Annotated in this window: 178 protein-coding genes, 1 tRNA gene and 8 pseudogenes (1 of these 187 running past the window's edge); 117 read left to right on the top strand and 70 right to left on the bottom strand. The window is 73.2% G+C overall.

Annotation, left to right across the window (positions count from 1 at the left end):
- Window positions 1–274 carry the 5' end (the start) of an NAD(P)/FAD-dependent oxidoreductase gene (locus ACGRHY_RS25035; protein WP_394637561.1) on the bottom strand. The gene continues 746 nt to the left of window position 1, outside the view, so the window shows 274 of its 1020 coding nt (coding positions 1–274); its start codon is at window positions 272–274; its stop codon lies beyond the left edge, outside the window.
- 82 nt (window positions 275–356) lie between these two features.
- Between ACGRHY_RS25035 and ACGRHY_RS25040 the strand changes: the two genes are divergently transcribed.
- The 21 genes and pseudogenes from ACGRHY_RS25040 to ACGRHY_RS25140 all read left to right on the top strand — a co-directional run bounded on the left by ACGRHY_RS25040 (window position 357) and on the right by ACGRHY_RS25140 (window position 31523).
- The gene (locus tag ACGRHY_RS25040) at window positions 357–953 is read left to right on the top strand and encodes a helix-turn-helix domain-containing protein (RefSeq protein WP_394637562.1); all 597 of its coding nucleotides are present in this window, start codon (window positions 357–359) and stop codon (window positions 951–953) included.
- A gap of 511 nt (window positions 954–1464) precedes the next feature.
- Window positions 1465–3327 carry a phage tail sheath family protein gene (locus ACGRHY_RS25045; RefSeq protein WP_394637563.1) on the top strand — a complete coding sequence of 621 codons (1863 nt, stop codon included), beginning with the start codon at window positions 1465–1467 and terminating at the stop codon, window positions 3325–3327.
- The gene (locus ACGRHY_RS25050) at window positions 3320–3841 is read left to right on the top strand and encodes a phage tail protein (RefSeq protein ID WP_394637564.1); all 522 of its coding nucleotides are present in this window, start codon (window positions 3320–3322) and stop codon (window positions 3839–3841) included. The genes ACGRHY_RS25045 and ACGRHY_RS25050 overlap by 8 nt, the downstream gene beginning before the upstream one ends.
- Before the next feature lie 25 nt (window positions 3842–3866).
- On the top strand, window positions 3867–4706 hold the full coding sequence (locus ACGRHY_RS25055) for a T4 family baseplate hub assembly chaperone (protein ID WP_394637565.1): 840 nt from the start codon (window positions 3867–3869) through the stop codon (window positions 4704–4706).
- Window positions 4699–5472, top strand: coding sequence for a hypothetical protein (locus tag ACGRHY_RS25060; RefSeq protein ID WP_394637566.1), 774 nt, complete (start codon window positions 4699–4701; stop codon window positions 5470–5472). Before ACGRHY_RS25055 ends, ACGRHY_RS25060 begins: the two co-directional genes overlap by 8 nt.
- 4 nt (window positions 5473–5476) lie before the next feature.
- Window positions 5477–6448: a Pvc16 family protein gene (locus tag ACGRHY_RS25065; protein ID WP_394637567.1), complete on the top strand. Its 972-nt coding sequence runs from the start codon at window positions 5477–5479 to the stop codon at window positions 6446–6448.
- A 33-nt stretch (window positions 6449–6481) separates the two neighbouring features.
- Complete coding sequence (locus ACGRHY_RS25070) at window positions 6482–8452, top strand: ATP-binding protein (RefSeq protein WP_394637568.1); 1971 nt, start codon at window positions 6482–6484, stop codon at window positions 8450–8452.
- Window positions 8443–8787 (top strand): hypothetical protein, encoded by a 345-nt coding sequence (locus tag ACGRHY_RS25075; RefSeq protein ID WP_394637569.1) that lies wholly within the window; start codon window positions 8443–8445, stop codon window positions 8785–8787. Before ACGRHY_RS25070 ends, ACGRHY_RS25075 begins: the two co-directional genes overlap by 10 nt.
- Window positions 8784–15368 carry an eCIS core domain-containing protein gene (locus ACGRHY_RS25080; RefSeq protein WP_394637570.1) on the top strand — a complete coding sequence of 2195 codons (6585 nt, stop codon included), beginning with the start codon at window positions 8784–8786 and terminating at the stop codon, window positions 15366–15368. The genes ACGRHY_RS25075 and ACGRHY_RS25080 overlap by 4 nt, the downstream gene beginning before the upstream one ends.
- A 33-nt stretch (window positions 15369–15401) precedes the next feature.
- Entirely contained in the window at window positions 15402–16097 is a 696-nt protein-coding gene (locus ACGRHY_RS25085) for a hypothetical protein (protein WP_394637571.1), read from the top strand.
- Complete coding sequence (locus ACGRHY_RS25090; RefSeq protein WP_394637572.1) at window positions 16094–16777, top strand: hypothetical protein; 684 nt, start codon at window positions 16094–16096, stop codon at window positions 16775–16777. Before ACGRHY_RS25085 ends, ACGRHY_RS25090 begins: the two co-directional genes overlap by 4 nt.
- A gap of 6 nt (window positions 16778–16783) precedes the next feature.
- Entirely contained in the window at window positions 16784–17161 is a 378-nt protein-coding gene (locus ACGRHY_RS25095; protein ID WP_394637573.1) for a LysM peptidoglycan-binding domain-containing protein, read from the top strand.
- Window positions 17154–18293 carry a hypothetical protein gene (locus tag ACGRHY_RS25100; RefSeq protein WP_394637574.1) on the top strand — a complete coding sequence of 380 codons (1140 nt, stop codon included), beginning with the start codon at window positions 17154–17156 and terminating at the stop codon, window positions 18291–18293. Before ACGRHY_RS25095 ends, ACGRHY_RS25100 begins: the two co-directional genes overlap by 8 nt.
- A 40-nt stretch (window positions 18294–18333) precedes the next feature.
- Window positions 18334–18879 (top strand): phage baseplate assembly protein V, encoded by a 546-nt coding sequence (locus ACGRHY_RS25105; RefSeq protein WP_394637575.1) that lies wholly within the window; start codon window positions 18334–18336, stop codon window positions 18877–18879.
- 36 nt (window positions 18880–18915) lie between these two features.
- Entirely contained in the window at window positions 18916–19239 is a 324-nt protein-coding gene (locus ACGRHY_RS25110) for a hypothetical protein (protein WP_394637576.1), read from the top strand.
- On the top strand, window positions 19236–19619 hold the full coding sequence (locus ACGRHY_RS25115; protein WP_394637577.1) for a GPW/gp25 family protein: 384 nt from the start codon (window positions 19236–19238) through the stop codon (window positions 19617–19619). The genes ACGRHY_RS25110 and ACGRHY_RS25115 overlap by 4 nt, the downstream gene beginning before the upstream one ends.
- Window positions 19616–22870 (top strand): putative baseplate assembly protein, encoded by a 3255-nt coding sequence (locus tag ACGRHY_RS25120; RefSeq protein ID WP_394637578.1) that lies wholly within the window; start codon window positions 19616–19618, stop codon window positions 22868–22870. Before ACGRHY_RS25115 ends, ACGRHY_RS25120 begins: the two co-directional genes overlap by 4 nt.
- Window positions 22867–26730, top strand: a complete 3864-nt coding sequence (locus tag ACGRHY_RS25125; protein ID WP_394637579.1) for a putative baseplate assembly protein — start codon at window positions 22867–22869, stop codon at window positions 26728–26730. The genes ACGRHY_RS25120 and ACGRHY_RS25125 overlap by 4 nt, the downstream gene beginning before the upstream one ends.
- A 46-nt stretch (window positions 26731–26776) precedes the next feature.
- Window positions 26777–28963, top strand: coding sequence for a hypothetical protein (locus ACGRHY_RS25130; protein ID WP_394637580.1), 2187 nt, complete (start codon window positions 26777–26779; stop codon window positions 28961–28963).
- 75 nt (window positions 28964–29038) lie between these two features.
- Entirely contained in the window at window positions 29039–30628 is a 1590-nt protein-coding gene (locus tag ACGRHY_RS25135; protein WP_394637581.1) for a DUF6519 domain-containing protein, read from the top strand.
- Between the two features lie 3 nt (window positions 30629–30631).
- Window positions 30632–31523: pseudogene (locus ACGRHY_RS25140) on the top strand (peptidoglycan-binding protein).
- Window positions 31524–31724: 201 nt separating this feature from the next.
- Here the strand turns inward: ACGRHY_RS25140 and ACGRHY_RS25145 are convergent.
- From ACGRHY_RS25145 to ACGRHY_RS25155, 3 genes are all read right to left on the bottom strand, one after another.
- On the bottom strand, window positions 31725–33950 hold the full coding sequence (locus ACGRHY_RS25145) for a catalase (RefSeq protein ID WP_394637582.1): 2226 nt from the start codon (window positions 33948–33950) through the stop codon (window positions 31725–31727).
- A gap of 222 nt (window positions 33951–34172) precedes the next feature.
- On the bottom strand, window positions 34173–34994 hold the full coding sequence (locus ACGRHY_RS25150) for an SAM-dependent methyltransferase (protein WP_394637583.1): 822 nt from the start codon (window positions 34992–34994) through the stop codon (window positions 34173–34175).
- Between the two features lie 140 nt (window positions 34995–35134).
- Window positions 35135–36145, bottom strand: coding sequence for a pyridoxal-phosphate dependent enzyme (locus tag ACGRHY_RS25155; protein WP_394637584.1), 1011 nt, complete (start codon window positions 36143–36145; stop codon window positions 35135–35137).
- A gap of 181 nt (window positions 36146–36326) precedes the next feature.
- On the opposite strand from ACGRHY_RS25155, the pseudogene ACGRHY_RS25160 reads away from it, so the two are divergent.
- Window positions 36327–36932, top strand: a pseudogene (locus ACGRHY_RS25160) (hypothetical protein); the annotation flags it as partial.
- On the opposite strand, the gene ACGRHY_RS25165 reads toward ACGRHY_RS25160, so the two are convergent.
- Together ACGRHY_RS25165 and ACGRHY_RS25170 are read right to left on the bottom strand one after the other, a co-directional pair.
- Window positions 36910–37311, bottom strand: coding sequence for a zinc ribbon domain-containing protein (locus ACGRHY_RS25165; RefSeq protein ID WP_394638195.1), 402 nt, complete (start codon window positions 37309–37311; stop codon window positions 36910–36912). The pseudogene ACGRHY_RS25160 and the gene ACGRHY_RS25165 overlap by 23 nt on opposite strands.
- Before the next feature lie 209 nt (window positions 37312–37520).
- Window positions 37521–38357 (bottom strand): annotated as a pseudogene (locus tag ACGRHY_RS25170) (RNA-guided endonuclease InsQ/TnpB family protein); the annotation flags it as partial.
- 79 nt (window positions 38358–38436) lie between these two features.
- On the opposite strand from ACGRHY_RS25170, the pseudogene ACGRHY_RS25175 reads away from it, so the two are divergent.
- The 3 genes and pseudogenes from ACGRHY_RS25175 to ACGRHY_RS25185 all read left to right on the top strand — a co-directional run.
- A pseudogene (locus ACGRHY_RS25175) lies at window positions 38437–38649 on the top strand (IS200/IS605 family transposase); the annotation flags it as partial.
- 148 nt (window positions 38650–38797) lie between these two features.
- Complete coding sequence (locus ACGRHY_RS25180; protein WP_394637585.1) at window positions 38798–39802, top strand: ABC transporter ATP-binding protein; 1005 nt, start codon at window positions 38798–38800, stop codon at window positions 39800–39802.
- A 12-nt stretch (window positions 39803–39814) separates the two neighbouring features.
- Window positions 39815–41449: an efflux permease Rv1217c-related protein gene (locus ACGRHY_RS25185; protein WP_394637586.1), complete on the top strand. Its 1635-nt coding sequence runs from the start codon at window positions 39815–39817 to the stop codon at window positions 41447–41449.
- 193 nt (window positions 41450–41642) lie between these two features.
- Here the strand turns inward: ACGRHY_RS25185 and ACGRHY_RS25190 are convergent, their stop codons facing one another.
- A complete protein-coding gene (locus tag ACGRHY_RS25190; RefSeq protein WP_394637587.1) occupies window positions 41643–41837 on the bottom strand; it encodes an antitoxin in 195 nt (64 codons plus the stop codon).
- 533 nt (window positions 41838–42370) lie between these two features.
- Between ACGRHY_RS25190 and ACGRHY_RS25195 the strand changes: the two genes are divergently transcribed.
- On the top strand, window positions 42371–43108 hold the full coding sequence (locus ACGRHY_RS25195) for a peptidoglycan recognition protein family protein (RefSeq protein WP_394637588.1): 738 nt from the start codon (window positions 42371–42373) through the stop codon (window positions 43106–43108).
- A gap of 809 nt (window positions 43109–43917) precedes the next feature.
- Here the strand turns inward: ACGRHY_RS25195 and ACGRHY_RS25200 are convergent.
- The 3 genes from ACGRHY_RS25200 to ACGRHY_RS25210 form a co-directional block, all read right to left on the bottom strand.
- Entirely contained in the window at window positions 43918–44808 is an 891-nt protein-coding gene (locus ACGRHY_RS25200) for a slipin family protein (RefSeq protein WP_394637589.1), read from the bottom strand.
- 183 nt (window positions 44809–44991) lie between these two features.
- Window positions 44992–46554, bottom strand: coding sequence for a sodium:solute symporter family protein (locus tag ACGRHY_RS25205; RefSeq protein ID WP_394637590.1), 1563 nt, complete (start codon window positions 46552–46554; stop codon window positions 44992–44994).
- A gap of 227 nt (window positions 46555–46781) precedes the next feature.
- Window positions 46782–47708 carry a 5-dehydro-4-deoxyglucarate dehydratase gene (locus tag ACGRHY_RS25210; RefSeq protein ID WP_394637591.1) on the bottom strand — a complete coding sequence of 309 codons (927 nt, stop codon included), beginning with the start codon at window positions 47706–47708 and terminating at the stop codon, window positions 46782–46784.
- Window positions 47709–48000: 292 nt separating this feature from the next.
- Here ACGRHY_RS25210 and ACGRHY_RS25215 point away from each other — a divergent pair, with 292 nt between their 5' ends.
- A complete protein-coding gene (locus tag ACGRHY_RS25215; RefSeq protein ID WP_394637592.1) occupies window positions 48001–48831 on the top strand; it encodes an NAD-dependent epimerase/dehydratase family protein in 831 nt (276 codons plus the stop codon).
- Between the two features lie 54 nt (window positions 48832–48885).
- Here the strand turns inward: ACGRHY_RS25215 and ACGRHY_RS25220 are convergent, their stop codons facing one another.
- Window positions 48886–49011: a hypothetical protein gene (locus tag ACGRHY_RS25220; protein ID WP_394637593.1), complete on the bottom strand. Its 126-nt coding sequence runs from the start codon at window positions 49009–49011 to the stop codon at window positions 48886–48888.
- 763 nt (window positions 49012–49774) lie between these two features.
- On the opposite strand from ACGRHY_RS25220, the gene ACGRHY_RS25225 reads away from it, so the two are divergent.
- The 3 genes from ACGRHY_RS25225 to ACGRHY_RS25235 all read left to right on the top strand — a co-directional run bounded on the left by ACGRHY_RS25225 (window position 49775) and on the right by ACGRHY_RS25235 (window position 50944).
- Window positions 49775–50194 carry a PPOX class F420-dependent oxidoreductase gene (locus ACGRHY_RS25225; protein WP_394637594.1) on the top strand — a complete coding sequence of 140 codons (420 nt, stop codon included), beginning with the start codon at window positions 49775–49777 and terminating at the stop codon, window positions 50192–50194.
- A 123-nt stretch (window positions 50195–50317) separates the two neighbouring features.
- A complete protein-coding gene (locus ACGRHY_RS25230) occupies window positions 50318–50524 on the top strand; it encodes a hypothetical protein (RefSeq protein WP_394637595.1) in 207 nt (68 codons plus the stop codon).
- Between the two features lie 108 nt (window positions 50525–50632).
- The gene (locus ACGRHY_RS25235) at window positions 50633–50944 is read left to right on the top strand and encodes a hypothetical protein (RefSeq protein ID WP_394637596.1); all 312 of its coding nucleotides are present in this window, start codon (window positions 50633–50635) and stop codon (window positions 50942–50944) included.
- A gap of 34 nt (window positions 50945–50978) precedes the next feature.
- Here ACGRHY_RS25235 and ACGRHY_RS25240 read toward each other — a convergent pair whose 3' ends face one another.
- From ACGRHY_RS25240 to ACGRHY_RS25255, 4 genes are all read right to left on the bottom strand, one after another.
- Window positions 50979–51209 carry a hypothetical protein gene (locus tag ACGRHY_RS25240; protein ID WP_394637597.1) on the bottom strand — a complete coding sequence of 77 codons (231 nt, stop codon included), beginning with the start codon at window positions 51207–51209 and terminating at the stop codon, window positions 50979–50981.
- 56 nt (window positions 51210–51265) lie between these two features.
- Window positions 51266–53185, bottom strand: coding sequence for an ABC transporter ATP-binding protein (locus ACGRHY_RS25245; protein ID WP_394637598.1), 1920 nt, complete (start codon window positions 53183–53185; stop codon window positions 51266–51268).
- Entirely contained in the window at window positions 53185–54918 is a 1734-nt protein-coding gene (locus tag ACGRHY_RS25250; RefSeq protein WP_394637599.1) for an ABC transporter ATP-binding protein, read from the bottom strand. The genes ACGRHY_RS25245 and ACGRHY_RS25250 overlap by 1 nt, the downstream gene beginning before the upstream one ends.
- A gap of 101 nt (window positions 54919–55019) precedes the next feature.
- On the bottom strand, window positions 55020–55487 hold the full coding sequence (locus tag ACGRHY_RS25255; protein ID WP_394637600.1) for an NUDIX domain-containing protein: 468 nt from the start codon (window positions 55485–55487) through the stop codon (window positions 55020–55022).
- A 197-nt stretch (window positions 55488–55684) separates the two neighbouring features.
- On the opposite strand from ACGRHY_RS25255, the gene ACGRHY_RS25260 reads away from it, so the two are divergent.
- The gene (locus tag ACGRHY_RS25260; protein ID WP_394637601.1) at window positions 55685–56089 is read left to right on the top strand and encodes a hypothetical protein; all 405 of its coding nucleotides are present in this window, start codon (window positions 55685–55687) and stop codon (window positions 56087–56089) included.
- Window positions 56090–56151: 62 nt separating this feature from the next.
- Here ACGRHY_RS25260 and ACGRHY_RS25265 read toward each other — a convergent pair whose 3' ends face one another.
- The gene (locus ACGRHY_RS25265) at window positions 56152–56985 is read right to left on the bottom strand and encodes an NADPH-dependent F420 reductase (RefSeq protein WP_394637602.1); all 834 of its coding nucleotides are present in this window, start codon (window positions 56983–56985) and stop codon (window positions 56152–56154) included.
- 83 nt (window positions 56986–57068) lie between these two features.
- On the opposite strand from ACGRHY_RS25265, the gene ACGRHY_RS25270 reads away from it, so the two are divergent.
- Genes ACGRHY_RS25270 through ACGRHY_RS25305 form a run of 8 tightly spaced genes read left to right on the top strand, consistent with a single transcriptional unit; the run spans window position 57069 to window position 67516 of the window.
- A complete protein-coding gene (locus ACGRHY_RS25270; protein ID WP_394637603.1) occupies window positions 57069–57926 on the top strand; it encodes a TIGR03084 family metal-binding protein in 858 nt (285 codons plus the stop codon).
- Window positions 57923–59659: an acyclic terpene utilization AtuA family protein gene (locus ACGRHY_RS25275; RefSeq protein ID WP_394637604.1), complete on the top strand. Its 1737-nt coding sequence runs from the start codon at window positions 57923–57925 to the stop codon at window positions 59657–59659. The genes ACGRHY_RS25270 and ACGRHY_RS25275 overlap by 4 nt, the downstream gene beginning before the upstream one ends.
- Window positions 59656–61260: an acyl-CoA carboxylase subunit beta gene (locus ACGRHY_RS25280; RefSeq protein ID WP_394637605.1), complete on the top strand. Its 1605-nt coding sequence runs from the start codon at window positions 59656–59658 to the stop codon at window positions 61258–61260. The genes ACGRHY_RS25275 and ACGRHY_RS25280 overlap by 4 nt, the downstream gene beginning before the upstream one ends.
- Window positions 61261–61269: 9 nt before the next feature.
- Complete coding sequence (locus ACGRHY_RS25285) at window positions 61270–63336, top strand: ATP-binding protein (RefSeq protein WP_394637606.1); 2067 nt, start codon at window positions 61270–61272, stop codon at window positions 63334–63336.
- A complete protein-coding gene (locus ACGRHY_RS25290) occupies window positions 63333–64523 on the top strand; it encodes an acyl-CoA dehydrogenase family protein (protein ID WP_394637607.1) in 1191 nt (396 codons plus the stop codon). Before ACGRHY_RS25285 ends, ACGRHY_RS25290 begins: the two co-directional genes overlap by 4 nt.
- A gap of 28 nt (window positions 64524–64551) precedes the next feature.
- Window positions 64552–66150, top strand: a complete 1599-nt coding sequence (locus ACGRHY_RS25295) for a 4-coumarate--CoA ligase family protein (RefSeq protein ID WP_394637608.1) — start codon at window positions 64552–64554, stop codon at window positions 66148–66150.
- Window positions 66147–66932, top strand: coding sequence for an enoyl-CoA hydratase family protein (locus ACGRHY_RS25300; RefSeq protein ID WP_394637609.1), 786 nt, complete (start codon window positions 66147–66149; stop codon window positions 66930–66932). Before ACGRHY_RS25295 ends, ACGRHY_RS25300 begins: the two co-directional genes overlap by 4 nt.
- Window positions 66917–67516 (top strand): TetR/AcrR family transcriptional regulator, encoded by a 600-nt coding sequence (locus tag ACGRHY_RS25305; protein ID WP_394637610.1) that lies wholly within the window; start codon window positions 66917–66919, stop codon window positions 67514–67516. Before ACGRHY_RS25300 ends, ACGRHY_RS25305 begins: the two co-directional genes overlap by 16 nt.
- A gap of 49 nt (window positions 67517–67565) precedes the next feature.
- Here the strand turns inward: ACGRHY_RS25305 and ACGRHY_RS25310 are convergent, their stop codons facing one another.
- Both ACGRHY_RS25310 and ACGRHY_RS25315 read right to left on the bottom strand, forming a co-directional pair.
- On the bottom strand, window positions 67566–69590 hold the full coding sequence (locus ACGRHY_RS25310; protein ID WP_394637611.1) for an oxidoreductase: 2025 nt from the start codon (window positions 69588–69590) through the stop codon (window positions 67566–67568).
- An 83-nt stretch (window positions 69591–69673) separates the two neighbouring features.
- Window positions 69674–70066: a nuclear transport factor 2 family protein gene (locus ACGRHY_RS25315; RefSeq protein WP_394637612.1), complete on the bottom strand. Its 393-nt coding sequence runs from the start codon at window positions 70064–70066 to the stop codon at window positions 69674–69676.
- A gap of 158 nt (window positions 70067–70224) precedes the next feature.
- On the opposite strand from ACGRHY_RS25315, the gene ACGRHY_RS25320 reads away from it, so the two are divergent.
- Window positions 70225–70854 (top strand): PadR family transcriptional regulator, encoded by a 630-nt coding sequence (locus ACGRHY_RS25320; RefSeq protein WP_394637613.1) that lies wholly within the window; start codon window positions 70225–70227, stop codon window positions 70852–70854.
- A gap of 35 nt (window positions 70855–70889) precedes the next feature.
- Here the strand turns inward: ACGRHY_RS25320 and ACGRHY_RS25325 are convergent, their stop codons facing one another.
- From ACGRHY_RS25325 to ACGRHY_RS25370, 10 genes are all read right to left on the bottom strand, one after another.
- Complete coding sequence (locus ACGRHY_RS25325) at window positions 70890–71261, bottom strand: MmcQ/YjbR family DNA-binding protein (protein WP_394637614.1); 372 nt, start codon at window positions 71259–71261, stop codon at window positions 70890–70892.
- Window positions 71262–71320: 59 nt separating this feature from the next.
- Window positions 71321–71950: a GNAT family N-acetyltransferase gene (locus ACGRHY_RS25330; protein ID WP_394637615.1), complete on the bottom strand. Its 630-nt coding sequence runs from the start codon at window positions 71948–71950 to the stop codon at window positions 71321–71323.
- A complete protein-coding gene (locus ACGRHY_RS25335; protein WP_394637616.1) occupies window positions 71947–74136 on the bottom strand; it encodes a penicillin acylase family protein in 2190 nt (729 codons plus the stop codon). The genes ACGRHY_RS25330 and ACGRHY_RS25335 overlap by 4 nt, the downstream gene beginning before the upstream one ends.
- Before the next feature lie 3 nt (window positions 74137–74139).
- Entirely contained in the window at window positions 74140–75696 is a 1557-nt protein-coding gene (locus tag ACGRHY_RS25340) for a DHA2 family efflux MFS transporter permease subunit (protein WP_394637617.1), read from the bottom strand.
- Window positions 75697–75736: 40 nt separating this feature from the next.
- Window positions 75737–77563: an IucA/IucC family protein gene (locus ACGRHY_RS25345; protein WP_394637618.1), complete on the bottom strand. Its 1827-nt coding sequence runs from the start codon at window positions 77561–77563 to the stop codon at window positions 75737–75739.
- The gene (locus tag ACGRHY_RS25350) at window positions 77560–78132 is read right to left on the bottom strand and encodes a GNAT family N-acetyltransferase (protein WP_394637619.1); all 573 of its coding nucleotides are present in this window, start codon (window positions 78130–78132) and stop codon (window positions 77560–77562) included. The genes ACGRHY_RS25345 and ACGRHY_RS25350 overlap by 4 nt, the downstream gene beginning before the upstream one ends.
- Complete coding sequence (locus ACGRHY_RS25355; protein ID WP_394637620.1) at window positions 78129–79430, bottom strand: lysine N(6)-hydroxylase/L-ornithine N(5)-oxygenase family protein; 1302 nt, start codon at window positions 79428–79430, stop codon at window positions 78129–78131. The genes ACGRHY_RS25350 and ACGRHY_RS25355 overlap by 4 nt, the downstream gene beginning before the upstream one ends.
- A 31-nt stretch (window positions 79431–79461) precedes the next feature.
- Window positions 79462–80994 carry a pyridoxal phosphate-dependent decarboxylase family protein gene (locus ACGRHY_RS25360; protein WP_394638196.1) on the bottom strand — a complete coding sequence of 511 codons (1533 nt, stop codon included), beginning with the start codon at window positions 80992–80994 and terminating at the stop codon, window positions 79462–79464.
- Window positions 80995–81160: 166 nt separating this feature from the next.
- Window positions 81161–82093 carry a siderophore-interacting protein gene (locus ACGRHY_RS25365; protein ID WP_394637621.1) on the bottom strand — a complete coding sequence of 311 codons (933 nt, stop codon included), beginning with the start codon at window positions 82091–82093 and terminating at the stop codon, window positions 81161–81163.
- 94 nt (window positions 82094–82187) lie between these two features.
- Window positions 82188–83225 (bottom strand): ABC transporter substrate-binding protein, encoded by a 1038-nt coding sequence (locus tag ACGRHY_RS25370; protein WP_394637622.1) that lies wholly within the window; start codon window positions 83223–83225, stop codon window positions 82188–82190.
- Window positions 83226–83364: 139 nt separating this feature from the next.
- Between ACGRHY_RS25370 and ACGRHY_RS25375 the strand changes: the two genes are divergently transcribed.
- The 4 genes from ACGRHY_RS25375 (at window position 83365) to ACGRHY_RS25390 (ending at window position 87477) form a co-directional block, all read left to right on the top strand.
- On the top strand, window positions 83365–84435 hold the full coding sequence (locus ACGRHY_RS25375) for a FecCD family ABC transporter permease (RefSeq protein WP_394637623.1): 1071 nt from the start codon (window positions 83365–83367) through the stop codon (window positions 84433–84435).
- Between the two features lie 56 nt (window positions 84436–84491).
- Window positions 84492–85520: a FecCD family ABC transporter permease gene (locus tag ACGRHY_RS25380; RefSeq protein ID WP_394637624.1), complete on the top strand. Its 1029-nt coding sequence runs from the start codon at window positions 84492–84494 to the stop codon at window positions 85518–85520.
- A 74-nt stretch (window positions 85521–85594) separates the two neighbouring features.
- Window positions 85595–86458 (top strand): ABC transporter ATP-binding protein, encoded by an 864-nt coding sequence (locus ACGRHY_RS25385; RefSeq protein ID WP_394638197.1) that lies wholly within the window; start codon window positions 85595–85597, stop codon window positions 86456–86458.
- 311 nt (window positions 86459–86769) lie between these two features.
- Window positions 86770–87477 (top strand): ribonuclease H family protein, encoded by a 708-nt coding sequence (locus tag ACGRHY_RS25390; protein WP_394638198.1) that lies wholly within the window; start codon window positions 86770–86772, stop codon window positions 87475–87477.
- A gap of 48 nt (window positions 87478–87525) precedes the next feature.
- On the opposite strand, the gene ACGRHY_RS25395 is transcribed toward ACGRHY_RS25390, so the two are convergent.
- Window positions 87526–88227, bottom strand: coding sequence for a CAP domain-containing protein (locus ACGRHY_RS25395; protein WP_394637625.1), 702 nt, complete (start codon window positions 88225–88227; stop codon window positions 87526–87528).
- A gap of 922 nt (window positions 88228–89149) precedes the next feature.
- Between ACGRHY_RS25395 and ACGRHY_RS25400 the strand changes: the two genes are divergently transcribed.
- Window positions 89150–90082, top strand: a complete 933-nt coding sequence (locus ACGRHY_RS25400) for an AurF N-oxygenase family protein (protein WP_394637626.1) — start codon at window positions 89150–89152, stop codon at window positions 90080–90082.
- An 18-nt stretch (window positions 90083–90100) separates the two neighbouring features.
- Window positions 90101–91771: an FAD-dependent oxidoreductase gene (locus ACGRHY_RS25405; protein ID WP_394637627.1), complete on the top strand. Its 1671-nt coding sequence runs from the start codon at window positions 90101–90103 to the stop codon at window positions 91769–91771.
- Window positions 91772–91857: 86 nt separating this feature from the next.
- On the opposite strand, the gene ACGRHY_RS25410 is transcribed toward ACGRHY_RS25405, so the two are convergent.
- Window positions 91858–92748 (bottom strand): NAD(P)-dependent oxidoreductase, encoded by an 891-nt coding sequence (locus ACGRHY_RS25410; protein ID WP_394638199.1) that lies wholly within the window; start codon window positions 92746–92748, stop codon window positions 91858–91860.
- A gap of 246 nt (window positions 92749–92994) precedes the next feature.
- On the opposite strand from ACGRHY_RS25410, the gene ACGRHY_RS25415 reads away from it, so the two are divergent.
- The 4 genes from ACGRHY_RS25415 (at window position 92995) to ACGRHY_RS25430 (ending at window position 97373) form a co-directional block, all read left to right on the top strand.
- Complete coding sequence (locus tag ACGRHY_RS25415) at window positions 92995–93591, top strand: TetR/AcrR family transcriptional regulator (protein ID WP_394637628.1); 597 nt, start codon at window positions 92995–92997, stop codon at window positions 93589–93591.
- 295 nt (window positions 93592–93886) lie between these two features.
- Complete coding sequence (locus ACGRHY_RS25420) at window positions 93887–95281, top strand: FAD-dependent oxidoreductase (RefSeq protein WP_394637629.1); 1395 nt, start codon at window positions 93887–93889, stop codon at window positions 95279–95281.
- Window positions 95282–95741: 460 nt separating this feature from the next.
- Window positions 95742–96626, top strand: a complete 885-nt coding sequence (locus ACGRHY_RS25425; protein WP_394637630.1) for a septum formation family protein — start codon at window positions 95742–95744, stop codon at window positions 96624–96626.
- Window positions 96627–96803: 177 nt separating this feature from the next.
- Complete coding sequence (locus ACGRHY_RS25430) at window positions 96804–97373, top strand: snapalysin family zinc-dependent metalloprotease (RefSeq protein ID WP_394637631.1); 570 nt, start codon at window positions 96804–96806, stop codon at window positions 97371–97373.
- A gap of 126 nt (window positions 97374–97499) precedes the next feature.
- Here ACGRHY_RS25430 and ACGRHY_RS25435 read toward each other — a convergent pair whose 3' ends face one another.
- A complete protein-coding gene (locus tag ACGRHY_RS25435; RefSeq protein ID WP_394637632.1) occupies window positions 97500–97814 on the bottom strand; it encodes a hypothetical protein in 315 nt (104 codons plus the stop codon).
- A 358-nt stretch (window positions 97815–98172) separates the two neighbouring features.
- Here ACGRHY_RS25435 and ACGRHY_RS25440 point away from each other — a divergent pair, with 358 nt between their 5' ends.
- The 6 genes and pseudogenes from ACGRHY_RS25440 (at window position 98173) to ACGRHY_RS25465 (ending at window position 103347) form a co-directional block, all read left to right on the top strand.
- Entirely contained in the window at window positions 98173–99111 is a 939-nt protein-coding gene (locus tag ACGRHY_RS25440; protein WP_394637633.1) for an ATP-binding protein, read from the top strand.
- Window positions 99108–99650, top strand: a complete 543-nt coding sequence (locus ACGRHY_RS25445) for a hypothetical protein (RefSeq protein ID WP_394637634.1) — start codon at window positions 99108–99110, stop codon at window positions 99648–99650. The genes ACGRHY_RS25440 and ACGRHY_RS25445 overlap by 4 nt, the downstream gene beginning before the upstream one ends.
- A 73-nt stretch (window positions 99651–99723) precedes the next feature.
- Window positions 99724–100203: a single-stranded DNA-binding protein gene (locus tag ACGRHY_RS25450; RefSeq protein WP_394637635.1), complete on the top strand. Its 480-nt coding sequence runs from the start codon at window positions 99724–99726 to the stop codon at window positions 100201–100203.
- A gap of 114 nt (window positions 100204–100317) precedes the next feature.
- Window positions 100318–101379: a recombinase RecA gene (gene recA, locus ACGRHY_RS25455; RefSeq protein WP_394637636.1), complete on the top strand. Its 1062-nt coding sequence runs from the start codon at window positions 100318–100320 to the stop codon at window positions 101377–101379.
- Window positions 101380–101507: 128 nt separating this feature from the next.
- Window positions 101508–102136: pseudogene (locus ACGRHY_RS25460) on the top strand (GNAT family N-acetyltransferase).
- A 341-nt stretch (window positions 102137–102477) separates the two neighbouring features.
- Window positions 102478–103347, top strand: coding sequence for a CAP domain-containing protein (locus ACGRHY_RS25465; protein WP_394637637.1), 870 nt, complete (start codon window positions 102478–102480; stop codon window positions 103345–103347).
- Between the two features lie 82 nt (window positions 103348–103429).
- On the opposite strand, the gene ACGRHY_RS25470 is transcribed toward ACGRHY_RS25465, so the two are convergent.
- Window positions 103430–103503: transfer RNA gene (locus tag ACGRHY_RS25470), tRNA-Met, on the bottom strand.
- Between the two features lie 63 nt (window positions 103504–103566).
- Window positions 103567–104505 (bottom strand): DMT family transporter, encoded by a 939-nt coding sequence (locus ACGRHY_RS25475; RefSeq protein ID WP_394637638.1) that lies wholly within the window; start codon window positions 104503–104505, stop codon window positions 103567–103569.
- On the opposite strand from ACGRHY_RS25475, the gene ACGRHY_RS25480 reads away from it, so the two are divergent.
- The 8 genes from ACGRHY_RS25480 (at window position 104504) to ACGRHY_RS25515 (ending at window position 111812) form a co-directional block, all read left to right on the top strand.
- A complete protein-coding gene (locus ACGRHY_RS25480; RefSeq protein WP_394637639.1) occupies window positions 104504–105919 on the top strand; it encodes an aminotransferase-like domain-containing protein in 1416 nt (471 codons plus the stop codon). The two genes, ACGRHY_RS25475 and ACGRHY_RS25480, sit on opposite strands and share 2 nt — an antisense overlap.
- A 91-nt stretch (window positions 105920–106010) precedes the next feature.
- Window positions 106011–106196, top strand: a complete 186-nt coding sequence (locus ACGRHY_RS25485) for a hypothetical protein (protein WP_394637640.1) — start codon at window positions 106011–106013, stop codon at window positions 106194–106196.
- 121 nt (window positions 106197–106317) lie between these two features.
- A complete protein-coding gene (locus ACGRHY_RS25490; protein ID WP_394637641.1) occupies window positions 106318–106776 on the top strand; it encodes a hypothetical protein in 459 nt (152 codons plus the stop codon).
- A gap of 334 nt (window positions 106777–107110) precedes the next feature.
- Window positions 107111–107947, top strand: a complete 837-nt coding sequence (locus ACGRHY_RS25495; protein WP_394637642.1) for a UbiA family prenyltransferase — start codon at window positions 107111–107113, stop codon at window positions 107945–107947.
- Complete coding sequence (locus tag ACGRHY_RS25500) at window positions 107947–109125, top strand: NAD(P)/FAD-dependent oxidoreductase (RefSeq protein WP_394637643.1); 1179 nt, start codon at window positions 107947–107949, stop codon at window positions 109123–109125. The genes ACGRHY_RS25495 and ACGRHY_RS25500 overlap by 1 nt, the downstream gene beginning before the upstream one ends.
- Window positions 109122–110210 carry a type III polyketide synthase gene (locus tag ACGRHY_RS25505; protein ID WP_394637644.1) on the top strand — a complete coding sequence of 363 codons (1089 nt, stop codon included), beginning with the start codon at window positions 109122–109124 and terminating at the stop codon, window positions 110208–110210. The genes ACGRHY_RS25500 and ACGRHY_RS25505 overlap by 4 nt, the downstream gene beginning before the upstream one ends.
- Window positions 110207–110725, top strand: coding sequence for an isoprenylcysteine carboxyl methyltransferase family protein (locus tag ACGRHY_RS25510; protein WP_394637645.1), 519 nt, complete (start codon window positions 110207–110209; stop codon window positions 110723–110725). The genes ACGRHY_RS25505 and ACGRHY_RS25510 overlap by 4 nt, the downstream gene beginning before the upstream one ends.
- Window position 110726: 1 nt before the next feature.
- Window positions 110727–111812 carry an FAD-dependent oxidoreductase gene (locus tag ACGRHY_RS25515; RefSeq protein ID WP_394637646.1) on the top strand — a complete coding sequence of 362 codons (1086 nt, stop codon included), beginning with the start codon at window positions 110727–110729 and terminating at the stop codon, window positions 111810–111812.
- 471 nt (window positions 111813–112283) lie between these two features.
- Here ACGRHY_RS25515 and ACGRHY_RS25520 read toward each other — a convergent pair whose 3' ends face one another.
- The 7 genes from ACGRHY_RS25520 to ACGRHY_RS25550 all read right to left on the bottom strand — a co-directional run bounded on the left by ACGRHY_RS25520 (window position 112284) and on the right by ACGRHY_RS25550 (window position 118660).
- A complete protein-coding gene (locus tag ACGRHY_RS25520; protein ID WP_394637647.1) occupies window positions 112284–114692 on the bottom strand; it encodes an ATP-binding cassette domain-containing protein in 2409 nt (802 codons plus the stop codon).
- A gap of 85 nt (window positions 114693–114777) precedes the next feature.
- Entirely contained in the window at window positions 114778–115194 is a 417-nt protein-coding gene (locus ACGRHY_RS25525; protein ID WP_394637648.1) for a VOC family protein, read from the bottom strand.
- A gap of 10 nt (window positions 115195–115204) precedes the next feature.
- A complete protein-coding gene (locus tag ACGRHY_RS25530; protein ID WP_394638200.1) occupies window positions 115205–115579 on the bottom strand; it encodes a helix-turn-helix transcriptional regulator in 375 nt (124 codons plus the stop codon).
- 343 nt (window positions 115580–115922) lie between these two features.
- Window positions 115923–116333 carry a VOC family protein gene (locus ACGRHY_RS25535; protein WP_394637649.1) on the bottom strand — a complete coding sequence of 137 codons (411 nt, stop codon included), beginning with the start codon at window positions 116331–116333 and terminating at the stop codon, window positions 115923–115925.
- A 64-nt stretch (window positions 116334–116397) separates the two neighbouring features.
- Complete coding sequence (locus tag ACGRHY_RS25540; protein WP_394638201.1) at window positions 116398–116745, bottom strand: DUF1330 domain-containing protein; 348 nt, start codon at window positions 116743–116745, stop codon at window positions 116398–116400.
- Between the two features lie 146 nt (window positions 116746–116891).
- Window positions 116892–117575 carry an ABC transporter ATP-binding protein gene (locus ACGRHY_RS25545; protein WP_394637650.1) on the bottom strand — a complete coding sequence of 228 codons (684 nt, stop codon included), beginning with the start codon at window positions 117573–117575 and terminating at the stop codon, window positions 116892–116894.
- Window positions 117572–118660, bottom strand: a complete 1089-nt coding sequence (locus tag ACGRHY_RS25550) for an ABC transporter permease (protein ID WP_394637651.1) — start codon at window positions 118658–118660, stop codon at window positions 117572–117574. The genes ACGRHY_RS25545 and ACGRHY_RS25550 overlap by 4 nt, the downstream gene beginning before the upstream one ends.
- Window positions 118661–118836: 176 nt before the next feature.
- Here ACGRHY_RS25550 and ACGRHY_RS25555 point away from each other — a divergent pair, with 176 nt between their 5' ends.
- A complete protein-coding gene (locus tag ACGRHY_RS25555) occupies window positions 118837–120111 on the top strand; it encodes a sensor histidine kinase (protein WP_394637652.1) in 1275 nt (424 codons plus the stop codon).
- Window positions 120108–120743: a response regulator gene (locus ACGRHY_RS25560; RefSeq protein WP_394637653.1), complete on the top strand. Its 636-nt coding sequence runs from the start codon at window positions 120108–120110 to the stop codon at window positions 120741–120743. Before ACGRHY_RS25555 ends, ACGRHY_RS25560 begins: the two co-directional genes overlap by 4 nt.
- Window positions 120744–120808: 65 nt before the next feature.
- Here the strand turns inward: ACGRHY_RS25560 and ACGRHY_RS25565 are convergent, their stop codons facing one another.
- Window positions 120809–121162, bottom strand: coding sequence for an IclR family transcriptional regulator domain-containing protein (locus ACGRHY_RS25565; protein ID WP_394637654.1), 354 nt, complete (start codon window positions 121160–121162; stop codon window positions 120809–120811).
- 20 nt (window positions 121163–121182) lie between these two features.
- Between ACGRHY_RS25565 and ACGRHY_RS25570 the strand changes: the two genes are divergently transcribed.
- Together ACGRHY_RS25570 and ACGRHY_RS25575 are read left to right on the top strand one after the other, a co-directional pair.
- A complete protein-coding gene (locus ACGRHY_RS25570) occupies window positions 121183–121590 on the top strand; it encodes a YciI family protein (RefSeq protein ID WP_394637655.1) in 408 nt (135 codons plus the stop codon).
- Window positions 121591–121598: 8 nt separating this feature from the next.
- Window positions 121599–122744: an RNA polymerase sigma factor gene (locus ACGRHY_RS25575; RefSeq protein WP_394637656.1), complete on the top strand. Its 1146-nt coding sequence runs from the start codon at window positions 121599–121601 to the stop codon at window positions 122742–122744.
- A 42-nt stretch (window positions 122745–122786) separates the two neighbouring features.
- Here ACGRHY_RS25575 and ACGRHY_RS25580 read toward each other — a convergent pair.
- Window positions 122787–123431, bottom strand: a pseudogene (locus tag ACGRHY_RS25580) (glycosyltransferase); the annotation flags it as partial.
- A gap of 821 nt (window positions 123432–124252) precedes the next feature.
- Here ACGRHY_RS25580 and nagB point away from each other — a divergent pair.
- From nagB to ACGRHY_RS25595, 3 genes are all read left to right on the top strand, one after another.
- Window positions 124253–125038, top strand: coding sequence for a glucosamine-6-phosphate deaminase (nagB, locus tag ACGRHY_RS25585; protein WP_394637657.1), 786 nt, complete (start codon window positions 124253–124255; stop codon window positions 125036–125038).
- A 358-nt stretch (window positions 125039–125396) separates the two neighbouring features.
- Window positions 125397–126341, top strand: coding sequence for an RNA polymerase sigma-70 factor (locus ACGRHY_RS25590; RefSeq protein WP_394637658.1), 945 nt, complete (start codon window positions 125397–125399; stop codon window positions 126339–126341).
- Window positions 126342–126493: 152 nt separating this feature from the next.
- The gene (locus tag ACGRHY_RS25595) at window positions 126494–127693 is read left to right on the top strand and encodes an NAD(P)/FAD-dependent oxidoreductase (RefSeq protein ID WP_394637659.1); all 1200 of its coding nucleotides are present in this window, start codon (window positions 126494–126496) and stop codon (window positions 127691–127693) included.
- A 143-nt stretch (window positions 127694–127836) separates the two neighbouring features.
- Here ACGRHY_RS25595 and ACGRHY_RS25600 read toward each other — a convergent pair whose 3' ends face one another.
- The gene (locus ACGRHY_RS25600) at window positions 127837–128367 is read right to left on the bottom strand and encodes a pyridoxamine 5'-phosphate oxidase family protein (protein WP_394637660.1); all 531 of its coding nucleotides are present in this window, start codon (window positions 128365–128367) and stop codon (window positions 127837–127839) included.
- A gap of 242 nt (window positions 128368–128609) precedes the next feature.
- On the opposite strand from ACGRHY_RS25600, the pseudogene ACGRHY_RS25605 reads away from it, so the two are divergent.
- Together ACGRHY_RS25605 and ACGRHY_RS25610 are read left to right on the top strand one after the other, a co-directional pair.
- Window positions 128610–128750, top strand: a pseudogene (locus ACGRHY_RS25605) (dihydrofolate reductase family protein); the annotation flags it as partial.
- Window positions 128751–128887: 137 nt separating this feature from the next.
- Window positions 128888–129685, top strand: a complete 798-nt coding sequence (locus ACGRHY_RS25610; RefSeq protein ID WP_394637661.1) for a VOC family protein — start codon at window positions 128888–128890, stop codon at window positions 129683–129685.
- Between the two features lie 66 nt (window positions 129686–129751).
- Here the strand turns inward: ACGRHY_RS25610 and ACGRHY_RS25615 are convergent, their stop codons facing one another.
- On the bottom strand, window positions 129752–129898 hold the full coding sequence (locus ACGRHY_RS25615; RefSeq protein WP_394637662.1) for a hypothetical protein: 147 nt from the start codon (window positions 129896–129898) through the stop codon (window positions 129752–129754).
- A gap of 146 nt (window positions 129899–130044) precedes the next feature.
- Here ACGRHY_RS25615 and ACGRHY_RS25620 point away from each other — a divergent pair, with 146 nt between their 5' ends.
- The 3 genes from ACGRHY_RS25620 (at window position 130045) to ACGRHY_RS25630 (ending at window position 132424) form a co-directional block, all read left to right on the top strand.
- Window positions 130045–130677 (top strand): TetR/AcrR family transcriptional regulator, encoded by a 633-nt coding sequence (locus ACGRHY_RS25620; protein WP_394637663.1) that lies wholly within the window; start codon window positions 130045–130047, stop codon window positions 130675–130677.
- A complete protein-coding gene (locus tag ACGRHY_RS25625) occupies window positions 130674–131813 on the top strand; it encodes an FAD-dependent monooxygenase (RefSeq protein WP_394637664.1) in 1140 nt (379 codons plus the stop codon). Before ACGRHY_RS25620 ends, ACGRHY_RS25625 begins: the two co-directional genes overlap by 4 nt.
- A 116-nt stretch (window positions 131814–131929) precedes the next feature.
- The gene (locus ACGRHY_RS25630) at window positions 131930–132424 is read left to right on the top strand and encodes a DUF3995 domain-containing protein (RefSeq protein ID WP_394637665.1); all 495 of its coding nucleotides are present in this window, start codon (window positions 131930–131932) and stop codon (window positions 132422–132424) included.
- Between the two features lie 291 nt (window positions 132425–132715).
- Here ACGRHY_RS25630 and ACGRHY_RS25635 read toward each other — a convergent pair whose 3' ends face one another.
- The 10 genes from ACGRHY_RS25635 to ACGRHY_RS25680 all read right to left on the bottom strand — a co-directional run bounded on the left by ACGRHY_RS25635 (window position 132716) and on the right by ACGRHY_RS25680 (window position 144537).
- The gene (locus ACGRHY_RS25635; RefSeq protein WP_394637666.1) at window positions 132716–134146 is read right to left on the bottom strand and encodes a Ni/Fe hydrogenase subunit alpha; all 1431 of its coding nucleotides are present in this window, start codon (window positions 134144–134146) and stop codon (window positions 132716–132718) included.
- Complete coding sequence (locus ACGRHY_RS25640; RefSeq protein ID WP_394637667.1) at window positions 134143–134952, bottom strand: NADH-quinone oxidoreductase subunit B family protein; 810 nt, start codon at window positions 134950–134952, stop codon at window positions 134143–134145. Before ACGRHY_RS25640 ends, ACGRHY_RS25635 begins: the two co-directional genes overlap by 4 nt.
- Before the next feature lie 5 nt (window positions 134953–134957).
- Window positions 134958–135764: an FAD/NAD(P)-binding protein gene (locus ACGRHY_RS25645; protein WP_394637668.1), complete on the bottom strand. Its 807-nt coding sequence runs from the start codon at window positions 135762–135764 to the stop codon at window positions 134958–134960.
- Window positions 135761–136171 (bottom strand): cyclic nucleotide-binding domain-containing protein, encoded by a 411-nt coding sequence (locus ACGRHY_RS25650; protein ID WP_394638202.1) that lies wholly within the window; start codon window positions 136169–136171, stop codon window positions 135761–135763. Before ACGRHY_RS25650 ends, ACGRHY_RS25645 begins: the two co-directional genes overlap by 4 nt.
- Before the next feature lie 71 nt (window positions 136172–136242).
- Window positions 136243–137412 (bottom strand): 4Fe-4S dicluster domain-containing protein, encoded by a 1170-nt coding sequence (locus ACGRHY_RS25655; RefSeq protein ID WP_394637669.1) that lies wholly within the window; start codon window positions 137410–137412, stop codon window positions 136243–136245.
- A gap of 193 nt (window positions 137413–137605) precedes the next feature.
- Complete coding sequence (locus ACGRHY_RS25660) at window positions 137606–138127, bottom strand: hydrogenase maturation protease (RefSeq protein WP_394637670.1); 522 nt, start codon at window positions 138125–138127, stop codon at window positions 137606–137608.
- Between the two features lie 338 nt (window positions 138128–138465).
- Window positions 138466–139596 carry a DUF3103 family protein gene (locus ACGRHY_RS25665; protein ID WP_394637671.1) on the bottom strand — a complete coding sequence of 377 codons (1131 nt, stop codon included), beginning with the start codon at window positions 139594–139596 and terminating at the stop codon, window positions 138466–138468.
- A gap of 869 nt (window positions 139597–140465) precedes the next feature.
- Entirely contained in the window at window positions 140466–140975 is a 510-nt protein-coding gene (locus ACGRHY_RS25670) for a hypothetical protein (protein ID WP_394637672.1), read from the bottom strand.
- 177 nt (window positions 140976–141152) lie between these two features.
- Window positions 141153–141770: an allene oxide cyclase barrel-like domain-containing protein gene (locus ACGRHY_RS25675; RefSeq protein ID WP_394637673.1), complete on the bottom strand. Its 618-nt coding sequence runs from the start codon at window positions 141768–141770 to the stop codon at window positions 141153–141155.
- A 610-nt stretch (window positions 141771–142380) separates the two neighbouring features.
- Window positions 142381–144537 (bottom strand): MMPL family transporter, encoded by a 2157-nt coding sequence (locus ACGRHY_RS25680; RefSeq protein WP_394637674.1) that lies wholly within the window; start codon window positions 144535–144537, stop codon window positions 142381–142383.
- Between the two features lie 289 nt (window positions 144538–144826).
- Between ACGRHY_RS25680 and ACGRHY_RS25685 the strand changes: the two genes are divergently transcribed.
- Complete coding sequence (locus ACGRHY_RS25685; protein ID WP_394637675.1) at window positions 144827–146047, top strand: sensor histidine kinase; 1221 nt, start codon at window positions 144827–144829, stop codon at window positions 146045–146047.
- Window positions 146044–146721: a response regulator gene (locus tag ACGRHY_RS25690; protein WP_394637676.1), complete on the top strand. Its 678-nt coding sequence runs from the start codon at window positions 146044–146046 to the stop codon at window positions 146719–146721. The genes ACGRHY_RS25685 and ACGRHY_RS25690 overlap by 4 nt, the downstream gene beginning before the upstream one ends.
- A 205-nt stretch (window positions 146722–146926) precedes the next feature.
- Here the strand turns inward: ACGRHY_RS25690 and ACGRHY_RS25695 are convergent, their stop codons facing one another.
- Window positions 146927–147874 carry a ScbA/BarX family gamma-butyrolactone biosynthesis protein gene (locus ACGRHY_RS25695; protein ID WP_394637677.1) on the bottom strand — a complete coding sequence of 316 codons (948 nt, stop codon included), beginning with the start codon at window positions 147872–147874 and terminating at the stop codon, window positions 146927–146929.
- 109 nt (window positions 147875–147983) lie between these two features.
- On the opposite strand from ACGRHY_RS25695, the gene ACGRHY_RS25700 reads away from it, so the two are divergent.
- Both ACGRHY_RS25700 and ACGRHY_RS25705 read left to right on the top strand, forming a co-directional pair.
- A complete protein-coding gene (locus tag ACGRHY_RS25700) occupies window positions 147984–148676 on the top strand; it encodes a ScbR family autoregulator-binding transcription factor (RefSeq protein ID WP_394637678.1) in 693 nt (230 codons plus the stop codon).
- A 60-nt stretch (window positions 148677–148736) separates the two neighbouring features.
- Window positions 148737–149492 carry an SDR family NAD(P)-dependent oxidoreductase gene (locus ACGRHY_RS25705; RefSeq protein WP_394637679.1) on the top strand — a complete coding sequence of 252 codons (756 nt, stop codon included), beginning with the start codon at window positions 148737–148739 and terminating at the stop codon, window positions 149490–149492.
- 94 nt (window positions 149493–149586) lie between these two features.
- On the opposite strand, the gene ACGRHY_RS25710 is transcribed toward ACGRHY_RS25705, so the two are convergent.
- Window positions 149587–150777, bottom strand: coding sequence for an IS701 family transposase (locus tag ACGRHY_RS25710; protein WP_394637680.1), 1191 nt, complete (start codon window positions 150775–150777; stop codon window positions 149587–149589).
- A 407-nt stretch (window positions 150778–151184) separates the two neighbouring features.
- Here ACGRHY_RS25710 and ACGRHY_RS25715 point away from each other — a divergent pair, with 407 nt between their 5' ends.
- The 13 genes from ACGRHY_RS25715 to serA all read left to right on the top strand — a co-directional run bounded on the left by ACGRHY_RS25715 (window position 151185) and on the right by serA (window position 165838).
- Window positions 151185–151778: a ScbR family autoregulator-binding transcription factor gene (locus tag ACGRHY_RS25715; RefSeq protein WP_394637681.1), complete on the top strand. Its 594-nt coding sequence runs from the start codon at window positions 151185–151187 to the stop codon at window positions 151776–151778.
- Window positions 151779–152240: 462 nt separating this feature from the next.
- The gene (locus tag ACGRHY_RS25720; protein ID WP_394637682.1) at window positions 152241–153485 is read left to right on the top strand and encodes an FAD-dependent oxidoreductase; all 1245 of its coding nucleotides are present in this window, start codon (window positions 152241–152243) and stop codon (window positions 153483–153485) included.
- A gap of 91 nt (window positions 153486–153576) precedes the next feature.
- The gene (locus tag ACGRHY_RS25725; RefSeq protein ID WP_394637683.1) at window positions 153577–153918 is read left to right on the top strand and encodes a cupin domain-containing protein; all 342 of its coding nucleotides are present in this window, start codon (window positions 153577–153579) and stop codon (window positions 153916–153918) included.
- A gap of 13 nt (window positions 153919–153931) precedes the next feature.
- Window positions 153932–155554 (top strand): class I tRNA ligase family protein, encoded by a 1623-nt coding sequence (locus ACGRHY_RS25730; RefSeq protein ID WP_394637684.1) that lies wholly within the window; start codon window positions 153932–153934, stop codon window positions 155552–155554.
- Between the two features lie 86 nt (window positions 155555–155640).
- Window positions 155641–156018 carry an aspartate 1-decarboxylase gene (gene panD / locus ACGRHY_RS25735; RefSeq protein WP_394637685.1) on the top strand — a complete coding sequence of 126 codons (378 nt, stop codon included), beginning with the start codon at window positions 155641–155643 and terminating at the stop codon, window positions 156016–156018.
- A 251-nt stretch (window positions 156019–156269) separates the two neighbouring features.
- On the top strand, window positions 156270–157607 hold the full coding sequence (locus ACGRHY_RS25740) for a SidA/IucD/PvdA family monooxygenase (protein ID WP_394637686.1): 1338 nt from the start codon (window positions 156270–156272) through the stop codon (window positions 157605–157607).
- Window positions 157604–158680, top strand: a complete 1077-nt coding sequence (locus tag ACGRHY_RS25745; protein ID WP_394637687.1) for an NAD(P)/FAD-dependent oxidoreductase — start codon at window positions 157604–157606, stop codon at window positions 158678–158680. Before ACGRHY_RS25740 ends, ACGRHY_RS25745 begins: the two co-directional genes overlap by 4 nt.
- Complete coding sequence (locus tag ACGRHY_RS25750; RefSeq protein WP_394637688.1) at window positions 158677–160008, top strand: hypothetical protein; 1332 nt, start codon at window positions 158677–158679, stop codon at window positions 160006–160008. Before ACGRHY_RS25745 ends, ACGRHY_RS25750 begins: the two co-directional genes overlap by 4 nt.
- 3 nt (window positions 160009–160011) lie before the next feature.
- A complete protein-coding gene (locus ACGRHY_RS25755; RefSeq protein WP_394637689.1) occupies window positions 160012–160857 on the top strand; it encodes a VOC family protein in 846 nt (281 codons plus the stop codon).
- Entirely contained in the window at window positions 160850–162757 is a 1908-nt protein-coding gene (locus ACGRHY_RS25760; protein WP_394637690.1) for a 2-oxoacid:acceptor oxidoreductase subunit alpha, read from the top strand. Before ACGRHY_RS25755 ends, ACGRHY_RS25760 begins: the two co-directional genes overlap by 8 nt.
- Window positions 162750–163838: a 2-oxoacid:ferredoxin oxidoreductase subunit beta gene (locus ACGRHY_RS25765; protein ID WP_394637691.1), complete on the top strand. Its 1089-nt coding sequence runs from the start codon at window positions 162750–162752 to the stop codon at window positions 163836–163838. The genes ACGRHY_RS25760 and ACGRHY_RS25765 overlap by 8 nt, the downstream gene beginning before the upstream one ends.
- A 42-nt stretch (window positions 163839–163880) precedes the next feature.
- Entirely contained in the window at window positions 163881–164207 is a 327-nt protein-coding gene (gene fdxA / locus ACGRHY_RS25770; protein WP_394637692.1) for a ferredoxin, read from the top strand.
- Between the two features lie 35 nt (window positions 164208–164242).
- Entirely contained in the window at window positions 164243–165838 is a 1596-nt protein-coding gene (gene serA, locus ACGRHY_RS25775; protein WP_394638203.1) for a phosphoglycerate dehydrogenase, read from the top strand.
- 124 nt (window positions 165839–165962) lie between these two features.
- On the opposite strand, the gene ACGRHY_RS25780 is transcribed toward serA, so the two are convergent.
- Window positions 165963–167504 (bottom strand): AlkA N-terminal domain-containing protein, encoded by a 1542-nt coding sequence (locus tag ACGRHY_RS25780; RefSeq protein ID WP_394637693.1) that lies wholly within the window; start codon window positions 167502–167504, stop codon window positions 165963–165965.
- Complete coding sequence (locus tag ACGRHY_RS25785; protein ID WP_394637694.1) at window positions 167497–168498, bottom strand: LysR family transcriptional regulator; 1002 nt, start codon at window positions 168496–168498, stop codon at window positions 167497–167499. Before ACGRHY_RS25785 ends, ACGRHY_RS25780 begins: the two co-directional genes overlap by 8 nt.
- Before the next feature lie 106 nt (window positions 168499–168604).
- Here ACGRHY_RS25785 and ACGRHY_RS25790 point away from each other — a divergent pair, with 106 nt between their 5' ends.
- Window positions 168605–169843 carry a cytochrome P450 gene (locus ACGRHY_RS25790; RefSeq protein ID WP_394637695.1) on the top strand — a complete coding sequence of 413 codons (1239 nt, stop codon included), beginning with the start codon at window positions 168605–168607 and terminating at the stop codon, window positions 169841–169843.
- Between the two features lie 110 nt (window positions 169844–169953).
- Here the strand turns inward: ACGRHY_RS25790 and ACGRHY_RS25795 are convergent, their stop codons facing one another.
- Together ACGRHY_RS25795 and ACGRHY_RS25800 are read right to left on the bottom strand one after the other, a co-directional pair.
- Window positions 169954–170772: a thioesterase family protein gene (locus ACGRHY_RS25795; protein WP_394637696.1), complete on the bottom strand. Its 819-nt coding sequence runs from the start codon at window positions 170770–170772 to the stop codon at window positions 169954–169956.
- Window positions 170773–170941: 169 nt separating this feature from the next.
- The gene (locus tag ACGRHY_RS25800; protein ID WP_394637697.1) at window positions 170942–171904 is read right to left on the bottom strand and encodes a GlxA family transcriptional regulator; all 963 of its coding nucleotides are present in this window, start codon (window positions 171902–171904) and stop codon (window positions 170942–170944) included.
- A gap of 439 nt (window positions 171905–172343) precedes the next feature.
- Here ACGRHY_RS25800 and ACGRHY_RS25805 point away from each other — a divergent pair, with 439 nt between their 5' ends.
- The 7 genes from ACGRHY_RS25805 (at window position 172344) to ACGRHY_RS25835 (ending at window position 180398) form a co-directional block, all read left to right on the top strand.
- Window positions 172344–173570: an MFS transporter gene (locus tag ACGRHY_RS25805; RefSeq protein ID WP_394637698.1), complete on the top strand. Its 1227-nt coding sequence runs from the start codon at window positions 172344–172346 to the stop codon at window positions 173568–173570.
- Window positions 173571–173701: 131 nt separating this feature from the next.
- Entirely contained in the window at window positions 173702–175552 is a 1851-nt protein-coding gene (gene asnB / locus ACGRHY_RS25810) for an asparagine synthase (glutamine-hydrolyzing) (RefSeq protein ID WP_394637699.1), read from the top strand.
- A 180-nt stretch (window positions 175553–175732) separates the two neighbouring features.
- The gene (locus tag ACGRHY_RS25815; RefSeq protein ID WP_394637700.1) at window positions 175733–175972 is read left to right on the top strand and encodes a hypothetical protein; all 240 of its coding nucleotides are present in this window, start codon (window positions 175733–175735) and stop codon (window positions 175970–175972) included.
- The gene (locus ACGRHY_RS25820; RefSeq protein ID WP_394637701.1) at window positions 175959–177353 is read left to right on the top strand and encodes an amidase; all 1395 of its coding nucleotides are present in this window, start codon (window positions 175959–175961) and stop codon (window positions 177351–177353) included. Before ACGRHY_RS25815 ends, ACGRHY_RS25820 begins: the two co-directional genes overlap by 14 nt.
- Window positions 177350–177607, top strand: a complete 258-nt coding sequence (locus ACGRHY_RS25825) for a hypothetical protein (RefSeq protein WP_394637702.1) — start codon at window positions 177350–177352, stop codon at window positions 177605–177607. Before ACGRHY_RS25820 ends, ACGRHY_RS25825 begins: the two co-directional genes overlap by 4 nt.
- A gap of 369 nt (window positions 177608–177976) precedes the next feature.
- Complete coding sequence (locus tag ACGRHY_RS25830) at window positions 177977–178792, top strand: tryptophan 2,3-dioxygenase family protein (RefSeq protein WP_394637703.1); 816 nt, start codon at window positions 177977–177979, stop codon at window positions 178790–178792.
- A gap of 52 nt (window positions 178793–178844) precedes the next feature.
- A complete protein-coding gene (locus ACGRHY_RS25835; RefSeq protein WP_394637704.1) occupies window positions 178845–180398 on the top strand; it encodes a tryptophan halogenase family protein in 1554 nt (517 codons plus the stop codon).
- 83 nt (window positions 180399–180481) lie between these two features.
- Here ACGRHY_RS25835 and ACGRHY_RS25840 read toward each other — a convergent pair whose 3' ends face one another.
- The 3 genes from ACGRHY_RS25840 to ACGRHY_RS25850 form a co-directional block, all read right to left on the bottom strand.
- Window positions 180482–181045 (bottom strand): flavin reductase family protein, encoded by a 564-nt coding sequence (locus ACGRHY_RS25840; protein WP_394637705.1) that lies wholly within the window; start codon window positions 181043–181045, stop codon window positions 180482–180484.
- Between the two features lie 194 nt (window positions 181046–181239).
- Window positions 181240–181947, bottom strand: coding sequence for a response regulator transcription factor (locus tag ACGRHY_RS25845; RefSeq protein WP_394637706.1), 708 nt, complete (start codon window positions 181945–181947; stop codon window positions 181240–181242).
- 189 nt (window positions 181948–182136) lie between these two features.
- The gene (locus ACGRHY_RS25850) at window positions 182137–183042 is read right to left on the bottom strand and encodes a MurR/RpiR family transcriptional regulator (RefSeq protein WP_394637707.1); all 906 of its coding nucleotides are present in this window, start codon (window positions 183040–183042) and stop codon (window positions 182137–182139) included.
- A 198-nt stretch (window positions 183043–183240) separates the two neighbouring features.
- Here ACGRHY_RS25850 and panD (ACGRHY_RS25855) point away from each other — a divergent pair, with 198 nt between their 5' ends.
- The 8 genes from panD (ACGRHY_RS25855) to ACGRHY_RS25890 all read left to right on the top strand — a co-directional run bounded on the left by panD (ACGRHY_RS25855) (window position 183241) and on the right by ACGRHY_RS25890 (window position 211788).
- Complete coding sequence (panD, locus tag ACGRHY_RS25855; protein ID WP_394637708.1) at window positions 183241–183675, top strand: aspartate 1-decarboxylase; 435 nt, start codon at window positions 183241–183243, stop codon at window positions 183673–183675.
- 64 nt (window positions 183676–183739) lie between these two features.
- Window positions 183740–189937, top strand: a complete 6198-nt coding sequence (locus tag ACGRHY_RS25860; RefSeq protein ID WP_394637709.1) for an amino acid adenylation domain-containing protein — start codon at window positions 183740–183742, stop codon at window positions 189935–189937.
- Window positions 189934–197661 (top strand): amino acid adenylation domain-containing protein, encoded by a 7728-nt coding sequence (locus ACGRHY_RS25865; RefSeq protein WP_394637710.1) that lies wholly within the window; start codon window positions 189934–189936, stop codon window positions 197659–197661. Before ACGRHY_RS25860 ends, ACGRHY_RS25865 begins: the two co-directional genes overlap by 4 nt.
- On the top strand, window positions 197658–200915 hold the full coding sequence (locus ACGRHY_RS25870; RefSeq protein ID WP_394637711.1) for an amino acid adenylation domain-containing protein: 3258 nt from the start codon (window positions 197658–197660) through the stop codon (window positions 200913–200915). Before ACGRHY_RS25865 ends, ACGRHY_RS25870 begins: the two co-directional genes overlap by 4 nt.
- On the top strand, window positions 200912–208579 hold the full coding sequence (locus ACGRHY_RS25875) for an amino acid adenylation domain-containing protein (protein WP_394637712.1): 7668 nt from the start codon (window positions 200912–200914) through the stop codon (window positions 208577–208579). Before ACGRHY_RS25870 ends, ACGRHY_RS25875 begins: the two co-directional genes overlap by 4 nt.
- Window positions 208576–209802 carry an FAD-dependent oxidoreductase gene (locus tag ACGRHY_RS25880; RefSeq protein WP_394637713.1) on the top strand — a complete coding sequence of 409 codons (1227 nt, stop codon included), beginning with the start codon at window positions 208576–208578 and terminating at the stop codon, window positions 209800–209802. The genes ACGRHY_RS25875 and ACGRHY_RS25880 overlap by 4 nt, the downstream gene beginning before the upstream one ends.
- Window positions 209803–209812: 10 nt before the next feature.
- A complete protein-coding gene (locus ACGRHY_RS25885) occupies window positions 209813–211033 on the top strand; it encodes an acyl-CoA dehydrogenase family protein (RefSeq protein ID WP_394637714.1) in 1221 nt (406 codons plus the stop codon).
- Between the two features lie 5 nt (window positions 211034–211038).
- Window positions 211039–211788 (top strand): thioesterase II family protein, encoded by a 750-nt coding sequence (locus ACGRHY_RS25890; RefSeq protein ID WP_394637715.1) that lies wholly within the window; start codon window positions 211039–211041, stop codon window positions 211786–211788.
- Here the strand turns inward: ACGRHY_RS25890 and ACGRHY_RS25895 are convergent.
- Both ACGRHY_RS25895 and ACGRHY_RS25900 read right to left on the bottom strand, forming a co-directional pair.
- On the bottom strand, window positions 211778–213361 hold the full coding sequence (locus ACGRHY_RS25895; protein WP_394637716.1) for an MFS transporter: 1584 nt from the start codon (window positions 213359–213361) through the stop codon (window positions 211778–211780). The two genes, ACGRHY_RS25890 and ACGRHY_RS25895, sit on opposite strands and share 11 nt — an antisense overlap.
- Before the next feature lie 474 nt (window positions 213362–213835).
- Window positions 213836–214825 (bottom strand): Acg family FMN-binding oxidoreductase, encoded by a 990-nt coding sequence (locus ACGRHY_RS25900; RefSeq protein ID WP_394637717.1) that lies wholly within the window; start codon window positions 214823–214825, stop codon window positions 213836–213838.
- 639 nt (window positions 214826–215464) lie between these two features.
- On the opposite strand from ACGRHY_RS25900, the gene ACGRHY_RS25905 reads away from it, so the two are divergent.
- Window positions 215465–219664, top strand: a complete 4200-nt coding sequence (locus ACGRHY_RS25905) for a CHAT domain-containing protein (RefSeq protein ID WP_394637718.1) — start codon at window positions 215465–215467, stop codon at window positions 219662–219664.
- A gap of 12 nt (window positions 219665–219676) precedes the next feature.
- Window positions 219677–220684, top strand: coding sequence for a hypothetical protein (locus ACGRHY_RS25910; protein ID WP_394637719.1), 1008 nt, complete (start codon window positions 219677–219679; stop codon window positions 220682–220684).
- A gap of 187 nt (window positions 220685–220871) precedes the next feature.
- Here ACGRHY_RS25910 and ACGRHY_RS25915 read toward each other — a convergent pair whose 3' ends face one another.
- On the bottom strand, window positions 220872–221783 hold the full coding sequence (locus tag ACGRHY_RS25915; protein ID WP_394637720.1) for an NAD-dependent protein deacetylase: 912 nt from the start codon (window positions 221781–221783) through the stop codon (window positions 220872–220874).
- Between the two features lie 290 nt (window positions 221784–222073).
- On the opposite strand from ACGRHY_RS25915, the gene ACGRHY_RS25920 reads away from it, so the two are divergent.
- Together ACGRHY_RS25920 and ACGRHY_RS25925 are read left to right on the top strand one after the other, a co-directional pair.
- Window positions 222074–222229, top strand: coding sequence for a hypothetical protein (locus ACGRHY_RS25920; protein WP_394637721.1), 156 nt, complete (start codon window positions 222074–222076; stop codon window positions 222227–222229).
- 344 nt (window positions 222230–222573) lie between these two features.
- Entirely contained in the window at window positions 222574–223404 is an 831-nt protein-coding gene (locus ACGRHY_RS25925; protein WP_394637722.1) for a metallophosphoesterase family protein, read from the top strand.
- A gap of 322 nt (window positions 223405–223726) precedes the next feature.
- Here the strand turns inward: ACGRHY_RS25925 and ACGRHY_RS25930 are convergent, their stop codons facing one another.
- From ACGRHY_RS25930 to ACGRHY_RS25945, 4 genes and pseudogenes are all read right to left on the bottom strand, one after another.
- The gene (locus tag ACGRHY_RS25930; RefSeq protein WP_394637723.1) at window positions 223727–224467 is read right to left on the bottom strand and encodes a DUF6008 family protein; all 741 of its coding nucleotides are present in this window, start codon (window positions 224465–224467) and stop codon (window positions 223727–223729) included.
- 336 nt (window positions 224468–224803) lie between these two features.
- Window positions 224804–225544, bottom strand: a complete 741-nt coding sequence (locus ACGRHY_RS25935; protein WP_394637724.1) for a 3-keto-5-aminohexanoate cleavage protein — start codon at window positions 225542–225544, stop codon at window positions 224804–224806.
- A gap of 78 nt (window positions 225545–225622) precedes the next feature.
- Window positions 225623–225802, bottom strand: coding sequence for a response regulator transcription factor (locus ACGRHY_RS25940; RefSeq protein WP_394637725.1), 180 nt, complete (start codon window positions 225800–225802; stop codon window positions 225623–225625).
- Window positions 225793–226317, bottom strand: a pseudogene (locus tag ACGRHY_RS25945) (transposase family protein); the annotation flags it as partial. The pseudogene ACGRHY_RS25945 and the gene ACGRHY_RS25940, both read right to left, overlap by 10 nt.
- A 576-nt stretch (window positions 226318–226893) precedes the next feature.
- Between ACGRHY_RS25945 and ACGRHY_RS25950 the strand changes: the two are divergent.
- Genes ACGRHY_RS25950 through ACGRHY_RS25965 form a run of 4 tightly spaced genes read left to right on the top strand, consistent with a single transcriptional unit; the run spans window position 226894 to window position 230529 of the window.
- Window positions 226894–228594, top strand: coding sequence for a carbon starvation CstA family protein (locus tag ACGRHY_RS25950; protein ID WP_394637726.1), 1701 nt, complete (start codon window positions 226894–226896; stop codon window positions 228592–228594).
- Window positions 228591–228848, top strand: coding sequence for a cory-CC-star protein (locus ACGRHY_RS25955; RefSeq protein WP_093662821.1), 258 nt, complete (start codon window positions 228591–228593; stop codon window positions 228846–228848). The genes ACGRHY_RS25950 and ACGRHY_RS25955 overlap by 4 nt, the downstream gene beginning before the upstream one ends.
- Entirely contained in the window at window positions 228839–229831 is a 993-nt protein-coding gene (locus ACGRHY_RS25960) for an ArsA family ATPase (RefSeq protein WP_394637727.1), read from the top strand. Before ACGRHY_RS25955 ends, ACGRHY_RS25960 begins: the two co-directional genes overlap by 10 nt.
- On the top strand, window positions 229828–230529 hold the full coding sequence (locus ACGRHY_RS25965; RefSeq protein WP_394637728.1) for an SGNH/GDSL hydrolase family protein: 702 nt from the start codon (window positions 229828–229830) through the stop codon (window positions 230527–230529). The genes ACGRHY_RS25960 and ACGRHY_RS25965 overlap by 4 nt, the downstream gene beginning before the upstream one ends.
- The last annotated feature ends 157 nt before the right edge of the window (window positions 230530–230686 follow it).

Consider the following 230686-nt stretch of genomic DNA (forward strand, 5'->3'; position numbering starts at 1 on the left):
ACGTGATCCCGCCCCCGTAGCGGAGCACCTCGGCGCGCCCGGCGGCCGTCAGCTCCGGGGGCGGTGTGCCGTCGAGCCCCAGGTAGCCGTGGACACCGGCGGCCGGGGCGTTGCGCGGTCGCCCGGAATCGACCACCAGGACCGAGCGGCGGGCCCGGGCCAGGGTCAGCGCCCCGCTCAACCCGGCGGCGCCGCCCCCGACGACCACCACGTCGTGGAGTCGCTCGGCGCCCTGGACGAGTGAGGCCGCCGAGCGTCCGTCACATCCGGTCATGTCTCTCCTTCCGTCATGCGGCAAGCCTCCGCCCGCGCCCGCCCACTTGACAAACATCTTTGCCGGATCGGCAAATGGGAGGATGGCCGACGAAGACCTCGAGAACGTTCTGACCGGTGTGGGCCCCCGGCTGCGCATCCTGCGCCAGGCGCGTGGCGCCACACTCTCCCAGGTGAGCGAGACGACCGGGATCTCGCTCAGTACCCTCTCCCGACTGGAGTCGGGGCAGCGCAGACCCACGCTGGAACTGCTGCTCCCCCTGGCCAGGGCCTACAACGTCCCCCTGGACGAACTCGTCGGCGCGCCCGCCACCGGCGACCCCCGCGTCCACTCCCGCCCCTTCACCCGGTACGGGCAGACCTTCGTGCCGCTGACCCGCAGTCTGGGCGGCCTGCACGCCTACAAGCAGATCATGCCCGCCGGATACGGCGGGAGCGGACGGCCCGAACAGCAGACGCACGAGGGCTACGAGTGGCTCTACGTCCTGTCCGGACGGCTGCGGCTTGCCCTGGGCGAGCACGACCTCGTCCTCGGCGCGGGGGAGGCCGCCGAGTTCGACACCCGCACCCCCCACGGCCTCGCGAACGCCGGGGATGGCCCCGTCGAGTTCATCAGCATCTTCGGGCCGCAGGGCGAGCGGATGCACGTACGCGCCCGGCCCTCGAAGGGCGCGGGGTGACGGCCGCCGTACGCACCCGGATGTCCGGCACGGGGTGCGGTGGCCGGACAGGGCGGGGGCCGGTTCCGGCCACGGTGGCGGGCGACGACCGGCCCCGGGCCGCGTCGGCCGCAAACCGACGCGGCGAAGGGCTTGCGTATTCGTCCTGCTGTCGATGCCCGATTTCACGGAACGGGTTCCTCATTGATCTTATTTCCATATCTTTTAATCTCCATAAACCGGCTCGGTCGGGCGGAATTCGAGGATGCGGCGCGCCGGCCGATCGATCCTTCCGGATGACCGAAATCACTCCTTGACCCGTCGTACGGCAGGGCTCGACACTTCCTGGAGAGCTCATTCATCAGGGGTTGCGGGCCGCCCGGCCCGGCCGTGCGAAACCGACCGTGCACGGGGTGTATGACGGGGTGTGTGACGGGGGAATTGAACAAGGCGCGCGCGGCACGTTGCCGCCTGCGTGCATTCTCTTCACCCTTTCCCCTCATTCCTCGGCGTGTGAAGGGAATGGAGGGGAATGCCGGTGCAAACGGGCCATCCCGGTGTGTACATCGAAGAACTTCCCAGCAGCGTCCGCACCATCTCGGCGGTCACCACCGCGGTCACCGCTTTCGTGGGCCACACCCGCCGAGGCCCGCTCAACCAGCCGGTGAGGGTCACCGGCTTCGCGGACTTCGAGCGCCGCTTCGGCGGTCTCACCGCGCAGAGCGCCGTCGCCTACGCCGTACACCAGTTCTTCGGCAACGGAGGCACCACCGCGGTGGTCGTGCGCGTCGCCGCGGCCGGCACCGGCGAGGAGGCCGGTGCCACCCTGGAGTCGACCGAGGGGCACGGCGCCTACCCGGTGATGACCGTGCAAGCCAAGGAGCCCGGCGTCTGGGGCTCCCGGCTGCGCCTGGCCGTCGACCACGACACCCGTGCGCCCGAAGAGACCTTCAACCTGCGGATCCTGGACGCGGACGGCAGTACGCGCGAGACCTTCACCGGCCTGTCCATGGATCCGGACCACGGCCGCCACGCCGAGACGGTGGTGAACGCCGGCTCCGCGCTGGTGAGGGCCGACGCCATCGGCGAGGGCAGGCCGGACCCCTCGGGCACGGTCTCCAAGCCGTTCGCCGACGAGCTGCCCGGCCTCGCCGTCGACCTGACCGTGAAGATCGGCGACGTGGAGCGCGAGTTCACACTCCACGACCCCGACCGGGACGGCGAGCCCCCGCGGAACGTGGCCGAGCTGGCCCTGCTCCTGGAGCGCAAGCTGCGCGCCCTGCCGGACGCGCCCGGCAAGCGGGCCTTCGCCGGCGCGGAGGTCACCGCATTCGGCCGCCGCCTCCAGGTCGTCGCGGGCTCCACCGATCCCCGCGACACCGTCCGCTTCGTCGGCGAGTGCGCCAACGACCTGGGCCTGGAGGCCACCGTCCACCCGCCGGTCTTCCCACTGACCGGAGGCGTGGACGGGGACCCGCCCGGCCCGCGCGACATCATCGGCGACGAGGCCGGCAAGACCGGGCTCCACGCGCTGCGCGACGTCGACGACGTCAGCCTGCTGTCCCTTCCGGAACTCGCGGCCTACGAGTCCACCGACGACATGATCACGGTGATCTCGGCCGCGCAGGCACTCTGCCGGGAGCGGCGGGTCTTCCTGCTCGCGGACGCACCCGGCTCCTGGGCCGACGTCGACGGCGCCCGCGCCGGGCTGAGCGCCTTCGACCCCGTACGGGACGGGCGGACGGCTCTGTACTTCCCCCAGTTGCAGATGAACGACCCGCTCACGGGACGGCTGCGCTCCTTCCCGCCGTCGGGCGCGATCGCCGGCGTCTGCGCCCGCACCGACGCGGAACGCGGTGTGTGGAAGGCGCCCGCGGGCACCGGGACGCGGCTGGCCGGCGTCCGCTCGCTGAGCGTGCGTCTCACCGACCGTGAGAACACCCTGCTGAACCCGCTCGGCGTCAACTGCCTGCGCACCCTGCCGGCCGTCGGAACGGTGGTCTGGGGCGCCCGTACCCTCCAGGGCGCGGGCGCCCTCGACAGCGAGTGGAAGTACGTCTCCGTGCGGCGGCTGACGCTGCACATCGAGGAGAGCCTGTACCGCGGACTGCAGTGGGTGGTGTTCGAACCCAACGGCGAGCAGTTGTGGCAGCAGATCCGGCTGGACGCCTCGGCCTATCTCAACACCCTCTTTCGGCAGGGCGCGTTCAAGGGCGCCACCCCGCGCGAGGCGTACTTCGTCAAGTGCGACAGGGAGACCACCACCGACGAGGACGTCGCGCGCGGTGTGGTGAACGTCCTGGTCGGAATCGCGCCGGTCAAACCCGCCGAATTCGTGGTGGTCAAGATCCAGCAGACCGCCGGACAGTTCGAGATTCAGGATTCCGATGGCTGAATTCCAGGTCAACGCGCAGCGCTTCGACCCCTACAAGAACTTCAAGTTCCTGGTGCTGTGGGGTGGGCGCACGGTCGCGGGCGTCAGTAAGATCAGCCCGTTGAAGCGGACCACGGAAGTGGTCAAGCACCGGCACGGCGGCGACCCGAGCTCACCGCGCAAATCGCCGGGCCGCTCCGAGTTCGAGGGCGTCACCCTGGAGCGCGGCGTCACCCACGACCCCGAGTTCGACCGCTGGGCCAACAAGGTGTGGCAGGTCGGCGCCGGTCTCGGCGCAGAGGTGTCGCTCGCCGACTTCCGCAAGGACATCGTCATCCAGGTCCTCAACGAGGCCGGGCAGGTGGCCGTCTCGCACAAGCTCTACCGGACCTGGCCGAGCGAGTACCAGGTGCTGGGCGAGCTGGACGCCAACGCCAACGCGGTGGCCATCCAGAGCCTCAAGCTGGAGTGCGAGGGCTGGGAGCGAGACTACGAGGTGCCCGAGCCCACCGAACCCTCCTTCACCAACCCCTGAGCGGGCAGTACGGCGGATGATGGCGGTGACAGCGACGACGGCGGTGACGGCTGCGACGGCTGCGACGGTGGCGGCGGGGCCCGCGGACCTGCTGGCCGTCTGGGAGGCGGGGCTGGGGCTGGCCGGCCCCGGCCGCGCCCTCCTGCTGCACCGCACCGCCCGCCCGGAGGCCGGCGACGGCGAACTGCTGTCGGCGCCGGTCGGCGAGCGGGAGGCGGATCTGTTCGCGCTGCGCCGGGTGCTGTTCGGCGAGCGGATGCAGGTGCGGGTGGAGTGCGAACCGTGCGGTGAAGCGATGGAGTTCGACCTCGGCACGGACGACCTGGCCGCCCGGCCGCCCCGGCGGGAGGCCCCGCTGAGGGTGGCCGCGGAGGACTGGGAGGTGGAGTTCCGGCTGCCGACCATCGCCGACCTTGCGACCGTGGCCGAAGCCGTGGAAGACGGTCGGGCCGCGGAAGCCGTACACGGCACGGGAGCCGGACGGGAGCCGGACGGGGTCTCCGCCCGCGCCCTGCTGGCCGCCCGCTGCACCGTGTCGGCCCGGCGCGCAGGGCGTCCGGTCCCCGCCGACCGGCTGCCCGCCCTGCTGCCCGGGACGGTGCTGCGGCGCGTCGCCGAGGCCGCCGAACAGGCCGACCCAGCCGCCGACTTGACACTCGGGGTCCACTGCCCCGAATGCGGCGGAACGACCCGGGCCGAGCTCGACATCGCCTCCTTTCTGTGGGCCGAACTCGATTCCTGGGCAAGGGACTTGCTCCTCGACGTCCATCTGCTCGCCGGCGCGTACGGCTGGACCGAGCCGGAGATCCTGGCGCTCAGCCCACTGCGCCGCCGCTACTACCTGGAGTTGTGTGCCGATGTCTGACTACTTCGACCGGCTGCTGACCCGGCATGTTCCCGCGGTCCCGGGCACCGGGGCCGCCCCGGGCGGCGGGCCGGACATCCCCGTGCGGGTGCGCCCGCGGCTGCCCGAGCCGTACGAGCGCGTCGAGACACTGCGGGCGGATTCCCGGGGACCGGAGGAAGCAGACCCTTTCCTCCGGCCCGCGCCCCGTCCGGCCGTGCAGCGCGGGGAGGAGCGGACGGCGGTCCGGTACGAGCGGGAGATCCGCACCGAGCACCGCACCGTGGTGCGGACCGAACCCGCCCCACACGGCGACCGGGCGCGACCGCCCGCGTCGGCTCGGCCCGCCCGGCCGCCGCGGACCGCCGGACGCGCGGCGGCCCCGCCACGTCCCGGGACGGAGCCCACTCCCCGGAGTGGCGGGCGTACGGTCCCGGCGCGTGCGGCACAGGACACGCCCCCCGCGGCGGCGCCCGCCCCCGCCCTCCGGAACATCGGCCCCGCCCGCGCACCCGCCACCGTGCCCCTGCGGCCCAGCGCCGCCGGCGCCTGGGCGGCACGCGACGCCGCACGCGACGCCGCACGCGACGCCGCACGCGACGCCGGCGGAAGACGCCGGCCCCGGACGGCGGAGCGGACCGTACACGTACAGATCGGCCGGCTGGAGGTCAGCGCCGCGTCCCCGGCCGCGGGCCCCACGGGCGCGGGCCGGCCGCAGCGGCCGGCGCGGCCCGCGCCCGCGCTGAGCCTCGCGGACTACCTGGCCTGCAGCGAGCGGAAGGACTGAGGGGATGAGCAACGCACTCGCCATCGCCACGGTCACACAGGCACTGGCCCTGCTGATCGAACACAATCTGCAGCCCGAGATCGACATGCAGGTCGCGGTGAAGACCGAGCGGCCACCAGCGGAGGCCACCGACGACGCCACCATCACCGTCTTCCTCCACCAGGTGACCCCGAACGCCTCCCGGCGCAACGACGACCTGCCCACCCGCGCCCCGGACGGCACCCTGCTCAAGCGCCCGGCGGCGGCACTGGACCTGCACTACCTGATCAGCGCCTACGGCAACGAGGCGGAGCTGGTCGGGCAGCGGCTCATCGGCTGTGTGGTGCGCACCCTGCACGAGTTCCCGGTACTGCCGGTGGAACTGATCGAGGAGGCCGCGCAACGGCCTTACCTGGCGGGCAGCGATCTGGCGGAAGCCGTCCAGAGGGTGCGCTTCACACCGACCCGGATGGACATCGACGAGACCTCCAGGCTGTGGGGGATGCTCCACCAGACGCCGTACTCGCTGTCGGTCGCCTACCAGGCGGCCCTGGTGCTGATCGAGGGCCGCGAACAGCCCGTCGTGCCCCGGCCGGTCCAGCGGCACACGGTGCGCGCGCTGCCCTTCGCAGCCACGGGCGCGCCGGAGCCCCCGAGACGGCCGGGCACCGACAGCGCCGCACCCGCCGCCGCGCCCGTGGAACGCTCATCCGGGACGGCTGCCCGGAAGGTGGCCGCCCGGGCGAGCCGGACGAGCGGCATGGCCGCCGGATCCACCGCGCCCGCACCCCGGGCGGGGGCGGAGGGCGAGCCGGAGACGTCGGCACCGGCCAAGAAGACGCCCGCCAGGAAGGCCGCGGGCAAACGGCGGGCCACGACCAGGACCGCCGCCTCCCGGCCCCGTACGCGCAAGCGGCCCGGCACCGGCTCCACACGCGGCGGCGGGAGCACACCGGCAGGCAGGGACGACGGCACCACGAACGACCAGGAGGGCTGAGACGAGGTGACGACGACGGGGGCGGACAGGCACATGGACGGCACTGCCGGCGGGACGGGCGCTGCCGAGGGCCCGGCGCTGGCCGCCGCCATGCGCGCCGTCCTGGCCCGTCTCGACGCCCATGCCGCCCGCGCCCGCGGGTGCGACGCGGACACGGAGCCCCCCGAACCCACAGGCGCCCCCGAACCGGGCCGCGCCCCGGAACCCGCCGCGCTCGAGGCGCTCGTCCGCTGCTTCGGGCTGACACGCTTCGAGCGCGAGATCGTCCTGCTGCTGGCCGCCGCCGAACTGGAGCCCACCACCGCCAGCCGCTGCGCCGCCGCGAGCGAAGACCCCGAGCGCGCCCACCCCACCTTCTCCCTCGCGCTCGCCGCCCTCGGCGAGCCCCACTGGAGCGCCCTCACCCCCGTCGCACCGCTGCGCCGCTGGCGCCTGGTCGAACTCGACGACGAGACCAGGCTGACCACCACCCGGATCCGCCTCGACGAACGCATCCTGCACTTCCTCCTCGGCTCCCCGTACCTCGACGCACGACTGCACGGCATGCTCACCCGCGCCACCGCGCCCGACGGGCTGCCGCCCTCCTTCGAGCGCGTCGCGGGCCGCGTCGCCGCGGCCTGGGCCGGGGCCGGCCCAGGTACGCCGCCGAGAGTGGAACTCACCGGCGGCGACCGGCACAGCCGCCACGACATCGCCGCGGCCGCCGCCCGCAGTTGCGGACTCGGCCTCTACACCCTGAAGGCCGAGGACCTGCCCACCGACCACACCGAACGCGACCGGCTCGCCCGGTTGTGGCAGCGCGAGGCGATCCTGCTGCCCGCGGCCCTGCTGCTGGAGGCCGGTGAGCCGGACCGTGAACAGGACGCCGCGGTCGACGCGTTCGCCGCCTCCGCCGCCGTACCGCTCGCCGTCTCAAGTTCCGATCCGAGGCGGACTGAGCGGACGCGCGCCGAGCGCGTCACCGTGCCGGCCCCGGGGGAGGAGGAGCAACTCGGCCTGTGGGCCGACGCCCTCGCCGGAATGCCGCGGATCGGGGAAGGGCGACTGCGCGGACTGGTCGCACAGTTCGCGCTGCCGCCGCACATCATCCGCTCCGCCGCCGCGGCCGTACGCCGGCAGGCCGGGGAGACCGGCCCAGGTGCGGACATCCCCGCACTGGCCTGGCGGGCCGGGCTCGCCGAGGCCCGCACCGGCCTGGACGAACTGGGCCGCCGCATCGAACCGGAGGCCGGCTGGGACGATCTGGTCCTGCCCGAGCGCCAGTCACGCGTCCTGCGCGAGATCGTCGCCCACGTACGGCAACGGGGCACCGTCCACCAGGAGTGGGGCTTCGCCCGCACCCTGCGCCGGGGCCTGGGGGTCACGGCCCTGTTCGCGGGCGGCTCCGGCACCGGCAAGACCCTGGCCGCGGAGGTGATGGCCCGCGAACTGGGGCTCGACCTGTTCGTCGTCGACCTCTCCCAGGTGGTCTCCAAGTACATCGGCGAGACCGAGAAGAACCTGCGCCGCGTCTTCGACGCCGCCGAACGCGGCGGCGCACTGCTGCTGTTCGACGAGGCCGACGCCCTGTTCGGCAAGCGCAGCGAGGTCAGGGACAGCCACGACCGCTACGCCAACCTCGAGGTCTCCTACCTGCTGATGCGGATGGAGGCCTACCGGGGTCTGGCGATCCTCACCACCAACATGAAGAAGGCGCTCGACACCGCCTTCATGCGCCGCATCCGCTTCGTCGTCGACTTCCCCTTCCCCGGCGAGGCCGAACGGGCCGAGATCTGGCGACGGGTGCTGCCCGAGAGCGCCCCGGCCAAGGACATCGACCCCGAGCTGCTGGCGCGGCTGACGGTCGCGGGCGGCTCGATCCGCAACATCGCCCTCTCCGCGGCCTTCCTGGCCGCCGAGGAGGGGGACGTACTGCGGATGCGGCACATGCTCGCCGCCGCGCGCACCGAGTACCTGAAGCTGGAACGCTCCCTGACGCCCTCGGAGGTCCGCGGATGGGTGTGAACGAGACACCGCGTGACACCACGCGCGGCACGGCACGCGACACGGCGGTCCGGGTGGACATCGGCGAGCTGGTGCTCGACGGCTTCGACGCGCGAGTGGACCCCGAACGGGTGACGGCGGCCTTCGAGGCGGAGCTGACCCGACTGGTGCGCGAGCGCGGCGTACCGCTGGCGGCGGACGGCGAAGGACGCGCGCTGGAGGCGCTGTCGGGCCTGCCGCCACTGCCCGCCACCACCTCACCGGCCCGCCTCGGCGAGGCACTGGCACGCGCGGTGCACGCGGGACTGTCGGGGCGCGGCGAGACGGCACCCGCGGAGGGGAGGAGGCGCCGATGAGCTCGCACACCGCGTCACAGGAGACCCGCTCGGCGCAGGACGCCCAACGCCGCAGGCGCGGGGAGCGCAAGGAGCGCGGCGCCAAGTCCCCGGTGCCCGAGCCCAAGGACATCGTCGGCGGCGCCGGCCGGCCGCTCGACGCGAGCGTCCGCCGTGAACTGGAGGAGCGGCTCGGCCACGACCTGGGCCGCGTACGCCTGCACACCGACAGGGACGCCGCCGCCCTCACCGACCTGCTCGGCGCGGACGCCGTCGCCGTCGGCCGGGACATCTTCTTCCGCGAGGGCGCGTACCGCCCGGGCACCGCCGACGGCATGCGCCTGCTCGCCCACGAACTGCTCCACACCGTCCAGAACCCCGACGGCCTCGGCACCCTCCGTGTCGGCCGCGACCTGGGCGCGGTGAGCCTGCCGCAGCAGACGGTGGAACGCGAGGCGGAGGCCGCGGCGCAGGACGCGGCCCGCGACGGCGGGGTGGGCGGCTCGGCGGCCGAGCGCGTCGAGGAGGGCCGTGCCACCCCGGGCTGGCTGCGCTACGCCACGGTCGACGCCGACCAGCGGCGCATGGAGCAGATGGACCCGGCCACCCTCGTCGACCGCCTGGCCAACGGCGTGCTCCGCTCCCTGCGCGGCGACCCGCAGGACCGGTCCGGCCGGGTCCGGATGCAGCTGGCGCGGATGGCGCCCGGCCTCCAGGAATCGGTGCTGGACCGGCTCGAGGTGCGGTTGCCGACTCCTGAGTACAACGGACTGCTGGAACTCGTCGGCGACACCGTGGAGTACCCGCCCGAGCTGGGCCCGGCCCTCGTGCCGGAGCCGGTCCCCGACACGGTCGAACAGCTGCAGGACGAGTGGGCGGCGCAGGAGCGGGCCGCCGCGAGCGAACACCGCTCCGACGAGCGGAGGGCCGAGGACGCCCGCGAGGAGAAGCGGGCCAACGGCGCCGAGGGCGGCCGCCGGTACCGGGAGCGCGAGCAGGACCGCGAGGCCCAGGACGCGGCCGCCGAGAAGAAGGAGGCCGCGGAACGCACGGCACAGGAGGGCGAGCGCGCCAAGGAGCAGGAGCGGACCGAACAGGAACAGCGGCAGGCCGAGGAGAAGCAGGCTCAGGAGCGGCAGGAGGCGGATCAGGCCGACCAGGAGAGGGCCGAGGACCGCGGGCAGGACACGGAGCAGGCCAAGAAGGAGCGCAAGGCCCAGCGGGAGCGGGAGGAGCAGGACCCCGAGCAGGCCAACGCGCCCGGTGGCGAGAAGCGGAAGAGCAAGGACGACGCGAAGAAGCGGGTCGCGGGCTCCAAGCAGGAAGAGGTCGGCCCGAAGGCGAAGGGGCAGCCCGGCCCCGTGCGCCCGGAGAAGGTCGACGAGCGGGCAGAGCAGCGGGACAGCGCGCTGTCCGAACACGGGCTGCACGAGAAGGACGAGGACGAGGGCGACCCGCGCGAGGAGGAGCAGCCGCTCGGTCTGGAGGCGGGCGCCGACCGGGAGATCGGCGGTGAGCAGGGCGAGGAGACCGCAGGCGGCGTCGGCTTGGGTGAGCCGGAGCTGAAGCCCGACGACTACCTGCCGGAGACGGACCTCGATCTGTCGGCCGTACCGACGGCCGACAACCCCGACGCCCCGGTGCCGACGTTCCCCGCTCCGCCGCCCACCAGGGCCGAGCGGATCCAGGAGCAGCGGGAGAACGACGCCGAGGAGGAAGAGGACGAGGACGCCCCGGAGTCCGAGCTGAAGCCGCCCGGTGCCGAGATCGGCCCCGTCGAGGGCGAGGCACCCCAGCCGGCCGACAGCCCGGCGGCGGAGGCCGGCGACCGTACGGAGAAGGACCTCCAGCCGGAGAAGCCGGTCGACCAGGAAGTCGGCCCGGACCCGGAGACCGAGGAGAGGCAGGATCCCGAACCGGAGGCCGAGAAGCCGGGCCCGGAGCAGCAGCAGGACCAGGAGTCGGCCAGGACCGCGGCGGAACGGCAGGACGAGGACGAGAAGGGCACCGAGGCCGACGGCCAGGAGGAGCCGGACGCCAAGGACGCCGGGGAGCAGCAGCAGGAGCGCCAGGAACAGGCCGAGCGGGAGGAGAAGCAGGAGGCCGCGAAGGGACAGCCGGAGGGCGCGGCCGCCGGCAAGCCCACGTCCGCACCGTCCGGCGGCGACTCCGCTTCCTCCAGGAGCCCCGAGCCGAGCGCGGCACCTCCCGCGGGCGCCCATACGGAGAAGACGGCCGTCGAGGACCGCAACCCCTCACCCGCCGCCCGTCGTGTCGCGGACTCCACCAAGGCGGAGAACGAGGCGTCCGGGCCGAAGAGCCGGATCCCCAAGGAGACCGGCCCGGGGGCCGCCCCGAGCGGCAACGTGGGCGGCAGTGAACCCTCCGGGCCGTCCCCTGCGGCGGGGCCGGGTGGCGCGCCCTCGGTCGCGCACGCGTCCGTCAGCCCGGCCGGTGAACAGGCCGAGGCGCCGGGCAAGATGGGTGCTCCGGCACCGGAGGGCGCCAAGGCCAAGCCCGAGGCCTCGCTGGAGAAGGACGGCGGCTGTGCGCCTCCGGAGCCCGCACCCGAGAAGGAAGAGGGCAAGGGCGGTTGCGGCGGGGGCGGCGGTGCCGCGGCCAAGGAGGAGAAGCAGAAGGAGCCGCCGGACGTATCGGCCCAGGACCCGAAGGCCGCGCTGAGCACCCTCAGTTCCCTGCCGCCGGACCAGGCGCAGAAAGCGCTGCCCGGCGTGGACGCCGCGGGCGAGAAGAAGGCGAACGACGAACGGAGGCGGCTCGCGAAGAACCCGCCGAAGCGGGAGCGGCCCTCGGGCGCCCCGCAGACGCAGTCCGCTCCGCCGAAGGCCGCGGCGCCCGCGGCCCCTGAGACGGGGAAGCTGGAGAAGGTCGGGCCGGAGGACGAGGGCGAGAAGCAGAAGGCCAAGGGTGGCGAGAAGGCCAAGGGCAAGAAACCGACCGAGGGCGTACCGCCGCCGCAGATCAACCCCGGCAAGGACGGCAAGATCAGCGCGGGCGACGCCGGCAGCATCGAGGCCGCCGCCGACCAGGTCCCGACAACGGACCCGGGGCTGCGCAACAAGACGGTCGGCCCCGCCCCCAAGATCAAGCTGACGGGCAAGAGTGACCCCAAGCGCACCGACGAGCAGGCCGAGAAGCTCAAGGAGAAGCAGGGGAAGATCCACGGCACGGGCTGCGAGGACGCCGCCAAGCCGATGGGCGAGGACAAGATCTTCCCCAATGCCCCCAGGGAAGAGCTGCGCGGTGACGTGCGCGGTGGCGGCAAGGGCCGGGGTGGCGGCAGGCAGTCGGCGGGCCCCGAGGCCAAGTCGCATGTCGGCGCCGTCGCCAAGCAGGAGCGGGGCGGCGAGATCCGCGGTGCCTCCGGCGAGGCCCGGGGGCAGCTGGCCGCCAAGGAGAAGGAACACCAGCAGGGGGAGCAGCGGGAGAAGCGGCAGAAGCAGGCGCAGATGGACCGCGAGGTCCAGCAGAACGCCGAGAAGCAGACCGCGGAACGGGGCAGGTCCGCCGAACAGGCCGATGCGGAGCGCACGAAGTGGCGCGACGAGCAGGACAAGAAGATCGAGGACGCGGACAAGAAGTCCGAGAGGGAACACGGCGAGCAGAACAAGAAGATCACAAAGGGTCGCGACGACAAGGACAAGGAAGTCAGCGACCGCAAAGACGCCGACAACAAGGACATCGACAGCAAGGCCGACAAGGCCGAGAAGGACGCCGAGAAGAAGAAGGAGGAGAAGAAGAACGAGTCCGACAGCCTCTTCGGGAAGCTGATCCACGCGATCGGCGACTTCTTCTCGGCCCTGCTGGACGCCGTCACCGCGATCTTCGACGCCGCTCGCGAGGCCATCAACAGCGTCATCGACAAGTTCAAGGAATTCGCCAACGCGGCGATCGACTTCGTCCGCGATCTGGCCATCGCGGCGATCAACGCCCTGGCGGACGCGCTGATCGCGGTCTGTGACGTACTGCTGGCGGCCTTCCCGGAGCTGCGTGACAAGTTCCGAAAGGCGATCGAGAGCCTGCGGGACGCAGCCATCGACGCCGTCAACACGCTGGCGGACGGCCTGAAGAAGGCGGTCAACGCCCTGCTGGACGCGCTGGCGGCGGGACTGAACGCCCTGCTGGACGTCCTGGAAGCCGGCATCAAGTTCGCCATCAAGCTGTACCGCGACGCGATCATCGGCGCGCTGAAGTTCGCCGAGGCGGCCATCGAGGCGCTGGGCAAGTTCGCAGAGTTGGTCGCCGACATCGCGCCGGACGTGGGCGGCTGGCTGAGCAGGGCGGGCAGCTCGGCGAAGGCCGGCATCACGGACCATCTGTGGGGCGCCGTCAAGACGGGTGTCAAACAGTGGTTCGACACCAAGGTGGAGGGCCTCCTCGGCCTCGGCGAGGCCGTGATCAACGTCCTGGTGAAGGGTTGCGTCTCGATCAAGCAGATCGGGAAGATGGCGTGGGACGCGATCATCGCGTCACTGCCGATGATGATCGCCTCGATCGTGATCGAGAAGGTCGTCTCGATGCTGGTCCCGGCGGCCGGCGCCATCCTGACGGTCGTCCAGGGCCTGATGGCCGCCTGGCAGAGTCTCAGCTCGATCCTGACGGCGTTCGGCAAGTTCTGGGCGTATCTCAAGGCCGTCAAGGCCGGCCCGGCGGCGTGCCTGTTCGCGGAGGCGGTGGCGGCGGGGATCGTGGCGCTGCTGGACTTCATCGCCAACTTCCTGATGGTCCGGCTGTCCAGGGCCACGAAGGGTGTGGGCAAGCGGCTCAAGGTGATGGCCCAGAAGATCATGAAGGGCCTGAAGAGGACGGGCAAGGGCGCGAAGAAGGCCGCGGGCAACGCGGTCAACAAGGCCCGGGGCGCGGCACGCAAGGCCCAGGAGGCCCTGAACAAGCCGGCGAAGCCCGCCAGGCCGAAGGGACCGCGGGTCCCGAAGAACCGCTCGGAGACGTCCGACCGCGGCCCGGGCGGCAACCGCAGCCAGGGCAAGGATGCGACGAGCGACCGCCCGAACAGCAAGACCCCGAAGCAAGACGGGGAGCAGCGCAAGGACACGGACGAGTCCGCAGGCCCGAAGACCACCGGATTGAGGGACCGCACCTCCGACCAGAACCCGGACGGCCGCTCGGACAAGTCCCCGGAATCGAAGCCCGAGGGCAGGAAGGACGCCGACGGCAAGGAGGACAAGGCCCCGGAGACTCCGAAGAAGAAGGAGACCGAGGCTCCCAAGCGCACCAAGCCGCGCAAGCCGACCTCCCCGCTCGGCGAGGCCCTCAAGAAGGTCAGGGGCAAGGTCAAGGCCGCCCTCAAGAAGATCCGCAACGCGGCCAAGACCCTGGGCAAGAAGCTCCGGAGGAGCGGGATCGGCAAGGCCCTGAAGAAGACCGGAACCAAGCTGCGGGACTTCTTCAAGAAGAAGCGCACGAAAATGCGCAACAACAAGAATGATCGCAGGCGAATCGAGAGCAATCGAAAGGGAAACCGTAAGAAAAGCGAAGAGTCGAATAACTCGAAACGCAAACGGCTTGCCAAGATTATCATCGAGTTGCGCCGAAACCTTAAAAAGCGACTCGAAAAGGGGATTCCAGAGCGCTCCGTGCAGCCCACTCTGGACGCGCTGCGCCGTCACTACCGACTCTCCAGCCTCACCTACTTCGGCAACCCCGAAGTAGACTTCCGCGCGAAGCTAAACCCTGTGGCTGACGGCGGAGAGGGATACCGTCAGGACCCAATGCCGGGGGCGATGGAAGCGCCGGACATGGAGAAGCCTGAGGAGTCCGGGCAGTTGGGCCAGGAGGCCGGGAACAGCAACGACCGGCCAGAGGAGGACCCCAAGGCCGCCGAAAATACGTCCAATAAGTCTCAGAGGCAGCCCGTCGTATATGACGAGAAGAAGGACAAGGAAGAGGATGACGAACACCCGAGACCCAGGGAAGGGATGAAAGTTTACGCACGGCGCCCCTTGACCGGAAGGAGCCACATGGGAAAGATCGAAAATGTAGGGGAAAGCAAATTCTCCTTCTACGGGCACGGCAGGGACGGTCCTGCAGTGTTCGATGTAGCCACAAAGAACAAAGCCGCCTGGTCAAAGATTCAAAAGCCGGGTAATTTCAAATACGGGAAGGACTTCGAGGCCTTCAGGAACAGTGATCCATGGCCGCAGTACGAACCGCATGCGCGCCAGTCGCTCAACTACCGCAAAGCCTACAAGTTCAAGAACCCGGGCGGACGCCTCTGGAACTGGCACCACATCCACGAACAGGCATCGAACGGTCCGAACACCGTTGACAACCTGGCCTATACCCGGGACTACGCCAACCAGGAGTTCAATGGCTGGATGGCAGGACCCAAACCGGCCACCGTGGCGCCCGACGGAACTCTCTTGCCGTCCACAGGAAAGAAGTCTGTCCGCAAGTTCCTCCAAGATTCAGGGGCTTCCTCCCTGATCCATCGCCGGTGGGGTCTGGCCTGCATCAGCGACCTCGGTTACACAATTGTGGATTACGACAAGGGGCGCGGACGGTTCCAGCAGATTAAGAAGACCGCGAAGCCGCAGGTCAAGAAAAAGGCGAAGAAGAAATAGGGGCTCGTGCGTACACACCACAGCATTTTGAGCATGCCAAGTGCCGAGACGGACTCGCTCATGGAGGACCTGGGAGCGAAACCGTCCCGACCTGGGTGCTGGACCGGCCCGCCCGAGGTAATCCTGTCGGCTGCGGCCGCGCTGCGGGAAAGAAATGAACGGTACTATGTCATGTACGATTTCTTTCCCGAGAGCAGCGACTCAAGTCATGGTTACGCAGCTCAGCTTGGCTTGATCTGCGCAGATGACGTGGATCTTGAAGAAGATCCGCCGATGATCTGTGAAACTGAGGACGAGGAAGCGGTTCTGGCCAACGGCGCGCTGATCGATCTACTGGATCCGATCACTCAGCAGGTGGACTGGTCTGCGCGGAATAGGGGCAAGTTTCGGGAACTGGCGCACGCTCCGCGCATCCCCGATCCGGTGACACTCAGCGGTGCTTACGGATTCGATCAAGGCGCCACGGGCCTGTGGATGGTTTCACATGACGGGCGCATGACCCTTACAGAGAGAAACCTCGATTTTCTTGAGGAATGCGGCATCGCCTGGGCAGAGGCTTACGAGGTGGCGGGAAGGATCTACCCAGTGGCGCCATTTCTGGTTTTCAGTGGAAGAGTTACCGAGACACTCACCGCCCACAGGGTCGAATTTTCCGGGAACCCTATCTACATGGTAAGCAAGCAAGTTTCAGACACTGCGCAGATCGGTGACGGGGGAGGACAATCGTGACCCGGTACGCGGACATTCCCAAGCCCATCCGGTCCGGGATCGTGATCGTCGATCCCGAGCGGGGGATACCGCAGCGCATCATCGTGCTGCAGTTCAACCCCGACACCCTGGAGCGCAGCATCAGCCCGCAGGCCGCGGGCGGGAGCGGTGATGCCGGGGGCGGGGGGAGCGGAGGGGACCGAAACGAGGCGCTGCGGCTGAAGGGGCCGGCGCAGGAGACGTGGAAGTTCACCGCCGAGGTCGACGCCACCGACCAGTTGGAGCTGGCGGCGCCCGACGGGATCCATCCGCAGCTCGCGACGCTGGAGATGCTCGTGCAGCCGACCACCGCCCAGCTGGGAGAGGCCACGCGGCTGTCGAAGAAGGGCGCCATCGAGATCAGCCCGATCGAGATGCCGCTGACCCTGTTCACCTGGGGAAGCAAGCGAGTCATGCCCGTACGGCTGACGGAGCTGTCGGTCAACGAGTCCGCCTTCGACGTGAACCTGAACCCGATACGGGCCTCTCTGGGCATCGGGATGAAGGTGCTGACGGTGAGCGATCTGCCCGCCGGACACCGCGGCGCCGAGCTGTACCTGGCACATCTGGCGCAGAAGGAGCGGCTGGCCGGCACCGCGCGGGCGGGGACGCCGGGGGCGCTCGGGCTGACCGGGGCCGACATCGGAATGGGGAGGGTGTGAGAGGCCATGGCCGATGAGAACGGTGCCCACGGAAGCCCGCTGGACGGGATCCCGGGATCGCATCCGTATCCGAGGACGAGCCGGTACCACGACGCCGAGATCGCCGTGCACCGCATGCCCGACGGCGCCGAAGTCCGTTACGCCAGGCGGCGGCTGCTGCCCCCGCTACCGGCGGAGAGGGACGAGGACACCGCCGTCCACACCGTCAGCGGCGGCGAGCGCCCCGACCAGCTCGCCCAGCGCTACTTCGGCGACCCCACCCAGTGGTGGCGGATCGCCGACGTCAACCCCGTCCTCGACCCGCGCGAGCTGACCGCCGAGCCGGGACAGGAGATCGACGTGCCACTGCCCGGCGGCTTCCCCCGGGGAGGCGCGCATGACTGATGAGCGTGCCGGTGGCGGGCCGATCCACCTGACCCTGAGCATGGGCCCCCACCTCGCCCGGACCGTGCCCCAGGCGGTGAGCGAGGCGCTGCTGTCCGCGCAGATCACCAGCACCGCGGGTGAACGTTCGGGCTTCCAACTGGCGTTCGACCTCACCAAGAAGGGCGCGGTCATCTCGAACCTGCTGCCCGAGGGGTTCTTCGACCCGCGCACCCGCGTCATCGTCACCACAGCGATCAAAGGGACCCAGACCGTCCTCCTCGACGGCCTGATCGTGCGGCAGGAGGTCGGGGCGAGCAACCAGCCCGGCCAGACGACCCTGACCGTCACCGGCGAGGACCTCTCGCTCCTGATGGACCTGGAGGAGAGGGTGGACCGCTACCCGAACCTCTCCCCGGCCCGCCGGGTCGAGCGCATCCTGGCCAGGTACGCCGACTACGGTGTCCACCCGGACGTCCACCCCGAGCAGATCGTCCAGCAGCCCCGCGCCGAGCACCGCGTGGACTACCAGACCGGCACGGACCTGGCCTACGTCAACGAACTGGCCCGCGCCAACGGCTACGTCTTCTACCTGGAGCCCGGCCCGCGGCCCGGCCGCTCCACCGCCTACTGGGGCCCGCAGCGCCGCGTTGGCCTGCCGCAGCACGCGCTCAACGTCAACATGGACGTCCACTCCACCGTCGACCAGCTCACCTTCGCCTACGACGGCGCCGCCCGCGAGGAGCCGCAGGCCCACTGGCAGGACCCGCGCACCCGCGAGTCCACCCTGATCCCCCAGCCCGACATCAGCCCGCTGCGGCCGCCGCTGGGCAGGCGCGCGAGCCCGGCGCTCAAGCGCCGCCGGCTGACCGGCACCGCCAAGAAGGACGAGGCGCAGGCCAGGGCCGAGGCGCTGGCGCGGGCCGCGACGTCCGCCGACGCGATCTCCGGCTCCGGGCAGCTCGACGTCAACCGCCACGGCTACGTACTGCGTCCGCGCGAGCTCGTCGGCGTGCGCGGGGCGGGCGTGACCTACGACGGCGAGTACTACGTCACCTCCGTCACGCACAACCTCACGCCCGGCTCGTACCGGCAGAACTTCACGCTCTCGCGCGAGGGCCTGATCGCGCGCGGGGACACCGTCCGCCCGTAGAGGCCACCGAGACCACACAGACCGACCAGGAGCAGTCCTCATGGCGCCAGCACCGAACAACCGCTTCCTCGGCAAGTTCAGAGGCCGGGTGGCGGACAACGACGACCCGCTGGGGATCGGCCGGATCACCGCCCACATCCCGGACGTGCTCGGCGACGAGGCCTCCACCTGGGCCATGCCCTGCCTCCCCTTCACGGGCGAGCGGTCCGGCCAGTACGTGGTCCCGGGGCGGGGGGCGGGCGTCTGGATCGAGTTCGAGCAGGGCGACCCGAGTTACCCGGTCTGGACGGGCTGCTGGTACGGCGAGGCGAGCGAGTTGCCGGAGGACGCCCGGGCCGCGACGCGTACGGGCGCCGAACCGGTCGTCATCCAGACCCGAGGCGGGCACAAGATCGTGGTCTCCGACGACCCGGAGACCGGGATCCTGCTCCAGGCGCCGGGCCCCGGCGGGGGCAGGCCGGGCCCGTACATCCGCGTCACCCGGGACGGGATCCACATCGACAACGGGCAGGGCGCCTCGGTCTCGGTGGCCGGGGACCGGGTCGACGTCAACCAGGGCCGGCTGATCGTGCCCGTCAAACGCTGAACGGAACGGGGGAGAAGAGTCTTGCCGGGAGAAGTCATGCACACGGGAACCGTGGTCGGCTGCCCGCACGGCGGCCGGGCGAGCGCCGTCGGCGCCGGCGCGCACGGGGTGCTGGTCGACGGCCTGCCGACCGCCACCGGCGCGCTCGTCCACACCGTCACCGGCTGCCGCCACACCGTCGCCGGGGTGCCGGTGCCGTGCACCACAGTCCGCTGGACGCCGGCGGAGGGCGGGGTGACGGTGGACGGCTCGCCGCTGCTGGCGGAGGGCACACCGGGCGTGTGCCTCACCGCACGGCTCGTGCCGCAGGGGCAGCCGGCCGTCACACCGGCGGCGCGCAAGGGGGTGACCTGCGGATGAGGGCCGGGGCGGCACGCCGGGACATCGCTTTCCCCTTCCGCGTCGACCGGCGCGGACGCACCGCGCACGCGGCGTACGACGAGCATGTGCACGATCTGATCGAGCAGTTGCTGTTCACCAGCCCCGGCGAGCGCGTGATGCGCCCCGACTTCGGCTGCGGGCTGCTGGACCTGGTGTTCACCCCCAACAGCCCGGAGCTGGCCTCCGCGCTGGAGCTGTCGGTGCAGGCCTCGCTCCAGCGCTGGCTGGGCGAGCTGATCGCCGTGGAGGACCTGGAGGTGGTCAGCGGGGAGAACACCGTCCGCGTCCGGTTGCGCTACACGGTGCGCGCCACGGCGAGCAGGCGCGACGAGGTCTTCGAGGGGAGGGCCGTGGCATGAGCGGCGGTACGGGAACGACGGTCCCGCACCGGGGAGGCAGGCGCGGCAGGGTACGCGCGGCACGGCTGAACGGCGTGGACGCGGTGGAGGTGGGCGACGACGGACTCACCCTCACCGTCACCTTCCTGGGCAAGGCGCCGCACGGCCTGTGCCCGGAGAACGTCCGCATCGAACCGGGCCGCGGGGGCACGGACATCCGGGCCGTCGCCGTGGAGGTCGAGCGCGAGGAGGCCCCCGAACTCGACGACCGGCTGTACGTCACCGTGGACCGGACGGGGGGTTTCGGCCGCCACCGGCTGGCGATCGTCGGGACCGACCCCTACGGCCGCCCGGGCACCGAGCCGTTCCCCGGCTTCGACCAGCGCTACCACGCGGCCGAGTTCTCGTTCCGGCCCGACTGCCCTCCGCCCATCGACTGCCGGGAGCCGGAGGAGACGGAAGAGGCGGCGGAGGTGCCCGGGGCCTTCCGGCCCGCCCCCGTGATCGACTACACCGCCCGCGACTACGACACCCTGCGCCGGCTCGTCATGGACCGCCTGGCACTGACGGCGCCCGACCGGACCGAACGCAACCCCGCCGACCTGGGCACCACCCTGGTCGAGCTGCTGGCGTACACCGCCGACCAGATCAGCCACCAGCAGGACGCGGTCGCCACCGAGGCGTATCTGGACACCGCCCGCCGCCGCGTCTCGGTGCGCCGCCATGTGCGGCTCGTCGACTACCCGATGCACGACGGCTGCAGCGCCCGCGCGCTGGTCGCCGTCGAGGTGGCCCGGCCGCTGACGCTGCTCGCCGGGACGTACCGCTTCGCCGCCGTGGACGTGCGCACCCTCGGTCCGCGCGACCGGCCGCGCACCGGCACGGTCATCGACGACCGTGACCTGGCGGTGCTGGAGGAGCGCGGCTCGGTCGAGGTCTTCGAACCGGTCACCGATGCGCCGCTGCGGCTGCGGCCCGAGCACAACGCCATCCGCCTGTGGACCTGGGACGGCGAGCAGTGCGCACTGCCCGAGGGCGCCACCTCGGCCACCCTGTGCGACGAGTGGGCCTGTGAGGGGAGCGACGAGGCCGCCGGCGAGGGCCGCCGGGAGCGGCGGCTGGACCTGCGCCCCGGCGACCTGCTGGTGCTGGAAGAGGTCAGGGGCCCGAACTCGGGCACCCCCGGAGACGCCGACCCCACCCGTCGGCAGGCGGTACGGCTGACCTCCGTCACCCCGGCCGTCGACCGGCTGTGCGACCAGCCGGTGCTGGAGGTGACCTGGGCCCGCGAGGACGCGCTCGCCTTCCCGCTGCATCTGACCACGTCCGGTGGCCGGGACTGCGAGCCTGTGGAGGACGTCACCGTCGCGCGCGGCAACGTGGCCCTCGTCGACCACGGCCGCTCGCTCACCTTCCGCGGACACCTTCCCGAGCGTCTGGACGTACCGCCGGTGCCCGCCGTCGTCCCGTCCTGCGAGCCGCCCGCGTCCGGCTGCCAAACGGGCACGGACGCGGCGGAGGGCAACCGGCCCGGCAGGCTGATCCTGGACCGGCTCGGACAGACCGGCTGCGGCCGGCCGCTGACACCGGCGCACATCCGCGAACTGTCCGAGGCCGTCGGCGAGGAGGCGGTACGGCGGGCCGGGCTCGGTGTGGAGAGGGCGGGACGGAAGGGGGAGAAGGCGGTGCCCGGCACCGCCTACGAGCAGGGGGCCGCGCTGGAGGCGCTGCTCGCCCAGTCCGTCCACCCCGGCATCGCCCCGCGCTTCCGCCCCTGCCTGCACCGCTTCCCCGTCACCCAGGCCGTGCCGTTCCCCGACCCCCGCCATGTCTCGGCCGGCCAGGCCGAACGGCTGGCCGCCATCCCCGGACGGGTGCGGCAGCGGCTGGTGGAGCTGTGGCGCAGCGCCCGCGACCGTGACGGGCTGGACGAGGGGGAGATCGCCGAACTGGCCGTGCTGTTCGGGCTGGAGACGCTGGAGCGTCTGGAGCTGCGCCGCCGTCCGGTGCCCGCCCTGCGCGAGCTGCTCCACCGCGGCGAACGGCTGCTGGCGGCGAAGCTGCGCCGGCTGGAGGTGCTCACGTCACGGGCGCGCGCCGGACGCGTCCTGGACGGGCGCACGGCCTGGGAGATCGCGCACGGCTGGGGCCCGGTGTACGCGGCCGGACTCCACCCGGACGAGCCGGAGCTGCACGGACCCGCGTCCGCGCTGACCCCTGATCCGAGCGGGGCGCTCCCGGCCGTACGGCCGGCCGGAGGCGCCAAAAGCGGGAGCGGGGACGGCGGAGACGGAGAGGAAGCCCTGTGGGAGCCGCGCCGCGACCTCCTCGGCAGCGGCCCCCGCGACCGCCACTTCGTCGGTGAACTGGAGGACGACGGACGGCTCGCGCTGCGCTTCGGCGACGGACTGCACGGCGCCCGGCCCGAACCGGGCACCACCCTGGAGGTCCACTACCGGCTGGGCGGCGGCACGGCCGGCAACGTCGGCGCCGAGGCAATCAACCATCTGGTGCTGTGCCGGGAAGCCGGGGAAGCCGGGGACGCGGGCGAGCCGATGCCCGTGGCCGGGGTGCGCAACCCGCTGCCGGCCGCCGGCGGCACCGAGCCGGAGTCCGTCGACCAGGCGCGCCGGCTCGCGCCGACGGCCCTCGGACGGGTGCGGCTGCGCGCGGTGACAGCGCAGGACTACGCCGAACTGGCCTCCGCCCTGCCCGGCGTACAGCGGGCGGCGGCCGAGATCCGCTGGACGGGCAGTGTGCGGGAGGCGCATGTCGCCGTCGACGCCGACGGCACCGGACAGGCGCCCGCGGAACTCCTCGACGCGGTGTCGCAGTCCCTGGAGGCCTACCGCCTCATCGGCCACGACCTGGTGGTCGGGCCCGCGCGGCCGGTGCCGCTCGACATCGAGGTGGAGGTGTGCGTGACGCCCGGCCACCAGACGGGCCGGATCCTGGCCGATCTGCGCCGGGCCCTCGGTAACCGCCGGCTGCCCGGAGGCCGGCTCGGCCTCTTCCACCCGGACGCGCTCGGCTTCGGCGAACCGGTGCGGCTCAGCCGCCTGGTGGCCGTCGCCGCGGCCGTCCGGGGCGTGGAGAGCGTACGCGTCACCAGGTTGCGGCGGCTGTTCGCGGACGCCTCCACCGGCGCCCCCGACCCGGTACCACAGGACGGCGTGCTGCGGCTGGCCCCGCTGGAGACCGCCCGATGCGACAACGACCCGGAACGGCCCGAGAACGGCCGCCTCGCCCTGAGGCTGGGAGGTACGCGATGACCGGCGACCACCGCGGCGGCCGCTCCTGCGGCTGTCCCCGCGACCGCGCACCCGACGGCGGAGGGCGCCACGACGAGCGCCGCGCGCCGCGGACCCTTCACAACCCGCCGGGCCGCACCGCGCTCGACTACCGGGTGGGCGAGTACGGCTCCTTCCTGGCGGCGATGCTCGACCGGCTGGCCTCGCCCGCCCACCCGGCCCTGCGCCGGCTGACCGTCCGCACCCCCGACGATCCGGCGATCGCAATGCTGGACGCCTGGGCGGTCCTGGGCGACCTGCTGACCTTCCACTCCGAGAGGATCGCCGACGAGGGCTATCTGCGCACCGCCGACGACCACCGCTCGCTGGTACGGCTGGGCCGGCTGGTCGGGTACCGGCCGCGCCCCGGGATCGCCGCCGACACCCATCTGGCTTACACGGTGGACCGGGACCCGCGCAGCCGCGAGGACGTCCCCGTGCTGATCCCGCGCGGCTCGCGCAGCCGCAGCGTGCCCGCCTCCTCCCGGGAGGAGGCGCAGACGTTCGAGACGACCGAGGACCTGACGGCACGCTGGTCGTGGAACGACCTGAGGGCGCGGCGCCGCCGCCCGGCCCCGCTGAACCCCGAGGATCTGCGGCAGCGGTCGGAGTTGTACGTCGCGGGCACGGCCAACGCGCTCTCGGTGGGCGACCGGCTGCTGTTCGTCTTCGGCGGCGACGGCCCTGAAGAACCCGCGGATCCTGCCGGCTCCGGGCGGCGCCTGCTGCTGCCGGTGACGCGGATCCGCGTCGACCGGGACGACGACAGCACGGCCCTCGGCCTGCCCGTGTCGCAGCCCCCGACCCTGGCCGAACTGGTCGGTGAGCTGCAGCGGTGGATCACACCGGCCGCCGACAGCCCCAATCCGCGGCCGGTGGGCAGCCTGCTCGTGGAGGAGTTCGACGAGCAGGTGCTCAGCCGGCTGCGGGCCGACCTCGACCTGCTGGACACCCCTGCGGCGTTCGCCCGCCGCCTGGAGGAACCCGTGGACCGGCTGGAGGAGGCGCGGGCGCTGGCCGAGTCCCACCAGGAGAGCGCCGCATGGTTCGAGCGGCTGGCCGCCGTGCTCGTCGACCTCCGGGAGAAGGCGGCGGAACTGGAGCCGCTGCGGCCGGACGGCGCCGAGGACCGGTTCGCGGCCGGGGGCGGCGGAGGGCCGGGCGGCGCGGCCGCCCGCGCGCTCGGCGCGCTGCTGCCCGCGCTGCGCTCCGGGGGCGCGGGCAGGGGAGGGGCGGCGCACCGCCCACCCGTGGCCGGCGCCGAACCGGCGGACCCGGCACGGTGGTTCGGCCCGGAGTCCGACCTGGGCGCACGGCTGGCGGTCGCGCTGGACCCATCGCTGTCCGGCGAGCTCCACCAGGCCTGGCGCCGCTCGGTGCCGGCCGCGCCCCCGGCCCCCGCGGTCCTCACCGATCTGCTGGCGATGCGGGTGACGGCCGCTCCCTTCGGCTCGACGGCACCGCTCAAGCCGGTGCAGGACGAGCGCGGCCGGGTGATCCGGCAGTCCGACTGGCCGCTGACGGGCAACACGCTGACCACCGTGCGGGTCGTGTTCGACGCGGCCGGGAAGGTGCCGGTCAGGAGCGAGTTCGTGCACGCGGGGACGACCGCGTCGGTGCAGCGCGCCGAGAACCTCCCCGCCGACGTCCGCTTCGCCTTCGGCCCCGGCGAGGTCCGGCTGTCCACCCGAACCGGGCAGGACAACGACCTGAGCCGGCTGCGGCGGCGCCCGGTCGACTCCCAGGAACCGGGGGTCACGACCGAACTGATCGGCGGCCTGCCGGAGTTGACGCTGTTCGTCTCCCGGCCGGGGACGGATGCCCGGGTGCAGGTAGCCGTAAGGAACGGCGAACCGCCGCTGCAGTGGCACCTGGCCCCGGACAGGCCGGAGCGGGCCACGTACGGCGGTCACGAGCTGACCGTCGTCTACCGGACCGGCGGAGGGCCGGCGGCCGTGGAGATCGGCATCGCCACCGTTCCCGAGCCCGTCCACCGCGACGTCCTCGCCCTGGACACCGTGCACGAGAAGATCACCGCGGGCAGCTGGGTCGCGATCGAGCGCCCCCGCAAGGGGGCCCCGGACGGCGTCCCCGGCGACAGCGGGCTCTCGCTGGTCACCACCCGTGTGAAGGCCGTACGCACCGGCTCCTGCGCCCGGTACGGAATCACCGGGCGGGGTACCGAGCTGACCCTCGCCGACCCGTGGCTGGACGAGCACGACGTGCTGCTGTCCCACATCCGGGACGCCACCGTGCACGCGGCGGGCGAGCCGCTGCGGCCCGCCGACGAGCCGCTGGGCGACGACGTGGGCGGCAACGAACTCGAACTGGCGGAGCTGTACGACGGGCTGCGGCCCGGCCGGACGCTGATCATCTCCGGCGAGCGCACCGACGTCCCCGGCACCACCGGGGTGCGCGGCACCGAACTCGCGGTGATCGCAGCCGTCGGACAGCGGGTCGACCCGGAACTGCCCGGCGACCACGTCCACACCGTGCTCACCCTCACCGCCGACCTCGCCCACCGCTACCGGCGCGAGACCCTGGTGATCCACGGCAACGTGGTGCCCGCCACGCACGGCGAGACCCGCGACGAGGCCGTCGGCAGCGGCGACGCGAGCCGGGCGGGCCAGACGTTCGCCCTCTGGAACGCGCCGCTGACCTGGCTGCCCGCGGACGACGTTCCCCCAGCCTCCGGCCGGGGGTGTCCCCACGGCGCCCGGCCGGCCCTGGAGGTACGCGTCGACGGACTGCTGTGGCATCCCGTCGACAGCCTCGCCGGACGCGGACCGCAGGAGCGGGTGTACGTCATCGGCACCGACGCCGACGGCCGTACCACCGTCACGTTCGGCGACGGACTCAACGGCGCGCGGCTGCCCACCGGGCACGAGAACGTCCGCGCCCGCTACCGCTTCGGCACCGGCGGCGCCGCCAACGTCGCGGCCGGCCGCATCACCCAGGCCGTCTCCCGGCCGCTGGGCGTCACCGCCGTCACCAACCCGCTGCCCGCGACCGGCGGCGCGGACGCCGACGGCCCGGAGGCGACCAGGCGCGGCATCCCGCTCGCGGTCTCCGCGCTGGACCGGCTGGTCTCCGTCCGGGACTACGAGGACTTCACCCGCTGCCGGGCGGGCATCGGCCGGGCCGGCGCGCGGGAGGTGTTCGACGGGCGGCGGCAGGTGCTGCACGTGACGGTCGCCGGGGCGGGCGACGCACCGATCGGCGCGGACGCCGACATCCTGCGCGCCCTGCGCGCGGCCCTCGCCGCCCACGGCGACTCCCGGCTGCCGGTGCGCGTGGACGTGCGCGAGCCGGTGCTGCTGCTCCTGGCGGCCCGGGTGGCGGTCGGGCCAGACCACTCCTGGGCCGTCGTCGAGCCCCGGCTGCGGCAGGCGCTGCTGGACGCGATGGGCTTCCACGGAAGGGAGCTGGGGCAGCCGGCCAGGCTGTCGGAGGTCCTGGCGACGGCCCACTCTGTGCCCGGCGTGGACCACGTGGACGTGGACGTCTTCTCGGGCGTGGCCGCGTCCGACCTGCCCGGCGGGCCGGTCCTCCCGGACGGCGGGCGGGGCGGACCGCGGGAGGTCGTGCCGGCCCGCCCGGCCCGGTACGAGGAGCGCGTCCACACCGTCACCGCCGAGGACGGCGAGACGCTCGGCTCGATCGCCGCCCGCCACGGCATCACCCTCTCCGAACTGCTGCGGCTCAATCCCGACATCACCGACACCCGTCCGCTTCCCAGGGGCCGCTCGGTGTACGTCTTCCGCGGTGTCCGCCCGGCCCAGCTCGCGATGTTCTCGCCCGCGGCGGCGGACACGCTGATCCTCACGGAGGCCCCCCGGTGAGCCCCACGACCCCCACGATTCCGACGAACGACGGAAGGACGCGGCCATGAGCAGGGAGCCGGACGGGCTCACGGAACTGCTGCCGCAGTGGCACAGGCTGCGGGACGGCGGACGCGGGACGCGGGGGGCGGAGGACGGGCCCCTGCGCGCCCTGCTCGCCGTGATCGCCGAACAGGCCGACCTCGTACGCACCGGGGTGGAGCAGGAATACGACGACTGGTTCGTGGAGACCGCCGCCGACTGGGTGCTGCCCTACCTCGGCGATCTGGTCGGCTACCGGCCGCTGCCCGGCTACGAGCGGGTCCTGGCCACCGGCCTGCGGGACGGCGGTCCGGACGACGTCTCGCGGCGGCGGCTGGCCCGCGCGCTCGCGCCGCGCCGGGACGTGGCGTCCACGGTCGCCAACCGGCGCCGCAAGGGCACCCCCAACCTGCTGGAGGAACTGGCGCGGTCGGCGGCGGACTGGCCCGCGCGGGTGGTGGAGTTCTCCCGGCTGACCGCCCACCACCAGCCGGTCGGGCTCCACGGCACGGGCACCGCGGCGGCCGGCCGGCGGCGGCTTGCACGCGGCCGCCTGGCCGACCTGCGCGACGGGGCGGCGCTGGACCTGGCGGGCGGCCCCTTCGCCACGACGGCGCGCTCGGCCGACGTGCGGCGCGCGGACTCACGCCGCACGCCCGGCGGGCACACCCCGGCCGGAGTCGGCCTGTACGTGTGGCGGCTCAAGCCGTACGCGGTGACGAACGCACCCGCCTACTGCGTCGACCGGGCCCGCAGCCTCTACACCTTCTCCATCCTCGGCAACGACACCCCGCTGGCGACCCGGCCCGAACCGGAGCCGTCGGCCACTCACATCGCCGCGATCGACAACGTCCCCGCGTACATCCGCCGCCGACAGCTGAGCGACAGGCTCGCGGACTACTACGGGCCGGGCAAGTCCTTCGTGATCCGGCGGGACGGGGAGCCGGTGCCGCCGTCGGACATCACCGTCGCCGACCTCACCGACTGGCGCTACCGCCCGCGCCGCGGCCAGGTCGTGGTCGACCCGGCGCTCGGCCGGATCGCCTTCGGCTCCCGCTCCGCGCCGCGCCAGGGCGTCTGGGTCGACTACCACCACGCCTTCCCCGACGACACCGGCGGCGGCGAGTACGCCCGCCCCGGCCGCACCACCCCCGACGCCGCCGCGGTCTACCGGGTCGGCCCCGGGCGCGCCCACCAGCGCATCATGGACGCCTACGCGCGGTGGCGCGGGGACCGGCGGGCCGGGCGCTGCGGCCCCGAGGGCGTCATCGAGATCACCCACAGCGGCGCCTACCAGGAGCAGCTCGACTTCGACCTCGGCCCCGGCGACCGGCTCCAGCTGCGCGCCGCCGAGGGCACCCGCCCGGTGATCCGCCTGCTGGACTGGTACAGCAACCGGCCGGACGCGCTCAACATCCGCGCGGACGAGGAGTGCGCCCCGGGCCGGGACGCGCCGCGCGTCACCCTGGACGGGCTGCTGGTCAGCGGACGCGGCCTGAACGTCACCGGACCGGTCGGCACGGTCGTCATCCGGCACTGCACCCTGGTACCGGGCTGGTCGCTGAAGCCGGAGTGCGAACCGCGGTCGCCGGACGAGCCGAGCCTGCTCCTGGAACGCACCACCGCGTGCGTGCGGATCGAGCGCAGCATCCTGGGCACCGTCCAGGTCATCGGCGACGAGGTGAGCGCCGACCCGCTGGAGATCCACATCCGCGACAGCGTCCTGGACGCCACCGGCCACGACCGCGAGGCGCTGTCCGCGCCCGACTGCCGCCACGCGCACGCCGTCCTGCACTCACACCGCACCACCGTCATCGGCGAGGTGTACACGCACGCCGTCGCCATCGGCGAGAACAGCGTGTTCACCGGACGGATGCACGTGGCCCGGCGCGGGACCGGCTGCCTGCGACACTCGTACGTGCCGCCGGGCTCGCGCACCCCGCGCCGGTACCGCTGCGTGCCCGGCCACCCGGCGGAGCGGGGGAAGGCGGAACGGGTGCGTCCGCTGTTCGCGAGCGAGCGCTACGGCACGCCCGCGTACGCGCAACTGGCCGACGACTGCCCTCCGGAGATCCTCCGGGGCGCGGAGGACGGCGCCTCCATGGGCGCCTTCCACGACCTGTACCTGCCGCAGCGCGAGGACAGCCTGCGCGCCCGGCTCGCCGAGTACACGCCCGCCGGCACCGACGCGGGGGTCCTGTTCGTGACCTGAACCACCGGCCGGCCAGGAGCCCGGATCCGCAGACCTCGCAGACGTACGGAGAACCTTTCGAGGGGGACCCCTTCCATGCACGCTGATCTCTCCCGCATCACCTTCCGGCCGGAGCGGCACTACTCGGCGGTGCTCGCCCAGCAGGGCCGCGTACAGCTCGACGCGGACGCCAACGAGCAGACGGCGATCCAGCTGCACCAGGCCCGCACCATCGCCGCCGACCTGATCGGACGGCACGGCGGGCCGGTCGGCGCCACCGGCTTCGCCATCGGGCTCGACAGCCGCGGCCACGAGCTGGACGACCTGACCATCGGGGGCGGCCGCTACTACGTCGACGGCATCCTGTGCGACGCCTCCCGTCCCGCCCCTGGCGAGGCCGTCGAGGACGACGGCGGCCCCGGCGGTGAGGACGGCGGCGGCCGGGACAGAGTGGGAGACCGGACCGGGAACCAGGCCGCAGACGCGGACGGGACACCCGCCCACTGGACCTACTGGGACCAGCCCGACGGCCACCGCGACCCCGAGCGGCCCGGCGACCGGCTGCCCACCGCCTTCCCCTATCTGGCCTACCTGAAGGTGTGGGAGCGGACGGTGACCGCGGCCGAGGACCCGGCACTGCGCGAGGTGGCGCTCGGCCCGGCGGTGGCGGACACCGCCGCCCGGGTCAAGGTGGTCTGGCAGGTGCTGGCGCTGCCCGGCTCCGAACTGGGGGTGGAGGACGGCGAGACCGACAAGGACGCTCTGCGAACCGCATTCCGCCGGTGGGCCGACGAGCGCTCCACGCCGAAGTCGCGCATGGCGGCGCGCAGCCGGCGCCCCGAGCGCGCCGACGATGACCCGTGCCTGCTGCGGCCCGACGCCCGCTACCGGGGCCCGGAGAACCAGCTCTACCGGGTGGAGGTCCACGAGGGCGGAACGGCGGACGAGGCGACCTTCAAGTGGTCCCGGGAGAACGGTTCGGTGGTCCTGCCCGTCGACGGCCTCGACGGCACCTGGGCGGAACTGGCCACGCTCGGCGAGGACGGCAGGCTCGACCTGAACACCGGTGACCGGGTGGAGTTCGCCGACACCGCCCACACCAGCCGCGGCGAGCCGCTGCCGCTGCTGCGGGTGGAGGAGGTGGACCTGCCCGGGCGGCGCGTGAGGCTGTCGGGGGAGCCCGGCGGTGGCGTGGGCCGGCGTCCCGAACTGCACCCGTACCTGCGCCGCTGGGACCACCGCGAGGCGCCGGGGCGCGGTGGACGCGGCCGGCTGAGGGGCGGTGCGGTCCGGGTCGAGGAGGGCCGCTGGCTGCCGCTGGAGGACGGCGTCGAGGTGTACTTCGAACCGGGCGGCGCCTACCGGCCCGGAGACCACTGGCTGGTCCCGGCCCGTACCGCCACCGGGGCGGTGGAGTGGCCGGTGAACGCCGCCCGCAAACCGCTGCTGCGCGCGCCGGCCGGTATCCGGGTGCACCACGCGCCGCTGGCCTGGGTGGTGGGCGAGCACGGCGTCTCCGACCTGCGGCTGTCCTTCGGCCCCCTGGCCGGGCCCGTCCCGTCGGCGACCGAGGAGGAGCTGGCGGCCGAAGCCCGGGTGGAGGCCGGGGCGCGGGCGCCGGCCGCCCAGGGGGAGCCGGGAAGCGGGACGGACACGACACCGGGCACACCCGAGAGGGGTGAGTGACGCATGGCCACACCCCTGAGCGCCTCCAAGCTGGTCAGGGCACTGCGGGACGAGGGCCCGGAGGTCCGCGAGCACCGCGGCTGGCGCACCCACAACCGCAGCCACAAAGGGCCCTGGGGCCCGGTGAACGGGGTGATGATCCACCACACCGTCACCAGGGGCACCGGCCACACCGTCGAGCTGTGCTGAGAGGGGCACTCCACGCTGCCGGGCCCGCCGTGCCACGGCGTCATCGACAAGGAGGGCATGGTGCACCTGGTCGGCAACGGCCGCGCCAACCACGCCGGGCCGGGCGACGGCGACGTGCTCAGAGCCGTCATCGCCGAGCGGGCCCTCCCCGGCGACGACGAGGCCGACACCGACGGCAACCGCCACTTCTACGGCTTCGAGTGCGTCAACCCCGGCGACGGGAAGGACCCGTGGCCCGAGGCGCAGAAACCGGCGATCGAGAAGGCCGCGGCCGCCGTCTGCCGCGCGCACGGCTGGAACGAGAAGTCCGTGATCGGCCACCGGGAGTGGCAGCCGGGCAAAGTGGACCCGCGCGGCTTCTCGATGGGCACCACGCGGGGCCGCATCGCCGGGTGCCCGGGCAGAAAGGCGGACGGCCCCGCCGAGCCGGCGCCCAGGCCGCCCGCGCGGTACGAGCCGCACCCGGGCGCGGACTTCTTCCGGGGCGGCCGCAGAAGCGCGACCGTCACCGCGATGGGCAAGCGGCTGGTGGCCGAGGGCTGCGGGCGTCACAAGGCGGGCCCCGGCCCCCTGTGGACCGAGGTGGACCGAGGTGGACCTGCAGTCCTACGCCCCCTGGCAGCGCAAGCCGGGTCTCACCGGCAAGGACGCCGACGGGATCCCCGGCCGCACCAGATGGAAGAAGCTGCGCGTCCCCGACGTGTGAGGCGCGGTACCGCACCGTACCCGTCCTCGCCGCCGGAGGTGCGCCCATGTGCCGGGCCGCTCCCGTGACCGGCCCGGCACACCGGGAAACACCCCCCGTGCGCGGCTACACCTCCAGCCGGACGATCTCCCCGATCTCCAAGCAACACACAGAGCCCCGTCGGGGCCGGCCGGAAGGCCGGCCCTGTGCGCGGGACGGTCGTCAGACAGCCGTGGGGAAGCGCTCCCAGACCCGGTGACGGGTCAGCAGCCGGACGACCTCGGGCAGGACGTCCCGGCCGTCGTCACCGCCGACCACGCCGGGCGCGTCGGAGGCGATGCCCGCCGCCTGCCAGACCCGCTCGGCGCCCGCCCAGCCGCCGAGGGCCTTGGAGTGCCGGTACGCCTCGCCGACCAGCAGAACCACCCGGGGGTCGACCGCCGAGCCGGCGTCCCCGCTCCGGTTCCCGCTGCCGGCCTTGGCGTCCCGGGCCCCGTGGGCGTCGGCGGCCGGAGCGGGCGCGCCGGCCAGGAGCAGGGCGTCGAACTCGATGGAGCGGGCGGCCGCGAAGGTGCGCTGGACGGTGACGGGGTCACCGGTGTCCGCGCCCAGCACACCGCCGGTGGGTGCGACCACCAGCGGCACCATGCCCTGGTCGAGCACCGCCTGCCGGGCCGCGCGCACGGACTCCGGATCGCCGCTGCCGTCGGTGACGATCCCCACGATCCGTCCGGTGACGGGCCACTCCCGCCCCACCTGGGAGAGCGCCGGGCTGGGCGCGACATCGGCCAGGGGCCCGGACGGCTCGGGGACCGGCAGCCCGAGTCCCTCGGCGACCTCCCGGCACAGCCGGGGGTCGATGTTGGCGAGTGTGCGCAGCACCCGCTCCTTGATCGTGTTCTCGTAGCACCGGCTCAGCTCGAAGGTGTAGGCGGAGATCACGTGCTCCTGCTCGGCCGGCGACAGGCTGAGCCAGAACTGCCGCGGCTGGCTGAAGTGGTCGGCGAAGGAGGCCGGCGCCTCACGCACCTTCCGGCCGGCCGGCACCTCGACGGGGACCTCGACGTACGCGCCAGCGTCGGCTCCCGCGGTGAACGGGCAGCCCCCGTCCAGGGAGTTGGGCCGGTAGGGAGCCGTACCCCGGTGCACGGCGGTCTGGTGCATGCCGTCCCGCAGCATGTCGTTGACCGGTGCGTGCGGGCGGTTGATCGGCAACTGGGCGAAGTTGGGGCCGCCCAGCCGGGTGATCTGGGTGTCGATGTAGGAGAACAGCCGCCCGGCCAGCAGCGGGTCGTCGGTGACGTCGATGCCCGGCACCAGATGGCCCGGATGGAAGGCGACCTGCTCGGTCTCGGCGAAGAAGTTGCCGGGGTTGCGGTCGAGCGTCAGCAGTCCGATCGGCTGAACCGGTGCCAGTTCCTCGGGGACGATCTTGGTCGGGTCCAGCAGGTCGATGCCCTCGAAGGTCTGCTCGGGTGCGTCGGGGAACGTCTGGATGCCCAGCTCCCACTGCGGGTGGGCACCCGCCTCGATCGCGTCGGCGAGGTCGCGCCGGTGGAAGTCGGGGTCGGCGCCGCCCGTGATCTGGGCCTCCTCCCACACCTGGGAGTGCACGCCGAGCCTCGGCTTCCAGTGGAACTTCGCCAGCGTCGTTCCGCCGTCGGCGTTCACCAGCCGGAAGGTGTGTACGCCGAAGCCCTCCATCATCCGGTACGAGCGGGGGATGCCCCGGTCGGACATGTTCCACAGCGTGTGGTGGGTGGCCTCGGTGTGCAGGGAGACGAAGTCCCAGAACGTGTCGTGCGCGCTCTGCGCCTGCGGGATCTCCCGGTCCGGGTGCGGCTTGCCCGCGTGGATGACGTCGGGGAACTTGATGGCGTCCTGGATGAAGAAGACCGGGATGTTGTTCCCCACCAGGTCGAAGACACCCTCGCCGGTGTAGAACTTCACGGCGAACCCCCGGGTGTCCCGGACGGTGTCCGCGGACCCCCGGGAGCCGAGCACCGTGGAGAAGCGGACGAAGACCGGGGTCTCGACGTCCTTGCCCAGGAAGGCGGCCCTGGTCACGCTCGCCGCCGTGCCGTACCCCCGGAACACGCCGTGGGCGGCGGCGCCCCGCGCGTGCACCACGCGTTCGGGGATGCGCTCGTGGTCGAAGTGGGTGATCTTCTCCCGCAGATGGTGGTCCCGCAGCAGCACCGGCCCGCGGGCGCCCACCTTCAGGGAGTGGTCGGTGTCGGGCAGCCGGTGCCCCTGCGCGGTGGTGAGGTACTCCCCGCCCTGTGCCATCACCGCCCGGTCCGCGCCGGTGGGCTGCCCTGTGGGGCTGACGGTTTCGGGGCCGCTCTGGTCGGGCTTGGGAGGCAGCGGCCCCCGGGGCTCGGTCGGCTCCTCGAGCGAGGGCGGCTCGGGACCGGGGCGGCCGGGAACGGGGTGCTGCTGTTCCATGTTCGCTCCTCCGTGGGGGGCAGACGGACAACGGCACACTCGTCACCTGCGAACCGGACATCAAAACGCGAAAAGTGAAAAGTCACCTTCCCGTCCGTCTCGTGTCCGAGATCCCCCGAGCCCTGCCCCGCACGCGGCTGTGCCTCCGCCCCCGCCGCAGTCTTCACCGGCCGCCGTCAGGCACCGCCCGACGGCGGCCGGTCCAGGCGTCCCCGGCGTCCGTCAGGGCTTGCGGGCCACGCCGCAGTAGAAGGCCACCTCGTCGGGGAGTTCACCGGACGGCGAGGGCTCCGGCCGCCACCGCGAGCACGACACCACGCCCGGCTCCAGCAGCTCCAGCCCGTCGAAGAACCGCGCGACCTCCTCGGGCGTGCGCTGGTGGAGCTTCGGCGTGCCCACGCTGTTCCAGTACTCGACCGCCGCGTCCACGTCGTCCAGCCCGGGCGCGGTGATGGTGTGCGACAGCACCAGGTAACTGCCGGAGGGGACCGCGTCCACGAGCCGCTTCACGATCGCGCGGGCCCGGTCGGTCTCCTCGACGAACATCACGATGCCCAGCAGCATGACCGCGACCGGCTCGGTGAAGTCCAGAGTCCTGGCCGCCTCCCGCAGGATGGCGTCGGGGTCGTTCAGATCGGCGTCGAGGTAGTCGGTGACGCCCCCGGGAGTGGAGGTCAGCAGGGCCCTGGCGTGCGCCAGCACGATGGGGTCGTTGTCGGTGTAGACGATCCGGGCGTCCGGCGCGATGCGCTGGGCGACCTCGTGGGTGTTCTCGCTGGTCGGCAGACCGGTGCCGATGTCCAGGAACTGCCGGACGCCCGCCTCGCCGGCCAGATGGGTCACCGCGCGGCCCAGGAACGCCCGGTCGGCCCGGGCGTAGTCCAGGATGCCCGGGTGGATGGTGCGGACCTGGTCGCCGGCGGCCTTGTCCACCTCGTAGTAGTTCTTGCCGCCCAGCCAGTAGTCCCACATCCGGGCCGAGTGCGGGACGGTGGTGTCGATCCGGGCCGACACCTGCTCGGACGTGGTCGTTCCATCTGTCATGAGAGCCCTCTCCTGAGGTCCTGCGCGATTGCTCCCGTCAAACTACGCGCTCGAACTCGCCGTGGCAGCAGGTCTGTTGATCAAATTCGGCAGTCGGCCGGGCCGGGCGGACGCCGCTCCGGGGAGGCAGGGGAGGCGGCTCAGAGCTCGGCGCCGTCCTCGTCCGTGTCCTCGGTGGTCAGCCCGGACTCGGCCGCGGCCAGCGCCGGTGCGTGGCCGAAGAGACCGGGCAGGCCGCCGGAGTGCAGCAGGACCGTGCGCTGCCCGGGGCGGACCGTGCCGTCCGCGACGGCCGCCGCCAGACCGGCCAGGGCCCGGCCGGTGTAGACGGGGTCGAGCACGAGCCCCTCTGTGCGCGCGGCGAGGAGAAGCGCGGACCGGGCCGGTTCCGTCAGCGTGCCGTAACCGGCCTCCACCTGGTCCGTGCGCAGCCGCAGCGACTCCGGCGGGCAGTACGTGCCGGTCAGGCCGGACGCCAGGCGGGAGACGGTGACGGCGGGGGCGGACACGGCGCCGACATGGACGCCCAGGACCCGGTGCGCGCCCAGCTCGCCGACGAGCCCCGCCATGGTTCCCCCGGAGCCGACGGCGGCGACCACCGTGTCCAGGCCGGGAGCCTGGGCGAGGAGTTCGCGCCCGCACTCGGCGTAGCCCCGGGCGCCGAGCACACTGGAGCCCCCGAAGGGGACGAGCGCCGGAACGGCGCCCTGCCGGCTCAGCCTCTCGGCGATCTCGTGTGCGACGGAGTCGAGCGCGGCCGCGTCGGTGTCACCGGCCCACACCACCCGGGCGCCGAGGAGCCCGTCGAGCGCGAGGTTTCCGGAGGAGGACGTCCCCGGACGGCCGGCGAGCACCAGCACGGCCCCCAGGCCCAGCCGGGCGGCGGCCGCCGCCGTCAGCCGCGCGTGGTTGCTCTGCGGCGCGCCGGTGGTGACCAGGACGGTGGCGCCGTCGTCCAGGGCCGCCCCGCACAGCCACTCCAGCTTGCGCACCTTGTTGCCGCCGCCGCCGAGGCCGGTGAGGTCGTCCCGCTTGATCCACAGGTCCTCCGCCTCCAGCCCGAGGGCGAGGGCCAGGCGCGGCGCGGGTTCGAGCGGCGTCGGCCAGGTGCCGAGGACCGCCCGACGCGGTGAGCCGTCCGGTGTCGTCATCTGCGTGGTCACCTCGGTGTGCCGTCCGTGAGCGGATCTTCGGTGGGGTAGATGGTGGCACACGGCGGCGGCGCGCCGGGGAGTCCAGGCCGGAACGCGGCGGCCCGGGCGCCCGGCCGGGCATCCTGGACCTCACGGGGTGGTCCGCCGGGAACACCCCCTCTCGCCGGAAAGGGTGCTCATGGTGAGGAACGCCCAGCGGTTCCACGGGTGGATCGCCGGTGTGGGGACGTCCTCCGGGACGCGGATCGTCCTGGGGCACTGGCCCCGGTCGCCGTTCGGCCCGTTCAGCGACGTGATGCTGGAGCGGGCCGACGGGCAGCGGCTGCTGCTGGCCCCGTCCCGGCGGATCGCGGACTTCGTCGCCGCGGTCTACCGCTTCGACCGGGTGCTGGTCGTCCCGGTGGCGGTGGAGGCGGCCGGACGGCACTGGCACGTTGCGGCCGGACCGCTGCGGATGCGCTTCACCACCGGCCGCCGGGGCGGGCTCGGACTGCTGCTGCGCTGCGTGCCCGCCACGCTCGCCGCCCGGCCCGCCTGGGTCGCGCTCACCGACCTCCCCGCCCGGCTGATGCCCGGAGTGCGCACCAGGGGCAGCGCGGGCGGCGGATACCGGGAGTGGTACGGCGTACGGGACCTGCGCGGGATCACCGCGGTCGGGGCCTTCTGGGAGGGCCGGGACCTGGGTCCGCTCGCGCCGGTCGACCCACCGGTGCGGTTCGGGTTCGGCTCCGCGCCCCGCACACCCGCCCTGGTGCGGGTGGTCACCACCGTCGCGGGGCCGCGGGGGTCCTCCGCCCCGCCGTCGGCCGGGGAGATCTTTGACATCCTCGCCGCCCTGAGGGACGGCGATTCCCGTCGACCGCGTCGCCTGTGGCCGCGGTGTCGGGTGGGTTCCCGCCTCTCCGCGCTGCGCCGGGACGAAACGCCCGTCCTGCCTGCGCTCCACGGGCCGGCACGGCCGGTCCGGCCGCCCTGGCGACGTCGACCGCCGCGTTGACCTCCCGGTCCAGGACGGCTCCGCACGCCCTGCACGTCCACACCCGGACGTGCAGGGGCCCGGGGCCGTCCTGGGCGCCGCAGGCCGAGCACACCCGGCCGGTCGGCCCGCAGCGGCCGGCCTTGAGGAAGGTGCGCCCGGAGCGGGCGGCCCTGTACTCCAGCATGTTCCACGGACGCCGACCATCCGGCGTCGTGCACGGACCTGGCCAGGCGGGTGCGGGCGAGTCCCTGCACGCACAGGTCCTGCACCGCGACTGCCTGGTTCTCGTGGACGATCCCGGTGGAGAGGCGGACGGGGCACTCCCGTGCCGAAGGCCATGGGGGTGAGGAACTCGCGGCGCGCGTCGGCGACCTTCGCGTGTGCCCGTGCGACGCGGCCCCGGGCCTCGTCCCGGTTCCTGCTGTCCTGCTGTTCGCGGGACAGGGCCCGCCGTGCCTTCCTCGGGCGTTTCTCGGCCCGGCGCAGAAACCGCGGGGAGTCGATCTTCGTGTCGTCGGAGAGGACGGCGAAGTGGGTCGGCCCGAGACCGAATCCCAGCTCGGGCGCGACCCCGGGCGTCGTCTCCGGCAACAGTTCCCCGGGTCCGGTCTCCACCACGAGGGCCGCGGAGTACCGGCCCGCGCTGTCCCGGACCACCGTGACCGCGGACGGGGCGGACGGCAGGGAGCGGGACCAGCGCACCGGAATGTCGCCGATCTTCGGCAGGCGCAGTTTGCGCCCCGGGGTGATCGGCCAGTGGGCGTTGGCGGTGAAGCGGACGGCCTGCCGGGCGTCCTTGCGGGGCTTGTACCGGGGCGCGCCCGCGCGGGGGCGCCTGCCCGCCGGCCCGTCGAAGAAGTTCCGGTACGCGGTGTCCGGGTCGCGCAGTGACTGCTGCAGTACGAGGGCGGAGCCCCCGGACAGCCAGGCCCGTCCCGGGGTGCGCCTGGCCTCGGTGACCGGTGCCCTGGACAGCTCCCCGGTCTTCGGGAACGGCATGCCTGCGCCGCGGGCGGTCTCCCGAGCGCGGAGCGCGTCGTTGTGGACCACCCGCGCGCACCCGAACGCCCGCACCAACGCCGTGCGCTGACCGGCGCTCGGATACAGACGGAAGCTGCACGCCGCCCACGCTATCCAGCACCCCCGCCCACCTCGACCAGAACATGCGGAAGAGTCGTCACCGTGTCGTCCGCCTGCGCGTTCCCCGGCCCCGGCACGGAGGACCGGCACCCCGTCCTCGCCGGGCCGGCCGGCGGTGCGAGGAGATCACACGGGCCGTGTGCGGGGAAACTCCGAGGCCGAGCCGGTGGAGTTCAACGGCGAGGCCAACCCCGCCCACCTGCTGGTGAACTCCCTCAAAGGGCGTGTCCTCGCGCAGGCTCCGCCAGGAGTTCCCGACCTCGTCCGCCACTACTGGCGGGCACGGCGCCCGTGGTCCGGCCCGTACTTCGCCGGGCCGGCCGGCGGTGCACCGCTCAGCATCGTGAAGCAGTACATCGAGCGGCAGAACCGGGCGCTGTGACCTGGGCTGAGGTGAACAGTGCCGATCCGTGCACACAGCCGAGGCCAGAGCAGTTCCCAGCCTCGCTTCACCACCGGGCTGAAGCCCGGCCCACTGCGAACAGACCCGGTAGCGTGGGAGGTGTCCTTTCGGACCTCGGAGGTGCGGCATGCGCGTTCCGGCCATACACACCGAGGGGCTGACGAAGCACTTCGGCACGGTGACCGCCCTGGAGGATCTGGACCTCCGGGTTGAGCAGGGCGAGATCTTCGGTTTCCTGGGCCCCAACGGGGCGGGCAAGTCCACCACGATCCGCCTGCTGCTCCACCTCGTCCGCCCGACCGCCGGGACGGCGCAGATCATGGGAGTGCCGGTCGAGGACGTCGAGCGCGCCCACCGGCACGTCTCCTACGTCTCGGGGGACGTCTCCCTGTGGCCGCAGTTGACCGGCATGGAGATCCTCACCCATCTGGCCAACCTGTCCGGCGGCGCAGACGACGCCTTCCGGGACGAGCTCATCGAACGGCTGAGGGTCGACCCGGGCGTGCGGGCCCGCTCGTACTCCAAGGGCAACCGGCAGAAGATCGCGCTGACCGCCGCGTTCATGACCCGGCCCGACGTGCTGCTGCTGGACGAACCGACCAGCGGTCTCGACCCCCTGATGGAGGCGGAGTTCCAGGCGCTGGCCCGGGAGGCCGCCGACCGCGGCCAGATGGTCTTCCTCTCCTCGCATCTGCTGGACCAGGTGGAGGACATCTGCCACCGCGTGGCGATCCTGCGGGCGGGGCGGCTGGTGGAGGTCGCGGCGCTGGAGGATCTGCGCAAGCTGAACACCACGGTGTTCGAGGCGGTTCTGGACGGCCCCGCGCCCCGGCTCGACGGAGTGCCGGGCGTGGTCGCCGTGGAGCGGATCGACCGGGGTTTGCGGGTGTCCGTCACCGGGCCGCCGTCGGCCGCGCTCTCCCGGCTCGCCTCGGCCGGACTGGTCCGGCTCCGCAGCCGGGAACCGAGCCTGGAGGAGATCTTCCTGACCTACTACGAGGCCACCTCCGGACAGCGCGAGGCCGTCTCCGCCGCGCACGGCGCCCCGCCGGACGGCGCCGGCCCCGGCGTCCGGGAGGGACGAGACGCGCCGGATCCGCAGGACGCACCGAGTCCGCGGGACCCGCGGTAGGAGGCGGTACCGATGGCCACAGCGCCCGCACCCCCGGCCGCCCGACCGGCGCGGCGGCACCACGCGGAGGCGGCGATCGCCCGGCTGGCGGCCCGGCTGATCCGCCGCGGCACCCTCGTGCTGGCCCTGTCGACCGCCGTCTACGCGGTGGTCGAGGTCCTCACCTACCTCGCCGCCTACCCCGACGCCGCGTCGCGCCGCACCATCTCCACCTTCCAGGACAACCCGGCCGTGCGGATGCTCCAGGGCATCCCCCACGCCGTCGACACCCCCGGCGGCTTCGCCGCCTGGGACGCCGGCTGGATCCTGGCCGCGATCGCCGGGATCTGGGCGGTGCTGACCACCGGACGGCTGCTGCGCGGAGAGGAGGAGACGGGCCGGGCCGAGTCCGTTCTGGCGGCGCCGGTGCGGGCGGGCCGCGCCCTGCTGACGCACCTGCTGGTCCTCGCCGCCGCGATCGCCGCGGTCGGCGCCGCGATCGCGGTCGCGCTGACGCTGTCGGGTGCCGCCGCGGCGGGCTCGGCGCTGTTCGGGCTGGGCATCGCGGGTTTCGCGGCCACGTTCGCCGGGGTCTGCGCCGTCACCGCGCAGGTCTTCGAGGTGCGCCGCCGCGCCACCGGCACCGCCACCGCGGTGCTCGGCGCGTCCTTCCTGCTCAGGATGGCCGCCAACAGCAGCGACTCCCGCGGGTGGCTGCGCTGGCTGACCCCGTTCGGCTGGATGGACGAACTCCACGCCTACCGCGACCCCCGGTGGGCGGCCCTGCTCCTGCTGCTGGCCGCGCCGGTGCTCCTGGGCGCCGTCGCCGTACGGCTGCGCGGAATGCGCGACACCGGCGGCGCCCTGATCGCCGGCTCCGACAGCCGCCGCGCCCGGCTCGGGCTGCTGGGCGGTCCGACGGCGTTCGCCTGGCGCGGGACACAGGGCATGCTGACCGGCTGGCTGACGGGCATAACCCTCTATGCCCTGGTGACCGGATCGGTGGCCAAGGCGGTCACCGACTTCGTGGCCGAGCAGGCGTCCTACCGGGAGATGCTCCAGCGGCTCGGGTGGGACCTGCAGCGGGTCACCGAGGGGTATCTGGGCACCATGGGCCTGCTGTTCGGTCTGCTGCTCTCCCTCCACGCCTGCTGGCGGATCGGCGCGGCGCGCGCCGAGGAGGCCGCCGGGCGGCTGGAGTCGACCCTCACCAGGCCGGTTTCCCGGCGCCGCTGGCTCGGCGGCCACGTCCTGCTCGCCCTGGCCGCCTCCCTGCTCCTCGCGGCCGCCGCGGCACTGACCGTGTGGGCCGGCTCGGTGGCCGGCGGGGCCGACGTGGAGGCGGCCGGCGCGTTCGGGTCGGTGCTGAACACCCTGCCCGTGGTGGTGCTTCTGACCGGCCTGGCCGTGCTGGTCTACGGCACCGCGCCCCGGCTCACCGTCGCCCTGCCGGTGGCCGTCGCGGTCGCCGCCTATCTGGTGGAGACGATCGGGACGGCGCTGGACTGGCCGGGGGAGGTGCTGGACCTGTCGCCGTTCCACCACCTGGCCACCGTTCCCGTCGAGCCGTTCGAGCCGCTGCCCGCGGCGGTCATGACCTCTCTCGGGCTGCTGGCCGTACTGGCGGGCGTCGCGGCCTTCGAACGCCGGGACATCACCGGGGACTGAGGCGGTGGCGTGAGCGGCGGCGGACGGCCGCCCCGAGGCGGCCGGTGTTCGACGGTGTCGTGTTCGCTCGCGCACGCTTCCGGTACCCGTCGCAGGTAGCCGTCACCCGCGGACCGGGCAGGAAGCGGGGCCGCCGGCGCTCCGGGCGCCGGCGGCCCCCGCCGCCCGTACGGAAGCCTCGCTCCCGCTCGCCCTAGCGCTGCTGGTCCTCGTCGTTGCCGTAGGCGCGGCGCACGGACTCGGCGCTCTTGTCCGTCTGGGCGTCGTACTTGCCGCCGGTGCGCTCGTCGGTGGTCTGATCGGCGCGGTCGACGCCCTTGTCCGCCTGGTCGGGGTGGCGCTTGGCCATCTTCTTGGCCTTGTTCGCCATGTCGCCCAGCTTGCCCATAACGGCCTCCTCGCGGTGGTGTCGTACCGTCTTGTCCTGTATCGCCTAACCGCTGGCAAATGGCGGAAACATGTCGTTCTCCGGCAGGCGGCCGTACGGGCCGGTGCCCCCAGCGCGCGGCCGGCCTTCCTCACCGGCGTCCAGGTGCTGCTCGGCCGCCTCGTGGCGCAGGGGTACGCCGGCACACCCGTCGCCGGGCCGCCCGGGCGGCAGTGAACGGCACGGACGCTGAACGAGGAGATCGGAGCCGAGGCGGACGAGCTGACCGCCGCGTTCGACCGGCGCAACGGCACGGCGGCGGTCGGCGAGCGCCGCCGTGCGCGACTGGAGCGGCGCCCTCTGCTGGACGAGCCGCTCGCGCTGGGACTGCGCGTCACCCCGCTGACCGGCCCGAAGGACGGCGGGGCCGCCCTCGGATATTCCCCTCCCCCGCCCCGTGAGCTGCGTAAACACCTTTCCGGGCGGTCGTGCGCCGTCACCCGACCGGCCCTGCCGGCCGCGAGATCTGCGGCGAGCGGGGGCAGGGTGGGGGCATGTGGTACCCACGACTCGTGCTGGGCGCCGCCCTTCTGCCGCTGGCACTGCTGGCGGCGCGGGACGTTCCCGCCCATCTCCTCGACCCCCCGGTGCCGGAGACCGCCGGCCCCGCCACCGCCTACACCGCGCCACGGCCCGCGGTCGTCAGCCGGAAGGCCTGGCGAGCCGACGAGAGCCTGGTCAGGGAGGAGGCCAGCTACACGGGCCCGGTGAGCGCCGTCTTCGTCCACCACACCGGCCACCCCAACGGATACGACTGCTCGGACGTCCCGCAGATGCTGCGGGCGCTGGAGATGGACCACATCGAGGGCCAGGGGTGGGACGACATCGGCTACAACTTCGTCGTGGACAGGTGCGGGACCATCTACGAGGGACGGGGCGGCGGCATCGGACGCCCGGTGTACGGCGCGCACACCAAGGGGTTCAACCGCAACAGCGTCGGTGTGGCGGCGCTGGGCACCTTCGGTGCGGGGGAGGCGGTGCCGCGTGCGGTGATCGACGCGGTCGCCGAGGTCGCGGCGTGGAAGCTGCGGCCCGGCGCGAACCCGCGGGGCAGGGTGCGGCTGGTCTCGACGAACGACGAGAGCCGCTACGACGAGGGTGAGGCGGCGACGTTCGACGTCATCGCGGGCCACCGTGACAGCCACCAGACCGACTGCCCCGGTCAGGCGTTGTACGACCGGCTGCCGGAGATCCGCGCGGAGGCCACCCGCCTGCGCGACCTCGGCCCCTGACGGCCCCGGCGCCACCGGTCCCGTGCGCCACCCGGTCCGTCCACCGGGCCCGTCCACCGATATGAGGCCGCCGCCGTCCCCACGGCGGCGGCCTCCGGTGCCGCCCGGCACGCGCCAGGGCCCGGGCCGGTGATCCAGGCCGGGGCTTCGGGGCACACCCGGTCGCCGGGCTCCATCAGTGGGGCGAACTCGCCGTCCGCGGAACGCAGCCCGCCGCACGCCACACGGTGGCCGTCGCCGGGTCCTCCCCCTGCCGACGCTGAGCACCGGGGCCGAGGGCGCGTACAGCCCTTCGGGCTGCGCGGGTGAAGCGGCCGCCGTGACCGCAGAGCCCGCCGGGCAGGTGGCGGCCAGAGCGGTGCTCACTCCCAGGCCCCTGATGGCGTACCGCATTTCGAACACTTCTTGGTTCGGCTCGGCGGATTCCGAACAGGGGTCTTGCCGGGGCGAACGGCGAGCGTACATCGGATGGACCACTTCCGGTCACCTTCGGCGACGGACCGGTTGCCCGAAGTGGCATCGGGGCGGACCCGGGCCCTCCGATCCCCTGCGGGAACGTGTCCGGCGCGCGAACAGAGGAAGGGGCGGCTCCCGGTGGGAAGACCGTCACTTGCGGATCGGTGAACGGGGCCGCCCCGTCCGGACGTCTCACCGGGACCGGAAAGCGATGTGGTCCTCTTCGGCCGACAGTGTCGGGTGTGCCATCGGCGGGCCCGTCCGAGGGGGCGAGGTGTCCCGTGGCGATTGCGGCCGTGTACGTCCGCGGCGCCCGGCGGCCCGGGTGCGGACCGGGCCGCCGGGGCCGTGCCTCAGCTTCCCCCGGCCCTCTGTCCGTCGCTCCCGGAGTCTGCCGGGGCCCGCGCGGAGGAGGCGGCCGCGTACGGGGCCTGCGCGGGCGGGACCGCGGCCTGTGCGGAGGGCGCCTCGCCCGGCTGGGGGCCCTGCTGCGCCCTCTCCAGGAACCGCAGCAGTTCCACTGGGAAGGGCAGGACCAGGGTGGAGTTCTTCTCGGCGGCGACCGCCACCACCGTCTGCAGAAGCCGCAACTGCAGCGCGGACGGCGTGTCGGCCATCTGCTGCGCGGCCTCCGCCAGCTTCTTCGACGCCTGGAACTCCGCGTCGGCGTTGATGACGCGGGCCCGCCGGTCGCGGGCGGCCTCCGCCTGGCGGGCCATCGACCGCTTCATCGTCTCCGGCAGGGAGACGTCCTTGATCTCGACCCGGTCGACGTGGACGCCCCAGCCCACGGCAGGGCTGTCGATCATCAGCTCCAGGCCCTGGTTCAGCTTCTCCCGGTTGGACAGCAGATCGTCCAGATCGCTCTTGCCGATGATGGAGCGCAGCGAGGTCTGCGCCATCTGGGAGACCGCGAAGCGGTAGTCCTCCACCCGGACGATCGCGTCGACGGGGTCGACGACCTTGAAGTACACGACGGCGTCGACCCGGACGGTCACGTTGTCCCTGCTGATGCCCTCCTGTGCGGGCACCGGCAGGGTCACTATCTGCAGGTTGACCTTGCGCATCCGGTCGACGAACGGAACGATCATGGTGAAGCCCGGTGGGCGTACGTCCTTCATGACCCGCCCGAGCCGGAAGACCACTCCGCGCTCGTACTGTTTGACCACCCGGGCCGCCAGTGCGACGTAGACGGCGCAGGCGCAGAGCAGCACGATCCCCGCCGCCGCGAGTCCCTGGAACATCGCAGACACCTACTGTCCATGGGTTGGGCTGTTTCTTCTGTCTGGTTTGCCTGGTATTTACGATAGCTCCGTATGGGGGTCGGTGGGAGCCCCGTCTCCGGGATGCCGGGGACCGAGTGACGGAGATGGCCGCTCCCGGGTGCGACGGCGCCCCGGGCGCGGCGCTCCCGGGGCGGCTCCCGTTCAGCGGGTGGTGACCGTGCCCGACACGGTGTCGCCGTCGGAGGAGGGCGGATGGTCGACGAGCCTGCGCTCCACCTCGGCCCGTTCGGCCTCCGAGGGGTCGCTGCCGAGGGAGTCGAGCAGCGCGTCGCGCGCCGTGCTGCCCTCGGGCCGCACCAGCCCGACGACGATGTACAGCGTCAGCGAGGTGAGGACCGGCAGGCCGACGCTCGCGGTCTGGCCGGCGTCCTCCACTCCCCGGTAGAGGTAGGCCCAGACCGCCAGTCCACCCGCCCAGGAGGTGAGCGCCGCGCGCGGTCCGTGGCGCCGGAACCAGGGCAGCAGGCCCAGCATCAGCGGAATGGAGATCGGTCCCATGGTGGCGGCGACGATGCTCACCACGACCGTCATGATGAAGCCGTCCGGGTCGGCGAGGAGGGCGAGGGCCATGCTGAAGGTGACGAAGGCGACCGTGGTGACCCGCGCGAACATCAGTTGGCCGGCCTCCGTCAGGCGCCGTACGCGGGGGACGATCACCGGGACGAGGTCGCGGGTGATGACGGCGGTGATGACGTTGGAGTCGGAGGCCACCATGGCCATGGTGTGGGAGAAGAAACCGGCCAGGAGCAGTCCGATGAGGCCGGCGGGCAGCAGCTCCTGGGCGAGCATGATGTACGACCTCTCGCCGTCGTCCAGACCGGGGACGACGAGAGGGGCGGCGATCATCGGGACGAAGAGGATGAACGGCCACACGATCCACAGGAAGCTGGAGAGCAGCGCCGACCTCCTGGCCCGGGAGCCGGAGGGCGCGGCCATGTAGCGCTGCGCCAGGTTCCACATGCCGCCGTTGTACTCGAAGGTCTTCACCAGCAGGAACGCCATGATCAGCCCGGTGGTGACAGGGCCGCTGACCGGGTCGCCGCGGTCGGCCGGGAGGTCGTCCCACATCGTCCAGAGCGTGGCCACCCCGTCGAGGTGGGCGAAGAGGGCGAAGAGCATCGCGAACCCGGCGACGGCCTGGATGACGAACTGGCCGAAGTCGGTGAGGACGTCGGCCCACAGGCCGCCGAAGGCCATGTAGAGCATGGTGCAGGCGCCGGTCAGGGCGATGCCCCACACCAGCGGGATGTCCGTGAACCCCTGGAGCAGCAGGGCGATGGCCACCCACTTCGCGGCGATGTCCACCACCTTGAGTGCGGTGCCGCTGTAGGCGAGGACCTGCTGGGTGGGCAGGTCGTAGCGGACGGAGAGGTAGGCGAGCGGCGAGTTGACGCCGTGTCTGGCGCGCAGCCGGTTCCAGCGCGCGGCGAAGAGGAAGGCGCCGATGCCTATGCCGAGGCCGATGGTGAGGGGCCACCAGAAGTAGACGGTGACGCCGTGGTCGTACGCGACCGCGGCGAAGGTCACGAACATGATCGCGCTGTAGCCGGACATGTGGTGCGATATCCCGGAGAGCCACCACGGGATACGGCCGCGGGCCGTGAAGAAGTCGGCGATGGTGTGGATGCGTTTCCTCGACCAGAGGCCGATGCCCACCATCACGAGGAAGTACGCGCCCAGCACGGTCCAGTCCAGTGCGGCCATGACGGCTCCTTTTGTTCATAGATATGAACTTCTGTCAACTCTATGAATATGTGCCGTCACAGTAGAAGCGCCCTCACGGGGCGTCAATACGCACGAAAGGATGGATCGACGAGAAGGCTGAGGGGGGTCGAGCGCCCGGGGCGAAGTTCATGGACATGGACGTAGTTCCATTCCCTGCCGGGAGAAGGTGCCCACGCGGAGGCCCTGTCCGGGCCTCCGCGCCCGTCTCAGGCCAGCAGGGTGCGTCCGTGCTCCATCAGGGCGGACAGCTCATCGATGTGCGCGCCGTCCGGTTCGCTCAGCGGCGGCCGCACTCCGCCCACGTCCAGACCGCGCAGGCGTACCCCGGCCTTGACCAGCGAGACCGCGTAACCGCGGCCCTTGTTCCGCAGCTCCACCAGGGGGCGGTAGAAGCCGTCGAGGAGTCGGCGCACGGTGGCGTCGTCGCCCCCGGTGAAGGCGTGGTGGAAGGCGACTGCGATCTCCGGCGCGAAGCAGAAGGCGGCGGAGGAGTAGAGGCCGACCCCGATGCCCCGGTAGGCGGGGCAGGTGAGCTCGGCGGTGGGCAGCCCGTTGAAGTACAGGAACTCGCGGCCGGGGTCCGCGGTGCGTACGGCGCTGACGATCCGCTGCATCAGGTCGAGGTCGCCGACGCCGTCCTTCAGGCCCGCGATCCTGGGGTGGCGGGCGAGTTCGGCCACGGTGGCCGGAGCGAGGACGGCGTTGTCCCGCTGGTAGACGATGACGTCCAGTCCGGTCGCGTCGGCGAGGGCGGTGTAGTGGGCCCGCAGCCCCTTCTGGTCGGGCGCGACCAGGTAGGGGGGCATGGCGAGGAGCCCGTCGGCCCCCGCCTCCTCGGCGGTACGGGCGTACCGCACGGCGAGGGCGGTTCCGTAGCCGGTGCCCGCGACCACCGGTACCCGTCCCGCCGCCTCCGTCACCGCCGCGGAGACGCATGCGCCGAACTCCTCGGGGGTCAGGGCGTGGAACTCGCCGGTGCCGCAGCAGGCGAAGACGGCGGCGGCACCGGCGTCGATGCCGCCGCGCACATGCGCGCGGAACACGTCGGTGTCGAGGGCGTCGTCCGGTCCGTACGCGGTGACGGGGAAGAAGAGCAGGCCGTCGAGCCGGGCGGCGAGAGGAGGTGTGGTCACGGCACTCCCTGGGTGTCGCGGGGCGGCAGATGGTGTACACACTCACGACCACTGTCCATATCTATGAACATCGCTACCGTAGGACAGTGGTTCGCCGCGGTCAAGGTGGTCTGTCATCGCGGGAGTGCTGCCCGCGCAAGAGTGCGAGAAAGCGCTTTCCCATATACTTGACGATGTTGGGGCGAGCTCCTACCGTCTCCACAGTTGTGAATGACGTTCGGTGAATCGCTCCTTCGTCGATCCCGCTCGGCGTGTGCGCGCCGGCCTCCCCACCGCACCGAGGAGACAGCCCATGCCCGCCCCCAGAACCGTCCTGCTCACCGGCGCCGCGGGCGGCCTCGGCACCCTGATGCGGGGCCTGCTCCCCTCCTACGGCTACACCCTCCGGCTCCTCGACGTCGCCCCCGTCGAACCGCTCCCCGGAGCGGGGGAGCGGGCCGAGGAGACGATCACCGCCGACCTCGCGGACCGGACGGCGCTGCGCGAGGCCGTACGAGGCGTGGACGCCGTCATCCATCTCGCCGGGATCTCCCTGGAGGCCCCCTTCGAGAAGATCGTGCGGGCGAACATCGAGGGCACCTACAACCTCTACGAGGCGGTCCGCGAGGAGGGCGTCGGACGCGTCGTCTTCGCCTCCTCCAACCACGCCGTCGGCTACACCCCCCGTCCGCGCGAGGGCGATCCGCTGATTCCGGTGGACACCCCGCGCCGCCCCGACACCTTCTACGGGCTGTCGAAGTGCTTCGGCGAGGACTTGGCCCAGCTCTACCGGGACCGGCACGGCATCGAGACCGTCTCCGTCCGCATCGGCTCCTGCTTCCCCGAGCCCACGACGGTTCGGATGCTCTCGGTCTGGATGAGCCCCGCCGACGGGGCCCGGTTGCTGCACGCCGCCCTGACCGCCGAGGGTGTCGGGCACACCGTCGTCCACGGCTCCTCCGCCAACACCCGGCTGTGGTGGGACCTCACCTCGGCACGGGCCCTGGGATACGAGCCGCAGGACGACTCCGAGCCGTATGCGGCCAAGCTCATCGCCGAACAGGGCGAACTCGATCCGGACAGGCCGGAACACGCCTGTCTGGGCGGCCACTTCACCACCGAACCGCCGGTCTGGCCGCACTGACCCGCCGCTCTGCCGGCCCGGTGAGCCGTCGCTCCGGCGGGCACCGGGCCGTCTTCAGCCGAGGTCGTCGAACACGGCCAGCGACGCCTGCTCCCCCGCCTCCTCCGGAGCGTGCTCCTCCCGGCCGGAGTGCGGTACCTGCTCGGCCCACACCGTCTTGCCCCGCTGCATGTGGCGCACCCCCTGTTCCTGGTGAACTGCGCCACCAGGAACAGGCCGCGCCCGCCCTCCTCGGCCACTCCGGCACGCCGGATGCGGGGAGAGGATTTGCTGCGGTCGGAGACCTCGCAGAGCAGGGACGCGCCGCGCAGCAGCCGCAGCCGTACAGGCCCCCACCGCCGTACCGCACGGCGTTGGTGACCAGTTCGCTCACCAACAGGCCGGTGCCGTACTCCGGGTCCGGCAGGTTCCGCTCGTCCAGCTGCCGCCGTGCCAGCGTCCTGGCCCCGGACACCACCGACGGGTCGGAGGGCAGCTCCCAGGACGCCACCCGGTCGGCGGGCAGCACGTGCGCACGGGCCGGCAGCAGAACCACGTCGTCCCGGGGGCCGCCGGGCGGCAGGGCGCCGGTGACCCGGGCGCAGATCCGCTCCAGCGACGGCTCCGGCGGCGGCTCCGGGCCGCGCAGCGCGGAGGTGAGCAGCCCCATGCGCGCGTCGGGGTCGCCGTAGCCGCGGCCCTCCTTGAGCAGGCCGTCGGTGTACAGCGCCGGCAGGCTGCCCGCGGTCGGCTCCACGGTGGCGGACTCGTAGGGCCGGAGCCCGCCGAAGCGGGGCGTCCCCCGGCCGGACGTTGACGGAGGTACCACGGCCCTGGCCGCTCCCCGCCGCCCGCGCCCGTGCGTGCTCCCGTGATCGGCGCCGGCGGTGTGTGATGCTGAGCGGGACCATGCCGGTCGGACGGCGTACAGCGACGTGCAGCGATGTGCCGAGGGGAGCCATCCATGTCGAAACCACCGCTTCCGGAAGCGGCCGTGACCATGCTGGGCAAGGCCAACCCGGCCGTCATCACGACCCTGCGGCCGGACGGCCAGCCGGTGTCCACCGCCACCTGGTACCTGTGGGAAGACAGCCGGGTGCTGGTCAACATGGACGAGGCCCGCAAACGGCTGCGGCATGTGCGCAACGACCCCCGTGTCACCCTCACCGTGCTCGACGAGGGCAACTGGTACACGCACCTCAGCCTCATCGGCCGCGTGGCCGAGATCCGCGACGACCCGGAGCTCGCCGACATCGACCGGCTGGCCCGCCACTACCTCGGCGAGCCGTATCCGCGGCGGGACCGCCGCCGCGTCAGCGCCTGGATCGAGATCGACCGCTGGCACGGCTGGGGCTCCCTGAAGGACAGCGACCAGCCAGGGTGACGCCCCCGGCCCGGTGCCCGCACCGCGAGGCCCGGCCGGGGCGGCCGCGAGCCGGCAGGAGTGTTCTCCTCCGTACGGGGCATCGGTCGATGACAGCCCGGTTCGGTTGTTTCAGGAGGCACCGTGACGGAAACCATCGTTCTCATCCTCGGCCTGGTGGTCGCGCCCATCGCCGCCCCGGCCCTGCTCACCTGGGGTCTGAACGGCGCTGTGTGGCTGCTGGACCGTTTCGTCGGCCGGAGGGGGCGGTGGCGCGGACCGTGTGGTGGTGGGCGCCGGAGACCAGCCCGGGCGGCGGCGCCGGGACTCTTCCCCGCTGACATCCGCTGACTCCCCACCGCTTCGTCGCTGGTCCCCGCGGGTTCTTCGCTGACCCTGCCGGGGCATGGACGGGGGAATCCGGCATGGCATCCGGCCCGGCCGGTCACACGTCGAACCATGAACGATTCACCGAGCACACCTCCCACCGACCCGGCGGACGAACAGGCCGTCCGGCGTCTGGTGCCGGTCTGGCTGGAGGAGGCCGCCCGCCATGACGCGGAAGCGGCCGGGCGGGCCCGGCAGGAGTGGCAACAGGGCCGCCTGTCCTCCGACGCCGCGAGGGAACTGGCCGACTGGGTGACGGCCCGGGTCACCGACACCGGGTTCAACCAGGACGAGGGACCTTCCAGGCAGGGGCCCGCGCACGTCAGCGTGGCCGACAAGGCCGCGGTCCACCGGTGGCTTGCCGCCCGGGGGCACGACGTGTGAGGCGGTGCCGGGCTCCCTGAGCGGGGCGGTGGCATCAGGTCCAGGTGTACTTGCCCCCGCCCACCCACCGCACGGTGGCCGGGTCGTCCAGGTCCACCGGGCTCAGCCCCGCGTCGTACGCCAGCCGGACCACGTCGGTGATGTCATGGGCGAGTCCGACCGTCCCGTCCCTGAGCTGGACCGTGCGGAACGGCCGCTCCCCGTGTGTCACGCCCCAGACGATGATCGGGGGCTGCGACGGCGTCTCGTCGGTCACGCCTTCCATCGTGGACCAGCGCGGCCGGCCCCGCATCCCGGCCCTGACCGGGATGCGGTCAGGGGTCAGTCGACCTCCGCCGCGGCCTGCGCGAACTGCGCCCGGTACAGGCGCGCGTACGCGCCGTCCGCGGCCAGCAGCGCCTCGTGCCCGCCCTGTTCGACGATCGAGCCGTCCTCCATCACCAGGATGGTGTCGGCATCCCTGACGGTGGAGAGCCGGTGCGCGATCACGAAGCTGGTGCGGCCGTGGGACAGCCGCGCCATCGCCTGCTGGATCAGCACCTCGGTACGGGTGTCCACCGAGCTGGTCGCCTCGTCCAGCACCAGGATCACCGGATCGGACAGGAAGGCGCGCGCGATGGTGATCAGCTGTTTCTCGCCGGCGCTCACCCCCGAGCCCTCGTCGTCGAGGACGGTGTCGTAGCCGTCGGGGAGGGTGCGCACGAAGCGGTCGGCGTGGGCCGCGCGCGCCGCCTCCTCGATCTCCTGCCGCGTCACGTCGCGGGAGGCGCCGTACGCGATGTTCTCCGCGATCGTGCCGCCGAACAGCCAGGTGTCCTGCAGCACCATGCCGATCCGCGAGCGCAGTTCCTCCCGCCGCATCGCGGCGATGTCCACCCCGTCCAGCGTGATGCGCCCGCCGGTCGTCTCGTAGAACCGCAGCAGGAGGTTGACCAGGGTGGTCTTGCCCGCGCCCGTCGGGCCGACCACGGCCACGGTCTGCCCCGGCTCCACCGTCAGCGACAGGTCCTCCATGAGCGGCCTGTCGGAGGTGTAGCGGAAGGACACCTTCTCCAGCACGACCCTGCCGCGCACGGTGCCGGGGCGCTCGCCCGGCACCGGATCGGGTTCCTGCTCCCCGGCGTCGAGGAGTTCGAAGACCCGCTCGGCCGAGGCGACGCCCGACTGCACCAGGTTGGCCATCGACGCGATCTGGGTGAGCGGTGTCGAGAACTGCCGCGAGTACTGGATGAAGGCCTGCACGTCGCCGATCGACAGTGAGCCGGAGGCGACCCGCAGACCGCCGGCCACGGCCACCAGGACGTAGTTGGCGTTGGAGACGAAGAACATCAGCGGCTGCATGATCCCGCTGTTGAACTGGGCCCGGAGCGAGGCCTCGTACAGTTCCCCGTTCTGCTCGGCGAACGTCGCGGCCGACTCCTCCTGCCGCCCGAAGACCTTCACCAGGGCGTGCCCGGTGTACATCTCCTCGATGTGGGCGTTGAGCCTGCCGGTGGAGCGCCACTGCCGCACGAACTGCGGCTGCGACCGCTTGCCGACCCACCGGGCCACCGCGACGGACAGCGGCACGGTCACCAGCGCGACCAGCGCGAGCAGCGGCGAGATCCAGAACATCACCACCAGCACCCCGACCACGGTCAGCAGCGAGTTGACCAGCTGGCCCATCGTTTGCTGGAGGGTCTGCCCGATGTTGTCGATGTCGTTGGTGGCCCGGCTGAGCACCTCACCGCGCTGCCGGCCGTCGAAGTACGACAGCGGCAGCCGGGACAGCTTCGCCTGCACGTCCTCGCGCAGGCGGAAGACGGTGTTGTTCACCGCCAGGTTCACCAGGCGGGTCGCCACGGCCATCAGCAGCCCGGCCGCGGCGAACACCCCCAGGGCCAGCAGCAGGACCTCGCCGACGGCGGTGAAGTCGATGCCCTCGCCGGGGGTGAACTCCGTGCCCGAGAGCATGTCGGCCTCGTCGTCCCGGCCCTCCCGGCGCATGTCCTCCAGGACCTGCTCCCGGTCGGCTCCGGCAGGCATCCCGCGCCCCACGATCCCGGCGAAGACCAGATCGGTGGCCCGTCCGAGGATCTTCGGCCCGGCCACCGACAGCGCCACGCTCAGCACCACGGCCAGCAGCATCCCGGACAGCGCGGTCCTCTCCGGCCGGAACCGCGCCAGCAGCCGCCGGGCGGAACCCCCGAAGTCCGCCGACCGCTGGTTCGGGGCTCCGGCCGTCATCCGGCCCATGGCCATCAGGCGGCCTCCGCTTCCGTCAGCTGGGAGAGGACGATCTCCCGGTACGTCGTGTTGACCGACATCAGCTCGTGGTGGTCTCCGATGCCCACGACCCGGCCCTCGTCGAGGACGACGATGCGGTCGGCGTCGCGGACGGTGGACACCCGCTGGGCGACGATCACGACCGTCGCTTCGGCGGTCTCCCGTGCCAGCGCGGCGCGCAGCGCCGCGTCGGTGGCGTAGTCCAGGGCCGAGAAGGAGTCGTCGAAGAGGTAGATCTCCGGGCGCCGCACCAGAGCGCGCGCGATCGCGATCCGCTGCCGCTGGCCGCCGGAGACATTCGTCCCGCCCTGTGAGACGGGGGCGTCCAGCCCGCCCTCCATCCGCCGGACGAAGTCGGCCGCCTGGGCCACCTCCAGGGCGTGCCACAGTTCCCCGTCCGTCGCCTCCGGGTTGCCGTAGCGCAGGTTCGTCGCGACCGTCCCCGAGAACAGATAGGGCTTCTGCGGTACCAGGCTCACCGTCCTGGCCAGCAGCGGGGGGTCCAGGTCGCGTACGTCCACGCCGCCGACCAGGACCTCGCCGCCGGTCGTGTCGAACAGCCGGGCCACCAGGCCGAGCAGGGTCGACTTCCCGCTGCCGGTCGACCCGATGACCGCGGTGGTCTCGCCGGGCCCGGCCACCAGGCGCACATCGCGCAGGACCGGCTCCTCGGCGCCCGGGTAGCGGAACCCGGCCCCGCGGATCTCCAGCCGGCCGCGGCGGGACAGTTCCCGCACCGGCTGCGCGGGCGGCACGACACTGGTGGATGCGGTCAGGACCTCCTCGATGCGCTCGGCACACACCTCTGCACGCGGCACCGTCATGAACACGAAGGTGGCCATCATCACGCTCATCACGATCTGCATGAGGTAGGCGAGGAACGCGGTCAGCGCACCGATCCGCATGTCCCCGCCGTCGATGCGGTGCGCGCCGAACCAGACCACGGCGACGGACGAGAGGTTCACCACGGTCATGACGATCGGGAACATCAGCGCCAGCAGCCGCCCGGTGCCCAGCGACACCTCGGTCAGCTCGGAGTTGGCGGTGCGGAAGCGTTCGCGTTCGTACGCGTCGCGCACGAAGGCCCTGATGACGCGGTTGCCGGTGATCTGCTCGCGCAGCACCCGGTTCACCGTGTCGAGCCGTGTCTGCATGGCACGGAACAGCGGTCGCAGGCGCCGTACCACCAGGGCCACGCAGACGCCGAGCACCGGCACGGTCGCCAACAGCACCGCGGACAGCGGCACGTCGAGCCGCAGGGCCATCAGGATGCCGCCCACGCACATGATCGGAGCCGACACCATGAGTGTGAAGCCCGTGAGCACCAGCGTCTGCACCTGCTGGACGTCGTTGGTGGTCCGCGTGATCAGCGAGGGGGCGCCGAAGCGGCCGACCTCGCGCGCCGAGAAGGACTGCACGCGGTCGAAGACCGCGGCCCGGACGTCCCTCCCGAGCGCCGCGGCGGTTCGCGCGCCGTGGAGGACGGCGCCGACGTTGCACACCACCTGGAGGACGGTGACCGCGACCATGACGGAGCCGAGGGCGAGGATGCGGCCGGTGTCGCCCTTCACCACGCCCTCGTCGATGATGTCCGCGTTGAGGGCGGGCAGGTAGAGGGTGGCGCAGGTCTGCAGGAACTGCAGCAGCACCAGGGCGGTGATCGCTCCCCGGTAGGGGGCCAGATGTCTCCTGAGTAATCCGGTCAGCAAGCGGTGGTCCCCCGTATCGGTGTGGTGCGGCGCGACGGACCGCGCCGTGCGGTGAGGGCTCCATCATCCGCCACGCGGAGCGGAGTTCCCAGGCGGCCCCGTCAATCGCCCGAAGGCCCGGCGGACTCGCGCCCGATCAGCGACCGGTGGGACTCCTGCAGCCCCTCGGGCAGGTCGCCGGGCGCGAACCACCTCGCCTCCAGGACCTCGAGAGGGTCGATCTCGAGCATGCCGCCGGTGAGCCGTGCCTCGTAGGCGACCTCCGCCCGTAGCCGGTACCCGCTGGTGAGACGGACGAGTTCGCCGACGCGCACGTCGAGTCCGGTCTCCTCGCGCACCTCGCGGACGACCGTCTCCCGGAAGGTCTCGCCCTTCTTCGCGTACCCCGTCGGCAGCCCCCAGGGGCGGTCCGCGCGCCACAGGCGGTGCCTGAGGAGGAGCACGTTGCCGTCCGCGTCGCGTACGACGCCGGTGACGCCCACCATGAACTTCGGGTTGGCCAGCCACAGCAGGCGCCACTGCAGCGGGCCGCCGATGCGGTGCCAGAGCCGGGCGGCGATCTTCTTCACGGCGTCTTCTCCTTCGGTGGGTCCGGCATGGGCGGCCCTCCCGCGCCGCGCAGGTGCGCAGCCGTGCGGAGGTGCCGCCGTTCACCCTGACGCACCCGCCCCTCCCGGCGCGTCAGGCGCTCGTCGCGGGCCGGTGCGAGCCGTCCGTCGGCCGGGCGTCTCCGGCCCCGTCCCCTTGCCGCGCGAGCGACCTGAACGTGTTCGAGAACAGGTCTGCAGCCCGGTGGTGGAGCCCGGTCTCCGGCCCGCTTCGACGGCTCCAGCGGATGGGCGTGGTCCTGTTCCGGGTCTACGACCGCTCCGAGGGCTCGGCGAACAGCCGCCGCCCGGCCGAGCGCGTGGCGCCGATCGTCGCCCCCGCGACACCCCTGACCCGGTTCCGCCTGCTGCGGTCCCCGGTGCGCGAGGCCCACGAACCGCTCAGTGACTTCATGCCGACGGCGGCGGGCATGGCCGCGAACGGGCCGCGGCGCGAGGAGCCGGGGAAGAGGGGCGGGCCGGTGGGGCGGCAGGCGGGAAGGAAGGCGGGGAGCAGAGGGCGGCGGGCGGGCGTACGGCCGCCGGGGCCTGCCGTGACCCCGGGGAGCTGGACGGGGGGCTGACGGCCGCCGGCGCGGGACACCCGGTCCGCCGCGGCGGACCGGGCCCCTGCGCGGTCCCGGCGTCAGGCGCGGAAGTCGTCCGGCCGTTCCGGGGACGCCTCGGCCAGCGCGCCGGCTACCTCCTCGGCGCCGGCCCGCAGCCCGTACACGGGTGTGCCGGGCTGCTGGCGCCAGGAGTCGTCGATGCCACCCGCGTCGACGGTGTCGAAGCCCATCTCCTCGACGAGGTCCCGCACACGGCGCTTGGCGTCCTCGTCGTCCCCGGCCACCGGCAGGGCCATGCGCTCCGGGTCGCCCGCGGGGCGCGGCCTGTCGACGATGTCCTGGGCGTAGGTGCCGTTGAACGCCTTGACGACCGGGTGGCCGATCTGGCGCTCGGTCCAGCGGCTCTCGGTCAGCCCCTCGTCCTCGATGGCGTCGATCCGGCCGTCGCGCTGCCGCGGGTAGTAGTTGCCCGTGTCGATGACGGCCGCCCCGGGGGCGGCCCCGTCGAGCAGCCCGGAGGGCAGGTCGGGCACGGCCTTCAGCGGGACGGTGACCACCACGACCTCCGCGTCGTGCGCCGCCTCGGCGGCGGCGACCGGGGTGGCTCCGGTCTCCTCGGCCAGCGCGGTGAGGGTGTGCGGTCCGCGTGAGTTCGCCACCGACACGTCGTGGCCGAGTGCGGTCAGCCGCCGGGTCAGATTGCCGCCGATGTTGCCCGCGCCGATGATGCCGATCTTCATCGCTTGTCCTTCCGCGTCCGTCGGGCGGGGCGACCGGCAGCCGCCCGCGCGGGGCGGCGGTCGCGCCCGTGCCGGCCCGGCCGGGCCGGCTTCCTGCGAAACCCCGGCGCCGGGTGGGTCTGTTCCCCGGCTCACCGTTCGTCTCGTCCGGCATCGGCCGCAGAAAAGCATGCATTCATGCTTGATTGTTTCCGGGTTCGCTGTCACGCTCGCCGGACGGGGAGGCTCACACGGCCGAGGCGAGGGAGGTCGGTATGCCGGGCACGGCTGCGGACGAGGTGCTGGAGGACCTGCGGCACGAGGGCGAGGAACTGGACGCGCTCGTGGCCCCCCTGGCCGAGGCGGCCGATGAGCGGTGGACGGCCGTCACCCCGGCGCCCGGCTGGACCGTCGCCCACCAGATCGCCCACCTGGCCTGGACCGACGAGCGCGCCCTGCTCGCCGCCCGCGATCCCGGGGCGTTCCGAAGCGAGGCCGAGGCGGCGTTCGAGGACCCGGCCGCCGTGGACACCTACGTCGACGACGGGGCCCGCCGCGGCGCCGAGCTGCCCCCCGGCGCGCTGCTGGCCCTGTGGCGATCCGGGCGGCGGACGCTCGCCGGCGCGCTTCAGGAACTGGCCGCACGGCCGGGCAAGCGCCGCATCCCCTGGTACGGGCCGTCGATGAGCCCCGCCGGCATGGCCACGGCCCGGCTGATGGAGACCTGGGCGCACGGCGAGGACATCACCGAGGCCCTCGGCGTGCGGCGCGAGCCGACCGCCCGTCTGCGCCATGTGGCCAGGCTCGGTGTGCGGACCCGGGACTTCGCCCATCTGGTGAACGGGCTGGAGCCGCCCCCCGAGCCGTTCCGCGTCGAACTCACCCCGCCCCCGGCAGTCGGCACCGGCCCCGGCGAGCTCTGGGCCTACGGCCCCGCCGACGCCCCGCAGCGCGTCAGCGGGCCCGCGCTGGACTTCTGCCTGCTCGTCATCCGGCGCGTCCACCGCGACGACACCGCTCTGCGCGCCACCGGGGCCGGCGCCGAGCGCTGGCTCTCCGTCGCCCAGGCCTTCGCGGGCCCGCCCGGCGCCGGGCGGGCGCCGGGGGCGCGCGGGTACGGAGGCGCGCGATGACGTCCGCCACCGCCGGCGGGGTGCTGCGGATCGGGAACGCCTCCGGCTTCTACGGCGACCGCTTCGACGCGGTGCGCGAGATGCTCACCGGTGGCGAGCTGGACGTCCTGACCGGCGACTACCTGGCCGAACTGACCATGCTGATCCTGGGCCGGGACCGGATGAGGGACCCCGGCCTCGGATACGCGAAGACCTTCCTGCGGCAGCTGGAGGACACCCTCGGCCCCGCCGTCGAGCGTGGTGTGCCGCTGGTGGTCAACGCCGGCGGACTCAACCCGGCCGGACTGGCCGACGCGGTAAGGGAGTCGGCCGCCCGGCTCGGCCTGCCGGCGAGGGTGGCGCACGTCGAGGGCGACGATGTGACCGCCCGCGGCGGCTGGGGCGAGGGCGTTCTCACCGCCAACGCCTACCTCGGCGGGGCCGGCATCACCGCCTGCCTGGTGGCGGGCGCCGACGTGGTGGTGACCGGCCGGGTCACCGACGCCGCACTGGTCACCGGGGCCGCCGCCGCCCGCTTCGGCTGGGACGCGGGTGACCCCGCCGACCGCGACGCGCTGGCCGGCGCCGTGGTCGCCGGGCATGTGCTGGAGTGCGGCACCCAGGCCACCGGCGGCAACTACGCCTTCTTCGCCTCCGAGGGCATCGATGTGCGCCGCCCCGGCTTCCCGCTGGCCGAACTGCACCGCGACGGCAGCTCGGTGATCACCAAGCACCCGGGCACCGGTGGGGCGGTGACCGTCGGCACCGTCACCGCCCAGCTGTTGTACGAGACGGCCGGCGCGCGCTACGCCGGACCGGATGTGACGGCGCGGCTGGACACCGTACGGCTGCGGGCCGACGGGGAGGACCGGGTGCGGATCGAAGGCGTGCGCGGCGAGGCGCCGCCGCCCGCGCTCAAGGTGGGCCTGACCCGCCTGGGCGGCTTCCGCAACGAGGTGACCTTCGTCCTCACCGGCCTGGACGTCGAGGCCAAGGCGGCGCTGGTGCGCGAGCAGATGGAGGACCGGCTGGACGCCGCGCCCGGCGGCCGCCCCGCCCGGGTCCACTGGACCCTGGCCCGCACCGACCGCGCGGACGCGCCCGTACAGCAGGAGGCGAGCGCCCTGCTCCACCTCGTGGTGCGGGACGCGGACGCCGACAGGGTGGGGCGGGCCGTCAGCGGCGCCGCCGTCGAGCTGGCGCTCGGCAGCTACCCCGGCTTCCACGTCACCGCGCCACCGGGCAGGGGGGCGCCGTACGGGGTGTTCGAGGCGGCGTACCTGGACGCGGCCGAGGTGCCGCACACAGCCGTACTGCCGGACGGGCGGCGGATCGCGCTGCCGCCGCCCCGCATCACCCGGCCCCTGGAGCCGGTGGCCGGGCCCCCGCTGCCCGAGCCGCTGCCCGGGGAGAGCCTGAACGCCACCCGCCGGGCGCCGCTGGGGACGGTGGCCGGGGCGCGCAGCGGGGACAAGGGCGGCAGCGCCAACATCGGCGTGTGGGCGCGCGACGAGCAGACCTGGCGCTGGCTGGCGCACACCCTCACCACCGGCCGGCTGCGCGAACTGCTGCCGGAGACCGCCGCGCTGCCCGTCACCCGGCATGTGCTGCCCGGCCTGCGCGCCCTGAACTTCGTGATCGACGGCGTCCTCGGCGAGGGCGTGGCCTCCCAGGCCCGCTTCGACCCGCAGGGCAAGGCGCTGGGGGAGTGGCTTCGCTCCCGCCACATCGACATACCCGAGGAGCTGCTGTGACCGTGCTGCGCTCGGCGCTGGACACCACGGCGCCGGAGTACGCCGCCAACCGCGAGGCGATGCTCGCGAGACTGGACGCACTGGAGGCCGAACACGCCAGGGCCCTGGCCGGCGGCGGGGAGAAGTACGTCGCCCGCCACCGCGGACGCGGCAGACTCCTGGCCCGCGAGCGGATCGAGCTGCTGCTCGATCCCGACACCCCCTTCCTGGAACTGTCCCCGCTGGCGGCCTGGGGCAGCGACCACACCGTCGGCGCCTCGCTGGTCACCGGCATCGGCGTGGTCGAGGGCGTCGAGTGCCTGATCACCGCCAACGACCCGACCGTGCGCGGCGGTGCCAGCAACCCCTGGACACTGAAGAAGGCCCTGCGGGCCAACGAGATCGCCCGGGCCAACCGGCTGCCGCTCATCAGCCTGGTGGAGTCCGGCGGGGCGGACCTGCCCAGCCAGAAGGAGATCTTCATCCCCGGCGGTGCGCTCTTCCGCGACCTCACCCGGCTCAGCGAGGCCGGCATCCCCACGATCGCGGTCGTCTTCGGCAACTCCACCGCCGGTGGTGCCTACGTCCCCGGCATGTCCGACCACGTGATCATGGTGGACCGGGGCGCCAAGGTGTTTCTGGGCGGCCCGCCGCTGGTGAGGATGGCCACCGGCGAGGAGGCCGACGACGAGGAACTGGGCGGGGCCGGCATGCACGCCCGCGTCTCCGGTCTGGCCGACCACTTCGCCGTGGACGAGCCCGACGCGCTGCGCCAGGCCCGCCGCGTCGTCGCCCGCCTCAACCGGCCCAAGGCCCACCCCGCGCCCGGCGCGGCGGCCGTACGCCCGCCGCGCCACGACGAGGACGAACTGCTGGGCGTCGTGCCCGGCGACCTCAAGGTCCCCTTCGACCCGCGCGAGGTGATCGCCCGGATCGTCGACGACTCCGACTTCGACGAGTTCAAGCCGCTCTACGGGACCAGCCTGACCACCGGCTGGGCCGCTCTGCACGGCTACCCCGTCGGCATCCTGGCCAACGCCCGCGGCGTGCTGTTCAGCCAGGAGTCCCAGAAGGCCGCCCAGTTCATCCAGCTCGCCAACCAGCGCGACATCCCGCTGCTGTTCCTCCACAACACCACCGGCTACATGGTCGGCACCGAGTACGAGCAGGGCGGCATCATCAAGCACGGCGCGATGATGATCAACGCGGTCTCCAACTCCAGGGTGCCGCATCTGTCGGTGCTGATGGGAGCGAGCTACGGCGCCGGCCACTACGGCATGTGCGGCCGGGCCTACGACCCGCGCTTCCTGTTCGCCTGGCCCAGCGCCAAGTCCGCCGTCATGGGCCCGCAGCAGCTCGCCGGAGTGCTCTCGACCGTGATGCGCGAGTCCGCGGCGGCCAGGGGGAAGTCCTACGACGAGGAGGGCGACGCGGCGCTGCGCGCCATGGTCGAGCAGCAGATCGAGGCCGAGTCGCTGCCGATGTTCCTGTCCGGGCGGCTCTACGACGACGGCGTCATCGACCCGCGCGACACGCGCACCGCGCTCGGCATGTGCCTGTCGGCCGTGCACACCGCACCGGTGGCGGGCGCGCGCGGCGGCTTCGGCGTCTTCCGGATGTGAGGAGTGGACATGTCGGCACAGCCGGACGCGGGACGGGCCATCGGCTCCGTCCTGGTCGCGGGCCGCGGCGAGATCGCCCGGCGCGTCTTCCGCACCTGCCGGGAGCTGGGCGTCGCCACCGTCGCCGTCCACTCCGGCGCGGACGCGGACGCCCTCCACGCACGGGAGGCGGACGCGGCCGTGTCGCTGCCCGGCGACGCACCCGCCGACACCTATCTGCGCGGTGACCTGATCGTGGCGGCCGCGCTGGCGGCGGGCGCGGACGCGGTCCATCCCGGCTACGGCTTCCTCTCCGAGAACGCCGGCTTCGCCCGGGCGGTGCTGGAGGCGGGGCTGGTCTGGATCGGCCCGCCGCCCGAGGCGATCGAGGCCATGGCGTCCAAGACCCGCGCCAAGGAGCTGATGAGGAAGGCCGGGGTGCCGCTGCTGGAACCGGTGCGGCCCGGCGAGGTACGCGAGGAGGACCTGCCGCTGCTGGTCAAGGCCGCGGCGGGCGGCGGCGGGCGCGGCATGCGGATCGTGCGCGAGGCGGCCGCGCTGGACGGCGAGATCCGCGCCGCGTCGGCCGAGGCGAAGGCGGCCTTCGGCGACGGTGAGGTCTTCACCGAGCCCTACGTCGAGCGCGGCCGCCATGTGGAGGTGCAGGTGCTCGCGGACGGCCACGGCACGGTGTGGGCCCTGGGCACCCGCGACTGCTCGCTCCAGCGCCGCCACCAGAAGGTGATCGAGGAGGCCCCCGCGCCGGGTCTGACCGGGGAGCAGCGCGCCGCACTGCGCGGTGCGGCCGAGCGGGCCGCCCGCGCGGTCGGCTACCGGGGCGCGGGCACGGTGGAGTTCCTCCTCGCACCGGACGGGCGGGCGTACTTCCTGGAGATGAACACCCGCCTCCAGGTCGAGCACCCCGTCACCGAGTGCGTGTACGGCCTCGACCTCGTCGCGCTGCAACTGCGGATCGCCGAGGGCGCCCCGCTGCCCGCCGCGCGGCCGCCCGAACCGAGCGGCCATGCCGTCGAGGCCCGCCTCTACGCGGAGGACCCGACCCGGCAGTGGCGCCCGCAGACCGGACGGGTGCACCGTCTGGAGGTGCCCGGCGGCCCCGGGGTGCGGCTGGACGCGGGGGTGGCCGGCGGCGACGAGATCACCGTCCACTACGACCCGATGCTGGCCAAGGTCATCGCCTGGGCGCCCACCCGCGCCGAGGCCGTGCGGAAACTGGCCCACGCGCTGGAGCGGGCCCAGGTCCACGGCCCGGCCACCAACCGCGACCTGCTGGTGCGCTCGCTGCGGCACTCCGACTTCGCCTCCGGACGCATGGACACCGGCTTCTACGACCGTCATCTGGCACGCCTGTGCCAGGAGCCCCCGGACGGCGAACGGCGCCTGCGCGTCTCGGCGTTCGCGGCGGCCCTGGCGGACGCCGAGACGCGCCGCGCGGCCGCGCGGACCGTCTCCGGACGGCTCGGCGGCTGGCGCAGCCTCCCCTCCGGTCCGCAGACCAAGCGCTACCGGGCCGAACCCGGCGGGGCGGAGCTGGAAGTGCGCTACCGGCCCGCGCGCGGCAACCCGCCGCTCGCCGAGGACCTGCCGGGCGTACGCGCCCTGCGCGTGGCCGCCGACCACGTCGAGCTGGAGGTCGACGGCGTACGGCACGGTTTCGGCGTCGCGGCGTATCCGGACGGTGCGGGCGGCGGGAAGGAGCGGGCGAGGGTCCATGTGGACTCGCCGCTGGGCGCGTACGCCCTCACGGCGCTGCCGCGCTTTTCCGATCCGCGTGGCCGCGCCGAGCCGGGCTCGCTGCTGGCGCAGATGCCCGGCACGGTCGTGCGCGTCGCCGACCGCCTCGCCGCCGGCGACGCGGTGACGGCGGGACAGCCGCTGCTGTGGCTGGAGGCGATGAAGATGGAGCACCGCGTCACGGCACCGGCCGACGGGGTGCTGCGGGAGCTGCGGGTGACCCCCGGACAGCGCGTGGAGGTCGGTGCCGTCCTCGCGGTCGTCGACTCCGGGGAGCGGGGCCGCACCGGCGGCGGGGGACCACCGGCGAGTCCGGCAACCGACGAAGGGGCAGCGACATGACCACCGACCGACACGCGGGGCACACGGCGACCGCGCTGCTGGAGACCGACGAGCAGCGGGCGCTGCGCGCGGCCGTCACCGCGCTCGGCAAACGCTACGGCCGCGAGTACTTCGAGCGGGTGCGACGGGCGGGCGGGCAGACCGACGAGCTGTGGCGGGAGGCCGGAAGGCTCGGCTACCTCGGCGTCAGCCTCCCCGAGGAGTACGGGGGAGGGGGCGGCGGCATCACCGAGCTGTCGATCGTGCTGGAGGAGCTGGGCGCGGTGGGCTGCCCGCTGCTGATGCTCATCGTCACCCCCGCCATCACCGGCACCGTCATCGCCCGCTTCGGCACCGAGGAGCAGAAGCGCACCTGGTTGCCCGAACTGGCCGACGGCAGACGGAAGATGGCGTTCGGCATCACCGAGCCGGACGCCGGCTCCAACTCCCACCGCATCACCACCACCGCCCGCCGCGACGGCGGGGACTGGGTCCTGACCGGCCGCAAGGTCTTCGTCTCGGGCGTGGACATCGCCGACGCCACCCTGATCGTGGGCCGCACCGAGGACGCCCGTACCGGCCGTCTCAAGCCCTGCCTGTTCATCGTCCCCGGAGACGCCCCCGGCTTCTCCCGCAGCATGATCGAGATGGAACTGTCCGCCCCCGAGAAGCAGTTCGAACTGGTGCTGGACGACGTACGGCTGCCCGCGGACGCGCTCGTCGGTGACGAGGACGCCGGACTGCTCCAGCTCTTCGCCGGACTCAACCCCGAGCGGATCATGACCGCCGCGTTCGCGCTCGGCATGGGCCGCTTCGCCGTCGGCAGGGCGGTGGACTACGCCCGCACCCGGCAGGTGTGGAAGGAGCCGATCGGCGCCCACCAGGCCGTGGCCCACCCGCTGGCCGAGTCGCACGTCGAGATCGAACTGGCCCGCCTGATGACGCGGAAGGCGGCCCTGCTGTACGACGCGGGCGACGACGCGGGAGCGGGCGAGGCGGCCAACATGGCCAAGTACGCGGCGGCGGAGGCCTGCGCTAAGGCCGTCGACCGCGCCGTGCACACCCTCGGCGGCAACGGCCTGACCGGTGAGTACGGTCTGGGGGCCCTCGTCACCGCCTCCCGCGTCGCCCGTATCGCGCCGGTCAGCCGGGAGATGATCCTCAACTTCGTCTCCCACCAGACCCTGGGACTGCCCAGGTCCTACTGAGATATCCCCGCACCTTCCGGAGGACACCGTGTTCCGCAGCGAGTACGCCGATGTCCCACTCCTCGACCAGCCCGTCCACGACGCCGTGCTGGGAACGTCCGCCCGCGACTTCGCCGACCACCCCGCGCTGGTCGACGGGGTGGAGGGCACCGAACTCACCTACGCGCAGCTCGACGGCTTCAGCCGCCGCATCGCCGCCGCGCTCGCCGCCTCCGGCCTGCGCAAGGGCGATGTGCTCGCCCTGCACAGTCCCAACACCATCGCCTACCCGGCCGTCTTCTACGCCGCCACCCGGTGCGGCGCCGCGGTCACCACCGTCCACCCGCTGGCCACCGCCGAGGAGTTCGCCCGGCAGCTCGCCGACTCCCGAGCCCGCTGGATCGTCACCGTCTCACCCCTGCTGGCCACCGCCCGGCAGGCGGCCGACCGCGCCGGCGGGATCCGGGAGATCGTCGTGTGCGACCGGGCCGACGGACACCGTTCGGTCCAGGACATGCTCTTCACCGACGACCCCGAGCCGGACGTCGCCATCGACCCGGGCGAGGACCTGGCCGCCCTGCCCTACTCCTCGGGCACCACCGCCGCGCCCAAGGGCGTGATGCTCACCCACCGCAGCATCGCCACCAACCTCGCCCAGCTCCAGCCGGTCGCGCCCGGCGGCCCGGAGGACCGGCTGCTGGCCGTGCTGCCGTTCTTCCACATCTACGGGCTGACCGCACTGATGAACGCGCCCCTGCGGCACGGCGCCACCGTCGTCGTCCTGCCACGCTTCGACCTGGAGCAGTTCCTCGGCGCCGTGGCCAGGCACCGGGTCACCAGCCTGTACGTGGCGCCGCCCATCGTGCTGGCCCTGGCCAGGCACCCGGCGGTGGACTCCTACGACCTGTCCTCGGTGCGCCATGTGGTCAGCGCCGCGGCCCCGCTGGACGCCGGCCTGGCCCAGGAGTGCGCCCGGCGGCTGGGCCTGTCCACGGTGCGGCAGGCGTACGGCATGACCGAGCTGTCACCGGGCACCCATGTGGTGCCGCTGGCGGAGGAGCACCCTCCGCCGGGGACGGTGGGGAAGCTGCTGCCGAACACCGAGATGCGGATCACCGCCCTGGACGATCCCGGCCGTGACCTGGGCGCCGGGGAGGAGGGCGAGATCTGGATCCGCGGGCCGCAGGTGATGAAGGGCTACCTGGGCCGCGCGGACGAGACCGCCGCCCTGGTCGACGCCGACGGCTGGCTGCACACCGGCGACGTGGGACGGGTGGACGACGACGGCTGGCTGTACGTCGTCGACCGGGTCAAGGAGCTCATCAAGTACAAGGGCCACCAGGTCGCCCCGGCCGACCTGGAGGCAGTGCTGCTGGCCCACCCCGGCATCGCCGACGCGGCGGTCATCGGCGTCCCGGACGAGGACGGCAACGAGGTGCCCAAGGCATACGTGGTGCGCCGCGAGGGCGCCGGCCTCACCGCCGAGGACGTGCTGGCGCACGTGGCCGCGCACGTCGCCCCCTACAAGAAGGCGCGGCGGGTGGAGTTCACCGACGCCGTGCCGCGCGCCGCCAGCGGCAAGATCCTGCGGCGCGAACTGCGGGCCCGGGAACGGCAACGGGACGGGGAGAAGGGCGCCACGGCATGACGGACACGGACGGCAGCGAGAGCAGGGTCCCGGTGCGGAGCTCGGCCGGGCGGGGCGTCACCACCCTCACCCTCGACTCGCCGCACAACCGCAACGCGCTCTCCGCCCGGCTGGTGGGCGAGCTGTACGCGCACCTGGAGGCGGCCGGGCGCGACCCGGACACCCGGGCGGTGCTGCTCACCCACACCGGCACCACCTTCTGCGCGGGCGCAGACCTGGGTGAGGCGGGCGCGGCGTCCGGCCCGACCGACGCACCCCTGGGCCTGGCCCGGCTGCTGCGTACGGTCGTGGCCTTCCCCAAGCCCGTCGTCGCCCGTGTCACCGGGCACGTACGGGCGGGCGGCGCCGGGCTGGTGGGCGCCTGCGACATCGCGGTGGCCGGCCCCGGCGCGACCTTCGCCTTCACCGAGGCGCGGCTCGGACTGGCCCCCGCGGTGATCTCCCTGCCGCTGCTGCCGCGGCTGGACGCGCGGGCGGCCGGACGGTACTACCTGACCGGCGAGCGGTTCGGCGCGGCGGAGGCGGCCCGCATCGGACTGGTCACCCTGGCGGCCGATGATGTGGACGCCGAGCTGGAGCCGGTCCTGGACGGGCTGAGGCGTGCCTCGCCGCAGGGCCTGGCGGAGTCCAAACGCCTGGTCACGGCGGAGGTGCTGCGGGTGTTCGACCGGGACACCGATAGCCTGGCGGAGCTCTCCGCGAGGCTGTTCGCGTCAAGCGAGGCGCGTGAGGGCATGTCCGCCTTCCTCGAACGACGGGACCCCCGATGGGTGCACCACTGACCGCACGGGGCAACGCGCCCAAGCAGGACCGCAGCCGCGCCACCCGGCGGCGTCTGCTCCAGTCGGCCGTGGCCTGCCTGGCCGAGCGCGGCTGGACGGGCAGCACGGTCGCGGTCGTCGCCGAGCACGCGGGCGTCACCCGCGGGGCGGCCCAGCACCACTTCCCCACCCGAGAGGACCTGTTCACGGCGGCGGTGGAGCACGTCGCCGAGGAGCGGTCGGCCGTCCTGCGGGACCTGCCGAGACCCGCCGGCGTCCGGGAGGCCGTCGAGGCGATCGTCGGCCTCTACACCGGCGAACTCTTCCGCGCCGCACTCCAGCTGTGGGTGGCCGCCTCCAACGAGCCCCAGCTCGCGCCCCGGGTGACCGCGCTGGAGGCGCGCATCGGCCGGGAGACGCACCGGATGGCGGTGCGTCTGCTGGGCGCGGACGAGAGCGTGCCCGGAGTGCGGGAGACCGTGCAGGGCCTGCTCGACATGGCCCGCGGCCTGGGCCTGGCCAACCTCCTGACCGACGACGGCGCCCGCCGCGAGCGGGTCGTGGCCCAGTGGGCGGCCGTCGTCGAGGCGGCCCTGCGCGGCTGACGGCCGCCCGCTCCGCGGCAGGACGGGCGGCCGCCGGCCTGACACGGCACTAGAGAGCGGCCGCCAGGCGGGTGCCCTGGTCGATGGCGCGCTTGGCGTCGAGCTCGGCGGCGATGTCGGCGCCGCCGATGAGGTGGGCCCTGACACCGCGCTCGGTCAGCTCGTCGTACAGGCCGCGCCGGGGCTCCTGCCCGGTGCACAGCACGACGGTGTCCACCGGCAGCACCTGGGAGCGCCCGTCGACGGTGATGTGCAGACCTTCGTCGTCGATGCGCTCGTAGGCGACGCCGGGGAGCATGGTGACGCCGCGCTGCCTGAGCTCGGTGCGGTGGATCCAGCCGGTGGTCTTGCCCAGGCCCGCGCCGACCTTGCTCGTCTTGCGCTGGAGCAGGTGGACGGTGCGTCCGCCGGCGGGGCGGACGGGTTCGGTCAGGCCGCCGGGGGAGCGGTGCTCGGTGTCGACGCCCCAGCGGGCGAGGAACGCCTCGGTCTCCTCCGGACCACCGTCCGGCCCGGGGTGGGTGAGATAGGCGGCGACGTCGAAGCCGATGCCGCCCGCGCCCAGGATCGCGACGCGCCGGCCGACGGGCCTGCGGTCGTGGAGGACGTCGAGGTAGCCCACCACGCTGGGATGGTCGATGCCGGGGATCTCGGGGACACGGGGGGTGACGCCGGTGGCCAGGACGATCTCGTCGTGGCCGGCGTCCGCGAGCTGTCCGGCGGTGACCTCGGCCCCCAGGCGCTGCCCGACACCGAGGGCGTCGAGCCGGTGGCGGTAGTAGCGCAGGGTCTCGTCGAACTCCTGCTTGCCGGGAACGCGGCGGGCGGTGTTGAGCTGCCCGCCGATCTCGGGTGCGGCGTCGTACAGGGTGACGGTGTGGCCGCGCTCGGCCGCGGAGACGGCGAAGGCGAGCCCGGCCGGTCCGGCGCCGACCACCGCGATGTCCCTGGCCCGGCGGGTGGGCTCCAGGACGAGCTCGGTCTCGTGGCAGGCCCGGGGGTTGACCAGACAGGAAGTGATCTTGAGGCTGAAGGTGTGGTCGAGGCAGGCCTGGTTGCAGCCGATGCAGGTGTTGATCGCCTCGGGGGTGCCGGCGGCGGCCTTGGCGACGAAGTCGGCGTCGGCGAGCATGGGGCGGGCCAGGGAGACCATGTCGGCGTCGCCGCCGGCGAGGATCCGCTCGGCCAGCCCGGGGTTGTTGATGCGGTTGCAGGTGACCAGCGGGACGGAGACGGACCCCATCAGCTTGCGGGTGACCCAGGTGTAGGCGCCGCGGGGCACGGAGGTGGCGATGGTGGGGATGCGCGCCTCGTGCCAGCCGATGCCGGTGTTGATGATGGTGGCGCCCGCGGCCTCCACGGCCCGGGCGAGCTCGACGACCTCGGGGAAGGTGGAGCCGCCGGGCACCAGGTCGAGCATGGACAGCCGGTAGACGACGATGAAGTCCTCGCCGACGCGCTCGCGGACCCGGCGCACGATCTCGACGGGGAAGCGCATGCGGTTGGCGTACGAGCCGCCCCAGCGGTCGGTGCGGTGGTTGGTGGCGGAGGCGATGAACTCGTTGATGAGGTAGCCCTCGGAGCCCATGATCTCCACGCCGTCGTATCCCGCGGACCGGGCGAGGGCGGCACAGCGGGCGAAGTCCTCGATGGTCTGCTCGATCTCGGCGTCGGTGAGTTCGCGCGGGGTGTGCGGGCTGATCGGGGCCTTCAGCGGGCTCGGGGCGACGAGGTCGGGGTGGTAGGCGTAGCGGCCGAAGTGGAGGATCTGCATCGCGATGCGGCCGCCCTCGGCGTGGACGGCGCCGGTGACGGCGCGATGGCGTTCGGCCTCCTCCTCGGTGGTGAGCATGGCGCCGCCGGGGTAGGGGCGTCCGGCCTCGTTGGGTGCTATGCCGCCGGTGACGATCAGGCCGACACCGCCGCGGGCGCGTTCGGCGTAGAAGGCGGCCATCCGGGAGAAGCCGTCGGGGGCCTCCTCCAGCCCGACATGCATCGAGCCCATGAGGACCCGGTTGGGCAGGGTGGTGAAGCCCAGGTCCAGCGGCCGGAGCAGATGGGGGTAGGCGGTCATGCGGTCGGTCTCCCGGTTCGGTGCGGGTAAGGGCGGTGCGGCGGGACGGGACGGTGGGGTGCGACGGCCGGACGGGCCGGCGGTCAGCGGTCGGCGGCCTCGCGCGAGATCCGCTCGAACTGTGCGCCCATGGCATCGGCGAGCGCCTGTGCGGCGGACAGCGGGCGGACCATGACGGTGAGGTCGTCGATTCTGCCGTCCTCGTCGAAGTGCAGGAAGTCGCAGCCCTGGATCCGCCGGCCGCCGACCGTGGCGGTGAAGACGAGGGCGTGGTCCCGGCCGTCCGGGCCGGAGAACTCACGGGTGTAGGAGAAGTCCTCGAAGACCCGCATCACGCCGCGCAGGATCGCCGCGGTGATCGCCTTGCCCTCGTAGGGCCTGAACGCGACGGGGCTGGTGAAGACGACGTCATCGGCCAGCAGGTCCGCCAGGGCCTGCTCGTCGCGGGCCTCCACGGCGCGCCGGAAGAGGTTCATACCGACCACCTTGATAGACAAAAAGTTTACTAGGTGCGTTGGAGAGTAAATCCTGGCGGGAAGTCTGTCCACACCGGGCCGGAGCCGCGCCCGCCGGCGCCGGGTCGACGGGGAACAGCCGATTTGTCGGCAGGTCGCCCCCGTGCTCCAATACGGGGATGGCTCTGCGCAACGCGGTGATGGCAGCCCTACTGGAGGGCGAGGCATCGGGCTGGGACCTGGCCAAGGGGTTCGACTCCTCGGTCGCCAACTTCTGGACGGCCACTCCCCAGCAGCTCTACCGCGAACTCGAGCGCATGGAGCGGGAGGGGCTCGTCGCCGCCCGCGTCGTCCAGCAGGAGCGCCGGCCCAACAAGCGGCTGTTCTCCCTGACCGAGGCGGGATACGCCGCACTGCGCGACTACACCGCCGCCGCCCTCGCCCGGCCCACCGTCATCCGCGACGAACTGCTGGTGAAGGTCCAGAGCGCCGACGTGGGCGACATCGAGGGAGTCCGGGCCGCCGTCGAGACGCAACTGGAGTGGTCGGCGGCCAAACTGGCCCGCTACGAGCGGGGGCGCGCCAAGCTGCTGGACGGGCGCACCGAGGAGGAGTACTTCGCGCGGGCCCGGCGCGTGGGCCCCTACCTCACACTGCTGCGCGGCATCGTCTTCGAGCGCGAGAACCTGCAGTGGTGCGAGACCGCCCTGAAGGTCCTGCGGCAGCGCGGCGACGGGACCGGCGCGGGTACCGGCGCCGACGCCGATGGGCGCGGGGACACGGTGGAGGCGTCCGGCCGACGGCGGTGAGGGGCCGGACACCTGCCCGCGGGCCGAGCCCCGAACTACGCCTCCGAGCCCACCGCACCGCCCGGCACCAGACCCGGATGGGCCTCCAGCAGCCGCTCCGGGGCCGCCTGCCGCCAGGAGTCGACGAGGACGTCCCGCAGCTCGGCGATGTCCTCCAGAGCGGCCAGTCTGACCCGCACCCATGCCGAGGGCGCCTCGTGCGGCGGCACCCAGAACTTCTCCGGCTCGGCCGCGATCAGTTCGGTGCGCTCGTGGCGCGGGCAGCGCACGGCGACGGAGGTCTCGTCGTCGGGGACGGTTATGTACATCTTCCCGGACACCCGGAAGGTGGGCATGCTCCACGCCTCCTTCTCCACGGTCTCCGGGAGGGACAGGGCGATACGGCGGACGTCGTCGGAATCGATCACGGCGATACCGTAGCCGCGCCCACCGACACGTCCGGACCGTGCCGGGGCGCCGCGTCCCCTCAGGAGTGCCGGGACGCGGCGCGGGAGAGGAAGGCGTCCCGGTCGAGGAAGACCAACCGGGCCCGCTTGTTGGGCATTTCGATCTCGGGGCCGAGGACGAAACCGGTCCGCAGCAGCCGGGAGACCGCCTTCTCGTTGCGGGCGTCCGGTTCGGCGACGATCCGCCTGCGGCCGGGGTCCTCGGCCAGCAGATAAGCCAGGAAGACGGTCAGCAGGGTGCCGGTGAAGCCCGGCCGGGCCCCGCCGTCCGCCGGGCCGACCATCAGATGGAGGCCGAAGTCCCCCGGCCGCACCTCGTAGTACTCGCCGACCGGGTCGGCGCCCGGCTCGTAGGTCTGGAAGAGGGCGACCGGGCGGTCGTCGAGGTGGAGCAGATAGGCGTGGTGTGTGGACAGGGAGTCCAGATACCCGTAGATCTCCAGAACCTGTTCGCGGGTGTGGTCGCGCATGCCCCAGAAGCGGGCCCGCTCCCGGGACACCCAGCCGTACAGCAGACCGATGTCGCGGGCGGGGTCCACGGGGACGACGCGGACCGTGCCGAAGCCCTCGACGCGGGCCTCGTACACGGCCTCGCGGCGCCGGTGCGCGGAGGCGCCGGAGGAGGTGGAGGGGGCGGCCGGGTCGGTCACTTCTCTCCTCGGTCGGAGACTGCGGACGGTACGGATGGTACCGGCGGCGCGGCGGGCTCCTCGGTGAGCCGGTCCCAGTCGGTGACGACCGGAACCAGCTCGCAGCGCGCCCACAGCGGGAGCTGGTCGCGGTGGTGCGGATCCCCCGGCACACCCGAGGCGCCGAGCGGCACCACCCAGGCACTGTCCTCGCGGCGGGCGAGGTCCCACACGTAGCGGGCGGCGGAGGCGCGGGCGCTGAGGTCGGTGACCCCGGGCACGCTGGAGGTGGCCAGCACGCAGTCGTGGTCACCGGCCAGGGCCGGCCAGGGCTCACCGGGGTCGGCCGGCAGCGCCTGCCAGGGCGCGAGCCGGTGGGTGTCGCCCCACCGAACCGGCGGTCCCTGCGCGGCGGCCTCGCGGGCCGCCACCTCCTCGACGGCGGCCCGTACGGCCCCGGTCCGGTCCGCGAGCGGCAGACGGTCCGTGGTCAGCAGGTGCTCCAGGGCGTATCCGACGCGGGGCACGAGCGCGAGCCAGGGCCGGAAGACCTCCGGCGCGGGCGGCGGGTCCGCCAGCGGCCGCAGCAGCGGATGCTCCGCCAGCCGCCGCACCGTCGCGGTGCGGACGGCGGCGAAGGAGGAGGCGGCGGCACTGCCGGCGTCCATGCGGCGGTCCCAGTCCAGCAGCCGTTGCCGCAACCGCCGGGCGGCCGGTCCCAGCTCCCCGGGGCCGGTGCGCGCCAGCAGGTCCAGCAGGGGCGCGGCCGAGGCCAGCAGGGTGTCGCGGTGGACGGCCGCCATGTCCCGCGCGGACCACACGGTCCGCTCCGCCAGCAGCTCCCGGATGCGCCCGGCCCGGTGCGGCGGCGCGAACTCCACGCCGAGGGGCTCTGCGATCCCGCGCTGGTTGGCCATGACCGCGACGCCCCCGACGCGTTCGCGCGGCATCGGTCCGTGCCGGCCCCGCCAGGCGTGCCGGGGTTCCCACGCTGGCACGACCCGTACCCGGTTGTCCGGATGGCGCACGGGGACGGAGCCCGCCGTCCGGTGCAGGGTCCGGCCCGAGGTGTCGGCGGCCAGGACGACGTTGACGGGCTCCACCCAGCCGTCCAGGGCGCGGTCGAGGTCGGTGACGTCGCGGGCCCGCAGCAGGGCGGGAAGCACACCGAAGCCGAGGTCCGCGCTGACGCGCGGGGGGTGGCGCAGGGCGACCGCGCCGAAGACGTCCGGCGCGTAGGGGGCCTGGGCCGGGGAGTCCGGATCCGCCCAGTGCGCCGCCTCGTCGCCGTCGGCGATGACGGGGCCGCGTTCGGTCTCGATCACCTCGACCGTCACGGGCTCGCCGCCGGCCACCTCGATCGTCTCGACACGGCGTTCGGCGGGCCGCCACCCGTCCGGGCCCAGCGCCTCCACCCGCTCCCCGCCCGGCCCGGTGCGACGCAGCCGTTCGCGGTAGAGGTCCTGGTAGTCGGCCATGGCGTTGGTGATGGCCCAGGCCACATGACCGGTGTGGCCGAAGTGGGCGATGCCGGGGACGCCGGGGACGGCGAGGCCGACGACGTCGAACTCCGGGCAGGCCAGCCGGATCTGCTGGTAGACGCCCGGGGCCTCGATGAACCGGTGGGGGTCGCCCGCGAGGACCGCCGAGCCCGTGGCGGTGCGGTCCGCCGGGACGAGCCAGCCGTTGCTGCCGGAGGCGCCGGGCCCGTCGGTGGCGAACACCCCCACCCACCCGGGCCCCAGGCGGCGGGCGACGGCGTCGCGCCAGAGCTTGGCCGGGAAGCCCGCGAACAGGATGTGCGCCGACAGCCAGACGCCCAGCGGCGTCCACGGCCGCCAGCGGCCGGGGGCGAGTTCGGCGGCGGCGAACTCCGGTGCCCGGCGGGCCCCTTCCGCCAGCCCGTCGTTGACCCCGTCGACGTAGGAGCGGACCCAGGCGGCGGTGCCGGGATCCTCGTGCTCCAGGGCGTCCATGCAGCGCCTTGCGGTGTCGTCCAGCCGGACCCGCCGCGCGAACCGGTCCCAGGAGACGGCCTCCGCGCCCAGGAACGAAGCGGTGGTGCCCTGCGAGCGGTGCCGTTCGACCTCGATCTGCCAGGCGCGGTCCGCCGCCGCGTTGCGACCCTGGGCGTAGGCCAGCTCGTTCGCGCCGTCCGCGCGCAGATGTGGTACGCCCCAGGCATCCCGGTAGACCTTCACGGCCATGTGTCAGCGTTCCTTCCCGGCGGTGGGGCGCGGGTCCGCCGCCGGACCCCGTGCGGCGGACCGCCCGGCGCGGCCCAGCAGCAGACCGGCCGCGCAGCCGCCCGCGAGGACCGCCGCGGCGCCGGCCAGCTGCCCGGTCCGCAGACCGGAGGCGAACGCCTCGGCGACCGTGGCCAGATCCGCCTCCCGGGAGACCCGGGCCAGCGCGGCGGGCAGCGACTGCGCGGCGCCGGCCGAGTCCGGCAGCAGGGCGGCGAAACGGGAGGCCAGGACCGCTCCCAGGACGGCGACGCCCAGGCCGGCGCCCATCTCGGTGAGGGTGCCGTTGACACCGGCTCCCGCGCCGGCCTTCTCCCTGGGGATCGAGCTCATGACGGCCTCGGCGATGGCCGGGTTGGCGCAGCCGCAGCCCGCCCCCATCAGCACCAGGCCGAACAGGATCCCGCCGTAGCCTCCGCCGCCGACGAGGGCGACCACCGCGAGACCGGCCGCCATCACGGCCATGCCCGAGGCGATCATCACCGGCAGGCCGAAGCGCGCGATCAGCCGCGCGGAGACGCCGGTGAAGTTCACCAGTACCACCGTCAGGGCGAAGGGCGCGACGGCCAGACCCGCCTGGAGCGGGCTGTCGCCGCGGACGAACTGGAGCTGCTGCGTGAGCAGGTACAGGGCACCGCCGCTGCCGAAGGTGATCAGGACGACACCCGTCACGGCCCCGGTGAAGCGGCGGCTGCGGAACAGGGACGGATCCAGCATCGGATGCTCGGTGCGCCGCTCCCAGCGCAGGAAGGCGGTCAGGACGGCGGCGCCCAGCACGGCCGGCACCAGGATACGGGGAGAGCCCCAGCCCTCCTCCGGCCCGGTGATGACGGCGTAGACCACGCAGGTCATGCCGGTGACGGAGAGCACCAGGCCCGGCAGATCGAGGCGGCCGCCGCGCGGATCGCGGCTCTCGGGGACGAGGACCGCGACGGCGACCAGGCCGACGAGCACCACCGGGATGTTGATCAGGAAGATCGCACCCCACCAGAAGTGGCTGAGCACCAGCCCGCCGACGACCGGCCCGGAGGCGAAGCCGAGGGCGTTGACGGCGCCCCACAGGCCGATCGCCCTGGGCCGCTCGCTCGCGTCGAAGACCTGCATGACGACGGCGAGGGTGGTCGTCAGCAGCAGCGCCGCGCCCACCCCCATACCCGCGCGGGCCGCGATGAGCTGGGCGGAGGAGGAGGCGAGTCCCGCCACCAGCGAGCCGGCTCCGAACAGGGCCAGCCCGGCCAGCAGCATCCGCTTGCGTCCGTAGCGGTCGGCGGCGTTGCCCGCGGCGAGCAGCAGGCCCGCCTGCACCAGGGCGTAGGCGTTGATCATCCACTGCACGTCGGCGGTGGAAGCGCCCAGCTCACCGGTCAGTGACGGGATCGCCACGTTGAGCACGGTGTTGTCGAGCACCACGACGAGTTCGGCCAGGCAGACCACGGCCAGGATCGCCCAGCGGGCGGGGTGCCCGCCGGGCGGTCCGGCCGCCGCCGGGCCGGCGCCGGTGGCCGGGTCGGTCGTCACCATGCGATCACCTTGCCGCCGTCCCTGTCGTCACCACGGTGTGTCAGGCCCTCCCCGGGGCGTAGGGGGCGATGGGGTTCCTCAGGTCACCGACCAGCCGGAGCGCGCCGGAGGGGTCCGCCAGGTCCACCATCTGCCGGTTGTCGCGCAACTGGAGCCGGTTGAGGCAGGACAGCGCGAACTCCTCGGCGAAGATGTCGTACCGCTCGAACCGCCCGGCCAGCTCCGGCACGGACTCCCGGTAGCGGATCACCGCCTCGGCGACCGTGCGCCAGAAGGCGTCCTCGGTCAGCACGCCCCGGTCGGCGAGGATCGCGCCGAGGTGGCGCAGGAAGCAGTCGAAGACGTCGGTGAGGATCGCCAGCAGCCGCATGTCCTCGGGTGTCTCGGCGCGGATGCGCTCCACCTCGGGGGGCAGCTCCACGCCGGAGTCCATCACGACGATCTCCTCGGCGATGTCCTTGAACACCGTCCGCGCCACCGCGTCGTCCTCCAGTACGAGGATGACGTTCTCGCCGTGCGGCATGTACGCCAGGTCATAGGCGTAGAAGCTGTGCAGCAGCGGGGCGAGGTAGGCATCCAGATAGCGGCCCAGCCAGGCCTCGGGGGTGAGGCCGGAGCGCTCGATCAGCGCGGCGGCCAGCGAGCCCCCCTCGCTGTCGGTGTGGAGCAGGGAGGCCATGGTGGCCAGGCGCTGCCCCTCCCCCAGCCGCGGGACGGGACTCTCGCGCCACAGGGCCGCGAGCATCTTGCGGTAGGGCGAGTGGCGGTCCGTGGCGGCCTCGTAGCCGGCGTGGCGGTAGCCGACCGCGGCGCGCTCGCGGATGATCTCCAGCCCGGTGGCGCGCAGGACGGGGTCCTTGGCGACCAGATCGGCCAGCCAGTCGTTGATGGCGGGGGTCGCCTCCATGTAGGCCGCCGAAAGGCCCCGCATGAAGCCCATGTTGAGCACGGACAGGGCTGTCTTGACGTAGTGCCTGCCCGGCGCGGAGGTGTTGAAGAAGGTGCGGATGGACTGCTGGGCCAGGTACTCGTCCTCGCCCTCGCCCAGCGGCACGATCCGGCGCTGGGCGACCTCGGCGGAGAACGTCACGGCGAGCTTGTTCCACCACTGCCAGGGGTGGACGGGGATCAGCAGGTAGTCCGCCGGGTCCAGGCCCTGGCCGCGCAGGACGGAGTCGAACCGGTCGAGGACGGCCTGCCCGAGCTCGGCGCGCAGCAGCGTGTGGTAGTCGGTGTCGGCCGAGCAGGTGAAGGTGGTGTGGTCGCGGTGGGCGGCCACCCACAGCAGCCGCACCGGGGCGGCGGTCTCGGGCGCGTAGGCCAGGTACTCGTGGACACCGAAGCCGAGGCGGCCGTTGTTGGCGACGAAGCAGGGATGGCCCTCGGTCATGCCGGTCTCGATCGCCTGGAAGCCGGCGCCGGCCAGCTCGGCGGCGGTGACCGGCTCCTTCGCCAGTTTGTACGCGGTGCTCGACAGGGTGGAGCTGATCTCCTCCAGGTAGACGGGCAGGATCTCGTCGCTCAGGCCCAGGGCGCCGCGGAATTCGGTGAAGAACGCGAAGGCGTCCAGGGGCAGTTCGGCGCCGCCGCGGTGGCGGGTGATGCTGCCGGCGTCGATCTGCCAGTGGTCGAGCGCCATCAGGCGGGCCGTGAAGCGGTACTCGACCTCCCCACCGTCCCCGCCGCCGGTGACGGTGTAGCGTCCGCCGCCCAGTTCGGCGGGGACCAGCAGGCGTTCGTGGGAGAATTCCGACAGGGCCTTGCGCAGCAGCAGCCGTACGGCGGCCTCCCAGTTGCCGGGGGTCAGATGGGCCACGGCCTCCCGCGGATCGGGGTGCGGTACGGCCCGGGGGGAGGCGGCGGTCACAGGGCGGCTCCTCGTACGGCGGCCTCGAAGCGCTCGCGGGTGCAGACGCTCAGCAGGGACTCCTTCTCCGGTTTGGCGATCGGGCCCACGACCTCGAAGCCGACGGCGGCGTTGAGGGCGTGCACGGCGGTGTTGCGGACGTCGGGCTCGACGACCACGCGGCGGGCGGCCGGGTCGTCGAAGAGCATCGCCATCACCGTGGTGATGACGGCGAGGGTGAACCCGTGGACGGGTGTGTCGCAGGGAGCGGTGAGGAAGTGCATCCCGACGTCTCCCGCCCGGTGGTCGTACAGCCCGGCCAGCTCCACATACGCGGGGTCGTAGCGCTCGACGAGGAAGGCGGGGATGCCGTGGTGCAGGCCCAGGAAGGCGTCGTGGTGGGGGTGCTGGGCGATCCGCCGGTACTCGTCGGCGACCTGCCGCTCGCCGGCGTCCTGCATCATCCAGTACACGGCCTTGGGATGGGTCACCCAGGAGTGCAGCAGGGGCGCGTCGGCGGCCGGGTCCAGGGCGACCACGGAGAATCCCCCCAGCCCGGGGTCCTCGCGGTGGAAGAGGACGTCGCTCACGCGATGCCTCCCTCGGGGGCGCCGAAGTCCTGGAAGGCGATGGACTTCTCGACGGGGTAGACCTCGCGGCCGAGGACGTCGCGGATGATCCAGGAGTTGCGGTACGGGCCCATGCCCAGGTCCGGTGAGGTGACGCTGTGGGCGTGGACGGCGCCGTTCTGCAGGAAGACCCCGCGGCCGGTGACGTCGACGCTGTAGTTGCGGGCGACGTCGAAGCGGCCCGAGGAGTCGAAGCGGAGGCGGTCGCGGATCCCGTCCAGGAAGTCGGGGACGCGGTGGCGGTAGCCGGTGGCCAGGATCAGGCCCTCGGTGGTGAGGGTGAACTCCTTGTCCTGCTCGACCTGGTGCAGGCCCAGGGTGTAGGAGCCGCTCGTCTCGTCGTGGGAGGCGGAGGTCAGCGCGGTGTTGGTCAGCAGCCGGGTGGGGACGGGGCCGGCGGCGCTCCTGGCGTACAGCAGGTCGAAGATGTCGTTGATCAGGGCCTCGTTGACGCCCTTGAACAGGCCCTTCTGTTCGCCCTCCAGCCGGTGCCGGGTGGTCTCGGGCAGGGCGTGGAAGTAGTCGATGTAGTCGGGGGAGGTCATCTCCAGGGTCAGCTTGGTGTACTCCAGGGGGAAGAACCGCGGGGAGCGGGTGACCCAGTTCAGGCGGTAGCCGTGGACGTCGATCTCCGAGAGCAGGTCGTGGTAGATCTCGGCGGCGCTCTGCCCGCTGCCCACGATGGTGATGCTCTTCTTGGCCTGGAGCGCCTTCCTGTGCTCCAGGTAGCGGGAGTTGTGGATCACATCGCCGCCCAGCCCCTCGCAGGACTCGGGGACGTACGGCGGGGTGCCGGTGCCCAGCACCAGGTGGCGGGCGCGGTGCTCGCTGTGCTCGCCGGTGGAGGTGTCGCGGGCGGTGACGGTGTACAGCCCCTCGGCCTCGTCGTGGGAGACGGCTGTGACCTCGCGGCCGAAGCGTACGCAGGACAACCGGCCGGCGGCCCAGCGGCAGTAGGCGTTGTACTCGGCACGCAGCGGATGGAAGCTCTCGCGGATGTAGAACTGGTACAGGCGCCCGGACTGCTTGAGGTAGTTGAGGAAAGAGTAGGGGGAGGTGGGGTCGGCCATGGTCACCAGGTCTGCCATGAAGGGTGTCTGCAGGGTGACGCCGTCCAGCAGCATGCCGGGGTGCCAGTCGAACTCCGGGCGGCTCTCCAGGAAGAGCCCGTCGAGGTCGTCGACCGGCTCGGTCAGGCAGGCCAGCCCCAGGTTGAAGGGGCCCAGTCCGATGGCTATGAAGTCGTGAGGGGTGGACACGTCGTCTCCGTGGGTCTGGTGATCCGGTGGTTCAGGCGGCCGGTGAGCCGTTCCGGCGGGCGGCGGAGGAAGCCAGATGCTCCTGGGCGTGCCCGGCGATCAGGTCGAGGACGGCGCGGATGTCGTCCGTCGTCGTCTCCGGGTTGAGCAGGGTGAACTTCAGGTGGTGGCGGCCGTCGACCACCGTTCCGGCGACCACGGCCTCGCCGGAGGCGGCCAGGGCCTCGCGGGCGTGCAGGTTGGCCAGGTCCACGGCCGTCTCGTCGGCGACCGCGCCGGTGTCCGCGCCGGGGGTGCAGCGGAAGACCAGGGTGGACAGCGCCGGCCTGGTGACGACGGTGAAGCGGGGGTCGTCCTCCAGGATCCGCCAGGTGTCGGCGGCGAGGTCCACCACCTGGTCGAAGAGCGCGCCGACGGCGTCGGCGCCCATGATGCGCAGGGTCAGCCACAGCTTGAGCGCGTCGAAGCGCCGGGTGGTCTGCAGGGACTTGTCGACCTGGTTGGGGATGCGCTTCTCGGCGCTGCGGGCCGGGTTGAGGTAGTCGGCGTGGTAGGTGGCGTGCCGCAGGGTGGCGCCGTCGCGGACGAGGACGGCGCTGGAACTGACGGGCTGGAAGAAGGACTTGTGGTAGTCGACGGTGACCGAGTCGGCCCGCTCGATGCCCTTCAGCAGATGGCGGCGCGTGGTGGAGGCCAGCAGCCCGCAGCCGTAGGCGGCGTCGACGTGGAACCACGTCCCGGCCTCCTGGCACAGCTCGGCGATCTCCGGCAGGGGGTCGATGGAGCCGAAGTCGGTGGTGCCGGCGGTGGCGGAGACGGCCATCACCGTCAGGCCCTCCTCCCGGCAGCGGCGCAGTTCGCGGGCGAGGGCGTCGGTGCGCATCCGGCGGTCGCCGTCGCAGGGGACGCAGACGACCGATCCCGGCTCCAGACCGAGGAGTTTGGCGGCCTTGATTACGGAGAAGTGGCCGGCCTCGGAGGTCAGGACGCGAAGTTGCGGCAGCATCTCGGAGACCGGCGGCGGGGTGGGGGAGTTCTTCCGCAGCAGCCGGAGGGCCTCCTCGCGGGCCAGCAGCAGCGCCTGGAGGTTGGACTGGGTGCCGCCGCTGGTGAAGATGCCGTCGGCGGCGCGGCCCAGGCCGATGCGGGCGGCGGTCCAGTCGACGAGCCGGCGCTCCATCAGAGTGCCGCCGGCGCTCTGGTCCCAGGTGTCCAGGGAGGAGTTGACGGCGGAGAGGACGGCTTCACCGAGCAGGGCGGGAAGCACCACCGGGCAGTTGAGGTGGGCGAGGTAGCGGGGGTGGTGGAAGTAGACCGCGTCGCGGAGGTAGACATGCTCCAGTTCGTCGAGGGCGGCTGCCGGATCGCCCAGGGGGCGGTCGAGGTCGATGCCGTCCACCACCGGGGCCAGTTCACCGGGGGTGACACCGGTGAACGGGCGGCTGGTTCCGGCGACCGTCCGGGCGACCCGTGCCACGCCTTCGGAGACCAGCCGCCGGTAGTACCCGGCGGTGCAGTCGTTCAGCAGATGGGAGCGGGGGTCGCCGCCGACGGGGCCGGCCATGTCGGCAGGAGCGAGAGGGGAGGCGGATCCCTGGGGGCTCACGCGCGGGTCCTCCGAATCGGGGGAGCAGGGAACTTAGGTAAGGCTATCCTAACTTGCTCTGATCATGTGAGAGCCCCTCGTACCGCGGGCAGTACGTGGGGCTCCGTGCGGGGTTGATCCCGCGTCAGGCGGCGCCGGTCAGCGCCTCGGTGCGCAGATCCTCCTCCGAGGCGCCCAGCCGCCAGTACCCGGAGAAGGCCACCCGGCCGCGGGCGAAGCCGCGTTCGGACACCAGATGGCGGCGCAGCGCGCGCACTGCACCGGCCTCGCCCGCCAGCCACGCGTACGCGCCGCCCCAGGCCTCCTCGGGCAGCACGGCCTCGCGTACGGCGTCGACCACCGCGCCGTGCCGCCGGGAGTCCTCCCGGGCCAGCCAGGTGACCTCCGCGTCGGCCGCGGTGGGCAGCGGCCGTACGTCCCCGGCCCGGGGCACCTCCACCCACACCCGTGCCCGGACGCCGGCAGGCAGCCAGGACAGGATCCCGGCGACGGCGGGCAGCGCCGTCTCGTCGGCGGCCAGCAGTACCCGGTCCGTGCCGGGGGGAGGGCGGAAGCCGACGCTCTTGTTCTCCGCGGTCACCGGGCCCAGCATGCGGACCCGGTCGCCCGGCCGGGCGCGACGCGCCCAGCGGGTCGCGGGTCCGGTGTCGCCGTGCAGGACGAAGTCGACGTCCACCTCGCCCGCCTCCGGGCGCTGCGCGGAGACGGTGTAGGAGCGCATGACCGCGCGCACCGCCGGGTCCATCGCACGCCAGGCCGCGAACCAGCCGTCGCCCATCTCCACCGGGACGAGGGGCTCGCTCTGGCCGGGCTGCGGCAGGAAGAGCGAGAAGCTCTGGTCCCTTCCGCCGCCCGCGAACCGCCTGAGCCGTTCCCCGCCGAAGGTGATCCGGACCAGGGAGGGCCCGAGCCGCAGACTGCGCACGACCGAGGCCTCGAAGAAGCCGAACGGCGAGACCGGCCGGGCGGCGGGAGCGCGGCGGTGCGCCGGCGTCCTGCGGGCCGCCGGAGAGGCGGCGACGGGAGGGGCGACGGGGGTGGCGGTGCGCGGTGTCATCTGTGGGCTCTCCTTCTCGGAGGTTGCTGTCCTGCGCGGTCTGGGGGCGGCGCGGTACGGGCCGGGAGGCGCCGCGGCGCCTCCCGGCCCCTGCTCAGCGGAGCTTCTTCGCCCCGGTGATGGCGTCGGCGAGGTTCTCCATCAGCGGGGCGGCGCCCTGGTAGGAGAAGCGCGGCACCGGGTCCCACTCGGCGACCTGGCCGGCCTTGACCGCCGGGAGCGCCTCCCAGGTGGGCTTGGACTTCAGGTCCTCGGGCTGCAGGGCGGTGCTGCGGTTGTCCAGGATGATGAGGTCGGCCTCGTACTGCCCGGCGTTCTCCCAGCTCAGGCTCTCGAAGTAGCCGCCGCTGGCCTTGACGTCCCTGGGGAGGACGAAGTTGACGCCCAGTTCGGCGAAGTACTTCAGGTCGGCCGCGGGCGCGGGGGTGGAGACGTAGAAGTAGTCCGCGCTACCGGAGGCGGCCAGCACCCGCAGCCCGCCGCCGGCCCCGGCTGCCTTGCGGAGCTTCTCGGCCGCCGCCTCGAAACGGGCCTTGCCGTCGGTGACCTGCTTGGACTTCAGGTCGGCGCCCAGGGACTCGGCCAGGGCGGCGTAGCGCTGGATCGGCTTGAGCAGGGAGACGTTCGCGACCTGGACGGCGACGCTGGGGGCGAGCTCGAGGATCTTGCCGGAGCTCTCCTCCGGCACGTACCACAGCGAGCCGGAGTCGTACTGGTGCGTGACCAGCAGTTCGGGGCTGAGTGCGGCGTACTTCTCGATGTCGAACTCGCCCCAGGCGTTGCCGATGACCTCGATCTTCTTCACATCCAGGTCGCCGGCCTGCGGGTGGGCCGAGCCGTCCTCCAGGACCGTCTCGCCGAATACGCCGACGATCCGGTCCTTCAGGCCGAAGTCGGCCAGGGCGGCGGCGGTGCCGGTGAAGGCGACGATGCGCTCGGGGGTCTTGTCGGCGGTGACCTTCTTCTTGCGGTCGTCGGTGAACGACCAGGGGCCGCCGTCCTTCTCGGCTGTCCTGCCCGACGTCTGCGAACCGCCGTCCCCGCACGCCGCGAGCAGAGCGCCCAGACCGAGGGCACCGCCCGCCGAGAGAATGCCCCGGCGGGAGAGGTTGGCGGTTCTTGCGTAGGACATGACTGGGCCTCTCTGAGCAACGCACAAGGACGCGACAGGTGTTCAGACGACCGGCCGCGGCTGTTAGGTTAACCTAACCAAAGTTCGAGCCCAAGGGGGGCGATCGCCGGTCTCCCTCCCGGCACACCGGAGTCCGCACGTGTCACTCATCAAACCGAACCCCGCGGGGAAGAGAACGGCACCGGCGCCGTCCTCCGCCGTCGAGGGGCCGCCCACGCGAACCCGTACCGCCCTGCGCTCCACCGGGCTGGCGGGCGCCACGGCCCTCCTGCTCGTCCTGCTGGTGCTGAGCCTCGGCTTCGGCGCCCGGCCGCTGTCGGCGGGCGAGGTCTGGTCCGGACTCCTCGACAGTGGCTCCGCGACCTGGAGCGTGGTGCACGAGATGCGGCTGCCGCGCACCCTGCTCGGGCTGCTCGTCGGCCTCGCCCTCGGCCTGGCCGGCGCGGTGATGCAGGCGCTGACCCGCAACCCGCTGGCGGACCCCGGGCTGTTGGGCATCAACGCGGGCGCCTCGGCCGCGGTGGTCACCGCCATCGCCTTCCTCGGAGTGACCGGCTTCACCGGCTACGTGTGGTTCGCGCTGGTCGGCGCGGCGGCCGTCTCCGTTCTCGTCTACGCCGTCGGCGGCGGGCGCGGGGCGACCCCGGCGCGGCTGGCGCTGGCCGGCGCGGCGCTCAACGCCGCCCTGTACTCCTACGTCAACGCCACGATGATCCTGGACGCCGCGTCACTGGAGCGGATGCGTTTTTGGACCGTCGGCTCGCTGGCCTCTGCCCGCATGGACGCCGTGGTGCAGGTGCTGCCGTTCATCGCCACCGGTGCCCTGGCCGCACTCGCCCTGGCCCGGCCGCTCAACGCCCTCGCGCTCGGCGACGACCAGGCCCGCGCCCTGGGCGCCCGGCCGGAGAAGGTCCGTGCCGCCTGCATCGTCGCCGTCACCCTGCTGTGCGGCGCGGCCACCGCCGCCGCCGGCCCCATCGTCTTCGTCGGGCTGATGGTGCCGCATCTGGTCCGCACGATCACGGGCCCCGACCTGCGCTGGATGCTGCCGTACTGCGCGGTGCTCGCCCCCGTGCTGCTGCTCGGCTCCGACGTGCTCGGCCGGCTGCTGGGCCGCCCCGGCGAGCTCCAGGTCGGCGTCGTCACCGCGGTCCTCGGCGGCCCCCTCTTCCTCCACGTCCTGCGGCGGCGGAAGGTGGCCGCCGCATGAGAACCGTCACGGGAACCGGCATGAGAACCGGTACGGGAAACGACACGAGGACCGGTATGAGGACCCTCCGCGCCGGGCCGGCGCTCAGTCTCCGCTTCCGCCCCCGGGCCCTGGCCGCAGCCGCGGTCTGCCTGCTCGCGGCCCTGGCCGCCGGCGTCGTCACCATCGGCAGCGGCGACTACCCCATGAGCCCCGCCGAGGTGCTGACCACCCTCACCGGCGGCGGCACCCCCGCCCAGGACTTCATCGTCAACGAACTGCGGCTGCCCAGGGTGCTCGCCGCTCTCCTCACCGGCGCCTCGCTCGGCCTGGCCGGAGCCGTCTTCCAGTCAGTTGTGCGCAATCCCCTCGGCAGCCCCGACATGCTCGGCATCACCCAGGGCGCCTCCACCGGCGCGCTGCTCGTCGTCCTGGCCGGCGGCAGCAGCGCGGCCCTGGCCGGCGGCGCCATCGCCGGAGGGCTGCTGACCGGACTGCTCATCCACGCCCTCGCCTGGCGCCAGGGGATGCACGGCTACCGGCTGGTGCTCACCGGCATCGGCGTCCTGGCGATGCTCACCGGCGTCAACGGTTACCTGCTCACCCGCGGCAAGCTGATGGAGGCGTCCCGCGCGATCCTGTGGATCACCGGCAGCCTCGACGGCCGCGGCTGGCCCGAGCTCACCCCGCTGCTGATCGCCCTGGCGGTGCTTGGCCCGGTCATCGTCCTGGGCTGCGGACGGGCCCTGCGGATGACGGAGATGGGCGACGACGCGGCACACGCCCTCGGCGTGAGCGTCGAGCGCGCCCGCACCGCGGCGCTGGGCTCCGCCGTCGTCCTGGTCTCCTTCGCCGCGGCCTGCGCCGGTCCGGTCTCCTTCGTCGCGCTCACCGCGCCCCAGCTCGCCAAGCGGCTCACCCGCGCCCCCGGCCCCAACCTGCTGCCCGCCGCCTGCATGGGCGCGGCCGTGCTGGTGATCGCCGACTGGGCCGCCCAGAACCTCTTCACCGGACGGCAGATCCCCGTGGGCGTCGTCACCGGCCTCCTCGGCGGCTGCTACCTGGTGTGGCTGCTGGCCACCCAGCGGAAGGCGGGACGGATATGAACACCCACGCGGTGGTCCGGGACCCCCAGTACGTCCAGGACCCGGTCGGACACCCCCAGGACGGAGCAGAACGGATGACGCAGGGCGACCACCGCGACCACGGCACCCCGGCAGCCGGGGGGACGAGGCTGAGGGGCGAGGACCTGACCCTCGCCTACGACCGGCGGACGATAGCCGAGCACCTCACGGTCGCGATACCGGACCGCTCCTTCACCGTCGTCATCGGCCCCAACGCCTGCGGCAAGTCCACCCTGCTGCGCGCCCTGTCGCGAATGCTGAAGCCGGCCGCCGGGGCGGTGCTCCTGGACGGCCGGGACATCTCCTCGGCCAATGCCAAGCAGGTCGCCCGCACCCTCGGCCTGCTGCCGCAGTCCTCCGCCGCCCCCGAGGGCATCTCCGTCTCCGAACTGGTCTCCCGGGGCCGCTACCCGCACCAGAGCCTGCTGCGCCAGTGGTCGGCGGAGGACGAGCGCGTCGTCGCGGAGGCCATGGCCTCCACCGGCGTCGCCGATCTCGCCGACCGCTCGGTGGACGAACTGTCCGGCGGGCAGCGCCAGCGGGTGTGGATCGCCATGGCGCTGGCCCAGCAGACCCCGCTGCTGCTGCTGGACGAGCCGACCACCTACCTCGACCTCGCCCACCAGATCGACATCCTGGACCTGTGCGCCCGCCTCCACCAGGAGGAGGGCCGCACCCTGGTCGCCGTCCTCCACGACCTCAACCACGCGGCCCGCTACGCCACCCATCTGATCGCGATGCGCGACGGGCGGGTAGTGGCCTCCGGACCGCCGGAGGAGATCGTGACCGCCGAACTGGTCGAGGAGGTCTTCGGCCTGCCCTGCCGGGTCATCAACGACCCGGAGACCGGGACTCCGCTGGTGGTGCCCGCGGCGCGGCGCCGCGCCCGCGAGCCGCAGGCGGCCGGTCACCTGTCCTGATCGGTCGTGAACGGAGCAGCGCGAACGCCCCGCCGAGACGCTGCTGTGCCGGCTGCGGCACGGACCGGGCCCCGGTGCACCGGCCCGTGGCCGGGCAGGACGTTCGCGCCGGTGGCCGCCAGTGCGGACAGCGGGCAGGATCCCCCTGTCCGGCCGATCCCGGCCCCGACAGGTCCCGGCAGGTCCCGGAAGAGCCCGGCGAGCCGCCGCGGTGTGTGCGACGACCAACGGCTCCGCACGCACCGGATGATTACCGGGGGACACCGGGGCCGGTGACCGTGACCATGGTGCGTGGATGGCAGGATCGCAGGGTGCTGGAACGGATCATCGCCGCGTGCGACGGCGCCTCGAAGGGAAACCCCGGGCCCGCGGCCTGGGCATGGGTCATCGCCGGAGCGGACGGCGATGTGGCGCGGTGGGAGGCCGGCCCGCTGGGCCGGGCGACCAACAACGTGGCGGAACTGACCGCACTGGAGAGACTGCTCCAGGCCCTGGACCCGGCCGTACCGGCACAGGTGCGGATGGACTCCCAGTATGCGATGAAGGCGGTCACCACCTGGCTGCCGGGCTGGCGCCGCAAGGGCTGGAAGACCTCGGCCGGCACACCGGTGGCCAACCGTGATCTGGTGGTGCGGATCGACGAACTGCTGGCGGGACGGGACGTCGAGTTCGTCCACACCCCGGCCCACCGGGCGGACGGCGACCGGCTCAACGACGCCGCCGACCGCGCCGCGAGCCACAGCGCCCGCACTCAGCGGCCGATCGGCTCCGCAGCGGGGGACGACCTGCCGCCGCCTGAGCCCGGCACCGCCTCCGCCGGCGGACGTTCCCGTGCGGCGGGGGCGAAGCCGGCCCGGAGGCCCGGGTCCTCGGGCCGTTCCTCCGGAAGGTCGCTCAAGGCCCGCTTTCCGGGCCGGTGCCGCTGCGGCCGGCCGTACGCGAAGGGCGAGACGATCGCGAAGACCCCCGACGGCTGGGGCCACCCCACCTGCGCCGCCACCGGAGCGGGCGGGGCGTGAGACCGGTCGTCGGATGGCCCGGACGCCCGCGGGCTCCCCGGTGCCGCCCTATCGGGCGGTGCCGAAGGCCTGCGTCCAGTAGTGGCCGGGCTGGGCCAGGCCGACGCCGATCTCCTCGAACGAGCAGTTGAGGATGTTGCGCTTGTGGCCGGGACTGGACATCCAGCCGTCCATCACGCTCTCGGGAGTCCGGTAGCCGTAGGCGACGTTCTCGCCGTAGGTCCGCCACTCGTAGCCGGCCCGCTCGATCCGGTCTCCGGGACCGGAGCCGTCGGAGCCGGTGTGGGACATGTTCCGGTGGTCGGCCATGTCCTGGCTGTGGGCCTGGGCGGCCCCGGTCAGCTTCTCGTTCACCTTCAGAGGTGCGCATCCTGCCCTGGCGCGCTCGCTGTTGACGAGCTCCACGACGCGGGCCGCGGCATCGTCGGCCGGGGCGGGCGAGGAAGGCGCGGAAGGCGCGGAGGCATCGGGGGTGGGGGAGGCGCTCGGGGCAGTGGCGGGCGTCCGGGTCGTCTCCGCCGCGGGCCGCGAGGTCCACCGGTACTCCGGCGACCGTTCGCCGGAGTACCGGCTCTGCCAGGAGCGGTCCCGGTCGTCCGAGTACCGGTTCTGCCAGGAGCGGTCCCGGTCGTCGGCGGTCGCCGGCCGGTCCACGCATGCCAGGGCCGCGGTGGGCACTCCCAGGGCGGTCACGGCGAGGGCCGCGACGGATATCTTCCGGTAGCGCCTCGTTCTGCGGTGCTTGCTCATGTGTGACCCCAATCGTCGGATCGCGGATCCCCCCGGATGTGGACGACCCGCACGGCGCCCGCCTCTGAGCTGCGGGAACGCGGTGCGGGCCGTCATTGTCGGGACCGCTCGACGGGCGGGGCAACGAGCCTTGGTACTACGCCGGCTCGTAGGTTCCAGCGCCCCTTGTGCCCGGCACGGTCCCGTGCCGGGCGGGCGCCGGGGGTGGGCGGCGATGTCCTGTCGCTCCGTCAGGATCCGTCCCGTGCCGCCGTGCACGGGGGAACGCGCGAAGCGGGGCGCGGCCCGCAGAACCGTGTGCACGGTATGACCGTTTCGGGTGGGACGGATGCTCTATGTCCACCGGGCGCCACCTACTACCCGGTGGGTGTAGTACCGATATGTGCTGTGACGGATGTCACGGGAGTCTGTGCCGCGCGCCGGTCCGGCCGCCCGGGCGCGGGGGTGAGGCGCCGGTGCCGGACTCGTGGCGACCGGCCGGGCGTCACCGCGCGCGGTCGGCTCCATGTGCCCTGGTGTGTCGACATTCCTGGAGCAGGAGCAGGAGCCGGGGCGTGTTCGGGTCGAATGTGGGTGGCGGTGGGGGCGGCCATGGCCGGCGGCGCCCTCCGTGCCGCCGCCGAGCACCACGCCCTGCGTGCCGCCGAGGGGTCGCGGACCTGCAGGGAGGGTCTGGTCGAGGCGGTCCGCGATGTTCTGTGCACCGCGGTCTGCGCGTCTGGCCGGCGCCGTACGCGGGCGCTTCCCCTGCAGGGTCATCGGAAGTGTTACCGGGGGTAGCGTGCGCGGCACCCCTTGGTTTACATTCTGTCTAACAAGCGTGGGGGTGCCCCGGCAGGCCGCGGGACGCGGGAGCGGACCGGCGGCCGCCCCCGGCGCAGCGGGCGGACAGGGAACGTCGCACACGGTTCGAGGAGCGCACATGGCGAGCAGCACCGGCATTGTCCGACCGATGGGACGACCGGCGGAACACGACCGGCACGACGGGCAGGACGTCGCGCGCCGGCTGCTCGACTCGGCGGCGAGGCTGGCCTACGACCCGGCCGTCGAGGTGGACTGGGAGACGCCGCTGGACAAGGACTTCCACGGCACCAGCCCCGAGTGGAGCACCCTCTACGGCACCCCGTACTGGGACGAGCTGACCGAGGAGCAGCGCAAGGAGCTGACGCGGCAGGAGGCCGCCTCGGTGGCCAGTACCGGCATCTGGTTCGAGATGATCCTCCAGCAGATGGTGCTGCGCGACATCTACTCCAAGGACCCAACCAGCGCCGAGTTCCAGTGGGCGCTGACCGAGGTCGCCGAGGAGTGCCGGCACTCGATCATGTTCGCGCGCGGGGCCCGGAAGCTGGGCGCCCCGCCGTACCGTCCGCACCGGCTCGCCTTCGAACTCGGCCGGGCTTTCAAGACGCTGGCGTTCGGTGAGGCGGCGTACGCGGCGATCCTGGTCGCCGAGGAGGTCCTCGACGTCATGCAGCGCGACTGGATGCGCGACGAGCGGGTCGTGCCGTTCGTCCGCACCATCAACAACATCCATGTCGTCGAGGAGTCCCGGCACATGAAGTTCGCCCGCGACGAGACGCGCAAGCGCCTGGCGGGTGCCGGCCGGCTGCGCCGACGGATCCACGCACTGGTGATCTCGATCGCGGCCTACGTCATCGTCACCAGCATGGTGAACCGCAGGGTGTACGCCAACGCCGGGCTCGACGAGAAGCGCGCGGTGCGGGAGGCGAGGGCCAACGAGCACCACAAGGCGATGATGCGTTCCAGCTGCTCGGGCCTGATGGAGTTCCTCGCCTCGGCCGGCCTGCTGACGAAGCCCGCGCTGGTGTTCTACCGGCGCGCCGACCTCGTCTGAGACCGGGCGGGCCGTGACATGACTCACGTCATCACCCAGAACTGCTGCGGCGACGCCACCTGCGTCGCCGTCTGCCCGGTCAACTGCATCCATCCGACCCCGCAGGAGAGGGACTTCGGCAGCACGGAGATGCTGTACGTCGACCCGAGCGCCTGCATCGACTGCGGCGCCTGCGCGGACGCCTGCCCGGTGGACGCGATCCTCCCGGAGGACCGGCTCTCCCGGGCGCAGCGGGAGTACGCCGCCGTCAACGCGGCGTACTTCGAGGACCGCGAGAGCCGCGCGGACGGCGGGCAGAGTCCCGAACCCGCCGACCACGGACCGAACTTCCACGCCTGGGGCAGGCCGACGTTCGAGCGAACCCTGCCCTCCGACTTCGCGCCGCTGCGGATCGCGGTCGTCGGCACCGGCCCGGCCGGCATGTACGCCGCCGAGGACCTGCTGCTCCACACAGGCGCCGAGGTGACCCTCATCGACCGGATGCCGGTGGCCGGCGGCCTCGTGCGCTACGGGGTGGCCCCCGATCACCCGGGGACCAAGGGGGCCGGGGACACCTTCGCGCGGCTGTACGCGCACCCGCGGGTCCGGATGTACCTGGGTCTTGAGGTGGGCGGGGACGTCACCGCCGAGGAACTCGCCGCGCACCACGACGCGGTCGTCTACGCCGTCGGAGCCCGCGCCGGCCGCCGCCTGGGTATCCCGGGCGAGGACCTGCCCGGAAGCATCTCCGCGACCACGCTCGTCGCCTGGTACAACGCCCATCCGGAGACCGCCCCGGACGCCGTCGACCCGTGCGCCGATCGAGTGGCCGTGGTGGGCAACGGCAATGTCGCCCTCGACACCGCCCGGATCCTGACGGCTGATCCGGAGGAACTGGCCGGCACCGACATCGCCGCCCACGCGCTCGGCGCGCTGCGTGCCGGAAAGGTGCGGGAGGTGGTCCTCCTCGGACGCCGGGGGCCGGCGGACGCGGCGTACACCAGGCCGGAACTGCTCGCCCTGAAGCATCTGCCGGGTGTGGAACTGATCGTGGACGACCACGACCCCCGCATCGCCGGGGGCATCGACGCGGCCGGGCCGGGGGACAAGGCGGCCGTACTGCGCGGCGTCTCCCGGCAGGCGGTGGACTGGTCCCTCCCGCCCGCACCGGGGCGGCGCATCGTGCTGCGCTTCCACAGCGCGCCGGTGGAGGTGCTCGGCGACGGGCGCGTGCGGGCGGTGCGCGCCACGGCGGCGGAAGGGGAGCTGGAGATACCGGCCGGCCTGGTGGTACGGGCGGTCGGCTACCGCGGCGCGCCGGTTCCCGGGCTGCCCTTCGACGAGGCCACCGGCACCGTCCCGCACGAGGGCGGGCGTGTGACCGGGCGGCCGGGGACGTACGTCGTGGGCTGGATCAAGCGAGGGCCCTGGGGCGGCATCGGAGCCAACCGCGCCTGCGCGGCCGAGACGGTCGGCACCCTGCTCGCCGACGCGCTCGACGGCGCCCTGCCCGCGCCCGAGCACGGTGCGAGGGCCTTCCGCGGACTGGCGAGAGGCCGCAACCGCCGCCTGGTCGACGCCCGCGGCCAGGCCGCGATCGACCGGGTGGAGGTGGCCCGCGGGCTGCGGGCCGGGCGGCCCCGGGAGAAGCTGGCCACCGTCCCCGAACTGGTGGCGGCGGCCCGCGGCCGTCGGCGGTTTCCGGGCTGAAACACCCGTCCCGCTCCGGGCTCCCGGTCCGGAGCGGGACGGGTGGCGGCCCCGGACCGGTGGTGGCGGCCCCTTTGTGGAAAGCGTCAGGGAGCGGGCCGCCGCCCGCGGCCGGTCCTGGCCTCGAGGGCGTGCAGAACGGCCACCATGTCGCGCTCGCCGTGCCCCAGGGCGACCGTCTCGCCGAAGAGGGTGTGGCAGACGTCCAGCAGGGGAGAGGCCAGGCCGGCCTCCCGGGCCGCCTCGTAGATCAGCCGGTTGTTCTTCAGGACGTCCAGGGCGGCGGCCTGGACGCCGAAGTCGCGCGCCAGCAGTTTGGGCGCCTTCATGCGGGAGACGCCACTGGCCATCGGGCCGGCGTCGAGCACGTCCAGGAACAGCCGCCGGTCCAGGCCGTGGCGGTCGGCGAAGTGGAACGCCTCGGTGAAGCCGGTGACCATGGTGATCAGGAACAGGTTCACCGAGAGCTTCATCAGCAGCGCGTTCGGAGCGGGCCCGCACACGAAAACCTCTCGGCACATCGGCCGCAGCAGCGGGCGTACCTGCTCCACGGCCGCCGGCTCCCCGGCCACCATCGCCACCAACTGCCCCGCCTCGGCGGGCACGCGCGAGCCGGATACGGGGGCCTCGACGTAACCGCCGCCGGCCGCGCGGACGTCGGCTTCCAGCCCGTGCGAGTAGTGGGGCGAGGTCGTCCCCATGTGCACGATCGTGCGCCCGGCGACGTGCGAGGCGAAGTCCGGTGTGCCGCGGCCCAGTACGGCGTCCGTCGCCGCCTCGTCGGCCAGCATCAGGAAGACGGTGCCGGCGCGATCGAAGACCTCGGAGGGGCTCGCCGCCACCTCGGCCCCGGCCGCGCGCAGCGGTTCGCTTCTGGCGGCGGTGCGGTTCCAGACGATCGGCGCCGCCTCGGTGCGGGCCAGATTCAGCGCCATGGGCTGCCCCATGACGCCGAGGCCGATGAAACCCACGTCCACCCTGTGCCGCCCTTCCGGCCGGAGGGCCGTGGCCCTCACCGGCCTGCCGGTCCTGCTGTCCATGACAGCCGTCATAGTAGCGGTCGTTATGACGTGTGTCATAGCCGCGACGCGGGCGCGAGCCGGTTCGGGGCGGAACGCGTGAGACCTCTCCCGTACCGGGCGGTCGGGGCGGTACCGATAGGCTGGTCGGACCGGCGGGGCGAGTGCCGCCCGCCCGGTTCGCCAGGGGATCGGAGGTCGGCGATGGCGGTTTCCCGGCGGGGACCGCGCGAGCGGATGGTCTTCAGCGCGGCCCAGCTCATCCGGCGCGACGGGGTCGCCGCGACCGGCGTGCGCGACATCGTCGCGCACGCGCAGGCCCCGAGAGGATCGCTGCGGCACTACTTCCCGGGCGGCAAGGAGCAGCTCGTCAACGAGGCCGTGGAGTGGGCCGGCCGCTACGCGGCCAAGCGCGTGGCCCGCTTCCTGGCCGAGATGCCCGAGCCGTCGCCGAGTCGCCTGTTCGAGGCGATGGTGCGCCAGTGGACCGACGAGTACCGGTCGGCCGGTTTCGCGACGGGCTGCCCCGTCGTCGCCGCGACGGTGGACCGGGCCGGCTCCGCCGAGTCCACCAGGGAGACCGCCGCCGCCGCGTTCGCCGCCTGGAACCGCCCGGTGGCGCGGGCGCTGACGGAGATGGGCGTGCCGGCCGGGCGGGCCACCTCGCTGGCGACCCTGATGATCAGCTCGCTGGAGGGGGCGATCGTCATCGCCAGGGCCGAGCGCGACGTACGCGCCCTTGAGACCGTGGCGCGGGAGCTCGGCCCCCTCCTGGACGCCGGCGCCGCCCCGCGGGACTGACGCCCCGCCGGGAGGAGCGACCCGACCGATCCCCGGCCTGCCGGGCCGAAATTCCCGGACGGTCCCGTTGTGTGCCCGGGCGGCCCGGAAGAGGCGGACGTGAACGCATCGTGACCTGGCATCAGCTGTGCCACCTCCGCATCGCTGCCGCATCACCGCCGTATCCGCCGCCATGTCCGCCGCCGCACCGGCCGGCAGGCGCCGGGAGACCGGGCGGTGGTGGTGGCGGGGCGTAGCGTGGGCATACGGAGACCGGGGCCGACGCGTGCCCGGTACGGCGAAGGGAGTGCACACCATGGCGACCGCGCAGCGCATGGTGGTCATCGGAGGCAACGCGGCGGGCATGTCGGCCGCCTCGCAGGCACGCAGACTGAAGCGGCCCGGGGAGCTGGAGATCATCGCCCTCGAACGGGGCGGCTATGCCTCCTACTCCGCCTGCGGCATCCCCTACTGGGTCGGCGGCGATGTCCCGGTCGCCGGCGACCTGATCGCACGGACTCCCGAGCAGCACCGCGAGCGGGACATCGACCTGCGGCTGCACACCGAGGTCACCGAGCTCGACGCGGGAGGCTGCCGCGTCCGCGTCCGCGGCGGCGACGGCCCCGGGGAGTGGCTGGGCTACGACCACCTGGTCATCGCCACCGGCGCCCGCCCCCTGAGCCCGGGCCTGCCCGGCATCGACGCGCCGGGTGTGCACGGCGTGCAGACCATGGACGACGGCAGGTCCCTGCTGGAGGCCCTGGAGGAGACCGAGGCGGCGCGCACCCCGCGGCGCGCGGTCGTGGTCGGCGCCGGCTACATCGGTGTGGAGATGGCCGAGGCGCTGGTCCGCCGCGGTTACCGGGTCACGGTGCTGGACCGGGCCGAGGAGCCGATGACCACGCTGGACCCCGACATGGGCCGGCTCGTGCGCGAGGCGATGATCGGTATGGGCATCGAGACGGTCACCGAAGCCGTCGTCACCGCGGTCCGCACCGGCGAGGACGGCCGGGTGCGGGCGGTCGCCACCGAGGACGCCGAGTACGAGGCCGACCTGGTGGTCCTCGGGCTGGGCGTGCGGCCCGAGACCGGGCTCGCACGCGAGGCGGGACTGCCGCTGGGGGAGTCCGGCGGCCTGCTCACCGATCTGGCGATGCGGGTACGGGGACGGGAGAACGTCTGGGCGGGGGGAGACTGCGTCGAGGTCCTGGACCTCGTCTCCGGCCGCGATCGCCACATCGCACTGGGCACGCACGCCAACAAGCACGGCCAGGTCATCGGCGCCAACATCGGCGGCGGCTACGCCACCTTCCCCGGCGTCGTCGGCACGGCCGTCAGCAAGGTCTGCGACCTGGAGATCGCCCGCACCGGCCTGCTGGAGAGCCAGGCCAGGTCCGCGGGACTGCGGTTCGTGACCGTGACGATCGAGTCGACCAGCCGCGCCGGCTACTATCCGGGCGCCGCGCCGATGCATGTGAAGATGCTCGCCGAGCACCGCACGGGGCGCCTGCTGGGTGTGCAGATCGTCGGGCGCGAGGGTGCGGGCAAACGCGTGGACGTGGCCGCGGTCGCCCTGTCGGCGTCGATGACGGTCGAGCAGATGACGTCCCTGGACCTGGGATACGCGCCGCCGTTCTCCCCGTTGTGGGACCCGGTGCTGGTGGCGGCCCGGAAGGCGACCGCGGCGGTGCGCCGGGCCGGTACGCGCTGACGGCGCGCCGGCACACCGGACCCGGTGACGCGCGGGTTCCGCCCGTCCCCGCGCGTCACCGGGGCGGAGACCGGGCTCGGACCGGCTGCCGGGCGAAGAGTTCCGGATGGCCGCACCCGGGGCAGAGGTGGGTGTCGATCCGCCACCGGGGGCGGCTCATGCGCCCGGCGCCACCGAACACGCCGTGCTCCAGCGGTCCGGTGCTCCAGCGTGCGTAACCGCGCGAACTCTCGCCCGCGTCATCGGTGAATCCCGGCTCCAGGCCGGTCACGCCGCACTGAGCGCACTTCACGGTGTCCGCCGCGGGAGTTCAACGAGCCGTTGCGGGGGCCGGCCGAGAGGCGGGGGCCGGCCCCGGCACCCCTCCTGACCTGGAGCGGCCTCCGCGTGCGAGCTTGTCATGACAGTGGCATAAGATGCGCGCACCATTCATGATTTTCCCCCAGAGGATGTACGTGTCATGACAATCCGTGCGCCGTTCCGCTCTCCGCGCGGCATATCCGCCGCCGTCGCCCTGCTCGCGATCGGGGCCGCGGGGTGCTCCGACCTCGTCGACAGTGCCAAGAACGGCGCGACGAAGGCGGCCCGCCAGCGGTCGGTGTTCTCGCTGTCCACCGGAGACTGCTACAACCCGAACAGCAGGAAGATCGAGGGTGAGGCGTTCGCCATCGAGCTCGTGCCGTGCGGCGAGCCGCACCGGAGCCAGGTCGTCGGCGAGTTCGACATCGACGAGAAGGGGGAGTTCCCCGGCGACGAGGCGGTCACGGCGATCGCCGACGAGCGGTGCCCGGGGGAGGCGGGCGAGTTCGCCCCGGACACCTGGGTGCTGCCCGAGGGGGTCGGTCTCTACTACTACACTCCCACCGCGGAGAGCTGGGCCACCGGCGACCGGGCCGTGAGCTGCACCTACACCAAGGAGTCGGGCGAGTTCACCGGTTCGCTGAAGGCCGGTGCCAAGTCGCTGAAGCCGGATCAGAAGACCTACCTCGACGGTGCGAACGCCGTCTACGACGCCCTGTGGGCGAACCAGCCCGAGGCGGAGAACGTCGAGGAGGACCTCGAGGGCTACAAGGCGCAGGCCGACGCCGTCGCCACCGCCCTCGACGCGCACCTCGACGGTCTGCGGGGTATCGAGGGGGCGGAGACCGGCAAGCTCCGCGCCCGGCTGGAGAAGGCCGCCGGCCATTGGAAGGACGCCGCGAAGGCCGGCGACGCCGACGCGTTCTACGTCGCCTACGATCCCGCCTTCACCGGCCTGGACCCGAACGACACGGTCGCCGCCCGCAAGGAGCTCGGCCTGGCCACCACCGTCCCGGCCGACGACGCCGAGGTCTGGGCGGGCTGACCCCTCGCAGGCCGCCTTGTGAGAGGGCTGCGGTGCCGGTCGACAGCGGCCGGCCCCGCCACCCGGCCGGGGCCGCCGCCGGGACCGTGCCGATTGACGGATTGGGGCGCGCCACGGCTGGGCAGGGAGTTTGCAGCGTGTCATGAGCACGCTCAACCCCCCACAAGGAGGACGACCATGCACGTCCGCACACTCGTCCGCGGCTTCACCGCTGCCCTGGCCGCCACCTTCGCACTGGCCGGCGGTCAGGCCGCCGCCGCGCCGGCCGCACCCGTCGCCGAGGACCGCGCCCTCGCCCCGCGGATCCTCACCTACGACGCGAGCGCGGCGGCGGAGTTCAGGGCCGCGGTCGACCGGGGCGCGGCGATCTGGAACGAGAGCGTCGACGCCGTCGAGCTGAGGCCGGTGGCGGCCGGGCAGCGTGCCAACATCCGGATCCTCGCCGACAACGGCTGGCCTCGCGCCTACACCTATTCGCTGGGCAACGGAATCGTGTACATCGGCCGCCAGGCCGTCGACCAGGGCTACAACACCGTTCGCATCTCCTCCCACGAACTGGGTCACATCCTGGGCCTGCCGGACCGCAAGCCCGGCCCCTGCTCGAGCCTGATGTCCGGTTCCAGCGCCGGGATCGCGTGCACGAACCCCTATCCGAACGCGGCGGAGAAGGCGGAGGTCGAAAACGACTTCGGCGGAACGTTCGCCTGGCCGGCCGGGGTGCCGCGCAATGTGATGACCGTGGACTGACGAACCGCGGCGGGGCGCCCCCGGCACCCCGCCGCGGTCGGGAGGGCCCCGGCGCGCACCCGTGAGGGTGCGCGCCGGGGCCCTCCGTCCTCACCGGTGTCCCGGGGGCGGCGTTTCCGTCCCCGGTCAGCGGTCGCCGTGGCGGATCAGGGAACGGACCATGCGGCAGGTCGCACCGGAGGGCGGGTGGACGCCGATCTGCTCGGCCGTGGTGCGGATCCTGCGGTCGGAGGCCTGCTCCGGGCGGTGGACGCCGGTGTCGAGCAGGGCTATGGCCAGGCGCATGGCCTTCAGGCGGCGGTTGTGCGAGACGTACCACTCGCGGGGCCGGCCGGCCGGTAGCGGCTTCTTCGGCAGGGTGGTCAGGGTCGTCAGCGCGGTGGTGGCGGGTGTGGTCGGGACCTTCGAACGGTGCTCGGCGGCGAGCGCGGCAGAGGTCATCGGCTTCCTCCTGGGGGTGGTCGTCCGGCCGTCTCGATCTTCCTTCCATTTTACTGCGAACCACTGACAAAAGAGCTGGTCAAAAGGGGAGTGGGGGCTTCGGAGTGCCGTGTCCGCAGGTCATGCGGCGGTCCGGGGGCGGTGGCGGTCCGGGCGTCGGAGCCGGCGGGACTTTCCGCCCGATAGGTATTGATTTATCGACAATATGTGCCTAGTCTCTGACTCAGGACAGATTTCGAACATGGATTCGAACTGAAGCTTCGGCCGCGTGGGTGCACGTCTTGCCGGGCCGGGACCGCGTCCCGCCACCCCCGAGCCCACCCCGAACCGCCGTCGAATGCGCCAGAGGAGATATGGCGTGAGCACCTTCACCTTCACCCCCGCCACCAAGGAGCAGGCCAAGGCCCGCATCGCCCTCACCGGGCCGACCGGATCGGGCAAGACCTACACCGCGCTCATCACCGGCACCGCGATCGGCGACCGGGTGGCCCTCGTCGACACCGAGCACGGCAGCGCGTCCAAGTACGCCGACGAGTTCGCCTTCGACACCCTCCAGCTCACCTCGTTCGAGCCCACCGGGCTCATCGACGTCCTCGCGGTCGCCGCCCACGAGGGCTATGACACCGTGATCGTCGACTCGCTCTCGCACTTCTGGTCCGGTGCGGGCGGAGTGCTCGAACAGGTCGACAACGCCGCGAAACGCTACGGGACGGGCAGCAGCTTCGCAGCCTGGAAGGAGACCCGACCCATGGAGCGGGCGATGATCGACGCCCTGCTCGCCTATCCGGGCCACCTCATCGTCACCATGCGCACCAAGACCGAGTACGTCGTAGAGACCGACGACCGCGGGCGCAAGGTGCCGCGCAAGGTCGGGCTCAAGCCCGAGCAGCGGGAGGGCATCGAGTACGAGTTCGACATCGTCGGCGACCTCGACCACGAGAACACCCTGGTGATCTCCAAGTCACGGGCGAAGCCGTTGTCCGGGCTGGTGATCCGCAAACCGGGCACGGAGTTCGCCGGCTCCGTCCTCGACTGGCTCAACGCGGGCAAGCCCACCCCGAGCGCGTCCGACTACCTCGCCACCGTCACCGCCCCGAACACCACCTACGAGGAACTCCGCGCCCTCTACGAGGAGGCCCGCCGGCACAACCTGCTCGCCGCCGCCGTCCTGGACCCGGCGGGGGAGCCCACCACACTGGGCGACCTCATCGTGCGCCGCGGGACCGAGGCGAGGAAGGAGGCCGGGAAAGCCGGGGAGACCCGGAAGGAGACCGAGCGGAAAGCCGTGGCGGCATGAACCTCAAGGAGCACGCGGCCAGGGTCGCCGTACTCAAGGTGCTGCGCGACGCGGTGGAGGAGCAGTACCAGGCCACACGCCGCGAGGTCCTCGACGAACTGCGCGCGGCCCGCGAGGAGTACGCGCTGAAGTCGATACGGGTGACCCTGCGGGACGGCACGCCCATCGCCACCATCACGCTCATCGACCCCAAGCCGGAGGTCGTGGTCGCCGACGAGGACGCCTTCACCACCTGGGTTGCCGAGAACCACCCGGACGAAGTGGAGACGCTCGTCCGGGTGCGTCCCAGCTGGCGCAGGCAGTTCACCGCCCGGCTCACCGCCTGGCCGGGGCCGGCCACCGACCCGCACACCGGAGAGGTGGTCCCGGGCCTGGAAACGGCCCCGCCGCCGGAGCCGCGCTCGTTCAGCCTCCGGCCCGTGCCGGGCGGAACGGAGCAGGTCGCCCGGGCCTGGCGCACCGGTGAGATCGACCTGCCCCGGCTGCTCACCCTCGACAGCGGTGAAGGGCGTGGCGAGGTCCGGGGCGAGGAGCGATGACCCCCGGCACCGCGCGTCCACGGCGTGCCCGCCCGGCACCCGCCGCACACCCGCCGCACGAGAGGAGCCACCCATGGCCGGTGAGCCCGTCATCACCGTCGTCGGCAACCTGACCGACGACCCCGACATCCGCACCACCCCTTCCGGAGACACGGTCACCCACTTCACCGTCGCCTCCACGCCCCGCACCTTCGACCGGCGGAGCAACGAGTGGAGGGACTCCGCCGAGACGCTGTTCCTGCGCTGCTCGGCCTGGCGGCAGGAGGCGGAGCACGCCGCCGAGTCCCTCACGCGCGGTACGCGCGTCATCGTCCAGGGCCGACTGCGCCAGCGGACTTTCGAGACCCGCCAGGGCGAGAAGCGCACCGTGGTGGAGTGCGAGGTGGACGAGGTCGGCCCCTCCCTGCGGTTCGCCAGCGCGACGGTCGTCAGGGGCCCGCGTACGGGCGCCCCCGCCGGCGACCGCTTCGGCGCCGCACCGGCGGCCGACGGCCCGCCCGGCCGGGACGGCGGCGAGCGGCACGCACCCGGGGAGAGTGGACTCCCCTTCTGACCGCGGCGGTCCTCCACGAGACCGCGGAACCCGGCGCCGCGTCGGCGGGCGGCCGTACCGACACCTCAAGCCGCCCGCCGCGACGGCGCAACCCGACCCACCGAGGTGGACCCAGTGAAAGAAAAGGACCGCGAGAAGGCGCTCGACGCCGCGCTCGCACAGATTGAACGGCAGTTCGGCAAGGGCGCGGTGATGCGCCTGGGCGACGGGGCGTGGGACCCCATCGAGGCCATTCCGACCGGGTCGACCGCTCTGGACGTCGCCCTGGGCGTGGGGGGCCTGCCGCGGGGCCGGGTGGTGGAGGTCTACGGACCGGAGGCCTCCGGCAAGACCACCCTGACCCTGCACGCGGTGGCCAACGCCCAGCGGATGGGCGGCACGGTCGCCTTCGTGGACGCCGAGCACGCGCTGGACCCGGAGTACGCCAAGCGGCTCGGGGTGGACGTGGACTCCCTGATCCTGTCCCAGCCCGACAACGGCGAGCAGGCGCTGGAGATCACCGACATGCTCATCCGTTCCGGGGCGCTGGACCTGATCGTGATCGACTCGGTGGCCGCGCTGGTGCCGCGCGCGGAGATCGAGGGCGAGATGGGCGACTCGCACGTGGGTCTGCAGGCCCGGCTGATGAGCCAGGCGCTGCGCAAGATCACCGGCGCGCTCAGCCAGTCCAAGACCACCACCGTCTTCATCAACCAGCTCCGCGAGAAGATCGGGGTGATGTTCGGTTCGCCGGAGACGACCACCGGTGGCCGGGCGCTGAAGTTCTACGCCTCGGTGCGGCTGGACATCCGCCGGATCGAGACGCTCAAGGACGGCACGGAGGCGGTGGGCAACCGCACCCGGGTGAAGGTGGTCAAGAACAAGGTGGCTCCGCCGTTCAAGCAGGCGGAGTTCGACATCCTCTACGGGGTGGGGATCAGCCGGGAGGGCGGGCTGATCGACATGGGGGTGGAGCACGGCTTCATCCGCAAGTCGGGCGCCTGGTACACCTACGAGGGCGACCAGCTCGGGCAGGGCAAGGAGAACGCCCGCAACTTCCTGCGCGACAACCCCGATCTGGCCGACGAGATCGAGAAGAAGATCAAGGAGAAGCTCGGCATCGGAGCACGGCCGGAGGCGGAGAGCGGGGCGGAACCCGAGGCGGACGCCATCCGCACCCTCGCCGCCGGGCTTTGACCCTCCGCGCCGGCATCCCTCCGCGCCGGCGTTCCGCCCCCCATCTGCTCGGGAGCCGTGACTTCCCGGTGTGACGGTCTGAACCGGATCACCGGGGCAGGACGAGGGGGGGAGCGGCTGCGCGGACTCTGGCGGAGGTACCGGACGCGGCGGCCCGGGGGCGGTTCCCGCCGCCGGACGGAGGTACGACCGTGGTGCCGCGGCCGAACCGCCGCGACACCGGAGTGATCGCGTTCACCGCGCACTCCGTGGTGTTCACCGGCGGGGACCCCCGGTGGGTCCACGGCATGCCGGCGGCCGTGGAGTGCGACGAGCCGGCGGCCACCATGAACCCCGTTTCCTGGCCGCGTTCATGACGCGCACCGGGCGGTCGGCCGGCACGGTCGACCTGCTGACGGTGGCCCGCTCCCTGCCGGGCGCCCCTCCGCTGGAACTGCGCGAGATCGCCGATCCGGACCACCCGCGGGTGGCCCGGGCGCGTGAGCGCCGTGACGGTGTGCGGGTGTGGGCGGCCGCCGGCGGATTGGTCGTCCTCGGCCGGGGCGTGGCGGGCCGCTGGGAGGTGGCGGTCGAGGCGGACGAGGGGGTGCGGCACCGGGGGCTGGGCCGGACGCCGGCGAGGGCCGCCCGGCACCTCGTGCCGGACGGGGAGCCGCTCTGGGCCCAGCAGGCGGCGGGCAACGCGCGCGGCGTGCGGGCCTTCCAGACGGCCGGGTTCCGGCCGGCGGGAGCCGAGGTACTGCTCACCGCGCGGTAGGGGTGCCTCCCCGCGGCGCCGGGTCCCGGGTCCCCGCGGTGCCGTCGGCGCCCGCGGGGGCTTTCGCGCGTTCCAGCTCGCGGAGGACGCGGGTCAGATCGCCGGGTGCGGGAGGCTCCGCCTCCCCGGCCCGCCACCGCCGGAAGCCCCCGTGCCCGGGCGGAACCTCATGACTTCCTTAGGGCTTCCTGAAGAAGCCCTCACCGGGCGCCCCGCAGGTCCCGGACCTGCCTAGGCTCTCGCTCGACCCCCTCCAGGGATCCCGGCAGGCGCGGTCGCGCCTGCCGGGATCCTTCTCCGGGCCGACCGACTCCCCGACCGACCCCCGAGGTATCTTCCGCATGAGCTCCCGCAGGGCCGACCGTTCCCGCCAACGCGCCCACGCCCGTCCCAAGGGCGCCCCGCCGGCGCGCAACATCGTTCTCGCGCTCAGCGTGGTCACCATGGCGGCGGGCGCCGGCCTCACCGTGGCCGCGGGCGGGGGACAGGACGGACCGGCCGACCGTGTGGCGGCGGACGCGGCCGGCACCGCGCCCGGCACGGAGGGCGGGACCGCCGGCGGCGCGTCCCTTCCCGCCTCGTCCGGCCCGCAGGAGAGTACGTCCGCCTCGCCCGGTGCCGGGAAGTCCGGGAAGACCGCACGCAGCGCCGCCCCCTCCGCGCCCGCGTCCGGCTCCGCCCCGGACCCCGCCGGGGGAGCGGAGCCGGACAGGGCGGTCGGGCGGGAGCGGGACCAGGGCCGGAAGGGCGGCTCCGAAGACACCGCCGGGTCCGGTGGCGGGGAACACGCCTCCGGCGCCACCGGTGCGGACGCGGCGCCGGAGGACAGCGGGCCACAGGCGCAGGTGCTCGAGCTCGTCAACAGGGAACGGGCCGCCGCCGGTTGCCGCCCGGTCACCGCCGACGCCCGGCTGGCACGGGCCGCGGACGGCTACAGCGACACCATGGCCGCGTCCGGCGTGCTGTCCCACACGGGGCCCGACGGTTCCACGATGGCCGACCGGGTCGAGGCGGCCGGGTACGCCTGGAGCAACCTGGGCGAGAACATAGCCCAGGGACAACCGGACGCCGCCTCGGTCATGAACGCGTGGATGAACAGCCCCGGCCACCGCGCGAACATCCTCAACTGCGCCCTCGAGGAGCTGGGGGTCGGCGTCCACTTCGGTGACGGCGGCCCGTGGTGGACCCAGAACTTCGGCACCGGCCGATAGCGGCGCGACGCCCGCGGGCATGAAAGCGGGCACGAAAGAGGTCCGGCCCCGGTGCGGGATGCACCGGGGCCGGACCTTCCAGTAGCGGGGACAGGATTTGAACCTGCGACCTCTGGGTTATGAGCCCAGCGAGCTACCGAGCTGCTCCACCCCGCGGCGGTGCCACCACTGTACGGCACGCCACGGCCCCCGGTGAAACGGGCAGGCCCGGAAGGGACTTCAGTCCGCGCCCGCGGGGCGCCCCGGCCGGGTGCGCACGGTGGCGCCGGCGCAGGCGATCACGGCGATGCCGCCGAGGACGGTGGACCAGGTGATCTGCTCGCGCAGGAACAGCGCGGCCCAGCAGATACTCATCACGGGCTGGACGAGCTGCACCTGGCCGACCTGCGCCATCGGGCCGATCGCGAGTCCGCGGTACCAGGCGAAGAAACCGAGGAACATGCTCACCACCCCGAGGTAGGCGAACGCGGACCACTCGGCCCAGGTCCCGGCCGGAGGGCGCGACGAGACCGAGAGGACGGCGAGGCCCGCCATGAGCGGTGCGGAGAGCACGAGAGCCCAGGAGATGGTCTGCCAGGCGCCGAGCTCGCGGGCGAGGATCCCGCCCTCCGCGTAGCCGGTGCCGGCCGCCGCGACGGCGCAGAGCAGGAGCAGGTCGGACCAGTGGAGCCCGCCGAACCCGCCTCCCCGGAGAGAGGCGAACACGACCGCGGCGGCCGCGCCGACGGCCGCCATGACCCAGAACGGGGCCGGAGGGCGTTCGTGCCCGCGGAGTACGGCCATCACCGCGGTCGCGGCCGGCAGGAGCGCGATCACGACGGCGCCGTGGCCGGCCGAGGCGGTGGTCAGGGCGTAGGAGGTCAGCACGGGGAAGCCGACGACCACACCGCCGGCGACGACCGCCAGGCGGCCCCACTGGGCACCGCGGGGCGGACGCTGCCTGGTGACGACCAGCGCGGCCGTCGCCAGCAGCGCGGCGACCACCGCACGACCGGAGCCGACGAACAGCGGTGACATCCCGCCGCCCTCGACGGCGAACCGGGTGAACGGGACGGTGAACGAGAACGCTCCGACCCCGAGCAGCCCCCACCCGAGACCGGTGTGGGACGGGGATAGCGCCCGGGCTTCAAGGAGAGTAGCGCTACTGTTGTCTGTCATGGACAACGATAGCAGTTCGCGGATCGTCGCCGATCTCCGCGAATGGATCGCATCGGCCGCCCCGGGTGCGAGACTGCCCTCCACACGCACACTGGTCGCCCGTTACGGGGCGAGCCCCGTAACGGTCCAGAAGGCGCTGCGGGCCCTGGCGGCGCAGGGGACGGTGGAGAGCCGCCCCGGCGTGGGGACCTTCGTCCGCGCGATCCGCGAGGCCCGCCCCAACGACTACGGGTGGCAGACCGCGGCGCTCGGATCACCGCGCAACCGCGCACCGCGGCTTTCCACGGCACTGCGGACCACCCCGAACGACGTGATCGCGCTTCATTCGGGCTATCCGGACCGGGAGTTGCTGCCCGAGCGCCTGGTCCGGGCCGCGTTCACCCGTGCGGCCCGCGGTGACGCCGCCGTCAGCCGCCCCCCGGCCGCGGGACTGCCCGAACTCCAGGCGTGGTTCGCCGCCGAACTCGCCACCGCGACACCGGCCGGCACCACGCCGCCGACACCGGGCGACGTCGTCGTCTTCCCCGGCAGCCAGAGCGGACTGGGCACCGCCTTCCGCGCCCTCGTCGGCGCGGGCCGCCCACTGCTGGCGGAGTCACCCACCTACTGGGGCGCGATCCTCGCCGCCGCACAGACGGGCGTACAGATCGTGCCCGTTCCCAGCGGGGCGCACGGGCCCGACCCGGAGGAACTGGCCCGGGCGTTCGAGCGGACCGGGGCGCGCGCGTTCTACGCCCAGCCGAACTTCGCCAACCCCACCGGCGCCCGGTGGTCACCCGGTCTGGCCGACCGGGTCCTCGGCACCGTCCGCGGGCACGGGGCGTTCCTGATCGAGGACGACTGGGCGCACGACTTCGGCATCGGCGCCGAGCCGGTCCCGGTCGCAGCCCGGGACGACGGCGGGCACGTCGTCTACCTGCGCTCCCTGACCAAGAGCGTCTCCCCGGCCGTCCGCATCGCCGGGGTCGTCGCCCGGGGCCCGGCCCGGACGCGCATCCTCGCCGACGCCCAGGCCGAGTCGATGTACGTCAGCGGTGTCCTCCAGACCGCCGCACTCGACGTCGTCACCCAGCCCGCCTGGCGCACACATCTGCGCAACCTCCGCCACCAGCTCGCCGCCCGCCGGGACCTCCTCGTCGCGTCACTGCGGGAGCACGTGCCCACCGCCCGCCTCGAAGCGGTGCCGCAGGGAGGGCTGAACATCTGGGTCCGGCTGCCGGACGCCACCGACCTGGCACGGCTCGTACGGGACTGCGAGAGCGACGGAGTCCTCGTCGCCCCCGGCGGCGAATGGTTCCCCGCCGAGCCGACCGGAGCCTACCTCCGGCTCAACTACTCGGGACCGGACCCCGGCGCCTTCCCCGACGGTGCGCGCGCCGTCGGACGGGCGCTCGCGCGGCAGCGTACGCGGTAGGGTCCGCCCGGGACGCCTGCGGGGGCGCGCACATCCCGATCCGCCGCCCCGGTCCCGGCGCCAGGCGAAGGCCCCCTTCCGGAGGAGTCCGATGGCGGCGACCGAAACGGATCTCGTGCCGGAGCGGTTCGTCTCCGGCATACGGCCGGCGGTGCCGACGGCGGCCGTCCGGGCGCACGGTTCACCCGCGATGGGCGACTTACGGCCGGGACGCAGCGCCCTCGACCTCATCGCGGTGGTCGAAGGGCCCTGGACGGCGAGCACCGAGAACGGCTGACCGGCATTCACCGAAGGCTGCCGAAGGAGGAGCCGGCAGCGGCCTGGCCGTACTGCTCCCACATGGCCGAGGCGGCGCTCTCCGACGCCGAGGCCGCCCATGTCAGGCGCACGGCACGCTTGTGGAGCACCCGGTCACACCGGTCACCCGACGACGGGAGCCGCCCGGCGGCGGCCCCACCCTCCACGACCCGCCGCCGGAACTGCTCCCACCGCTCGCCCCGGGGCGGTGGGAGGAGTTCATCCGGCGCGACCCGGCGGAGTTCTGGCTCCCGGCCACGGCCAGACCGCGGCTCTGGCTCCGGGACGTATGGGTGGATCTGTGTCTACTTGTCCTGGCCCGCGCCACCGTGACGCTGCGCGACGGGCGGTTGATCACGAAAGGCGAGGCCCTGGCGGAACTGCCGGCGCTCGGTGCGCCCGCGGACGTGGTCCGCGGCACCCGCGAGCGCCGGTACGCCGATCCCGGACCGATCGGCCCTCTGCGGCGTGTCCGCCGGGCGATGCGGGCCCGTGCCCTCTTACGGCGCGGCATCGAACGCGCCCCGGCCGCGGGCGCGGGGCCCGAGCGGTCACCGTAGTCCCCGCCGGCGCGGTCATCCGCCCGAGCGCCGGCCGAGGCTCTGCTCCGCTGCCGCCGCCGGGACCCGGACGAAGGCCCGGCAGTCCATCCGGGTGCAGCCGGTGTCCGCCGGATGCCGGAGTGCCCCGTGTGAGCGGGCGGCGGCGGGGGCACCGATCCCGCATGCGCAACGCGATCACCGAAGCGACCGGGAACACCGGCCCCACCGCCGAAGGCCGCCCGCGTGCCGAGGGCGCGTACGGCGGTGCCGACCCGGCCCGGCGCCCACCCACCGTGCCCGGCCCACCGTGCGACCGGCCCGCTGGGAACCGCGTCGCGGTACGGCGGTGCCCGTGACCGCAGGAGAGGTCCGGGCGCGCCCCGGGCAGCCGCCCGCACTCGCGCTGCTCGCCGCCGCCCACGGCGGGCCGGCCCTGGCGGTCACCGCCATCACGGGCCTGCTCGCACTCCGCGGCGGGCTGCGCCCGCCGGAGACCGCCGCCGTCACCGCCGCGGTGCTCGCCGGCCAGCTCACGATCGGCTGGGGCAACGACCTGCGCGATCTCCCCCGTGACCGCGCCGCCGGCCGTGCCGACAAACCGCTGGCCACCAAAGACCTCCCGGCAGGCGCGGTGGTGCGCGCCCTGGCCGTGGCAGCGCTCGCCTGCCTCGTGCTGTCCGCGCTCGCCGGCCCGCGCGCCGCGCTGGTCAACATCGTCCTCGTCGCCGGCGCGGGCCACGCCTACAACCTCGGCCTCAAGGCGACCAGGTGGTCCTGGGCGCCGTACGCCTGCGCCTTCGGGTCGCTGCCCTCGGTGGTCACTCTCGCCGGCCCCGCCCAGGAGTGGGCGCCGCCGTGGGCCACCGGCGCCGGCGCCGCACTCGGAGTCGGGGCGCACCTGCTCAACACCCTGCCCGACCTCGCCGACGACGAACGCGCCGGAGTGCGCGGCCTGCCGCACCGGATTGGCGAACGCCCCTCACGGGCCCTGGCCGCCGTGCTGCTGGCCGCCGCCTCGCTGCTCGCCGTGCTCGGCCCCGCCGGAAGCGCTCCGGCCTGGGCGCTCGCCGCCCTCGTACCGGTGGCCGTCCTCACGGTGCTCACCCTGACCGCACACGGCCGTACCCCCTTCCGGGCCGCGGTTGCCGTCGCCCTGCTCGACGTCGTACTGCTCGTGGCGGCCGGCTGATGGCGCCGACCGCTCACTGGGACCTCGTGGTGGTCGGCGCCGGGCCGGCCGGCGCCGCCGCCGCCCTGGGCGCGCTGCACACCGACCCCGGTCTGCGCGTCGCCCTCCTGGACCGGGCGGAGTTCCCCCGGGACAAGGCCTGCGGTGACGCGGTGGCCCCGCATGTCCTCGATCTCCTCGCCCAGGTCGGCGTCACCGGTCTCGTCGGCGACCGGATCCCGGTCGGCCGGCTCCGTCTCGGCCGCGGCGGCCTGACCGCCGAGCGGCCGATGACCCGCCCGGCGTGGGTGGTGCCGCGCCGGGTCCTCGACGCCCGGCTGGCGGGCGCCGCGGTCGCCGCCGGCGCCCGCCTCCTGCGGCACCGGGTCCGCGGCCTGCGGCAGCACACCGGCGCGGTGGTCCTGGACGGGGAGATCCGCGCCGCGGTCGTCGTCGGCGCCGACGGCGCCCACTCGGCCGTCCGCCGCGCGCTCGGCCTGCCCCGCGGCCCCATGGCCCTGGCGCTGCGCGGCTACGCCCCGGTCGCGCCCGGGCGGCGCGGCGCGCAGGTCATCGAGTTCGGCACCCGGCACCAGCCGTCGTACGCCTGGTCCTTCGACCGCGGCGACGGCCTCGCGAACATCGGGTACGGCGAGGCCCTCCACACCGGCCGTACGGCGCCGGCCCGGTCCCGGCTGCTCGAACGGCTCGAGGCGCTGCTGCCCGGCGCGGCCGAGGGCGGGCAGCAGTGGGTCGGGCACCACCTGCCGCTCTCGACGGCGCGCTGGCGCCCTCCGGCCGGCCGGGTGCTGCTCGCGGGCGACGCCGCCGGCCTGGTGAACCCGCTGACCGGCGAGGGCATCTACTACGCGGTGGCCACCGGCATCGCGGCCGGCCGCGCGGCGGCCGCGGCCTGCCGCGACGGAAGTCCCGAACGGGCGGGGGCGCGGTACGCCCGCGCCACCGCCCGGATCCTGATGCCCCACCTGCGCCACACCGCCCTGGCCGCCCGTCTCGCCCGCAGCCGCCACACGGTCGAGGCCGCCCTGCGCGCCTCCGCCGCCGACCAGCGCGTCTTCGACGACCTCGTCGAACTCGGCCTGGCCCGGGGCCGCTTCACCTCCGCTCTCGCGTTCGGCCTCGGCCGGACGCTCGCCGTAACCGCCCGCCCGACCGGCCGAACCCGGGAGCCAGCATGAGTACACGCGTCCTCAGCGTTCGCGGCACCCTGCCCGAGCACCGCCACCGGCAGGAGGAGATCACCGAGTTCCTCACCACCGTGCCGGCCGTCGGCACCGCCGACCGCGGCGTCGTCGAGCGGCTGCACCGCAACGTGTGCGTCGAGACCCGGCACACCGCGCTCCCACTGGAGGACTACGCCCGGCTGGAGGACTTCGGCCGGGCGAACGACGCCTTCATCCGGGCCGGCACCGAGCTCGGCGGCCGCGCGGTCGTCGAAGCGCTCAAGGACGCCGGTCTCGCCCCGGCCGACGTCGACTACATCGTGTCGTGCACGGTGACCGGCCTGGCCGTCCCCTCGCTGGAGGCCCGCGTCGCGGCGGAGATCGGGCTGCGCCCCGACGTGGTGCGCCTGCCGCTGGTCGGCCTCGGCTGCGTCGCCGGCGCGGCCGGCCTCGCCCGCCTGCACGACCTGCTGCGCGGCCGGCCGGACGGGGTCGCGGTGCTGATGTCGGTCGAACTGTGCTCGCTCACACTCCAGCGCGACGACGCCTCGGTCGCCAACCTCGTGGCCGGCGGCCTGTTCGGGGACGGCGCCGCGGCGGTGGTCGCCGTCGGCCCCGAACATCCGCTCGCGCACTCCGAGGACCCCGCACAGCCCCTCGTACTGGCCTCGCGCAGCCGCCTCTACCCCGACTCGGAGCGTGCGATGGGCTGGGACGTCGGCCCCGGCGGGTTCAGGATCGTGCTCGACGCATCGGTCCCCGACCTGGTGCGCCGGCACGTCGGCGGTGATGTCCGCGACTTCCTCGCCGACCACCGGCTGACCGCCGGCGACCTCGGCTGGTACGTGGCGCACCCCGGCGGCCCCAAGGTCCTCCACGCGCTGCAGGACGCGCTCGGGGTCGGGCAGGACGCCCTGGGCGTGACCTGGGACTCGCTGCGCCGGATCGGCAACCTGTCCTCCGCCTCGGTGCTGCACGTCATGGCGGACACGCTCGCCGACCGCCCGCCCCGGCCCGGTTCCTACGGGCTGATGCTCGCCATGGGTCCGGGCTTCTGCTCCGAGCTCGTCCTCCTGCGCGCCCCGGGCGGTGCGGAATGAGCGGCGAACTCCTGTTCACCGCCCTGGTCGTGGCCGTCGGCCTGGAGCGGGTCGCCGAACTGGCCGTGTCCCGCCGCAACGCCGCCTGGAGCTTCGCGCGCGGCGGTGTGGAACTCGGACAGGGGCACTATCCGTTCATGGTGGCGCTGCACACGGGCCTGCTCGCCGGCGCGCTCGTTGAGGTGTGGGCGCGCCGACCGGACACCGTACCGGTGCTCGCCTGTACCATGCTCGTCCTCGTCGCGGCCTCGCAGGCGCTGCGCTGGTGGTGCATCGCCACCCTGGGGCGGCAGTGGAACACCCGGGTGATCGTCGTGCCCGGTGCCGCGCGGGTGACCGGCGGCCCCTACCGCCGCCTGCCGCACCCGAACTACCTCGCCGTCGCCGTCGAGGGACTGGCCCTGCCGCTGGTCCACTCGGCCTGGATCACGGCGGCCGTCTTCACCGTGCTGAACGCCGTCCTGCTGGCCGCCCGTGTCCGCACCGAGGACGCCGCGCTGGCGCGACTGGCCTGAGATGACCGAGAGGAGGACCGACGTGGACCTGCTCGTCGTCGGCGGCGGCCCGGCGGGGCTCGCCACGGCCCTGCACGCGGCCCGGGCAGGACTCGAGGTCACCGTCTTCGAACAGCGCGCCGGCACCGTCGACAAGGCGTGCGGCGAGGGGCTGATGCCGGGAGCGGTCGCCGCCCTGGCCGCGCTCGGCGTGCGTCCCGAGGGGCACGAACTGCGGGGTGTCCGGTATGTCGCCGGGCACCGCCGGGCCGTCGCCGCCTTCCGGGCGGGACCGGGCCGCGGGGTGCGCCGAACCGTACTGCACGCGGCGCTGCGCGAGGCGGCGCTGGCCGCGGGCGTGCGGATCGAGCACCGCACCGTGCGCGGTGTCGAGCAGGACGGGCAGGGCGTGGTGGCCGACGGGGTCCGGGCCGCCCACCTCGTTGCGGCCGACGGCCTGCACTCGCCGATCCGCCGGGCACTGGGCCTGGACCGGCCGCACCGGGCACGCCCGCGGTACGGACTGCGGCGACACTTCGCGCTGGCCCCCTGGAGCGACCATGTCGAGGTGCACTGGGCCCGCGGCGCGGAGGCCTATGTGACCCCGGTGGCCGACGGCCTCGTGGGCGTGGCGGTGCTCACCGCCGGCCGTGGGTCCTACGACGACCACCTCGCCGCCTTCCCCGAACTGCGCGAGCGGCTGTCCGGGGCCCGGCCGGCCGGACCGGTGCGCGGGGCCGGACCGCTGCGCCGGAGCGCGGGGGCGCGCACCGCCGGCCGGGTGCTGCTCGTCGGCGACGCGGCCGGCTACGTCGACGCGCTGACCGGTGAGGGCGTCGCGCTGGCGCTCGCACAGGCGCCGGCGGCGGTACGGGCGATCACCGGCGGCGATCTGACGGCCTATGAACGGGACTGGCGGCGACTCACCCGGCGCTACCGCCGGCTGACCCACGCGCTGCTCGCGGCGACCAGGCCGTCCCCCGCCCGGGCGGCGCTGGTCCCCGCGGCGCAGCGGCTGCCGTGGCTGTTCTCCGCCGCCGTCGACGCGCTGGCCCGCCCGGCGGGGGAGTGCGCCCCGGAGGACGGGCGGCGCCTGCCGGACGGGTGAACGCGCAGCCCGCAGGGGCCGGTTCGCCCGTCCCGGGGCGGACGGCGCAGACGTAGCCGGTGTGCGAGGGGAGCAGCCGGTCGAGCCGGTCCCTGCCGAACGGGGTGTGGATGCCTGGCAGGAAGCAGAACACGAAGCAGAAGGGGGCTTCCGGGGCTGCGGCCGGGCCGGGGCGGAGGCGTTCACCCGCCCCCGGGTCTCTCCGGGTCCGGACCGGTCTCCCGCCGGGCAAGCCCGGGACCACCCGGGCCGTGGCCGCCGGAATCGGGGTGAGCCGTCGCTCGGTGGAGCGCCACCGCAGAGGCCAACGGAAGAATCCGCCCCGGCACATCGCCGACCGCCTCGAAGCCGCCTTCACCGACATCGACCGCATCGACGTGTCCTTCCGAACGACCGTCCGGCCCGCCGCAGCGGCGGGCCGGACCGGGACCGGCGGGACGACTCGTCCCGGACGTTTGCGAAGGCCCCGCCTCAGGCGCCGACGTAGGCCGCGAGATGCTCACCGGTGAGGGTGGAGCGGGAGGCGACGAGGTCGGCGGGGGTGCCCTCGAAGACGATCCGGCCGCCGTCGTGTCCGGCGCCGGGGCCGAGGTCGATGATCCAGTCGGCGTGCGCCATGACCGCCTGGTGGTGTTCGACGACGATGACCGTCCTGCCGGAGTCCACCAGCCGGTCGAGCAGGCCGAGCAGCTGCTCGACGTCGGCGAGGTGGAGACCGGTGGTCGGCTCGTCGAGGATGTAGACGCCGTTCTTCTCGCCCATGCGCGTGGCCAGTTTGAGCCGCTGCCGCTCGCCGCCGGACAGCGTGGTGAGCGGCTGGCCGAGGGTGAGGTAGCCGAGGCCGACGTCGACGAGCCGGCCGAGGATCCGGTGCGCGGCCGGGGTGCGCGCCTCGCCGGTGCCGAAGAACTCCGCGGCCTCGGCCACCGGCATCGCGAGCACCTCGCTGATGTCGCGTCCGCCGAGGCGGTGCTCCAGCACCGACGCGTCGAACCGCTTCCCCCCGCACTCCTCGCAGACGGTGGCGACACCGGCCATCATCGCCAGGTCGGTGTAGACGACGCCGGCGCCGTTGCAGGTGGGGCACGCCCCGGAGGAGTTGGCGCTGAACAGCGCCGGTTTCACGCCGTTGGCCCTGGCGAACGCCTTGCGGACCGGGTCGAGCAGTCCGGTGTAGGTGGCCGGGTTGCTCCGTCTGGAGCCGCGAATGGGCGTCTGGTCGACGCAGACCACGCCGGCGCCGCCGGCCTCCGACTGCCGCAGCAGCGACCCGTGCACCAGCGAGCTCTTGCCGGAGCCCGCCACGCCGGTGACCACGCACAGCACTCCGAGCGGGATGTCGACGTCGACGTCGCGCAGGTTGTGGGTGCTCGCGCCGCGGATCTCCAGGGCGCCGGCGGGCTCGCGCACCGTCTTCTTGAGGGCGGCCCGGTCGTCGAGGTGGCGGCCGGTGAGGGTGCCTGCGGTCCGCAGTCCCTCGACGGTGCCCTCGAAGCAGACGGCGCCGCCCGCCGTGCCGGCGCCGGGGCCGATGTCGACGACGTGGTCGGCGATGGCGATCGTCTCCGGCTTGTGCTCCACGACCAGGACGGTGTTGCCCTTGTCCCGCAGCCGCAGCAGCAGGCTGTTCATCCGCTGGATGTCGTGGGGGTGGAGGCCGATGGTGGGCTCGTCGAAGACGTAGGTGACATCGGTGAGCGAGGAGCCGAGGTGGCGGACCATCTTCACGCGCTGCGCCTCGCCGCCCGACAGTGTGCCCGACGGCCGGTCGAGCGAGAGATAGCCCAGCCCGATCTCCACGAACGAGTCGAGGGACCGCCGCAGTGCGGTGAGCAGGGGTGCCACCGAGGGTTCGTCGAGGCCGCGCACCCACTCGGCCAGGTCGCGGATCTCCATCGCGCAGGCGTCGGCGATGCCGATCCCCCTGATCTTCGACGACCGGGCCTCCTGGCTGAGCCGGGTGCCGTCGCACTCGGGGCACTCGGTGAAGGTGACCGCCCGGTCCACGAAGGCCCGGATGTGCGGCTGCATCGACTCCCGGTCCTTGGAGAGGAACGACTTACGGATCTTGGGGATCAGCCCCTCGTAGGTGAGGTTGACGCCGTTGACCTTCACCTTGACCGGCTCCCGGTACAAAAAGTCGTGGCGCTCCTTCGCGGTGTACTTGCGGATCGGTTTGTCCGGGTCGAAGAAGCCCGACTCGGCGATGATCCGCACCACCCAGCCGTCCCCCGTGTAGGTGGGGATGGTGAACGGGTCCTCGGAGAGCGACTTGGAGTCGTCGTAGAGCTGGGTGAGGTCGATGTCGGAGACCGTGCCCCGGCCCTCGCAGTGCGTGCACATGCCGCCGGTGCGGCTGAAGGACACCTTCTCGGTCCTGGTCCTGTCGGCGCCGCGGTCGACCGTGAACCCGCCGCTCGCCGAGACCGAGGCGACGTTGAAGGAGAACGCGGCGGGCGGGCCGACGTACGGCTGACCGAGTCGGCTGAAGAGGATGCGCAGCATCGCGTTGGCGTCGGTGGCGGTGCCGACGGTGGAGCGTGGGTCGGCGCCCATCCGCTGCTGGTCGACGACGATCGCGGTCGTCAGCCCTTCGAGCACGTCGACCTCGGGCCGGCTCGGCGTGGGCATGAAGCCCTGGACGAAGGTGCTGTAGGTCTCGTTGATCAGCCGCTGCGACTCGGCGGCGATGGTGTCGAACACCAGCGAGCTCTTGCCCGAGCCGGACACCCCGGTGAACACCGTCAGCCGGCGCTTCGGGATCTCGATGCTGACGTCCTTGAGGTTGTTCACGCGCGCGCCGTGCACGCGGATCAGGTCGTGGCTGTCGGCGGCGTGCGGCTCGGGCGCCCGCGTGTCCGTCCTCGCGGCGGTGCTCATCGTGTCCCCCATGTGTCGTCCGGCTCGTTCCGGCCGGGTTCGAGCGGTATGTGCGTTTTCCCGTCCACCGGCGCGGGGCCGGAGCTCACCGCGCACGGGGCTGGACGAAGCGCAGCATGTTGCCCGCGGGGTCGCGGAAGGCGCAGTCGCGGACGCCGTACGGCTGGTCGACCGGCTCCTGCAGCACCTCGCCCCCCGCGGCGCTGAGGCGCTCGAAGGTGGCGTCGCAGTCCTCGGTCGAGAAGATCACGCCGCGCAGCATGCCCTTGGCCAGCAGCTCCGCCATGGCCCGCCGGTCGGCCGGAGAGGCGTTCGGGTCCGCGGCGGGAGGTTCCAGGACGATGTCCACACCGGGTTGCGACGGCGCGCCGACGGTCACCCAGCGCATCCCCTCGAACCCGACGTCGTCGTGCACCTCCAGGCCGAGGACGTCCCGGTGGAAGGCGAGCGCCTCGTCGTGGTCGTCGACGGCGATGAAGCACTGTGAGAGCTTGATGTCCATGGGTCTCACGCTACGGACGGGGAGCGGGGTCCGCTTCTCCGTTCCTGACCGGCCGCGTGTGGATCTTGGCGATGCAGGCCGGCACGGCGGCGCCCTCGTCGTGCCGGCGGGCCCGGTACGCGCCCGGGCTCTCGCCGACCAGCTCGGTGAACCGCGAGCTGAACGACCCCAGCGAGGTGCAGCCGACCGCGAAGCAGACCTCCGTCACCGACAGGTCGCCGCGCCGCAGCAGCGCCTTGGCCCGCTCGATCCGGCGCGTCATCAGATAGCTGTACGGCGTCTCCCCGAAGGCGACGCGGAAGCTGCGGGAGAAATGGCCCGGCGACATGAGGGCGATGCGCGCCAGCGCCGGGACGTCGAGCGGCTTCGCGTAGTCGCGGTCCATCAGGTCGCGGGCCCGGCGCAGCCGGACGAGATCCTCCAACGTCACACGACCACCATCCCACAGCGCCTGGGACCCCCGGCACCGTTTCCGGCGTGCGGCGGGCCGGGTACGCGTACGGCGATCTGCCGCGGGCCGGGCGGAACCAGCGGCTGAGGTCCGCGACGGACACGCCCGCGTCGCGGGCGAGCGCCTCGGCGTTCAGCGGCCGCGCGTACTCCAGGCCGGTCCTGTCGCGGACACGGCGCAGTCACGCGAACCCGCTCAGGCGCTGCGCCTGGACGAGTACGCGTCTCCACGCCGGGCGGCACACGGCGGAACTCCTCCTCGCCGACGGCCGGGCGGCTCAGCGGAGCTCCTGGATACGGACCAGGTTGCCCGCGGGGTCGCGGAAGGCGCAGTCGCGGACGCCGTACGGCTGCTCGACCGGCTCCTGGACGACCTCGGCGCCGCCGGCCCGCACCTTCTCGAAGGCGGCGTCGAGGTCCGGGGTGGCCAGCTGGATCCAGCCGTAGGTGCCCTTGGCCATCATCTCGGCGATGACGCGGCGCTCGTCCTCGGTGATCCCGGGGTCGGCGGCCGGCGGCGCCAGGAGGATGGACGTGCCGGGCCGGCCGGCGGGGCCGACGGTGATCCAGCGCGTCCTGCCCTGCCCGACGTCGGTGCGGACCTCGAAGCCGAGGACGTCGCGGTAGAAGGCCAGGGACGCGTCCGGGTCGTCGTGCGGGAGGAAGGTCGTGTGAATGGTGATGTCCATGGTGGTCAGGCTAGTGCCGCGACTCGCGCTTCCCTGGCCCTGACCGCTTCCCGGCCGGTCCGGTTCACCCGGCGGGCAGGGTCTCCCGCATCGCCCGTGCGGTGGCGGCCGGGTCGTATCCCCCGGGAACACCCTCGACCAGGATGATGTCGCCGACGACGTGCCGGGAGCGCAGCGGTGCGATCTCCCGGTAGGCCGGTGAGTCCCACCAGGCCCGTGCCTCGGCGATCCCGGGGAAGCCGATCACCACGACGTGCCCGGGCCAGCTCCCCTCCTTCACCTCGTGCCGCGCGGCGTGCACGAGGAAGCGGCCGCCGTACGGCTCGAAGGTGGCGGGGATGCGCTCGATGTACCCGGCGATCTCCGGGTGCGGGGCTGCCTCCCGCAGATGGGCTATGGCGTAGGCGGGCATGGCGTCCTTCCGGTCGGTCGGGCTCCGCACGCGGCCGATCCTCGCATCCGGACGTGCCGGGGGCCATTACCCGCCAGGTCATCGCCCCCGGTGTACGGCATGGCGCGGACGGGGCCGCCGCGCCGTGCCTGCGGGGACGTGCGGACCTACCGGGCCGTGGAGGGAAGGCGCAGACGCCCGTCGTGCATCTCGGCGACCCGGTCGACCGCGGTGAGGTGGGCGCGGTCGTGGGTGACCAGGACGGTCGCGGTGGCCTGCCGGTGGGTGAGACGGGTGATCAGGTCGATGACGGCGGCGCCGCGTTCGTGGTCCAGGGCGCTGGTGGGCTCGTCGACCAGGAGCACGGTGGGGTCGTTCATCAGGGCGCGGGCGATGTTGACGCGCTGACGCTGGCCGCCGGAGAGCCGGTGGGGGCGCCGGCCGGCCAGGCCGGCCAGGCCGACGGCGTCGAGCAGTTCCATGGCCCGGCCGCGGGCCCCGTCCGGGGAGCGCCCGTCGATCCGTGCCATGACCTGGAGCTGTTCGGCGGCGGTGAGGGAGGGCAGCAGGTTGGGCTGCTGGAAGACGATGCCGATCTTCCGGCGGCGGAGCTCGGCGAGGTCCGCGCGGGTCATGCCGGTGGTCGTGGTGCCGTCGACGGAGACGGTGCCGCGGTCGGGTGTGATGAGGGTGGCGGCGACCGCGAGGAGGCTGGACTTGCCCGAGCCCGAGGGACCGACGACCGCGGTCAGGCTGCCTCCCGGAACGTCCAGGGTGACACCGTCGAGGGCGGTCAGGCGGGAGTCGCCGTCGGGGTAGGTCAGGGTGACGTCGGTCAGGTGCAGGCTCATCGGGCGCTCCCCAGGGCGGTCAGCGGGTCGACGGAGGTGATGCGGCGGATGGACAGGGCGGCCCCGAGCGTCCCGAGCGCGGTCATCACGGCGGCCGGGACGAGGACGGTGGCGGGTGTGAGCAGGAAAGGCACGTCCAGACCGGAGACGAGGGCACCGACGGCCGCGGCCGCGCCGGTGCCGATCAGAGTGCCGCCGGCCAGCAGGACGACGGCCTGGCCGAGCGCGTCCCCCAGCAGGGTGGCGGTGGAGGCTCCCAGAGCCTTCAGGACGGCGATGTCACCGCTGCGCTGGATGGTCCACACGGTGAAGAAGGCGCCGACGACCAGGGCGGAGATCACGAACAGGAAGCCGCGCATCAGCTGCAGGGAGCCGTTCTCGGAGGCGTAGGAGCCGATCGCGGACAGGGAGTCGTCCCTGGTGACCGTCCTCGTGCCCGCTGCCCGGTCGGTGGCCTCGACGCCGGTGGCGGAGGTGGTGTTCAGGGCGATGACGGTGGCCGTCGGCCCGTCGTCCCCAGCCGTGGGGGGCGTGATCTCCCGCCAGAGACCGAGGCCGGTCCAGACGACCGGGGTGTGGCTGAAGAAGGCGTCGCCGCTCACGGCGGCGACGGTCGCCCGCCGCCCGGCGAGGGTGAAGGCGTCGCCCACCGCGAGACCGAGATCGTGCGCGGCGGTGGCGGACAGGACCACCGCGTCGCCGCCCGGCCCGCCGCCTTCGGGGGCGAGCGCGGAGCCGGGCCGGACGCCGAAGACGGACACCCCGGTGCTCCTTCTCCCGGTGGCGGCCTTCGTGGTGGTGATGCCCAGCGGCTCGGCGCCGCTCACGCCGGGCGTCCGGGCCCACTGCCGCCACTGCCGCTCGGTGACGGTGGAGTCCGCGTACGACAGCTCTCCGCCCTCGCCCGGCGCCGCGAAGGCGATCCTGTCGGCGGGCAGGGAGGTGATCGCGGAGATGTTCTGCCGGCCCAGACCGGCGGTCAGGCCGGACAGCAGGCCGACCAGCAGGGTGATCAGCACGATGACGGCACCCATCAGGGCGAAGCGCCCCTTGGCGAACCTCAGATCTCTCCACGCGACGAACACGGTGCGGCCTGCCCTTCCAGAGGACACCAGGGGTAAGCGGTACGCCCCACCTTCGGCCACCGCCCCCAGGGCGGGCATCTGGCCCAGGGCGGCAATCGGCGGACCGAAAGTCGGTGTGACGGTTCCAACTTTCGACAGAGGCCCGACCGGGGCCGCCTCCTTAGGATGGGAGGACTGTGAACACCGCCGCCCCCGCTCCGGCCCCCACCGCCCGGGCACTGACCTGGTGCCTGCATCTGCTGGTCGTCGGGCTGCTCGCGCTCGCCGCCGGGCGGGCCGTGGCCGACGGCCGCCCGCACGCCGCGGCGGTCGTCGCCGCGGCGGCGGTGTTCGGCCTGGTGTACGCGGCCGGCCCGCTGCTGCCCCGGGTGAGCCGCTCGCGGCGGGTCGCCGTGCTGTGGCTGGCCGCCGTGGGTGCCGCCTGGCTGATGCTGCTGGCCCGCTCCGCGGAGGGGGTGTGGCTGGCGTTCCCGCTGTACTTCCTCCAGCTCCATCTGCTGCCCCGCCGCGCCGGCCTGGCCGCTGTGGCGGCCACCGCGGCCGCCGCCACCGGCGGCTTCGCCGCCCACCGGGGCTCCTTCGGCGCGGCGATGGCGATCGGGCCGTCCCTCGGCGCCGCCGTGGCGGTGGCGGTGGCGTGGGGATACCAGGCCCTGTACCGGGAGAGCGAACGGCGCAGGCGGCTGATCGAGGAGCTCACGGCCACCCGTGCCGATCTGGCCGCGGCCCAGCACACCGCCGGTGTGCTGGCCGAGCGCGAACGCCTGGCCCGCGAGATCCACGACACCCTCGCCCAGGGCCTGACCAGCATCCAGCTACTGCTGCGGGCTGCGGAACGGGCCCTGCCCGGCGCGCCGGAGACCGCCGCCCGACATGTCGACCAGGCTCGCCGGAGTGCCGTCGACAACCTCGCCGAGGCCCGCCGCTTCGTCGCCGCCCTCGCCCCGCCCGCCCTGGAGGGCACCACGCTGGCCGGGGCCCTGGAACGCCTGTGCGCCACCACCAGCGCCCGCCACCGGATCACCGCGCACCTCCATCTGACCGGCGACCCCGTACCGCTGCCGACCGCGCACGAGGTCGCGCTGCTGCGGATCGCCCAGTCCGCCCTGTCCAACACCGTCCGCCACGCCGAGGCCACCGGCGCCGAGGTCACTCTCGGCCACCTCGGCGACCACGTCACCGTGGAGATCGCCGACGACGGACGCGGCTTCGACCCCGACCGCCTGCCCGCCCCCGACCCGGAGGCCGGCGGGTTCGGACTGGCCGCCATGCGTGCCCGCGCACACGCCCTCGGCGGGGAACTCACCATCGAATCCGCCCCCGGCCGCGGCACCGTCCTCACCGCCCGGCTTCCTCTGTGCCGGCCCGACGGCTCCGGGCCCGAACCCGACCTCGGGCTCCTGCCCGGCCTCGACCCCGATCCCGCACCCGATCCCGAGGCACGCCCGTGACCGATCCCGCCATCCGCCTGCTCCTGGCCGACGACCACCCCGTGGTGCGGGCGGGGCTGCGCGCCGTACTGGAGACCGAACCCGGCATCGACGTGGTGGCCGAGGCCGCCACGGCCGAGGAGGCCGTCGCCCGCGCCGCCGGGGGCGGCATCGACGTCGTCCTCATGGACCTCCAGTTCGGCGGGGGGATGAACGGCGCCGAGGCCACCGCCGCGATCACCGCCCGCCCGTCGGCGCCCCGGGTGGTGATCGTCACCACCTACGACACCGACGCCGACACCCTCCCCGCCATCGAGGCCGGCGCGACCGGCTACCTCCTCAAGGACGCCCCGCCGGAGGATCTGGCCGCCGCCGTGCGCACCGCCGCCGCGGGTCGCACCACGCTGGCCCCGGCCGTCGCGTACCGGCTGATGAACCGGTTGCGCACCCCCGGTACCGCCCTGACACGGCGGGAGACCGAAGTGCTCGCCCTGGTCGCCGAGGGCCTGTCCAACCAGGCCGTCGGCGCCCGGCTCCATCTCACGGAGGGGACCGTCAAGTCCCACCTGGCCCGTGTCTACGCCAAGCTCGGCGTCGAATCCCGCACCGCCGCCGTCGCGGCCGCCACCGAACTCGGCCTCATCCGGCGGTAGCTGAAGGCACCGGCGGGCACGCACCGCGTACCGGGTGCCACGAGGACCAGGCGTGCCCGGCCGGGTCAGCCTCCGGTGCCCGCGCCGGTGGGGGCGCGGCGCACGCCGGGCATGGACACCGACAGACCGGCCGGCGCGGCGCCGTCCCGGTCGCGCAGGGGGACGCCGACGGCGACGAGCCCGTGTTCGGAGCGCTCCCGGCCGAAGGCGAACCCGTTGCGGCGCGGGCGACCGAGTCCGGCCCGCAGCCGGGGCAGGCCCGGGCGGTCGCCGGGACGGTCGCGGCAGCGCTCGGGTTCGGGCGCAGCGGGACGGCTCGTCCGGGTTCGTCCACACGGGCCGAAAAGTCCCGCGCCGTGATGTCGAGAACCCGCGGCCGGCTCCGTCCCCGGGGTGAGCGCGGCCACAATGGGCCGCACCGGCAACGAGGAGAGACACGATGGCCAAGTACCTGTTGCTCAAGCACTACCGCGGCGCCCCGGCCCCGGTCAACGACGTGCCCATGGACCGGTGGAAGCCGGAGGAGATCTCGGCCCACGTGCGGTACATGCGGGACTTCGCGGCCCGGCTCGAGGAGACCGGCGAGTTCGTGGACAGCCAGGCGCTCGCCCCCGAGGGGACCTTCGTCCGGTACGACGGCGAGGGACGCCCGCCGGTCACCGACGGCCCCTTCGCCGAGACCAAGGACCTCATCGCGGGCTGGATGGTGATCGACGTCGACAGCCACGAGCGCGCCGTCGAGCTGGCCGGGGAACTGTCGGCCGCCCCCGGGTCGGGCGGGAAACCGATCCACGAGTGGCTCGAGGTGCGCCCGTTCCTGACCGCGCCGCCCACCATCACGGAGTGACCCCTCGGATGGACGAGTCACCGCTGCGGAGTCTCGTACCGGGCGTGCTCGCGATCCTCGGCCGCCGCGGAGCCGGCTTCGCGGCGGCCGAGGACGCCGTGCAGGAGGCGCTTCTCGAGGCACTCCGTGTCTGGCCGGCCGACCGGCCGCGGGACCCGAAGGGCTGGCTGGTCACCGTGGCCTGGCGCAAGTTCCTCGACGCGGCCCGGGCGGACGCCGCCCGCCGCCGGCGCGAGGAACGGATCGAGGAGGAACCGGAGCCCGGGCCCGCGTCCGCGGTGGACGACACCCTCCGGCTCTACTTCCTGTGCGCCCACCCGTCGCTGACACCGTCGTCCGCGGTCGCGCTCACACTGCGCGCCGTCGGCGGACTGACCACCCGCCAGATCGCCCGGGCATATCTGGTGCCCGAGGCGACCATGGCGCAGAGGATCAGCCGGGCCAAGCGCACCGTGGCCGGCGTACGCCTGGACCGGCCCGGCGATGTCACCACCGTGCTGCGCGTCCTCTATCTGGTCTTCAACGAAGGCTACTCCGGCGACATCGACCTCGCGGCCGAGGCCATCCGGCTCGCCCGGCAGCTCGCGGCCGCCATCGACCACCCGGAGGCGGCCGGGCTGCTCGCCCTCATGCTGCTCCACCACGCCCGGCGCGCCGCCCGGACCGCACCCGACGGCGGCCTGGTTCCGCTCGCGGAGCAGGACCGCGGCCGGTGGGACACCGAACTGATCGCCGAGGGCGTGGAGGTCCTGCAGGCGGCCCTCGCCCGCGACCGGCTGGGCGAGTTCCAGGCCCAGGCCGCCATCGCGGCCCTGCACGCCGACGCGCCCACCGTCGAGGAGACCGACTGGGTGCAGATCGTCGAGTGGTACGACGAACTCGTGCGCCTGACCGGCAACCCGGTCGTCGGACTCAACCGCGCGGTGGCCGTCGGCGAGGCCGACGGCCCGCGCGCCGGGCTGGCGGAGCTCGCCGTGCTGGACGACTCCCTGCCCCGCCACGCAGCGGTGGCGGCCTACCTCCACGAGCGCGACGGCGACCTGGCGACGGCGGCACGGCTGTACGCCCGGGCGGCGCAGAAGGCCCCCAACCTCGCCGAACGCGACCACCTGACGCGCCAGGCCGCCCGGCTCAACGCCCGCCGGCACCGCTGACGGGCCGCGTCCGGACCTGCCGTCGGCCGGAACCCGCCCCGCGTCGGCGCCGGCGGGCATGTCGAAACAGGGCCCGACGAAGGTCACCGTGGTGGTGTCGACCTTGTCGGCGTGCGGCTGCATCGCCCGCGGGATCAGCGCCAGGGCCCGTGCGGGACGGCCGGGGAAGGCGTCCACGTCGGTGGTGGACGCCCCGCAGCCGGCGAGCCACCGTGTGAACCTGGCCCGGTAGGCGTCGGCGCCCGGCAGCCGCCACAGGTGCGCCGCGACCTCCTGGTCGTAGCCCTCCCAGGCCACGAACGTCGGGGAAAGCTGTACGAAGGGACGGCCCTGCGATTCGGCGAGGGCGCGCGCGGCGCAGGCGCCGATGTCGTACAGGTGCAGGTCCGCCGGATCGTCGTCGTAGGCGGCGCGCAACGGGGGGAGCGCCTGGACGGCGTCGTCGAGGAAGAGGCCCATCGCGGCGATGGGGTCGTCGGGCCAGTCGTTGTCGGCGACCGGCAACCCGGAGGCACAGGGGACGAGTTCGGCGCCGGTGGGCGCGATCAGGTCGGCCACCGACGGGTCGTTGGCGTAGGTCACACGGTGACCGCGGGCCACCAGCTCGCTGATGACCGCCAGGCTGGGCAGGATGTGGCTGACGGCGGGGATGCCGGCCATCGCGATATGGGCACGGCGACGGGACATGGATGATCACTCACTTCGGGTCCACGGCGGACAGGGACACGGCAGGCCCGCGCGCCGGCCGGTCCGAGAGCCTCGGACACCGGCGCGCACGGACATGCGGGAGAGCGGGCGGGGCGCCGCCCCGGCCGTGTCAGCCGTAGATCTGAAGGAAGGAGAACATGCCCGAGACCCTGGACCCCCGTCAGGCTCCGGCGCATCCCGATTACCACCGGTCGCCGCCCGGCGTGTGCCGTCGGCCGGTGGACGAGACGCCCGTCCCGCCGATCCGCCGGACATCCTCCAGCGGACACGGGGTCTGCCTGCTCCCGTGCCGGAACTCGCGGTTGGAGTCCGACATCACGGCGGCGACCGGCGCGTGCCGGGCGATGATCGCCGCGGCCTCCTCCGGGACCCCGTGGGGGCCTGCCCCCGGCGTAGGCGCGCACCGGCGCGTGGCGGCCCTCCCGGTCCTCGATCCGGTATCCGAACAAAGCGGTGACCAGCCAGTTCACCAGGTAGGCGGCGGTGTAGCAGCGGCCGTAGGTGCGATGCCGTTCGAAGAAGTCGGCCTCTTCCCGCGACAGTTCGAAATGCCGGAGCGCTCCACCGCTGCCTCCATCCGGGCGCCGGTCGCCGATCTCGATTCCGCGACGGTCGCTCTACGCATGGTGACCGGGCCGTGCCCGCGCCCTCCGGGCCGCCGTGTCCGGGCGAAGACGCGGACGGCGACTTCGCGCGCCCACCGCCCGGTTCCACGGGGGCGGCGGGGTGCGGTGCGGGGCTGCCTCCCTGCTATGGTGGTCTATACCACTGATGTTCACTCTTGGATCGGCAGGCCCAGCGTGGAAGTTGTCATCGTTCCGGACGCCGGCGCAGGCGGGGAGATCATCGCCGAGGCCGTGGCCGGCCTCCTGCGGCGCAAGCCCGACGCGCTGCTCGGTGTGGCCACGGGCTCGACACCGCTGCCCGTCTACCGGGCGCTGGCAGCCAAGGCCGCCGCGGGCGATGTGGACGTCTCACGCGCCCGGATCTGCCAGCTCGACGAGTACGTCGGCCTGCCCACCGGGCACCCCGAGTCCTACCGCTCGGTGGTGCTGCGCGAGGTGGTGGAGCCACTCGGGCTGGACGAGGCGTCCTTCATGGGACCCGACGGCTCCGCCGAGGACGTCCCGGCGGCCTGCGCGAGATACGACAGGGAGCTGGCCGAGGCCGGCGGTGTGGACCTCCAACTGCTCGGCATCGGCACCGACGGGCACATAGGCTTCAACGAGCCGTGCTCCTCACTGGCCTCCCGCACCCGTATCAAGACGCTCACCCGGCAGACCCGCGCCGACAACGCCCGCTTCTTCGGCGGCGACATCGACCAGGTGCCGCACCACGTCATCACCCAGGGCATCGGCACCATCCTGGAAGCCCGCCATCTGGTGCTGCTCGCCACCGGCGAGGCCAAGGCGGAGGTTGTCGCGCAGACCGTCGAGGGGCCGCTGTCCGCGATGGTCCCGGCCTCCGCGCTGCAGATGCACCCCCACGCCACGGTCGTGGTGGACGAGGCGGCCGCGTCCGGGCTGAAGCTCGCGGACTACTTCCGCGCCACCTACGAGGCCAAGCCGCACTGGCAGGGACTCTGAGGACGGCGCGGGCCTCCCGCGGTACGGCGTGGACCGTGGAGCCCCCGGTGTCCTCCCGCCCCTCTGGAGCGGGAGGACACCGGGCTTTGCGGTACTGGTCACGGAAGCCGCACGCCGTGCGGCCCCGGCCGGAGGGGAGGGTCCGACCGGAGTCTGGGAAGGGCCGCCGAAGGCCTGCGCCCGGCTCCGGGAGCTCCCGGTCAGCCCGCCAACCTGTCCGTGAAGTGCCTGGTCGGCGCGGTCGGCGCCGCGAGGCCCGGGAAGCCCGGCGTGACCGCTCGACGGCCGTGCCGGGCGGCCGGTCCTCGGAGACCCGGGGGACCTCGGACCCCCGCGCCGCCCGGCTAGGATCCGGATCATGCCGCTGACCGTGAAGGACGTGGACCGGTTCGAGGCCGCCAGACCCCGCCTGGAGGCCATCGCCTACCGCCTCCTCGGCTCCGCGAACGAGGCCGAGGACGCCGTGCAGGAGACCTTTCTGCGCTGGCAGGCAACCGACACCGGGCGCATCGAGGTCCCCGAGGCCTGGTTGACGAAGGTGCTCACCAACCTGTGCCTCAACCAGCTCGCCTCGGCCCGCGTGCGGCGTGAGACCTATGTGGGCCAGTGGCTCCCCGAGCCGCTGCTCGAGGGCGATCCGATGCTCGGCCCGGCCGACACCGCCGAGCAGCGCGAGTCGGTCTCGTACGCGGTCCTCGCCCTCATGGAGCGGCTCTCCCCCCACGAGCGGGCGGTGTACGTGCTGCGGGAGGCCTTCGAGTATCCGCACCGGGAGATCGCCGGGATCCTCGGTGTCACCGAGGCCGCCAGCCAGCAGATCCTCCACCGGGCCAGGAGGCACATCGCGGACGGCAGGGCCCGTACCGAGGTCGACGAGGCCGCCGCCCGGCGGATCGTCGAGGAGTTCCTGGCCGCCGCCGCCGGCGGGAGGACCGAGCCGCTGCTGCGGCTGCTCACCGCCGACGCCGTCTCGATCGGTGACGGCGGCGGAAAGATCCCGGCCCGCGTCAGGCCGGTCGAGGGCGCCCTCGCGGTCGCGAAGTTCATGCGGGGGCTGTTCAAACCCGCGCGGGCCAAGCGCGCCCTGGTAGGAGGCTCGCCCGGAGTCCACATCACCACCGCCAACGGCGGGCCCGCCGTCGTGGCGGTCGTGGACGGCCGGGTCGTCGGCGTCGTGTGCCTGGAGGTCACCGCCGAGGGCATCGCCGCGATCCTCAACCAGGCCAACCCCGACAAGCTCGGACGCGCGACGCAGGTGTGGGCGGCCACCGATCACGGAGAGCCCCTGTTGCACGCCTTCTGACCGCGGGGCGAGGCCCCCGGCTCCGGCACCGGACGTCTCCGATCCAGATGTGACCTGCTTCACTTCCCGTTCCTGTCAGGAAACGGCGTGCCGCCCGGTTCAAGGGGCGAAACCGCGCAGGAGGCGGAACCGTGCAGACAGGAGTCAGGAAAATGAAGCACCGCGTCATCGTCCTCGGAGCCGGATACACCGGAGCCGCCGCGGCCGGCCGCCTCGCCAGGCGGCTGCGCCGTGACGACGTCGCCATCACCCTCGTCAACGCCGCCCCCGACTTCGTCGAACGCGTCCGGCTGCACCAGCTCGCGGCCGGCCAGGATCTCAGGCCCCGGCCGCTCGACGAGATGTTCGCGGGCACCGGCGTCGAGCTGAGGACGGCGAAGGTCACCGGCGTCGACGCCGACCGCAGGACCGTGGCCGTCGCCGACACCGCCGGAGGCGTCCAGGAGCTGGAGTACGACACCTTGGTGTACGCCCTCGGCAGCGGCTGGAACGACCAGGGCGTCCCCGGCGTCGCCGAACACGCCTGCGAGATCGCGAGCCGGTCCGGAGCGCTCCGGCTGCGCGAACGTCTGGCCGGCACGGCCGCCGGGCAGTCCGTGGTCGTCGTCGGCGGCGGCCTCACGGGGCTGGAGGCCGCCGCCGAGATCGCCGAGGCCCGTCCGGACCTCGCGGTCGCCCTCGCCGTCCGCGGCGGCCTCGGTGACGACTTCTCGGACAAGGGGCGCGGCCATCTGCGGAAGGTCTTCGGCTCGCTCGGCATCACCGTGCACGAGCACACGGCCGTCACCGGCGTCGAGGCCGGCCGGGTCACCACCGCCGACGGCGGGGCCGTTCCGGCCGCGGTCACCGTGTGGGCCACCGGCTTCGCGGTCCACCCCATCGCGCGGGCCACCACCCTGAAGACCACCGGTACGGGCCAGATCGTGGTCGACGCGACCATGCGCTCGGTCTCGCATCCCGACGTGTACGCCGTCGGTGACGCCGCCATGGCGATGGGCCCCGGTGACAAACCGCTGCGGATGTCGTGCGCCTCGGGCACCCCCGCCGCATGGCAGGCCGCCGACGCCATCGCCGCACGTCTGACCGGCGGAAAGCTCCCGAAGATCCCGATCCGCTACTTCAACCGGTGCGTCTCGCTGGGCCGCCGGGAAGGCCTGATCCAGTACGTCACCGCCGACGACCGGGCCACCGGCGCGGCCCTGACCGGCCGGCTCGCCGCCGTCTACAAGGAGCTGATCTGCAAGGGCTCGGCCTGGGGCGTCGCCAACCCGACCCTCGGCCTGCCGGTCCGCCGCCGCCGGATCGTACGGGAGTCGGCCCGGACGGGCTCGGCCGTCGACGCGTCGGCCTGACCGGCACGGCGGAGCGGGCGCCCGCGACGTGGGGTGCCCGCTCCGCCGCCGGCACGGGGATCCGCCACGCCCCGAGTGCGGACACCGCCGCCCTTACCCGCACCCCTCACCCCCGAGAGGCCGGGCGCCGACCGCGCCGCCGGTCAGGACGGTGTCGCCGCGGTGAGCTTCGCGGTGCCGGGTGCGTAGACGGTCATCCAGTGCGGATGCAGCCGGTAGTAGACCACCTCGTCGTCCCAGTCGAAGGCGTCCTCGCCGTAGAAGCCCTTGAAGTACGAGAGCAGGTCCGGCCAGTCCGCGGCCGGTCCGCCGCCGTGGGGGTTGAGGACCTCCACCGTGCCGTGCGTGAACACCCCCAGGTCCTCGCCCCGCATGTGCGCGGCGCTGACGGCGGGCCGCGCGGCGAGGTGGCGGGCCTTGGCGGCACCGCGTGCCGTGCCGAAGTGCCATTTTCCGTGCAGGAAGTGCCCGTCCGCGCCGCTGATCCGCGGTTCGCCCTTTGCCGTCACGGTGGCCAGGGCGAGGGTGCGCATGCCGGTGAGGACCCCGGTGAGCTGCTTCGCGGTCAGTGTGCGCTCGGCGCTGATGATCGAGCGGAGGTGCGAGGTGGAGTGGGACAGTGAGGAGTCGAGGAGGGTCTGGAGGTCTTCGAGTTCTCGCGGTGTTTCGTGCATGGGGATCCTTGTCCGTCCTCGGGGCTTCGGCCCACGTTCGCCATCGGTGCCGGCCGGTGAGGCCATGCTCGACCCGAAACCCGACATCTTGTGTCGTGTTTCCTTCCGGTCGGACCGGATCGGGGCCCGGTTCACCGCGTCGTGCCACTCCACCCCGGACGGCACCGAGTCACCGGCCGCGGCGGCAGGGCCGCGTGATGCGCCGTCGGACCGTCCGGGGCGGGGGCCCGGTGGGGACAGGGCGCGGCTGGCGGGGTGACGAGCCCCCGTTCCGCACTCCGGCGTGCGCCGTGACCCACTGCAAGCGTCCTTCGTTCACGCTCTCCGACACCACGTTCCACTCCGTCGACGGCCCCTCGGCCGCGCTCCTCGAACAGGCGCGGTAGGCGGCCACGCTGCTGCTGCGCGCCACCACCGCCACCGCCGCAGCTCCCCGGCACCCGAACGACCGGGCCGGCGGGCGAGTGCCGGTGCCGGGTGTCACGCTGAGGTCGTACAGGACTCGCGAAAGGGAAGTGCCGTGACCACCACCGACTTCGTCCCCGGCTCCCCATGCATGCTCGACCTGGGCACCCCCGACGTCCGGGCCGCCGCGGCCTTCTACGGCGCGGTGTTCGGCTGGGACTACGAGCCCATGGGGGAGGGGGAGGACGCCGGGGGCGGGATGCTCCGGAAGGACGGCAAGACCGTGGCCGGGCTCGGCAGGCTGACCGAGGAGGGCGCGCGCTCGGCGTGGATGATCTACTACCGCGTCGCCGACGCGGACGCCACGACCCGGGCCGTCGAGCGCGCGGGCGGCACCGTGCGCGTGGCACCGACGGACCTCGGGGAGTGGGGCCGGATGGCGCAGTACAGCGATCAGCTGGGCGGCCAGTTCGCCGTCTGGCAACCGGGGAAAAACGCCGGCGTCGAGCTGATGGGCCGGCCGGGCTCACTGTCCTGGACCGAGCTGTACACCAGCGACACCGCGGCGGCGAGGGAGTTCTACGGGGATGTCCTCGGCTGGCGGTTCAGCGACATGGAGCTGCCGGGCGGTGCGGGCACGTACACCGTCGTCACGCCCGCCGGGCTTCCCGCGGAGCGTGCGCAGGGCGACATCATGGGGCTGCGCACCGAGGACCTCGCCCTGGCGGACGGACGGCCCTACTGGCATCCGGTCTTCGAGGTCACCGACTGCGACGCCGCGGTCGCCGCGGTCACCGGGAACGGCGGGAGCGTGCGGACGGGGCCGGAGGACGCGGAGGGCATCGGCCGCTTGGCCGTCTGCCTCGACCCGTCCGACGCGGACTTCGCGGTGCTCACCCCGAACCCGGGCTGAGCCCGTGCCCTCACAGTCGGCGGGGTGATGTGCGCGGCCTGTGGGCGCCGTTCCGGGGCCGATGCCTCAGGCGAGGTCGGCGACCAGCGGCGGAACCGCCGGGCCGGTCAGCAGCACCGGACAGATCCTGGACCAGGCGACGTCCGTGCGGGTGCCGGTGAAAGCCGGCAGCCCCGCGAGGACGGGCGGTGTTCCCGCGACGACGCGGTACACCCGGTCGGCGGTGGATGTCCCGCTGCCGACCGGAGCCCGGACAGTCCGGCCGGCGTGATGCTGCGACCCCGCCCGGCCCGGCAGCCGACCGGGGCGCCGGCCACCCGAATTTTCGCTGAGCGCACTCACTGAGTATGCTCACTGAAATGGATGAGATCTCCGCACGCCCGCCCTCCGGCGGCATACGCAGACAGCGCAAACAACAGACACGTCAGGCGCTGCTCGCAGCGGCACGCCGAGTGCTGCAGCGGCGCGGGCTCGCCGGGCTGACGACGCGGGACGTGGCCGCGGAGGCCAACGTCGCGGCCGGGACGTTCTTCGTGCACTTTCCCGATCTGAACACCCTGATCGAGACCCTCCTCGACGAGCACGTCGGCCGGGCCCTGGAGACCGCGATGCGCGACCTGCCCCCGGCCGGCGACCTCGTCGGCCGGCTGGTCCACGTGGCCGGCGAGCTCTATGCCAGCTATGACCGCGAACCCGACCTCGCCCGGCAGTACCTGTCCGCCTCGCTCTTCCACACCAATCCCCAGGGCCCCACGAACCAGCGGATGGCCGAGTTCCGCCAATGGGTCACGCGGGAACTCGAGGAAGCCTCCTCGGTGAGCGCGGTCACCCTCCCGGACCCGGAACTGCTGTTCACGGCTTTCTTCTCCCTCTACTTCGGCATCCTCGTCGCCGGACTGCGCGGTGAGATGGACCGTGCCGCCCAACTGCGGCTGCTGGAAGCGTCCCTCACCCGAATCCTCACCGCGCGTCCCCGGCGGGAGCGCGCATGAGGGCGCTCGACATCCTCGTCGCGGGCGGAGGCATAGGCGGACTGACCGCAGCCCGCGCCCTCCGGCGCGCGGGCCACCACGTAACCGTCGCCGAAAGGAGCCCCGGCCCTCCCGCGACCGGCGCCGGCATCGTCCTGGCACCCAACGCCCTGCACGTCCTCGCCGCACTGGGTGTGGACCTCTCCGAGCACAGCCACCCGCTGCCCTCGTTCGACCTGGCCAACGCCGACGGGACCGTACTGCGACGCATCCGGCCCCGGCATCCGGCCGGGCACCGCGAACCCTCCCGGTCCCTCAGCCGCTCATCGCTCCACACGGCCCTCCACGACCACCTGCCGGGCGAGGTGCGCTTCCTCGCCGGACGGACCGTCACCTCCGTGCGGGACACCGGGCGAAAGGCCGAGGTCGGCTTCGCCGAGGACCCCGCCGTGCACTCCTACGACCTCGTGGTCGGCGCCGACGGCCTGCGCTCGGCCGTCAGGGAGCAACTCGCCGGCCCAGTCCCGCTGCGCTACAGCGGCGCCACCTGCTGGCGGGGGATCACCGACAACACCGGATTCACCGGTGCCGTGGAGTCATGGGGGCCCGGCACACGCATCGGCGCCGTGCCCCTGCCCGGCCGGAAGCTGTACTACTACCTCGTCGCCACCGCGCCCCGGCGTGCCCCGGAGCCGGACTGGCCCGACGGCTTCCGCCGCGCCTTCGCCCACCACCGCGGCGAGGCGGCCCGGCTCTTCGGCACCCTGACCGAGGCCCCGCCCCTCCACCACGACCTGGAGGAGCTGGACACACCCGTGTGGGGCAACGGCAGGATCCTGCTCCTCGGCGATGCCGCCCACGCCATCACGCCGAACCAGGGACAGGGGGCAGCCATGGCCATCGAGGACGCCTACGCCCTCGCCCTGAGCCTGGACCCCGGCGCGGACGGCGCTCCTGAGCGCTACCGGGCCCTGCGCCACCGCCGGGTGCGCCGCATGCAGCTCACCTCACGGCGCATCGGGAGGATCTCGCACTGGCACAGCCGCCCGGCGCGTGTGCTGCGTGACACGGCGCTCCGCCGACTGCCGCGGTTCGCCGCGCAACACCAGTACCGCGCACTGGTGGAACCCGCGCTGGCCCTGCTGCGCGAGCCGTGAGCCGGGGCGCCCGCCACCGGCCCCGATCCGCTGGAGGTGCTGGGAAACCCTGCACGCGGACGGGTTTCCCAGCACCTGCGGCCACCACCGAGCGACCCACCACAGGAGTACGCGCCATGTCCGAGAACCCTTACCGTCCCGCGGCCGCCGTGGCCGCCCTCGTGCTCGCCGCCCTCTCCTCCCTCCACCTCGTCTGGCTGAGGTCGCCCTGGCCGCTGACCGGTCGGGAACGATTCCTCGAAACCGTCGTCGGCCGGACAGACCCCTCCTCGGGTCCGCCGCCGTGGATGACCCTGGCCGTCGCCTGCCTGCTCGCGGCGGCGGCGTGGCTCCTCCTGGCCCGGGCCGGACTCGTGCGCGGCTTCCTCCCGCACCGGATCCTGAACGCGGCGACCGGGATCGTCGCCGTCGTGCTGCTCCTGCGGGGCGCCGCGGGCCTGGTCCTGTCCGGAGTGATCGGCCAGGGCCCCGCGCCCTTCCGGTTCTGGGACCTGGTCCTGTACTCGCCTCTGACCCTGGCCCTGGGCACGGTCGCCCTCCTGGTCACCCGTACTCCCGCCGTCCGTCCGCGGCGGCCGGCCGGGCCGCCGGACGCACACCGGCACCCGTGACCGGCCGGAGCGCGGCCCAACCGGCGCCCGCATCGGCAGCCCCCCGGGGGCGGTTTCAACACGTTGTCATCGTCATCGGGCGTTTCGAAACCGCCTCCCGGGGCGGTCGGCCGAAGCGCCGAGATCTCCGCAAGGTGACCTGGCGCCGGGCCGCCGGCCCACGCCTCGCACCCGCGCGGTCCGGAACCCGCGGGACGCGGCGGCCCGCGGAGCCCGGGAGGGTGCGGGCGGGCCTGTCCGGTATCGGGCAGGCCCGGGGCCACGGCGGCCGGGCCGCGGCCCGGCCGGGGCTCACCGGAACCTCCGGTGGTCGCCGTCCCCGGCGACCGGCAGCCCTCCGCCGTCCGAGGAAGCCGTTCGCTCGATGTGCAGGTCAAGGAAGTGGGCCGAGCACGAGATGCACGGATCATGGTTGCGGACGGCCCTCTCGCACAGCCGGGTGAGTTCCGCGTCGGACCCCTCTCCGCGGTCGAGTCCGGCCTGGACCAGCCGGCGCAGGTCCTCCTCGATGACGCCCTGGTTCTGCGCCGTCGGCGGAACGATCCGGGCGTCGGCGACACGTCCCCCGCCGTCGAACGCGTAGCGGTGGTAGAGCAGGCCGCGCGGCGCCTCCGTCGCGCCGTGCCCGACACCGGCCGGGGCCGTCACCTCCACGTACGGGCGGGCCGGGCGCTCGTACTCCGAGACGATCCGCAGGGCCTCCTCCACCGCGTACAGGACCTCCACGGCCCGGACGAGGATGCTGCGGTAGGGGTTCCTGCAGACCTCGCCCCGCGCGGCGCCCTCCGCGCCTGTGCGGGGCGCCGGATCGCCCAGCCCCGCCTCCCGCGCCGCCTCCAGGGCCAGCGGGGAGAGCAGATGGCCGTTGACTGCGTAGCGGGCGAGAGGGCCGGTGAGATGCCTCCGGCCGTCCAGCCGGGAGTGGAGGGCGGTGGAGTGGGGGACCTGCTCCTCGGCGACGTGAGTGGAGAAGTCGTGCAGAGGAAAGCCGTACGGCGCGAGCGTCCTGTCGTACGGGAGCACGGCGGGTACACCGGACTCGATGGCGTACGTGCCGGTCCCGGCGAGTGCGAGCAGGTCGGCGTGGCACTCGGCGTCGGGGAAGTCGAAGCCCGAGACCCAGCGCAGGGTGTCCAGGGCGTCGTCGAGGGCGATGCGCAACCGCTCCGTCAGGGGGCGGAGTTCGGCGCGGGCCGGGGCTCGGTGGAAGCCGCCGACACGGACGTTGACGGGGTGGATCGCGCGTCCTGCGAGCAGTTCGACGACGGCGTTGCCGGTCTGCTTCAGGCGCAGTCCGCGCTCCACGTGCACCGGGTGGGAGCGGGACAGGCCGATCACGTCGTCGTGGCCGAGGAAGTCCGGTGCGTGCAGCAGGTGGATGTGCAGCGTCTGGCTCTCGATCCACTCGCCGCAGTACAGCAGCCTGCGCAGGGCGGCGAGTTGCCCGTCCACGACGGCGCCGCACGCGTCCTCGACGGCCCGGCAGGCACTCAGCTGGTAGGCGACCGGGCAGATCCCGCAGATGCGGGACGTGAGGTCGGGGGGTTCGGTGTGGGCCCGGCCCCGGAGGAAGGCCTCGAAGAACCGGGGCGGTTCGTAGATGCCCAGCCGGGCCTCCGTGACGGTTTTGTCGTGGATTCTCAGATGCAGCGCGGTCTCGCCCTCGACCCGGGTGAGCGCGGGAACACGCAGGACCCGGGACCGGGCCCCGGGCTCGCTCACCGGGACCCCGCCTCGTCCGTCGTGCCCGGCCCCTGCTCCTCCACGGCGGCGAAAGCGGTCGCGTTGAAGGTGCGCAGGAACCTGCCGATGTCCTCGCCGCTCATTCCGTCGCGGTGCATGAGCGGGGCGAGTGCGGGCAGATTCGTCGTGCCCGCGGGCCCGAAGCATCCGTAGCAGCCGCGGCCGTAGGCCGGGCAGAGGGCCCCGCAGCCGGCGTGTGTGACGGGACCGAGGCAGGGTGTGCCGTGGGCGACGGTGACGCAGACGTTGCCGCGCCGCTTGCAGTCGAAACAGACGGCGTGGTCGGGGACGCCCGGTTTCCGGCCGGCGAGGAAGGAGGTGATGACCTCCACCAACTGGCCGCGGTCGATGGGACAGCCTCGCAGTTCGAAGTCGACCGGTACATGGGCGGAGACCGGTGTGGAGGTCGCGAGGGTCTCGATGTAGTCGGGGCGGGCGTAGACCACTGCCAGGTACTCCTCGGCGTCGGCGTGGTTGCGCAGTGCCTGGACGCCTCCGGCGGTGGCACATGCGCCGATGGTGACCAGGTGACGGGAGTCGGCGCGGATGCGGCGGACGCGCTCCAGGTGTTCGGGGGTGCTGACCGACCCCTCGACGAGCGCCAGGTCGTACGGGCCGGGGGCGACATCGCTGGACGCCTCCGGGAAGTGGGCGATCTCCAGTTCGGCGGCGATGCCGAGGAGTTCGTCCTCGCAGTCGAGGAGGGTGAGCTGGCAGCCGTCGCACGAGGCGAACTTGAACACACCGAGCCGGGGCCGGGCGGGCGGTGCGGTGTCGGTGCCCATGTCCGTCACAGCTCCCGTACGTTGAGCAGGGGTCGTGCTCGGTCGTGGCCGATGACGGGGCCGTCACGGCACAGCAGCAGGGGGCCGAGCTGGCAGTGCCCGCAGTGTCCGGTGGCACAGCGCATGTTGCGTTCGAGGGAGATCCGGATGCGGTCGGGGCGCACCCCCCGGTGGACCAGCGCACGGCCGGTGGCACGGATCATGACCTCGGGACCGCAGACGAAGGCGGTCGTCTCCGCCGGCGTGAACCGGGCTTCGCCCAGCAGGGCGGTGACGACTCCGACGCGGCCGGTCCAGCCGGGGGAGGGCCGGTCGACGGTGACGGCGGCGAACGGTTTTCCCCAGGTGGGGAACTCGTCCTGGTACAGCAGATCACCGGGTGTCCGGGCACCGGCGAGCACGTTCAGCCGTCCGTACGCCTGCGGTTCGGCCAGGACGGTGTCGATCAGCGGGCGCAGCGGGGCGAGCCCGATGCCGCCGCCGATGACGAGCAGATCGCGGCCGCGGGCGGCCTCCGGGTCCCAGCCCGTGCCGAACGGGCCGCGCACACCTGTCCGGTCGCCGATCCGCAGGCCGCACAGAGCGCGGGAGACGGCCCCGACGGCGCGGACCGTGTGCGTCAGCCGCCGTCCGTCGGCGGCCCGGGAGACGGAGACCGGGATCTCGCCGACGCCGAACGCGTACACCATCGCGAACTGGCCCGGTGCGAAGGGGCGCAGGGCCTGTGCGTCCGGCTCGAGTGCGAGCGTGACCGTGTCGTGCGTCTCGTCGCGCCGGTCCACCACGCGGTGCGGAAGGGGAGCGAGCGTCACGGTGCCGTCCCGCCTCCCCGGGCCCCCTGCGGCCCGTACAGGTCGAGCAGCCGGACGCGGGTGGCTCTGAGCCTGTCTCCGATGGTCGCCGCGACGGCGGTGACCAGCGACAGTCCCAGCGCCGGTTGCTCGGTACACAGGCCGAGCACCTGGGCGGCGTCGAACTCCCAGGCGCGGACGGGCTCCCGGGACTCGGCCCCGAGGTGCCACTGCCGGGGCGGGCACAGCCACGACCAGCCGAGCAGATCGCCCGCACCGACGGTCTCGACGACGGTGCGCCCGCGGCCGGGCACCTGAACGTGGAGCGCGACCGCGCCCGAGCGGATGACCCAGAACCGGTCGGCCGTCTCGCCCTCCTCGAAGATCCGCGTGGCGGCGGGGAAGAAGACCTCGTGGGCGAGGGCCATCAGCCGCCCGCGGTGCTCCGCGGACAGAGCGGCGAGCACCCCCTCGCCGGAATGCGCGCCCGGCCGCCGGTTCACGGCGCGCTCTCCCCGCGCCCGGCCTCCCGGTACAGGGCGTGGGCCTCCTCGGTGAGGTCGATGCCGGTGGGGCACCAGACGATGCAGCGGCCGCAGCCGACACAGCCCGAGCTGCCGAACTGGTCGTGCCACGTGCCCAGCTTGTGGGTGAGCCACTGGCGGTAGCGACTGCGCGGGGTGGCCCGGACCGGACCGCCGTGGAGGAGCGAGAAGTCCAGGTCGTAGCAGGAGTCCCAGCGGCGCCAGCGCTCGGCGTGGTCACCGGTCAGGTCGGTCACCTCCTCCGTGGTGGTGCAGAAGCAGGTGGGGCAGACCATGGTGCAGTTGCCGCAGCTCAGGCACCGGGCTGTGACGTCGTCCCAGCGTGCTGCCTCCAGGTTGTCCCGCATCAGCGTGCGCAGGTCCACCGGCGGCATGGACCGGCCCATGCGTTCGGCGGCGGCGTCCACGGCACCGGCCGCGGCGGTGCGGGTGGCGGTGTCGGCGCTGCGCCGAGGCAGCTCCGCGAGGACCGCGGTCCCCTCCTGGCTTCCACTCCGGCACAGGAAGCGGTGGCCTGCGTCGTCGGTGATCTCGGTGAGGGCGAGATCGTACCCGCCGTCCACGGCCGGTCCGGTGCCCATCGACACGCAGAAGCAGGTGGCACCCGGCTCGGTGCACTCGACCGCGACCAGGAAGGCTCCTGTGCGCCGGGAGAGGTATGCGGGGTCCCGGTGGCGGCCGCCGGACATGACACGGTCGAGGATGTGGATGGCCCGCAGATCGCAGGGGCGGACGCCGAGGAACGCGTAAGGGACACTCCGCGGTTCCTCCTCGCGCACGGTCAGCCCGCCGTCGGGACGGCGGTCCGCGCTCCACTGGCGGACACGTTCGGGATGCAGGAACGACTTCCACGACTGCGGCCCCGCGCTGTGCGCGAATGCGGCCCCGTCCTCGCGGCGGCGGGTCCGGTACCGTCCCGCCTCCAGCTCGACCCCCCAGCCGTGGGGAAGTTCGTCGGCGGACTCCAGCTCGTCCAGGACGATCGCGCCGTCGCGCACGGTGGGGCCGACCACCGTGCGACCGCGCCGCCTCAGGACACGCACCAGCGCGTCCAGGCCCTCACGGTCGAGCACCGCCTCGGTTCGTCGGCCGGGGACGGCTGCGGCACCTGAAGCGTCGGTCATGGTCTGCCTCTCGTCTCCGCGCCCCTGGGCCCGGGGAGGCGCGGGCTCCTCCGTCACAGCGCACCGCGACGCGGCCGTACGGCGTGTGATCACCACGGACAGCGTGCCAGGTGCGCGGCCCGCGGCCTCCGAAGCGGTTCGGCGTGTCCCGCCGAAGGGCCGGCCTTCCCCGCGCCGCTCCGTCTGCCGGTGCTCACTCGGCCTGCGCGCCTCGGGCCGGGGTCCCGGCGTGTCGTCCGATGTCGGCCTCGGCCCGCAGGGCCAGATGCCGCACCGCACACGCCACCGCCGGAGTGAGCCCCCTGCCCGGCGAATGATCCGCCCCCTCGACCGCGTACACCACGAGGCGGTCGGGACCGCGCCCGAGGCTCTCGCCGAGGCGCAACGCCTCGGCGAGGCCGAATCCGTGCGTGCTGTGTCTCCCCGGGTGGGCCGCGCGCAGAACTTCGCCCGGGCCCCGGCACCACCGGTGGATCCGCCCCGGGCGCGCCGAAGGGGGGAAGCAGGCGTCGACGACGACGGTCAGACCGGCGCCCTCCCAGAGCGCGATCAGCCGGCCGGGATCTCCGCCGCACTCGGCGAGAACGGTGCCCGGGGGCAGCGGTCGCCGCGCCGCCCGGTCCCGCAGCAGCCCGACAACGGCCCACCCCGCCCCGTCGTCCCTCCGGAACTCGTTGCCGATCCCGATGACCGCCGTACCGGCGGAGGGTGTCATCGCTGGGCTTCCCTCTCCCGACGACATCGCGGTGTGCGGCGGTCTCGCCGCCGTTCGGGACGCGGGGCCGGCGCGTTCGCGGCACCGCCCCCGAGGACGGCCGTCCGCCCCGACCATGGTCGGCGACGCATGCGGTCGTGCGATGCATCGACACACCCGTGGAGCCCACGGGTACGGCGGACGGCCGACGGCGGAGGCGGCACAGCGGCCGCGGGCACGACCACCGCTGTGCCCGCGGAGCCGGAAGGCGCCGTCCGCCCGTACCCCGCGGTCTCGGAACGGGGTGGGCACCGTGGGGCACCTTCCGGCTCCCGGTCCCTTGCGACCGGGGCGGTGTCCTAGAAGGCCGAGACCCAGTACGGTTCGAGCGTCATGGTGCCGTTGCCCCGCGCGCCCCTGAAGGAGCCCGTGCTGTTCCGGGCGAGGGTGTACCAGGAGTCCACGTAGTCGGGATCGTCGGTCCACCAGTGGTCGGGCATGGCGTCCAGCACGGCGTTGACCAGCGGGACGTAGGCGCCCATGTCGATGATGGTGAGCAGGGCGTCGGCGAGGGCCTTGGCGAGCGACCGGTAGTTGGTGCCGCCGTCCTCCTCCATCATCACCACGTCGGCGAGGTTGTACTTGTAGTACGACCAGTTCACCAGGATCTGGTTGGGCTGGTAGGTCCTGCCGTCCTCGTCCAGGTACGGCATGTCGACCGGGTCGACACGTACCTTGCCGTCCTGGCCGAAGCCGGCCACCAGCGAGTAGATCTCGGCGTCGCCCTTGATCCAGGGCTCCTCGTCGTCGGACAGCCTCACGGAGGTGATACGGCTTGTCCAGAAACCATCGCTCGCGGTGCTCGGGGAGTCCACCGGTTCGGACGTGGGGAGGCCGTGCCGGGCGAGTTCCTCGCGCAGGACGGCCATGCCCGCGGTGACGGCCCGCTCGGCGTCGACACCGACCACGTAGACGGGGCGTTCGGGGAGCCGGTGCGCGTCCAGCGTGTGGGAGCGGCCCGTGCTGTCGTAGGCGGTGACCTTCGTGGCGCCGTCGTCGGCGGGGGCGGCCGCCACCAGCGGCTCGGCCCCGGCCTCGAGTGCCTCGCGCATCGACTCGTCGGCGAGGCGGAGCCGCAGCAGGGGGCCGGCCTCGGTGCCGAGGCCCTTGGCCGCCGCGAGATCCCGGTCGGCGTCGGCGACCACCGATCCGAAGTCCTTGGCGGTCTTGGACGGGTTCTTCCCCGCGAGATCGCCGAGACCGACCTCGTCCGAGGTGAGAGCGGCCTTCTGGATCCGGGCCCGCCAGGCGGAGTCGGAGAGGGAGGCCGCCAGTGAACGGGCGGTGCCGTCCTCGATCGCGGTGACGGTCCCGGACCCCCGGGAGGTGTCGGGCGGAGCGGAGGCCGAGGCGATCCCTTGCGTGCCGCCGAGGCCGAGGGAGAGAAGGGCGGCGCACACGACCGTGGTTCTGAACCGGTGTCTGATCACACGGATCTCCTGTGGGGGAGTGGGGCGGATACGTGAGGGGTGGTACACGGATGCGGACGGCCTTTTCTATGCGGGTAGAAGTCGCCCGCGTCGCCTAGAATGACGATGACATGCCAATGCGGCAAGGGGTGAGATCAGGACACCTCCGGCTCCGGCCGGGAGACCCCGGAGGCGCCGCGCGGCACCCACCGGCGGGCCGGGCGGGCTGGCCTGCCGGGCCGCCCTGAGGATCAGGGCTTCGTTGCTCCGGTGCCGAGGGAGGTCGGGAACCCGCGCTGGCCGGCGAGGAAGGCCCCGACCCGGCTGGCCGCCCTGCTGTGGCCGCTCCGAGCGGTCGCGGACCGTTACGAGGTCTTCGCGGCCCTCGCCGCCGTCCGACCGACCCGGCTGGCCGAACCGGGCCGCCCCACCGGGACCGAGTGGTCCTCGATTCCCGCCTCGGGCAATCCTCTGCGGGACGCCCACAGACTGACGCCGGAGTACGCGTCGAGGAAAGCACCGACCGCGCGCACGTGGCCGAGGTGGTCGTAGACGCGGTTCGCCGTCTCCCCGGTGGGCGTGCCGAGGGGAAGGCCAGGGAACCCAGTCGTGTTTCGAGCCGTTCGGGCGCCGAGATGGGTTCCAGGATCTGCCGCGAGATCTGCGCTGCCTCCCGCATGGTCCTGCTCCCGTTTTCGGTGGATCCGTCACGCCACCTTCCGTGAACCTCTCCGGCTGTCGGCTTCCGCCGGTCTGCGATCTTCGGCAGAGGTGAACGACTCCGGTGGGGCGACGGGTGTGGTGGGTGGCGCGCTCGGGGGCAGCCGGCAATCGGCCACACCGGTCACGCTCCCTCCTGTCCTTTGGGGCCGGTGCCCATGGCCGTGCTGTCAGGTGGGGGTGATCAGCCCGTTCTCCACCTGGAAGTCCTCAGTCGGTGAGCAGCCGATCGACGGTGTGACCAGCAGGCTGACGGTGACCGGTGCGGGCTCCGTCCCGGCGGTGGAGAACTCGCACACCGCGTGACGGCCGGTCAGTGGGAACCAGAACCAGGCGCCCGCCTCGCCGATCAGAGCACGGTCGGACTCCCTCCACGCACCGTTCCTGAGGGCGAAGACCTGGAGGCGTACGGATGCCGCGAGCGGATCGGTCTGCGACCTCACAGCGGTGAGTGTGAACTTGAGGTCCCGGCCCAGGACCGACGTGGCGATCCGTCGCCGCTCCGCCGCCCGAGGTTCAGTCCGCGGTTCCTTCCCCTGACCCGCCGCCGGCCGGCTCGCAGAGCCGGCCGGCGGCGGGTTCGGCGGGCCGCCGTTGGTCGCGCCGACCGTGACGGTCGCGGCCGCGACGGTGGCCAGGGCGACACCCCGGCCCATGCGTGTGCGGAAGTTCTCGATCACGACGTCTCCATGTGTGGTGATTGCCGCGGTTGGCGGAGGCACTTCGCGTCGTCCTCGATTTCCCGGGTCTCACGGCCGGTCGGCGGCTGTGCCGGCATCGGCCCGGAACGACGGGCCCTCCGCCCGGTTCGACCCCCGTCGCTGCGTCCCGGGTGACGCCGATACCGCCCGGCGCGGCTACTTGCCGGGGAAGGACGGGGGCAGGGGCGTCGGTGTCCCGGACGTACCGCGGCCGCCCCCGGTCCGATGAGGCTGCGTGTCGGAGACCTCGAACACGAGTTGCCAGGCCGCCGGTGTCAGCACCCGCTGTGTCACCTGGCCGCGCGCCTTACGGAACCCCCCGGTGCCTCCGGTGATCGCGTTGACGGCCGGGACCGGTGCCGGAATTCCGGTTTGCTCGCCCTGGACGGTGATCTGTCCTTCCGGAAGTACCGCGGTCGACGAGCACTGTCCCGCGTTGCGTTCGAGGTCGGTGATGACGCAGAACCCGCCGAAGCGACCGACGGAGCGCTCTTCCGGCCCCTCGGCCGACACCAGGTTCCCGCTGAAGACGAACTGGTCTCCGACACTGCGGCCCGTTGCGCCCAGATCCAGCTCCTCGCCGACCTGCAGCCGGGCCTCTACGCGGATGGTGCGGCTTTTCCCCGAGGAGGCGTCGGCAGGGTGGGGCGCCGCAGTCGCGGCTGTCTTCCGCGGGGCCACGTCGGCCGAAGCAGAGCCGATGAGGGCGAGTCCGGCAGAGCCGCTGAGAGCCGTGACGGCGAGGAATATGAAGGACCTGCCAGCGAAGCCCATGGTCACCTCCGTGTTTGCGGGGACGAACAGAATCAGGGCTGCCCGGGTTTTTCCGGAGCCGATGTCGCCGGACGGCGACGCATCGGGTCGACATCACAGAAGAAAGGCGGCCGAGCAGGTCCGGGGACCGTGGGCGCGAACGTACGTGGAGGCCCGCGTCATCACTGGGAGAGTTCGTCGTGCTCACCCTCGTCGTGACGGTTTTCGCCCGGATCTACTCGGAGCGGACTCTCCTTCAGAATCGGATCACGGTCCGGAGGAGAGGGACCGTCGGGCCTCTCGCCGAACCACCCTTCAGCGGCAACGCTAGCGGCCGCGGTGGCGGCGCGCTCGGCAGAGGACCGGGTCTGAGGCCATTGGAGTGCGTTTACCGGGACCGGAGAGCGTGGACTTCGCGTGTGACAGATCTGTCCGGTCGAGCACGCGGGTCCCGGCCGATCACCTCGGTCCGGGGCAGTCCGGGGCAGCCCGGGGCCGCCGGCGGCCCCGGACGACCCCTCCCCGGCCACGTCCCCGCGGTAGGCGGTCGCCGGGGACTCCGAGCCCGGCTTGGCCGTCGCCATCGGGACTCGACGGCCCGAAGGGGACGCGGCACGCCGCGGCTGTGACGTCAGTCGCTCCCGGAGGCGGGGGCGACCACCCGCTCGGGCCGGACACCGGTGCTCTCCACGTCGACGCGGGGCAGCCGGCGGTCGAGCCAGCGGGGCAGCCACCAGTTGGCGCGTCCCATCAGTGCCATGGCCGCGGGAACGAGCACCATCCGGACGATCGTCGCGTCGAGCACGATCGCGGTCGCCAGGCCCAGGCCCATCATCTTGACGAGCGGCGAGGGGTTGGCGACGAAGCTGAGGAAGACCACCGTCATGATCAGTGCTGCGGATGTGATCACACGGCCCGTGGCCGCCATGCCGCGCGCCACCGACTCGGTGTTGTCGCCCACGGCGTCGTATTCCTCGCGGACTCGTGAGAGCAGGAACACCTCGTAGTCCATGGACAGGCCGAAGAGAACCGCGAAGAAGATCGTCGGCAGGGGTGAGACGATCGGGAAAGTCCCCTCGAGGTTGAACAGGCCCGCGAGCCAGCCCCACTGGAAGACGGCGACCACCACACCGTACGCGGCACCGATGGACAGCAGATTTGTCACGGCGGCTTTCACCGGTATCGCGATGGAGCGGAACACCAGCATCAGCAGCAGGAACGACGCCACCAGAGTCGTGCCGACGAACACCGGCAGGGTGTCGGTGAGTTGCCGTGTGAGGTCGTCGGTCATGGCGGTCACGCCGGACACGAGGACGTTGTCCGGCACGAGATCGCGGACGCGCTCGAGCGTCGCGGACGTCTCCGCGTCCGAGGGAGCGGTGGCGGGGAGAGTGGGCAGCACCACCGTGTCTCCGTCCGCGGACGTGCGGGGCTCACCGACCGCGGCGATGCCGGGGTCGGCGGCGATGCGCTCGGACAGCGCCGGGACGTCCCGGGCGTCCGCGCCGGGGCTTCGCAGATCGGCGACGACCAGCAGGGGGGAGTTGAAGCCGGGACCGAACCCCTCCGCCAGCAGGTCGTAGGCGCGGCGATGGGTGGTGGTGGTCGCGTCGTCGCCCGCGTCGGGGAAGCCCGTCTCCATGCGCAGCGCGGGGGCCGCCAGTGCGAGGAGCGCCGCCGAGGCGACGATCAGGTACGGCCACGGCCGGCCGGAGACGTGGTGGGCGAAACGCCACCACACCGTGCCCTCGGGCCCGTCCGCCTGACGCTTGCGGCCCGGGACGCGCCGCTTGTGGACCCGGTCGCCCAGGAGCGACAGCAGGGCCGGCAGGAGCGTGAGGGCGGTCGCCGCGGCGAAGAGGACCACCAGCGAGGTACTCAGGCCGATCGAGGTCAGAAAGCCCAGGCCGGTCAGCGCGAGTGCGGCCATCGCCACGATGACGGTTCCGCCGGCGAAGAGGACCGCCGCGCCCGCGGAGCCCATGGCGTTGGACAGAGCCGTGGTGTTGTCCTGGCCGGCGGCATGGTTCTCGCGATAGCGGGCCATGATGAACAGGGCGTAGTCGATGCCGATGCCCAGGCCGATCATGGCGCCGATCGTGGGAGCGGCGGTGGAGACGTCCATGGCGTTGGCCAGCAGCGCGATGCTGCCCAGGCCCGCGGCGACCGCCACCAGGGCGAGCGCTATGGGCACCAGTGCGGCCACGACCGTGCCGAACGCCACCACCAGGGTGATCAGTGCGGTCAGCAGGCCGGCCGCCTCCGCGCCCGATGTCGGTGTTTCGGCGTTGATGAAGATCGCGTCGCCGCCCAGCTCGGCGACGGCTCCGTCCTCCCGTACGGGCCCGACCGCATCGGCCAGGGCGTCGACCTGCGCGGGATCGACGTCCATGGGCGGCACGTCGAAGGTGATCCGGGCGAAACCGATCCGCCCGTCGGGCGAGACCGTGCCGGCCGTGAGGGGATCGGTCACCGTGACGACGTGCTCCACTTCGGCGATCCGTGCGACCGCTTCGTCGATGGCGGCCCGGTGGTGTTCGATTCGTCGCCCTTCCGGTACGGCGAAGACCGCCATCGCGCTGCCTCCGGACGCTTCCGGGAAGCGGTCCTCGAGCAGTTCCATCGCCTCTTCGCTCTGGCTGCCGGGAGCGGTCAGGTCGTCGACGAACGAACCGCCGACCGTGCCGGCCATGGGCAGTACGAGGAGCAGGGCGACCGCCCAGGCGGCGACCGTGACCCACGGCCGGCGGGCGCTCGCCCCGCCGATGAGACGGGTGAATCGGTTCATGGATGCGTGGGCTCCTGTCAGAGGGCTGCCGCCGGCGTCTCCTCGCAGCGCCGACGGCGGAAAACGCGGGCGGATCCATCGTGGGCGCCGCGGCCGCCGCTGTCCCCGGCCGCCGGAGGGGTTCGGTGCTCCTGCCCGGGGCGGGTGGACCGAGGCGGCGTCTCCCCCCGGCGGCGGGGGACCGGGTCCACCTTCCGACGGGTTACCGCGCCTTTGACCTGCGATTACGATGTCCTGCCGGGTGCGTCGACGATCGAGGTCAGAGCACCGGACGCCTCTTGATGGAGCGATGATGAACCGCACGGTGCAGCCCGCCGAGACGCTGGTCCGCAGCATGCCGGCCAGATTCCGCGGTCCCTTCGTCCGCTGGCCGCGGGCCGCGGACGCCGTCCTCGCGACCGCCGCGTTCCTGTCGGCGGCGTTCCTGCGGGACACTCCGGGGGACACCGTGGCCGTCCGCCCGGTCACCGACGTCCCTCTGCCCGTCCTCCTGCTCTACGCGGTGGCCGGGGCGGCGCTCTACCTGCGTCGGCGCAGGCCGATCGCGGTCCTGTACGTGGTGCTCGCGGTGTGGGCCCCGACCCTGGGCAGCGGCTACTCCACCCTGGGCGGGACCGCGGTCATCGCGCTCTACGGCGCCGGACGGCACACCGGCGAAAAACGGTGGAGTCCTCTCGGTGCCGTCGCCGCGGCCGCCGCGGTCACGGTCGACGGCCTGCTCCGTTCCGTTCCCTGGGGAGAAGCCGCCTTCGGCTGCCTGGTCATGTCCGGGGCCTGGTACGCCGGCCGGCGCCTGTGGCTGCGCGCCGAGCGCGGCGTCAGAGTCCGCCGGGAGCAGGCCTCCGAGGCACAGCGGATCGTCGCCGAGGAGCGCACCCACATCGCCCGGGAACTGCACGACGTGGTCGCCCACCGGGTGAGCATGATGACCGTGCAGGCCGGTGCCGCCCGGATGGTGGCCGCCGAGGATCCCCGAAGTGCGCTCGAGGCGATGACCGCGGTCGAGGAAGCGGGCCGCCAGGCACTGGACGAGCTGCGGCACCTGCTGGGAGTGCTGCGTCCGAAGGCCGAGCGCGACGGGCTCGGCCCCCAGCCCGGTCTGACCGACCTGCCCCGGCTCGTCGCGCAGGTCCGCGACGCGGGGCTGCACGTCTCGGTCACCGACGGCCTCCAGGCCCCGCTGCCGGCCCGCGTGGAGCTTTCGGTGTACCGCATCGTCCAGGAGGCGCTGACCAACGTGCTCAAACACAGCGGACCGAGCACACACACCGAGGTGCGCCTCCGGCACGACGAGTGCGGCCGCGGAGTCACCGTCGAAGTGCTGGACGACGGCCGGGGCACCGCCGCCCGGCCCGCGCCGAACACGGCACGCGCGGGCGCTGGCGGCCACGGGATCGTCGGAATGCGGGAGAGGGCCCTGCTGCTCGGCGGTAGTCTCGATGCGGGACCGCGGCCCGGCGGCGGATTCCGGCTGGCCGCCCGTCTGCCTGTCCAGGGGGAGTCCGTATGACCGTCCGTGTCGTCGTCGCCGACGACCAGGCGCTGGTCCGCCGGGGCTTCACCATGATTCTGCGGATCGACGACGACATCGAGGTCGTGGCCGAGGCGGGCACCGGGATCGAGGCGATCGAGGCGGCACGCCGGCACCGCCCGGACGTGATCCTCATGGACATCCGCATGCCCGGCGTGGACGGCCTCGAAGCGACCTCCCGGATCCTGCGGGAGGCCGACTGGGCCGTGCGCGTGCTGATCCTGACCACGTTCGACCCGGACGAGTACGTCTACGAGGCGCTGCGCGCCGGTGCCAGCGCCTTCGTCCTCAAGGACATCCCGCCGGAGCAACTCGCCACAGCCGTGCACACCGTGGCCGAGGGAGGGGCGCTGCTGGCGCCGTCGATCACTCGGCGGCTCATCGACCGGTTCGCGGAGCGGCGCGTCGTCGGCGCGGCCGCCGCGGGCCGTGTGGGGCGTCTCACCGAACGCGAGCGAGAGGTCGTCATCGCCGTCGCCCGGGGGGCGAGCAACTCGGAGATCGCCGAGCGGCTCCTCATCGGCGCCGCGACCGTCAAGTCGCATGTGTCGAGCATCCTCGCCAAGCTCGGTCTGCGTGACCGGATCCAGATCGTCATCTTCGCCTACGAGAGCGGACTCGTCGAAGCCGGCGACCACGACGTCGGTCACTGAAGGGTCCGTTTCGCCGGCGCGCCGAGCCGCGTCATCGGCATGGGCGGTGACCGGTGGTTAGGAGCGTGGGCGGGCCGCCCCGGGCGCGACCGGCGTCCGGGGCGGCGGGGGCGTCACCGCCACCGGAGTGCGGGAGGTCGCGGCGCGAACCGCGCGGGGCGCGTGCGAACCGGCGGGCTGTGCCCGTCCGGATCCGTGATCACGGTCAGACGGTGACGGATCCCGTCGCCAGAGGTGTGGTGACGGACTGGAGGGTGACGGTGGCGGAGAATGCCTGCCTGCCGTCCTGCGAACCGGTGACGCGGACGTGGTGCAGGTCCCGGCCCCGGTCGGCGGAGGCGGTGTCCTCCGCGAGGATGCGGCACGGCCGGTCGAGTTCCACGTAGTGCGAGAAGGCGGTGTCGAAGGCGACGGGAGTCGTCCGGTGGGGCCGGGTGGCGGACACCGCGGCCTGGCCGCAGGCCTCGAGCAGGACCATGCCGGGTACGTGGTCGTGGGGATGGTCGAAGAGGACCGGATGGCCGGTGTCGACCCTCAGGTTCCAGGTCCGGGGCTCGTCGCCGGTCGCGAGGACGACATCCGACGGCCGTCGACGCCCCGTCAGGGAGGGTTCCACGGGGGACGGGACGGGAAGTGCCCGGGCACAGGCCCGCCCGGCGTCGGCGTACCGGCCGCGCAGCCGGTCGTAGATGGCCGGGGGACAGGCCGTGTACCGCACCTGGGCGCTGCCCAGCAGGGTCTCTCCGAGTGCGGCGGTGACCGAGGCGCTCAGACGTGCCGTCCCCGATCTTCGGCGCGTGACGGGTTCGTAGGCGACGACGAGGCGCAACGCCGCCGTGTCCGCTCCGGTGCGCAGGGCGTCGGGCGCCACGGTGGAGGTGAATCTCTCCCAGCCCAGCCGGTAGCCCACGGGGATGTCGAAGGCGGCGTGGGTTAACAGTGCCAGAGCCTGGCGGACGCTTTCGGTGAACAGGTGGGGGCCGTGCGTCTCTGGCGTCAGGGTGTAGAAGCGGTGGACCCTGGGCCAGTGCGTGGTGACGGCGTAGGTTCCGTCGTGGTTCGGGAGCCAGCCCGTGACCAGGACCTCGGCAGGGTCGGTCTTGCCCACGCATCGGCCGAGGTCGGTGAGGAGGGGAGTGGTGCCGAGAATCATGTGATCCTTCCCGGAGTGTCATCGTTCGTGTCGTGTCTCCTTCTGGAAACACCTGAACATAAAAGTAAATACGACTATGTTTTCTGTCGAGAGGGAAACGAGGGAACACATGACTCGGGTAACGGGCAGGCGGGCCGCGCTGCAACAGAAGAGGGCACTGCGCACGCGCGCGGACATCCTGCGGGCGGCGGCGGAGGTCTTCGCGGAGCGGGGCTTCTCCAGGGCCACGCTCACCAGCATCGGCGATCGGGCGGGAGTGACCCTGGGCGCGGTGTACTTCCATTTCAGGAACAAGGAAGAACTCGCCCGGGCGATCGTCCAGCAGCAGCCCGACAGGGTGGTCACACCGGCCGACTCGACGGGACTGCAGTACGTGGTGGACGTCACCGTTAGCTGGGCCCACCAGGTACTGGAGGACGTCTTCCTGCTGGCGGGCGCCCGGCTGGTGATGGAGCAGGAGTTCTTCGTGGGCTCGGAGCAGAACTCCCACCGGCAGTGGAGCCACGTCGTGGCCGAAGGGCTGGCGCTCGCCAAGCGCAGGCGGGAGGTGCGCGCGGCCACGGACGTGGAGGCCGTCGCGCGGCTGATCGTCAACGCCTGCACCGGAGCCCAGATGCACGCCCACCTGGAATCGGGGCGGGCGGATCTGCCCTGGCGCGTGATGGACATGTGGCGCTGCCTGCTCCCGGCCATCGCCACACCGGCCACGCTCGCCAGGATCGAGCTGAGCGAGGCCCGCGGCCGGCCCCGGCAGGACCCCGCGGGCGCGACGCCGAACGCCCGGGCGGGACAGGCGCCGTGAGAACTATGCTCCTGCGGCAATCTCCATTCGCCGCAGGAGCATTCACACAACGGGGGCCGCATGCTCACGGACAGGACCGTCATGATCACCGGGGCGTCCAGCGGGATCGGCGCCGCCGCCGCGCGGGTCTTCGCCGCACAGGGCGCGCACGTGGTGCTGATGGCGCGCAGGGCCGGCCTGATCGGGGGGCTCGCCGACGAACTCGTCGCCGGCGGAGCGCGCGCGCTCGCCGTACCCGGTGATGTGACGTCGGCCGACGACGTACGGCACGTCGTCGCCGAGGCCGTGCGCCACTTCGGCCGGCTGGACGCGGCCTTCAACAACGCGGGATGGGGAACGGCGGGGCTCGCGGTCCACGAGGTCCCCGACGCTATGTACGACCAGATCATGGACGTGAACGTGCGCGGTGTCTGGAACTGCCTGCGCCACCAGATACCCGTCATGATCGACCAGGGGGAGGGCGGGGCCATCGTCAACACCTCCAGCACCGCGGGGCGGTTCGCCACCGGCGCGGTGGCCCCCTACGTCGCGGCCAAACACGCAGTTCTGGGGCTGACCAAGGCGGCCGCGGCCGAATACGGGGGGCAGGGGATCCGCGTCAACGCCCTGGTCGTGGGCAGCACCAGGACTCCGCTCATGGAACAGGGGGCGGACCTCCGGGAGGCCGCGGGCAGGCCCTCCGGGTCGCGGGCCATCCAGCGAAGGCTGGCCCACCCCGCGGAAGTGGCCAACGCCGCGGCATGGCTGTGCAGCGATCTCGCCTCGTTCGTCACCGGAGCCGAGATCGCCGTGGACGGTGGGGTGGGCGCCGTCTGAACGGTACGGCGGCGGGGGTGCGGGGGATGCCGCGAACCGCATCGCGCGGCATCCCTCTTGCGGGGCCGGACGTACGCGCCGGGAGGAGGCGTCCTCAGGCCGGCACCGGCTCCAGGTCCCGGGCGGGGGATCGGGGCGGCGAGCCGAGGAGTGTCCGGTACGCGTGGGCTGCGGACACCAGGGTCATGTAGTGGTGCCAGCCCGGATAGGAACGGCCCTCGAAGTCCAGCAGGCCGAAGTCCTGCCTCAGATCGCGTACCGCGTCGGCGGTGTCGGCCCAGCATCCGACGAGTGAGGAGAGTTCCGCGGCGCGGCGGCGCACTATGTTCGTGATCCACACGACGGAGGGGCGGCGCCGGTCGGTGAACAGGCGGTAGACGCGCCGTTCCCGGACACCGGGCATCGCCGCCGCGGGCAGGCGGACCAGATCGGCCGGTGCGCCCGCGTTCCGGTGCGTACCGCGCAGGCAGCCACCGACGACGGATCCCGCGCGCACCGTCCCGGCCGAAGGCAGACCGTGCCGGACGCCCGGCGTCGTGAGGGAGTACGGATCCCGTTCGGCCGCGTCGAGGGGCAGTACCGGGAAGTCGGCCGACACGGCGACCACGAAGTCGTGCCGCTGACGGGCCAGCAGGCGGGCCAGGTCTCCCGCCTGCCAGCCGTCCCGCAGGTCGGCCACGAGGGGGAGCGGGGTCACACCGGCGTGCCGGTGCAGCCGGTCCGCCATGTCGAAGGCGTCCCTCCCCACCGGCTGCGGCCGGATGTCACCAGGAATGCGGGCCTGTTGGCGGAGGTGGGGGAGCATCCAGCGCGACGGGAGGTGGAGACGCCAGTCGACGGACACGGCGGACCCGCCGCCGGACAGGAAAAGTCCCACGCCGACCTGGCAGTTGACGGTCTGGCCCAGACGGGGAACGAAGCGCCGGTGCACCCCGCAGGAATGGTCCCCCCGTTTGGGCAGGACCGTCGTCGCGATCGTCCAGGCACGGGGTCTGAGCCGCTCCTCGGCCCACCGGGCCACTTCGTGCCGGACCGGTTCCCACTCCCAGGGACTGGAGTTGACGAACTGCTGCAGGGACTGCGACGCCGTCGGGGAGTCCGTGACGGCGGCGGCCAGGCGCCGGACGGTCTTCTTGCCCGGCGCGGTCAGTAAACCCAGCAGGTAAGCGTGCCCCCAGCGCCGCTGGTCCGCACGCTGCAGATGAGCGAACACCCTGTCCACGAAGCCGGAGAACTGGTCGGGGGTGACTGGTGCGTTGGCGGAAATCGGACGGAGCGACGACATGGCGGTCCTTTCCCTGGGAGACGTCTCTTCGGCCGCCATAGAATAATTGAATCAACTATGTTTTGAGTGGGGCGGGAATCGGACAACATGCGCCGGGGTAAATCGCCGTCTACGCGGAACCAGGGCGTCCGCCACTGGCCGGAACAGATCACCTCGCCCTCCCGTGGCAGGGAGCCGGGCTTGATGCGGTCGGTGCGCGAACGCGACGCTGTGCTCCCCCACCTGCGAGATCGACCGAGGATCCCACGTCGGTACCCGTGCCGTGCGCCGAGCCGACGGCATCGCGACACCGGTGCGCGCCGCGCCCATGGTGCCGAGTGGACTCCCGTTGCGTGACCGCAGCCCCGCGGTAAGGAAGTCCACCCCGGCAACGGTCCCGACGATCAGCTAGCACCACGGAGCATCAGATGCAGGCGAGAGCAGCGCGAACACGACAGGCCCTGGTGGACGCAGCCGCCACGGAGTTCGACCGCCATGGCTATGCCGGCACGTCGATGGTGCAGGTGTGCAGGGCCGCGGGCATCACGACCGGTGCCCTGACCTTCCACTTCGGTTCCAAGAGCGAGTTGGCCGATGCCGTCCAGGGCCGTGGGTGCGGGACGGTCCGCGCCGCCGTCGACCGCGTGAGGACCGCCCCGCGCCCCGCGCTCGACCTCGTCGTCGAACTGACCGTGCGCCTGGCCCGTCTTCTCGAGGACGACGCCACCGTGCGGTCGGCCGCCCGTCTGACGCGCGAACGGCCCGGCGCCTACCCCGGTGGCTGGTCGGCCTGCTGGCTGCCGACCGTCCGTGAACTCGCCCACCGGGCGCAGCGCATGGGCCAGTTGCGCGCAGGTACACCTCCCGCAGCGGTGGCCAACCTCGCGGCGTACCTGCTCGCCGGGACCGAGACGGCCACCCGTGCCGCCCTCGAAGCCGCGCGGAAGCCGGACGCCGCGGAGCAGCTCCAGCAGCTGTGGGGCATCGCTCTGCGCGGTATCTGCGCCGACCGCGACACATGACCCACCGGACCGGCCGCGGCCACGGTCCACCGGACTCGTGGCCCGGCCGGGACGCGGCGCGACAGCCACCCCGTACCCGGCGCCCGTACGAGACTTGAGCAAGTCGGCGTTGCCGCCACGGGGGCGATGGGAAAACCTGTGCCCGGACCACCCCGTCACAGGAACGCCCCGCGGGCGTGGCGGGCGCGCCGCCGCCCGTCCGCGGGAGCACGCCCCGTACGGCACGCCGCCCCGGAACACCCTTCGGGGCGCTTCGCCATGCCCTCCTTTTCGTTGAACGACTCAATCCGCTTTTGCTTGCCGGTGGCATGACCCAAAGTGGACGGCGGATGTCGCTTATCCCCCTCGCTCAACCTCTCGCCAATGGCAAGGATTAAGTCCGCAGCCAACCGGAACGACAGCCCGGCTGAGGTCCCGCCGTCATTGTTTGGAACCCCCGACCAGAGGTCCCCAGGAGGATTCATGGCGAAATCTGAACGCATTGACGCAGTCGTCGTCGGCGGCGGGATCGCCGGGTCCGCGCTGGCGGCAGCCCTTGCCGGTGACGGGCACCAAGTGCTCCTCCTTGAGCGGCAGACCGTCTACCGGGACAAGGTCAGAGGCGAGGTAATCAATTGCTGGGGAGTCGAGGAACTTATCCGGCTGGGGCTTGAGGAATGCATTCTCAAAGCCGGCGGTACCTATGTCGACCGCTTCATCGGATTCGACGAGATAGTCGATCCGGAAACCGCCAGAGCCAGAGCCCTGCACCTGGACAAAATGCTCCCCGGGATACAGGGGGTCCTCGATGTCGGACACCCCGAGGCGTGCGAGGCGCTCTCCACCGCGGCCCAGGAGTCAGGAGCCACCGTCGTACGCGGGGTGGGTGATGTCCTGGTCACCGGCGGCCTCGAACCCACCGTGCGCTACGAGCACAACGACATCGAGTACGAGGTCCCCTGCCGCCTGGTGGTCGGGGCCGACGGGCGGATGTCCACGGTGCGCCGACAACTGGGCATCGGCCTGACCCAGACTCCGCCGAACTCCCTCGGTGGCGGGATGCTCGTCGAGGACCTGCACGACTGGCCCGTGAACGTCACCTCGATCGGCACCGAAGGCGACCTGCTGTACTTCGTCTTCCCCCGCGAAGGCGCCCGTGCCCGCCTGTACCTGCTGCACGACGTCTCGCAGAAGGGCCGCTTCGCCGGGCCGAACCGCCATACCGAGTTCCTTCAGGCCTTCCGGCTCCACTGCATCCCCGACAGCGAGATGTTCGCCGAGGCCACCCCCGCCGCGACCTGCGCCTTCTACCCGATGAACGACGCCTGGGCCGACGCGCCCTTCGCGCCCGGAGCGGTCCTGGTCGGGGACGCGGCCGGGTGGACCGATCCGGTCGTCGGACAGGGCCTGTCCATCGCGCTGCGGGACGCGCGCATGGTGCGCGACTGCCTGCGCTCATCCGGCACCTGGGAGCCGGAGATTCTCCACCCCTACGCCCGCGAGCGCGAGGTGCGCATGCACCGCCTGCGGATCTCCGGCTCCGTGCGCACCGCGATGAACATGACCTTCACCCCCCGCGGCGTCGCCCGCCGCAAGGCGTACGCGGAGGTGTGGCCCACCGACCCCGTACTGGCGGGGTCGCGGCTGGCCACCTTCAAAGGCCCCTTCCAGGTGCCCGCCGAGTCCTTCGACCCCGAGGTCGTCGAGCGCCTCCTCGCCCTGGGATGACCCGGGCACCCGAAGGCCGGCCCACCAGTACAGGACGCCGCCCCGCACCGAGGGCGGCGTGTACACCGAACGCGCATACGGGAGGAACCACATGCACATCAGGACCGCCGCCGGCGATGAGCTGATCCGCAAGAACGGCTGCGACATCCGCCAGCTCTACCCCTGGGACGGCGTCGTCACCCCGCCCTGGAACAGCACCCTGTGCTCCATCCGGCCCGAGGAGTCCAGCACCCCGCACGGCCACGACACCGATGAGACGTTCATCTTCCTCAGCGGCCGGGGGCACGTGCGGATCGGTGACGAGGAGCGCGACGTCGCGCCGGGCGACGTCATCTACATCCCGCACGGCACCAACCACGTCGTCACCAACACCAGCCCGGACGATCCGCTGACCTTCGTCAGCATCTACTGGCTCCAGCCCGCCGCACAGTGAGGGGAAGTCCTCCATGACCGACGCCCCGCGCGGCACCGAACCCGGTCGGCGGCGCATCAACGTCACCTTCTCTCCGCCCACCCCGAACGGTGACCTCCATCTGGGACACCTGTCGGGGCCGGTGCTGGGCAGCGACGTGTGCGCACGCGCCCAGAAGATCCACGGGCACGACGTGGCCTTCGGCACCAGCACCGACGACAACCAGACCTATGTCGTCACCACGGCCGAGCGGCTCGGCACCGACCCCGAGTCGCTGATCCGGCACGCCTTCGACAGTGTGACCAAGACCCTCGAACTGGCGGGCGTCGACGTCGACCTCTTCGAGCGCCCCGACTCCGGCTACACCGCCTTCGTCGAGGACTTCTTCACCCGCCTGTGGCGGCACGGGGCCTTCGACCGCCGCGAGGTGGACCTGCCCTACGACGCGGCCTCGGACACCTACAGGGCCGAGGCGTTCGTCACCGGGCGCTGCCCGACCTGCCTGGCGTACGCCCGGGCCGGGGTCTGCGAGACGTGCGGCCTCTACAACCTCCCCGGCGCCCTGCTGTCCGTGGCCGGCTCGGCCTCGGCCCTGCCCACCCGCCGGGTCCCCATCTGGGTCCTGGACCTGGAGCGCTACCGCACGATGCTCACCAACTGGTACCGGTCCTCGGACGTGAGGCTGCGCCCCGACCTGGACCGTGTGGTCGCCCAGACCCTCGCCGGACCCCTGCCGTACATACCGATCACCTATCCCGGCACCTGGGGGATCACGGTGGACTGGGACGTGCCCCACGGCCTCCCCCAGACCGTCAACGCCTGGCCGGAGATCTACGTGGGACACGTGTACTGGCTGCGGCGGGCCCGTGAGGGCCGCCAGGCCGGCTGCGACGAACTGGTCCAGTTCATCGGCATCGACAACGGCTTCTACAACGCGTTCGTCTACGTGGCGCTGTCGCTGCTGGCGGCCCGCCACGGACTGCCGGTCGACCTGCCCCGGACCCGCACCCTCACCAACCAGTACTACCTGCTGGAGGGCCGCAAGTTCTCCACCAGCAAGGGGGACGTGCGCTGGGCCGGGGAGTTCCTGGAAAGCGTCGGCCGCGACCGCACCCGCTTCGTGCTGTCCCTGACCAGCCCGGAACTTCAGCAGTCCGAGTTCAGCGAGCCGGTGGCCGCCTTCACCCTGGCCACCCGGTTCGACACCCCTTTGAGGACCGTCGCGGAGGCCCTCACCGCCGCCGCGGCCGGACGCCGCGTCGACGCCGAGCCCTCGGCCTGGTGGAGGACCGCGCTCGAGGCGTCGCGCCGGCGCTTCGAGGACGCCTACCGGCTGGAGACCTTCTCCATCCGCAAGGCGGCCGAGGCACTCGCCCTGCACCTGGAGACCCTGGCCCTGCGTTGCGCGGACCTGGACGCCGACGACCCCGGCGACATCTGCGGCGCGCTGCAGTTCCTGTGGACCCTGCGCACCCTGGCCTGGCCCCTCACCCCGGACCTGTGCGAGCAGGTGTCGAACGCCTTCGAGGCCCCCTCGACCGCGGGAACCACGCCCCTGCTGGCGGAACTCGACCACCGGCCTCCGGGAGCCTTCACAGGGCTCGCAGCCGGCCGCACCCCCTCCTCCGGTGCGCGGGACGACGCACCGGCCGCCTGACCCCGCCCGACACCGGCCCGACCGGGCCCGCCGTACCCCCTTTCCCGTGCCGACCGGTACACCACCTGCCGCAAAGGAGTCGCGTCATGCTGCGCACCTTCATGCACTCGAAGATCCACCGTGCGACCGTCACCGACAGCAACCTCAACTACGTCGGTTCCATCACCATCTCGCCCGAACTGCTCGAGGCTGCCGGGATAGGCGTCCACGAGCTGGTCCACATCGTCAACATCAACAACGGCGCCCGGTTCGAGACCTACACCATCCTGGACGACTCGCCCAAGCCCCCGGCCGGGCAGATCGTGATCAACGGAGCCGCCGCCCGCCTCGTCCAGCGGGGGGACAAGGTCATCATCATCAGCTACGCGCAGCTGACCGAGGAGGAGCGGGGCGGTTTCAAGTCCCGGGTCGTCCACGTCAACGACGCGAACGAGATCACCGAGACGACCCTGCAGAGTTCCTGAGGCGCACCACCGGCCCGTTGCCGGCAGGCACCGCCCGTACCGCCGGCGGGGCGCCGGAACATCCGGCACCCCGCCGAGCGAGGGACGTCCCACCGGCGGCCCGGGCCACCCCGCCGCGAGACGGGGCCTGTGCGAGACGGGGCCCACATGCACCGCGAGAGCGCGTGTGCCGGCCCCGGCACGACACTCCACCGGCGCCCCGCCGCCTCCCCGTGTTCCTGCATGCACGACGAGTCGAGGATGCGTGACCAGTGACGAAGCAACAGGTTTACCCCATTCTGGGCATAGGTTTCGGGCCGGCGAACCTCTCCCTGGCCGTGATGCTCGACGAACTCGGCCGCCTGGCGGACGCTCACTTCATCGAGCGCTCGGATCGCTTCCAGTGGCAGGACGAACAACTCCTGCCCGGTGCGGACATCCAGAACAACCCGTTCCGCGACCTGGCCATGCAGCGCAACCAGGACAGCCCCCACACCTTCGTGAAGTACCTGGCCTCACGCGGAGCCCTGACCGACTACCTCCACCTGAACGCCAAGTTCCCCCTGCGCCGCGAATACGCCGGCTACCTCGCCTGGGTCGCCCAGGCGTTCTCCGCCTCGGTGGACTACGGGCACGGCGCCACCCGGCTCGGTCTCTTCGGGGACGAGGACGGGGGTGAACTGTTCTGTGTCGAGACCGGGCGAGGCAGGCGCTACCTCGGCCGGACCGTCGTCATCGGCACGGGCCGCTCCCCGCGCATCCCGGCCCCCTTCGCGGAGAGCGCGGGACGGACCGTCTTCCACTCCACCCGGTATCTGTCGTCCATCGGCGCCCTGAGGCACCAGGACATCCGGGTGGCGGTCGTGGGCGCCAGCCAGAGCGCCATCGAGATCGTGCTCGACCTGCTGGAACGCCCCAACGTACGCCAGGTCACGTCCATCCACCGGGGCATCGGCTTCCGGCTGAAGGACACCAGCCCATACAGCCGGCAGGTGTTCCTGCCGGAGTTCGTGGACTACTTCCACCCGCTGCCCGCCACGGTGAAACGACGCCTGCGCGCCGAACTGCGCTCCATCAACTACGCCGCCTGCGACCAGGACGTGATCGACCGGCTCGTCGGCGTCCAGCGCGAGTACGAGCTCACCGGCTCGGACCGCCTGCGCCTGCGGCCCTTCACCGAGGTCACCGGAATCGACGCCTCACCCCGCGACGGCGCCCACCGCCTGACGTTGCGCGACGTCAACCACCTCGCCCTCGACACCGTCGACGCCGACGTGGTCATTCTGGCCACCGGATTCAAGGACTTCGGCACCGGGCCGGGCGACGAGCCCTACCACCCGCTGCTCGAAGGCGTGGCCCACCGCCTGCCGCTGGACGAGGAGGGCGTCCCCGTGGTGGGACGCGACTACGCGATCGAACTCAAGACGACCGAGTCCAGCCCACGCCCCCTGAAGGTCTACCTCAACGGCCTGTGCGAGGCCAGTCACGGCATGGGCGACGCCGGAGCCCTGGCCATGCTGTCCGCGCGCGCCTCCGACATCGCCGAATCACTCCTGCTGCACGAAGCGCCCGAACCCCTGCGCCACCTGGCCGAACGGGTCCTGCGATGACCGCGGCCCCCGCCGCGGCGGATGTCGCCATCGTCGGCGGAGGGATCATCGGCCTGGCCACCGCCGAACGGCTCACCGCCCACGGCGCCTCCGTGATCGTCGTCGACGAGGCCGGAGCCACCGGCGGTGCCACCAGCGCCTCGGGCGGACTGGTACGCGCCTTCGAACCGGAGAGCGGACACGCCGCCTGGGCCGCCGAAGGCTGCGCCCGCTACCAGGCGCGCGGCTGGCGCGGCACCTGGCCCTCCGTGCGCGCCGACGGCAGCCTGACCCTGATCGACCACCACCGACTGGCTGAGGCGACGACCGCGCTGGAGACGGTCCACGCCGCCGGACACAAGACCGACATCCTCACCGCCGACGAGATCACCCGGCGGTTTCCCGGCCTCACCGTGCCCGGCCACCTGCTCGGCGTCCTCGAACCGCAGGCCGGATGGCTGCCGGCCGCGGACACGGTCCGGGCGATCCTGCGCGACGCGGGCGACCGACTGCGCCTGCGCACCGCCCGGGCCACCGGCCTGCTGCACTCCTCCTCGCGCGTCCTGGGCCTGCGCACCTCCACCGGCCCCGTGCACGCCGACGCGGTCCTGCTTGCCGCCGGGATCGGCAGCACGGCCCTGGCCGCGTCGGCGGGCGTGCACCTTCCGCTGCGCACCAGGGCGATCGGCTACTGCCTGCTGCGGACCGAGGCCCCGGCCGACCTGCCCACGGTGGTCGATCGCACCACCGGCGCGTGGCTGCGCCGATGGGACACCGGCGGCACCGTGCTGGCCGGTGTGGCCTGCGCACGCACCGGCGTCCCCGCCACCGTGCGCGCCGGCGTCCCGGCCGCCGAGGAGCACCGCGTCCGCGCCGTCGTCCGGCACCGCTGCCCGCAACTGGCGCACGCCCGCGCCGCGGGGGGCGTCACCGCCTACGACACCCTCGCGACGGACGGTCCGGGGGCGGTGACGGTCTGGCCGCGGCCCCGCGGGCTGGTCACCGCCGTCGGCTGGAACGGAGGCGGGTTCAAACTCGCCCCCGCTGTCGGCCGCCACGCGGCGGCCAGGATTCTCGAGGTGCTGAACCGGTGAACGACGCGACGGCATGGCGCCTGAACTCCACCGACGAGATGCTGCACCGGGCTGCGACGGACCTCGGCTCCTCCCGCGTCGTCCAGATCCTGTGGCGTCTTCCCGTGCCCGTTCCCGCCCGGGAGCTGCAGGCCGAATGGCGACGTCTCGACAGCGGCCTGCTCAGCCGCCGCGCCGTCCGCGCACACCTGCCCGGCGCCCGCCGCAAATGGGTGCCGGCCGCCAACACCCATCCCCTCCACCTGGACGACCGGCCCCTGACCGACGGCACCGCGCCCCAGTGGATCGACACCCAGGTCCGGGTGCCGCTGGCCCCGGACTCCACGGAACTGTGGCGTCTGGCCGCCGCTCCCCACCACGAGGGCAGCCTGGTCTCCCTGACCGTGCCCCACTTCCGCAGCGACGGTCTGGGCCTCCTCAACGCGATCGCGGCCCGCACCCCCGCACGCCGGCCGCGCGGACCGTGCGACAGCGACGCGGCCGAGGCACTCGGCCAGGCGGCCCGCGCCGTCGCCCAGTCGGCGGGCTGGCTCCTGCACCTGGCCCACGACCCCCGCCAACGCGCGCTTATCGGCGCCGCGCTGCGCCGTCCCCCCGCCGCGGCCACCCCGCCGGCGCGGCCCCAGTTCTTCAGTACGGCGATCTTCACGGTGGATGCGGCGCGGTGGCAGGAGTGCGCCCGCGGCCATGGAGGGACGGACAACACCCTGTTCCTGCAGATCGCAGCCAACCTCGTCCGGGCCCGCGTGCCCCGCGCGGACCGTGACGGGATCCGGGTCGGCATCCCGACGAGCCTGCGCCACGAGGCAGACGACGAGCGGGCGAACGCCCTGGTCGTCGTACCGCTCGGCATGCCCGGCGGTCCCGCGAGCCACGGCGGTCTGAGCGACACCCGGCAGGCGGCGAAAGCACTGCTGCGGGACACCGGCGCCCACAGCGCCACACTCGTGCCCGAACCGCTGTGGCACCTGCTGCCCGCCCGTCACGCCGCCGCCCTGAAGAACCCCGGAGCGCAGCAGACCGATGTGGTGGCCTCGAACTTCGGGCACGCGTCGGACGCCGTGATCCACTTCGCCGGCCACCCGGCCGACTCCGTCGCCGTGCGCACCATGAACGTGCCCGGACTGGTCCCCGACAGAGCCCGGCTGCGGGCGTCGCTGTGCCTGTTCCGCGTGGGACACCGGATGACGGTGACCGTCACCGGCATGCCCGCCCACTTCGGCGACTCCGCCTCCCTGCACCGGCTGGTCGCCGAGGAGTTCGCGGCATGGGGGCTGACGGCGCGGCCGTGGTGGTCCACCACGGCCCACGAGACGAGGAAAGGCTGACCGATGCCCGTGCCCCGGCGACCCGCCGACCCCGAACGCTGGTTCCGTACCCGCCCCGACTCCTCCGAGCTGGAACGCCCCCGACTGCTGGCCCGTTCGCTGATCGACGTCGCCGAGCTGGACGAGGACATCAGCCACTACGAGCGCCTGCTGGGGACGCCGGCCGACCTGCGGATGCCCATCCCCGACTTCGGCGGGCTGGAGCTGGCCGCCGTGGGCGGTCTTCTGCTCATCGCCAGCGCCCGTGCCTTCACACCGGTCCAGCGGCAGACCGCCTACTCCCTGATCGTGCCGTCGCTGGAGGCGCAGCTGGACCTGCTCGAGGGCACCGGCACCGCCGTCCTCGAACCGCCCGAGCCCATCCTGCCGGGAGCCCGGGCCCGGGTCCGCTACCCCGACGGGGCCCTGGCCGAACTGGTCGAACACCGCCCCTGGGACGGCGAACGCCCTCGACCCGCGGCCTTCGGCGCGGCACGCACCGACCTCCCGGCCACCGGCATACGGCTTCTGGCCCGCCGCGCCGTGGAGGACGCGGACTTCCTCGACACCGTCCGGCTCTACGAGACGCTCCTGCAGGTCCCCGCCGTCGCCCGCCCCCGGCTGACCGGGCCCTTCCCGGCACGGACGGCGATCGTGGGAAACCTGCTCCTGGTCGGTCTGCCGGCACCGGTCCCGCACGGTGCCCCGCAGCCCCGGGCGGCCCTGATCGTGCCCGCCACGCAGGGCCACACCCCCGAGGCCGCCGTGCTCGCCGGGGGCCTGACGGCCGAGGTCTGGAGCGAACACCCCGCCGGCGCCCCCCGTGCGCCGCGACCGGCGCAGGCGCGGACGGGGGCGGGGCATGGCTGACGCCGCCACCGCACTCGCGGAAGCCGCGGGTGCGGTACGCCGTGCCAAGGAGGTTCGGCGGCTGGAGCGGGTCGTCATCCGCTTCGCCGGCGACTCCGGTGACGGTATGCAGCTGACGGGTGACCGGTTCACCTCGGAGACGGCGGCGTTCGGCAACGATCTGTCCACGCTGCCGAACTTCCCCGCCGAGATCCGGGCGCCGGCCGGGACGCTGCCGGGGGTGTCGTCGTTCCAGCTCCACTTCGCCGACCACGACATCCTCACTCCCGGGGACGCGCCCGACGTGCTGGTGGCGATGAATCCGGCCGCGCTGAAGGCGAACCTGCCCGACCTGCCGCGGGGCGCGGAGGTCATCGTCAACACCGACGAGTTCACCCGGCGGGCGATGGCCAAGGTCGGCTACGCGGCCAGCCCGCTGGAGGACGGCTCGCTGGCGGCGTACCGGGTGCATCCGGTGCCGCTGACGACGCTGACGCTGGAGGCGCTGAAGGACTCCGGGCTGGCCCGCCGGGACGCCGAGCGGGCGAAGAACATGTTCGCGCTGGGCCTGCTGAGCTGGATGTACCACCGGCCCACCGGGTCCACCGAGTCCTTCCTGCGCCGGAAGTTCGCCAGGAACCCGCAGGTGGCCGAGGCGAACGTGGCCGCCTTCCGGGCGGGGTGGAACTTCGGGGAGACCACCGAGGACTTCGCCGTCTCCTACCAGATCGCCCCGGCGTCGGCCGCGTTCCCGCCGGGCACCTACCGCAACATCTCCGGCAACCTGGCACTGTCCTACGGGCTGATCGCCGCGTCCCGGCAGGCGGACCTGCCGCTGTATCTGGGCTCCTATCCGATCACCCCGGCCTCGGACATCCTGCACGAGCTGAGCCGCCACAAGAACTTCGGGGTGCGCACCTTCCAGGCCGAGGACGAGATCGCCGGGATCGGGGCGGCGCTGGGCGCCGCCTTCGGCGGGGCGCTGGCGGTGACCACCACCTCCGGCCCCGGGGTGGCGCTGAAGTCGGAGACGATCGGGCTGGCGGTCTCCCTGGAGCTGCCGCTGCTGATCGTGGACATCCAGCGCGGCGGCCCCTCGACCGGGCTGCCGACCAAGACCGAGCAGGCCGACCTGCTGCAGGCGATGTACGGGCGCAACGGCGAGGCGCCGGTGCCGATCGTTGCCCCGGCCACCCCCGGTGACTGCTTCACCGCGGCGCTGGAGGCGGCCCGGATCGCGCTGGCCTACCGCACCCCGGTGTTCCTGCTGTCCGACGGCTATCTGGCCAACGGCTCCGAGCCGTGGCGGATCCCGGAGCCCGGCGAGCTGCCCGACCTGCGGGTACGGTTCGCCACCGGCCCCAACCACACCCTGGCCGACGGCACCGAGGCCTTCTGGCCGTACAAGCGCGACCCGCAGACCCTGGCGCGCCCCTGGGCCGTGCCGGGCACGCCGGGCCTGGAGCACCGCATCGGCGGCATCGAGAAGCAGGACGGCACCGGCCACATCTCCTACGACCCGGCCAACCACGACCTGATGGTCCGCACCCGCCAGGCCAAGATCGACCGGATCGAGGTGCCCGACGCGCCCGTCGACGACCCCACCGGCGACGCGCGGGTGCTGGTGCTGGGCTGGGGCTCCACCTACGGGCCGGTCACCGCCGCGGTGCGCCGCCTGCGCGCCGCCGGCGAGAAGGTCGCCCAGAGCCATCTGCGCCACCTCAACCCCTTCCCCGGCAACCTCGCCGCGGTGCTGGACCGCTACGACAAGGTGATCGTCCCCGAGATGAACCTCGGACAGCTGGCCACCCTGCTGCGGGCGGAGTACCTGGTCGACGCCCAGTCGTTCACGCAGGTCACCGGCCTGCCGTTCAAGGCCGAACAGCTCGCCACCGTTCTGAAGGAGGCCATCGATGGCTGAGACCACACCGCCGGCGCCCGCCGTCGAGGCGCTCTCCCTGGTCCCCAAGGCCGACGGCCGGCAGACCATGAAGGACTTCAAGTCCGACCAGGAGGTCCGCTGGTGCCCCGGCTGCGGCGACTACGCCGTCCTGGCCGCCGTCCAGGGCTTCATGCCCGAGCTCGGCCTGGCCAGGGAGAACATCGTCTTCGTCTCCGGCATCGGCTGCTCCTCCCGCTTCCCGTACTACATGAACACCTACGGGATGCACTCCATCCACGGCCGCGCCCCGGCCATCGCCACCGGCCTGGCCTCCTCCCGCCCGGACCTGTCGGTGTGGGTGGTCACCGGCGACGGCGACGCGCTGTCCATCGGCGGCAACCACCTCATCCACGCCCTGCGCCGCAACGTCAACCTGAAGATCCTGCTGTTCAACAACCGGATCTACGGGCTCACCAAGGGCCAGTACTCCCCCACCTCCGAGATCGGCAAGATCACCAAATCGACGCCGATGGGCTCCCTGGACGCGCCGTTCAACCCGGTCTCCCTGGCGATCGGCGCCGAGGCGTCCTTCGTGGCCCGCACCGTCGACTCCGACCGCAAACACCTCACCGGCGTGCTGCGCGCGGCCGCCGCCCACCCGGGCACCGCCCTGGTGGAGATCTACCAGAACTGCAACATCTTCAACGACGGCGCCTTCGAGGCCCTCAAGGACCGGGAACAGGCCCGGGAGGCCGTCATCCGGCTGGAACACGGACAGCCCATCCGCTTCGGCGCCCCCGCGGCCGACGGCCTGGGCACCAGGGGCGTGGCCCGCGACCGGGCCACCGGAGACCTGAAGGTGGTCGACGTCACGGCGGAGGGCACCGACGGCGTCCTGGTCCACGACGCCCACACCGCCTCCCCCACCACCGCCTTCGCCCTCTCCCGCCTCGCCGACCCCGACACCCTGCACCACACCCCCATCGGCGTCCTGCGCGACGTGCGCCGCCCGGTCTACGACACCCTGATGACCGAGCAACTGGAACAGGCCGTCGTCCAGCACGGCAAGGGCGACCTCGGCACCCTCCTGACCGGCAACGACACCTGGACCGTCGTGTGACCGGGCAGCACCCCGTTCCCTCCACCGTATCCGGAGCCGTTGATGACCTATGTGATCGCCCAGCCGTGCGTGGACGTCAAGGACAAGGCGTGCATCGAGGAATGCCCCGTCGACTGCATCTACGAGGGCCCGCGCAAGATGTACATCCACCCCGACGAGTGCGTCGACTGCGGGGCCTGTGAGCCGGTCTGCCCGGTCGAGGCCGTCTTCTACGAGGACTCCCTCCCCTCCCGATGGGGGGACTACACGACCGCGGACCGGGACTTCTTCACCGACGTCGGCTCGCCCGGCGGTGCCGCCGCCCAGCCCCCGCTCGAGACCGACCACCCCGTGGTGGCCGCCGAGCCGTCCGACCGGTCCACCCGGTGACGCACCTCTGCGCCGCCCCTGACGAATCGAGTCCCCTGATGGACAAGCCCGTCGTGCTGCTCGCCGAAAACCTGGCAACGGCCACCGTGGACGCCTTGGGCCCGGATGTGGAGGTCCGGCGCTGTGACGGAGCCGACCGCGCCGCCCTGCTCGCGGCGGTGGGCCGGGCCGACGCGCTGGTGGTGCGCTCCGCCACCCGTGTGGACGCCGAGGTGCTGGCCGCCGCGCCTCACCTCAGGATCGTCGCGCGGGCGGGGGTGGGACTGGACAACGTTGACGTCGACGCCGCCACCCGGGCGGGCGTCGCCGTCGTCAACGCCCCCGCCTCGAACACCGTCACCGCCGCCGAGCTGGCCTGCGGCCTGATCATCTCCCTGGCCCGCCATATCCCCCGGGCGGACGCGGCCCTCAGGGCGGGGGAGTGGAGGCGGAGCAGATACGTGGGCGTGGAACTGGCCGGCAAGACCCTCGGCGTCGTGGGCCTGGGGCGCATCGGCAAGCTGGTGGCACGGCGGATGGCGGCCTTCGACATGAGGATCGTCGCCCACGACCCGAACCTGTCCGCGCACCAGGCGGAGCAGGCGGGGGCCGAGCCGCTCCCCCTGGACACCCTGTTCGAGACGGCGGACTTCATCACCGTGCACCTGCCCAGAACCCCGGAGACGATCGGCCTGATAGGCCGCGACGAACTGAGGAGGGCCAAGCGGGGTGTGCGGATCGTCAACGCCGCACGGGGAGGCATCGTGGACGAGCAGGCGCTGGCCGAGGCTCTGCGGGAAGGACACGTGGCGGGCGCGGGCCTGGACGTCTTCGCCGTCGAACCCTGCACCGACTCACCGCTGTTCGGCCTCGACACCGTGGTGGTGACCCCACACCTCGGCGCCTCGACCGTCGAGGCCCAGGACAAGGCGGGCATCGCCGTCGCGCACGCCGTACGGCGCGCCCTGGCGGGTGAGCTGGTCGCCGACGCCGTGAACGTCCACGGTGGGGCCGTCACGGAAGAGGTCCGCCGGCTCCTGCCACTGGCGGAGAACCTCGGCAGGATCTTCACCGCTCTCGCCGGCGGCCTGCCCCCGGCCGGTCTGCACGTCGAGGTCCGCGGAGAGATCACCCGGCACAATGTCGCAGTGCTCGAACGAGCCGCCCTCAAAGGAGTGCTGACGGGCCTCGGTGACGCGACGGTCACGCCGGTGAACGCCCCGCTGCTGGCCCGGGAGCGGATCCACGACGTGTGGTTCACCACGAGTTCGGAGTGCGCCCGCCACCGTGACGTGGTCATCGTGCGCGGAACGCTCCCCGACGGCCGTGAGGTCGGTGTCTCCGGCACGCCGGCCGGACCCCGGCAGGCCGGCAAGCTGGTCGGCATCGGCGATTACGACATCGAGCTGGGCATCACCGATCACATGGTCTTCCTCCAGTACAAGGACATGCCCGGCATGATCGGCACCATCGGGCGGATCCTGGGGGAGGCCGGGATCAACATCGCCGTCATGCAGGTCGCGCGGATCACCGAAGGGGGCGAGGCGGCGGTCGCCCTGACGGTGGACAACGCGGTCCCGGCCGCCGTGCTCGACGCCGTCGGCGAGGCCATCGGCGCTAGCTCGGCCCACTTCGTCGATCTCACCGCCTGAACCTCGCTTCCCGGACCGTCGGGTAGCGGTGCCGGCGGCGCGGCCCGAGCGCAGGCACCGCCACCCGACGGTCACGGAGGCGGGTGTCCGGCCGTGCCGCGCGCCTTCGGGGAGACGCCGTCGTTCACGGGGCGCCCGTCGGCCGGCCGCCGGAGGAGGCGGCCGCCGCCGCTGCGATCGACCGAGGCGCCCCGACGACGTCGCGGGTGGGCATCTCGTTGATCGGATGGTCGCCGGTGGCCCACAGGTGCTGCGCGGCGTAGCCGCGCCACGGCTGCCACGCGGCGGCGTGGCGGGCCAGTGCTGAGGGGGCGGTCGGCAGGGCCAGCCCGCCGGCCGCCGCTTTGATGCCGAGGTCGGTGGCGGGGAAGGCGTCCGGATCCCCCAGCGCGCGCATGGCGATGGTCTCCACCGTCCACGGCCCCACCCCGGGCAGGTCCTCCAGCCTGGCGCGGGCCTCCCGCCAGTCGCTGCCGGTGCCCAGGTCGATGTCGTCCGAGGCCAGGGTGTTGATCAGGGTGATGAGGGCGTCCTTGCGCTTCTGCGGCAGCGCCAGGGCGGCCGGGTCCAGACCGGCCAGGGCGGCCGGGGCGGGGAACAGGTGGGTGAGTCCTCCGCCGGGATCGCAGACGGGTTCGCCGTGGGCGGCCACCAGGCGCGCGGCGTGGGTGCGCGCGGCTGCCGTGGAGACCTGCTGACCGAGCATCGCCCGAACGGCGAACTCCTTGCCGTCGACGGTCTGCGGGATACGGCGGCCGGGGTTCTTGCGGACCAGGGGGGCCATGACCGGGTCGCGCCCCAGCAGATCGTCGATCGCCACCGGGTCGGCGTCCAGGTCCAGCAGACGGCGGCAGCGGTTGATGGCGGTGGTCAGGTCCCGCAGATCGGACAGGGCCAGCGTGCACTGGATGTACGGGGCCCCGGTGGGCTGGAGTTCGGCGACCCCGTGTCCGTGCGGCAGGCGCAGGGTGCGCCGGTAGACCCCCGAACGCCACTCCTCCACGCCCGGCACCGAGGTGGCGACCAGATGTCCGAACAGGTTGTCCGGACACAGGGGGGCGCGGAACGGCAGCCGCAGGGACACCGCGCTCGTCACGTCCGCCGGACGGCCGCGGCGGCGCAGCTCGGTGGGGGACAGGCCGAACACCGCGCGCACGGTGTCGTTGAAGGTGCGGACGGAGGAGAACCCGGACGCGAAGGCCACGTCCGCCATGGGCAGGGTGCTGGTCTCGATGAGCAGCCGCGCCGCCTGGGCGCGCTGGGCCCGGGCCAGCGCGGCGGGCCCGGCCCCGACCTCGGCCTGCAACTGGCGCTCGACCTGGCGCGTGGAGTACCCCAGCCGTGCCGCCAGCCCGGCCACTCCCTCCCGGTCGACGATCCCGTCCTTGATCAGCCGCATGGCACGGGCCGCCAGGTCCGCCCGCTCGTTCCACTCGGGCGAGCCCGGTGTCGCGTCGGGCCGGCACCGCTTGCAGGCCCGGAACCCGGCCTGCTGGGCGGCCGCGGAACTGGGGTAGAAGCTCATGTGCTTGGGCTTGGGCGGCACCACCGGGCAACTGGGCCGACAGTAGATCCTGGTGGTCAACACCGCGGTGAAGAACCAGCCGTCGAACCGAGCGTCTTTGGACTGCACCGCCCGGACACATCGCTCCACATCTTCATGCATTCGCCCAGCATGCCCCGGTGGCCGAGGCCAGGCTGGCAGCTTTGCGACATGACCCCCGCGGCCCGTCCGTCCGCGTCCGCGCCTCCTTCGCCCCCGACCCGGGACGGCCGGCGAAGACGGTGCGGCAGAACGAGGCGAACGCCGTGGCGCGCCGGGTCGGAAGGATGCCGGAGGGCCGCGCCAGCCCGACGGGGAGCGGGGCGACCTCGTCGGCGATGGGACGTATCCGCACGGCACGTCCCTCGTAGCTGATGTCCGGGACGGGCCGCTGGATGAGCAGGGAGTACCCCGCGCCGCGGGCGACCAGGCTGCGCACCAGCTCGAAACTCTCGGTGCGGTGGCGGACGACCGGTCTGACCCCGGCGTCGGCCATGACCTCGCTGAAGTAACGGCGGCTGGGCGGCACGTCCAGCATGATCATGTCGTGGTCGGCGAGATCGGCCAGACGGATCACCTCCCGGTCGGCCAGCGGGTGCTCCCGGGGCAGCAGGACATGCGGCACGGTGGAGTAGAGCCGGTCGAAGACGATGCCGGGCTCGGTGTCGACCCCGTACAGCAGGGCCAGTTCGCACCGGCCCTCACGCAGCAGCCGCTGCAACTCGTTCAGGGATCCCTCCAGGAAGTCCAGGGTGACATCGGGGCAGGCGGCCGGGAACTCCTCCAGCAGCCGGGGCAGCAGGAACGGCGCCAGGGTGGTGAAACACCCGACCACCAGTCGGCCGGCCGCGGTCTGCCCCACCTCCCGCATGTCCGACCGAAGCTCCTCGCTGCGGGCCAGCAGGGCGCGGGCCTCCGGAAGGAACAGCCGGCCGGCGGCGGTGAGGGTCAGCCCCTTCGCCTTGGCGCGGATCAGCAGCTGCACCCCGAGGTGGTGCTCCAGTTCCCCGATGCCGGCCGACACCGCGGACTGCGAGACGTACAGCCGCTGCGCCGCCCCTGTCATCGTCCCGGTCTCGGCTGCCGTCACGAAATAGTCCAGCTGCCGCAAACTCATCCGGTCAGGCATCAGAAAAACCTCGATTGGTGTCCAGGTTATTCACGTTTTCAAGGGAGTCGGTGATGGGTGAGACTGGAGGCCGCCGAACCCAGGAGGTTCCGTTATGGAGAACGCGATGGCGTGCCCGGTCAATCATGAATTCGATCCGCTGGGCGAGGCCTATGTCGCCGATCCCTATCCGATCCTGTCCGCCGTGCGCGAGGAAGGGCCGGCATTCTACGCACCGGCCATCGACATGTGGGTCATAACCCGCTTCGACGACATCCAGAGCGCCCTGATGGATCCGAAGACGTTTTCCGCTGCGGTCGGGCAGCGCCCGGTGTTCCCCCTGACCGGGGAGGCGCGGTCCATCATCAAGGAGGGATTCCACGCCTATCCGGTGATGTCCGACTGCGACCCCCCGCGCCACACCCGCATACGCCGGCACAACCAGAAAGGTTTCTCCGCGCGGCGGATCTCGGTCCTGGAGCCGAAGGTGTGGGCGAAGGCGACCGAACTGGTCGACGCGATCGAGCCCGGTGTGGTCGACCTGGTGTCGGCGCTGACCTACCCCCTGCCCGCATACATGATCTTCACGTTCATCGGGTTCCCCGACGAGGACATGGACATGTTGAAGTCGTGGTGCGGCAACCGCATCGCCTTCAGCTGGGGAAAGCCCACCCCCGCCGAGCAGCGCGACATCGCCAACAACATGGTCAACTACTGGAAATACTGCGAGGAGTTCGTCGCCAAACGCGCGGCCGACCCCGTGGACGACTTCACCAGCGACCTGATCCGGATCCACCAGGACGATCCCGAGAGCCTCTCGATTCCGGACATCACGAACGTCGCCTACGGGCTGAGCTTCGCCGGGCACGAGACCACGACCAGTTTCACCGGCAACGCCGTCCGCAGACTGCTCGCCAACCGCCGGCAGTGGGACGACCTGTGCGCCGACCGGTCCTTCATTCCCCAGGCCGTCGAAGAGGTGCTGCGCTACGACAGCAGCATTCCGGCCTGGCGCCGCATCACCACCGGGAAAGTGACCGTGGGCGGGGTCGAAATCCCCGCGGACGCGAAGGTGCTCCTGCTGCTCGGGGCGGCCAACAGGGATCCCGGGCACTTCGGGGACCCCGAGACCTTCGACATCCACCGCGACGACGCCCGCAAGCACCTCGCCTTCGGGCAGGGCATCCACTACTGCATCGGTGCCGCGCTCGCGCGTATGGAGGCGCGGATCGCCCTCGACCTCCTGGCCCAGCGGGCACCCGGGATGCGCATGGTCGAGGACCAGGACTTCGACTTCCCCGCCAACGTGTCCTTCCGCGGCCCCCGCAAGCTCCTGGTCCACTGGCCCGAGTGACGGGCTCCGGCCGCCCGTGCCCTCGAACCGCCGCACGTGCCCCGGACCACCCCCCGGCCGCCGGTCCTCGCGCACCCCGAGGACCGGCGGCGTCCGCGCGCGGTCGGTGTTCACCGGCGCCGGCCGACCAGCAGCGTCTGCACCACACGACCGCAGTCGCCGGCCGTGTCGTCCAGGCGCCCCACGGCCAGCCCCGATCCGTGCGGGCTGGCGTCCGTGGCCGACCGCAGGCACAGCCACTCGCCCACCGGGTCGCGGTGCAGGGCGAGTGTGACATCGGTGTTGATGACGAGCCGGCGGTGGTGGTCCAACTCGAAGGCGACCGCCCAACTGCTGTCCGCCACGGTCAGCGCACGGGTGAGCGGTGTGTCCTCGCACCCGGCCAGCAGCGGGATGAGCTGACGCGCCCAGGCCGTGCCGGGCCCGGGGGTGTCGAATCCCGTGCCCGGCTCGAAGCGCCACTCCATGGCCGCGATGTAGCCCGCCAGGTGCGCGCCGGCCATGGTGTGCTCCGGCTGGGCCCCGGGCAGGGGCGGCGCGGGGGCCGCTGAGCGCAGGGACGGCGTGTCCGGCGGGCTGGCGGCCATCCGCCACGCACGGGCCAGCATCACCGTCTCCCCGCCCGAGTCGATCTCCCCTTCCAGCAGCTCCACATGACGGCCCGAGCGCACGGTCCGGACGCTGACACGGAGGTCGGCGACGGGCACCGGACGCGGCAGTTCCACCGTCACCCGGGCGATCCGGAAGCCCGGCCGTGGCTCGTGCAGTTCCATCGCCCTTCCCAGCAGGGCCGAGGGCGGCCCGCCGTGCTGCCACTTGGGGCTCCAGGGTCCCGCGGTGGCCGGACCGCTCGCATAGCGGCCGTGTCCCAGATCGTGGTAGAAGGCCTCCGGCAGGACGGCCGGAGTGGAGGGGTCCGCGGTGTTCACAGGGTGTGCTCCTCATCGACGACGGACTCGGACGTGGTGCCGGCCGTGACCCGGCCGGCCTGACCTGGGCGACGCACGTGTGGACGCCGCGGGTGCGCCCGCGGCGTCCCGGCCCGGTCTCCGGGCCGCGGGCATCAGTGTCCCGGGGCGACGGGGACGCCCGCCGGCCTCACCCCTGTGTCCTATCCCGGGTGCGGAACCACCGCCGGTAGGACTCGGGCGGAACCCCCACCGTGCGGCCGAAGTGCCGGCGCAGGGTCGCGGCCGTGCCCATGCCGGTCTGAACGGCGATCTGCTCCACACTCAGACGTGTGGTCTCCAGGAGGCGCTGGGCCAGCTGGACGCGCTGCGCCAGGAGCCACTGGAGGGGGGCCATCCCCGTGCTGGCGCGGAAGTGGCGGGTCAGGGTGCGGCGGCTGACGTTGGCCTGCTGCGCCATGTCGTCCACCGTCACCTGGCTGTCCAGACGCTGCGCCACCCATGACAGGACGTCGGTGAGGATACGGTCCTCGCCGACGGGCCCGGAAGGGGCGGGCGGGTGCGCCGCCCTTTCCGCGGCGGCCCGGGGAGGCATGACGAGGCGGTGAGCCAGGGCCTTGGCGACGGCCGCACCGTGGTCGAGCCGCACCATGTGGAGGAACAGGTCGAGACTGGCGGCCTGGCCGGCGGAGGTGAGGATGTCCCCCTCGTCCACGTACGGCGCGGCCAGATCCACCCTCACCCGCGGGTACTGGGCGGCCAGGGCGCCGACGTGGGCCCAGTGCGTGGTCGCCCGCCGTCCCTCGAGTAGACCGGCCGCCGCGAGGATGAAGGTCCCCGTGTGGGTGGCGACGATGCGCGCGCCGGCCTCGTGGGCGTCGCGCACCGCACCGACCAGAGCGGCGGGGGGCGCCTGCCGCACGTCCGACAGGGCCGGAACGACGACGGTGTGCGTCGCGGTCAACTGTTCCGGACTGCAAAGTCGTTCGACGCGGCAGGTGTCGCAGCTCTGTGTGTCGTCCATGACGTGGACGGCGAAGTCGTACCACGGATCCGCCAGATAGGTCCGGTCGACGCCGAAAATCTCACGTGCCGCCGAGGCGTCGAGACCTGAGATCCCCGATGCGAGAAGTAGGGCCACAGAAATCGGCATGATCCATACCGTCGCCTTCGCGTCTTCCCAGGTCAATGCTTTCTTGCCGAAGTAGTACACAAGTGCGACCGCGTGGAGGCGGGTTCGGGGAAGTGCTTCCCGGAGGCCCCGGACGGGCCGCGGCCTCCGGCGCGCTTCTGCGCCCGCCCCCCGGAATCCGCCGGAACGGGAGCAAACCGAACCGCTCCGGAGGGCGGGGGGGGGGACCGCCGACTTGCCCAAGTCTCCCATGGCTGCGGTTTGCTCGCCCGACAGGGGCCGCTACTGCGAAGTTCTGGAACCGGATCCCCTGACCAGCGGTGATGATCCGGCGGCGGTTCGGCGGGTCCGCGACACCACCTTCGTACCGCAAGGGTGATGTCGCGGATCCGCCAGCCTTCGTCGCCCGGAGCCTGCTGAACTGATCACGCAACGACAGGCCCTTCACAGGATGGAACCCATGGCCTCGACAAACACCGCCGTCACGCACCACCCCGGCGGAACCGGCCTGCCGGCCCGGTCCCCGCTGGTCGGATGGCTGGCCGTGGTCTCGGTGATGCTGGGAATCTTCTCGATCGTCACAACCGAGATCCTGCCGATCGGCCTGCTCACCATGATCGGATCGAGCTTCACCATCTCGGACGGGATGGCGGGCCTGATGATGACCATGCCCGGTTTCCTCGCGGCCGTCTCCGCACCGGTGGTCACCGTGGCGACCGCGCGTATCGACCGCCGCCTGATGCTGTGCGTGTTCATGCTCCTGCTGGCCGGGGCGAACTTCCTGGCCGCCGTGGCATCGGACTACTGGCTCGTCCTGCTCTCCCGGGTCGTCGTCGGCATCGTCATCGGCGGCTTCTGGTCGATCGGTGCCGGACTGGCCGAACGCCTGGTGCCCGCGGAGTCGGTCGGCCGTGCCACGGCGGTGATCTTCTCCGCGGTGCCGCTGGGTTCGGTGCTCGGCGTGCCGGCCGGTACCTTCATCGGCGACCTGGCCGGATGGCGCACGGCGTTCGTCGTCATGGGCGTGCTGACGGTCGGTGTGCTGGTCATGCTGATGCTGGTCATGCCGCCGCTGCCGCCGGACCGGGCAACCCGCCTGAGCGTGCTGCGGGGCATGTTCGGCAACGTCAACACGCGTTTCGCGCTGCTGCTGACCTTCCTGGTCGTGCTGGCGCACTTCGGCACCTACACCTACGTGACGCCGTTCCTGGAGCAGGTCACCGGCATCGGCCCCCAGATGATCACCGTCTTCCTGCTGATCTACGGCGCCGCGGGCATCGCCGGGAACTTCCTGGGCGGAGCCATGGTCGCCCGCCGTCCCCGGGCCGCCTTCGGCACCGCCGCGGGCATGATCGCGGTCGCCGCCCTGCTGCTGCCGGTCCTGGGGCGCTGGGAGCTCGGCGTCGTGGCCCTGCTGGTCGTCTGGGGCGTCGGGTACGGCGCGGTCCCCGTCTCCTCCCAGACCTGGTTCGCCAAGGCGGCCCCCGACGCGCCCGAGGCGGCCTCGGTGCTGTTCACCGCGTCCTTCCAGGCGACGATCTCGCTCGGTGCGCTGGTGGGCGGCTTCACCCTGGACCGCACCTCCCCCTCCACGGTCATGACCCTCGGCGGCATCACCGCCACTCTCATGGTCGTGGCCGTGGGGGCCCACTTCGCCCGGCGTCTGACGTGGTCGGACGGCGTCTGACCACCACAGGGGCCCCGGGCACCCCCGAACCCCCGAAACGCCCCGGAACTCGCCCGGTCGCACGGTGCGCGGCCCCTGGGCCGGCCGGCCCAGGGGCCGCGAGCGACCACACCAAGGAGAGGACAACGTACATGTGCGGAATCGTCGGTTGGGTGGATTTCGAACGTGATCTGTCCCAAGAGCGCGCCACCGCGGAGGCCATGACCCGGACGATGGCCTGCCGCGGCCCGGACGCCGAGGGGGTCTGGCTCGACCGCCACGCGGCCATCGGCCACCGCAGGCTCTCCGTCATCGATCTGGAGGGCGGAAGGCAGCCGATGCTCTGCGAGGAGGGCGGTCTCCCCCCGGTCGTGCTGACCTTCAGCGGCGAGATATACAACTACCGGGAACTGCGCTCCGAACTCGCCTCCCGCGGCCACCGTTTCCGGACCCAGAGCGACACGGAGGTCGTCCTGCGGGCCTACCTGGAGTGGGGCCAGGACATGGTCGGCAGGCTGAACGGCATGTTCGCCTTCGGTATCTGGGACGCCCGCCGCGAGGAACTGGTCCTGGTCCGCGACCGCCTGGGCGTCAAGCCGCTCTATTACCACCCCACCCCCAACGGCGTCCTCTTCGGTTCCGAGCCCAAGGCGATCCTGGCCAACCCGGAGATCCCCCGCCGTGTGAACGCCGACGGGCTCCGCGAGATACTGGACATGGTCAAGACCCCCGAGCACGCCATCTTCACGGGCATGTCGGAGGTCCGCCCCGGGCACCTGGTCCGCGTGCGCCGCCAGGGGCTGAGCAAGCACCGGTACTGGGCGCTCGAGGCCGTGGAGCACACGGACTCCCTGGACCGGACCGTGCGCACCGTCCGGGAACTCCTCGAGGACATCGTGTCCCGGCAGCTCATCTCCGACGTCCCGCTGTGCAGCCTCCTGTCCGGCGGACTGGACTCCTCGGCCGTCACCGCGCTCGCCGCCAAGGCCTTGAAGGACCAGGGCGCCGGCCCTGTCCGCTCCTTCTCCGTCGACTTCGTCGGAGCCGCCGAGAACTTCGTTCCCGACCCGCTGCGCAGCACCCCTGACGCTCCCTTCGTGCGTGACCTGGCCGAACTCGTCGAGGCCGATCACAGGGAGATCCTCCTGGACAGTGACGACCTCAGCGACCCGGCCGTCCGCGCCGCCGTCCTGGGGGCCACCGACCTCCCCCCGGTCTGGTACGGCGACCTGTGGCCCTCCCTCTACCTGCTCTTCCGGGCCGTCCGTGAGCGCTCGACCGTCGCCCTGTCCGGTGAATCGGCCGACGAACTCTTCGGCGGCTACAGCTGGTTCCACGACCCCGAGGTCCTCACCGCCGAGACCTTTCCGTGGCTCACCACCACCCCCGGCCCCTTCTACGACGGCACCCCGCTCTTCGACAAGGGCCTCATCGGAAGCCTCGACATACCCGGCCGCCGGCGCGACAGCTACCACGAGGCGATCGCCGAAGTCCCCGCCCTCCCCGGCGAGACCGGTCTGGAGAAGCGGATGAGGGAGCTCAGTTACCTCAACCTCACCCGCTTCGTGAACACCCTCCTCGACCGCAAGGACCGCATGAGCATGGCCGTCGGCCTGGAGGTGCGGGTCCCCTTCTGCGACCACCGGCTCGTCGAGTACGTCTTCAACGCCCCCTGGTCCATGAAGACGTTCGACGGGCGAGAGAAGAGCCTGCTCCGTGCCGCCACCCGCGACATCCTGCCCAAGTCCATCGTGGAACGGGTGAAGGCGCCCTACCCGAGCACCCAGGACTCCGGTTACGAGAAGAAGCTGCGCGACCGGCTCGCCGAGATCATCTCCAGCGGCGACGCCCCCATCCTCCCCCTGCTCGACCTGGACCGGGTACGGGACCGCCTCAACCGGCCCGTCAGCTCGGAGAGTACGCAGATCACCCGCATCGATCTGGAGGTTCCGCTCTCGCTCAACGCCTGGCTCGAGTCCTACGACGTCACCCTGGACCTGTGACCGGACCCCGCTTCGGAAGCCATCTCCGCACGGTCCCTTCGCACCCGTCGGCCGTGACCGGCCCGCGGAGCTGAGACCGCCCGGCGGCCCCGCGCCCTTCCCCCGTACCAGCGGGGCCGCCGGGCACCACGACGTCGCACGGGCCCGTTCCCCCGGGCCCCTGCCGAGAGGAGGCACACCGTGTCCCCGCCCACCACCCCCCTGGGACCCGCGACCCCGCGGACGCCGCACGAACCCCGCGCCGGCGAGCGGCCGGAGGACCGCCGGTCCGCCGAGGCCGCGGCCCTCGCCGACCGCATACACCTGGACATCGGCGCGCTGCACGGTCTCGACCTCGCCGACACCGCCCCCGCGCCGGTCTTCCGGGTGGCCGACCACGTCGCGACCGCGCCCCGGGAAGCCGCCGATGCAGCCCTATGAGCTCACCCTCACCGACGCGGCCGCGGCCATAGCGGCGAAGGACCTCTCGCCGGCCGAACTCACCGACTCGGTCCTCCGGCGGTGCGAGGAGACCGAAGGCACCCTCAACGCCTACGCCACCGTCACCGCCGAAGCCGCCCGGGCGTCGGCGGCACAGGCCGAACGGGACATCCTGTCGGGGCGGTACCGCGGCCCTCTCCACGGCATCCCCTTCGCGCTCAAGGACATCATCGACGCGTCCGGGGTGCCCACGACGGCCGGCTCCCGCGTCTGGGCCGACCGCCTCCCCACGCGGGACAGCGCTGTGATGGAACGCCTCACCGCGGCGGGCGCCGTACTGGTCGGCAAGACCCACACCCACGAGTTCGCCTACGGCCTCATCACCCCCCAGACGGCCAACCCATGGCACACCGGCCGGATCGCCGGCGGATCCAGCGGCGGCTCGGCGGTCGCGGTGGCCGCCGGCTCGGCCACCTTCTCCATGGGAACCGACACCGCCGGCTCCATCCGGGTCCCCGCGGCGCTCAACGGCGTCGTCGGGCTCAAACCCACCTACGGCCTCGTCTCCCGCCACGGCACAGCGCCCTTGTCCTGGTCCCTGGACCACGTCGGGCCCATCACCCGGAGCGTCCGCGACGCCGCCCTGGTACTGGACGCGGTCGCCGGCCGCGACCTCCGGGACCCGGCGAGCATCGTCTCGCCCAACCTCCACCGCGGGCGCGGACGATCCGCCGATCTGCGGGGGCTGCGCGTCGGGATCCCCCGGAACCACTTCTTCGACAACGTCGCACCCGAGGTGGAGGAGGCGGTGCGGGCCGCGGTCGAGCGCATCGCGGAACTCGGCGCGACACCAGTCGACATCGAGGTCCCCCTGACCGAGTACCTCCTGCCCACCCTGTGGGGCCACATGAGCCCCGAGGCGGCCTCCGCCCACGAACACCACCTCCTGCACCACGCGGACCTCTTCGGCGAGGACGTGCGGACCCTGCTCGAGGCCGGACGGCTCATCCCGGCCGGCGACTACCTGCGGGCCCAGCGTTCCCGTACCCTCATCCGCCGCGCCTGGCGGGAGATGTTCGAAACCGTCGACGTGCTCGCGACACCGACCGTCGCCTGCACGGCGACCGGACGCGGACAACCCGCGGTGCGATGGAGCGACGGCTCCACGGAGACCGTCACCGACATGTACGTCAGGCTCACGGCACCGGCCAATGTCACCGGCCTTCCCGCGCTCTCCGTGCCGATCGGGTTCGACGACAGCGGCCTGCCCGTCGGACTCCAGCTCATCGCCGGTCAGCTCGCCGAACCCGACCTGCTGCGCATCGGCACCGCCTACGAGACGGCCCATGACAGCAGCGGCCACCTGGCCGGGGTGAGGTGAAGGCCGGAGAGGCCTTCCACCGGCGGCCCCGGTTGACCGCGCCCGCTCCCGCGCCGCGCGTGGAGTGCCGCTGGAAGCAGAAGAACAGCACCGCGACCGGAATCGCCGACAGCGGTGCGTCCGCCGGCTTCAGCGGGTACTGCGTGCCCGGGCCCGGACCGCCCGCGACGAAACCGGCCGGCCCGGTGGTCAGTCTCTCGGCCGTCGGCCAGACGCACGTGGAGACCGCGGCGCCGCTGTCGGTCGGTTCGTGAGAGCCCTCGCCGGACGCGGTCGGCGTACCTGAACGGGTACGTCGCAAGCGTCCGGTCTGCCACCTCCACCGGGGCTGCCGCGGGCCGCGCGGAACGGGAAGGGTCGGTCACGCGGCCGCGGCCGGGCCGCGTGACGACCGCCGGAGGGACGCATGTCCGACGCATCAGAGCCGACCGCCCTCCCCGCACCGCCGGGACCGGTCCCCTCCGGCCCGCCGGCGGTCCCCGTGCGGCGGGGCTCCACCACCGCGGCGCCGACCGGTGACGCCGCGCCGGCGGTACCCCGCCATGCCTCCGGAAGTCCGCCGGGCGACCCGAACCGGCCGGAGCGGAAGCCAGGACGCAAGCCAGGACGGAAGGAACCACATCATGGTGACGGCCACCGGCCGGCGGTACGAGACCGCCGCCGACCGCGCGCTGACCTACGACGACTACCTGGGACTGACCACCCTCCTCGGCCTGCAGCGACCGCTGAGCACCCACCCCGACGAACTGCACTTCATCGTCGTGCACCAGTCGACGGAGCTGTGGTTCAAGCTCCTCGCGCACGATCTGCGGCGGATCGTCGGATTGCTGGACGCCGATCGCCTCCCGGAGGCCTGCACCGTCATGCGCCGGGTCAACGGCGCGATGACCGCGCTGCTGGCCCAGATGCGCAGCCTGCGGGATCTGCCACCGCACAGCTTCCACGCCTTCCGCGGTCTGCTGGGGGGAGCCAGCGGCTTCCAGTCCGGGCAGTTCCGCGAGCTGGAGGTGTGTTCGGGGCTGCGGGACGAAGGCTATCTGCGCGATCTGCGCGCCGTCTGCGGCGGCGCCCTTCCCGGGGCCGTCGTCCGGAGCCTGGGGCAGCGCAGCGTCGCCGAGGCCCACCGGGACGCGGCCCGTCGTGCGGGGCTGGGCGACTGGTCCGCGCTGTACACCGAGGAGCGCGCCGCCACGACGCTGTACGTCCTCAGCGAGCAGCTCATGGACTACGACGAGCTGTGGCTGCGATGGCGTACCGAACACGTCGCGCTGGTACGGCGCGTGATCGGCGGATCCACCCGGGGAACCGGGGGTACCGCGATCGACTATCTGGAGCGCACCCTGCGTCACCGCTTCTTCCCGTACCTGTGGGAGTCGCGCGACACGCTCGCCGCCGCCCCGGCCGGCGAGGAAGGCCCAAGAGGCGGGACCGCCGGATGACTCCCGGCACTCGGGCCCGGAGACCGGCAGATCCTGGAAGGAGAGAGACCGCATGGTCAACAGCGTGGTGATCGTCGGCGGCGGCACGGCGGGCTGGATGACGGCCACCTACCTGCGCGCCACCTTCGGCGACCGGTTGTCCGTCACCCTCGTGGAGTCGGCGGATGTGCCCACCGTCGGGGTGGGCGAGGCGACCTTCAGCACCGTCCGGCACTTCTTCGACTACCTCGGCCTGGCCGAGCAGGAGTGGATGCCCTCCTGCAACGCCTCCTACAAGCTGGCCATCCGCTTCGAGAACTGGCGCGGCCGGGGCGAGTACTTCTACCACCCCTTCGAACGGCTGCGGGTCGCGGACGGCTTCTCGCTCGCCGACTGGTGGCTGAAAGCCGGCGGGCGGGACGGACTGCGATTCGACGAGGCCTGCTACGTGCTGCCCGCGCTGTGCGAGGCCAGGCGCTCGCCCAAGCACCTCGACGGCGAGCTGTTCGAGCGCTCGCTGCACGACGGCGGTGACCGGCCGCGGCGCACGACGATGAGCCAGCAGGACACCCAGTTCCCCTACGCCTACCACTTCGACGCCGCCCGGCTCGCCAACTTCCTCGCCGACTTCGGGACCCGGCGCGGGGTGCGCCGGGTCCTGGACGACGTGGTGGAGGTGCGGCAGGACGAGCGCGGCTGGATCTCCCATCTGGTCACCCGCGAACACGGGGAGATCGGGGGAGACCTGTTCATCGACTGCACGGGCTTCCGCGGACTGCTGGTCAACCGGACGCTCGGCGAGGACTTCGTGTCCTTCCAGGACGTCCTGCCCAACGACCGCGCGGTGGCACTGCGGGTCCCGGTGGACGTCGAGCGCGAGGGCATGGCTCCCTACACCACGGCGTCGGCCCGCGACAGCGGCTGGATCTGGACCATCCCGCTGTTCGGAAGGATCGGCACCGGTTACGTCTACTCGTCGCAGTACTCCTCGCCCGAGGAGGCCGAGAGGGAACTGCGGCGGTTCGTCGGGCCCCGCGCGGAGGGACTGGAGGCCAACCACATCCGGATGCGGATCGGCCGCAACCGGCGCTCCTGGGTGAACAACTGCGTCGCCATCGGCCTGTCCAGCGGATTCGTCGAACCGCTGGAGTCCACCGGCATCTTCTTCATCCAGCACGGCATCGAGCAGCTGGTCAAGCACTTCCCCGGCGAGGACTGGGACCCGGCGCTGGCCGACGGCTACAACGACAGTGTCGCCCGCTGCCTGGAGGGCGTGCGCGAGTTCCTGACGCTCCACTACAGGGCCGCGGCCCGCGCCGACACCCCGTACTGGAAGGCCACCAAGGAGCGGAGGCTGCCCGAGGGGATGGCCGAGCGGCTGCGGAGCTGGGAGGCGCGGCTGCCCGACGACAGCTCCGTCTACCCGTACTACCACGGCTTCGAGTCCTACTCGTACGCCGTGATGCTGCTCGGTCTGGGGCACCGGCCGGCCCGCTCGCATCCGGCGCTGGACCTGCTGGACGACGCCCGGGCCCGCCGGCAGTTCCAGGAGGTGCGCCGGCAGGGCGAACGCCTGGCCGCCGAACTGCCCGGCCAGCACGAATACCTGGCGCGGCTGCACCGCTGAGGCCGACGGCGTGCGGGGCGGAGCCCGGGGCTGACCTGCCCCGGACTCCGCCCCGCAGGGCGTCGGCACCCGGCCCGTGAACCTCAGTGCTCGACGGTGACCTCCGCCAGCCGGGACCAGTCGGCGAAACGACGCTGCCCGTACAGCAGCGGCGGCCCGGGCCGGGCCACGACATCCTCGACCGCTCCGATGACGACGGTGTGGTCTCCGGCCGGATGCGTGTGCAGCACCCGGCACTCGGCCGTCGCATGGGCGTCGTCGGTCAGCCTGGGCACCAGGTGCCGTGCCGTCGGCTCCCACGCCACCTTGGAGAACCGGTCCGGGCCCGGGGCCGCGAACGTCTCGGCCGTACTCCGTCCTCCGGTGTGCAGCAGGTTCACGGCGAAGGCCCCGCTCTCACGGAGCGCCCGCAGCGTGCCACTGCGGTTGTCCAGGCACACCAGCAGACTCGGCGGGGTCAGGCCCACGCTGCACATCGACGTGCAGGTCAGTCCGCGCGGTGCCCCGTGCCGGTCCACGGAGGTCACGACCGCGACCCCGCTGGGGAAACCGCTCATCAGCGACCGGAAGGCGTCCGCGCCGACCTGCGGCGGACGGCCGCGTTCCCGGTCCGAGGGCCCGGAACGGTCGGTCCTGGTGCTCCGCATGGGAGGCCGCCTTTCGCAACTGGTGGTGGGCGTGAGCCGGTGAGGGGAGCCGGAGCGCTCTCCCGGTCCCCGCGCCACGCTAGGAGGCGGATGCGCCGCGGACGACCGCCGGACGGAGCGGGCGTGCAGGGCCCCCGGGCGGGGTACCCGGTCGGACCCCAGTGCCGTGCCACGCCGCTCGCACCGCCGGCACGTCAGTGCGCGGGCGCCGCGATGATCCCGGCCTGGACGGCGACCACCGCGGCCACCGTGCGGTTGGGGCAGTTGAGTTTGGCCAGCACGTTGGAGACATGACGCTTGGCGCCGTGCTCGGAGATGCCCAGCCGCCGGGCGATCTGTTTGTTGCTCATTCCGTGGACCAGCAGGGCGAGTGCCTCCTCCTCACGCGGCGTCAGCTGCGGTCCGCGGCTGTGGTGTTCCCCCGCCTTCGCCACCGAGAACAACTCCCTCACCAGGTCCGGTGGCACGGGTATCTCACCGCGTCCGACCTCCTGGACCGCATGGCGCAGCGTCTCGGTGCTCAGTCCGGACTCCTGGAGGAAACCGTCGGCGGCCAGTCCGCCGGCACGCCGGACGCTGTCGCGGTCGAGAGCGCTCAGCAGCAGCAGGACCTTGGCTCCGGCCTCGTGGGCTGCCCGCACCAGTTCCCGGAGCGTGGGGGTCTCCAGGGACGTGGGAAGCAGCACGATATCGGCCCTGCGGCGGGTGAGGACGCCGCCGAGCAGTGTGGAGGAAGAGGCGACGCGCACCGAGCCGACGTCGGTCATCTGGCCCAGCAGGGTCTCCAGGCCGCGCCGGATGACTTCGTCCTCGTGCAGGACCGCCACATCGAGAAGGTGCGGGGAATGTAGGGGATCTCTCAACTCGATGACATCGTGGTGATGGAGCGCCTGTTCCTTCATCGATCACCCTCCTCTGGTGTTAGATCGATAAAATGGGGGGACGGAAGCACGTCGCGCCAACCGTGCCACAGGCGGGGACGTTACAACTGATGTCCTATAGAAGGAAGATGTAACGCCGCTGACACCTTCGAGGAGAAGATTTCTGCAACAGGGTGGAGGAATTCGTCCGATGGAAGACGGTGCTCGGCATCACCGCGGACGGATCTCCCGTGAAACCCGTTCAACCCTCGCCAGACGGGACCGCGCCGTGCCCCCGGCGGTCCGGGCCAGCTGGGTGAGGAGTGTCTCCACCACCGCGAGGGTCGGTACCATGCTGTCGTACGGGGACGGTGCCTCCACACTCGAGGAGAGGACGACGTCCGCCGTCCCCGCGATCGGGGACAGCCGGCGGTCGGTGAACAGGACGATCCTTGCTCCCGCCGCACCCGCGTACCGGGCGACCTCCGCGGCGTCCTGCTCGTAACGCCGGTAGTCGAAGAGGACGAGCACGTCGCGCCGGCCGAAATCGGCCAGCAGGGTAGCCAGTTCCACGCCGTCCGTGGGCAGCAGTCTGGTCCCGGGCCGTAACTGCATCAGACGCAGCGCCAGGTAGTGGGCGAGCGGCCGGGTGAGCCGTCCGCCGCCCAGCGTCAGACGGTTCGACCGGTCGGAGAGCAGGTCGACGGCCGCCCGGAGCTCATCAGGGGGCAACGATGTCAGAGTGCTCCGCGTACCGGCCGACAGCACCTCCCCGGCGTGGTCCAGCAGCCGGTCCGTCTCCCGGCCCGCGGCCTCGCCGCCGCGGCCGGACCCGCCGGCGGCCGGGTCTCCGGCCGGGCGGGCCGGTAACCGCTTCGGCGGGGCGGCCTCCCGCTTGTGCAGTTCCCCACGCAGCGCACTGCGGAAGTCGGCGTAGCTCGCGAAGCCGAAGCGCCGTGCGAAGCGCACCACTGTGGGCGGACTCACCCCGGCGCGGGCGGCCAGCGCTGCGACCGTGGTCAGCCCAGCCTCCGGATAATCCGTCAGCAGCACCCTCGCCACCCGCCGTTCGGCACGGCTGAACCGGCCCAGTTCCTCGCGCAGTGTCCGGACCAGGGCCCGCCTCTCCTCGGCCATCCGCGATCACCCCTCCCTCGCGGCACCGTACCCGAACCGTGCGGGACGGCACCCGCGTACGCGGCGGCTCTCACCCCTCGGGGTGCCCGATGGGCCACCGTCGCCGGTGCCCCATCGGCCCCCCTGAAGGGGGCTGGGGCGGCTCGCACCGCTCACGCATGCTGCTGGCCAGGCCGCAACCTCTCAGCGGGGATGACCATGAAACTCAGGACGATGCTGAAGTCCAAGATCCACCGGGCCACCGTCACCCGGGCCGATCTGCACTACGTGGGATCGCTGACGATCGACGCCGATCTGATGCGGGCCGCGGACCTGCTGCCCGGCGAACTCGTACACGTCGTCGACATCGACAACGGCGCGCGTCTGGAGACGTATGTGATCGAGGGCCCCGGCGGGTCGGGGGTCATCGGCGTCAACGGCGCGGCTGCGCGACTCGTCCAGCCCGACGACCTGGTGATCATCATCGGATACGCGCAGCTCTCCGAGGAGGAACTCGCCGACCACGAGCCCCGGGTGGTCTTCGTCGACGGCAAGAACCAGATGATCGGGACCGGGCAGGACCCGTCCCGCGCCCTGCCCGGGGACGGCACGACGTCCGGGGGGACCGCGGCGGACGGCACCGACCGGACCTGACCGCCACGGCCATGCCCCGGAACGTGCTGTCGAGCCTCCGCAGCAGGAACAGGAGCCAGCGAGGATGACCGACTCCACCACCAGGTCGTTCGGAACCGACGCCCCCACCCTCCTCGGGACCATCCTGGAGCACGCGCGGCGCGACCCCGATGCCACCGCCTACCGCTTCCTGCCTCCCGGCCACCGGGCCGGCGAACGCGGTTCGGCGATCTCCCGCCGGCTGCTGGACGCCAGGGCCCGGGCCGTCGCCGTGCGCCTGCGCCGCCTGCTCGGCCGCGGGCGGGCCACGGCACTGCTGGTCCTGCCGCCGGGCCACGACTTCTTCGCAGCCCTCCACGGCTGCCTGTACGCCGGGGTGACGGCGGTTCCCTGCCCGCCGCCGCGCGCCACGGAGGACGGCGGCCGGATCACGGACATCGCCGAGGACGCCGGGGCCGGCGCGGTCGTCACCACCGCCGGCTTCGCTGCCGCCCTGCGGGAGACGTGGGACCGGGCGCGGCCGGACCACCCCGTCCACTGGGTCGAGGCCGACACCCTCCCGCAGGAGGACGGCGCCGAATGGCGGCCGTCCGCCGCCGGGGCCGGGGACGCTCCCGCGCTGCTCCAGTACACCTCAGGTTCCACCGGGCGGCCCAAGGCCGTGGTCGTCGACCAGGCCGCACTCACCGCCCAGATCGAGAACTTCCGGGCCCTGACCCGGTTCCCCGAGGGCGCGTCGGTGGTCAGCTGGATGCCCGTTTATCACGCCCTGGGCCTGGGGCACCTTCTGCTGGCCCAGTACGTCGGGGGCGAGGGCGTGTACATGACTCCCGACGACTTCGTCGACGACCCCGGCCGCTGGCTGCGCGCTATCAGCGACGCCTCCGGTCCGGTGCTCGGCGGTGGGCCCAACTTCGCCTACGAGCGGTGCGCCGAGGCCGTGGGGGAGGACCGCGTCCGCTCCCTCGACCTGTCTTCCTGGCACACCGCGCTGGTCGGCGGCGAACGCATCCAGCCGCGCACCCTGGAGAGGTTCGCCGCCGCCTTCGCACCGGCCGGCTTCCGGAGCGAGGCGCTGTTCTGCGCCTACGGACTCACCGAGGCCATGCAGATCGTCCTCGGCGAGCACGGACCCAGGACCCTGACCGTCGACGCCGCGGAACTCGAACACGGTCGCGCCCGGGCGGCGGAGGAGGGCGACGGCGTGCGCGTCCGCCCGCTGGCCGCGTGCGGACGCCCCGGGCCCTCCGCCGAGGTGATCGTGGTCGACCCCGGGACACGCACCGAGGCGGAACCCGGCCGGGTGGGCGAGCTGTGGGTCGCCGGCCCCGCCGTCTGCCGCGGGTACTGGCGGCGCCCGGGGGAGACCGCGCAGACCTTCGGCGGACGGCTGGAGGGTTCGGAGAGGCAGTGGCTGCGCAGCGGTGACCTCGCCTTCAGCCACGACGGCCGTGTCTTCCTGTGCGGCCGCTCGCGGGAGCTGGTCATCATCCGGGGGCGGAACCTCCATCCGCAGGACATCGAGGCGTCCGCCCGCGCGGCCGCGCCCGAGCTGAAGGCGCTGCCCGTCGCCGCCTTCTCCGTCGACGACGAGGAGGGCGAGCGCCTGGTCGTCGTCCAGGCCGTGCCCGTTCCCGCGTCGCCGGAGTCCGGCGGTCCCGCGGACGCGGCCGACCTCGCCGACCGCATCCGGCGTGCCGTCGCCTCCGACCACGAGGTCGAGGCGGAAGTCGTGCTGGTCGCGCCCGAGCAGATCGCCCACACCGACAGCGGCAAGGTGCGCCGTACCGGCTGCCGGCAGGCGTACGCCGACGGAGAACTGACCGCGCTGCACACCACCGGGCCCCCGACGGACCGGCCCGCCGGTGACGGCGCCCCACTCGGAGCCGACGGTGCGCTGCGGGCCCTGCTCGCCTCCCTCCCGGCCGAGCTGCGCGGCCCCGTGACCGCGTCCGAGGTCCGCCGCCGCCTCGCGGCGGCCACCGGCCTGCCCGCCGACACCATCGGCGACGACACCCCCCTGGTCACGCTGGGCCTGGAGTCGCTCCGCGTCATCGCGCTCCGGTACGGCCTGGAACGGGACTTCAAGGTGTCCCTGCCCACCGCCGGCCTCCTGCGCGGAACGGTCACCGACCTCGCCGCGCGGATCGCCGGGGACACCGGCGACGGGGACGGCGGTACACCCTGGCCCGCGCTGGTGGACGACCCGGCCCACCGCCACGAGCCGTTCCCCCTCACCGAGATCCAGCAGGCGTATCTCGTCGGCCGCAGCACCGCGTACGACCTGGGCGGCTCCTCCATCCACCTCTACCTGGAGGTGGAGACCGAGGGGATCGACCTCGACCGGCTGCGCGAGGCGCTCGACCGTCTGGTGCGTCGCCAGGAGATGCTGCGGGCGGTCGTCAGCGCCGACGGGCACCAGCGCATCCTGCCCGCCGGGGAGGTGCCCCCGGTGCGCATCCCCTGCCACGACCTGAGCGGAGCGGGGGAGGAGGAGAGACGGCGGCACCTGGAGGCGGTGCGCGGGGAACTCGCCCACCAGGTACTGCCGCTGGACACCTGGCCCATGTTCGACATCCGTGCCACCGCGCTGGGCGGCGGCCGCCACAGGGTCCACATCAGCCTGGACCTGCTGGCCTTCGACGTGGCGAGCGTGCGGCTGTTCTTCCTGGAGTGGGGCGACCTCTACACCGACCCCGCCTCCCAGCCGCCGCCCCCCGAGGTCTCCTTCCGCGACTTCGTGCTCGCCTCCCGGCAGATGGAGCGGACCCCGGTCTACGCCGCGTCCCGCGACTACTGGCTCGCACGGGTGCCCACCCTGCCCCCGGGCCCCGAGCTGCCGCTGCTGCCGGTGCCCGAGGACACCGCGCCGCGCGTCCCGGTGCGCAGGCGCCACCGCGCACGCCTGGACGCCGAGCACTGGAGGATTCTGCGTGAGCGTGCCCAGGCGCGGGGACTGACCCCCTCCGCCCTGCTGCTGGCCGCCTACGCCACCGTCCTGGGCACCTGGAGCGCCACCAGCCACTTCACCCTCGACGTACCGCTGTTCAGCCGCTGGCCGCTGCACGAGCGGATCGACGACATCCTCGGTGACTTCACCTCGGTGACGCTGCTGGAGGTCGACCTGCGTCCCGACGACGGCGTCGAGGGTCTGGCCGCCCGGATCCAGCGCCGGCTGTGGCAGGACCTGGAGCACCGCTACTTCAGCGGTGTGGAGGTGATGCGCGAGATCTCCCGCACCCGCGGTCTGCCCGCCTCCGCCTTCGCCTCCGTCGTGTTCGCCAGTACCCGTGAGCACGGCCGCGACCAGGAGTTCTCCCAGGGGGAGTGGGGCACGCGCTGGATGGGCGAGACCGTGGTCGGCGTCACCCAGACCCCGCAGGTCCTCCTGGACCACCAGGTCTTCGAGGACGCCGGGGCGCTGTCCTACAACTGGGACGCCGTGGCCGACCGCTTCCCCGCGGGCATGGTCGAGGAGATGTTCGCGGCCTACCGCACCCTCCTGCGGGAGCTGGCCGACAGCGAGGAGGCCTGGGCGCCCGGCGGGTTCGACCCCCTGCCGGCGGCTCACCGGGCCCTGATGGAGGAGGCCAACGACACCACCGGCCCCGTGCCCGGGGGGCATCTGTTCTCCGGCATCGCCGACCAGGCCCGCGACCACCCCGACCGCACCGCGGTGATCGCCCCCAAACGCCGCCTGACCTTCGGCGAACTGTACGACCACGCCTCCCGGCTGGGGCGCAGGCTGCGCGCTCTGGGCGCCGGACCGGGCCGGCTGGTCGCCGTGCAACTGCCCAAGGGCGCCGAACAGGTGGTCGCCGCCGTCGCGGCCCAGCTCTCGGGCGCCGCCTACCTGCCGGTCGATCCGGACCTGCCGGAGCGGCGCAGGCACACGATCCTCGAACAGGGTCTGGTCCGCCTGGCGCTCGTACCGTCCGGCGCGGACACGGACCTGCCCGCGGACGTCACCGCCGTCCCCGTGGACCTCGACGCGCCCCCGGAGGGGGACGGCGGCCCCCTGGACCCGGTGCAGAAACCCACCGACCCGGCCTACGTGCTGTTCACCTCGGGTTCGACCGGCGAACCCAAGGGCGTGGTGCAGACCCACCGGGCCACCCTCAACACCCTCGCCGACGTCCGCGAACGCCTCGCGGTGGGGCCCGGGGACCGTGCCCTGGGGCTGTCCTCGCTCGGCTTCGACCTGTCGGTGTGGGACGTGTTCGGGGTGCTGGGCGCGGGCGGGACCCTGGTGCTGCCCGAACCGGCCGCCGCCCGTGACCCGGGCCGGTGGCTGGAGCTGATGGCCGAGCACGGCGTCACCCTGTGGAACTCCGTGCCCGCCCTGCTGCGGATGCTGGTGGAACACCTGTCCGGCACGTCCGGAAGCGACCCCCATCCCGCGCTGGAGACACTGCGCTCGGTGTGGCTGTCCGGCGACTGGATCCCCGTGGACCTCCCCGACCGGATCAGGGCGCTGGCCCCGGGCGCCCTCGTCACCGCGTCCGGCGGGCCCACCGAGACGGCGATCTGGTGCGTGGCCAACCCCCTGGGCGACGTCGACCCGCGGTGGGACTCCGTCCCCTACGGCCGTCCGATGCGCAACCACACAGTCCACGTGCTCGACGACCGCATGCTGCCGTGCCCCGTGGGGGTCCCGGGGGAGATGTACATCGGGGGAGCGGGCCTGGCCGAGGGCTACTGGCGCGACGAGGAGCGCACCGCCGCCTCCTTCGTCACCCACCCCGGCACCGGCGAGCGCCTCTACCGCTCCGGGGACCTCGGCCGCTGGCTGCCGGACGGCAACCTGGAGATCCTCGGCCGCGACGACTTCCAGGTGAAGATCGGCGGCTTCCGCATCGAGCTGGGCGAGATCGAGGCGGCCCTGCTGCGCCACCCGGAGGTCGCCCAGGCCGCCGTGGTCGCCACCGGGACCGACCGGCACTCCCGTACGCTCGCCGCCCACGTCGTGACCACCGCGTCCGGCGCCGCGGACGGGCAGGACGCCTACGACGCGGAGGAGCTGGGGCAGGTGGTCACCGACCCCGTCGAACGGCTGGCGTTCAAGGCCCGCCGCCCCGGGCGCCGCACCGATCTCGACGGTCCGCGCCACGCCCTGCCCCGGACGGCCGACCAGGAGCCCGCCGGGCGCGCCCGGCGGGCCAGTCACCGCCGCTACGACGACCGCCCGGTGCCGCTGGCCGAACTCGCCCGGCTGCTGGAGCCGCTGAGCAGCCGTGACGAAGGGCCGTTCCCCAAGTACCGCTATGCCTCGGCCGGTTCGCTCTACCCGGTGCAGGTGTACCTCTACGCGGCCGAGGGCCGGGTGGAGGGCCTGCCGGGCGGCACGTACTACGCCGACCCCGCCACGCACGAGCTGGTCGCGGTCGAGCCCGGGGCGCGTCTGTCGCAGGACATCCACGTCGAGGCCAACCGGGCCACGTTCGCCGGATCGGCGTTCTCCGTGTTCCTCGTCGCCCGCCGCGAGGCGATCGAGCCGCTCTACGGGCGCCGCAGCCGGGACTTCTGCCTGCTGGAGGCAGGCCTGATGGCCCAGTCGCTCGACACGGCCGCGACCGAGGGGCCCTTGGGCCTGTGCCAGCTGGGGCTGGTCCGCTCCACACCCGGCCTGCGCGCCGCGCTGCGCCTGGAGGACGGGCACGAGGTGCTGCACGCACTGGTCGGGGGCCTGCGCCCGGTCCGGGACCCCGCCGGGCCGGCCGGCCCGGCGACGGCGACCGGTCCCGCGGACGGCAGGCCGCTGGCCGAGCGGCTCCGCGAGCACCTGACGTCCCTGCTGCCGTCCTACATGGTCCCGGCCACCGTCACCGAAGTGGGCGCACTGCCGCTGACGGCCAACGGCAAGGTGGACCGCGGGCGGTTGGCCGTCTCCGCCTCCGCCGCGCCACGGCGCGGCGCGTACGTGGCCGCCGAAGGCGACCTGGAGCGCACCGTCCAGGAGGTCGCCCAGCGGACGCTGGGCATCGAAACGATCGGGGCCACCGACAACTTCTTCGACCTGGGAGCCACCTCCGTGATGGTCGTCCAGGTCCACCGGGAGCTGAGCGCGGCACTCGGCCGCGACTTCCCGCTGCTCAGCCTCTTCGAACACACCACGGTGCGCCGCCTGGCCGAGTTCCTCGACGGCGGCGCCGACACCACCGAGGCGGTCCGGCAGGGACACGACCGCGCCCGCCTGCGGCGGGCCGCGAAACGCCGGGCACCCGGCCGCCGTCCGATGCCCCCCAACGCGCCGACGCCGCATCAGGAAGGTCCCCGCGCATGACAACCCCCCGGTACAACGGTCCCGACGACGGCACCGCCGACCGGCTCGACGGCGGGGAGATCGCCGTCATCGGAATGGCCGGCAGGTTCCCCGGCGCGCCGAACGTACGGGAGTTCTGGCACAACCTGCGCCACGGCGTGGAATCGGTGACCTTCTTCGGTGACGACGAACTGCTCGCCAGGGGCGTGCCCGCCGAACTGCTCGCCGATCCCGCCTATGTCAGGGCCGGATCGGTCCTGGACGGCGTGGAGTTGTTCGACGCGGCGTTCTTCGGATACAGCGCCCGCGAGGCGGCCATGCTCGACCCCCAGCAGCGGCTCCTGCTGGAGACCGCGCACACCGCGCTGGAGGACGCGGGCTGTGTGCCGTCCGCCGTCCCCGGAGCGATCGGCGTCTACGCGGGCAGCAGCCTGTCGACGTACCTGGTCTCCAACCTCCTGGCGGGCCGCGCCGGCTTCTCCGACGTCGCCGAGACCCTTGAACTGCTCGTCACCAACGACAAGGACTACCTCGCCAGCCGGGTCAGCTACCGCCTGGACCTGGACGGCCCCGCCGTGGCGGTGCAGACCGCGTGCTCCTCCTCGCTGGTGGCCCTGCATCTGGCCACGCAGGGACTGCTGGGCTACGAGTGCGACGTCGCGCTGGTCGGCGGCGCCTCGGTGCGCCTGCCGCAGGGGCGCGGCTATCTCCACCGCGACGGGATGATCTTCTCCGCGGACGGGCACACCCGCCCCTTCGACGCCTCCGGCAGCGGCACCATGTTCGGCAGCGGGGTCGGGGTGGTGGTGCTCAAGCGGCTCGCCGACGCCATCGCCGACCGCGACCGCATCGACGCGGTGATCAAGGGAACGGCGGTCAACAACGACGGCGCTGCCAAGGTCGGTTACACCGCCCCCGGTGTCGACGGCCAGACCCGGGCCATCGCCACCGCGCTGGGTGTGGCGAACGTCGAACCGGAGACCATCACCGCGATCGAGGCCCACGGAACGGCCACACCGCTCGGCGACCCCATCGAGATCACCGCGCTCGCCCGGGCCCTGGGACCGCGGGCCGGGGGCGCCGCCTCCTGCGCGATCGGATCGGCGAAGTCCAACGTCGGTCACCTCGCGGAGGCGGCCGGCATCACCGGCCTGATCAAGGCCGTGCTCCAGCTCAGGCACCGGGAACTCGCCCCCTCCCTCCACTTCGAGCGCCCCAACCCCCGGCTGGAACTCGAATCCGGCCCCTTCCACGTCGTCACCGAGCTGACCGAGTGGAGGACCGACGCGGTGCCGCGCCGCATGGGCGTCAGCTCCTTCGGCATGGGCGGCACCAACGCCCACGCCGTCCTGGAGGAGGGGCCGGCCCTGCCGCCGTCCCGTCCGCCGACCCGTGACCTGTACCTGCTGCCGCTGTCGGCCCGCACCCCCGGTGCCCTGGAGACCGCCACCGACGAACTGGCCACGGCCCTGGACGGCGAGGCCGGCCGCGACCCGGCCGCAGCCGCCACCACCCTCCAGCGCGGACGCGCCGCCCACCCGCACCGCCGCCTGGTGGTGGCCCGCGAGGCCGCCGACGCCGCCCGCGCCCTGCGCGAACGGGACCCGGAGCGGGTGGCCACCCACCGGGCCTCCGAGACGCCCCGCATCGTCTTGATGTTCCCCGGCCAGGGCAGCCAGCACCCGGGCATGGGCGCCGGTCTCTACCGTGACGAACCCGTCTTCCGCGAGCAGGTCGACCTGTGCGCCGAGACCCTGGCGGGGGAACTCGGTGTGGACCTGAGGGAGGTCATCCTGCCCGGCCCCGGCACCGACCCCCGGGCCGCCGCCGAGCGGCTGCGGCGCACCGACATGGCCCAGCCCGCCCTGTTCACCGTCTCCTACGCCCTGGCCGAACTGCTCGACAGCCTCGGCGTGCGGCCGGACGCGCTGATCGGGCACAGCGTCGGCGAGATCGTCGCCGCCTGCCGCGCGGGCGTGATGTCCCTGCCCGACGCACTGCACATGGTCGCCGTCCGCGGGCGGCTGATGCAGGCACTGCCCGGCGGCGGCATGCTCTCGGTGGCCCTGGCGGAGGAGCGGGTGCGCCGGATGCTGCCCGCCGGGCTGTCCCTGGCCGCCGTCAACGGCCCGGAGCTGTGCGTGGTGTCCGGCCCGTCCGCGGAGCTCGACGCCTTCGCGCGGCACCTGGCCGACCAGGGGGTCGGCGGCCGCGAGCTGCACACCTCGCACGCCTTCCACTCGGCGATGGTCGAGCCGATGCTGGAGGAGTTCACCTCCGCCCTGTCCGGCATCGCCTTCCACGGGCCGCGGATCCCGTACGCGGCCAACCGCACCGGTGGGTGGGCGACAGCGGCCGAGGCCACGGACCCGGCGTGCTGGGCCCGCCACGTCCGCGAGCCGGTGCGCTTCGGCGACGGGATACGCCTGGTGACCGAACAGGGGCCGGCGGTGCTGGTCGAAGCCGGTCCGGGAACGGTGCTGTCCGCCATGGCGCGGCCCGCCGCCCGCGGCCGGGGAGCCACCGCGGTCTCCTGTATGCCGGCCGCCCGTGAGGAGGGCGACGGACGGGACGAGGCCCTGAGGTTCGCCGAGGCGCTGGGACGGCTGTGGCTGGCGGGCGCCGAACTGGACTGGGAGCGGGTCCAGGGCGGGAGCGGCGACCGGATCGCCCTTCCCACCCACCCCTTCGAACGGCGGCGCTACTGGATCGAGCCGGCGGCCACCGGCGACCGGGCCGCCGGGCCGTACGAGGTCCAGGCGCCGGAGCCGGACGGCGCCGACGCGGGGGCACCCCTCGCCCTCTCCGGCGACCTGGACCCGCGCCCGCCCCTGACCACCCCCTACACCGAGCCGCGCGACGAACGCGAGCGGCGGCTGGCGGACATCTGGCAGGACCTGCTGGGCGTCGCCCCCGTCGGCATCCACGACAACTTCATGGAGCTGGGCGGCCACTCGCTGCTCGCCGCCCGGGTGGCCGAGCGGATCAAGGCCGATCTCGGGGCCACGGTCAAGCTCCGCGACCTGCTGGCCGACCCGACCATCGCGGGCCTGACCGCCCTTCTGGGCGGCACTGACGCGGGCGCCGACGCGGGCACGGGCACCGGGCCGGAGCGGGAGCGCGACCGGCTGCCCGACGCCGTTCCCGACCCCGGGAACCTCCACGAGCCGTTCCCGCTGTCGGAGATGCAGCAGGCCCAGTGGATCGGCCGCATGGGCAGTTTCCAGGGCGGAGGGGTCGCCGCGCACGTCTACTGGGAGGTGGACCTCGACGAGGACGTCGACGTCCACCGCCTGGAGGCCGCCTGGCAGCAGGTCGTCGACCGCCACCACATGCTCCGGGCCGTCATCGACGACGACGGACGCCAGCGCATCCTGCCCGACACCGGCCCCTACCGCTTCACGGTGCTGGACCTGCGCGAGGCCGATCCCGGGGAGAGCGCCCGCACCCTGGACGAACTGCGAGCCGACCTCTCGCACGAGATCCGCCCCGCCGACCGGTGGCCGCTGTTCGACATCCGCGTCAGCCTGCTGGCCGGCGGCCGCACCCGGCTGCACCTCAGCTTCGACCTGCTCATCGCCGACATCGGCAGCATCCGCCTGCTGGTGCGGGACTGGCGCAGGTACTACCAGGGCCGCGAGGAGGAGATCCGCCCCCTGCGCATCTCCTACCGGGACTACGTCCTGGCCTCCGAGGAGGTCCGCCGCACGGCCCTGTACGAGCGGTCCCTGGCCTACTGGCGCGAACGGGTGGCCGACCTGCCGCCGGGGCCCGACCTGCCCCTGGCACTCAACCCGGCCGCCCTCACCGACCCCGAGTTCACCGCCCGCGACGCGATCGTGCCCACCACCGCCTGGGAGGGTTTCAAGGAGCGCGCCGCCGCGGCCGGGGTGACCCCTTCGGCGGCCCTGCTCGCCGCGTACGCCGCGGCCCTGGGCACCTGGGCGCGCGAGCCCCGCTTCACCCTCAACGTCACCGTCATCAACCGCCTTCGGGTGCACGAGGACGTCCGCGACCTGGTCGGCGAGTTCGCCTCCTTCGACCTGCTGCCGGTGGACCTGGCCGGCGCCCCCGGCGTAGCGGAGCTGGCCACCGAGCTGCAACGGCAGAGCTGGGAGGACCTGGAGCACCGCTACCTCAACGGTGTGGAGATCCTGCGCGAGATGGCCCGCGTGCGCGGCGGCACCAGCGGTTCGGTCATGCCCGTGGTGTTCACCAGCACCCTGGTACAGGAGAACGAGGCCGAGGACGCCTCGATCTTCGGCTGGCTCGGCTCCGTCCTGCACGAGATCGCCCAGACACCGCAGGTGTGGCTGGACTTCGCGGTGATGGAGACCGCCGAGGGCGTCCAGCTGAGCTGGCACTGGGTGCGGCAGCTCTTCCCCGCGGGGGTGATGGACGCGGTCTTCGACACCTTCCGCGCCCTGGTGGAGGACCTGGCCGCCTCGGACGACGCCTGGCGGCGTACGGCCCGGTGCCCTCTGCCCGCCGACCAGCGGGAGCTGATCGAGGGGGTCAACGCCACCGAGGGACCCGTACCCGGGGGGCTGCTGTACGGGCCGCTGACGGACCGTGCCGCACACCACCCCGACCGCACCGCGGTGGTGGCCCACGACCGGGAGCTGACCTACGGGGAACTGCTCCGGCACGCCTGCGTCCTGGCCCACCGGCTGCGCGCACTGGGCACCGGGCCCGGCCGGCTGGTGGCCGTGGCGACGGACAAGGGCTGCGAGCAGATCACCGCCGCCCTGGCCGTCCAGCTCGCGGGCGGCGCCTACCTGCCCATCGACCCCGACCTGCCCGCCGAACGCCAGGACCACCTGTGCGAACGCGGCCAGGTGAGGCTGGTGCTGACGCGCCGGGGCGGCCCGGAACGCGACTGGCCCGAGGGCGTGCGCCCGGTCGAGGTCGACCTCGACACCGACCCCGGTGACGCACCCGGCGCCGACGGCACCCCGCCCGAGCAGGTCCAGACCCCCGCCGACCCGGCGTACGTGATCTTCACCTCCGGCTCCACCGGTGAGCCCAAGGGCGTCGTGCTCTCCCACCGGGCCGCCCTGAACACGCTCGTCGACGTCAACGAGCGCTTCGGGGTGGGGGAGGAGGACGCCGTGCTCGGCCTGTCCTCACTCAGCTTCGACCTGTCGGTCTACGACATCTTCGGCGTCCTGGGAGCCGGCGGCCGGCTGATCCTGCCGCGCCCGGGCACCAGCCGCGATCCCAGCCACTGGGACGAACTGGTGCGCCGGCACGGCGTCACCCTGTGGAACTCCGTGCCCGCCCTGATGCGGATGTACGCCGAGCACCTGTCCGGGACGGACGGCGGCGAGGGGCCCTTGCCACTGCGGCTCGCCCTGCTCTCCGGCGACTGGATCCCCCTCGACCTGCCCGGCCGGCTGCGCGGACTCGTCCCGGACCTGCGGGTGATCAGCCTCGGCGGGGCCACCGAGGCCGCCGTGTGGTCGATATTCCACCCCGTCGACCCGGACGCGGACACCGCCCCGGACTGGGACTCCGTCCCGTACGGCACGCCGCTGCGCAACCAGACCTTCCACGTCCTGGGCGAGGGGATGCGGCCGTGCCCGGTGTGGGCCGTCGGCGAGCTGTACATCGGCGGCGCCGGCGTGGCCGAGGGCTACTGGCGCGACGGGGAGCGCACCGCCGCCTCCTTCGTCACCCACCCCGGCACCGGCGAGCGCCTCTACCGCACCGGCGACCTCGGCCGGCGGCGGCCGGACGGCACCATCGAGTTCCTCGGCCGCGAGGACTTCCAGGTCAAGGTGGGCGGTTTCCGTATCGAGCTGGGCGAGATCGAGGCGGCCCTGCTGCGCCACGACAGCGTTCGGGAGGCGGCCGTCGCCGCCCCCGGCGACCGGCACGACCGCCGGCTCGTGGCCTACGTCGTCCCGGCCGCGTCCGGTCGGCAGCGCACAGCGGAGACCGACCGGGAACTGACCGACGAGGTCCGCGCGCTGGCCGAGGGCGTCCTGCCCGCCTACATGGTCCCCGCGGCCTTCGTCGTCCTGGACCGGCTGCCGCTCAGCTCCAACGGCAAGGTGGACCGCTCCGCCCTCCCCGACCCCACCCGCTCCACGTCGGGAAGCGGTGCGGAGGCCGGCCCCCTGGCCGCCCGGCTCGCCGAGATCGTCGCGGAGGTGGTGGGCACCCCCGGCATCAGCCCGCGGGACAACTTCTTCTCGGCCGGCGGAAACTCGATCATGGGCATCCAGGTCGTCTCCCGCGCCGCCGCCGAGGGGCTGGAGTTCAGCGCCGCCGACCTGTTCCAGCAGGAGACCATCGCGGACCTGGCAGCCCTGCTGGAGGCCCGGGGCGCCGACCTCGGCGGGGCGGGCGGCACCACGGCCCTGACCCCGCGGCAGGCGCAGCTCCTGGCCTTCGGGTCGGTGCCGCGGAGCGTCCACCGCGCGGAACTGTCGGTCGAGCGGGAACTCGACCCCGCCGTCCTGGAACGCGCGCTGGCCGCCGTGGTCGCCGCGCGCTCCGCCCTGCGCACCCGTCTGGCCGAACAGGACGGCGGCTGGTCCCGGCGCATCGTCCCGGCCGACTCGGGCGGTGCGGACGCACCGGTGTCCGTACCGCTGATCGACCTGGGCTCCCTGCCCGAGGACGGGCGGGAGGCCGCGCTGGCGCAGATGGCCGCGGAGATGCGCGAGGAACTGTGCCCGGTGCGCGGCCCGGTCACCAAGGCGGCCCTGTTCGACCTCGGCACCGGAACCCGCCGCCTGGTGTGGCTGGTGCACGAGGCCGCCGTGGACGGCCCCTCCTGGCCGGCGCTGTTCGAGGACCTGGCCCGCGCCGCCGGCCGCGCGGCCCGGGGAGAGGACCCCGCGCCGGACGCGGAGGACCCCGAAGTCCTGCGGCGGCTGGTCCGGTCGGCCGACGCACCGCCCGCCCCGTCCGGCGCGACCGCGGGACCGGCCCCCGAGCAGGCCCCGTCCGCCGCGGAACCGCTGCCCCTCGGCGACGGCGACACGCTCCACCGGCTCGGTACCGGGCTGACCGCCGAGGAGACCTCGGACCTCCTGGAAGGAACCGCCGCCGCCTACCGCGCCACCGCTGCCGAGACCCTGGCCGCCGCCTTCTGCCTGGCCGTCGGCGCGCTGGGAGCGCAGGGCGCCGTCCGGGCGGACGTCGAGCACGACCCCCGCACCGCGGACCGGTCGGACCCGGGCGACGCCCGCGCGGTCGGCAGCCTGGCCACCGTACGGCCACTGGCCCTGACCGCCGCGGCGGATCCGGAGGCGGCCCTGGCCGCCGCCAAGGAGTCCTGCCGGTCCGCCCCGCCGCAGGCCGCCGGCGACCCGGCCGGTGTCCTGCTGCGCCACCTGGGGGAGACGACGCGGCCCGCAGCGGTGCTCACCCCGCTGCACCCGCCCGTCACCGAGGGAGGCCACCCGCTCGTCGTCACCACCCAGGTCACCGGCGGCGTGCTGCGCGTGACGGCCGACTGCCGCTCCGGGGAGGCACCGCCCGACGGCCTTGCCGCCCTCGTGGACGGACTCGGCGACGCACTGCGGCGCATCGCCGACCACTGCCGCACGCCGGGAGCCGGATCGCTCAGCCCCAGCGACTTCCCGCTGGCCGGCCTCGACGCGGACGAACTGACCGCGTTCATCGACGCGTTCGGCGACGACGACCCGCCCACCGGCGAGGAAGCCCGCACCGACGGCGGTGAAGCCCCCGCCCCGAACAGCACGCAGGCACACGCCGAGGAGACCCGATGAAGCCCGACACACTCCAGGACGTCTACGAGCTGGCGCCCATTCAGGAGGGCATGCTCTTCCACAGTCTCTTCGCGCCCGAGTCCGGCGTGTACGTGGAGCAGCTCACCTTCACGCTGCGCGGCACACCGGACCGCGAGGCCTTCCGGCGGGCCTGGCAGGGCGTCGTCGACCGGCATCCCGTCCTGCGCACCGGGTTCCACTGGGAGGAGGTCGGCAAGTCCCTCCAGGCGGTTCACCGCCACGCCGCACTGCACGTCGAGGAGGTCGACTGGCGCGGCCTGCCGCAGGACGAACAGGACCGGCGGTACCGGGAGTTCACCGCCGAGCACCGCCGCCGGGGCTTCGACCTCAGGCGGCCCCCGCTGATGAAGGTGGCCCTCGTCCGCCTCGGTGACGACCTCCACCGGCTCTTCTGGAGCTTCCCGCACCTGGTCATGGACGGCTGGTCCTTCGGCCTGGTCCTCCAGGAGTTCGCCGAGCTCTACGCCGCCGGCGCCCGGGGGACCGGGTGCTCGCTGGCCCCCGCCCGCCCCTACCGCGACTACGTCGCCTGGTGGAAGGGGCGGGACCTGGGCAAGGCCGAGGAGTTCTGGCGCCGGACGCTGTCGGGGTACGAGCCGCCCGAGGCCCTTGAGGTCGGTCCGCGTCCGCCCGCCGACGACGGCCCCGGCCACGGGTTCGTCCCCGACCGCTCGCTCGGCTCCCTGGTGCGCGACCTGGACTCCCTGGCGCGCGACAACCGCCTCACCCTCAACACCCTCGTCCAGGGCGCCTGGATGCTGCTGCTGTCCCGCTACACCGGACGCGACGACGTCATCAGCGGCGCCACCTCCACCCACCGTCCGGCCGACCTGCCCGGCGCCGGGACCATCGTCGGCCCGATGATCACCACCACTCCGGTACGCGCCCGCATCGACCCGGACCGGCCCCTGCTGCCCTGGCTGCGGCGGCTCCAGGACGAGATGACCGAGGCACGCGAGTACGCGGACGTGCCCCTGCACCTGTTCCACCGGTGGGCCGGACTGCCCGGCGGCGGGGTCCCCCTGTTCGAGACAGACCTCGCCTTCGAGAACACCCCGGCGCCCGAGATGGCCCTGCACGGGCTGGAGATCGTCGACTTCGCCTACGACGGCCGCCCGCACTACCCCCTGACCATGGTGGTCTTCCCCCAGGAGGGCCTGCCGCCCCGGCTCGTCCACGACCGGCGGCGCTTCGCCGAGCCGGCCGCCGGACGGATGGCAGACCACTTCCACCAGCTCCTGGCCCAGATGGCGGCCACCCCGGGCGGCCGGCTCGGCGACATCGAGCCCTACACCCCCGAGGAGCGGATCCGGCTGCTCGGCGGCGACCGCGAGCCGCGGCGGATCGCCGCCGCCCCCTGCCTGCACGAGATCTTCGCCGAGCAGGCCGCGCGCACCCCCGGTGCCACCGCCCTGGTCTGCGGCACCGACCGGCTCACCTACCGGGAGCTGGACGAGCGCGCCAACCGGCTCGCCCGCCGACTGCGGGAGCTGGGGGCCGGGCCGGAGGAGCGCGTCGGGCTGTGCCTGGAGCGTTCGGCCGACCAGATCGTGGGCATCCTCGGCGTCCTCAAGTCCGGTGCCGCGTACGTCCCCCTGGACCTCGCCCAGCCCGCCGCGCGGATGGCCCAGGTCCTCGGCGACGCCGGAGCCCGCATCCTGGTCACCCACGCGGCGGCCGCCGACCGTGTCCCGCCGTCCGGGGGACCGGTGGTGGACCTCGACCGCGACGCGGAGGAGATCGCCGCGCACGACCCGTCGGCACCCGACTCCGGGGCCGATCCCGGAAACCTGGCGTACGTCCTGTTCACCTCCGGCTCCACCGGTCGTCCCAAGGGGGTGGAGCTGACCCACGCCAACGTCGTCCGGCTGGTGCGCGGCGCCGAGACCCTCTTCGAGACCGGCCCGGACGACGTGTGGAGCATGTTCCACTCCTACGCCTTCGACGTGTCGGTCTTCGAGACCTGGGGCGCCTTCGCCACCGGCGGTCGGCTGGTGGTCGTGGACCGCGACACCGCCCGCTCGCCCGAGGCCCTGCACGCCCTGCTCGAGCGCGAGGGGGTCACGGTGTTCGGCCAGACCCCCTCTGCGTTCGGCCCCTACGCGCGGCACGCGCTGGACCACGGCGGCGGGCAGCCGCCCCTGCGCTACGTGATCCTCGCCGGTGAGTACCTGGACGTGCCCTCGCTCGCCCCGTGGATCGAGCGCTTCGGCGACGACGAGCCCCGCCTGGTCAACATGTACGGCATCACCGAGGCCACGGTGCACGCCACCTTCCACCGCGTCACCGCCGCGGACACCGTCTCGGGCGTCCGCAGCAACATCGGGCGCCCCCTGCCCGATCTGCGCATCCACCTGCTCGACCGGCACGGGCGGCCCGTACCGCCCGGCGTGTGCGGCGAGATCCACGTCTCCGGCCCCGGGGTGGCCCGCGGCTACCGCGGCCTGCCCGAGCAGACCGCCGAGCGCTTCCTCGACGATCCCCATGCCGGCGGCGGCGCGCGGATGTACCGCTCCGGGGACCTGGCCCGGCTGCTCGACAACGGTGAACTGGAGGTCCTCGGCCGGGCCGACGACCAGGCCAAGATACGCGGCTTCCGGGTGGAACCCGGAGAGGTGGCCGCCGCGCTGCGGGAACACCCGGGGGTTCGGGAGGTGCTGGTGGCCGCCCGGGAGGAGTCCCCCGGCGACGTGCGCCTGGTCGCCTACGCCGTTCCGTGCGGCGACGTCGGTGGCGGCGACGGTGAGCGGCTCGGAGCCGAGTTGCGCGCACTGGCCCGGGACCGGCTGCCGGAGTACATGGTGCCTTCCGCGGTGGTGTTCCTGGAGGAGCTGCCGCTGACCGCCAACGGCAAGGTGGACCGCCGCGCCCTGCCCGCGCCGGACGGGCGCCGTCCGGGCACCGCCGGGGACTACACCGCCCCCCGGGACGAGCTGGAAACCGAGATCGCCCGGGTGTGGGCCGAGGTCCTCGGTGTGGACCGGGTCGGCGCGCACGACGACTTCTTCGCCCTGGGCGGGCACTCGCTGCTCGCCACCCGGGTCGTCGGCAGGCTGCGTGCCGCGCTGGGCCGGGAGGTCCGCGTGCGCACCCTGTTCGACCGGCCGGTGCTCTCCGCGTTCGCCGAGGCCCTGCGCGCCCCGCAGGCCGCCCCGGCCGCCGATGGGCCGGCCCTCGTCGCCAGGCCCCGCACACCGGCCCGCCGCCCGGCGTCCGGGGAGGAGCGCCCGTGACCGTCGAACAGGCCCGCGACGTCCGGGAACCGGGGCCCGAGGCCCTGGCGCAGCCGGACGGCGCCGACGGGGAGTGCTACGTCCTGCCCACGTCCTTCGGACAGCGGCGGCTGTGGTTCCTGGCCCAGCTCGCCCCCGCCAGTGCCGCCGCCTACCTGGGGCACGGTGCGGCCCGCCTGCGCGGCCCCCTGGACACCGCACTGCTGCAGCGCTCGGTGGACACCCTGGTGCGGCGGCACGAGACGCTGCGCACCGCCCTGGCCGAACAGGAGGGCGAGCCGGTACAGCTCGTGCACCCCGGGTGCCGGCTGCCGGTCGCGGTGACCGACCTGTCCGCCGCGGCCGACCCCGAGGCCGAGCTGCGGACCCTGGCGGAGCAGGAGGTCTCCCGCCCGTTCCGCCTGGACACCGCCCCGCTGGCCCGCGTCACCCTCTACCGGCTCGCCCCCGAGGACCACGTGCTCGTGGTGACCTTCCACCACGGCATCGGCGACATGTGGTCCGGGGCGGTCCTCGTACGCGAGCTCGCGGCCTGCTACGGGGCCCACGCCTCCGGCACCGAGCCCGAACTGCCCGAACTGCCGGTCCAGTACGGTGACTACGCCGCCTGGCAGCGCGAGCGGCTGGAGAGCGGTGAGCTACTCGGCCAGCTCGCCTACTGGCGCCGGCGGCTGGCGGACCTGCCGGTGCTGGAACTGGCCTGCGACCGGCCGCGCCCGGCCGCGCAGTCCTTCCGCGGCGCGGTCCGCGCGGCCGGTCTGCCCGCCCCGCTGGTGCGGGAGCTGAGGCGCCTGGGCCGGGACCGGGGCGCCAGCCTGTTCATGGTGCTGCTGGCGGGTTTCTCGGTGCTCATGTCCCGCTACAGCGGGCAGGAGGACATCGCGGTGGGTTCCCCGGTGGCCGGCCGGGACCGGCCCGAGCTGGAGCATCTGATCGGGTTCTTCGTCAACACCCTGGCGCTGCGCACCGACGTCTCCGGGGACCCGGCCTTCACCGAGCTGGTCGACCGGGCCCGGGAGACCTGCCTGGAGGCCTACGCCCACGCCGACGTGCCCTTCGAGCGGCTGGTGGAGGAACTCCGGCCGCCCCGGGACCTGTCCCGGGGCGCTCTGGTCCAGGTGATGCTGATGCTGGGCAACACGCCGCGCGACGACCTGCGGATGCCCGGCCTGGAGACCGAGGCCGTACGGCTCGACCCCGGCACCGCGAAGTCCGACCTGTTCCTCACCCTCCTGCCGGACGGGGACGGCGACGGGGAGTGCGGCGGGCTCCGCGCCGAACTGGAGTACAACACCGACCTGTTCGACGCCGCGACCGCGGACCGGATGCTCACCCACCTGCGCACACTGCTGGAGGCGGCGGCCGCCGACCCGCACCGCCGGCTGTCCGCGCTGCCCGCCCTCCCCGCGGACGAGCAGCGGCTGCTGGATCGGTGGGGCACCGCGGAGACGGCCCCCGTACGGGACGTCCTGGTCCACGACATGGTGCGGGAACGGACGGCGCGGGCCGGCGGGCGCACCGCGGTGTTCCTGGACGACTCCCGCCTGACCTACGCCGAACTCGACGAGCGCGCCAACCGCCTCGCCCACCACCTGCGAAGGCTCGGCGTCCGTCCGGAGGACCGCGTCGCGGTGTTCACCGAGCGCACCCCCGACCTGCTGGTCGCGCTGCTCGGCGTGCTCAGGTCCGGCGGCGCCTACGTGCCGGTCGACCCCGACTACCCGGCCGAGCGCATCCGGTACATGCTGGCCGACTCCGGCGCGCGGGTACTGGTGGGCCACGCGAGCCTGACCGGCCGGCTTCCGGACCACGACGTGCGCCTGGTGCTCCTGGACCGGGACCGGGAGGCCGTCGCGGCCGAGAGCGCGGAGTACCCCGAGACGGTCAACGGGCCGGAGGACCTCGCCTACGTCATCTACACCTCCGGTTCCACCGGCCGCCCCAAGGGGGTGATGGTCCCCCACGGGCGGCTGCCGAACCTCCTGGACTCCATGCGCCGCGAGCCCGGCCTGAGCGAGCACGACGTCGTGGCCGCCACCATCACACACGCCTTCGACATGTCGGTGCTGGACTTCTTCCTGCCGCTGACCACCGGCGCCGCCATCGCGCTGGTCCCCCGGGCCGACGCGGTCGACGGCGAACGGCTCGCGGCCCGGATGGCAGCCACCGGGGCCACCTACTGGCAGGCCACACCGGCCGCCTGGCAACTGCTGATGGACGCCGGCTGGCGGGCCCGGGGACCGTTCCGGGGCCTGTGCGGCGCCGAGCCGCTGCCTCCGGCACTGGCCCGGCGGATGGCCCGGGCGGGGGTCGAGGTCTGGCAGGTGTACGGACCGACCGAGACCACGGTGTGGGCGGGCTGCCACCGCTACACCGAGGGCGAGGACCCGGTGCCGCTGGGACGTCCGCTGGCCAACACCCGCTTCCGCGTTCTGGGCCGCGACGGCCGCCCGGTGCCGCTGGGCGTGCCGGGCGAGCTGTACATCGGCGGCCCGGGCGTGGCGCGCGGCTACCACGGGAAGCCGGAGCTGACGGAGCGCCACTTCGTGCCGGATCCGCTGGGCGCGGACCGGAACGGCCGCGCGTACCGCACCGGGGACCTGGTGCGCTACCGGGCCGACGGCGCACTGGAGTTCGTCGGCCGCGCGGACTCCCAGGTGAAGGTCCGCGGCTTCCGCGTCGAGCTGGGCGAGATCGCGGCGGTGCTGCGCGAGCACCACGCGGTGCGCGACACCGTCGTCCTCGTCCGCGAGGACACGCCGGGGGACCGGCGGCTCGTCGGCTACGCCGTGCCCGAACGCGGCACGCCGTACGACGCCGACGCCCTGGCGCAGGAGTTGCGGGAGGCGGCCCGCGAACGCCTGCCGGAGTACATGGTCCCGGCCGCCGTGGCCGTCCTGCCCGAGTTCCCCCGCACCCCCAACGGCAAGGTGGACCGCCGCGCCCTGCCCGCGCCCGGAGCCGCACCCCGCGACCGCGTGCAGGGGTTCACCGAGCCCCGCACGGCGGCCGAGCGACGGGTGGCCGCGGTGTGGGCCGAGGTTCTGGAAGTGGAGGCCGTCGGGGCGCACGACGACTTCTTCGCCCTGGGCGGGCACTCGCTGCTCGCCGCACGCGCGGCGGGCCGGCTGGGCGAGGAGTACGGGCGGAAGGTGCCCGTGCGGCTGTTGTTCGACCACCGGACCGTCGACGCGCTGGCCCGTGCCCTCGACGGCCTCGGCGCGGGCCCCCGGGACGCCGGTGACGGACCGGTACCGGTCCCGCGGCTGCCGGAGTCGGACGGCCCCCACCGGGGCCGCCACCTGCTGCCCGCCTCCCCCGGCCAGAAACGGCTGTGGTTCCTGCACCGGCTCGACCCGGACAGCGCACGTGCCTATCTGATGCCCGGCCGGGTGGAGCTGGACGGGCCCCTGGACGCGGACGTCCTGCGACGGGCGGTGGAACTGCTGGTGCGGCGGCACGAGACGCTGCGCACCGCCCTGGCCGAGGTGGACGGCGAGCTCTTCCAGGCCGTCGCGCCCGACGCGCACGTGCCCGTGGAACCGGTCGACCTGACCTCCCTGCCCGAGGACGAGCGCGCCGCCGAGCGGGAGCGGATCCTGCGCGAGGCGGCCATCTCGCCCTTCGACCTCGGCCACCCGCCCCTGGTACGGGTGGTGCTGCTGCGCACCGGGCCGGAGCACCACGTGCTCTCGGTGGTCTTCCACCACTGCGTGTGCGACCGCTGGTCCGTCGCCGTCTTCGTCCGCGAGCTGGTGACCGCCTACGAAGCCCTGCTCGAGGGCGGGGAACCGGAACTGCCGCACCTGCCGGTGCAGTACGGCGACCACGCGGCCTGGCAGCGCGGCCGCCTGGACGGCCCGGAGGCCGCCCGGCGGCTCGCCCACTGGAGGGACCGCCTGCGCGGCCTTCCCGCGCTCGACCTGCCCACCGACCGGCCGCGTCCGGCCGTGCAGACCTTCCGCGGCGCACGGCGCGGCAGAACACTGCCGGCGGAACTGGTGCGTGCCCTGGAGGAGGTGGGCCGGCGGGGCGACGCCACCTTGTTCATGGTCCTCCTCGCCGCCTTCACCGTGCTGCTGTCCCGCTACAGCGGGCAGGAGGACATCGCGGTGGGTTCCCCGGTGGCCGGCCGGGACCGGCCCGAGCTGGAGCATCTGATCGGGTTCTTCGTCAACACCCTGGCGCTGCGCACCGACGTCTCCGGGGACCCGGCCTTCACCGAGCTGGTCGACCGGGCCCGGGAGACCTGCCTGGAGGCCTACGCCCACGCCGACGTGCCCTTCGAGCGGCTGGTGGACGAGGTGGGAGCCTCCCGGGACCTGTCCCGCACCCCGCTGGTGCAGGCCGTGCTCTCCTTCGGGAACACCGACATTCCGCAGGTCCGCATGGGCGGGGCGGACATCCGCCCGGACGAGGTCTCCCCGGGGACATCCAAGTTCGACCTGGTCCTGGAGGTCGTGCCGCGCGGCGGTGCCTGGCGGGCCACCCTGGAGTACAACACCGACCTGTTCGAGGCCGCCACCGCCGACCGCCTGCTCGACCACCTGACCGAGCTCCTCCGCGCCGTCGCCGAGGCACCCGGGCGGAAGCTGTCCGAACTGCCGGCCACCCGCGCGGCCGACCGCGCCGACCTGGAGCGCTGGGGCCGAGGTCCGGAGCGCCCCCTGGCCGGGGTTCCGGCGCACGTGCTGTTCGAGGAGCGGGTGCGCGAGCACCCGGACGCCACCGCCCTGATCTGTCCCGACGGCGAGATCGGCTACGCACGGCTCAATGCCCGCGCCAACCGGCTCGCCCGCAGGCTGCGCACCCTCGGGGTCGGTCCCGGCACCCTGGTCGCGCTGTGCGCGCACCGCTCGGCCGACACTTACACCGGCATCCTGGGAGTCCTCAAGGCGGGCGGTGCGTACGTGCCGGTCGACCCCGGCTACCCCCGGGAGCGGGTGCGGTTCATGCTCGCCGACAGCGCCGCGCCCGTCGTGCTCACCCAGCAGGACGTGCACGAGCGCCTCGGCGGTCTCCCCGGCGCGCCGCACCGCCACGTCGTGCTGCTCGACCGGGACCACCGGGACGACACCGGCGCCGGGGACGAGGACGCGGCGGATCTCGAACCGCTCGCCGGGCCCGACGACCTGGCGTACGTCATCTACACCTCCGGCTCCACCGGGCGCCCCAAGGGCGCCATGGTGACCCACCGGGGCGTGGCCGCACTCCACCTCAGCCGCGACCTGATCCCGGTCGGGCCCGGCGACCGCGTGCTGGCCTTCGCCTCCACCAGCTTCGACGCCTCCGTGTGGGAGTGGACGATGGCCCTGCTCGGCGGCGCCGCCCTGGTGCTGCCCCCGGCCGACGACGCCGCGGCGGGCGTGGGCATCGCCGCGACCGTCCGCGACCACCGCGCGACGGTCGCCCTGCTGCCGCCCTCACTGCTGGCCCACCTCGATCCGGCCGACACGCCCTCGCTGCGCACCGTCGTCTCCGGGGGAGAGGACTGCTCCGCCGCCGTGGCCGCCCGCTGGGCCCCGCACGTGCGGCTGGTCAACGCCTACGGGCCGACCGAGACCACCGTCTACGCGACCCTCTCCCGGGCCCTGGCGGACGACCGCCGTCCACCGATCGGACGCCCCGTGCCCAACGCCCGGCTGTCCGTCACGGACCCCGACGGGCGGCCGGTGCCCGTCGGAGCCCCCGGGGAACTGCGGATCGGCGGGGCGGGCGTGGGCCGTGGCTACCTCGGCAGGCCGGAACTGACCGCGGATCTGTTCCTCCCCGACCCCGAGTACCCCGGCGACCCCGTCCGGCGCGTCTACCGCACCGGCGACCTCGTGCGGTACCTGCCGACCGGTGAGCTGGAATACCTCGGCCGCCGTGACGCGCAGGTCAAGATCCGCGGCTTCCGGATCGAGCCGGGCGAGGTGGAGGCGGTGCTGCGCGGCCACCGGTCCGTCGGGGACGCCGCGGTCGTCGTCCGCGAGGACCCGTCGGGGAACCGGGTGCTGGTCGCACACGTGGTCCTCCGCGGAGCCGCCGCCCCGCTCGACGAGGAGGCGAAGACCCGGCTCATCGGCGAACTGCGGGAACTGGCCCGCGCGCACCTGCCCGGGTACATGGTCCCGGCGCACCTGGTGCTCCTGGACGCGTTCCCCCTGACCCCCAGTGGCAAGGTGGACCGGGCGGCGCTGCCGGCGCCCGCCGGCGACACCGGCGGTGCGTACGTTCCGCCGGCCACCCCCGCCGAGGAACGGCTGTGCGCCCTCTTCGCGCGGGTGCTCGGGACCGAACGGGTCGGCGCGCACGACGACTTCTTCGCCCTGGGCGGCGACTCCCTGTCCCTGGCCCGACTGCACGCCCTGGTCAGGGACGCGTGGCCGCAGGCCCGCGTGCCCCTGCGCCTACTCTTCGAGCGGCCCACCCCCGAGGCGGTCGCCGAGGCGGTGACCGGCGGCCCGGACGGCCACCGCGCCCCGGACCCGGCCGCCGACGTCTTACTGGACCCGGCCGTACGGGTCACCGGCGACTGGACCTGGCGCGAGGCCCCCCGCACGGTCCTGCTCACCGGCGCCACCGGCTTCCTGGGCGCGTTCCTCCTGAGGGCCCTGCTGGAGACCACCTCCGCCGAGGTGCTGTGCCTGGTCCGCGCCGACGGGCCGGAGCGGGCGGCCACCCGCCTGGAGGAGCACCTGCGCGGCCTGGGCCTGTGGGACGATCGGGCCCGCACCCGGGCGCGGGCCCTGCCGGGCGACCTCTCACGGCCCGCGCTGGGCCTGGGGGAGGAGGAGTTCGCCGAACTGGCCGCAGGGGTGGACGAGATCCACCACTGCGGCGCGAGCGTCAACTTCGGGCAGCCCTACACGGCCCTGCGCGAGGCCAACGTCGGCGGCGTCCGGGAGATCCTGCGGCTGGCCTGTACCGGTCCGGTCAAGCCCGTCCACCACGTCTCCACCCTCTCGGTGTTCTCCCTGCGGGGCGAGGGCGCCCCGCAGGCGTACGAGGACGAACTGCCCGCCACGCCCCCTCCGGACGACAACGGGTACAACCAGAGTAAGTGGGTGGCGGAGAAGATCGTCGCCCTGGCCCGGGAACGCGGCGTGCCGGTCTCCGTCTACCGCCCCGGCCGCATCGCCGGGGACAGCGCGAGCGGCGTGTGGCGCACCGACGACGTGTTCTGCCACGTACTGCGCGCCTGCGCGGTGACCGGCTCGGTGCCCGAACTCGGCTTCAGCACCGACATCGTCCCCGTGGACCACATCGCCGCCGTCATCGCCCGCGTCGCCCGGGGCCGTGCGCACCTGGGTGGCACCTACCAGTTCGCGGGCGCGCGGCGGCTCGGCTTCGACACCGTCGCCGAGGCGCTGGACCTGGCCGGTTACCCGGCCCGCCGAATGCCCTTCGCCGACTGGTACGAGACCTGCCGGCGCCACGCCGAGGCCCACCCCGACAGCGGACTCGGCCCCACCCTGTCGCTGTTCGGCAAGCGTGTCGAGGACGACCGCCGCGGTCTGCGCGAGCCGGTGTTCGACACCGCCAACACCCGCCGGGCGTCCGGCGGGCTGCGCCCCGCGGTGGTGGACGCCGCCCTGCTGGACCGCTATCTGCGCTCCCTGGCGGCCACCGGCTTCCTCCCCCCGCCCCCCTCACCGCACTCCCCGAAAGGCACCGCATGACCGAACGTCCCACCGTCCTGGTCGCCGGCGCGGGTGTCGGCGGTCTGACCGCCGCGCTGGCCCTGCGCGGGTACGGCTTCCCGGTCAGGCTGTACGAGCGCAGGACCGGCCGCGGTATCGAGACCGGCGGCACCGGACTGAACATCTGGAGCAACGCCGCCACGGTGCTCGCCCGACTCGGCCTCGGCCCGCGCCTGGAGGCGAGCACCACCCGCATCGAGCGCGGGCAGATCATGTCCGAGCGGAACGTCCCGATGGTCCGCATACCGGTCCAGAGCTACACGGCACCCGGCAGCAGCCCCGGCGTCACCCTCGCGCGGGGCGAACTGGTGCGGGCGCTGCTGGAGGCATGCGAGGCCGCCGGGGCCGACATCGTCCTCGGTCGCACGGCCACCGGCCACCGCGACGAGGGAGACCGGGTCCGCCTGCTGCTGGACGACGGCACCGAGGCCGAGGGAGACGTACTGCTCGGCGCGGACGGCATCCGCTCCCGTATCGCGGCCCGGCTGCCGGACGAGACCGAACCCGTCTACACCGGAGTGACCACCTATCGCGGCGTCAGCGACACCGGCGGCGGGGTGCCTGCGGAGACCGTCCACTTCTTCCAGGGGCCGCGCGGTGTCAACGGCGGTGCCTGGCACGTCGGGCAGGACCGCGTGGCGTGGACCGTGGGCCACTTCGCCCCGGCCGGGGGCCGGGACGAGCCGGGCACGCTGCGCGAACGGGTGCTCGGCCTCATCGAGGGCTTCGAGGGACCGCCACGCGCCTTCGTCGCGGGCACTCCCGAGGAGTCGATCATCCGCACCGACCTGTACTACCGCCTGTGGCGGGAGACCTGGGGCGAGGGGCGGGTCACCCTGCTCGGGGACGCCGCCCACGCGATGCCGACGGTGCTCGGCCAGGGCGCCTGCCAGGCGATCGAGGACGCGGTGGTCCTCGCCGGTGAACTGGCCGCCGCTCCGGCCGACCCGGTCTCCGCCCTGCGCTCCTACGAGCGCCTCCGCAAGGAGCGCGTCCGCTGGGTGCGCGAGTGCGTCTTCAAGGTGGGCGGCGCGCCCCGGGTCGACAATCCGCTGCTGCGTCCGCTGTTCGTGCGCCTGACCCGCGTCCTCGCCCGCCGCGGTCAGGAGGAGATGTGGCGCGCCCTGCAGCGCCCGCCCCGGCTGCCCGATTCCCTCCCCGTTCCGTCCGACCGGGGCCGGCCCCCGTCCACGCACCGCTGAGAGGATCGTGATGACCGCGACCGCACCCCCCGGCTGCCCGCCGCCGCTGACCGTGCTGCCCGGGCCCGCCGCCGACTGGCGCCAAACGGTCCGCGACTTCGCCCGTACCGCCGTGGCGCCCCGGTCGCGGTCCATGGACGAGGCGGAGCGGCTCGACGACGACCTGGTCCAGGAGCTGTTCCGGGCCGGACTGATGGGGATCGAGGTCCCCCGTGCGTACGGTGGCGCGGGAGGCGACCTGTTCCAGATGGTGCTCGCCGTCGAGGAACTCGCCCGGGTCGACCCGGCGGTGGCCGTCTTCGTCGACGTGCAGAACGCGCTGGTCGTCAGCGCCCTGCTGCGGCACGGCAGCGGCGACCAGAAGCGGCGCTTCCTGCCCCGGCTGGCCACCGCTCTGGTCGGTGCCTACGCCATCTCCGAGGAGCATGCGGGCAGCGACGCGTTCGCCCTGGCCACCCGCGCCGAACCGGACGGTGACGGCTACCGCCTCACCGGCCGCAAGCAGTGGATCACCAGCGCGGCGGAGGCGGGCCTGTTCCTGGTCTTCGCCCGCACCGGCGGCGACGCGCGGGCGCCCCGTCTGGGCGCGTTCCTCGTTGAACGCGACACCCCGGGGCTGACCGTCGGCGAGCCGGTGGGCAAGATGGGCATCCGCGCCAGCTCCACCTGCGAGGTGGTCCTCGACGGTGTGCGGGTGGGCCGCCAGGACCTGCTGGGCCGCCCGGACGGCGGCACCGTACTGATGGTGGAGACCCTGGGCATCGGCAAGCTCGGCATCGCCGCCCAACTCGTCGGCCTCGCCGACGGCGTCCTGCGGTACGCGCTGGACTACGCGGGCGCCAGAAGGCAGTTCGGCACCCGCGTCATCGACTTCCAGGGAGTAGGCTTCCCCCTGGCGGGGCTGGCGGCCGAACTGGAGGCGGCGCGCACCCTGCTGTACGACACCGCCCGGCTCCTGCAGCACGGAGCGCCGCAGAACGAGCGGCTCAGGGCCACCTCGATGGCCAAGTACGTGGCCTCGCGGATCGCCGAGCGCGCGGCCTCGCAGGCCGTGGAGACCCTCGGCGGGAACGGTTTCGCCACCCGGCACCCGGTGGAGAGGTTCTACCGCGACGCCAAGGTCGGGGCGATCTACGAGGGCACCTCCAACATCCAGTTCCAGACCATCGTCTCGCTGCTGGCGGGGAACGCCGCGCAAGCCCCCGGATCCGGCGCCGAGCGTGAGGAGTGAGCACCGTGGACCGCACCCGCCACACCGGCATCCGCCCCGCCACCCGCACCGGTGGCGGGGCCCCGCTGCGGCTGTTCTGCCTGCCCTACGCGGGCGGCTCCGCGCGGATCTACGCCGGCTGGGAGCGGCATCTTCCCCCCTTCGTCCAGGTCAGGCCGGTCGAGCCCCCGGGACGCGGCAGCCGGTTCGCCGAACGCCCGCACGACCGCCTGGAGCCGCTGGTGGAGGACCTCCTGCCGCATCTGCTGGCCGCCGACGACGCGCCGTACGCCCTCTTCGGTTACAGCCTGGGCGCGCTGGTCGCCTTCGAGCTGGCCCGGGTGATGGAGCGACGCCACGGCCGTCCCCCGGTCCGCCTGCTCGTGGGCGCCTTCCGCGCCCCGCACCTGCCGCGTACCACCCTCCCCGACTACGACCTGCCCGAACCGCAGTTCCGCGAGCGGCTGCGGGTGTTCGGGGGCACTCCCGAGGAGGTGCTGGCCGACGAGTCCCTGATGGAGCTGTTCATCCCGATGCTCCGCGCCGACCTGGCGGTGGCCGACACTTACCGCCACCGTGAGGACAGGCCGCTGACCTGCCCGATCACCGCCTTCGCGGGCAGTGAGGACGAGGAGGTGAAGGTCGCCTCCGTCGCCCAGTGGCGGCGGCACACCGACGCCGGCTTCACACTCAAGGTGCTGCCGGGGGGCCACTTCTTCCTGCACGGGCAGGAGCGGGCGCTGCTGGAGCAACTGTCCGCGGCCGTCAGCGTCTGAACTGCCCCCGGCCTTTCTCCCGCGACCCCCCGCCCCCCTCCCCGGGAGCCGGGTCCGCCGCACGGGGGCGCCGGGGCGCGGGGACGAGGGCCGCCGCGACCACCGCCCCGGCCAGGTACGCACCGCCGCTCACGGCGAGCCCGCGGTGGATGCCCGCGGTGAGCGAGGCGTCCACCGCATCCTTCAGCTCCGGCCCCCGTTCCCCGCCGGCCGCGCTTTCCGCACCGAGGCTGCCGTCGACGGCCTGGCGCACCAGCTCCCGGCCGGCCGACGGGGACAGCCCGAGCCGGTCGGCCCGCTCGGTGAGCGCGGCCGAGAACCCCGCGGCCACCACGGCTCCCACGACCGCGACACCGAGCACGTTGCCGACCTGCTGACTGGCTATGGAGGTCGCCGAGGCGATGCCGGCGCGTGGCGGCGCGACACCGCTCATCAGGGCCGCGTTGGTGGGGGCCATCGTCAGCCCCACTCCCGCGCCCACCGGTACCAGAGCCGGCCACCACAGGGCGTACGGCGTGGTCGCGTCCACCGTGGCCAGGAGCAGCAGCCCGATGCCGGTGCTCGTCATCCCGCACACCATTGGCAGCGCCGGGCCGTGACGTGCCGCCAGCCGGCCGGCGACCGGGGCCGCCGCCGCGGCGGGCAGCAGCAGCGGCAGCATGCGCAGCCCGGCCTGCGCCGGTGTGTACCCCTGCACCTGCTGCACGAACAGGGACAGGAACAGGAACGAGCCCAGCAGGCCGAAGGCGACCGTGAACAGGATGCCGTTGCAGGCCGCGAAGCGGCGGTCGCGGAACAGTGCCAGGGGCACCATCGGCTGCGCGGAACGGTGCTCGACCGCCAGGAACACCGCCAGCAGCACGCCGGCCAGGCCGAGCATGGCCACGATCCGCGGGGAGGACCACCCCGACCGCTCGGCCTCGATCAGCGCGTAGGCCAGGCAGCCCAGCCAGCCGACGGCGAGGACCTGACCGGGAACGTCCACCCCGCGCCGGACTGTGGGGGTCCCGGGCAGGACCCGGCGCGCGACCACCACGGTCGCCGCACCGAACGGGCCGTTGATCCAGAACACGCTCGCCCAGCCCAGCGTGTCCACCAGGACGCCCCCGAGCAGGGGACCCAGAGGCAGGGCCAGCGCCGAGACACCCGACCACACCCCCATCGCGCGGGCCCGCTCGCCCGGCTCCGGGAACAGGTGCGTGAGGACGGCCAGGGTGGCCGGTACGAACAGGGCCGCGCCGACCCCCTGGCAGACCCGGCCCGCCACCAGGATCTCCAGCGTCGGTGCCGCCGCGCACAACAGGGAGCCGGAGGTGAAGACCACCAGCCCCCACAGGAACACCCGTCGGCGGCCGAGCCGGTCACCGAGGGAGCCGCCGGACAGCAGCAGGCAGGCGAAGGCCAGCACATAGGCCCCGACGATCCACTGGAGGCCCGACACACCGGTGCCGAGGTCCCGGCGGATGCTGGGCAGCGCCAGGTTGACCACCGTGATGTCGAGCATGGACACGAACTGGGCCGCGCACAGCACCGCCAGGGCCCAGGTCCGCTTCGTCCTCCGAACGTCGAACATGTCGCTCCCGCGGTCCGCAGTCGTGCCGTCATGCGCGTGCGGACGCCCCGCGCCCCCGCGCCCGGGCACGGTAGGCCGCGCCGGGCGGTGCCGGGCAGCCGCACATGCCCTCCCTGTTCGGGGTGCCTGCCAGGGCACCCCGAACAGGGCCGTGCGGCGCACCGGCGCCCTGCCGCCCGGTGCGGTCGCCCGGGCGGTGGTGGAATCCGGCGTCCGCCCGGCTCGACGGCCGGGCAGCCGGCCTGTCCACCATCAGGTTTGGAACGTGTGACGGTCCGCCGACTCCGCCGGCGGACCGTCACGGAAGACCGGGACCGGTTCGCCGTTCAGTCCCGCCGCCGTGCCGAGTGGACGTGTCCGGGCGAAGCCGGACGGCACAGGAGCGGGGAGGCCTCCGGGAGAGGCCGGGGAGCCGGGCCCACGGCCCGGCTCCCCGGCGCCGCGCAGGCCGCCGTGGCGGCTCCTGGGGGTCCGTCACCGGATCAGCACGTCGTCCACGGGACGGCGGGGCGACGGGCGGACGCCGCCGCGCGGGTAACCGGCGCGGAAGAGGAGCTGGGGACGGCCGGAAAGGTCCGGCAGGGCCTGCGCCAGGCGGGTGCGGAGCGGCTCGCCGGCCTGGCAGGGCTGGTTGGCGTAGGCGGTGAGGACGCCGCCCGCGGCCAGGACGAGCAGCGCGCGTTGCCAGGCCTGCCCGGTGGCCAGCCAGTCCGGGCGTTCGTCGGTCCGCGAGGCGATCACGGCGACCAGCGGTGCCGTGCGCAGCAGGGCCGCATCGCGGGCAGCGACGCGGGCGCCGAGGTCGAGGGACCGGACCGCGGTACGGACGACCGGCGCCGCCAGGGTGGGCACGGTCAGCCCGTCGCCCCGCGCGGGCGGGCGCATCCAGAACGCGAGCTCGCGGCGCCAGGCCCGGTCGGCGAACTGACGGCGGTCGCCCTCGCCGACGAGGGCCGCGACGTGCTCCCGCATCCCGTCGGGAACGAGGGACAGCCGGGCGCCCTCCCGTTCCACCGCCTGCCGCATCCGGTGCCGCGTCGCCTCGGGGACCGGCCGGTCGGCGAACGGCTTGCGGTAGGTGTGCCGCCGGGCGATGGCGGCGTACAGCGTTTCGTCGTCGCCGGTGCCGCCGTCCCCGGTGCCGCCGGCGCGGACTTCGGACAGGGTCACGCGGGCGCAGAGCGCGTCGTCGGCCGGGTCCGGCAGCGGGTCGACGGCGGCGGCGAGGCCGTGGTGCCGTGCCGCGACCCGGAGGTTGAGCAGCGCGGCGCCACAGCTGATGAACAGTTCGCGCTCGTCCGGATCGTTGACGCGCAGGGCCCGGGACCGGTCCGCCCGCAGCTCGACGGTGCCGTCGGCGGCGCGACGGAAGACCCACGGCTGTGTGTTGTGCGAGGACGGCGCGCGGATCGCCTGTTCGACAAGCGTCCGGACCAGGCCGGCCCGCGGCGTTGACTCCGTCATGGCGTCCTCCCGAGTCGTCCGTCCGGCGTCACGCCTGCGCGCCGACGCGGGCCCGCGGACCGCGGAGCCGCCGGTGCTGCGTGATCCAGGCGGGCCGGCTCCCGGAACACCGCCTCCACCGGATGGGCGGGCAGGCGCTCACGGTGGCGGACCACCAGCCGGGTTCCACCGCCGTGGGCGAGGACCGCGGCGGAAGCTCCGGATGCGGCCGGGGCACGTCCGGGGGGCGGCCCGCGCTCCGCGTCGAGGGGTGCCGGACCCCGGGCCCGTGTCCGCTCATGGCTCCAGCCTCGCAGCTCCGTTCCGCCTCCGCCACCGCAACGTCCGGGCGGCCGGGCGCCGGCCGGGCGCCGTGCTGTTCCAGCGCGAGCTGTCCCTTGAGGGAGCCGTTCACGGCCCCGATGAGCCGGCGGACCGGCTTCAGCAGCGGCTCGTGAGCATGGCCATCGGTCATCGCACGACCGCTTCGCCGCCGCGCTCGGCTGCCCCAGGGCTCAGCAGCGGGCAACCTGCCTGACGGCTGTCTCCGAGCGGCCCGGTGGGACATGTCTGTGCGGTTGTCGATCGGGATGCGTGCCATAACAGTCGAATGCGATCACCCGCTTGCTGTGTGAAGCGGGTCCGGGCGACCCTTTCCCGATGGAGACGGGGAGCGGGGACGAGGACGCGCCGCCGGGGGAGGACCGTGCTCCTGATCCGGACCGGGAGTTCGTCGCCGCGTCGGGCCGGCACGGCGGCCCGCCCGAGCAGGTGTGGGACGAGCTCGCCGACGAGTACGGGATGGAGTTCGGGCGGCGGCGGGAAAGAGAACTCGCCGAGGCGGCGGTGGTCGCCCGCCTGCGGGCGCTGGAGCTGACACCGCACGGACAACAAGAACGCGGCCGCCGGCTGGAAGGCCTCGCGCGGGACGCCCTCGAGGCGTACGAGCGGTTCGCCGAGCCGAGGCACGGGCACCTTGCCCTGGCAGCGGTGCGGAGCGCCCTGACCGTGGGGGACGGCGATCGGGACTTCCTCCACGAACTGGCCGGACACGTTCTGCTCGCACGGTTCGAGTTCGCCCACGGCGCGGAGGACGACGGACCCGCCGAGCGGCGGGCCGCGGAGTCGCTCGCCGGGTCTCCGGGGGGCGACCCGACCGCATACCCCCGTGCGGCCGCACCGGTAGAGGCGGGCCCGGAAGAAGCCCGGCACGTGAGGGATCCGCGTGACCTCGCCGAAGCGCTGCGGCACTACCGCCGGGCGGCCGACCTGGCGGAGCCCGGCCCGGAGCAGGCCCGGTACCTCAGCAGCCTGGGCAACGCCCTGCTGTACGCGTACGAGTACGAAGGCGAGGACGACATCCTCCAGGAGGCGGTGCTCCGCCTGGAAGCCGCCGTTGAACGGACACCGCCCGACGCCCCCGCCCGCCACGCGGTGACCGGCAACTACGCCAACGCTCTGTGCACGCGGTTCGGGCGGTACGGCGGCCCGCAGGACCTGGACCGGGCGTATGCGGCCGTCGCGGAGGCGTACGGGCTGACCGGGCCGGACCACCCGGCCGGCCCGCTGTGGGCGACCGTCCTCGGCAACGTCCTGGTGATGCGGTTCGGGGAGCACGGCCGCCCGCAGGACCTGCGGGAGGGAGTGAGGACCCTCGCACAGGCGGTGGAGAGCACCCCGGCCGGCGACCCGGACCTGGCCATGCGGCTGCGCCACCTCGGCGTGGCGTACACGGAGGCATTCTGGCTCGACGGCGACCTGGACCTCCTCGACCGGGCGGTCGGCACCCTGCGCCGTGCCCTGGCCACGGCCGGCTCCGGCCATCCGGAGACCGCGACGCTCGAAGGGAGCCTGGGCAACAGTCTGCTGCTGCGTTTCCAGCGGCGGGGCGACGCGGACGACATCGACGAGGCGGTGGAGCACCTGCGGCGGGCCCCCGTTCTCGGCCCGCCGGGTGACCCGCACCGGGACCTGTGGACCGGCAACCTGGCCTCCGCACTGGAGCAGCGCTTCGGACTGACCGGCGACCCCGCCGACCTGGAAGCGGCCGTCGAGGGCTACCGACGGTCCGTCGAGGCCGCCGACGGGCACCGCGACACAGCGGTCCGCAGAGCCCACCTCGGGCTCGTCATGGTGCTGCGCTTCGAGGTCCACGGAGCGGTCGCGGACCTGGACGCGGGTGTCCGCCTGATGACCGGAGCACTCGCCGACCTGCCCCCGAGCGGACTCGTACGCGGCCAGTACCACGCCAACCTCGCGACCGCCCTGCACACCCGATTCGTCCACCTGGAGCAGTGGGCCGACCTGGAAGCGGCGCTGCGGCACACCGAAGCAGCCCTCATCCTGCTGCCGGCCGGCTCCGCGGACCGGGTGGGCTGCCTCAACAACCGGGCGACACTCCTCACCACCCGATACGCGCACACCGGGGACACGGCCGAACTCGCGCGGGCCGCGGCCGTGCTCGACGAGGCCCTGGAATCGCTCACGGGGGAGGAGACGGCCAGGGCGGCAATCGCCCGGAACCGGGCCCAGGTGCTGTCGCAGGCGCACCACGCCGGGGCACGGGACGCGGCCGGGGAGACGGCCCTGCTGGACCGGGCCCTGGCGGACCTGGAGACGGCCCTGGCCGTCCCCGGCCGCACGGCCGCCGACACGGCGATGGCACTCGAGCTGCAGGGAGCCGTGCTCCTGCAGCGCTACGGGACGCGCGCCGATCCCGAGGACCTCCGCCGCGCCGAGGAGGCGCTCGAGCAAGCCGTCGCCCGGCTCGGCGACACCCTCGGCGACACCCGGCGGACCGTGACACGGCACCGGCTCGCGGTGGCCCAGCGGGCCCGGGGCAGGTACGCGCTCGGCCGTGCCACCGGGCTGAGCATGCTGACCGACCGGGCCTGGGACGTGCTGCTGCAGTCCGGGACGGACGACGGACTGCGGGCCGCCCGGCGGGCGGCGGAGGCCGCCGCCCAGGTTCTGCACTGGTGCCTGGAGGACGACGCGCCGCAGGACGCGGTGGCCGCGGCCGAGTCCGTGCGGGCACTCGTCCTGTTCGCGGGCAGCGCGTCCACCACCGTGCCGGAACTGCTGGAGGAAGCCGGGGAGCCCGGACTCGCCGAAGCCTGGCGGCAGGCCTCCCGGCGGAGCGCGGCCCGCAGATTCGCCCGCCTCCCGCCACGCGGCGCACCGGGTCCGAGCGGCGACGCCATGGGCCCACCCGGCGTCGTCCCGATCGCTTCCGGAGACACCGACCCCGCGCAGAACACGCCCGTGATCCCCGACGACATCCGTCACCGGGCGCTGGAGGCTCTGTACCGCCACACCGGCGGCGAGGCGGTGACGCCCCTGGTCCGCGCCCCCTCCCGCGCCCGTATCGGCGAGGCCCTCACCCTGCTCGGTGCGGACGGACTGGTCTACCTCGTCGCCGGTGAGCAGGGCGGTTCGGGGTGGGCGCTGCTCGTACGACCCGACGGGAGCTGCCGGGTCCTCCCTCTCGAGGGGCTCGCGCGGACGGGGCCGCTCGCCGCGTTCCTGGCCGCACACGACACCCACGTGGCCGCCGGGACGGACGGCGACCGCCGCCGGTCGCACACCGCGTGGCGTTCCGCCCTGCACGCGGTGTGCGACTGGGCCTGGCCCGCCGTCGTGAGCCCACTCCTGCGGGAGTTCGGTCAGGGGCTGGGCGCAGACGGCACTCCGCCGGGCCGCGGGCGCGCCGCCGGCCCCGCACCGGGGAGCTGTCCCCGGCTCTATCTGGTTCCCACCGGACCGCTCGGACTGGTGCCGTGGCACGCCGCGCGAAGGCCGGAGAGCGGGCCCGGACGGTACCGGTACGCGGTACAGGACGCGGCCTTCTCGTACGCGGCCTCCGGACGCGAGCTGGTCGAGGCAGCCGACCGGCCGTCCGCTGGAGCGGACGGCGCCGCGCTCGTCGTACAGGATCCCACCGGGGACCTGGAACACGCCCGCCGGGAGGCCGAAGGCGTCCGGGCGGGCTGGCCCGGGCCCGCAACGGTCCTGGGGGGCCGGGGCGCTCCGAACGCGTACCCGGCGACACCGAACCGAGTCCTGTCGGCCCTGCCCGGCCGGGGCTCCGCCCCATGCGCTCTGCTGCACCTGGCATGCCACGGTGCCCTGGTCCGGCCGCCGACCGAATCCCATCTGCTGCTCGCGGGCGGGCAGCGGCTGACCGTCCGCCGTCTGCTGGCGCACCCCTCCCGGCGTTCCGGGCGGGCCGGACGGGAACCCGGGCCCCTGGCGGTCCTGTCCGCCTGCACCACAGGGGTGGCCTCCGGGGACCACGACGAGGCGCTGAGCCTCGCCACCGCTTTCCTCGCCGGTGGCGCGTCCGCCGTCATCGGCTCTCTCTGGCTCGTCGACGACGAGCGGACCGCCGATCTCATGCTGGACTTCCACCAGCGGTTGCGGGAGAGAGGCATGGCAGCCGCCGACGCCCTGCGAGAGGCACAGCTCGCCGCCCTGCGCACACCCCGTGACGCCGCCCGGCCAGAGGCGGAGGGGCGAGGACCCGTTGAGGAAGGCCGCGGGAACGGCGGCACCGACCCTGCCGATCCCTATGTCTGGGCAGCCTTCATCCACCACGGCAGAGGAGAACTCATGGCACCTGACCGGGAGAGGGAAACGCGCGAGGGGGAAGCGGCGCGGAGTCCCGGCGGCGCCTCGCGGGCGACCCCGCCCCTCCCGCGCGAGCGGATCTTCCCGACCCGGCGTGCTCCGGCCGAGGTGGAGTACTGGCGGTGTCCGAACCCTCAGTGCGCGCACCGGGCGCCGGGGGACGACGACGGCCCGTTCGAGGACGAGTGCTGCCCCCTCCACCCCGCCCTGGCCCTCGAACGTGTGGAATGAGCCGGGCCGGACATGGGAGACCTCGCCAAAGGACTCGTCGAGCCGCTCGCCCGCCGCTGGAGCAGGGCCATGGGCGGCGCGGTGGTGTGCTTCTGGCTGGTGGGCGTCGTCCTCTACCTGGCCCGCACACCGCCCGGCCGTCTCGGCAGCGGCTGTGACGGCGCCCCGGGGGCACACCCTGCCTGCTTGGTGACACGGCACGGCGGCTTCGGCATCGGTGTCGCCGCCACCGTCGCCCTGGGCATCGTCGTGGTATCCGCCCTGCTCACCGTCTGGCTCGCGCCCGGGGTGCTCAATGTGCTCAGCGGCGCCTGGCCGGACGTGCCGCCGCTGCGGTGGTGGGCGCGGCGGCGCATCGAGGCGCACCGTGAGCGGCGCAGGAAGCTGGTCGAGACCATGCGGCCCGCGACGGACGACGTCCTCACGGTCCGCCGCGCCGCGGCCGCCTCCGTGGCCCGGCGCCGCTGCCCCAAGGGCAGTGCGGCCCTCCAGCCCACCCGTATCGGGAACGCCCTGGCCGCCGCCGAGCAGCGGGTCGAGGAGCGGCACGGGCTGGATCTGGAGCTGTGCTGGCGGCCTCTCGTCCAGGTGGTCGACCAGACCGCACGGGCGCGCCTGGAGACCGCGTCCAGTCTGATCGTCGCCCGGGTCCAGACCGTACTGTTCGCCGCGGGCCTGCTGGTGTGGACTTCGCTGCTGCCGGGCTGGTGGGCCCGGGGCGCCTACGCGGCCGGCTGCCTGCTCCTGGTGCTGCTCACCTGCCGGGCGGTCGCGGGGGCGGTGGACGCGTACTGCGATGCCGCGGAGGACACCTTCCTGCTCCACCGGGCCGGCCTCTACCGCGCGCTCGGCTTCCCGTGCCCGACCACCACACGGGACGAGCGGAACCAGGGCCGGGAACTGAGCAAGTACCTGGCGAAGCGGAGCCTGCCGCCGGTCGCCTTCGACTGGCCCGACCCTCCGGCGCCGGTCCCGTATCCACTCCAGCCGCCCGCCGAACCGGGCGGAGGGCAGATGTGAACCCGGGCCCGGGCAGCTCCGTACTCGCCCGCCAGGAGCACCGCGGCTCTCCCTGTGGCGCAAGCCGGCCCGGGGCGGGCCACCCCTCACCCCGTCCACCGGCCTGGCCGGATACCGCCCGCGCCCGGGACGACGTGCCCCTCGTACTTCCCTCGGCGGCAGCCGTTCGGTCGCCGCCCACAGCCCGTCACCGTCTCATCCGTCCCGGAGCAGGGCTGTCGACGGGGATGCCCAGCCGGCCGGCCACGGTGGCGAGGGCCGCTCCCAGCGGGAGCGCGACCCGGGTGAGGGCGTGCCGGTCGCCCCGGGTCGGGTCCCGGTTGACGATCAGCACCGGTTTGCCCTCCTGGGCCGCCTGGCGGACGAACCGGAGCCCGGACATCACCGTCAGCGAGGACCCCAGGACCAGCAGCGAGGCCGCCTCGCGGACCAGTTCGCGGCAGTGCTCGACCCGCGGCGGCGGAACGGCTTCGCCGAAGAAGACCACGTCCGGTTTGAGGATGCCGCCGCAGACCGCGCAGGACACCACGCGAAAGCCGCCGGCCTGTTCGTCGGTGAGTTCGGCGTCACCGTCCGGGTTGATCCCCGCGGCCACCGGCTCGAAGCCCGCGTTGGCCTCCTCCAGCCGCCGGGCGAGTTCGCGGCGCGGGCTGAGGGCCCCGCAGGACAGGCAGACGACCCGGGCCAGGTTTCCGTGGAGTTCCACGACGCCCTCGCTGCCGGCGGCCTGGTGCAGACCGTCGACGTTCTGGGTGATCACGCCCGACAGCAGCCCGTGCCGCCCGAACGCGGCCACGGCCCGGTGCCCGGCGTTGGGCCGGGCGCGGCCGAAGGTACGCCAGCCCAGATGGCTGCGCGCCCAGTACCGGCGCCGGGCCTGCGCGCCGGCGGTGAAGTCCTGGTAGGTCATCGGGGTGTGCCGACTCAGGCTCCCGCCCTCACCCCGGTAGTCGGGGATGCCGGACTCCGTGGAGATGCCCGCCCCGCTGAGCACCAGCACACCGCCGGTGCCGAGCGTGTCGGCGACCGGTTCCAGGTCCGTGGTGCCCGGCGGCGGGTCCCCGGTGGGCGTCCAGCTCAAAGTAGGGCGCACGCGCATGCCGCCAGGGTACGGAACAGGCCGTGCCCGGTCGCTCCCACCGACCGGCGCAACGGCGCACCGTGCCGGTGCGGCGGCCCGGCCCGATCCCGCGCGACCCGTCCCGGGGCGGCCGGAAGGGAAGGGGGCGCCCGGAGAACCGGTGGCACCGGGGCAGGGCCGACCGGCCTTGATCCGCTTTGCCGGACACCGGGGGCCAGGGGCTCCGGTCCCGGAAGGACGATGTCCGTCACGGAGAGCACGGGGGAAGAAGAAGCCTCGCCCTCGCCGCTTGTTCATGCCGCTCGTTCATGCCGGAGTTCAAGGCCGGGATCGTCGGGCTGTACCGACGGGGTGACCGCTCGGCCGGGCAGGTCGCCGAGGACTTCGACCTGCCCGAGACCGCGGTGCGGGACCGGGTGAGGCAGGGCCGAGGCCGACGCGGGCGAACGGGCCGGCCCCGGTGATCGACGTGGGCGCCGGAGTCGTATGAGCGCGTGGCGAGCCCGCGCCCCGTGACGCGAACACCCTCCGAACCAGTCCCCGTCCGCATTCGGGCCGTGCGGCGAAGACCCGTTCGGGACACGGAGCCCGGCGGGCGTCGTGCCCTTGCGGACACTCCTGACGGTGCCGTGCGGGGCCCTCGCGGTCCGGGACACGTTCAGCGGAGCGATCATGTGCCGCCCCGCATCACGGGGTGGGCGCGTGGGCAGGACATGCGCAGGGGCAGTGGGCCCGGAGAAGACGGACGGGGGAGCGGTGTGTACGAGGACGAGCGATGCGGCAGTCACGGTGCGGCGGGGGCGTTGAGATGAATCTGTTCGCCATCAGCGACCTTCACGTCCGCCATGCCGAGAACCGCGAAATCGTCGAAGGTCTGCGCCCGGAGTCGGACGATGACTGGCTGGTGGTCGCCGGAGATGTCGCGGAGACCGTCGAGGACGTCGTCTGGGCGCTCGGGAAGCTGAACGACCGCTTCGCCGAGGTCATCTGGGCCCCCGGCAACCACGAACTGTGGACCCCGCCGAACGACCCGGTCCGGTTCCGTGGCGAGGAGCGCTACCTCCACCTGGTCCAGACCCTGCGAGGCCTCGGAGTGGTCACGCCCGAGGACCCCTACCCGGTGTGGCGGGGAACCGGCGGGCCGGTCGTGATCGCGCCGCTGTTCGTGCTGTACGACTACACGTTCCGGCCCGAAGGCACGTACAACAAGGAAGAGGCGCTCGACGCCGCCCACGCGGCGGGTGTGATCGCCACCGACGAGTACCTGCTGCACCCCGATCCGTACCCCAGCCGTGAGGCGTGGTGCCGGGCGCGGCTGGCCTACACCCGCTCGCGGCTGGACCGGATCGATCCCGCACTGCCCACCGTGCTCGTCAACCACTTCCCGCTGGTGCGCGAGCCGACCCGCATCCTGCGCTATCCGGAGTTCGCGCTGTGGTGCGGCACCGAGGCCACGGCCGACTGGCACGTGAGGTACCGCGCGGCCGCCGTCGTCTACGGGCATCTGCACATCCCGCGCACGATCGAGTGCGACGGAGTGCCTCACCGTGAGGTGTCGCTCGGTTACCCGCGCGAGTGGCGCAGCCGGCAGACCGCGCCCGCCGGGCTCTGCCGCGTACTCCCGGGTCCGGGTAGGTGACGGCGACCACCGCCGGCCGGCGCGGGCCGCTTACCTGATTGCTTCGCGAGGACGTGATGGTCAGTGAGCTGCTCACCGGCCCGCCGGACGCCGCGCCGTCCCCGCGGAAGCCGAGGCCGCGGCCGGCGCCGCCGAGGCGCGACGGCGGGAGTTCACGCCCTTACGGTGGTGCGCGCACCGCGCCGGTCCACCGCTCCCCTCCTCGGTCTGCCGCCGCTGCAGGACAGCGGCGGAACCGCCGGTCCCCGCCGCCCGGGAACAACCGGTGCACGCCACCACGACCTCCGCGGTACGCGGACCCCGAAGCGGCGGGACGGGCGCACTATTCGCTGCCCCCGGCCAGGACCGTATTCCGCACGGGGTCCGTCACCGCACCCGGCTTCGCATCGGGGCCGTGCAGCGGCCGACCCGCGGATCCGGTACCGGCGCGTGCGGACTCCTCCCCGGTGCCGTCCGGCTCGTAGTCCGCCCGGACATCGTGCCTCTCACGCCACAGGTGGTAGAGGGACAGCACGAGAATGGCCGTGCCGACCAGGTTGGCCACGAAGTGCCACCACAACCGGTAGGTCGTCAGTGCCGGACCGGGCTCGATCGTCCCGAACCAGGTGGACAGACCGACCGCACGACTCGCCCCCAGCGCCACGGACACGGTCAGCACCGCGTGCTCCAGACCGTGGAGCCCCTGCATCCACACCCCCATCCGGGCGCACTTGCGGGACTTCAGACGTTGTGCGGACCGCCGGGTGATCTGCATGATCCCGACCAGGCCGGCGAGGAAGATGAAGTTGCCCGCCAGATGCAGGATCTCCATGCCCAGCGACGGCTTGGTCATGTCGATTTGCCCCAGCCCGCGGGCCATGCTGTCTCCCCACGGCGTCATCCAGGCCGGCGAGTTCGGATGGAGGACCCAGTAACCGGCCTGGGCCACGTGCTCCTGGAAGTGACCGATCTGGCCGACCGCTCCCACCATGATCAGGCCGACGGCGGTGCGGTGGACCCAGGGACGCACCGGCCCCCGGTTGGCCCACGCCAGCACGGCGACGGCCGACCACATCACGACCATCCACAAGATGATGAAGACGGCTCCTACCGTGTCCACGGCGGATACCGCCATCCCCGCACCCGGTGTACCACTCATTCCTGGCAGGTGATCCACAGGCCCTCCCTATCTCCGGTGACAGGCGGCGCTTGCACCCGTGCCGGGCCAGCACACGGGACATGCCTCAGCACTCGTCACGTTAGGAACGGCCCTGCAGCGCGTACCACTTCCTCCGTGCGGTCCTCCTTCCCTGAACAGCCCGGCGGCGGGCTGGGACGCGGGCGGGGACCTCGGGCGCCGCAGGTGCGCGTCACCGTCGCCGCCGCGCCACAGGCGTGGGTGCGAGGGGGCCCTCTCGACTCAGGTCACACGGGACAGAGCGATGCGGACCAAGGTGCCGTTGTCCGTCACCACGTTCCCGCTCGGATCTGTGAGAGTGTCCTCCAGGCCGATGCGCGTCTCCAGGCCCATGACGGTGGCCTTGTCGAGAACCGGCCAGGTGGATACGTCTTCCCCGTGCAGCGGGGTCGGAACAGTCCTCCCTGCCCGCCGCAGTTGGTCCACGATCCGGTCGGCAATGTGCAGGGCCTGGGGGACAGGCAGGTTGAGCAACTCCACGAGCACTCGGGTGCAGGAGGTCATGTGGGTGCTGTCGAGCAGATCGGCGGCGTCGCGTTCGGACCACACTCCCGCTTCGACGCCGATGCCCAGTGTTCCCAGCGTCTCGGCCATGCCCTCGAAGCCGGGCTCGCTGAGGTTCACGGAGGCGAAGTCGGGCCGGTCCCCTGCTACGGCCCATCGCCGTACCGCGGTCTGCCGGGCCGCAGCGTCCTTTCCGCACATCCACAGACCGGTCGACACTCCGATGGGCGGTCCGGGACAGGCCCGGCGTACCGCACGGACGGCCGGTCCCACCCGTGCGACGTCCAGGGTCTCCTGTCCATCTCCGCCCCGAGGATGCAGGTGCACGCCGCTGGCGCCGGCAGCCAACGCCGCACGTGCGGCGGCGGCCACCTGCCTGGGGCAAGGGGCACCGCGACGTGGTCCGCCACCGAGCGGCGGCCGTTCAGACAAGCTTGGACCACTTTGTGATCGTGCCACACCGAGTGTTCCGCACGAGGGAGTGCGAGTGCTGGCAGTCCTGTGCGGAAGGTGACCGTTTCGCCCCCGATTTGGCGTTTACGGGATCCACCCGCAGGCGACGGCTTTGACTCCTGCCTGGAATCGGCTCTTGGCACCCAGACGGCGTGTCAGGTTGCTGATGATCCGGCGGGTGGTGCGGGCCGATATGCCGATCTGGCGGGATATGGCTTCATTCAGCTGGCCCGCCGCCATCATGCGGAGAATGGGGCCCGGCATGTGATGCCGGCCTCGGCAGGGGTGTCGGCGATGCCGTGTCCGCGGGCCGTGCGGACGTCGTGGACGGCGCCGGGCAGGGCGGGCGAGGTCCACAACAGTCGGCCGAAGGGATCGGCCAGGATCTGCACGTTCATCCCGTGCCTGTTGTGCTTCCCGGAGTAGTAGGGCTGGTCTGCGGCGATCCGGTCGATCTGCAGCAGGGTTCCGTCCAGCAGTACGAACGCTTTCGACGATGCTGTCCGGACAGCCTCCGCAAGGGGCGGCGCGAGAGCGGCCGGGACCTCGATGGCCTAGGTGATGTACCGGTATGCGGTCGTGGTCCCGATGTCGAATCCGGCTGCGAGCTGGGCATACGGGTGGCCGTTGTGGAGATGGGCGGGGGTGAGCAGGGCCTGCCGGCCGACACTCAGGCGCCGCCGGCGGGTACCGAGTTCCCGGCGGTGCTGACGGAGCTTGGCGGACAGGAAGCGCAGGGCGGAACTGGACACGTCGACGCCCGACGGGCAGACAGGCATACGAAGCCTCTGGTGGAGACGGATTTCTTGGTCGAAAATCCATCTACCAGGGGCTTCACCCGTCTGTCAGCCCAACTGCCCCTCCAAAACGACAGGTTGGAAAGGGCTCAATGTGTGCCAGCTGGATAAACGGGATGGGCTGGGAGTGCGGTGCCTGCCCAGTGTGCTGGTCGTTCCCGGTCTTCGGGGGCTCCTCATCGCCTGGTCGGTCGCTTAGCATGAACGGACCATGAAGGGAGCGTTTTCGGTCAACATCGGTAAATCCGGCATTCAGGTCGGAGTCGGCGGCGACGCCGACCACGGCGTGCATGGCGGAAGCAGTGCCGCCGAGGCGCTCGGGGCCGGCCTTCGTCTCGGCGAGCTGCTCACCGAGGGCTGTGGCACAGTCGCCACCCAGGCGCGGCGCACCGCGTCCGGGCTCGCCGCCAAGCCGTGTGAAAGGGGCGCGCGTAGCCGGTTCCGCCGGTCCGCCCCGGCCGAGGAAGGCCACGTCCCACCGTCTCCGCTGTCTGCCTGCCGGGTGCACGTTCTGCGCAGACCGGCACCCCATCTTCCAGACCTCAGAGGGCCTCTCGTATGAATGCACTTCCCCTGCTTCTGATCGGCCTCGCGATGTTCGCGGGCGGATATGTCCTGTACTCGAGATTCCTGGGCAACCGGGTCTACAAGCTCGATGCGTCCTTTCAGACGCCCGCGCACGAACTGCAGGACGGCGTGGACTATGTCCCGACCAACAAGTTCGTGCTGTGGGGACACCACTTCACCTCGGTCGCGGGCGCAGCGCCCATCGTCGGCCCCGCGGTCGCCGTCATCTGGGGTTGGCTGCCCGCGTTCCTGTGGGTCACCCTCGGCACGGTCTTCTTCGCGGGCATGCACGACCTGGGTGCCCTGTGGGCCTCGGCGCGCAACAAGGGCCGCTCGATCGGCACGCTCTCCGGCCGCTACATCGGCGGCCGGGGCGCCAATCTCTTCCTCGTCGTGATCTTCCTGCTGCTCCTGATGGTGGTCGCGGCCTTCGCGGTGGTGATCAAGAATCTACTGATCTCCACACCTTCGGCGGTGATCCCCGCCTGGGGCGCGGTCGCGGTGGCGCTGCTGATCGGCCAGGCGGTCTACCGCTACAAGATGAGCCTCGGCCTGGTCACCGTGGTCGGCGTCGCGGCGCTCTACGGCCTGATCCTCCTCGGCGACGCCGTCCCGGTGGAGCTGCCCGACCCGGTCCTGGGCATGTCTCCGGCGACTTTCTGGATCGTCGCCCTCTTCGTCTACGCCGGCATAGCCTCCCTGCTGCCCGTGTGGGTGCTGCTCCAGCCCCGTGACTACATCAACGGCGTCCAGCTCTTCATCGGGCTCGGCATCCTGTTCGTCTCGGTGCTGCTGAGCGCTCCGACGATCGTCGCCCCGGCCTTCAACGACGCCGTGCCCGCGGGCACCCCGGATCTCGTGCCGCTGCTCTTCGTCACCGTCGCGTGCGGCGCGATCTCCGGCTTTCACGGCATGGTTTCCTCCGGCACCAGCTCGAAACAGCTGGACAAGGAGACCGACGCCCGTTTCGTCGGCTACTTCGGCGCGGTCGGCGAGGGTCTGCTCGCACTCGGCGCGATCATCGCCGCCACCGCGGGCTACCGCACCCTGGCCGACTGGGAGGCCGTTTACAGCGCCTTCGGCGAGGGTGGCGTCGCGGCGTTCGTCACGGGCGGTGGCGCGATCCTCAACAGTGGCCTGGGCCTGCCCGTATCGCTGAGTTCGACGGTCCTGGCCACCATGGCGATCCTGTTCGCAGCCACCACCATGGACACCGGCGTGCGTCTGCTGCGCTTCGTCGTCCAGGAGGCCGGCGAGGCCGTGAAGGTGAGGATCAGCAATGTCGCAGGCACTCTCATCACGCTCGCCGTCGGTGCGGGACTCACCTTCAGCCAGGGCGCCGGGGGCGAGGGAGGCCTCCGCATCTGGCCGCTGTTCGGAACCAGCAACCAGCTGCTGGCCTCTCTGACGCTGTCCATCGTCGCCGTCATGCTGATCCGCAAGCGGCGCAATCCGGCGCCTGCGCTGATCCCGCTCGCGGTCGTGTTCGTCATGGCGTTCTGGGCCGCGGTCGTGCAGCTCGGCGACTTCTACGACGCCCAGGACTGGCTGCTGCTGATCATCGACCTCGTCATCATCGTCGCCGCACTGTGGGTCGCCTTCGAGGCGGTCGTCGCGATGCGGCGGGCGTCCCGTGAGCCGCCAGAGGCTCTCGACGCCGATCTGACGGAGAAGACCGGGCTGATGAAGTGACTTCCCGCTGGGCCTCGTTCCGGGCCGGGCTGGAGGAGTTCTACGCCGGACCCTACCGGCGTACCCTCGCCCGCGCCCGGCGCGAGGAGGACGATCTCTTCCGTATGGTGGTCCTCGCGGAGGCGCTGGGCGTACCGGACCCGGCGGCGTACTACACCGCCGAACTGATGCCCGCCCTCTACGAGGACTTCCACGCCTGGCACCGTCGCATGGGCATGGACCGCTCACCACTGGAGCATGTCGGGTGCTGCTAGACCTCATCACCTCGCGCAGGGCCGTCTTCGTCGGCGGCAAGGGCGGGGTCGGCAAGACGTCCGTCGCCGCGGCGCTCGCCCTCGGCCGTGCCCGGTCGGGCGCCCGCGTGCTGCTGGTCTCCACCGACCCCGCCCACAACCTCGGCCACCTCTGGGGCCGCCCCGTGGGCGACGAGCCCGTGCGCCTCGCCGGCCCCGGGGACCTTGTCCCCGGGGCGGGGACGGCCGGTCACGTCGACGGGCTGGAGATCGACCCGGAGCGCACGGTCGAGCAGCACCTGTCCGCGGTCGCCGAGACGATGCGGCGGCTGCTCCCCGAGCGGATGCACGCACCGGCCGCCCGGCACCTCCAACTGGCCCGGCAGGCGCCCGGCACCCACGAGTCGGCGGTGTTGGAGCGGATCGCCGAGGCGGTGGAAGTCGGGGAGGAGGCCTACGACCTGGTCGTCTTCGACACCGCGCCGTCCGGCCACACACTGCGGCTGCTCGCGCTGCCCGAGCAGCTCACCTCCTGGACCGAGACCCTGCTCGCCAACCGCGACCGGTCCGAGCGGTTCGGCGCCGCGGTGCGCGGTCTCGGCGGCGGCGGGGAGACCGGCCGCGACGCCGAGCTGCGCCGCATCCTGCTACGCCGACGCAACCGCTTCTCCCGGCTGCGCGAGGTGGTGACGGACCCGGCGCGGACCGGATTCGTGCTCGTACTGACCGCCGAACTGCTCCCGATCGCCGAGACCATGGAGGTGTACGAGAAGCTCACCGGCCTCGGTGTCGACGTGGCCGCACTCGTCGCCAACCGCCGTTCTCCGGCGGACGCCGGTGAGCTGCTCGACCGCCGCCGGATACTGGAGGACGAGCACCTCGCCCGGCTGCGGCAGCGGGTCCCGGACGTCCCCCTGCTCGACGTGCCGCTGCTGCCGGGGGATCTGGTGGGCACGGAGGCCCTCGCCGCACTGGCGGACCGGCTCGGGCCCTCCCCTCCTTGAGATTCCGGACTCCCCTCAGCGTCGCCCCCCCATGGGCGTCCACTGCGAGTACGTCCGCCTGTCCCCGGCCGAGTCGCGTCATCGACTTCGTCGGCGCCACCGGTGACGCAGCCACGATCACCGAACGGCTGTGGAACCCCCATGCGCCCCGGCTGCCCTGGCCGTTGTTCACCCTTTTCCAGCACGAACTCCCGCCGATCGAAGACACCATGCTGCTCTCCGGGGTCAACAACCTGGTGCTCAGCCGGCTACCGGAGGAGAAGCAGGGGCGGCACGGTGCCTTCTTCGACTGCGGGCCAGCCCCCGATATCGTCCCGCCGCCGGATCGAAGGGTCGAGCATGCGGCTGAACTGACGCTCCGCCACCTGGGCGTGTGGGGGTTGCTCGCGAACGCCCTGGTCGCTCGGCCGGCCTTCGTACTCCAGCCGCTGGCTCCTTGGGTGCGTGAGGATCCGCTGCCCCGCGAGAAGCTCCTCTTCGAGGAACTGGACGAGGTGTCCAACTTCCGTCGGTTCCACAGCGACATCTCGACCATGGAGGTGGGCCGGGCCTACGCGGACCGGCTGGCCGCCGGATGCGCCCGGCTCGGCGTGCGGTTCCTGGACATGAACGTGGCACTGGCCGAAGCCGCCGGGCCGGAGGACTGGCTGTTCATCGATCGCGTGCACTGCACCGATCTGGGATACGACCTGGTGTGAGGAGTCCACCGATGTTCGACGACAGCAGTGCGGCGCTGGCATCGGGGGTCCGTCGCATCGCCTCCTGGCTGCGGCACCGGGGCCGCTCCGGCGGGCCTTCCCCCCAGCGCCTCGCCACCCGCCTGCCCCGCCCGGCCCGGGTCCGTGGCACCCGGCT

Source organism: Streptomyces shinuiensis, assembly GCF_043660855.1.
Classification (GTDB): Bacteria; Actinomycetota; Actinomycetes; order Streptomycetales; family Streptomycetaceae; genus Streptomyces.

Excerpts from the sequence above, each read along its gene's own strand:
- ACGRHY_RS25445 (WP_394637634.1), top strand. The coding sequence starts at position 99,108 with ATGAACCTCAAGGAGCACGCGGCCAGGGTCGCCGTACTCAAGGTGCTG.
- panD (WP_394637685.1), top strand. The coding sequence starts at position 155,641 with ATGCTGCGCACCTTCATGCACTCGAAGATCCACCGTGCGACCGTCACC.
- ACGRHY_RS25105 (WP_394637575.1), top strand. The coding sequence starts at position 18,334 with ATGGCGCCAGCACCGAACAACCGCTTCCTCGGCAAGTTCAGAGGCCGG.
- ACGRHY_RS25150 (WP_394637583.1), bottom strand. The coding sequence starts at position 34,994 with ATGACAGATGGAACGACCACGTCCGAGCAGGTGTCGGCCCGGATCGAC.
- ACGRHY_RS25145 (WP_394637582.1), bottom strand. The coding sequence starts at position 33,950 with ATGGAACAGCAGCACCCCGTTCCCGGCCGCCCCGGTCCCGAGCCGCCC.
- ACGRHY_RS25780 (WP_394637693.1), bottom strand. The coding sequence starts at position 167,504 with ATGCATGAAGATGTGGAGCGATGTGTCCGGGCGGTGCAGTCCAAAGAC.
- ACGRHY_RS25575 (WP_394637656.1), top strand. The coding sequence starts at position 121,599 with ATGGACGAGTCACCGCTGCGGAGTCTCGTACCGGGCGTGCTCGCGATC.
- ACGRHY_RS25435 (WP_394637632.1), bottom strand. The coding sequence starts at position 97,814 with ATGACCTCTGCCGCGCTCGCCGCCGAGCACCGTTCGAAGGTCCCGACC.
- ACGRHY_RS25475 (WP_394637638.1), bottom strand. The coding sequence starts at position 104,505 with ATGACAGACAACAGTAGCGCTACTCTCCTTGAAGCCCGGGCGCTATCC.
- ACGRHY_RS25625 (WP_394637664.1), top strand. The coding sequence starts at position 130,674 with ATGAGGGCGCTCGACATCCTCGTCGCGGGCGGAGGCATAGGCGGACTG.
- ACGRHY_RS25680 (WP_394637674.1), bottom strand. The coding sequence starts at position 144,537 with ATGAACCGATTCACCCGTCTCATCGGCGGGGCGAGCGCCCGCCGGCCG.
- ACGRHY_RS25065 (WP_394637567.1), top strand. The coding sequence starts at position 5,477 with ATGAGCAACGCACTCGCCATCGCCACGGTCACACAGGCACTGGCCCTG.
- ACGRHY_RS25275 (WP_394637604.1), top strand. The coding sequence starts at position 57,923 with ATGACGTCCGCCACCGCCGGCGGGGTGCTGCGGATCGGGAACGCCTCC.
- ACGRHY_RS25465 (WP_394637637.1), top strand. The coding sequence starts at position 102,478 with ATGAGCTCCCGCAGGGCCGACCGTTCCCGCCAACGCGCCCACGCCCGT.
- ACGRHY_RS25265 (WP_394637602.1), bottom strand. The coding sequence starts at position 56,985 with ATGCTTTTCTGCGGCCGATGCCGGACGAGACGAACGGTGAGCCGGGGA.
- ACGRHY_RS25135 (WP_394637581.1), top strand. The coding sequence starts at position 29,039 with ATGCACGCTGATCTCTCCCGCATCACCTTCCGGCCGGAGCGGCACTAC.
- ACGRHY_RS25630 (WP_394637665.1), top strand. The coding sequence starts at position 131,930 with ATGTCCGAGAACCCTTACCGTCCCGCGGCCGCCGTGGCCGCCCTCGTG.
- ACGRHY_RS25760 (WP_394637690.1), top strand. The coding sequence starts at position 160,850 with ATGGCTGACGCCGCCACCGCACTCGCGGAAGCCGCGGGTGCGGTACGC.
- ACGRHY_RS25340 (WP_394637617.1), bottom strand. The coding sequence starts at position 75,696 with ATGGTGACGACCGACCCGGCCACCGGCGCCGGCCCGGCGGCGGCCGGA.
- ACGRHY_RS25500 (WP_394637643.1), top strand. The coding sequence starts at position 107,947 with ATGGCGCCGACCGCTCACTGGGACCTCGTGGTGGTCGGCGCCGGGCCG.
- ACGRHY_RS25730 (WP_394637684.1), top strand. The coding sequence starts at position 153,932 with ATGACCGACGCCCCGCGCGGCACCGAACCCGGTCGGCGGCGCATCAAC.
- ACGRHY_RS25240 (WP_394637597.1), bottom strand. The coding sequence starts at position 51,209 with ATGGAAGGCGTGACCGACGAGACGCCGTCGCAGCCCCCGATCATCGTC.
- ACGRHY_RS25205 (WP_394637590.1), bottom strand. The coding sequence starts at position 46,554 with ATGGCCGCACTGGACTGGACCGTGCTGGGCGCGTACTTCCTCGTGATG.
- ACGRHY_RS25420 (WP_394637629.1), top strand. The coding sequence starts at position 93,887 with ATGGCGACCGCGCAGCGCATGGTGGTCATCGGAGGCAACGCGGCGGGC.
- ACGRHY_RS25900 (WP_394637717.1), bottom strand. The coding sequence starts at position 214,825 with ATGACGGAGTCAACGCCGCGGGCCGGCCTGGTCCGGACGCTTGTCGAA.
- ACGRHY_RS25715 (WP_394637681.1), top strand. The coding sequence starts at position 151,185 with ATGCAGGCGAGAGCAGCGCGAACACGACAGGCCCTGGTGGACGCAGCC.
- ACGRHY_RS25880 (WP_394637713.1), top strand. The coding sequence starts at position 208,576 with ATGACCGAACGTCCCACCGTCCTGGTCGCCGGCGCGGGTGTCGGCGGT.
- ACGRHY_RS25505 (WP_394637644.1), top strand. The coding sequence starts at position 109,122 with ATGAGTACACGCGTCCTCAGCGTTCGCGGCACCCTGCCCGAGCACCGC.
- ACGRHY_RS25690 (WP_394637676.1), top strand. The coding sequence starts at position 146,044 with ATGACCGTCCGTGTCGTCGTCGCCGACGACCAGGCGCTGGTCCGCCGG.
- ACGRHY_RS25895 (WP_394637716.1), bottom strand. The coding sequence starts at position 213,361 with ATGTTCGACGTTCGGAGGACGAAGCGGACCTGGGCCCTGGCGGTGCTG.
- ACGRHY_RS25125 (WP_394637579.1), top strand. The coding sequence starts at position 22,867 with ATGACCGGCGACCACCGCGGCGGCCGCTCCTGCGGCTGTCCCCGCGAC.
- ACGRHY_RS25425 (WP_394637630.1), top strand. The coding sequence starts at position 95,742 with ATGACAATCCGTGCGCCGTTCCGCTCTCCGCGCGGCATATCCGCCGCC.
- ACGRHY_RS25400 (WP_394637626.1), top strand. The coding sequence starts at position 89,150 with ATGGCGAGCAGCACCGGCATTGTCCGACCGATGGGACGACCGGCGGAA.
- ACGRHY_RS25235 (WP_394637596.1), top strand. The coding sequence starts at position 50,633 with ATGAACGATTCACCGAGCACACCTCCCACCGACCCGGCGGACGAACAG.
- ACGRHY_RS25045 (WP_394637563.1), top strand. The coding sequence starts at position 1,465 with ATGCCGGTGCAAACGGGCCATCCCGGTGTGTACATCGAAGAACTTCCC.
- ACGRHY_RS25365 (WP_394637621.1), bottom strand. The coding sequence starts at position 82,093 with ATGACACCGCGCACCGCCACCCCCGTCGCCCCTCCCGTCGCCGCCTCT.
- ACGRHY_RS25085 (WP_394637571.1), top strand. The coding sequence starts at position 15,402 with ATGCCAAGTGCCGAGACGGACTCGCTCATGGAGGACCTGGGAGCGAAA.
- ACGRHY_RS25840 (WP_394637705.1), bottom strand. The coding sequence starts at position 181,045 with ATGCGGAGCACCAGGACCGACCGTTCCGGGCCCTCGGACCGGGAACGC.
- ACGRHY_RS25860 (WP_394637709.1), top strand. The coding sequence starts at position 183,740 with ATGACCGACTCCACCACCAGGTCGTTCGGAACCGACGCCCCCACCCTC.
- ACGRHY_RS25870 (WP_394637711.1), top strand. The coding sequence starts at position 197,658 with ATGAAGCCCGACACACTCCAGGACGTCTACGAGCTGGCGCCCATTCAG.
- ACGRHY_RS25110 (WP_394637576.1), top strand. The coding sequence starts at position 18,916 with ATGCACACGGGAACCGTGGTCGGCTGCCCGCACGGCGGCCGGGCGAGC.
- ACGRHY_RS25385 (WP_394638197.1), top strand. The coding sequence starts at position 85,595 with ATGACGCAGGGCGACCACCGCGACCACGGCACCCCGGCAGCCGGGGGG.
- ACGRHY_RS25050 (WP_394637564.1), top strand. The coding sequence starts at position 3,320 with ATGGCTGAATTCCAGGTCAACGCGCAGCGCTTCGACCCCTACAAGAAC.
- panD (WP_394637708.1), top strand. The coding sequence starts at position 183,241 with ATGAAACTCAGGACGATGCTGAAGTCCAAGATCCACCGGGCCACCGTC.
- ACGRHY_RS25705 (WP_394637679.1), top strand. The coding sequence starts at position 148,737 with ATGCTCACGGACAGGACCGTCATGATCACCGGGGCGTCCAGCGGGATC.
- ACGRHY_RS25095 (WP_394637573.1), top strand. The coding sequence starts at position 16,784 with ATGGCCGATGAGAACGGTGCCCACGGAAGCCCGCTGGACGGGATCCCG.
- ACGRHY_RS25305 (WP_394637610.1), top strand. The coding sequence starts at position 66,917 with ATGGGTGCACCACTGACCGCACGGGGCAACGCGCCCAAGCAGGACCGC.
- ACGRHY_RS25850 (WP_394637707.1), bottom strand. The coding sequence starts at position 183,042 with ATGGCCGAGGAGAGGCGGGCCCTGGTCCGGACACTGCGCGAGGAACTG.
- ACGRHY_RS25080 (WP_394637570.1), top strand. The coding sequence starts at position 8,784 with ATGAGCTCGCACACCGCGTCACAGGAGACCCGCTCGGCGCAGGACGCC.
- ACGRHY_RS25510 (WP_394637645.1), top strand. The coding sequence starts at position 110,207 with ATGAGCGGCGAACTCCTGTTCACCGCCCTGGTCGTGGCCGTCGGCCTG.
- ACGRHY_RS25655 (WP_394637669.1), bottom strand. The coding sequence starts at position 137,412 with ATGACCGACGCTTCAGGTGCCGCAGCCGTCCCCGGCCGACGAACCGAG.
- ACGRHY_RS25335 (WP_394637616.1), bottom strand. The coding sequence starts at position 74,136 with ATGGCCGTGAAGGTCTACCGGGATGCCTGGGGCGTACCACATCTGCGC.
- ACGRHY_RS25600 (WP_394637660.1), bottom strand. The coding sequence starts at position 128,367 with ATGCACGAAACACCGCGAGAACTCGAAGACCTCCAGACCCTCCTCGAC.
- ACGRHY_RS25100 (WP_394637574.1), top strand. The coding sequence starts at position 17,154 with ATGACTGATGAGCGTGCCGGTGGCGGGCCGATCCACCTGACCCTGAGC.
- ACGRHY_RS25545 (WP_394637650.1), bottom strand. The coding sequence starts at position 117,575 with ATGAGCCTGCACCTGACCGACGTCACCCTGACCTACCCCGACGGCGAC.
- ACGRHY_RS25405 (WP_394637627.1), top strand. The coding sequence starts at position 90,101 with ATGACTCACGTCATCACCCAGAACTGCTGCGGCGACGCCACCTGCGTC.
- ACGRHY_RS25165 (WP_394638195.1), bottom strand. The coding sequence starts at position 37,311 with ATGCTGGAGTACAGGGCCGCCCGCTCCGGGCGCACCTTCCTCAAGGCC.
- ACGRHY_RS25805 (WP_394637698.1), top strand. The coding sequence starts at position 172,344 with ATGGCCTCGACAAACACCGCCGTCACGCACCACCCCGGCGGAACCGGC.
- ACGRHY_RS25905 (WP_394637718.1), top strand. The coding sequence starts at position 215,465 with ATGGAGACGGGGAGCGGGGACGAGGACGCGCCGCCGGGGGAGGACCGT.
- ACGRHY_RS25195 (WP_394637588.1), top strand. The coding sequence starts at position 42,371 with ATGTGGTACCCACGACTCGTGCTGGGCGCCGCCCTTCTGCCGCTGGCA.
- ACGRHY_RS25395 (WP_394637625.1), bottom strand. The coding sequence starts at position 88,227 with ATGAGCAAGCACCGCAGAACGAGGCGCTACCGGAAGATATCCGTCGCG.
- ACGRHY_RS25430 (WP_394637631.1), top strand. The coding sequence starts at position 96,804 with ATGCACGTCCGCACACTCGTCCGCGGCTTCACCGCTGCCCTGGCCGCC.
- ACGRHY_RS25180 (WP_394637585.1), top strand. The coding sequence starts at position 38,798 with ATGCGCGTTCCGGCCATACACACCGAGGGGCTGACGAAGCACTTCGGC.
- ACGRHY_RS25270 (WP_394637603.1), top strand. The coding sequence starts at position 57,069 with ATGCCGGGCACGGCTGCGGACGAGGTGCTGGAGGACCTGCGGCACGAG.
- ACGRHY_RS25590 (WP_394637658.1), top strand. The coding sequence starts at position 125,397 with ATGCCGCTGACCGTGAAGGACGTGGACCGGTTCGAGGCCGCCAGACCC.
- ACGRHY_RS25920 (WP_394637721.1), top strand. The coding sequence starts at position 222,074 with ATGCCGGAGTTCAAGGCCGGGATCGTCGGGCTGTACCGACGGGGTGAC.
- ACGRHY_RS25640 (WP_394637667.1), bottom strand. The coding sequence starts at position 134,952 with ATGGGCACCGACACCGCACCGCCCGCCCGGCCCCGGCTCGGTGTGTTC.
- ACGRHY_RS25285 (WP_394637606.1), top strand. The coding sequence starts at position 61,270 with ATGTCGGCACAGCCGGACGCGGGACGGGCCATCGGCTCCGTCCTGGTC.
- ACGRHY_RS25915 (WP_394637720.1), bottom strand. The coding sequence starts at position 221,783 with ATGCGCGTGCGCCCTACTTTGAGCTGGACGCCCACCGGGGACCCGCCG.
- ACGRHY_RS25745 (WP_394637687.1), top strand. The coding sequence starts at position 157,604 with ATGACCGCGGCCCCCGCCGCGGCGGATGTCGCCATCGTCGGCGGAGGG.
- ACGRHY_RS25910 (WP_394637719.1), top strand. The coding sequence starts at position 219,677 with ATGGGAGACCTCGCCAAAGGACTCGTCGAGCCGCTCGCCCGCCGCTGG.
- ACGRHY_RS25360 (WP_394638196.1), bottom strand. The coding sequence starts at position 80,994 with ATGGCCGGCCCCGTCGGCGGCGACCCCCGCTCCCATCTGCTGAACGAC.
- ACGRHY_RS25940 (WP_394637725.1), bottom strand. The coding sequence starts at position 225,802 with ATGCCGGGCCCCATTCTCCGCATGATGGCGGCGGGCCAGCTGAATGAA.
- ACGRHY_RS25525 (WP_394637648.1), bottom strand. The coding sequence starts at position 115,194 with ATGGACATCAAGCTCTCACAGTGCTTCATCGCCGTCGACGACCACGAC.
- ACGRHY_RS25310 (WP_394637611.1), bottom strand. The coding sequence starts at position 69,590 with ATGACCGCCTACCCCCATCTGCTCCGGCCGCTGGACCTGGGCTTCACC.
- ACGRHY_RS25245 (WP_394637598.1), bottom strand. The coding sequence starts at position 53,185 with ATGGCCATGGGCCGGATGACGGCCGGAGCCCCGAACCAGCGGTCGGCG.
- ACGRHY_RS25155 (WP_394637584.1), bottom strand. The coding sequence starts at position 36,145 with ATGACGACACCGGACGGCTCACCGCGTCGGGCGGTCCTCGGCACCTGG.
- ACGRHY_RS25370 (WP_394637622.1), bottom strand. The coding sequence starts at position 83,225 with ATGTCCTACGCAAGAACCGCCAACCTCTCCCGCCGGGGCATTCTCTCG.
- ACGRHY_RS25845 (WP_394637706.1), bottom strand. The coding sequence starts at position 181,947 with ATGAAGGAACAGGCGCTCCATCACCACGATGTCATCGAGTTGAGAGAT.
- ACGRHY_RS25700 (WP_394637678.1), top strand. The coding sequence starts at position 147,984 with ATGACTCGGGTAACGGGCAGGCGGGCCGCGCTGCAACAGAAGAGGGCA.
- ACGRHY_RS25650 (WP_394638202.1), bottom strand. The coding sequence starts at position 136,171 with ATGGCCCTCGCCCACGAGGTCTTCTTCCCCGCCGCCACGCGGATCTTC.
- ACGRHY_RS25320 (WP_394637613.1), top strand. The coding sequence starts at position 70,225 with ATGGCTCTGCGCAACGCGGTGATGGCAGCCCTACTGGAGGGCGAGGCA.
- ACGRHY_RS25520 (WP_394637647.1), bottom strand. The coding sequence starts at position 114,692 with ATGAGCACCGCCGCGAGGACGGACACGCGGGCGCCCGAGCCGCACGCC.
- ACGRHY_RS25120 (WP_394637578.1), top strand. The coding sequence starts at position 19,616 with ATGAGCGGCGGTACGGGAACGACGGTCCCGCACCGGGGAGGCAGGCGC.
- ACGRHY_RS25790 (WP_394637695.1), top strand. The coding sequence starts at position 168,605 with ATGGAGAACGCGATGGCGTGCCCGGTCAATCATGAATTCGATCCGCTG.
- fdxA (WP_394637692.1), top strand. The coding sequence starts at position 163,881 with ATGACCTATGTGATCGCCCAGCCGTGCGTGGACGTCAAGGACAAGGCG.
- ACGRHY_RS25755 (WP_394637689.1), top strand. The coding sequence starts at position 160,012 with ATGCCCGTGCCCCGGCGACCCGCCGACCCCGAACGCTGGTTCCGTACC.
- ACGRHY_RS25710 (WP_394637680.1), bottom strand. The coding sequence starts at position 150,777 with ATGTCGTCGCTCCGTCCGATTTCCGCCAACGCACCAGTCACCCCCGAC.
- ACGRHY_RS25315 (WP_394637612.1), bottom strand. The coding sequence starts at position 70,066 with ATGAACCTCTTCCGGCGCGCCGTGGAGGCCCGCGACGAGCAGGCCCTG.
- ACGRHY_RS25765 (WP_394637691.1), top strand. The coding sequence starts at position 162,750 with ATGGCTGAGACCACACCGCCGGCGCCCGCCGTCGAGGCGCTCTCCCTG.
- ACGRHY_RS25685 (WP_394637675.1), top strand. The coding sequence starts at position 144,827 with ATGATGAACCGCACGGTGCAGCCCGCCGAGACGCTGGTCCGCAGCATG.
- ACGRHY_RS25485 (WP_394637640.1), top strand. The coding sequence starts at position 106,011 with ATGGCGGCGACCGAAACGGATCTCGTGCCGGAGCGGTTCGTCTCCGGC.
- ACGRHY_RS25785 (WP_394637694.1), bottom strand. The coding sequence starts at position 168,498 with ATGAGTTTGCGGCAGCTGGACTATTTCGTGACGGCAGCCGAGACCGGG.
- ACGRHY_RS25215 (WP_394637592.1), top strand. The coding sequence starts at position 48,001 with ATGCCCGCCCCCAGAACCGTCCTGCTCACCGGCGCCGCGGGCGGCCTC.
- ACGRHY_RS25450 (WP_394637635.1), top strand. The coding sequence starts at position 99,724 with ATGGCCGGTGAGCCCGTCATCACCGTCGTCGGCAACCTGACCGACGAC.
- ACGRHY_RS25185 (WP_394637586.1), top strand. The coding sequence starts at position 39,815 with ATGGCCACAGCGCCCGCACCCCCGGCCGCCCGACCGGCGCGGCGGCAC.
- ACGRHY_RS25115 (WP_394637577.1), top strand. The coding sequence starts at position 19,236 with ATGAGGGCCGGGGCGGCACGCCGGGACATCGCTTTCCCCTTCCGCGTC.
- ACGRHY_RS25720 (WP_394637682.1), top strand. The coding sequence starts at position 152,241 with ATGGCGAAATCTGAACGCATTGACGCAGTCGTCGTCGGCGGCGGGATC.
- ACGRHY_RS25060 (WP_394637566.1), top strand. The coding sequence starts at position 4,699 with ATGTCTGACTACTTCGACCGGCTGCTGACCCGGCATGTTCCCGCGGTC.
- ACGRHY_RS25695 (WP_394637677.1), bottom strand. The coding sequence starts at position 147,874 with ATGATTCTCGGCACCACTCCCCTCCTCACCGACCTCGGCCGATGCGTG.
- ACGRHY_RS25725 (WP_394637683.1), top strand. The coding sequence starts at position 153,577 with ATGCACATCAGGACCGCCGCCGGCGATGAGCTGATCCGCAAGAACGGC.
- ACGRHY_RS25830 (WP_394637703.1), top strand. The coding sequence starts at position 177,977 with ATGGTGACGGCCACCGGCCGGCGGTACGAGACCGCCGCCGACCGCGCG.
- ACGRHY_RS25530 (WP_394638200.1), bottom strand. The coding sequence starts at position 115,579 with ATGGACCGCGACTACGCGAAGCCGCTCGACGTCCCGGCGCTGGCGCGC.
- ACGRHY_RS25225 (WP_394637594.1), top strand. The coding sequence starts at position 49,775 with ATGTCGAAACCACCGCTTCCGGAAGCGGCCGTGACCATGCTGGGCAAG.
- ACGRHY_RS25675 (WP_394637673.1), bottom strand. The coding sequence starts at position 141,770 with ATGGGCTTCGCTGGCAGGTCCTTCATATTCCTCGCCGTCACGGCTCTC.
- ACGRHY_RS25885 (WP_394637714.1), top strand. The coding sequence starts at position 209,813 with ATGACCGCGACCGCACCCCCCGGCTGCCCGCCGCCGCTGACCGTGCTG.
- ACGRHY_RS25070 (WP_394637568.1), top strand. The coding sequence starts at position 6,482 with ATGGACGGCACTGCCGGCGGGACGGGCGCTGCCGAGGGCCCGGCGCTG.
- ACGRHY_RS25415 (WP_394637628.1), top strand. The coding sequence starts at position 92,995 with ATGGCGGTTTCCCGGCGGGGACCGCGCGAGCGGATGGTCTTCAGCGCG.
- ACGRHY_RS25190 (WP_394637587.1), bottom strand. The coding sequence starts at position 41,837 with ATGGGCAAGCTGGGCGACATGGCGAACAAGGCCAAGAAGATGGCCAAG.
- ACGRHY_RS25075 (WP_394637569.1), top strand. The coding sequence starts at position 8,443 with ATGGGTGTGAACGAGACACCGCGTGACACCACGCGCGGCACGGCACGC.
- ACGRHY_RS25130 (WP_394637580.1), top strand. The coding sequence starts at position 26,777 with ATGAGCAGGGAGCCGGACGGGCTCACGGAACTGCTGCCGCAGTGGCAC.
- ACGRHY_RS25800 (WP_394637697.1), bottom strand. The coding sequence starts at position 171,904 with ATGCCGATTTCTGTGGCCCTACTTCTCGCATCGGGGATCTCAGGTCTC.
- ACGRHY_RS25865 (WP_394637710.1), top strand. The coding sequence starts at position 189,934 with ATGACAACCCCCCGGTACAACGGTCCCGACGACGGCACCGCCGACCGG.
- ACGRHY_RS25925 (WP_394637722.1), top strand. The coding sequence starts at position 222,574 with ATGAATCTGTTCGCCATCAGCGACCTTCACGTCCGCCATGCCGAGAAC.
- ACGRHY_RS25820 (WP_394637701.1), top strand. The coding sequence starts at position 175,959 with ATGCAGCCCTATGAGCTCACCCTCACCGACGCGGCCGCGGCCATAGCG.
- ACGRHY_RS25200 (WP_394637589.1), bottom strand. The coding sequence starts at position 44,808 with ATGTTCCAGGGACTCGCGGCGGCGGGGATCGTGCTGCTCTGCGCCTGC.
- ACGRHY_RS25380 (WP_394637624.1), top strand. The coding sequence starts at position 84,492 with ATGAGGACCCTCCGCGCCGGGCCGGCGCTCAGTCTCCGCTTCCGCCCC.
- ACGRHY_RS25570 (WP_394637655.1), top strand. The coding sequence starts at position 121,183 with ATGGCCAAGTACCTGTTGCTCAAGCACTACCGCGGCGCCCCGGCCCCG.
- asnB (WP_394637699.1), top strand. The coding sequence starts at position 173,702 with ATGTGCGGAATCGTCGGTTGGGTGGATTTCGAACGTGATCTGTCCCAA.
- ACGRHY_RS25535 (WP_394637649.1), bottom strand. The coding sequence starts at position 116,333 with ATGGACATCACCATTCACACGACCTTCCTCCCGCACGACGACCCGGAC.
- ACGRHY_RS25595 (WP_394637659.1), top strand. The coding sequence starts at position 126,494 with ATGAAGCACCGCGTCATCGTCCTCGGAGCCGGATACACCGGAGCCGCC.
- ACGRHY_RS25290 (WP_394637607.1), top strand. The coding sequence starts at position 63,333 with ATGACCACCGACCGACACGCGGGGCACACGGCGACCGCGCTGCTGGAG.
- ACGRHY_RS25540 (WP_394638201.1), bottom strand. The coding sequence starts at position 116,745 with ATGCCCGCCTACGCCATAGCCCATCTGCGGGAGGCAGCCCCGCACCCG.
- ACGRHY_RS25040 (WP_394637562.1), top strand. The coding sequence starts at position 357 with ATGGCCGACGAAGACCTCGAGAACGTTCTGACCGGTGTGGGCCCCCGG.
- ACGRHY_RS25515 (WP_394637646.1), top strand. The coding sequence starts at position 110,727 with ATGACCGAGAGGAGGACCGACGTGGACCTGCTCGTCGTCGGCGGCGGC.
- ACGRHY_RS25930 (WP_394637723.1), bottom strand. The coding sequence starts at position 224,467 with ATGGTCGTGATGTGGTCGGCCGTCGCCGTGCTGGCGTGGGCCAACCGG.
- ACGRHY_RS25480 (WP_394637639.1), top strand. The coding sequence starts at position 104,504 with ATGGACAACGATAGCAGTTCGCGGATCGTCGCCGATCTCCGCGAATGG.
- ACGRHY_RS25835 (WP_394637704.1), top strand. The coding sequence starts at position 178,845 with ATGGTCAACAGCGTGGTGATCGTCGGCGGCGGCACGGCGGGCTGGATG.
- ACGRHY_RS25660 (WP_394637670.1), bottom strand. The coding sequence starts at position 138,127 with ATGACACCCTCCGCCGGTACGGCGGTCATCGGGATCGGCAACGAGTTC.
- ACGRHY_RS25950 (WP_394637726.1), top strand. The coding sequence starts at position 226,894 with ATGAATGCACTTCCCCTGCTTCTGATCGGCCTCGCGATGTTCGCGGGC.
- ACGRHY_RS25620 (WP_394637663.1), top strand. The coding sequence starts at position 130,045 with ATGGATGAGATCTCCGCACGCCCGCCCTCCGGCGGCATACGCAGACAG.
- ACGRHY_RS25300 (WP_394637609.1), top strand. The coding sequence starts at position 66,147 with ATGACGGACACGGACGGCAGCGAGAGCAGGGTCCCGGTGCGGAGCTCG.